Source organism: Streptomyces sp. Tu 3180 (genome assembly GCF_009852415.1).
Taxonomy (GTDB): domain Bacteria; phylum Actinomycetota; class Actinomycetes; order Streptomycetales; family Streptomycetaceae; genus Streptomyces.
In genome coordinates this window covers 4,814,933-5,043,180 of record NZ_WOXS01000002.1, presented here as the reverse complement: position 1 = coordinate 5,043,180, position 228,248 = coordinate 4,814,933, and the positions used below count along the sequence as shown (strand labels likewise).

At 71.8% G+C, this 228,248-nt stretch carries 215 protein-coding genes, 4 tRNA genes, 5 pseudogenes and 1 riboswitch (2 of these 225 running past the window's edge); of the genes and pseudogenes, 77 read left to right on the top strand and 147 right to left on the bottom strand.

The window, feature by feature from the left end; genetic code table 11:
• Positions 1-895, bottom strand: the 5' end (the start) of a protein-coding gene (locus GL259_RS23805; RefSeq protein WP_159535358.1) for a serine/threonine-protein kinase. The gene continues 1,139 nt to the left of window position 1, outside the view; only the first 895 of its 2,034 coding nucleotides appear in the window; the start codon lies at positions 893-895; its stop codon lies beyond the left edge, outside the window.
• Between the two features lie 170 nt (positions 896-1,065).
• Here GL259_RS23805 and GL259_RS23800 point away from each other — a divergent pair, with 170 nt between their 5' ends.
• A complete protein-coding gene (locus GL259_RS23800; RefSeq protein ID WP_159535357.1) occupies positions 1,066-2,136 on the top strand; it encodes a serine hydrolase domain-containing protein in 1,071 nt (356 codons plus the stop codon).
• A 69-nt stretch (positions 2,137-2,205) separates the two neighbouring features.
• On the opposite strand, the gene GL259_RS23795 is transcribed toward GL259_RS23800, so the two are convergent.
• On the bottom strand, positions 2,206-3,912 hold the full coding sequence (locus GL259_RS23795) for a glycerol-3-phosphate dehydrogenase/oxidase (RefSeq protein ID WP_159535356.1): 1,707 nt from the start codon (positions 3,910-3,912) through the stop codon (positions 2,206-2,208).
• Positions 3,913-4,185: 273 nt separating this feature from the next.
• On the opposite strand from GL259_RS23795, the gene GL259_RS23790 reads away from it, so the two are divergent.
• A complete protein-coding gene (locus GL259_RS23790; protein WP_159535355.1) occupies positions 4,186-5,394 on the top strand; it encodes a nucleotide sugar dehydrogenase in 1,209 nt (402 codons plus the stop codon).
• Between the two features lie 357 nt (positions 5,395-5,751).
• Here the strand turns inward: GL259_RS23790 and GL259_RS23785 are convergent, their stop codons facing one another.
• The 4 genes from GL259_RS23785 to GL259_RS23770 form a co-directional block, all read right to left on the bottom strand.
• Positions 5,752-6,876, bottom strand: a complete 1,125-nt coding sequence (locus GL259_RS23785) for a GuaB3 family IMP dehydrogenase-related protein (protein WP_159535354.1) — start codon at positions 6,874-6,876, stop codon at positions 5,752-5,754.
• 119 nt (positions 6,877-6,995) lie between these two features.
• A complete protein-coding gene (gene guaB, locus GL259_RS23780; protein ID WP_159535353.1) occupies positions 6,996-8,498 on the bottom strand; it encodes an IMP dehydrogenase in 1,503 nt (500 codons plus the stop codon).
• Between the two features lie 160 nt (positions 8,499-8,658).
• On the bottom strand, positions 8,659-9,246 hold the full coding sequence (locus tag GL259_RS23775) for a sigma-70 family RNA polymerase sigma factor (protein ID WP_004984380.1): 588 nt from the start codon (positions 9,244-9,246) through the stop codon (positions 8,659-8,661).
• Between the two features lie 588 nt (positions 9,247-9,834).
• A complete protein-coding gene (locus GL259_RS23770) occupies positions 9,835-10,446 on the bottom strand; it encodes a response regulator transcription factor (RefSeq protein WP_003948568.1) in 612 nt (203 codons plus the stop codon).
• A gap of 379 nt (positions 10,447-10,825) precedes the next feature.
• On the opposite strand from GL259_RS23770, the gene GL259_RS23765 reads away from it, so the two are divergent.
• Entirely contained in the window at positions 10,826-11,155 is a 330-nt protein-coding gene (locus GL259_RS23765) for a WhiB family transcriptional regulator (RefSeq protein ID WP_159535352.1), read from the top strand.
• A 56-nt stretch (positions 11,156-11,211) separates the two neighbouring features.
• Here the strand turns inward: GL259_RS23765 and GL259_RS23760 are convergent, their stop codons facing one another.
• Positions 11,212-12,108 (bottom strand): LysR family transcriptional regulator, encoded by an 897-nt coding sequence (locus GL259_RS23760; RefSeq protein WP_159535351.1) that lies wholly within the window; start codon positions 12,106-12,108, stop codon positions 11,212-11,214.
• Positions 12,109-12,187: 79 nt separating this feature from the next.
• Here GL259_RS23760 and GL259_RS23755 point away from each other — a divergent pair, with 79 nt between their 5' ends.
• From GL259_RS23755 to GL259_RS23740, 4 genes are all read left to right on the top strand, one after another.
• Positions 12,188-12,868, top strand: coding sequence for an MOSC domain-containing protein (locus tag GL259_RS23755; RefSeq protein WP_159535350.1), 681 nt, complete (start codon positions 12,188-12,190; stop codon positions 12,866-12,868).
• A gap of 75 nt (positions 12,869-12,943) precedes the next feature.
• Entirely contained in the window at positions 12,944-13,717 is a 774-nt protein-coding gene (locus tag GL259_RS23750; protein ID WP_159535349.1) for an SDR family oxidoreductase, read from the top strand.
• 93 nt (positions 13,718-13,810) lie between these two features.
• A complete protein-coding gene (locus GL259_RS23745) occupies positions 13,811-14,518 on the top strand; it encodes an ester cyclase (protein ID WP_159535348.1) in 708 nt (235 codons plus the stop codon).
• 667 nt (positions 14,519-15,185) lie between these two features.
• Positions 15,186-15,329: a hypothetical protein gene (locus GL259_RS23740; protein WP_159535347.1), complete on the top strand. Its 144-nt coding sequence runs from the start codon at positions 15,186-15,188 to the stop codon at positions 15,327-15,329.
• 452 nt (positions 15,330-15,781) lie between these two features.
• On the opposite strand, the gene fxsT is transcribed toward GL259_RS23740, so the two are convergent.
• A complete protein-coding gene (gene fxsT, locus GL259_RS23735; RefSeq protein ID WP_159535346.1) occupies positions 15,782-19,732 on the bottom strand; it encodes an FxSxx-COOH system tetratricopeptide repeat protein in 3,951 nt (1,316 codons plus the stop codon).
• A 95-nt stretch (positions 19,733-19,827) separates the two neighbouring features.
• Positions 19,828-20,313, bottom strand: coding sequence for a hypothetical protein (locus GL259_RS23730; protein ID WP_159535345.1), 486 nt, complete (start codon positions 20,311-20,313; stop codon positions 19,828-19,830).
• Between the two features lie 399 nt (positions 20,314-20,712).
• Here GL259_RS23730 and GL259_RS23725 point away from each other — a divergent pair, with 399 nt between their 5' ends.
• The gene (locus GL259_RS23725) at positions 20,713-20,958 is read left to right on the top strand and encodes a hypothetical protein (RefSeq protein WP_159535344.1); all 246 of its coding nucleotides are present in this window, start codon (positions 20,713-20,715) and stop codon (positions 20,956-20,958) included.
• Between the two features lie 738 nt (positions 20,959-21,696).
• Positions 21,697-22,584: a septum formation family protein gene (locus GL259_RS23720; RefSeq protein ID WP_159535343.1), complete on the top strand. Its 888-nt coding sequence runs from the start codon at positions 21,697-21,699 to the stop codon at positions 22,582-22,584.
• A gap of 260 nt (positions 22,585-22,844) precedes the next feature.
• Here the strand turns inward: GL259_RS23720 and GL259_RS37755 are convergent, their stop codons facing one another.
• Positions 22,845-23,897, bottom strand: coding sequence for a hypothetical protein (locus GL259_RS37755; RefSeq protein ID WP_166461544.1), 1,053 nt, complete (start codon positions 23,895-23,897; stop codon positions 22,845-22,847).
• A 67-nt stretch (positions 23,898-23,964) separates the two neighbouring features.
• A complete protein-coding gene (locus tag GL259_RS23710) occupies positions 23,965-24,357 on the bottom strand; it encodes a hypothetical protein (protein ID WP_159535342.1) in 393 nt (130 codons plus the stop codon).
• Between the two features lie 309 nt (positions 24,358-24,666).
• On the opposite strand from GL259_RS23710, the gene GL259_RS23705 reads away from it, so the two are divergent.
• The 3 genes and pseudogenes from GL259_RS23705 to GL259_RS38895 form a co-directional block, all read left to right on the top strand.
• The gene (locus GL259_RS23705) at positions 24,667-25,578 is read left to right on the top strand and encodes a hypothetical protein (protein ID WP_159535341.1); all 912 of its coding nucleotides are present in this window, start codon (positions 24,667-24,669) and stop codon (positions 25,576-25,578) included.
• A gap of 132 nt (positions 25,579-25,710) precedes the next feature.
• Positions 25,711-26,211, top strand: a pseudogene (locus GL259_RS38900) (RICIN domain-containing protein); the annotation flags it as partial.
• A gap of 198 nt (positions 26,212-26,409) precedes the next feature.
• Positions 26,410-27,099: pseudogene (locus GL259_RS38895) on the top strand (pectate lyase); the annotation flags it as partial.
• A 103-nt stretch (positions 27,100-27,202) separates the two neighbouring features.
• Here the strand turns inward: GL259_RS38895 and groL are convergent.
• From groL to GL259_RS23680, 4 genes are all read right to left on the bottom strand, one after another.
• On the bottom strand, positions 27,203-28,828 hold the full coding sequence (gene groL / locus GL259_RS23695; RefSeq protein ID WP_159535340.1) for a chaperonin GroEL: 1,626 nt from the start codon (positions 28,826-28,828) through the stop codon (positions 27,203-27,205).
• A gap of 115 nt (positions 28,829-28,943) precedes the next feature.
• Positions 28,944-29,252 carry a co-chaperone GroES gene (gene groES, locus GL259_RS23690; RefSeq protein ID WP_037939482.1) on the bottom strand — a complete coding sequence of 103 codons (309 nt, stop codon included), beginning with the start codon at positions 29,250-29,252 and terminating at the stop codon, positions 28,944-28,946.
• A gap of 300 nt (positions 29,253-29,552) precedes the next feature.
• On the bottom strand, positions 29,553-30,341 hold the full coding sequence (locus GL259_RS23685; RefSeq protein ID WP_159535339.1) for a polysaccharide deacetylase family protein: 789 nt from the start codon (positions 30,339-30,341) through the stop codon (positions 29,553-29,555).
• Positions 30,338-31,195: a polysaccharide deacetylase family protein gene (locus GL259_RS23680; protein ID WP_159535338.1), complete on the bottom strand. Its 858-nt coding sequence runs from the start codon at positions 31,193-31,195 to the stop codon at positions 30,338-30,340. The genes GL259_RS23685 and GL259_RS23680 overlap by 4 nt, the downstream gene beginning before the upstream one ends.
• A 165-nt stretch (positions 31,196-31,360) precedes the next feature.
• Here GL259_RS23680 and GL259_RS23675 point away from each other — a divergent pair, with 165 nt between their 5' ends.
• Positions 31,361-32,545: a class I SAM-dependent methyltransferase gene (locus GL259_RS23675; RefSeq protein ID WP_159535337.1), complete on the top strand. Its 1,185-nt coding sequence runs from the start codon at positions 31,361-31,363 to the stop codon at positions 32,543-32,545.
• Between the two features lie 359 nt (positions 32,546-32,904).
• Here the strand turns inward: GL259_RS23675 and GL259_RS23670 are convergent, their stop codons facing one another.
• The gene (locus GL259_RS23670) at positions 32,905-34,029 is read right to left on the bottom strand and encodes an LCP family protein (RefSeq protein WP_159535336.1); all 1,125 of its coding nucleotides are present in this window, start codon (positions 34,027-34,029) and stop codon (positions 32,905-32,907) included.
• Positions 34,030-34,184: 155 nt separating this feature from the next.
• Positions 34,185-35,237: a LacI family DNA-binding transcriptional regulator gene (locus GL259_RS23665; protein ID WP_159535335.1), complete on the bottom strand. Its 1,053-nt coding sequence runs from the start codon at positions 35,235-35,237 to the stop codon at positions 34,185-34,187.
• A 306-nt stretch (positions 35,238-35,543) separates the two neighbouring features.
• Here GL259_RS23665 and GL259_RS23660 point away from each other — a divergent pair.
• Both GL259_RS23660 and GL259_RS23655 read left to right on the top strand, forming a co-directional pair.
• Positions 35,544-36,445 (top strand): annotated as a pseudogene (locus GL259_RS23660) (glycoside hydrolase family 3 C-terminal domain-containing protein); the annotation flags it as partial.
• A gap of 34 nt (positions 36,446-36,479) precedes the next feature.
• Positions 36,480-37,001 carry a hypothetical protein gene (locus GL259_RS23655; RefSeq protein ID WP_159535334.1) on the top strand — a complete coding sequence of 174 codons (522 nt, stop codon included), beginning with the start codon at positions 36,480-36,482 and terminating at the stop codon, positions 36,999-37,001.
• Here GL259_RS23655 and GL259_RS23650 read toward each other — a convergent pair.
• The 4 genes from GL259_RS23650 to tsaB are packed head-to-tail and all read right to left on the bottom strand — an operon-like array spanning position 36,952 to position 39,531.
• A complete protein-coding gene (locus GL259_RS23650; RefSeq protein ID WP_159535333.1) occupies positions 36,952-37,215 on the bottom strand; it encodes a hypothetical protein in 264 nt (87 codons plus the stop codon). The genes GL259_RS23655 and GL259_RS23650 overlap by 50 nt on opposite strands.
• Complete coding sequence (tsaD, locus tag GL259_RS23645) at positions 37,212-38,327, bottom strand: tRNA (adenosine(37)-N6)-threonylcarbamoyltransferase complex transferase subunit TsaD (protein WP_159535332.1); 1,116 nt, start codon at positions 38,325-38,327, stop codon at positions 37,212-37,214. Before tsaD ends, GL259_RS23650 begins: the two co-directional genes overlap by 4 nt.
• A 41-nt stretch (positions 38,328-38,368) precedes the next feature.
• Positions 38,369-38,881: a ribosomal protein S18-alanine N-acetyltransferase gene (rimI, locus tag GL259_RS23640; protein ID WP_208026507.1), complete on the bottom strand. Its 513-nt coding sequence runs from the start codon at positions 38,879-38,881 to the stop codon at positions 38,369-38,371.
• Complete coding sequence (gene tsaB / locus GL259_RS23635; RefSeq protein WP_159535331.1) at positions 38,878-39,531, bottom strand: tRNA (adenosine(37)-N6)-threonylcarbamoyltransferase complex dimerization subunit type 1 TsaB; 654 nt, start codon at positions 39,529-39,531, stop codon at positions 38,878-38,880. Before tsaB ends, rimI begins: the two co-directional genes overlap by 4 nt.
• 119 nt (positions 39,532-39,650) lie before the next feature.
• On the opposite strand from tsaB, the gene GL259_RS23630 reads away from it, so the two are divergent.
• Positions 39,651-40,199, top strand: a complete 549-nt coding sequence (locus GL259_RS23630) for a hypothetical protein (protein ID WP_159535330.1) — start codon at positions 39,651-39,653, stop codon at positions 40,197-40,199.
• A gap of 41 nt (positions 40,200-40,240) precedes the next feature.
• On the opposite strand, the gene GL259_RS23625 is transcribed toward GL259_RS23630, so the two are convergent.
• The 5 genes from GL259_RS23625 to GL259_RS23605 all read right to left on the bottom strand — a co-directional run bounded on the left by GL259_RS23625 (position 40,241) and on the right by GL259_RS23605 (position 45,358).
• Positions 40,241-40,480 carry a hypothetical protein gene (locus GL259_RS23625; protein ID WP_159535329.1) on the bottom strand — a complete coding sequence of 80 codons (240 nt, stop codon included), beginning with the start codon at positions 40,478-40,480 and terminating at the stop codon, positions 40,241-40,243.
• A 284-nt stretch (positions 40,481-40,764) separates the two neighbouring features.
• Positions 40,765-41,298, bottom strand: a complete 534-nt coding sequence (gene tsaE / locus GL259_RS23620) for a tRNA (adenosine(37)-N6)-threonylcarbamoyltransferase complex ATPase subunit type 1 TsaE (protein WP_159535328.1) — start codon at positions 41,296-41,298, stop codon at positions 40,765-40,767.
• Complete coding sequence (locus tag GL259_RS23615; RefSeq protein WP_159535327.1) at positions 41,264-42,541, bottom strand: alpha/beta hydrolase; 1,278 nt, start codon at positions 42,539-42,541, stop codon at positions 41,264-41,266. The genes tsaE and GL259_RS23615 overlap by 35 nt, the downstream gene beginning before the upstream one ends.
• A 108-nt stretch (positions 42,542-42,649) precedes the next feature.
• Positions 42,650-43,822, bottom strand: a complete 1,173-nt coding sequence (gene alr / locus GL259_RS23610) for an alanine racemase (RefSeq protein WP_159535326.1) — start codon at positions 43,820-43,822, stop codon at positions 42,650-42,652.
• A 102-nt stretch (positions 43,823-43,924) separates the two neighbouring features.
• The gene (locus GL259_RS23605; RefSeq protein WP_159535325.1) at positions 43,925-45,358 is read right to left on the bottom strand and encodes an NAD(P)H-hydrate dehydratase; all 1,434 of its coding nucleotides are present in this window, start codon (positions 45,356-45,358) and stop codon (positions 43,925-43,927) included.
• A 277-nt stretch (positions 45,359-45,635) separates the two neighbouring features.
• On the opposite strand from GL259_RS23605, the gene GL259_RS23600 reads away from it, so the two are divergent.
• Positions 45,636-46,817: a hypothetical protein gene (locus tag GL259_RS23600; RefSeq protein WP_159535324.1), complete on the top strand. Its 1,182-nt coding sequence runs from the start codon at positions 45,636-45,638 to the stop codon at positions 46,815-46,817.
• Positions 46,818-46,890: 73 nt separating this feature from the next.
• Here GL259_RS23600 and GL259_RS23595 read toward each other — a convergent pair whose 3' ends face one another.
• The 5 genes from GL259_RS23595 to GL259_RS23580 form a co-directional block, all read right to left on the bottom strand.
• The gene (locus tag GL259_RS23595; RefSeq protein ID WP_159538906.1) at positions 46,891-47,736 is read right to left on the bottom strand and encodes an RNA polymerase sigma factor SigF; all 846 of its coding nucleotides are present in this window, start codon (positions 47,734-47,736) and stop codon (positions 46,891-46,893) included.
• 106 nt (positions 47,737-47,842) lie between these two features.
• Positions 47,843-47,965, bottom strand: coding sequence for a hypothetical protein (locus tag GL259_RS39355; RefSeq protein WP_279578629.1), 123 nt, complete (start codon positions 47,963-47,965; stop codon positions 47,843-47,845).
• Positions 47,966-47,969: 4 nt separating this feature from the next.
• Positions 47,970-48,341, bottom strand: a complete 372-nt coding sequence (locus GL259_RS23590) for a holo-ACP synthase (RefSeq protein ID WP_159535323.1) — start codon at positions 48,339-48,341, stop codon at positions 47,970-47,972.
• Positions 48,342-48,535: 194 nt separating this feature from the next.
• Positions 48,536-48,706: a hydrophobic protein gene (locus GL259_RS23585; protein WP_159535322.1), complete on the bottom strand. Its 171-nt coding sequence runs from the start codon at positions 48,704-48,706 to the stop codon at positions 48,536-48,538.
• A 110-nt stretch (positions 48,707-48,816) separates the two neighbouring features.
• The gene (locus tag GL259_RS23580) at positions 48,817-49,230 is read right to left on the bottom strand and encodes an ATP-binding protein (protein ID WP_159535321.1); all 414 of its coding nucleotides are present in this window, start codon (positions 49,228-49,230) and stop codon (positions 48,817-48,819) included.
• 202 nt (positions 49,231-49,432) lie between these two features.
• On the opposite strand from GL259_RS23580, the gene GL259_RS23575 reads away from it, so the two are divergent.
• A complete protein-coding gene (locus GL259_RS23575) occupies positions 49,433-50,269 on the top strand; it encodes a helix-turn-helix transcriptional regulator (RefSeq protein ID WP_159535320.1) in 837 nt (278 codons plus the stop codon).
• A gap of 8 nt (positions 50,270-50,277) precedes the next feature.
• The gene (locus GL259_RS23570; RefSeq protein WP_159538904.1) at positions 50,278-50,487 is read left to right on the top strand and encodes a DUF397 domain-containing protein; all 210 of its coding nucleotides are present in this window, start codon (positions 50,278-50,280) and stop codon (positions 50,485-50,487) included.
• On the opposite strand, the gene glmS is transcribed toward GL259_RS23570, so the two are convergent.
• Together glmS and GL259_RS23560 are read right to left on the bottom strand one after the other, a co-directional pair.
• A complete protein-coding gene (gene glmS, locus GL259_RS23565) occupies positions 50,448-52,295 on the bottom strand; it encodes a glutamine--fructose-6-phosphate transaminase (isomerizing) (RefSeq protein WP_159535319.1) in 1,848 nt (615 codons plus the stop codon). The two genes, GL259_RS23570 and glmS, sit on opposite strands and share 40 nt — an antisense overlap.
• 195 nt (positions 52,296-52,490) lie before the next feature.
• Positions 52,491-53,282: a hypothetical protein gene (locus GL259_RS23560; protein ID WP_159535318.1), complete on the bottom strand. Its 792-nt coding sequence runs from the start codon at positions 53,280-53,282 to the stop codon at positions 52,491-52,493.
• A gap of 218 nt (positions 53,283-53,500) precedes the next feature.
• On the opposite strand from GL259_RS23560, the gene coaA reads away from it, so the two are divergent.
• From coaA to GL259_RS23540, 4 genes are all read left to right on the top strand, one after another.
• Positions 53,501-54,469, top strand: coding sequence for a type I pantothenate kinase (gene coaA / locus GL259_RS23555; RefSeq protein ID WP_166461661.1), 969 nt, complete (start codon positions 53,501-53,503; stop codon positions 54,467-54,469).
• A 192-nt stretch (positions 54,470-54,661) separates the two neighbouring features.
• On the top strand, positions 54,662-55,609 hold the full coding sequence (locus tag GL259_RS23550; protein ID WP_159535316.1) for a DUF389 domain-containing protein: 948 nt from the start codon (positions 54,662-54,664) through the stop codon (positions 55,607-55,609).
• A 574-nt stretch (positions 55,610-56,183) separates the two neighbouring features.
• Complete coding sequence (locus tag GL259_RS23545; RefSeq protein ID WP_243762597.1) at positions 56,184-61,031, top strand: ricin-type beta-trefoil lectin domain protein; 4,848 nt, start codon at positions 56,184-56,186, stop codon at positions 61,029-61,031.
• 26 nt (positions 61,032-61,057) lie between these two features.
• Entirely contained in the window at positions 61,058-62,353 is a 1,296-nt protein-coding gene (locus GL259_RS23540) for a hypothetical protein (RefSeq protein ID WP_159535315.1), read from the top strand.
• Positions 62,354-62,615: 262 nt separating this feature from the next.
• On the opposite strand, the gene glmM is transcribed toward GL259_RS23540, so the two are convergent.
• From glmM to GL259_RS23520, 4 genes are all read right to left on the bottom strand, one after another.
• Complete coding sequence (gene glmM / locus GL259_RS23535) at positions 62,616-63,974, bottom strand: phosphoglucosamine mutase (protein WP_159535314.1); 1,359 nt, start codon at positions 63,972-63,974, stop codon at positions 62,616-62,618.
• A 289-nt stretch (positions 63,975-64,263) separates the two neighbouring features.
• Positions 64,264-64,776 carry a 30S ribosomal protein S9 gene (rpsI, locus tag GL259_RS23530; protein WP_129799256.1) on the bottom strand — a complete coding sequence of 171 codons (513 nt, stop codon included), beginning with the start codon at positions 64,774-64,776 and terminating at the stop codon, positions 64,264-64,266.
• 42 nt (positions 64,777-64,818) lie between these two features.
• Positions 64,819-65,262, bottom strand: coding sequence for a 50S ribosomal protein L13 (gene rplM / locus GL259_RS23525; RefSeq protein ID WP_019526965.1), 444 nt, complete (start codon positions 65,260-65,262; stop codon positions 64,819-64,821).
• A gap of 232 nt (positions 65,263-65,494) precedes the next feature.
• Complete coding sequence (locus tag GL259_RS23520) at positions 65,495-66,721, bottom strand: glycosyltransferase 87 family protein (RefSeq protein ID WP_243762370.1); 1,227 nt, start codon at positions 66,719-66,721, stop codon at positions 65,495-65,497.
• 74 nt (positions 66,722-66,795) lie between these two features.
• Here GL259_RS23520 and GL259_RS23515 point away from each other — a divergent pair, with 74 nt between their 5' ends.
• Positions 66,796-67,674, top strand: coding sequence for a hypothetical protein (locus GL259_RS23515; RefSeq protein WP_159535313.1), 879 nt, complete (start codon positions 66,796-66,798; stop codon positions 67,672-67,674).
• A gap of 31 nt (positions 67,675-67,705) precedes the next feature.
• On the opposite strand, the gene GL259_RS23510 is transcribed toward GL259_RS23515, so the two are convergent.
• The 5 genes from GL259_RS23510 to GL259_RS23490 form a co-directional block, all read right to left on the bottom strand.
• Positions 67,706-68,785, bottom strand: coding sequence for an NlpC/P60 family protein (locus GL259_RS23510; RefSeq protein ID WP_159535312.1), 1,080 nt, complete (start codon positions 68,783-68,785; stop codon positions 67,706-67,708).
• 32 nt (positions 68,786-68,817) lie between these two features.
• Positions 68,818-69,300, bottom strand: a complete 483-nt coding sequence (locus tag GL259_RS23505; protein ID WP_159535311.1) for a poly-gamma-glutamate biosynthesis protein PgsC/CapC — start codon at positions 69,298-69,300, stop codon at positions 68,818-68,820.
• A 51-nt stretch (positions 69,301-69,351) separates the two neighbouring features.
• Entirely contained in the window at positions 69,352-70,908 is a 1,557-nt protein-coding gene (gene pgsB, locus GL259_RS23500) for a poly-gamma-glutamate synthase PgsB (protein ID WP_159535310.1), read from the bottom strand.
• Positions 70,909-70,914: 6 nt separating this feature from the next.
• Complete coding sequence (locus GL259_RS23495; protein ID WP_159538900.1) at positions 70,915-73,158, bottom strand: HAMP domain-containing protein; 2,244 nt, start codon at positions 73,156-73,158, stop codon at positions 70,915-70,917.
• 203 nt (positions 73,159-73,361) lie between these two features.
• Positions 73,362-74,537 (bottom strand): CapA family protein, encoded by a 1,176-nt coding sequence (locus GL259_RS23490; RefSeq protein WP_159535309.1) that lies wholly within the window; start codon positions 74,535-74,537, stop codon positions 73,362-73,364.
• 508 nt (positions 74,538-75,045) lie between these two features.
• Between GL259_RS23490 and GL259_RS39545 the strand changes: the two genes are divergently transcribed.
• On the top strand, positions 75,046-75,546 hold the full coding sequence (locus GL259_RS39545) for a hypothetical protein (protein WP_347814623.1): 501 nt from the start codon (positions 75,046-75,048) through the stop codon (positions 75,544-75,546).
• A 15-nt stretch (positions 75,547-75,561) separates the two neighbouring features.
• Here the strand turns inward: GL259_RS39545 and truA are convergent, their stop codons facing one another.
• The 32 genes and pseudogenes from truA to GL259_RS23325 all read right to left on the bottom strand — a co-directional run bounded on the left by truA (position 75,562) and on the right by GL259_RS23325 (position 94,415).
• Positions 75,562-76,419, bottom strand: a complete 858-nt coding sequence (gene truA / locus GL259_RS23480; RefSeq protein WP_159535308.1) for a tRNA pseudouridine(38-40) synthase TruA — start codon at positions 76,417-76,419, stop codon at positions 75,562-75,564.
• A gap of 74 nt (positions 76,420-76,493) precedes the next feature.
• Positions 76,494-77,021 carry a 50S ribosomal protein L17 gene (rplQ, locus tag GL259_RS23475; protein ID WP_159535307.1) on the bottom strand — a complete coding sequence of 176 codons (528 nt, stop codon included), beginning with the start codon at positions 77,019-77,021 and terminating at the stop codon, positions 76,494-76,496.
• A gap of 161 nt (positions 77,022-77,182) precedes the next feature.
• Positions 77,183-78,205: a DNA-directed RNA polymerase subunit alpha gene (locus tag GL259_RS23470; RefSeq protein ID WP_003966937.1), complete on the bottom strand. Its 1,023-nt coding sequence runs from the start codon at positions 78,203-78,205 to the stop codon at positions 77,183-77,185.
• A 155-nt stretch (positions 78,206-78,360) separates the two neighbouring features.
• A complete protein-coding gene (gene rpsK / locus GL259_RS23465; RefSeq protein ID WP_055641835.1) occupies positions 78,361-78,768 on the bottom strand; it encodes a 30S ribosomal protein S11 in 408 nt (135 codons plus the stop codon).
• A gap of 60 nt (positions 78,769-78,828) precedes the next feature.
• Positions 78,829-79,209: a 30S ribosomal protein S13 gene (rpsM, locus tag GL259_RS23460; RefSeq protein ID WP_004984507.1), complete on the bottom strand. Its 381-nt coding sequence runs from the start codon at positions 79,207-79,209 to the stop codon at positions 78,829-78,831.
• A gap of 191 nt (positions 79,210-79,400) precedes the next feature.
• The gene (rpmJ, locus tag GL259_RS23455; RefSeq protein ID WP_004984509.1) at positions 79,401-79,514 is read right to left on the bottom strand and encodes a 50S ribosomal protein L36; all 114 of its coding nucleotides are present in this window, start codon (positions 79,512-79,514) and stop codon (positions 79,401-79,403) included.
• 60 nt (positions 79,515-79,574) lie between these two features.
• Positions 79,575-79,796, bottom strand: a complete 222-nt coding sequence (gene infA, locus GL259_RS23450; protein WP_004927214.1) for a translation initiation factor IF-1 — start codon at positions 79,794-79,796, stop codon at positions 79,575-79,577.
• A gap of 430 nt (positions 79,797-80,226) precedes the next feature.
• Positions 80,227-81,063 carry a type I methionyl aminopeptidase gene (map, locus tag GL259_RS23445; protein ID WP_159535306.1) on the bottom strand — a complete coding sequence of 279 codons (837 nt, stop codon included), beginning with the start codon at positions 81,061-81,063 and terminating at the stop codon, positions 80,227-80,229.
• A gap of 124 nt (positions 81,064-81,187) precedes the next feature.
• Entirely contained in the window at positions 81,188-81,841 is a 654-nt protein-coding gene (locus tag GL259_RS23440; protein ID WP_159535305.1) for an adenylate kinase, read from the bottom strand.
• On the bottom strand, positions 81,841-83,154 hold the full coding sequence (gene secY, locus GL259_RS23435; protein ID WP_159535304.1) for a preprotein translocase subunit SecY: 1,314 nt from the start codon (positions 83,152-83,154) through the stop codon (positions 81,841-81,843). Before secY ends, GL259_RS23440 begins: the two co-directional genes overlap by 1 nt.
• A gap of 239 nt (positions 83,155-83,393) precedes the next feature.
• The gene (gene rplO, locus GL259_RS23430) at positions 83,394-83,849 is read right to left on the bottom strand and encodes a 50S ribosomal protein L15 (RefSeq protein WP_159535303.1); all 456 of its coding nucleotides are present in this window, start codon (positions 83,847-83,849) and stop codon (positions 83,394-83,396) included.
• 2 nt (positions 83,850-83,851) lie between these two features.
• The gene (gene rpmD / locus GL259_RS23425; RefSeq protein ID WP_004984515.1) at positions 83,852-84,034 is read right to left on the bottom strand and encodes a 50S ribosomal protein L30; all 183 of its coding nucleotides are present in this window, start codon (positions 84,032-84,034) and stop codon (positions 83,852-83,854) included.
• Positions 84,035-84,036: 2 nt separating this feature from the next.
• Positions 84,037-84,641: pseudogene (gene rpsE, locus GL259_RS23420) on the bottom strand (30S ribosomal protein S5).
• A gap of 43 nt (positions 84,642-84,684) precedes the next feature.
• Positions 84,685-85,068 carry a 50S ribosomal protein L18 gene (rplR, locus tag GL259_RS23415; protein WP_142193685.1) on the bottom strand — a complete coding sequence of 128 codons (384 nt, stop codon included), beginning with the start codon at positions 85,066-85,068 and terminating at the stop codon, positions 84,685-84,687.
• Positions 85,069-85,071: 3 nt separating this feature from the next.
• The gene (gene rplF, locus GL259_RS23410) at positions 85,072-85,611 is read right to left on the bottom strand and encodes a 50S ribosomal protein L6 (RefSeq protein ID WP_159535302.1); all 540 of its coding nucleotides are present in this window, start codon (positions 85,609-85,611) and stop codon (positions 85,072-85,074) included.
• A gap of 24 nt (positions 85,612-85,635) precedes the next feature.
• Positions 85,636-86,034, bottom strand: a complete 399-nt coding sequence (gene rpsH / locus GL259_RS23405; RefSeq protein WP_055493175.1) for a 30S ribosomal protein S8 — start codon at positions 86,032-86,034, stop codon at positions 85,636-85,638.
• A 211-nt stretch (positions 86,035-86,245) separates the two neighbouring features.
• Positions 86,246-86,431, bottom strand: a complete 186-nt coding sequence (locus GL259_RS23400; RefSeq protein WP_003948630.1) for a type Z 30S ribosomal protein S14 — start codon at positions 86,429-86,431, stop codon at positions 86,246-86,248.
• 5 nt (positions 86,432-86,436) lie between these two features.
• Positions 86,437-86,994 (bottom strand): 50S ribosomal protein L5, encoded by a 558-nt coding sequence (gene rplE, locus GL259_RS23395; protein WP_159535301.1) that lies wholly within the window; start codon positions 86,992-86,994, stop codon positions 86,437-86,439.
• On the bottom strand, positions 86,994-87,317 hold the full coding sequence (rplX, locus tag GL259_RS23390) for a 50S ribosomal protein L24 (protein WP_004984523.1): 324 nt from the start codon (positions 87,315-87,317) through the stop codon (positions 86,994-86,996). The genes rplE and rplX overlap by 1 nt, the downstream gene beginning before the upstream one ends.
• A gap of 2 nt (positions 87,318-87,319) precedes the next feature.
• Entirely contained in the window at positions 87,320-87,688 is a 369-nt protein-coding gene (gene rplN, locus GL259_RS23385) for a 50S ribosomal protein L14 (protein WP_003998823.1), read from the bottom strand.
• Between the two features lie 108 nt (positions 87,689-87,796).
• A complete protein-coding gene (rpsQ, locus tag GL259_RS23380) occupies positions 87,797-88,081 on the bottom strand; it encodes a 30S ribosomal protein S17 (protein WP_004984524.1) in 285 nt (94 codons plus the stop codon).
• Positions 88,078-88,302, bottom strand: a complete 225-nt coding sequence (gene rpmC, locus GL259_RS23375) for a 50S ribosomal protein L29 (protein ID WP_007494763.1) — start codon at positions 88,300-88,302, stop codon at positions 88,078-88,080. Before rpmC ends, rpsQ begins: the two co-directional genes overlap by 4 nt.
• Positions 88,302-88,721, bottom strand: a complete 420-nt coding sequence (gene rplP / locus GL259_RS23370; protein WP_009190136.1) for a 50S ribosomal protein L16 — start codon at positions 88,719-88,721, stop codon at positions 88,302-88,304. Before rplP ends, rpmC begins: the two co-directional genes overlap by 1 nt.
• A 5-nt stretch (positions 88,722-88,726) precedes the next feature.
• A complete protein-coding gene (gene rpsC / locus GL259_RS23365) occupies positions 88,727-89,551 on the bottom strand; it encodes a 30S ribosomal protein S3 (protein WP_004984527.1) in 825 nt (274 codons plus the stop codon).
• The gene (rplV, locus tag GL259_RS23360) at positions 89,551-89,898 is read right to left on the bottom strand and encodes a 50S ribosomal protein L22 (RefSeq protein WP_028420772.1); all 348 of its coding nucleotides are present in this window, start codon (positions 89,896-89,898) and stop codon (positions 89,551-89,553) included. The genes rpsC and rplV overlap by 1 nt, the downstream gene beginning before the upstream one ends.
• Before the next feature lie 44 nt (positions 89,899-89,942).
• Positions 89,943-90,224 (bottom strand): 30S ribosomal protein S19, encoded by a 282-nt coding sequence (rpsS, locus tag GL259_RS23355; protein WP_086726223.1) that lies wholly within the window; start codon positions 90,222-90,224, stop codon positions 89,943-89,945.
• Positions 90,225-90,236: 12 nt separating this feature from the next.
• Positions 90,237-91,073 (bottom strand): 50S ribosomal protein L2, encoded by an 837-nt coding sequence (rplB, locus tag GL259_RS23350; protein WP_010036731.1) that lies wholly within the window; start codon positions 91,071-91,073, stop codon positions 90,237-90,239.
• 38 nt (positions 91,074-91,111) lie between these two features.
• The gene (rplW, locus tag GL259_RS23345) at positions 91,112-91,531 is read right to left on the bottom strand and encodes a 50S ribosomal protein L23 (protein ID WP_159535300.1); all 420 of its coding nucleotides are present in this window, start codon (positions 91,529-91,531) and stop codon (positions 91,112-91,114) included.
• On the bottom strand, positions 91,531-92,190 hold the full coding sequence (gene rplD, locus GL259_RS23340; protein ID WP_159535299.1) for a 50S ribosomal protein L4: 660 nt from the start codon (positions 92,188-92,190) through the stop codon (positions 91,531-91,533). Before rplD ends, rplW begins: the two co-directional genes overlap by 1 nt.
• Positions 92,191-92,198: 8 nt before the next feature.
• Complete coding sequence (rplC, locus tag GL259_RS23335; protein ID WP_062706771.1) at positions 92,199-92,843, bottom strand: 50S ribosomal protein L3; 645 nt, start codon at positions 92,841-92,843, stop codon at positions 92,199-92,201.
• 18 nt (positions 92,844-92,861) lie between these two features.
• The gene (gene rpsJ / locus GL259_RS23330) at positions 92,862-93,170 is read right to left on the bottom strand and encodes a 30S ribosomal protein S10 (RefSeq protein WP_003948644.1); all 309 of its coding nucleotides are present in this window, start codon (positions 93,168-93,170) and stop codon (positions 92,862-92,864) included.
• A 489-nt stretch (positions 93,171-93,659) separates the two neighbouring features.
• The gene (locus tag GL259_RS23325) at positions 93,660-94,415 is read right to left on the bottom strand and encodes a hypothetical protein (RefSeq protein ID WP_159535298.1); all 756 of its coding nucleotides are present in this window, start codon (positions 94,413-94,415) and stop codon (positions 93,660-93,662) included.
• Positions 94,416-94,597: 182 nt separating this feature from the next.
• On the opposite strand from GL259_RS23325, the gene GL259_RS23320 reads away from it, so the two are divergent.
• Positions 94,598-95,356, top strand: a complete 759-nt coding sequence (locus GL259_RS23320; RefSeq protein WP_159535297.1) for a DUF2071 domain-containing protein — start codon at positions 94,598-94,600, stop codon at positions 95,354-95,356.
• 19 nt (positions 95,357-95,375) lie between these two features.
• Here GL259_RS23320 and gdhA read toward each other — a convergent pair whose 3' ends face one another.
• Positions 95,376-96,734 carry an NADP-specific glutamate dehydrogenase gene (gene gdhA / locus GL259_RS23315; RefSeq protein WP_166461543.1) on the bottom strand — a complete coding sequence of 453 codons (1,359 nt, stop codon included), beginning with the start codon at positions 96,732-96,734 and terminating at the stop codon, positions 95,376-95,378.
• A 979-nt stretch (positions 96,735-97,713) separates the two neighbouring features.
• Between gdhA and GL259_RS23310 the strand changes: the two genes are divergently transcribed.
• Positions 97,714-98,535, top strand: a complete 822-nt coding sequence (locus GL259_RS23310; protein ID WP_159535296.1) for an SAM-dependent methyltransferase — start codon at positions 97,714-97,716, stop codon at positions 98,533-98,535.
• Positions 98,536-98,647: 112 nt separating this feature from the next.
• Here the strand turns inward: GL259_RS23310 and GL259_RS23305 are convergent, their stop codons facing one another.
• Together GL259_RS23305 and GL259_RS23300 are read right to left on the bottom strand one after the other, a co-directional pair.
• Positions 98,648-99,820 (bottom strand): endo-1,4-beta-xylanase, encoded by a 1,173-nt coding sequence (locus tag GL259_RS23305; RefSeq protein WP_159535295.1) that lies wholly within the window; start codon positions 99,818-99,820, stop codon positions 98,648-98,650.
• A gap of 216 nt (positions 99,821-100,036) precedes the next feature.
• A complete protein-coding gene (locus GL259_RS23300) occupies positions 100,037-101,056 on the bottom strand; it encodes an aldo/keto reductase (protein ID WP_159535294.1) in 1,020 nt (339 codons plus the stop codon).
• A 342-nt stretch (positions 101,057-101,398) separates the two neighbouring features.
• Here GL259_RS23300 and GL259_RS23295 point away from each other — a divergent pair, with 342 nt between their 5' ends.
• The 3 genes from GL259_RS23295 to GL259_RS23285 all read left to right on the top strand — a co-directional run bounded on the left by GL259_RS23295 (position 101,399) and on the right by GL259_RS23285 (position 104,467).
• Positions 101,399-101,914 carry a TetR/AcrR family transcriptional regulator gene (locus tag GL259_RS23295; protein ID WP_243762596.1) on the top strand — a complete coding sequence of 172 codons (516 nt, stop codon included), beginning with the start codon at positions 101,399-101,401 and terminating at the stop codon, positions 101,912-101,914.
• A gap of 100 nt (positions 101,915-102,014) precedes the next feature.
• Positions 102,015-102,980: a LysR family transcriptional regulator gene (locus GL259_RS23290; RefSeq protein ID WP_159535292.1), complete on the top strand. Its 966-nt coding sequence runs from the start codon at positions 102,015-102,017 to the stop codon at positions 102,978-102,980.
• Between the two features lie 113 nt (positions 102,981-103,093).
• Positions 103,094-104,467, top strand: a complete 1,374-nt coding sequence (locus tag GL259_RS23285; protein ID WP_159535291.1) for an alpha-lytic protease prodomain-containing protein — start codon at positions 103,094-103,096, stop codon at positions 104,465-104,467.
• Positions 104,468-104,582: 115 nt separating this feature from the next.
• Here the strand turns inward: GL259_RS23285 and GL259_RS23280 are convergent, their stop codons facing one another.
• From GL259_RS23280 to GL259_RS23200, 17 genes and pseudogenes are all read right to left on the bottom strand, one after another.
• Positions 104,583-104,849, bottom strand: coding sequence for a hypothetical protein (locus GL259_RS23280; protein WP_159535290.1), 267 nt, complete (start codon positions 104,847-104,849; stop codon positions 104,583-104,585).
• Positions 104,849-105,795: pseudogene (locus tag GL259_RS23275) on the bottom strand (hypothetical protein). Before GL259_RS23275 ends, GL259_RS23280 begins: the two are co-directional and overlap by 1 nt.
• Before the next feature lie 184 nt (positions 105,796-105,979).
• Complete coding sequence (gene tuf, locus GL259_RS23270) at positions 105,980-107,173, bottom strand: elongation factor Tu (RefSeq protein WP_159535289.1); 1,194 nt, start codon at positions 107,171-107,173, stop codon at positions 105,980-105,982.
• A gap of 154 nt (positions 107,174-107,327) precedes the next feature.
• Positions 107,328-109,454 carry an elongation factor G gene (gene fusA / locus GL259_RS23265; protein ID WP_159535288.1) on the bottom strand — a complete coding sequence of 709 codons (2,127 nt, stop codon included), beginning with the start codon at positions 109,452-109,454 and terminating at the stop codon, positions 107,328-107,330.
• A 39-nt stretch (positions 109,455-109,493) separates the two neighbouring features.
• A complete protein-coding gene (gene rpsG, locus GL259_RS23260; RefSeq protein ID WP_003998848.1) occupies positions 109,494-109,964 on the bottom strand; it encodes a 30S ribosomal protein S7 in 471 nt (156 codons plus the stop codon).
• 2 nt (positions 109,965-109,966) lie between these two features.
• Positions 109,967-110,338, bottom strand: a complete 372-nt coding sequence (gene rpsL / locus GL259_RS23255) for a 30S ribosomal protein S12 (RefSeq protein ID WP_003948652.1) — start codon at positions 110,336-110,338, stop codon at positions 109,967-109,969.
• Positions 110,339-110,633: 295 nt separating this feature from the next.
• A complete protein-coding gene (locus GL259_RS23250) occupies positions 110,634-111,179 on the bottom strand; it encodes a DUF1707 and DUF4190 domain-containing protein (RefSeq protein ID WP_159535287.1) in 546 nt (181 codons plus the stop codon).
• A 160-nt stretch (positions 111,180-111,339) separates the two neighbouring features.
• Positions 111,340-115,239 carry a DNA-directed RNA polymerase subunit beta' gene (locus tag GL259_RS23245; RefSeq protein WP_159535286.1) on the bottom strand — a complete coding sequence of 1,300 codons (3,900 nt, stop codon included), beginning with the start codon at positions 115,237-115,239 and terminating at the stop codon, positions 111,340-111,342.
• 97 nt (positions 115,240-115,336) lie between these two features.
• Entirely contained in the window at positions 115,337-118,822 is a 3,486-nt protein-coding gene (gene rpoB / locus GL259_RS23240) for a DNA-directed RNA polymerase subunit beta (RefSeq protein WP_159535285.1), read from the bottom strand.
• 579 nt (positions 118,823-119,401) lie between these two features.
• Positions 119,402-119,791, bottom strand: coding sequence for a 50S ribosomal protein L7/L12 (gene rplL / locus GL259_RS23235; RefSeq protein ID WP_159535284.1), 390 nt, complete (start codon positions 119,789-119,791; stop codon positions 119,402-119,404).
• Positions 119,792-119,905: 114 nt separating this feature from the next.
• Positions 119,906-120,436, bottom strand: a complete 531-nt coding sequence (gene rplJ / locus GL259_RS23230) for a 50S ribosomal protein L10 (protein WP_159535283.1) — start codon at positions 120,434-120,436, stop codon at positions 119,906-119,908.
• A 314-nt stretch (positions 120,437-120,750) separates the two neighbouring features.
• Positions 120,751-121,704: a hypothetical protein gene (locus tag GL259_RS23225; protein ID WP_159535282.1), complete on the bottom strand. Its 954-nt coding sequence runs from the start codon at positions 121,702-121,704 to the stop codon at positions 120,751-120,753.
• 161 nt (positions 121,705-121,865) lie between these two features.
• The gene (gene rplA / locus GL259_RS23220; RefSeq protein WP_159535281.1) at positions 121,866-122,591 is read right to left on the bottom strand and encodes a 50S ribosomal protein L1; all 726 of its coding nucleotides are present in this window, start codon (positions 122,589-122,591) and stop codon (positions 121,866-121,868) included.
• Between the two features lie 84 nt (positions 122,592-122,675).
• Positions 122,676-123,110 (bottom strand): 50S ribosomal protein L11, encoded by a 435-nt coding sequence (rplK, locus tag GL259_RS23215; RefSeq protein ID WP_073940577.1) that lies wholly within the window; start codon positions 123,108-123,110, stop codon positions 122,676-122,678.
• 180 nt (positions 123,111-123,290) lie between these two features.
• Positions 123,291-124,139 (bottom strand): transcription termination/antitermination protein NusG, encoded by an 849-nt coding sequence (gene nusG / locus GL259_RS23210; RefSeq protein WP_159535280.1) that lies wholly within the window; start codon positions 124,137-124,139, stop codon positions 123,291-123,293.
• Positions 124,140-124,219: 80 nt separating this feature from the next.
• Complete coding sequence (gene secE, locus GL259_RS23205; RefSeq protein ID WP_159535279.1) at positions 124,220-124,507, bottom strand: preprotein translocase subunit SecE; 288 nt, start codon at positions 124,505-124,507, stop codon at positions 124,220-124,222.
• A gap of 108 nt (positions 124,508-124,615) precedes the next feature.
• Positions 124,616-124,688, bottom strand: a tRNA-Trp gene (locus GL259_RS23200).
• 283 nt (positions 124,689-124,971) lie between these two features.
• On the opposite strand from GL259_RS23200, the gene GL259_RS23195 reads away from it, so the two are divergent.
• Both GL259_RS23195 and GL259_RS23190 read left to right on the top strand, forming a co-directional pair.
• Complete coding sequence (locus tag GL259_RS23195; RefSeq protein ID WP_159535278.1) at positions 124,972-126,198, top strand: pyridoxal phosphate-dependent aminotransferase; 1,227 nt, start codon at positions 124,972-124,974, stop codon at positions 126,196-126,198.
• A 121-nt stretch (positions 126,199-126,319) separates the two neighbouring features.
• Positions 126,320-127,360 (top strand): adenosine deaminase, encoded by a 1,041-nt coding sequence (locus tag GL259_RS23190; RefSeq protein ID WP_159535277.1) that lies wholly within the window; start codon positions 126,320-126,322, stop codon positions 127,358-127,360.
• Between the two features lie 19 nt (positions 127,361-127,379).
• Here the strand turns inward: GL259_RS23190 and GL259_RS23185 are convergent, their stop codons facing one another.
• Positions 127,380-128,018 (bottom strand): TetR/AcrR family transcriptional regulator, encoded by a 639-nt coding sequence (locus GL259_RS23185; RefSeq protein WP_159535276.1) that lies wholly within the window; start codon positions 128,016-128,018, stop codon positions 127,380-127,382.
• A gap of 106 nt (positions 128,019-128,124) precedes the next feature.
• Between GL259_RS23185 and GL259_RS23180 the strand changes: the two genes are divergently transcribed.
• A complete protein-coding gene (locus tag GL259_RS23180; RefSeq protein WP_159535275.1) occupies positions 128,125-128,757 on the top strand; it encodes an NAD(P)H-binding protein in 633 nt (210 codons plus the stop codon).
• A gap of 76 nt (positions 128,758-128,833) precedes the next feature.
• Here GL259_RS23180 and GL259_RS23175 read toward each other — a convergent pair whose 3' ends face one another.
• The 9 genes from GL259_RS23175 to GL259_RS23135 form a co-directional block, all read right to left on the bottom strand.
• Positions 128,834-129,889: a UDP-N-acetylmuramate dehydrogenase gene (locus tag GL259_RS23175; protein WP_159535274.1), complete on the bottom strand. Its 1,056-nt coding sequence runs from the start codon at positions 129,887-129,889 to the stop codon at positions 128,834-128,836.
• 115 nt (positions 129,890-130,004) lie between these two features.
• The gene (locus GL259_RS23170) at positions 130,005-130,385 is read right to left on the bottom strand and encodes a DUF3291 domain-containing protein (RefSeq protein WP_159535273.1); all 381 of its coding nucleotides are present in this window, start codon (positions 130,383-130,385) and stop codon (positions 130,005-130,007) included.
• Between the two features lie 36 nt (positions 130,386-130,421).
• Positions 130,422-131,861 carry an MFS transporter gene (locus GL259_RS23165; RefSeq protein WP_159535272.1) on the bottom strand — a complete coding sequence of 480 codons (1,440 nt, stop codon included), beginning with the start codon at positions 131,859-131,861 and terminating at the stop codon, positions 130,422-130,424.
• A 90-nt stretch (positions 131,862-131,951) separates the two neighbouring features.
• On the bottom strand, positions 131,952-132,521 hold the full coding sequence (locus GL259_RS23160; RefSeq protein ID WP_208026506.1) for a TetR/AcrR family transcriptional regulator: 570 nt from the start codon (positions 132,519-132,521) through the stop codon (positions 131,952-131,954).
• A 149-nt stretch (positions 132,522-132,670) separates the two neighbouring features.
• Positions 132,671-133,099, bottom strand: coding sequence for a MaoC family dehydratase (locus tag GL259_RS23155; RefSeq protein ID WP_159538896.1), 429 nt, complete (start codon positions 133,097-133,099; stop codon positions 132,671-132,673).
• An 8-nt stretch (positions 133,100-133,107) separates the two neighbouring features.
• Positions 133,108-133,560: a MaoC family dehydratase N-terminal domain-containing protein gene (locus GL259_RS23150; RefSeq protein WP_159535270.1), complete on the bottom strand. Its 453-nt coding sequence runs from the start codon at positions 133,558-133,560 to the stop codon at positions 133,108-133,110.
• A 128-nt stretch (positions 133,561-133,688) separates the two neighbouring features.
• On the bottom strand, positions 133,689-133,853 hold the full coding sequence (rpmG, locus tag GL259_RS23145) for a 50S ribosomal protein L33 (protein WP_003948671.1): 165 nt from the start codon (positions 133,851-133,853) through the stop codon (positions 133,689-133,691).
• An 88-nt stretch (positions 133,854-133,941) separates the two neighbouring features.
• A tRNA-Met gene (locus GL259_RS23140) sits at positions 133,942-134,014 on the bottom strand.
• 46 nt (positions 134,015-134,060) lie between these two features.
• Positions 134,061-134,133, bottom strand: a tRNA-Thr gene (locus GL259_RS23135).
• Positions 134,134-134,447: 314 nt separating this feature from the next.
• On the opposite strand from GL259_RS23135, the gene GL259_RS23130 reads away from it, so the two are divergent.
• Both GL259_RS23130 and GL259_RS23125 read left to right on the top strand, forming a co-directional pair.
• A complete protein-coding gene (locus GL259_RS23130; protein ID WP_159535269.1) occupies positions 134,448-135,713 on the top strand; it encodes an amidohydrolase family protein in 1,266 nt (421 codons plus the stop codon).
• A 165-nt stretch (positions 135,714-135,878) separates the two neighbouring features.
• The gene (locus GL259_RS23125) at positions 135,879-136,535 is read left to right on the top strand and encodes an NAD(P)H-binding protein (protein ID WP_159535268.1); all 657 of its coding nucleotides are present in this window, start codon (positions 135,879-135,881) and stop codon (positions 136,533-136,535) included.
• 28 nt (positions 136,536-136,563) lie between these two features.
• Here the strand turns inward: GL259_RS23125 and GL259_RS23120 are convergent, their stop codons facing one another.
• Together GL259_RS23120 and GL259_RS23115 are read right to left on the bottom strand one after the other, a co-directional pair.
• The gene (locus GL259_RS23120) at positions 136,564-136,776 is read right to left on the bottom strand and encodes a hypothetical protein (protein ID WP_159535267.1); all 213 of its coding nucleotides are present in this window, start codon (positions 136,774-136,776) and stop codon (positions 136,564-136,566) included.
• 167 nt (positions 136,777-136,943) lie between these two features.
• Positions 136,944-138,176, bottom strand: a complete 1,233-nt coding sequence (locus tag GL259_RS23115) for a DUF3578 domain-containing protein (protein ID WP_243762369.1) — start codon at positions 138,174-138,176, stop codon at positions 136,944-136,946.
• Between the two features lie 423 nt (positions 138,177-138,599).
• Here GL259_RS23115 and GL259_RS23110 point away from each other — a divergent pair, with 423 nt between their 5' ends.
• The gene (locus GL259_RS23110) at positions 138,600-139,547 is read left to right on the top strand and encodes a DNA-processing protein DprA (protein ID WP_159535266.1); all 948 of its coding nucleotides are present in this window, start codon (positions 138,600-138,602) and stop codon (positions 139,545-139,547) included.
• Positions 139,548-140,761: 1,214 nt separating this feature from the next.
• On the opposite strand, the gene GL259_RS23100 is transcribed toward GL259_RS23110, so the two are convergent.
• On the bottom strand, positions 140,762-141,427 hold the full coding sequence (locus GL259_RS23100; RefSeq protein ID WP_159535264.1) for a YdcF family protein: 666 nt from the start codon (positions 141,425-141,427) through the stop codon (positions 140,762-140,764).
• Entirely contained in the window at positions 141,424-142,218 is a 795-nt protein-coding gene (locus tag GL259_RS23095) for a GntR family transcriptional regulator (protein WP_159535263.1), read from the bottom strand. The genes GL259_RS23100 and GL259_RS23095 overlap by 4 nt, the downstream gene beginning before the upstream one ends.
• Positions 142,219-142,662: 444 nt before the next feature.
• Between GL259_RS23095 and GL259_RS23090 the strand changes: the two genes are divergently transcribed.
• The 14 genes from GL259_RS23090 to GL259_RS23025 all read left to right on the top strand — a co-directional run bounded on the left by GL259_RS23090 (position 142,663) and on the right by GL259_RS23025 (position 153,296).
• Positions 142,663-142,932 carry a DUF6284 family protein gene (locus tag GL259_RS23090; protein ID WP_159535262.1) on the top strand — a complete coding sequence of 90 codons (270 nt, stop codon included), beginning with the start codon at positions 142,663-142,665 and terminating at the stop codon, positions 142,930-142,932.
• On the top strand, positions 142,929-143,210 hold the full coding sequence (locus GL259_RS23085; RefSeq protein WP_159535261.1) for a DUF6303 family protein: 282 nt from the start codon (positions 142,929-142,931) through the stop codon (positions 143,208-143,210). Before GL259_RS23090 ends, GL259_RS23085 begins: the two co-directional genes overlap by 4 nt.
• Positions 143,207-144,067 (top strand): protein spdB, encoded by an 861-nt coding sequence (locus tag GL259_RS23080; RefSeq protein WP_159535260.1) that lies wholly within the window; start codon positions 143,207-143,209, stop codon positions 144,065-144,067. Before GL259_RS23085 ends, GL259_RS23080 begins: the two co-directional genes overlap by 4 nt.
• Entirely contained in the window at positions 144,067-144,423 is a 357-nt protein-coding gene (locus tag GL259_RS23075; RefSeq protein ID WP_159538892.1) for an RRQRL motif-containing zinc-binding protein, read from the top strand. The genes GL259_RS23080 and GL259_RS23075 overlap by 1 nt, the downstream gene beginning before the upstream one ends.
• On the top strand, positions 144,416-144,733 hold the full coding sequence (locus GL259_RS23070) for a hypothetical protein (RefSeq protein WP_159535259.1): 318 nt from the start codon (positions 144,416-144,418) through the stop codon (positions 144,731-144,733). The genes GL259_RS23075 and GL259_RS23070 overlap by 8 nt, the downstream gene beginning before the upstream one ends.
• The gene (locus tag GL259_RS23065; protein ID WP_159538890.1) at positions 144,730-144,909 is read left to right on the top strand and encodes a pRL2-8; all 180 of its coding nucleotides are present in this window, start codon (positions 144,730-144,732) and stop codon (positions 144,907-144,909) included. The genes GL259_RS23070 and GL259_RS23065 overlap by 4 nt, the downstream gene beginning before the upstream one ends.
• A 2-nt stretch (positions 144,910-144,911) precedes the next feature.
• Positions 144,912-145,112, top strand: a complete 201-nt coding sequence (locus tag GL259_RS23060) for a hypothetical protein (RefSeq protein ID WP_159535258.1) — start codon at positions 144,912-144,914, stop codon at positions 145,110-145,112.
• 150 nt (positions 145,113-145,262) lie between these two features.
• Positions 145,263-147,380, top strand: coding sequence for an ATP-binding protein (locus tag GL259_RS23055; protein WP_159535257.1), 2,118 nt, complete (start codon positions 145,263-145,265; stop codon positions 147,378-147,380).
• 206 nt (positions 147,381-147,586) lie between these two features.
• Complete coding sequence (locus tag GL259_RS23050) at positions 147,587-148,051, top strand: hypothetical protein (protein ID WP_159535256.1); 465 nt, start codon at positions 147,587-147,589, stop codon at positions 148,049-148,051.
• Positions 148,052-148,138: 87 nt separating this feature from the next.
• The gene (locus GL259_RS23045; RefSeq protein ID WP_159535255.1) at positions 148,139-148,867 is read left to right on the top strand and encodes a DNA methylase; all 729 of its coding nucleotides are present in this window, start codon (positions 148,139-148,141) and stop codon (positions 148,865-148,867) included.
• Entirely contained in the window at positions 148,864-149,712 is an 849-nt protein-coding gene (locus GL259_RS23040; RefSeq protein ID WP_159535254.1) for a bifunctional DNA primase/polymerase, read from the top strand. Before GL259_RS23045 ends, GL259_RS23040 begins: the two co-directional genes overlap by 4 nt.
• A gap of 2 nt (positions 149,713-149,714) precedes the next feature.
• Positions 149,715-151,193 carry an ATP-binding protein gene (locus tag GL259_RS23035; protein ID WP_159535253.1) on the top strand — a complete coding sequence of 493 codons (1,479 nt, stop codon included), beginning with the start codon at positions 149,715-149,717 and terminating at the stop codon, positions 151,191-151,193.
• Positions 151,194-151,665: 472 nt separating this feature from the next.
• A complete protein-coding gene (locus GL259_RS23030; protein ID WP_156698646.1) occupies positions 151,666-151,851 on the top strand; it encodes a helix-turn-helix domain-containing protein in 186 nt (61 codons plus the stop codon).
• 65 nt (positions 151,852-151,916) lie between these two features.
• On the top strand, positions 151,917-153,296 hold the full coding sequence (locus GL259_RS23025) for a tyrosine-type recombinase/integrase (RefSeq protein WP_159535252.1): 1,380 nt from the start codon (positions 151,917-151,919) through the stop codon (positions 153,294-153,296).
• A gap of 174 nt (positions 153,297-153,470) precedes the next feature.
• On the opposite strand, the gene GL259_RS23020 is transcribed toward GL259_RS23025, so the two are convergent.
• Positions 153,471-153,552 (bottom strand) — tRNA-Tyr (locus GL259_RS23020).
• A gap of 236 nt (positions 153,553-153,788) precedes the next feature.
• Here GL259_RS23020 and GL259_RS23015 point away from each other — a divergent pair.
• The gene (locus GL259_RS23015) at positions 153,789-154,277 is read left to right on the top strand and encodes a YajQ family cyclic di-GMP-binding protein (protein ID WP_159535251.1); all 489 of its coding nucleotides are present in this window, start codon (positions 153,789-153,791) and stop codon (positions 154,275-154,277) included.
• A gap of 285 nt (positions 154,278-154,562) precedes the next feature.
• On the top strand, positions 154,563-155,810 hold the full coding sequence (locus GL259_RS23010; protein ID WP_159535250.1) for an amino acid permease: 1,248 nt from the start codon (positions 154,563-154,565) through the stop codon (positions 155,808-155,810).
• A gap of 91 nt (positions 155,811-155,901) precedes the next feature.
• Here GL259_RS23010 and GL259_RS23005 read toward each other — a convergent pair whose 3' ends face one another.
• The 13 genes from GL259_RS23005 to GL259_RS22945 all read right to left on the bottom strand — a co-directional run bounded on the left by GL259_RS23005 (position 155,902) and on the right by GL259_RS22945 (position 168,570).
• Positions 155,902-156,402, bottom strand: a complete 501-nt coding sequence (locus GL259_RS23005; protein ID WP_159538888.1) for a hypothetical protein — start codon at positions 156,400-156,402, stop codon at positions 155,902-155,904.
• 210 nt (positions 156,403-156,612) lie between these two features.
• Entirely contained in the window at positions 156,613-157,008 is a 396-nt protein-coding gene (locus GL259_RS23000) for a YccF domain-containing protein (RefSeq protein WP_159535249.1), read from the bottom strand.
• Positions 157,005-157,868, bottom strand: a complete 864-nt coding sequence (gene htpX, locus GL259_RS22995) for a zinc metalloprotease HtpX (RefSeq protein WP_159535248.1) — start codon at positions 157,866-157,868, stop codon at positions 157,005-157,007. The genes GL259_RS23000 and htpX overlap by 4 nt, the downstream gene beginning before the upstream one ends.
• Positions 157,869-158,132: 264 nt before the next feature.
• Complete coding sequence (locus GL259_RS22990) at positions 158,133-159,632, bottom strand: NADH-quinone oxidoreductase subunit N (RefSeq protein WP_159535247.1); 1,500 nt, start codon at positions 159,630-159,632, stop codon at positions 158,133-158,135.
• Positions 159,629-161,257 (bottom strand): NADH-quinone oxidoreductase subunit M, encoded by a 1,629-nt coding sequence (locus GL259_RS22985; protein ID WP_159535246.1) that lies wholly within the window; start codon positions 161,255-161,257, stop codon positions 159,629-159,631. The genes GL259_RS22990 and GL259_RS22985 overlap by 4 nt, the downstream gene beginning before the upstream one ends.
• Positions 161,258-161,263: 6 nt before the next feature.
• Complete coding sequence (locus tag GL259_RS22980; protein ID WP_159535245.1) at positions 161,264-163,258, bottom strand: NADH-quinone oxidoreductase subunit L; 1,995 nt, start codon at positions 163,256-163,258, stop codon at positions 161,264-161,266.
• Positions 163,255-163,662: an NADH-quinone oxidoreductase subunit NuoK gene (gene nuoK / locus GL259_RS22975; protein WP_159535244.1), complete on the bottom strand. Its 408-nt coding sequence runs from the start codon at positions 163,660-163,662 to the stop codon at positions 163,255-163,257. Before nuoK (GL259_RS22975) ends, GL259_RS22980 begins: the two co-directional genes overlap by 4 nt.
• Positions 163,662-164,336 (bottom strand): NADH-quinone oxidoreductase subunit J, encoded by a 675-nt coding sequence (locus GL259_RS22970; protein WP_159535243.1) that lies wholly within the window; start codon positions 164,334-164,336, stop codon positions 163,662-163,664. The genes nuoK (GL259_RS22975) and GL259_RS22970 overlap by 1 nt, the downstream gene beginning before the upstream one ends.
• Positions 164,333-164,995 carry an NADH-quinone oxidoreductase subunit I gene (locus GL259_RS22965; RefSeq protein ID WP_159535242.1) on the bottom strand — a complete coding sequence of 221 codons (663 nt, stop codon included), beginning with the start codon at positions 164,993-164,995 and terminating at the stop codon, positions 164,333-164,335. The genes GL259_RS22970 and GL259_RS22965 overlap by 4 nt, the downstream gene beginning before the upstream one ends.
• Positions 164,995-165,963, bottom strand: a complete 969-nt coding sequence (locus GL259_RS22960) for a complex I subunit 1 family protein (RefSeq protein WP_159535241.1) — start codon at positions 165,961-165,963, stop codon at positions 164,995-164,997. Before GL259_RS22960 ends, GL259_RS22965 begins: the two co-directional genes overlap by 1 nt.
• Complete coding sequence (locus tag GL259_RS22955; RefSeq protein WP_159535240.1) at positions 165,960-167,507, bottom strand: NADH-quinone oxidoreductase subunit C; 1,548 nt, start codon at positions 167,505-167,507, stop codon at positions 165,960-165,962. The genes GL259_RS22960 and GL259_RS22955 overlap by 4 nt, the downstream gene beginning before the upstream one ends.
• The gene (locus GL259_RS22950) at positions 167,504-168,172 is read right to left on the bottom strand and encodes an NADH-quinone oxidoreductase subunit B (RefSeq protein WP_159535239.1); all 669 of its coding nucleotides are present in this window, start codon (positions 168,170-168,172) and stop codon (positions 167,504-167,506) included. The genes GL259_RS22955 and GL259_RS22950 overlap by 4 nt, the downstream gene beginning before the upstream one ends.
• Positions 168,163-168,570 carry an NADH-quinone oxidoreductase subunit A gene (locus GL259_RS22945; protein ID WP_159535238.1) on the bottom strand — a complete coding sequence of 136 codons (408 nt, stop codon included), beginning with the start codon at positions 168,568-168,570 and terminating at the stop codon, positions 168,163-168,165. The genes GL259_RS22950 and GL259_RS22945 overlap by 10 nt, the downstream gene beginning before the upstream one ends.
• A gap of 219 nt (positions 168,571-168,789) precedes the next feature.
• Between GL259_RS22945 and GL259_RS22940 the strand changes: the two genes are divergently transcribed.
• From GL259_RS22940 to GL259_RS22920, 5 genes are all read left to right on the top strand, one after another.
• Positions 168,790-170,091, top strand: coding sequence for a sensor domain-containing protein (locus GL259_RS22940; protein WP_159535237.1), 1,302 nt, complete (start codon positions 168,790-168,792; stop codon positions 170,089-170,091).
• A gap of 104 nt (positions 170,092-170,195) precedes the next feature.
• Positions 170,196-171,560: a sensor histidine kinase gene (locus GL259_RS22935; protein ID WP_159535236.1), complete on the top strand. Its 1,365-nt coding sequence runs from the start codon at positions 170,196-170,198 to the stop codon at positions 171,558-171,560.
• Positions 171,561-171,933: 373 nt separating this feature from the next.
• Positions 171,934-172,593, top strand: coding sequence for a response regulator transcription factor (locus GL259_RS22930; RefSeq protein WP_279578653.1), 660 nt, complete (start codon positions 171,934-171,936; stop codon positions 172,591-172,593).
• 321 nt (positions 172,594-172,914) lie between these two features.
• Positions 172,915-174,846, top strand: coding sequence for a 2-oxoacid:acceptor oxidoreductase subunit alpha (locus GL259_RS22925; protein WP_159535234.1), 1,932 nt, complete (start codon positions 172,915-172,917; stop codon positions 174,844-174,846).
• On the top strand, positions 174,839-175,897 hold the full coding sequence (locus tag GL259_RS22920) for a 2-oxoacid:ferredoxin oxidoreductase subunit beta (protein WP_159535233.1): 1,059 nt from the start codon (positions 174,839-174,841) through the stop codon (positions 175,895-175,897). Before GL259_RS22925 ends, GL259_RS22920 begins: the two co-directional genes overlap by 8 nt.
• 34 nt (positions 175,898-175,931) lie before the next feature.
• Here the strand turns inward: GL259_RS22920 and GL259_RS22915 are convergent, their stop codons facing one another.
• Complete coding sequence (locus tag GL259_RS22915; RefSeq protein ID WP_159535232.1) at positions 175,932-176,312, bottom strand: helix-turn-helix domain-containing protein; 381 nt, start codon at positions 176,310-176,312, stop codon at positions 175,932-175,934.
• A 91-nt stretch (positions 176,313-176,403) separates the two neighbouring features.
• Between GL259_RS22915 and GL259_RS22910 the strand changes: the two genes are divergently transcribed.
• Both GL259_RS22910 and rarD read left to right on the top strand, forming a co-directional pair.
• Complete coding sequence (locus GL259_RS22910; protein ID WP_159535231.1) at positions 176,404-177,258, top strand: SDR family oxidoreductase; 855 nt, start codon at positions 176,404-176,406, stop codon at positions 177,256-177,258.
• A gap of 169 nt (positions 177,259-177,427) precedes the next feature.
• Positions 177,428-178,441 carry an EamA family transporter RarD gene (gene rarD / locus GL259_RS22905; RefSeq protein ID WP_243762368.1) on the top strand — a complete coding sequence of 338 codons (1,014 nt, stop codon included), beginning with the start codon at positions 177,428-177,430 and terminating at the stop codon, positions 178,439-178,441.
• A 60-nt stretch (positions 178,442-178,501) separates the two neighbouring features.
• Here the strand turns inward: rarD and GL259_RS22900 are convergent, their stop codons facing one another.
• Positions 178,502-179,125 carry an ABATE domain-containing protein gene (locus GL259_RS22900; RefSeq protein ID WP_159535229.1) on the bottom strand — a complete coding sequence of 208 codons (624 nt, stop codon included), beginning with the start codon at positions 179,123-179,125 and terminating at the stop codon, positions 178,502-178,504.
• Positions 179,126-179,146: 21 nt separating this feature from the next.
• On the opposite strand from GL259_RS22900, the gene GL259_RS22895 reads away from it, so the two are divergent.
• Positions 179,147-179,620 carry a VOC family protein gene (locus GL259_RS22895; RefSeq protein WP_159535228.1) on the top strand — a complete coding sequence of 158 codons (474 nt, stop codon included), beginning with the start codon at positions 179,147-179,149 and terminating at the stop codon, positions 179,618-179,620.
• 48 nt (positions 179,621-179,668) lie between these two features.
• On the opposite strand, the gene GL259_RS22890 is transcribed toward GL259_RS22895, so the two are convergent.
• On the bottom strand, positions 179,669-181,243 hold the full coding sequence (locus GL259_RS22890; protein ID WP_159535227.1) for a tetratricopeptide repeat protein: 1,575 nt from the start codon (positions 181,241-181,243) through the stop codon (positions 179,669-179,671).
• Positions 181,244-181,401: 158 nt separating this feature from the next.
• Here GL259_RS22890 and GL259_RS22885 point away from each other — a divergent pair, with 158 nt between their 5' ends.
• The 3 genes from GL259_RS22885 to GL259_RS22875 all read left to right on the top strand — a co-directional run bounded on the left by GL259_RS22885 (position 181,402) and on the right by GL259_RS22875 (position 184,265).
• Complete coding sequence (locus GL259_RS22885) at positions 181,402-181,908, top strand: DUF6668 family protein (RefSeq protein WP_159535226.1); 507 nt, start codon at positions 181,402-181,404, stop codon at positions 181,906-181,908.
• A 264-nt stretch (positions 181,909-182,172) separates the two neighbouring features.
• Positions 182,173-183,870, top strand: coding sequence for a cytochrome c oxidase subunit I (gene ctaD / locus GL259_RS22880; protein ID WP_159535225.1), 1,698 nt, complete (start codon positions 182,173-182,175; stop codon positions 183,868-183,870).
• 41 nt (positions 183,871-183,911) lie between these two features.
• Positions 183,912-184,265 (top strand): hypothetical protein, encoded by a 354-nt coding sequence (locus GL259_RS22875; RefSeq protein ID WP_159535224.1) that lies wholly within the window; start codon positions 183,912-183,914, stop codon positions 184,263-184,265.
• Positions 184,266-184,283: 18 nt separating this feature from the next.
• Here GL259_RS22875 and GL259_RS22870 read toward each other — a convergent pair whose 3' ends face one another.
• Positions 184,284-184,826 (bottom strand): MarR family transcriptional regulator, encoded by a 543-nt coding sequence (locus tag GL259_RS22870; protein WP_159535223.1) that lies wholly within the window; start codon positions 184,824-184,826, stop codon positions 184,284-184,286.
• Positions 184,827-184,965: 139 nt separating this feature from the next.
• Here GL259_RS22870 and GL259_RS22865 point away from each other — a divergent pair, with 139 nt between their 5' ends.
• Complete coding sequence (locus GL259_RS22865) at positions 184,966-186,132, top strand: amidase (RefSeq protein ID WP_159538886.1); 1,167 nt, start codon at positions 184,966-184,968, stop codon at positions 186,130-186,132.
• An 80-nt stretch (positions 186,133-186,212) separates the two neighbouring features.
• A complete protein-coding gene (locus GL259_RS22860) occupies positions 186,213-186,797 on the top strand; it encodes an NAD(P)H-dependent oxidoreductase (protein ID WP_159535222.1) in 585 nt (194 codons plus the stop codon).
• 13 nt (positions 186,798-186,810) lie between these two features.
• Here GL259_RS22860 and GL259_RS38890 read toward each other — a convergent pair whose 3' ends face one another.
• The 5 genes from GL259_RS38890 to GL259_RS22835 form a co-directional block, all read right to left on the bottom strand.
• Positions 186,811-187,164, bottom strand: coding sequence for a hypothetical protein (locus tag GL259_RS38890; protein WP_243762367.1), 354 nt, complete (start codon positions 187,162-187,164; stop codon positions 186,811-186,813).
• A 288-nt stretch (positions 187,165-187,452) separates the two neighbouring features.
• Positions 187,453-188,319 (bottom strand): ABC transporter permease, encoded by an 867-nt coding sequence (locus GL259_RS22850; protein ID WP_159535221.1) that lies wholly within the window; start codon positions 188,317-188,319, stop codon positions 187,453-187,455.
• Entirely contained in the window at positions 188,306-189,334 is a 1,029-nt protein-coding gene (locus GL259_RS22845) for an ABC transporter ATP-binding protein (protein WP_159535220.1), read from the bottom strand. The genes GL259_RS22850 and GL259_RS22845 overlap by 14 nt, the downstream gene beginning before the upstream one ends.
• A 41-nt stretch (positions 189,335-189,375) precedes the next feature.
• Complete coding sequence (locus GL259_RS22840) at positions 189,376-190,596, bottom strand: sigma-E factor regulatory protein RseB domain-containing protein (RefSeq protein WP_159535219.1); 1,221 nt, start codon at positions 190,594-190,596, stop codon at positions 189,376-189,378.
• 306 nt (positions 190,597-190,902) lie between these two features.
• Positions 190,903-191,913, bottom strand: a complete 1,011-nt coding sequence (locus GL259_RS22835) for a polyprenyl synthetase family protein (protein WP_159535218.1) — start codon at positions 191,911-191,913, stop codon at positions 190,903-190,905.
• A 605-nt stretch (positions 191,914-192,518) separates the two neighbouring features.
• Positions 192,519-192,689, top strand: a riboswitch (cyclic di-AMP (ydaO/yuaA leader).
• Between the two features lie 5 nt (positions 192,690-192,694).
• Between GL259_RS22835 and GL259_RS22830 the strand changes: the two genes are divergently transcribed.
• On the top strand, positions 192,695-193,183 hold the full coding sequence (locus GL259_RS22830) for a transglycosylase SLT domain-containing protein (protein WP_159535217.1): 489 nt from the start codon (positions 192,695-192,697) through the stop codon (positions 193,181-193,183).
• Here the strand turns inward: GL259_RS22830 and GL259_RS22825 are convergent.
• Entirely contained in the window at positions 193,147-194,019 is an 873-nt protein-coding gene (locus tag GL259_RS22825; RefSeq protein ID WP_159535216.1) for an HAD family hydrolase, read from the bottom strand. The two genes, GL259_RS22830 and GL259_RS22825, sit on opposite strands and share 37 nt — an antisense overlap.
• Before the next feature lie 178 nt (positions 194,020-194,197).
• Between GL259_RS22825 and GL259_RS22820 the strand changes: the two genes are divergently transcribed.
• From GL259_RS22820 to GL259_RS22795, 6 genes are all read left to right on the top strand, one after another.
• On the top strand, positions 194,198-195,268 hold the full coding sequence (locus GL259_RS22820) for a GNAT family N-acetyltransferase (protein ID WP_159535215.1): 1,071 nt from the start codon (positions 194,198-194,200) through the stop codon (positions 195,266-195,268).
• 16 nt (positions 195,269-195,284) lie between these two features.
• Complete coding sequence (locus GL259_RS22815) at positions 195,285-196,595, top strand: glycosyltransferase (RefSeq protein WP_159535214.1); 1,311 nt, start codon at positions 195,285-195,287, stop codon at positions 196,593-196,595.
• A 167-nt stretch (positions 196,596-196,762) separates the two neighbouring features.
• Complete coding sequence (locus GL259_RS22810) at positions 196,763-197,518, top strand: polysaccharide deacetylase family protein (RefSeq protein ID WP_243762366.1); 756 nt, start codon at positions 196,763-196,765, stop codon at positions 197,516-197,518.
• A gap of 103 nt (positions 197,519-197,621) precedes the next feature.
• A complete protein-coding gene (locus tag GL259_RS22805; RefSeq protein WP_159535212.1) occupies positions 197,622-199,526 on the top strand; it encodes a hypothetical protein in 1,905 nt (634 codons plus the stop codon).
• Positions 199,527-199,566: 40 nt separating this feature from the next.
• Positions 199,567-200,031: a hypothetical protein gene (locus tag GL259_RS22800; RefSeq protein ID WP_243762365.1), complete on the top strand. Its 465-nt coding sequence runs from the start codon at positions 199,567-199,569 to the stop codon at positions 200,029-200,031.
• A complete protein-coding gene (locus GL259_RS22795) occupies positions 200,028-201,179 on the top strand; it encodes a glycosyl hydrolase (RefSeq protein WP_159535211.1) in 1,152 nt (383 codons plus the stop codon). The genes GL259_RS22800 and GL259_RS22795 overlap by 4 nt, the downstream gene beginning before the upstream one ends.
• Before the next feature lie 181 nt (positions 201,180-201,360).
• Here GL259_RS22795 and GL259_RS22790 read toward each other — a convergent pair whose 3' ends face one another.
• Together GL259_RS22790 and GL259_RS22785 are read right to left on the bottom strand one after the other, a co-directional pair.
• Positions 201,361-203,814, bottom strand: a complete 2,454-nt coding sequence (locus tag GL259_RS22790; protein WP_159535210.1) for a lipopolysaccharide biosynthesis protein — start codon at positions 203,812-203,814, stop codon at positions 201,361-201,363.
• On the bottom strand, positions 203,807-205,153 hold the full coding sequence (locus tag GL259_RS22785; protein WP_159535209.1) for a DegT/DnrJ/EryC1/StrS family aminotransferase: 1,347 nt from the start codon (positions 205,151-205,153) through the stop codon (positions 203,807-203,809). The genes GL259_RS22790 and GL259_RS22785 overlap by 8 nt, the downstream gene beginning before the upstream one ends.
• Positions 205,154-205,448: 295 nt before the next feature.
• On the opposite strand from GL259_RS22785, the gene fahA reads away from it, so the two are divergent.
• From fahA to GL259_RS22760, 5 genes are all read left to right on the top strand, one after another.
• The gene (fahA, locus tag GL259_RS22780; protein ID WP_159535208.1) at positions 205,449-206,705 is read left to right on the top strand and encodes a fumarylacetoacetase; all 1,257 of its coding nucleotides are present in this window, start codon (positions 205,449-205,451) and stop codon (positions 206,703-206,705) included.
• A 292-nt stretch (positions 206,706-206,997) separates the two neighbouring features.
• Complete coding sequence (locus GL259_RS22775) at positions 206,998-207,630, top strand: TetR/AcrR family transcriptional regulator (RefSeq protein ID WP_243762364.1); 633 nt, start codon at positions 206,998-207,000, stop codon at positions 207,628-207,630.
• Between the two features lie 111 nt (positions 207,631-207,741).
• A complete protein-coding gene (locus GL259_RS22770; protein ID WP_159535206.1) occupies positions 207,742-208,689 on the top strand; it encodes an NADP-dependent oxidoreductase in 948 nt (315 codons plus the stop codon).
• Positions 208,690-208,863: 174 nt separating this feature from the next.
• Positions 208,864-209,547, top strand: a complete 684-nt coding sequence (locus tag GL259_RS22765) for an alpha/beta hydrolase (RefSeq protein WP_159535205.1) — start codon at positions 208,864-208,866, stop codon at positions 209,545-209,547.
• A gap of 210 nt (positions 209,548-209,757) precedes the next feature.
• Positions 209,758-210,696 carry a M56 family metallopeptidase gene (locus GL259_RS22760; RefSeq protein WP_159535204.1) on the top strand — a complete coding sequence of 313 codons (939 nt, stop codon included), beginning with the start codon at positions 209,758-209,760 and terminating at the stop codon, positions 210,694-210,696.
• 202 nt (positions 210,697-210,898) lie between these two features.
• On the opposite strand, the gene recQ is transcribed toward GL259_RS22760, so the two are convergent.
• The 13 genes from recQ to GL259_RS22695 all read right to left on the bottom strand — a co-directional run.
• Positions 210,899-212,881: a DNA helicase RecQ gene (gene recQ, locus GL259_RS22755; RefSeq protein ID WP_243762363.1), complete on the bottom strand. Its 1,983-nt coding sequence runs from the start codon at positions 212,879-212,881 to the stop codon at positions 210,899-210,901.
• A gap of 180 nt (positions 212,882-213,061) precedes the next feature.
• On the bottom strand, positions 213,062-214,720 hold the full coding sequence (nuoN, locus tag GL259_RS22750; protein WP_159535202.1) for an NADH-quinone oxidoreductase subunit NuoN: 1,659 nt from the start codon (positions 214,718-214,720) through the stop codon (positions 213,062-213,064).
• Complete coding sequence (locus tag GL259_RS22745; RefSeq protein WP_159535201.1) at positions 214,717-216,348, bottom strand: NADH-quinone oxidoreductase subunit M; 1,632 nt, start codon at positions 216,346-216,348, stop codon at positions 214,717-214,719. The genes nuoN and GL259_RS22745 overlap by 4 nt, the downstream gene beginning before the upstream one ends.
• A gap of 5 nt (positions 216,349-216,353) precedes the next feature.
• Positions 216,354-218,318, bottom strand: coding sequence for an NADH-quinone oxidoreductase subunit L (nuoL, locus tag GL259_RS22740; protein WP_159535200.1), 1,965 nt, complete (start codon positions 218,316-218,318; stop codon positions 216,354-216,356).
• Between the two features lie 14 nt (positions 218,319-218,332).
• Positions 218,333-218,632, bottom strand: coding sequence for an NADH-quinone oxidoreductase subunit NuoK (nuoK, locus tag GL259_RS22735; protein WP_004927567.1), 300 nt, complete (start codon positions 218,630-218,632; stop codon positions 218,333-218,335).
• On the bottom strand, positions 218,629-219,480 hold the full coding sequence (locus GL259_RS22730; RefSeq protein WP_159535199.1) for an NADH-quinone oxidoreductase subunit J: 852 nt from the start codon (positions 219,478-219,480) through the stop codon (positions 218,629-218,631). The genes nuoK (GL259_RS22735) and GL259_RS22730 overlap by 4 nt, the downstream gene beginning before the upstream one ends.
• Positions 219,477-220,118: an NADH-quinone oxidoreductase subunit NuoI gene (gene nuoI, locus GL259_RS22725; RefSeq protein ID WP_159535198.1), complete on the bottom strand. Its 642-nt coding sequence runs from the start codon at positions 220,116-220,118 to the stop codon at positions 219,477-219,479. The genes GL259_RS22730 and nuoI overlap by 4 nt, the downstream gene beginning before the upstream one ends.
• Positions 220,111-221,484: an NADH-quinone oxidoreductase subunit NuoH gene (gene nuoH, locus GL259_RS22720; RefSeq protein ID WP_159535197.1), complete on the bottom strand. Its 1,374-nt coding sequence runs from the start codon at positions 221,482-221,484 to the stop codon at positions 220,111-220,113. Before nuoH ends, nuoI begins: the two co-directional genes overlap by 8 nt.
• Positions 221,481-223,985, bottom strand: coding sequence for an NADH-quinone oxidoreductase subunit G (locus tag GL259_RS22715; protein ID WP_159535196.1), 2,505 nt, complete (start codon positions 223,983-223,985; stop codon positions 221,481-221,483). Before GL259_RS22715 ends, nuoH begins: the two co-directional genes overlap by 4 nt.
• Positions 223,982-225,334 carry an NADH-quinone oxidoreductase subunit NuoF gene (nuoF, locus tag GL259_RS22710; RefSeq protein ID WP_208026505.1) on the bottom strand — a complete coding sequence of 451 codons (1,353 nt, stop codon included), beginning with the start codon at positions 225,332-225,334 and terminating at the stop codon, positions 223,982-223,984. Before nuoF ends, GL259_RS22715 begins: the two co-directional genes overlap by 4 nt.
• Positions 225,331-226,191 carry an NADH-quinone oxidoreductase subunit NuoE gene (gene nuoE / locus GL259_RS22705; protein WP_159535194.1) on the bottom strand — a complete coding sequence of 287 codons (861 nt, stop codon included), beginning with the start codon at positions 226,189-226,191 and terminating at the stop codon, positions 225,331-225,333. The genes nuoF and nuoE overlap by 4 nt, the downstream gene beginning before the upstream one ends.
• Positions 226,188-227,564: an NADH-quinone oxidoreductase subunit D gene (locus GL259_RS22700; protein ID WP_159535193.1), complete on the bottom strand. Its 1,377-nt coding sequence runs from the start codon at positions 227,562-227,564 to the stop codon at positions 226,188-226,190. The genes nuoE and GL259_RS22700 overlap by 4 nt, the downstream gene beginning before the upstream one ends.
• Positions 227,561-228,248, bottom strand: the 3' portion of a protein-coding gene (locus GL259_RS22695; protein WP_159535192.1) for an NADH-quinone oxidoreductase subunit C. The gene runs 68 nt beyond the window's last position; 688 of the gene's 756 nt are visible here — the last part of the coding sequence; its start codon lies off the right edge, out of view; the stop codon is at positions 227,561-227,563. Before GL259_RS22695 ends, GL259_RS22700 begins: the two co-directional genes overlap by 4 nt.

The window sequence follows — 228,248 nt, the reverse complement described above, 5'->3', positions numbered from 1 at the left end:
CCTTCGTCGCGTCCGCGGGCTCCGACCCGGCCGCCCCGGCCTCCGGCGCGTGGATGACCGCGTTCAGCATCGCCCGGGCCCCGGCGTCGTCGAGCCGCTGGGCGGGGTCCTTGGTGAGCAGCCCGTGGATGACGTCCCGGAGCGGTCCCGCGTTCTTCGGCTCCTCGAGCGGCTCGGTCATCACCGCCGTGAGCGTCGCGATCGCGGATCCCTTGTCGTACGGCGGCGAGCCCTCCACCGCCGCGTACAGCAGCCCGCCGAGCGACCACAGGTCGGCCGCCGGTCCCGGCTTGTGCCCGCGGGCCCGTTCCGGGGAGATGTAGGAGGGAGCGCCGACCAGCATGCCGGTCGAGGTGATGGACGGGTCGCCCTCGACCTGGGCGATGCCGAAGTCGGTGAGCACCACCCGGCCGTCCTCGGCGATCAGCACGTTCGACGGCTTCACGTCGCGGTGCAGGATGCCCTCACGGTGCGCGGAGCGCAGCACGTCGAGCACGGCCAGCCCGACCTCGGCGGCACGCCTCGGCTCCAGCAGGCCGTCCTCCCGGATGACCTCGGCGAGCGACTTGCCCTCGACGAGTTCCATCACGATCCAGGGACGGTCGTCCTCCTGGACCACGTCGAAGACGGTCACGGCGCTGTTGTTGCGGATCCGCGCGATCGCCTTGGCCTCGCGCAGCGTCCGCGTGATCAGCCGCCGCTTCTCCTCCTCGTCGATGTTCGACGGGAACCGAAGCTCCTTGACGGCGACGGTACGGCCCAGGGTCTCGTCCTCGGCCCGCCACACCGTCCCCATGCCGCCGCGGCCGAGCACGTCTCCCAGCCGGTACCGCCCGGCGAGGAGACGTGCGCTCTTGCCCTGACGGGGTGTCCCCGCCCGATCCGCCTCCGACATGCGTCCCCTCATGCAACCCGCCCTGACAGAGACTTCATTGTCTCTCACCCGACAAGTGGCCGACGCCCAGGGTGCCTCTGACGGTGTGCCGGGCTCCGGACACCCGGAGCCCGGGTGAAGCGTCCGTTCCGCCACCCTGCATGATGGCCCCCGACGAGGGAGGAGCCGGGATGCCACCGCTGCGGACCCTGCTGGCCGTCCCCGTCTCCTTGGCCCTGCTCGCCCTGACCCCGGCCACTCCGACCGCCCCGTCGATCCCTTCGGTCCCTTCGGTCCTGTCGGCCTCGCCCGCGGACGCGCTCCTCCCGCTCCTGGTCGCACGGGGCGGGGCCCCGGCCGCGGCCCTGCTGGCCCTGGACGGGAACGGCTCCCGCTACGCCGACGCCGGCGAGGGCGTGGCGCGCGCCGACCACTTCCGCGCCGGAAGCATCACGAAGACGTTCATCGCGACCGTCGTGCTGCAACTGGCCGACGAGCGGAGGCTGTCGCTGTCCGACACCGTGGAGGAGCACCTGCCCGGCCTGGTGCGGGGAGCGGGCAACGACGGTCGCGCGCTGACCCTGCGCTCCCTGCTCAGCCACACCAGCGGCCTGTACGACTTCTCCGCGGACACGCGGGGCACCGTCCCGGTCACGCCTCTTCAGGCCGTACGCATCGCACTCACCCACCCCCCGGCCGGCCACGGCCGCTTCTCCTACTCGAACACCAACTACGTCCTGCTCGGCCTGGTCGTCGAACAGGTCACCGGCCGCTCCTACGCCGCCGAGGCCGAACGCCGCATCATCGCTCCCCTGCGCCTGACGGGCACCTCCTTCCCCGGCTCCCGCACGTCACTGCCCCGGCCGCACGGCCGCGCCTACGCCGCCGACGGGACCGACACCACCCTGCTCGACCCGCGGGTGGCCGGCGCCGCGGGCGAGCTGGTGACCACGCTGGCCGATCTGGACCGCTTCTACGCGGCCCTGCTCGGCGGTGAGCTGCTGCCCCCGCGCCGGCTGCGCGAGATGCTCGACACCCGTGCCGCACGCGGCTCGTACGGCTTGGGGCTGTTTCCCGTGGAACTCCCGTGCGGCACCACCGTGTGGGGGCACAACGGACGCATCTCCGGCAGCTACGTGCGCACCGCGGCCACCGCCGACGGCCGGCATGTCCTCACCTTCCGGGTGAACACGGACGCGATGACGGACCCCGGCCTCGAACCCGCGGTGCTCGCGGCCGAGTTCTGCCCCCGCACCCCGTAGAACGGCCGGGCTTCGCACGAGGATCCCGGTTCGCGTCACTCGTTCGAGTGGTCCGGGCCGGGCCCGGCCCTACAGCGGCACGATGTCCGGGGCGCCCAGCCGTGCCGCGTCCGCCGTCAGGTCGTCGGGCTGGCGCTGCGACTCGCGTTCGGCCTCCACCCGCTTCTCGTAGTGCTGCACCTCGCGCTCGATCTGGTCCTGGTCCCAGCCCAGCACCGGAGCCATCAGCCCGGCGGCCTCCCGTGCGCTGCGCGTGCCCCGGTCGAACGTCTCGATCGATATGCGGGTGCGCCGCGTCAGCACGTCGTCCAGGTGGCGCGCCCCCTCGTGCGAGGCGGCGTAGGTGACCTCGGCGCGCAGGTAGTCCTCGGCCGCCTGCAGCGGCCGGCCCAGCGAGGGGTCCGCGGCGATGAGGTCCAGGACCTCCTCCGCCATCGCCCCGTACCGGTGCAGCAGGTGCTCCACCCGGGCCGTGTGCAGCCCGGTGCGCGCGGCGATCCGCGCCCGCGCGTTCCACAGCGCCCGGTACCCCTCGGCGCCCACCAGCGGCGTGTCCTCGGTGACGCAGTCGGCGACGCGCACGTCGAGTCCGTGCACCGCCGCGTCCACCGCGTCCTCGGCCATCACCCGGTACGTCGTGTACTTGCCGCCCGCCACCACGACGAGCCCCGGCACGGGATGCGCCACGGTGTGCTCGCGCGACAGCTTGCTGGTGGCGTCCGACTCGCCGGCGAGCAGGGGCCTCAGCCCGGCGTACACGCCCTCGACGTCGTCCCGGGTGAGCGGGACCGCGAGCACCGAGTTGACGTGTTCCAGCAGGTAGTCGATGTCCGCGCTGGACGCGGCCGGGTGCGCCTTGTCGAGGTCCCAGTCGGTGTCCGTGGTCCCGACGATCCAGTGCCGGCCCCAGGGGATGACGAACAGCACGGACTTCTCGGTGCGCAGGATGAGCCCGGTCGTGGAGTGGATGCGGTCCTTGGGGACGACCAGGTGGATGCCCTTGGAGGCACGGACGTGGAACCGCCCGCGCTCCCCGACCATCGCCTGGGTGTCGTCGGTCCACACGCCGGTGGCGTTGACGACCTGCTTGGCGCGGACCTCGTACTCGCCGCCGCCCTCGACGTCCTGCACCCGGGCGCCGACGACCCGCTCGCCCTCGCGCAGGAACCCGGTCACGCGCGCCCGGTTGGCGGTCTTCGCACCGTACGCCGCGGCCGTGCGGACGAGCGTCGCCACGAACCGGGCGTCGTCCATCTGGGCGTCGTAGTACTGCAACGCCCCGACCAGCGCGTCCTTCCTCAAGCAGGGCGCGACCCGCAGCGCGTGACGGCGGCTCAGGTGACGGTGCAGGGGCAGGCCCCGCCCGTGGCCGCGGGCCATCGACATGGCGTCGTAGAGCGCGACCCCCGACCCGGCGTACAGCCGCTCCCAGCCCTTGTGCCGCAACGGGTACAGGAACGGCACCGGCCTCACCAGGTGCGGGGCGAGCCGCTCCAGCAGCAGGCCGCGTTCCTTCAGGGCCTCCCGCACGAGCGCGAAGTCGAGCATCTCCAGGTAGCGCAGGCCGCCGTGGATCAGCTTGCTGGACCGGCTGGAGGTGCCCGACGCCCAGTCACGCGCCTCGACCAGGCCCGTGGACAGGCCGCGGGTCGCGGCGTCGAGCGCGGTGCCCGCGCCGACCACGCCGCCGCCCACCACCAGTACGTCCAGCTCGTGCTCGGCCATGGATGCGAGTGACTCGGCGCGCTGCGCCGGCCCCAGTGTCGCTGTCCTCACCGCTGCCTCCCGCTCATCGGTCGCACAGGCCGCACCCGTCGGGCGAAGCCCGGTTCCCCTCCCTCATGCCCAAATTCTGACCGGCTTGCCCGACTTCGGCCACCACGCGACCCCGCCCTGTGGACGGCCCCGCGGAACGACTCACCGAAACTCGGCCGACCAATCCCACATATCGGTCATATTTACTCCTAGTCTGACATTGCGCTCGCCCGTCCTGTCCACAGGGCTTGCGCGCCTGTCCCACTTCGGCTACTGGGAAGGACGGCCCACGCCATGCCCGCAGATCTCGCCGTCATCGGACTCGGACCGTACGGCCTGCCCCTGGCCCAGGCCGCCGTCGCCGCCGGCATTCCCACGATCGGTTACCGGACCGGCCCCGAGACGGGCTCCCTCAGCCCCGCCGAACAGCGCCGCATGCTCGCCCGGGGCTTCCGCACGACGACCAACGCCGTCGAGCTCGGCCGGGTGCGCACCGCGGTCGTCTGCGCACCGGCCCCGCGCGCCGCGGACGGCGGCCTGGACCTGAGCCAGGTCGAGACGGCCGCCCGCACGCTCGCCGCCCGTCTGCGCCCGCACACCACGGTGATCCTGGAGTCCCCCGCGCCCCCCGGGACGACGGAGGGCCCCTTCCTGCGCCTGCTCGAGTCGGGATCGGGGCTCCGCGCGGGCCGCGACTTCCACCTCGCCTACTCCCCCAGCCGCGTCGACCCCGGCAACCGCGACTTCACCCCCGCCAACACCCCCAAGGTCATCGGCGGCCTCACCCCGGCCTGCACCGAGTCGGCCGCCGCCTTCTACGGACGGCTCACCGACAAGGTGGTCCGCGCACGCGGCCCCCGCGAGGCGGAGACCGTGCAGCTCCTGGAGACCAACTTCCGGCACGTCAACATCGCCCTCGTCAACGAGATGGCCGTCCTCTGCCACGACCTGGGCGTCGACCTGTGGGACGTCATCCGCTGCGCGGAGACCAAGCCCTTCGGCTTCCTCGCCTTCCGCCCCGGCCCCGGCGTCGGCGGCCACTCCCTCCCCCAGGACCTGACCGCCCACACGGGCCGCACCCTGCGCATGGCGGAACTCGCCCAGCAGGTCAACGGCCGGATGCCGCACTACGTCGTCCAGCGCGCCGCCGCGCTCCTCAACGAGCACGGCAAGTCCGCGCGGGGCGCCCGGGTGCTGCTGCTCGGCGTCACCTACAAGCCCGACCTCGCCGACCGGCAGGGCTCCCCCGCCCGGGAGATCGCGGTCCGGTTGATGGAGCTCGGCGCGTCCGTCAGCTACCACGACCCGCACGTGCCGTCCTGGATCGTCCTCGACCGCCCGCTGCCCCGCGCCGACTCCCTCTACGAGGCCGCCGCCGACGCCGACCTGACGATCCTGCTCCAGCCGCACCGCACGTACGACCTCCAGGGCCTGTCGGTGAAGGCCCAGCTGCTGCTGGACACGCGGGGGGCCACTCCCGCGGGGGCGGCGCACCGGTTGTGAGCGGGGCCGCTCGCGGCGGTCCGCGCGACCGGTCCCGACGGGTCGGCTCGCGGTGGCGTCCCCCGGGCGACCGCTTCCCCGCGCCGCCCGGTGGTCCGGTGGACGGTCCGCCGGGGCCGGGCCCCGAGGGCGGGGTCCGGAGCGATCTCCTCGGAAAGGGAGCGCCGGGGAGAGCCGGGCTGCCGGTCCCGGACACCACCGGTCCGGCGCGGCCCGCTCCCGGAATCCCGCCCGGAAGCGACCGTGCGCCCCTCGTCCGAAACGCGCGCCCCCGGGGTCTCCCGCGCGGCGGAAAGGGGCGGGGTCACCCGCCTGTGGGTGACCCCGCCCCTTTCGCCGTCCGTGCCGGGCGCGGCCTCAGCGCCGGTGCTGCGAGTCCGCCACCGTCACCTCGACGCGCTGGAACTCCTTCAGCTCGCTGTAGCCGGTGGTGGCCATCGCGCGGCGCAGGGCGCCGAAGAGGTTCATCGAGCCGTCGGGGGTGTGGGACGGGCCGGTGAGGATCTCCTCCAGGGTGCCGACCGTGCCGAGGTCGACCTTCTGGCCGCGCGGCAGCTCCTCGTTGACCGCCTCCATGCCCCAGTGGTTGCCCCGGCCCGGGCCGTCGGTCGCGCGGGCGAGCGGGGAGCCCATCATCACCGCGTCGGCGCCGCAGGCGATCGCCTTGGGCAGGTCGCCGGACCAGCCGACACCGCCGTCCGCGATCACGTGCACGTACCGGCCGCCGGACTCGTCCATGTAGTCGCGGCGGGCGGCGGCCACGTCGGCGACCGCGGTGGCCATCGGGACCTGGATGCCGAGCACGTTGCGCGTGGTGTGCGCGGCGCCGCCGCCGAAGCCGACCAGCACGCCGGCCGCGCCGGTGCGCATGAGGTGCAGGGCGGCGGTGTAGGTGGCGCAGCCGCCGACGATCACCGGGACGTCGAGTTCGTAGATGAACTGCTTCAGGTTCAGCGGCTCGTGCGAGGAGGAGACGTGCTCCGCAGAGACCGTCGTGCCGCGGATGACGAAGATGTCCACGCCCGCGTCGACGACGGCCTTGGAGAACTGGGCGGTGCGCTGCGGGGAGAGCGCGGCGGCGGTGACCACGCCCGAGTCGCGCACCTCCTTGATGCGCTGCCCGATCAGCTCCTCCTTGACGGGGGCGGCGTAGATCTCCTGGAGGCGGCGGGTGGCCGTCTCGGCGGGCAGGCCGACGATCTCGTCCAGCAGCGGCTGCGGGTCCTCGTAGCGGGTCCACAGGCCCTCGAGGTTCAGCACGCCGAGGCCGCCGAGCTCGCCGATGCGGATCGCCGTGGCCGGCGAGACCACCGAGTCCATGGGGGCGGCCAGGAAGGGCAGCTCGAAACGGTAGGCGTCGATCTGCCAGGCGATCGAGACCTCCTTCGGGTCCCGCGTACGGCGGCTGGGGACGACGGCGATGTCGTCGAAGGCGTACGCCCGGCGGCCGCGCTTGCCGCGCCCGATCTCGATCTCAGTCACGTCTGTGGCCTTTCCCTGATGCGTTGCAGCGCCTTCCAGTATCCCCGACGGGCACGGCGAGGGCGGCCCCGGATGCTCCGGGACCGCCCTCGGGAAGCCCGCCGCCTGCGTGCGGCCGCCTACTTGCGGCTGTAGTTCGGCGCCTCGACCGTCATCTGGATGTCGTGCGGGTGGCTCTCCTTCAGACCCGCGGAGGTGATCCGGACGAAGCGGCCCTTGGTCTCCATCTCCTCGATGGTGGCGGCGCCCACGTAGCCCATGGTCTGGCGGAGCCCGCCGACGAGCTGGTGCAGCACGTTGGCCAGCGGGCCGCGGTAGGGCACCTGGCCCTCGATGCCCTCGGGCACGAGCTTGTCGTCGGAGGCCACCTCGGCCTGGAAGTAGCGGTCCTTCGAGTACGACCTGCCCTGTCCCCGGGACTGCATCGCGCCGAGCGAGCCCATGCCGCGGTACGACTTGAACTGCTTGCCGTTGATGAACTGCAGCTCGCCGGGCGACTCCTCGCAGCCCGCGAGGAGGCTGCCCAGCATCACCGTGTCGGCACCGGCGGCCAGCGCCTTGCCGATGTCGCCGGAGTACTGCAGGCCGCCGTCGCCGATCAGCGGGATGCCGGCCGGCCGGGCCGCGAGGGAGGCCTCGTAGATGGCCGTGACCTGCGGGACGCCGATGCCGGCGACCACGCGGGTGGTGCAGATGGAGCCCGGGCCGACGCCCACCTTGATGCCGTCCACACCGGCGTCGATCAGCGCCTGCGCCCCGTCGCGGGTGGCGACGTTGCCGCCGATCACGTCGACGTCCACACTCGACTTGATCTTCGCCATCCAGCTGAGGGCGTTGCTGTTGTGGCCGTGCGAGGTGTCGACGACCAGGAAGTCCACCCCGGCCGCGGCAAGCGCCTGGGCGCGCTCGAGCGCCTCGGGGCTGGCGCCCACGGCGGCGCCGACGATCAGGCGGCCCTCCGAGTCCTTCGCGGCGTTCGGGTACTGCTCCGCCTTCACGAAGTCCTTGACGGTGATGAGGCCCTTGAGGATGCCCGCCTCGTCGACCAGGGGAAGCTTCTCGATCTTGTGGCGGCGCAGGAGCTCCATGGCGTCGGAGCGGGAGATGCCGACCTGGCCGGTGACCAGCGGCATCGGGGTCATGACCTCGCGCACCTGACGGGTGCGGTCGGTCTCGAAGGCCATGTCACGGTTGGTGACGATGCCCAGCAGTTTCTTGTTGCCGTCGGTGACCGGGACCCCGCTGATGCGGAACTTGGCGCACAGGGCGTCGGCCTCGGCGAGGGTGGCGTCCGGACCGATGGTGATCGGGTCGGTGACCATCCCGGACTCGGACCGCTTCACCAGGTCGACCTGGTTGACCTGGTCCTCGATCGAGAGGTTGCGGTGCAGGACGCCGACGCCGCCCTGGCGGGCCATCGCGATCGCCATGCGCGACTCGGTGACCTTGTCCATGGCGGCGGACAGCAGCGGGATGTTGACCCGCACGTTGCGGGAGATCCGGGACGAGGTGTCGACCGCGTTGGGGAGCACTTCCGATGCACCCGGCAGCAGCAGCACGTCGTCGTAGGTCAGCCCGAGTGTCGCGAATTTTCCGGGCACTCCGTCGACGTTGGCAGTCATGACACCTTCCCCAAATGGCCTTGATCGGTGCGGATGTCCATGCTAACGGGAAGCGGAGGTGTCACATTCCACGATCATGCACGGCTCCTGGCTTCGTATGTTCGTACGGGCGCGGCGGTGTGCCCGTTCACGCGCCGAAGGGAGGGCGCCTCGGCGGCGGTTACTGCTCCGCCAGCGCGCGCAGCCGGCTCAGCGCACGGTGCTGGGCCACCCGGACCGCGCCGGGTGACATTCCCAACATCTGTCCGGTCTCCTCCGCCGTGAGGCCCACGGCGATGCGCAGCAGCAGCAGCTCGCGCTGGTTCTCGGGCAGGTTGGCCAGCAGTTTCTTGGCCCACTCGGCGTCGCTGCTGAGCAGGGCGCGCTCCTCCGGGCCGAGGGAGTCGTCGGGACGCTCGGGCATCTCGTCGGAGGGCACCGCCGTCGAGCCGGGGTGCCGCATCGCCGCGCGCTGCAGGTCGGCGACCTTGTGGGCGGCGATGGCGAAGACGAACGCCTCGAAGGGCCGCCCGGTGTCCTTGTAACGGGGCAGCGCGAGGAGCACCGCGACGCAGACCTCCTGGGCGAGGTCCTCGACGAAGTGCCGCGCGTCGCCCGGCAGCCGGGACAGACGGGTGCGGCAGTAGCGCAGCGCCAGGGGGTGCACCCGGGCCAGCAGGTCGTGCGTGGCCTGCTCGTCCCCGTCGACGGCGCGGTGGACGAGCGCACCGATCGCCCCCTGGGCAGTGCCCGCCTCGTCGTCGCGCATCGGTCCATGGTGCCCTGCGGACGCCGGGTCCGCGGCACCGTGCCCGTTGTTGTGCACCGAAGCGTTATGAGCAGGTGCGCCGGAACTCATCCCCTGCGCCCTCCCCTTCCGCTCGACCGACTCGTCCCCGAGGAACTCCACACCTCAAGGATGCGGCATCCGCCGCGAAACGAGCAGTGGGCGCCCTTCGGCCACCGCCGATGCCCTGGTGAACCGGGTTTTCGGTGCTCTTCCCGGGGCGTACGCGGCCGGCCCCGGGGCCTGTCGTCCGGATCGGCCGGTTCGGCCGGCCCGACCCGATCGTCCGGACCCGCAGGATCGACACGGGTCCGCGCGGCCGGGGGCTCGCCCCGCCGGGCCGTGCGCCCCGCACGGACGGGAGGCGGGCCTCGCCCGCGGTGCCGTCCCTCGCCGGTGTCGCCGCACGCGCGTGCGACCCCGGAGGGGGCGTCGTCACGCGGGTGTGCGGCACGGGCGGGGGCGCCGCCCCGTGCGTGTCCGGCCCGGGCGGGGGCATCCGCGTGCCCCCGCTCGCCGGCTGCCGCTCGGCGCCGCGCGCCGCGTCCGGCCCGATCCGAAGGACAGGCCCTAGCGCACGAGACCCCACCGGAAACCGAGCGCCACCGCGTGGGCCCGGTCCGAGGCGCCGAGCTTCTTGAAGAGCCGCCGCGCGTGCGTCTTGACGGTGTCCTCGGAGAGGAACAGCTCGCGGCCGATCTCGGCGTTGGAACGGCCGTGGCTCATGCCTTCGAGCACCTGGATCTCACGCGCGGTGAGCGTGGGCGCGGCGCCCATCTCGGCCGAGCGCAGCCGGCGCGGGGCGAGCCGCCAGGTCGGGTCGGCGAGCGCCTGCGTGACCGTGGCCCGCAGTTCCGCGCGGGACGCGTCCTTGTGCAGGTAGCCGCGGGCACCGGCGGCCACCGCGAGCGCGACGCCGTCGAGGTCCTCGGCGACGGTGAGCATGATGATGCGTGCTCCGGGGTCGGCGGACAGCAGCCGCCGGACGGTCTCGACGCCGCCCAGGCCGGGCATGCGCACGTCCATCAGAATCAGGTCCGAGCGGTCGGCTCCCCAGCGGCGGAGGACTTCCTCGCCGTTGGCAGCCGTCGTCACGCGCTCGACGCCGGGCACGGTCGCGACCGCGCGGCGGAGCGCCTCTCGGGCAAGCGGGGAGTCGTCGCAGACGAGGACGGAAGTCATGGCCGCCCTCCGCAGCTGATGCGCGTCACCTTGAGCCTCCAGGCTGGTACGAAATCGTCACCTGTGCGGTCGACCGTCTCGGACGCCTGCCCGAGCGCTTGTTCCTTCAACCGCCTCGCACTCTCAACGACGGTCACTCGAAAGAGTTACGGGGCCGTCTGCCATCTTCGGCACTCTACGTGAGGAGGCGGACACGATGCAGACACGCACGGCGGACCCTTGAACTTTCATCACAACCATGCCCCGTTCAGCCCTATTTCTTCCCGTTTACTGGTGTCCGGGGCTAGATTCGCAATGAGTCATATTTTCATCTCCTTGGATCGTAGTTGTACGGTCGTGGACACCGGATCCGCCCAGAACGGCTACAAGGGGTCACGCAATGGCAGATTTCTCCCGCCTTCCCGGACCGAATGCGGACCTGTGGGACTGGCAGCTCCTGGCTGCGTGCCGCGGGGTGGACAGCTCGCTCTTCTTCCACCCGGAGGGCGAGCGGGGCGCGGCTCGAAGCGCTCGTGAGAACTCGGCCAAAGAGGTCTGCATGAGGTGCCCGGTGCGCGCCGAGTGCGCCGCCCACGCGCTGGCGGTACGCGAGCCGTACGGCGTGTGGGGCGGACTGACCGAGGACGAGCGCGAAGAGCTGATGGGGCGGGCGCGCAACAGGCTGGTGTCGGCGTCTGCAGCCGGCGGGCACGCCGCCTCGAACACCTGAAGGAACGTTTCTGCAACCACGGGGCACGCTCGCGTGCCCTTGTTCTGTCCGGGCGGCTACCGGGCCGCCGCCCGCGCCAGCTGGTCCAGCGTCGCGGCGACCGCCGGCACCTGCGCGAGGTCGGGCAGGGTGAGCGCGACGATCTCCCGCCGCACGGTGGGCTCCAGGGCGACGGTGCGCACCCCCCTGGGCCGCACGGACTCGATGGCCAGCTCAGGCAGGACGGCGACGCCGAGCCCGGCGCCGACCAGGCCGGCGACCGCCGGGTAGTCGTCGGTCGCGAAGTCGATGCGCGGCGTGAACCCGGCCCCCTCGCACACCTCGACCAACTGGCCCCGGCAGCGGGGGCAGCCGGCGATCCACGGCTCCTCGGCGAGCTCCCCGATGGCGATGGACCGGGCGTGCGCGAGCCGGTGCCGCTCGGGCACGAGCCCCACGAGCCGGTCCGTCAGCAGCGGCCGTACGACGAGGTCGTCCCACTCCTCGGCACCCGCCGCCCCCTCGTAGCGGAAGGCGAGGGCCACGTCGCAGTCGCCCTCGCGCAGCATCTCGACGGAGCGGGGCGGCTCGGCCTCCTCCAGGGAGACCCGGGTACCGGGGTGGGCGCCGCGCAGGGCGGCGAGGGCCGTCGGGACCAGCGCGGAGCTGCCGCTGGGGAAGGAGACGAGCCGGACCCGGCCCGCGCGCAGCCCGGCGATGGCGGCGACCTCCTCCTCGGCGGCGGTGAGTCCGGCGAGGATCCCGGCCGCGTGCCGCACCAGCGCCTCACCGGCCTGCGTCAGGCGCATCTCGCGGCCGCCGCGGACGAGCAGGGGCGTGCCGGCGGACGCCTCCAGGGCTTTCATCTGCTGGCTGACGGCGGGCTGGGTGCAGCCCAGTTCGCGGGCCGCGGCGGAGAAGGAACCGGTGGTGGCCACGGCGCGCAGCACACGCAGGTGACGGGCTTCGATCACCCTCCGAGGATAAGCCGTCCTTTGACGCGGTGACGAATAATGCGTCGACGCTTTGATCCTCGTGGCCTACCGTGCGCCCATGAGGCTTCTGTCTGTGAATCTGGGGCACCCCCGGGCCGTGCCGTACACGGACCACCCCGAGGGCCTGACCGGCATCGACAAGCGGCCCGTGGACGGGCCGGTGCGGGTGGCGGCGCCGGGGCCGAAGGGGTCCGGCGCGAGCGGACTGGCCGGGGACGCCGTGTGCGAGACGCGGCACCACGGCGGGGACGACCAGGCCGTGTACGCCATGGCCCGCGAGGACCTCGACGCGTGGGAGCGCACGCTGGGGCGCCCGCTGCGCAACGGCTTGTTCGGCGAGAACCTCACCACCGAGGGCGTCGAGGTGTCCGGCGCCCTGATCGGTGAGCGCTGGGCCGTCGGGGCCGAGGCGGTGCTGGAGATCACCTCCGGACGCATCCCCTGCCGCACCTTCCAGGGCCACATCGGTGAGAGGGGCTGGGTGAAGCGGTTCACGGAGCGGGGCGCCCCGGGCGCGTACCTGCGGGTGATCCGGCCCGGCGCGGTCCGGGCGGGCGACGCGGTGCGGATCGTGCACCGGCCGGACCACGACGTGACGGTCGCGCTGCAGTTCCGGGCGGTCACGACCGAGCGCACGCTGCTGCCCCGGCTGCTGGCGGCGGGCGAGGCGCTGCACCCGGAGGCACGGGCGATCGCGCGGACGTACGTGGAGAAGTACGGTGCGCGCACCACGGCCTGACGGCTCGTCCGGCGCGTCCGCGCCGGCTCGCGATGCGGAACGGATGCTTCCACTCCGGGTCACTACTCTTACGCCATGACAACGGCTCTGATTACGGGATCGACGGCTGGGATCGGCGCCGCGTTCGCGCGGCGGCTGGCGGCCGACGGACACGACCTGGTGCTGGTGGCCCGCGACACCGGCCGGCTGCGGGAACAGGCGACCGAGCTGCACGACCGCCACGGCATCGAGGCGGAGGTGCTGACGGCCGACCTGGCTCAGGACCGGGGCATCGAGGCGGTGGCCACCCGGCTCGGCGACCGCAAGAACCCGGTCGACCTGCTGGTCAACAACGCCGGCTTCGGCAACAAGGGCCGCTACCTCGACGTCCCCATGGCCGACGAGCTGAGGATGCTCAAGGTGCACTGCGAGGCGGTGCTCCGGCTGACCTCGGCGGCGGCGGAGGCGATGCGGGAGCGCGGGCGCGGGGGCGTCGTGAACGTCGCCTCGACCGCCGCGTTCCTGCCGCGCGGGACGTACGGGGCGTCCAAGGCGTGGGTCGTGCAGTTCACCCAGGGCGCGGCGCAGGACCTGGCCGGCAACGGCGTCCGCCTGATGGCGCTGTGCCCGGGGTTCGTGCGCACCGAGTTCCACGAGCGGGCCGGGATGGGGACGGACAACATCCCGAACTGGATGTGGCTGGACGCGGACAAGGTCGCCGCGACGGCCCTCGCGGACCTGGCCCGGGGCAAGTCGGTGTCGATCCCGGACCCCCGCTACAAGGCGCTGATGGGAGTGGCGAAGCTGGTCCCGAGGGGCGTGCTGGGCGGGATCTCCTCGCGGACGGGGCGCAAGTACGGGCCCCGGTAGCGGGAGCGCGGCCACGGCGGGCCGGAGCCCGCGCCCGGGGAGAAAATGGGTGCTGACAGGACCCGGACCCGAGGGGCACCGGAGGCGATCGCCATGACCTTCGTACAGCTCATCGACTGCAGGACCAGCCGGCTCGACGAGATGGACCGGCTCATGGACCAGTGGGTCGAGCAGACCAGGGGAAGGCGGACGGCGACGCACACCCTGGTCGCCAAGGACCACACGGACGCGGCGCACGTCGTCGAGATCGTGGAGTTCCCGTCGTACGAGGAGGCGATGCGCAACTCGCAGCTCCCGGAGACCGACCGGATCTTCCGGGAGATGGTGGCGCTCTGCGACGAGATGCCCACGTTCACCGACCTGGACGTGGTGCGGGACGCGCAGCTGAACACGGACTCCGCGCGCCGGTTCTTCGAGGTGCTGGCCACCTCGGACGACCTGTCGCCGCTGACGGGCCTGGTCGGGGAGCACTACCACGACCACGATCCCGCCAACGAGCAGGACGTCGTCGGGCTGGACCACCTCCGGCGCGAGATGGACGCCTGGCGCGGCGGCTTCGACTTCTCGTTCCGGATCGAGGACCAGATCGCCCAGGGGGACCGTGTGTGCACGCGGTGGAGCTGGGAGGGGACCCACAGGGACGACTTCCTCGGGATTCCGGCCACGGGGAAGAAGGTCGCCATGACGGGCACGACCGTCTTCCGCTTCGGCGCGAACGGGAAGATCGTCGAGGGCTGGTGGCAGTACGACCGGCTCGGGCTGATGGTGCAGTTGGGGGCGGTGGAGCCGACGGACATGTGAGCCCCGCCGGGCACGGCGCGTCCTCCGCCCGGGGCGACGACCGGGACTCCGGTCCGGTCGTCAGAGGAGATCCGGCACGGCGGGGGGCCGGCCCCCGCCGAAACCTTGGCCCGTCCCTGGCCGTGGTGCGCGCCGTGGTCGAGGCGGAGATCGCAAACGGGACGACGAATCCGGCGCCGATTCCGAAAGTCCTGCCGGGGCCCCCGCACGGCTGACCGTGCAGCGGCGCGGCGGCCGGGTCGTTGTCACACCGGAGGACCAAGCCGGGCGCCGATGATCCGACGTCCGGCCGGTGGAACTGGCCACGTCGATAGCCGGCGGGGTGGCGTTCTCGTCACGCGGCACGAGGTGGTGGCGGTGTCGCTGAGCTCCGTGTTCCTGGACGCCCTGCGGGAGCCGGCCGAGGAGCAGTCGGTGCGCTGGCAGGCGCTGCTGAAGGCGGACGCCAAGTTCACGGGCACGCTGGGCGCGGCGCTCGCCTCGTACACGCGGTTAGCCGCGGCAGCGGGTGGCGGCCGTCGCGGAGGGCGCGGGTCCCCGCTCGGTCGTACTGCTGCACGAGGCCGGGCTGGTCGCCCGCTACTGGGAGGCGGGTGGCCGGTAGTCACTGTGGCGGGCCTCCAGCAGGCGGCGCGGCGCCCTGCCGACGTCCCGCACGGCCTGTTGGTTGCTGCTGCTGCCGACGGAGGACCCGCGCGCCACGCCCACGCTGGACGGCCGGACGGTGGAGGTGGTGGACCGGGCCACCGAGTGGGAGGTGCTGAACGGACTGTTCCTCAAGGACCTGCGGTCCGCACCGGTGCGGCCCTGAGCCGTCCACCGGCTCGGCGGGCGTCCCCGCCGCGGGCCGGGCCGTGGGGAACGGGTGCGGCCCGGATCGGTACGGGGCCCGACGCCACCCGGGCCGGTACCGGCATGTCACGCTCGTCGTGTCGGCGCACGCCTCCCGGCGACGACCGCCCGGTCCCGGAGGAAGAGGGCCCACCGGTGAGGTCGCTGGTGCCGTCGGGCCCACGGTGGCGGAGGTTCGGCGGCTTCCGGCAGCTTGTCGTCCCCGGCCACCGCGCTTGCGGCACCGCCGGGGCCGCCGTCACGCGGTGAGCCGGTCGGACCGGCGCTGACGACGCCGAGCGGTCACCCTGCCGCTGCCACCGCCGGCGGCGTCGGGCACACGGCCGAGGGCGACCTCCGACCGGCCATCAGCCCGCTGCGCTCCGCCGCCCCGGAACGCCCCGGACCGGACGACGAAGTCCTGCCGGGGCACTAGTCGGAAGTTGCGGGGGTGTCGGGGTGCTCCTCGCCCAGCACCCGGCGCCGCACCTCCAGCACCGCCCCGTACTCCGCCCAGGCGGCCTCCCACAGTCCCAGCTCCGCCAGGACCCCGGCGAGGTTGTGGCGGGTGGTGAGGGTGTCGGGGTGCTCCTCGCCCAGCACCCGGCGCAGGATCCCCAGCACCGCCTCGTACTCCGCCCGGGCGGCCTCCCACAGTCCCAGCTCCGCCAGGACCCCGGCGAGGTTGTGGCGGGTGACGAAGGTGTCGGGGTACTCCTCGCCCAGCACCCGGCGCCGCACCTCCAGCACCGCCTCGTACTCCGCCCGGGCGGCCTCCCGCTCCCCCAACCCCTTCAGCACCCACGCCAGGCCGTGACGAGCGGTGAGGGTGTCGGGGTGCTCCTCGCCCAGCACCCGGCGCCGGATCCCCAGCACCGCCCCGTACTCCGCCCGGGCAGCCTCCCACTCCCCCAACCCCTTCAGCACCCAAGCCAGGTAGGCACGGGTGGTGAGGGTGTCGGGATGCTCCTCGCCCAGCACCCGGCGCCGCACCTCCAGCACCGCCTCGAACTCCGCCCGGGCAGCCTCCCGCAGCTCCAGGTCGTCGAGGACCCCGGCGAGGTTGTGGCGGGTGGTGAGGGTGTCGGGATGCTCCTCGCCCAGCACCCGGCGCCGCACCTCCAGCACCGCCCCGTACTCCGCCCGGGCAGCCTCCCGCTCCCCCAGGTCGTCGAGGACCCCGGCGAGGTTGTGGCGGGTGGTGAGGGTGTCGGGATGCTCCTCGCCCAGCACCCGGCGCCGGATCCCCAGCACCGCCCCGTACTCCGCCCGGGCAGCCTCCTTCTCCCCCAACCCGTCCAGGACCCACGCCAGGTTGTGGCGGGTGGTAAGGGTGTCCGAATGCTCCTCGCCCAGCACCCGGCGCCGCACCTCCAGCACCGCCCCGTACTCCGCCCGGGCAGCCTCCCGCTCCCCCAGCCCCTTCAGCACCCACGCCAGGTAGGCACGGGTGGTGAGGGTGTCGGGATGCTCCTCGCCCAGCACCCGGCGCCGCACCTCCAGCACCGCCTCGAACTCCGCCCGGGCAGCCTCCCGCTCCCCCAGGTCGTCGAGGACCCCGGCGAGGTTGTGGCGGGTGGTGAGGGTGTCGGGGTACTCCTCGCCCAGCACCCGGCGCCGGATCCCCAGCACCGCCCCGTACTCCGCCCGGGCAGCCTCCTTCTCCCCCAACCCGTCCAGGACCCACGCCAGGTTGTGGCGGGTGGTAAGGGTGTCCGAATGCTCCTCGCCCAGCACCCGGCGCCGCACCTCCAGCACCGCCCCGTACTCCGCCCGGGCAGCCTCCCGCTCCCCCAGGTCGTCGAGGACCCCGGCGAGGTTGTGGCGGGTGGTGAGGGTGTCGGGATGCTCCTCGCCCAGCACCCGGCGCCGGATCCCCAGCACCGCCCCGTACTCCGCCCGGGCAGCCTCCTTCTCCCCCAACCCGTCCAGGACCCACGCCAGGTTGTGGCGGGTGGTAAGGGTGTCCGAATGCTCCTCGCCCAGCACCCGGCGCCGCACCTCCAGCACCGCCCCGTACTCCGCCCGGGCAGCCTCCCGCTCCCCCAACCCGTCCAGGACCCACGCACGGCTGATGCGAATGGTGAGGGTGTCGGGATGCTCCTCGCCCAGCACCCGGCGCCCGATGTCCAGTGCCGCCTCGAACTCCGCCCGGGCAGCCTCCCGCTCCCCCAGCCCGTCCAGGACCCACGCCAGGCCGTGGCGAGTGGCGAGGGTGTCGGGATGCTCCTCGCCCAGCTTGCGGCGCCGTAGCTTCAGCACCGCCTCGAACTCCGCCCGGGCGGCCTCCCGCTCCCCCAGCCCGTCCAGGACCCACGCCAGGCCGTGGCGAGTGGCGAGGGTGTCGGGATGCTCCTCGCCCAGCATCCGGCGCTGGGTCCCCAGCACCGCCTCGAACTCCGCCCGGACGGCCTCCTCCAGCCCGTCCAGGACCCACGCGCGGCTGACGCGGATGTTGAGGGTGCTCGGGTGCTCCTCGCCCAGCACCCGGCGCCCGATGTCCAACACCGCCTCGAACTCCGCCCGGGCGGCCTCCCTCTCCCCCAACCCGTCCAGGACCCACGCCAGGCCGTGACGGATGGCGAGAGTCCCGGGGTGCTCCTCGCCCAGCACCCGGCGCCCGATGTCCAGCGCCGCCTCGTACTCCGCCCGGGCGGCCTCCCTTCGGCCCAGACTGCCGGCCAGGATGCCGGCGAGGTTGTGGCGGGTGGTGAGGGTGTCGGGATGCTCCTCGCCCAGCACCCGGCGCCGGATCCCCAGCACCGCCTCGAACTCCGCCCGGACGGCCTCCTCCAGCCCGTCCAGGACCCACGCGCGGTTGTGGCGGGTGGTGAGCGTGTCGGGATGCTCCTCGCCCAGCACCCGGCGCCGGATCTCCAGCACCGCCTCGAACTCCGCCCGGGCAGCCTCCCGCTCCCCCAGCTCCGCCAGGACCTCGGCGAGAGTGTGGCGGGTGGTGAGGGTGTTCGGATGCTCCTCGCCCAGCACCCGGCAGCACTTATCGAGAAGGGGTGTGAGTTCGTGGAGGGCTTGGTCGTTCAACCCACGAGCGATCAGATAGCGACAGGCCAGGACGGCGGGATCGACAAGATCCACCAGGTGGGAGTCGTTATCGGGGAGGTGGCGCGGAAAGTGCAGGGCGTGCGGACTGAGCACTTCCCACCGAGGCCACGTCGTCGGTGACTCAGGTGGATCGACTTCGTCGGCCCGAGTCGCCAGCCGTGTCAGGAAAGCGGCGTCGGCAACGCCTTCGGAAGTCCGGTTGGTGACGCGTACGAGGGGGTGGAGGCGGACTGTCGGCAGCGGGTTGTCCGGTGATGCGGGGAGCAGGTGGATGAGCCCCAGCGTGTCGAGGGCCTGAAGGTGGTGCCACAGAGCAGGACCGTCCAGCCCCGAGAACGTACGGACGCGGGTGAGGGCCTCGGGAACGAGGAGCAGGTCGTAGGGGACGGCGGCGTCGGCGAAGCCGGCCAGCAACGCGAGCACCCTTCGTACGTACAGGAGGCGGCGTCGTTCGAGCAGTTTCAGGGACAGGTCCCAGACGCTCGCGACGATTCCCTGCAGGCCGGTGGTGTCCGGGTCGGACGCCAGTGCGCTCTCGTACGAGGCGAAGGACGCGGGGGTCCCCGGCACCCGGAACTTCGGCGGGGTGGAAGTGGTCTCGGAGAGGTAGGCCCCGGCCAGACGCAGTGCCAGGGGGAGTCCGCCGAGCCGATCGGCCAGTGACCGGGCCTCCTGCTCGGTGCCCGCCCGACCCTCCGTGTGGTCGGTGAGGACCTCGGCCGCCTGCCCGGTTTCCAGGACGGTCACCGGGTGGAGTACGGCGTGGGGGCCCCAGGTGGTCTGTGCCGCGTCGCGGGACGTGACGAGGACCAGTCCGGTGGGGTGGCCGTGGGGGCGGATCCAGCCCGTCCCCGAGGAGAGCCGACCGGCCCCGTGCAGCAGGTCGGGGTCGTCCGCGTTGTCGACGACGAGCAGCCAGCGGGAGCGCAGGGCCTCCAGCCGGCGCCACAGCGTGTCGGCGGCGTCGCCGGCATCCAGTTCCTCCTGGGCGGCTCCGGCCCGCCGGGCCACGGCCTCCAGACGGGCCTCCAGGGTGGCGCCCTGCCGCGCGTCCACCCACCACACCCGGTCCGGGCCCAGGCCGGCTGTTCGTGCGTGATGGACCAGTTCGAGGGCGAGGGCGGTCTTGCCGCAGCCCCCCATTCCGCAGAGCACGCGTAACCGATCGGGCGAGTGTCCGAACAGAACGTCCTTGAGCTGCTCGACCAGAGCCTCACGTCCGCGCAGCGGCAGCGCGGGGTTGCGCTCGCCCTGCGGGGCGGCGAGGGTCACGGCGGCGGGCGGTTTCCTCGCGGGGGCCCCGAAGTAGGCGTCCCGCATGCGTACGTGTTGGCCGGCCACCACACCACTGACCGGCAGCGCGTGTCCGGGCGCGGGCGGGTGCTGGGTCGGGCTGTGGGAAACGCCGGAGCGGGTCAGGGACGTTCCCGTTCCGGCATGGGAGGGTTGACGCCGAACGTCACCTCCTTGTTGAAGTTGTTGACGCCGCCGGCGACTCCCCCGTCGGCCCTCACGTTCACGTCACGGCCGGCCGCCGTCCCTCCGTCGCCGGCGCTGACACCGGGACGCGCACCGTCCACCTGGTCGACGAGAGTCCGCAGCTCATTGGCCGCGTCCTCCCGCTCCGCCTCCTGCAATCCCTCCAGCAGGTCCTCGAAGCGGGTCTGCCAGGCGGCCTGCTGACGGGTCCGGACCTCCGGAACGTCGTCCTGACCACCGGATTCCAGAGCGGTCCGAGTGCGGTCCAGCCGGTCCAGTGCGTCGGACTCACCCTGTGCCGCGCCGCGTCCCAGCAGCCGGGCCACCCGTGCGCGCAGTTCCTCCCAGACGTCGGTGCCCGCCGCCTGGACGACCGCGGTACCGCCCGCGGCGGCCAGCGCCACCATCGCTTCAGACAACATCGAGCCCCCCCGATTGCGTCCAATAGTGGTCACAACGCTACCTGTTCCCGGCGTCGGTGTCCGAGATACCGCCCGACCGACAGCGCGCGCGAACCACCGCAGCGGCCTCTCTCAGAGCTGGGAACGCGATCCGCACCGCACCCGGCCGCTCTTCGGCGGTCACGACGTGGGTCGGGTGGGCCGCAAAGCCTGTGAGGGTCTTCACCAGCGGGACCGGATCCGGTTCGCATCGAGAAGACCCTCGAGCGGGAATCGGCCATTCCTGGACCTGGGACCCGCTGTACGGGAACGGGATGCTCGCGCCTGAAGGAGGTCCTCTTCGACTACCCACGCGCCTGGTGGTATGGGCACCGGACCTGACGGGCTGCTCGTCCCCTCACCGGAAAACAGGAGTGTGCTGTGCGACGTCGACGCCTCCTGGCCGTGGCCGCCGCTCCGGTCGTCACGTCCGGCTGCTCGCCCCAGGACGATGAAGCCCCGCCCTCGGCTTCGGCATCCTCCGACGGGGCCCGTGAGGCCGTCAAGGTCTACGTGCAGGCTCTCAACTCCCGGAGCACCGCCGGGCTGATCTCGGTCGGAGGCGTCGAGGACGAGGAGTGGTTCCGGCAGGAGGCCGAGCAGATCCTCGCCGACAGGAGCGGATGAGGGCGGAGGATCAAGGACGTGCAGATCCGGCGTGACATGGGTCCGGGCGTCGGCTCGGCCCGCCTCCTGGCAGAGGACAAGGTGGGCAAGTCCTCGTAGGACACCTTCACCGTCACGGGGGGAGAAGGGCGCCTGGCACCTGGCGGTCTTCACGAACCAGCCCGCCGAGCCGGGCAAGGAATCCGCTGCGACCGACGAGCCGCGTTCCTGACGACCACCGCCGTGGTGGCCCGGTCCGGCGATCCGGCCCGGGCCACCACCACCTGGGACACCGCAAGCCGGACGGCGGGGCTCACCCGCTGCCGGGCGGAACCGGGCTCGGTGGCCCGCGCCCTCGTCGCGCCCGCCTTCACTCAGCGGTCGGCCCCGGACTCCCTGCGGAGCCGTCACCCTCACTGCGCCTCTCGGGGATACCAGCGCATGCAGACGGGTGCGTTTTCGGGAACCCCGCTGCGGCGATCATCCCGGTCCGCGGTGGGGCGGGGCGGTAGGCGGCGCGGCCGGTGAGGCCGACGGGGCACCTCCGGGACTCCACCGTCGTCGGCGCTCGACCGTCGTGCGCGCTCCTCGGCGCGCGGCCGGTGTCCGGAGTGATCCGCCGCCTACAACCTTCACGGCCCGTCACGCGTCAGACAGACGCCGCGATGAGGTGAGGACCCCCGCACCACCGGTGCCACGGGAGTGGCATACGATGCGCGCGCCCCCCTCATAAAGATCACATAAGAGGATGTACACGTCATGACCGTCCGTGCCCCCTACCGTTCCCTCCGCGGCATATCCGCCGTCGTCGCCCTGCTCGCGATCGGCGCGGTGGGGTGCTCGGAGGTCTCCGACGCCGTCGACAGCGCCAAGGACGGCGCGAAGAAGGTGGCTCGCCAGCGCTCGGTGTTCTCACTGGACGTCGGCGACTGCTACAACCCGAACGGCAAGGCCGAGGGGGAGGCGTACGCCGTCGAGATCGTGCCCTGCGACGAGGCGCACGAGGGCCAGGTCGTCGGCGAGTTCAAGATCGACGAGGGCAAGGAGTACCCGGGCAACGACGGGATCACGGCGGTCGCGGACGAGCGCTGCCCGGTCGAGGCGCAGAAGTACGCCCCGGACACCTGGGCGCTCCCCAAGGGCGTCGCCCTCTTCTACTACACCCCGACCAAGGAGAGCTGGGCGACGGGTGACCGCGCGGTGAGCTGCACCTACACCTCGGAGAAGGGCGCGTTCAAGGGCTCGCTGGACACCGCGAAGTCCCTCGAGCCCGAGCAGGTCACGTACCTCGAGGGTTCGAACGCGGTCTACGAGGCCCTGTGGGCGAACCAGCCCGAGAAGGAGACCGTCGAGGACGACCTGGCCGGCTACAAGGCGCAGGCCAAGGCCGTCGCGGCCGCCCTCGACGCGCACGTCGAGGGGCTGGACGGCATCGAGGGCACCGAGGTCGGCAAGCTCCGCGCGACGCTGACGAAGGCGGCCGGCAACTGGAAGAAGGCCGCGAACGCCGCCGACGCCGACGCGTTCTACGTCGCCTACGACCCGGCGTTCACCGACATCGACCCGAACAAGTCGGTCGCCGCCCGCAAGGAACTGGGCCTGGCCACCACCGTTCCCGCCGACGAGGCCGAGGTCTGGGCGGGCTGACGCCCGGTCGGACCAGCGGGGCCGTGTCCGCCGAGGACCCGGCCCCGCTTCCCGGGACCCGTCCGCCGCCCGCCTAGGGGGCGTCGTTTGGATCTTGCCGGGGCCGCGGGGCCCGGCACGCGCATCTGCGGCGTTGTCGTCGGTTGCCGGGGCTCCGCCCCGGCGCCCTCCTCCGCCTTGCGTCCGCACGCACCAGACCCCGCTCGGGTCGGTCCGCAAGGCACCGTTGCCCGGAGCCGGCCTGATCCGAACGACACCCCCTAGTCGCCCCCGCCGCCGCCCCCGCCGCCGTCACCACCGCCGCCGCCGTCGCCTCCCCCGCCGTCACCGCCGTCTCCCCCGTCGCTGCCCCAGCCGTCGCCGCCGCCGGGTTCGTTGTCCTCCCGGCCCCGGCCGAGGTTGCTGTACCAGGGACGGTCCCACGCCTCGTCGCCCCCCTCACGGGAGCGGTGCACGGTGCGGAACCGGGCCAGGCCCGTCGTGTCGCCGAGGCCGAAGGACACGGCGACGGCGTGGGCCATGACGGCGTCCAGGGGGTCGGGGCTCTCGTGGCGCACGCCGGCCAGCGGCAGCAGCACCGTGCCGGGGGGAAGATCCGGCCGTCGTGGGGGCCGGGTCAGCAGCGCGACGCGCCGGTCGCCGCGCAGCAGCCACGAGCTCTCCGCGTTCTCCCGCCGCAGCGTCCAGTGCCGGTCGGGCAGGTGGATCTCGACGCTGCTCCTGGACCTGCGGAACTTCCGGCGCAGGACGAGCCGCGCGGGGACGTCGCCGACGGTCAGGAACAGGCCGCCGTCCGAAGCGGCCGACTCGCCGCGGAAGCCGTGCGGCGCCCTGAGCCGTACGGCGGGGGCGTGCGGTCCCCAGACGTCCACGCGGACCAGGCGCCGGTCCACGGCGACGGCGATCGGTCCGGCGGGGCCCGGTGCGTACCGGCGCGCGATCCACAGGGGCACGCCCTCCGCCCGGGCCCGCTCGGCGAGGACGGCCACCGCGCCCGGGCCGCCGCACCCGCGGACCGCCAGGTCGCCCAGGGCGCGGGCGAACTCGGCGGCCCGGTGCACCTTGAGGGGCGTGGTGGTCCCGGTCACGCGGGTGACCGGGACGGCCCCGCGGCCGTCCGCCAGCCGCTCCAGGGGGCGTTCCGTGCCGCCGCCGCCGAGCCAGTACCCCCGCAGGAACGCCTCGGCCATGGCGCCGAGGTTCAGCTCCTGGAGCGGTGTCTCCCCGCGGCCCCTGCGCAACCGGTCCTCGGTGAGTTCCACGGTCCGCGCCAGCGGGTTCCACGACTCCTCCGCGTAGAGCACCCGACTCATCGCCACCCCCTCCCGCTCCGCGGCATTCCGCCCGGCCTGCTCCGCCGCCCCGTGGGCCCGGGAGACATCACCGGGGCACCACGTCCGCGCAGTCCTCCGAAACCCTCACCACGTCGAGGACCACCGGATAGTCGGTGATCTGCCGGTTCGGTCCCGGCCGGGAGCCGCAGATCCTCCACTCGGCCGGGTCGTCCACGGAACGGCCCCGGCCGCTGGCGTCCCTGAAGGTCACGTCGGTCCCGGAGCCCATCTGCTCGTGCGCGCGCCCGGCGTTGCCGCCGATGACGTCCGGCATGACGGCGGCGACCGGCTCGGGGTCAGCCGAACGGGGCGTCTCGGTGCCCCCCGGGCCGGCCGGGGTGCCCACCGGGACGTCCGGCGCGGACGACGCGCCGCAGGCGGTGGCCGAGGCCATGAGCACGGCGGCGAGGAGGGATCTCAGAAGGGTGGTGACGGACATGTGCTTCCTCACGTGTCGACGGGTCCGACAGTATTCACGGTGAAGCCGATGGTCCCCCTCCTCGCGCGGGCCGACGGGACCGGGACCTCGTCACCGGGCTCGACGCCCTGCCCCGCCCCAAGGCGCCGCCGGACGCCCGGCCCGCCCTCGAACCGGCCGGACGTGCCGCACGGCCGGGCGCGTCCTGAACATCAACTGAAGCCTGGAGAAACCCAGTTGTAGCGCTCCCACCCGCTTGGCAGACTCACCCCGCCGATGATCGGTTCCCGTCGGCACAGGGGAACTCCGTCTCAGCAGGGGGATACATCCATGAAACTCACCGCGCCCCGACGCGCTCTCGGCCGCGCCGCCGCCGTCCTCGCGCTGGCCCTGGGCCTCGCCACCGGATCCACCGGCCTGCTGGCCGGCTCCGAGGCGCACGCGCAGCCGGTCGCCGAAGGCTCCTTCAGCTTCAGCGGCGACGAGGGCGACTGGATCAGCGGCGGCCGGTCCTACGCCTACTCGACCTCGTCCCAGGACCGCCTGAACGTTTCCGCCGACACCGGGAACAACGTCGTCTCCCTCTCCGTGGACGGGGCCAACGGCGACTGGTGGTACCTCGACCTCGCCGCCCCCTCCGGCACGGCCCTCGCGCCGGGCACGTACACCGGAGCCACCCGCCACCCCTTCAACGAGCCGACCGAGCCCGGCCTGTCCCTCAGCGGCAACGGCCGCGGATGCAACACCCTCACCGGCGAGTTCACCATCGCCGCGGTGGAGTTCGGCCCGCAAGGCTACGTGAAGAAGCTCGACGCCACCTTCGTGCAGCACTGCGAGGGAGGCTCCACCGCCGCCCGCGGCGAGGTCCACATCGACAACCCGGCCCCGCCGGCCGCGCTCGACCTCGGCCTCGCCGTCGCGCTGGAGGGCAAGGCGAGCACCCTCAACGGCAAGGCCACCCTCCACGGCACGGTGAGCTGCAACAAGCCCGTCCAGGTGAACGTGTCCGGTGACGTCACCCAGGTGAAGAAGCAGAACCTCATCCGCGGCTCGTACTCCACGTCGGTGTCCTGCGTTCCGGGCGCACCGGTCGACTGGACCGCGACGGCCACACCCACCGGGTCCGTACCGTTCCAGCGCGGCGACGTGGAGGTCGAGGCGCGGGCGACGGCCACGGACCCGGACTACGACAAGCCGGTGACGGTCACGCAGACCACGGCGGTCCGCCTGACCCGCGGCTGACCGGCGGTGGGCGAGGGCCCGGTCCCACGGCTCTGAAAGAAGTCGCCGCCGCACGGCAACCCCTTGCCGTGCGGCGGCGACTTCCGGCCGGTGGACACCGAGGGCCATCGCACACCGAACGAAAGCCGTGACATGCGCAGTACGAACACCGCCCCGCGCACGGGGCACCGGAGGAAGAACGGCCGGCGCCGCACCGTCCTGATCGGCGCTCTCACCACATCCCTGGTGGGCGGCGCCGTGGTCGGCGGCGTGCTGATGTCGGCATCCGCCGCGGGACCGGGCGCGGGCACCTACCGCCTGGTGAACGCGGCGGGCGGAACCTGTCTGGAGGTCCCGTCGGGGAGCACGGCCGACGGGGTGCAGCTGGCCCTGGCGGCCTGCGACGGGGGCGCGGACCAGAGCTGGGAACTGGCCGGCTCCGGCGACGGTTTCACCGTGAGGTCCTCCGCCACCGGCCTGTGCGTGGGCGTCAGGGGCGATTCGGCCTCCGCCGGGAAGGCCGTGCAGCAGCAGAGGTGCGGCACGGGCCCCTCCCAGGTCTGGAAGGTGGGTTCCCTCGGCGACGCCGCCCACCACCTGATCAACGCGCACAGCGAGAAGTGCCTGAACCCCAAGTCCGGTCTCCTGCAGCAGAACTCCTGTGACAAGGCCGCCGGCAAGAGCTGGACCCTGCAGGAGGTGGACGGTTCGACGCCTCCGGCGACCCCCACGGCGAGCGCCACCGCGTCTCCCTCCGCTTCCGCGCCCGCCGCCTCCCCCTCGGCTCCCGCGTCCCCCTCCGCGGGCGCCACCGCGCCCGCGGACGACGAGCCGTCCGGCGGCACCGGCCTCGCCTCCTGGCCCACCGCCACCGACGAGCAGCCCGTCTCCTCGACCATCGAGGTGAGCGGCGAGTACGACGGTTCCCTGAAGCGCTTCCACGGCTCGGGCGACCTCGGCGGCAGCGGCCAGGGCGAAGGCCAGGACCCGCTGTTCGAGCTCGCCGACGGTGCGACGCTGAAGAACGTGATCCTCGGTTCGCCCGCCGCCGACGGAGTGCACTGCACGGGCAGCTGCACCCTGGTGAACGTGTGGTGGGAGGACGTCGGCGAGGACGCCGCCAGTTTCAAGGGCAAGTCGGCGGCGGCGCAGTACGAGGTGATCGGCGGCGGTGCCCGCAAGGCCGACGACAAGGTCTTCCAGCACAACGGCGCCGGCACCCTGACCATCAGGGACTTCCAGGTGTCCGACTTCGGCAAGCTCTACCGCTCGTGCGGCAACTGCGGCACCCAGTACCAGCGCCACGTCGTGATCGACGACGTCCTGGTCACCGGCCCCGGCAAGGTCCTCGCCGGCGTCAACGCCAACTACGGCGACACCGCGACCCTCTCGGGCGTGCGGATCGCCGGCGACACCAAGAAGAAGATCGTCGTCTGCGAGCGGTTCGAGGGCAACGACAGCGGTGACGAGCCGACCGCGCTCGGCAGTGGTCCCGACGGCAAGTCCTGCCTCTACGAGGAATCCGACGTGACGTACCAGTAGGACCGCGGGACCGCTGGGTCCCCGGAGGTCCGGGGACGCACGGCGAGGGCCCGGCACCGCCGTTCAGCGGTGCCGGGCCCTCGTGTCGCTGTGAGCGGGTCGCTCAGTGGGCGTGGCCGTGGCCGTGGCCCGCGGCGGCCGGCTCCTCCTCTTCCTTCTTCTCGACGACCAGGGTCTCGGTCGTCAGGAGGAGGGAGGCGATGGAGGCGGCGTTCTCCAGGGCGGAGCGGGTGACCTTGACCGGGTCGATGACGCCGGCCTTGATCAGGTCGCCGTACTCGCCGGTGGCGGCGTTGTAGCCGCTGCCCTTCTCGAGCTCGGCGACCTTGGAGACGATGACGTAGCCCTCGAGGCCGGCGTTCTCGGCGATCCAGCGCAGCGGCTCGACGGCGGCGCGGCGGACGACCGAGACACCGGTGGCCTCGTCGCCGGTCTTGTCGAGGTTGCCCTCGAGGACCTTGACGGCGTGGACCAGCGCGGAGCCACCACCGGAGACGATGCCCTCCTCGACCGCGGCGCGGGTCGCGGAGATGGCGTCCTCCAGACGGTGCTTCTTCTCCTTCAGCTCCACCTCGGTGGCGGCGCCGACCTTGATGACGCACACGCCGCCGGCCAGCTTCGCGAGGCGCTCCTGGAGCTTCTCGCGGTCCCAGTCGGAGTCGGTGGTCTCGATCTCGGCCTTGATCTGGCCGACGCGGCCCTCGACGTCCTCCTTCTTGCCGGCGCCGTCGACGATCGTGGTGTCGTCCTTGGTGACGGTGACGCGGCGGGCGGAGCCGAGGACGTCCAGGCCGACCTGGTCGAGCTTGAGGCCGACCTCCTCGGAGACGACCGTGGCGCCGGTGAGGACGGCCATGTCCTGCAGCATCGCCTTGCGGCGGTCGCCGAAGCCGGGGGCCTTCACCGCGACGGCGTTGAAGGTGCCGCGGATCTTGTTGACGACCAGGGTCGACAGGGCCTCGCCCTCGACGTCCTCGGCGATGATCAGCAGCGGCTTGGAGGCGTTGGCCTGGATGACCTTCTCCAGCAGCGGCAGCAGGTCCGCGATCGCGGAGATCTTGCCCTGCGTGATGAGGATGTAGGGGTCGTCGAGGACGGCCTCCATGCGCTCCTGGTCCGTCACGAAGTACGGCGACAGGTAGCCCTTGTCGAAGGCCATGCCCTCGGTGAAGTCCAGCTCCAGGCCGAAGGTGTTGGACTCCTCGACGGTGATGACACCGTCCTTGCCGACCTTGTCCATCGCCTCGGCGATGAGCTCGCCGACCTGCTGGTCCTGGGCGGACAGCGCGGCGACGGCGGCGATGTCGGACTTCTCGTCGATCGGGCGGGCCGAGGCGAGCAGGTCCTCGGAGACCGCGGCGACGGCGGCGTCGATGCCCTTCTTCAGGGCGGCCGGGGAGGCGCCGGCGGCGACGTTCTTCAGGCCCTCGCGGACCAGGGCCTGGGCCAGCACGGTGGCGGTGGTGGTGCCGTCACCCGCGATGTCGTTGGTCTTGGTCGCCACCTCCTTCACCAGCTGGGCGCCGAGGTTCTCGTACGGGTCCTCGATCTCGACCTCGCGGGCGATCGTGACACCGTCGTTGGTGATGGTGGGGGCGCCGAACTTCTTGTCGATGACGACGTTGCGGCCCTTCGGGCCGATCGTCACCTTGACCGTGTCGGCAAGCTTGTTGACGCCGCGCTCGAGGGCGCGACGGGCGTCCTCGTCGAACTTCAGGATCTTCGCCATGGCAGCGGGAGCCCTCTCGGAAATCTGGGGTGAAATCACTGCGCCCCGGGCGCCCGGCTTCTTATCGGATGCAGGGGCCAGGGGCGCAGTTCGAGCAGAAGTGCTGCGAGGTGACTTACTTCTCGATGATCGCGAGGACGTCGCGAGCCGAGAGGACGAGGTACTCCTCGCCGTTGTACTTCACCTCGGTGCCGCCGTACTTGCTGTACAGAACGACGTCGCCGACCTTCACGTCGAGCTCGACGCGCTTGCCGTCCTCGATGCGGCCCGGGCCGATGGCCAGGACGACGCCCTCCTGGGGCTTCTCCTTGGCGGTGTCCGGAATGACCAGGCCCGAAGCCGTGGTCTGCTCGGCGTCGAGCGGCTGGACCACGATGCGGTCCTCGAGCGGCTTGATGGCAACCTTGGAGCTGGCGGTCGTCACGATCCGACCTCCCCCTTCGGAGATCTCACGGGGTTAACTGTCTGAGGTGGCGACCAGGTCGATCCGTCGTCGCGGGTGCCGGACCTGCCCGTCGCGTGTTTGGCACTCTCCAGGGGGGAGTGCCAGACCTGAGACTATGACCGCGATTAGCACTCGGTCAAGCGGAGTGCCAATTACCCGCGGCGCGTCGCGGATGCGGCGCCTCTTCCGCAGGGGGCCGTGCGGCCGGCCGGCGTGCGGTGGCCGCCTCCGCGAGCCGGTGCGCCCGGGTCACCGCCCCGGTCCTGCGCGGCCCCGTCCTCAGGCGCCGGGCGGGCGCGCCGGCCGCAGGTGGTCCTCCAGCCTGCCGACCCTCAGCCCTTGTTCCTCCACCTCCCGCAGCAACCGCGTCGTCCGCTCCGCCAGGGACAGGGGCGGGGTGCCGGCCGACGGCACGGAGACGATGTCGCCGGGGGCCAGGCGGTGCGCGCCGTGGGTGTAGGTGAGGCCGCCGTCGCCCTCCAGCGTCACCCGCCAGAGCACGACCGCCGTGATGCCGCAGTCGGCGGCGGCGCGCAGGGTCGTGGCGTCGTACGTGCCGTGGGGCGGGCGGAAGAGGTGCGGACGGACGCCGAAGCGGGACGCGAGCTTGCGCTGCTGGCCGCAGATCTCGGCGCGCTGGCCGGCGTAGGGCAGACCGCGCAGGGCGGGGTGGTCGAGGGTGTGGTTCTGCAGGCTCGCGCCGACCGCGCGCAGGCGGGCGAAGTGGGCGTATCCGGGGCCCACCACGCTGTCGGTGAGGAACATGCTGACGGGGAGACGGCGTTCGCGCACCAGGTCGATGAAGCGGGGGTCGCGCTCGGCGCCGTCGTCGTAGGTGAGGAAGACGACCTCGTCCTCGGTCGGGACGTGGTCGACGACGGGCGGCACGCCGCCTCCCGGCGCGGGGCCGTCTCCGGGCGACTGGCCCGCGCCGTCCCCGGCGCCGCTCTCCCCGGCCCCGGGCGCGGCCGTCCCGGCTCCCGGCCCCGCCGACGGGCCGCACCCGGCGAGCGCGGCCAGCAGGGCGACCGCCGCGAGGAGGGCGGTCCGTGCCCCCCGGCGCCTCACAGGTAGTCCTCCAGCCGCCCCACCGCGTATCCCTCGGCCGTGACCTTGTCCAGGAAGCGGCGGACCATGTCCGGCATCGTGCCCTCCCATTCGCCGCGGCCCCGGAAGTGGGTGAGGACGATGTCGCCGGGGTGCAGTTCGCGGTCCCACTCGCGGTACTCCCAGTGGTCGACGAAGACCTCCTCGTTCCACAGGGGGACGTGGGTGATCCCGCAGGCCTTCGCGGCGCGCAGGGTGGCCTTGTCGTAGTTGCCGAAGGGCGGGCGGAAGAGGACGGGGCGCTCGCCGTAGCGCTCCTCGACGACCTCCTGCATGCCGCAGATCTCGCGCTTCTGGCGGGCGTAGGACAGGGCCGGCAGGTAGGGGTGGTGCAGGGTGTGGTTGTGCAGGGCGACGCCCCGGTCCTGCATCTCCTTGAAGTACCCGTAGTCCTCCTTGACGAGGTAGTCGCTGAGGAAGGCGCTGTACGGGATCCTCAGCTCGCTCATCATCCGCAGGAACGCGGGGTCCTTCTCGGCGCCGTCGTCGACGGTGAGGAAGACGACCTTCTCCTCGGTGGGGACGGTGGTGAAGACCGGGGGGAGGCCCAGCCGGCGGTGGCCGTCGACCTCGAAGCCCTCGCGGGTGGTGATCCGCGGCTTCCGCGCCGGGGGCGCGGGAGCGGTCAGGGGCACCTTCTTCAGCCCCCAGCGCTTCGCGGCGGCGGCCCTGGCGGCGTACGCCGCGCGCAGCTTCGTGGCGTAGGAGTCGAGCGCGCGGGCCGGGGGCGCCTCGAAGCGCTGCTGGCCGCCCGCCGCCACGACCTCGGTGTCGCCCCGTCCGCAGCCCGGGGCGAGGGCGGCGAGCGCGAGCACGACGAGGCCGGTCCGTACACCGCCCCGTGTCCGGCAGCGGGACCACTTTTTGTCATTTTGTCCTACTACTCGCATGCTGCCGGATCCTCGCAGCCCGCCTCCCGCGCCCCGGCCCGACACCACGGCCGGAGGCGCACGGTCCACCGACTGGCTCACAATGAGCCGGTGAACGACCTCGCCCCCCTCCTCACCCCCGAAGGCCGCGCCCTCCTCGACGAGGTGCACGGCACCGACCCGGCGCACGAACTCGCCGTCGCGACCCGGCTGCGCCGCGAGCACCCCGCCGAGCTGGTGTCGGCGGCGCTCGGCCAGGCGCGGCTGCGGCAGCGGGCGGTGGCGAAGTTCGGGGCCGAGGACGCCCGGCGGATGTTCTTCACCCCGAACGGGGTGGAGCAGTCGACCCGGGCGAGCGTGGCGGCCTACCGGGCACGGCGGTTCGCGGAACTGGGCGTGACGTCCGTGGCCGACCTGTGCTGCGGGATCGGCGGGGACGCGATCGCGCTGGCCCGCGCCGGGATCCGGGTGCTGGCGGTGGACCGGGACCCGCTCACCGCCGCGGCGGCCCGGGCGAACGCCGACGCGCTGGGGCTCGCGGAGCTGATCGAGGTGCGGCAGGCGGACGTGACGGAGGTGGACACGGCCGGTTGGGACGCCGTCTTCGTCGACCCGGCCCGGCGCGGCGGCCGGGGCCGCGTCTTCGACCCCGAGGCGTACTCGCCCCCGCTGTCCTGGGCGGTCGGAGCGGCCCGCACCGCTCCTCGCGCCGCCGCGCTCAAGGTCGCGCCCGGCATCCCGCACGAGGCCGTGCCCGGCGACGCGGAGGCCGAGTGGATCTCGGACGGCGGGGACGTGAAGGAGGCGGTGCTGTGGTTCGGCACGGGGGAGGCGGCCGGTCCGGGGGCGGTCCGGGCGACCCTGCTGCCCGGCCCCCGCACGCTGCTCTCCCGCGGCCTGCCCGATCCCGCGGTCCGGCCGCCCGGCCGGTACCTGTACGAGCCCGACGGCGCCGTCATCCGCGCGCACCTCGTCGCCGAGGTCGCGCGGGACCTCGGCGGGGGGCTGATCGACGCGACCATCGCGTACGTCACCGCGGACGAGCACCGCCCGACGCCGTACGCCACCGCCTACGAGATCACCGACCGCCTCCCCTTCAACGCCAAGAAGCTGAAGGCGCTGCTGCGGGAGCGGCGCATCGGCACCCTGACCGTCAAGAAGCGCGGCTCGGCGGTGGAGCCGGAGGAGCTGCGCCGCAGGGTCCTGCCCAAGCCGCACGGCACCGGGTCCGTCACGGTGTTCCTGACCCGCGTCGACGGCGCCCCGGCGATGCTGCTGGGGCACCCGGTGCGCTGAGGCGCCGGACCGGGCCGGCTCCGGGCGCGACGCTCTCCCCGCCGGCCGCGGGACCCCCGGCCGGCCCCTCCGGGATCACCGCGTCGGTGCCGTGGGGGACCCGGTGCTCGTCCGCGTGCCCGGCCCTCTTCCGGCCGGGCGGCGTCAGGACGGGCACCGCCCCGTCGTCGCCGAGGCCGTCGACGATCACGCACCCCGGAACGCCGGCCGGGCGTACTCGCGGCGTGCGCGGACCCGGGCGCGCCGGAGGGCGCGACGGCCCGGCGGGGCGGCCCCGCCGGCCGCCGGCCCGAGGACGCCACGGGTCCGGGGCCCGTGGCGGTCGGGACCGGCGCCGGTCAGCCGAACGGATGGTCGCCTCATCCCGTCAGCGAAGCCCACAGCTCCCCCGCCTCCGGCTCGTCCGCCACCACGCGGTTGCGGTCCCAGGGGGCCGGGACGACCGGCATGGTGAGGGTCGTGACGCCGTCGGGCGGGAGGTCCCGCAGGCTCTGGGCCAGGCGCGTCAGTTCGCCCAGTGAGTCCAGGCCGGTGTCGGTGGTGAGGCTGCCGGTGACGGTGTCGGCGACCCGGTACAGCCGGGTGGGGCTGGTCAGCAGGTCCTCGTCCGCGATCTGCTCCAGCAGCGCCTTCACCAGCTGGTGCTGGAGTCCTATGCGGCCGAGGTCGCTGCCGTCGCCGATGTCGTACCGGGTGCGGGCCAGGGCGAGGGCGTCCGTGCCGTCGAGGTGGTGGGTGCCGGCGTCCAGGGTGAGGTGGCTGCGGTCGTCGTCGATGTCCTCCTCGGTGGTGACGGTGACCCCGCCGAGCGCGTCGACCAGGCGGGCGAAGCCGGCGAAGTCGATCTCGACGTAGTGGTCCATGCGGACGTCCGTGAGCGACTCGACGGTCTTCACGGCGCACACCGGCCCGCCCACCTCGTACGCGCTGTTGAACATCACACCGGAGGCCGCACGGGTCGACTCCCCGTCCTCCAGGGGGCAGGCGGGCCGGTCGACGAGGGTGTCGCGCGGGATGCTGACCACCGTCGCGGCCCTCCGGCCGGCGCCGAGGTGGACGACCATGGCGGTGTCGGAACGGGCGCCGGCGCTGTCACCGCCGCCGAGCGCCCGGTTCTCCGCGCCGCCGCGCGAGTCCGAGCCCAGGACCAGGATGTTCAGGGAGCCGGTCGGCACGGGTGAGGCCGGGCCGGAGGCGTCCGGGGACGCGGGCGGCGGCCCGGCGGGGCGGTCGTCGCCCAGGGCGCCGTCGATGTCGACGCTCCGTATGTTGCCGTTGAGCTGCCAGTACACCCAGCCCGCCGCCCCGGCGCCCAGGACGAGCACGCCCGCCAGCGCGAGTCCGGCGGCCTTCAGCACCCGCGTCCGCCGGGCCGCCCGCACGCCCGCCCGTATGCCCGCGTCCCCGGACCCGTCCCCGCCGTCCCCGGCCCCGCCGTCACCGGTTCCGCCGCTCCCCTGATGTCCCGTCACGAGCAGGAACATAAGTCCGAATTATGGTGAGCAACGACCCCCGGGCCGGTTTTCTTGAGAAATTCTCAGACTTCGGGGAGCGCGCGACATCCCTCCCCCTCCCCCCGAAATTTTCGAGGAGGACGCAGGGGCCGGAGGGGACGCGGAGGAGGAAGAGGCCGGGCGGCTCACGCCCCGCCCGGCGGAGCCGTGCTGCTGCGCACCACCAGACTCGTCGCCAGCTCCACCCGGGTCGCCGCCGCCGGGTCCTCGCCCCTGCCCAGGTCGAGGACCAGCTTGGCCGCCGCCTCCGCCATCTCCGTCAGCGGCTGCCGCACGGTCGTCAGCGGCGGCCCCACCCAGCGGGCCACCGGCAGGTCGTCGAACCCGACCACGCTCAGGTCCTCGGGGATCCGCAGCCCCAGTTCGCGCGCGGCCTCGTACAGCCCGAGGGCCTGGAGGTCGTTGCCGGCGAAGACGGCGGTGGGCCGGTCGTCCCGGCGCAGCAGGGCGAGGCCCTGCCGGTAGCCGGCCTCGTGGTGGAAGTCGCCCGTCACGATCAGCCCGGGGTCCACCGGGAGCCCGGCGGTCTCCAGGGCGGCGCGGTAGCCGTCGACGCGGGCGCGGCTGCACATCATCCGCGAGGGCCCGCTGATCGCCCCGATCCTGGTGTGCCCCAGATCGATCAGGTGCCGGGTGGCGGCGAGCCCGCCCTGCCAGTTGGTCGCGCCGATGGACGGCACGTCGGTGCCCGGGTCGCCGGCCGGGTCCATCACCACGAACGGGATGGAGCGGCTGGTCAGCAGCGCCCGCCCGGACTCGTCGAGGCCGGACAGCACGAGGATCACGCCGTGCGGGCGGCGCGCGGCGACCTGGTCGGCCCAGGTGCGCCCCGGGGTGAGCCGCCCCGCACTCTCGGAGAGCACGACGCTGAGGCCCGCGTCCCGGGCCACGTTCTCCACGCCCCGGATGACCTCCATCGCCCAGGCGCTCTCCAGCTCGTGGAAGACCAGGTCGATCAGGGGCGAGCGGGTGGCCTCGGCGCGTCGGCGCCGGTAGCCGTGGGCGCGCAGCAGCCCTTCGACCCGGCTCCGGGTGGCGGGGGCGACGTCGGCGCGACCGTTGAGGACCTTCGAAACAGTCGGCGCGGAGACGCCGGCCTCGCGGGCGATTTCGGCGAGGGTCGCGGTCTGCGTGCTGCGCCCTCGCGTCCGGGTTTCGGCGGGCTGCGGGGAAGTCATGGCGGCGATCGTATCCCTGCGGGCCCTCTTGACGTAGTCCCCCGGGCGCCATGGGTTCCCGGAACATTCGCCGCTTGATTCGAAACATTCGCTCGGAAAGTTCGTGAGAGGGCCGTTCGTCCACCCGACGGAAGCCTCATGACCACCGCGCCCTGGCGGGACCCCGCCCTGCCCGCCGCCGCCCGCGTCGACGACCTGCTCTCCCGGATGCCCCTGGAGGAGAAGGCCGCCCAGCTGTACGGCGTGTGGGTGGGCGCCGACACGGACGGCGACGGCGTCGCCCCGCACCAGCACGACATGACCTCCGACCCGGACGCGGCGGGCTTCGGGGAGGCGGTCGCGCGGACCGCTGAGGCGGACGTGTGCGTGGCGGTGCTCGGCGACCGGGCGGGCCTGTTCGGCCGCGGCGCCTCCGGCGAGGGGTGCGACGCGGCGGACCTGAACCTGCCGGGTGTCCAGGGCGAGCTCCTCGACGCGCTGGTCGCGACGGGCGTGCCGGTCGTCCTGGTGCTGCTCACCGGGCGCCCGTACGCGCTCGGCCGCTGGCAGGGCCGCCTGGGCGCCGTCGTCCAGGCCTTCCTCCCGGGGGAGGAGGGCGGCCCGGCGGTGGCGGGAGTGCTGTCGGGCCGCGTCACCCCCTCCGGCCGGCTGCCGGTGGGCGTGCCCGGGGGCCCGGCGGCCAGCCGTGGACCTACCTCCAGCCGCCGCTGGGCCTGGCGGGCGAGGTCGGCAACCTCGACCCGACCCCGCTGTACCCCTTCGGCCACGGCCGCCCGTACACGACGTTCGCCCGGGAGGACTTCACGGGCGGCGACGAACCGGTGGAGCTCGCGACGGACGGGGCGCACGACGTGTCCCCGACCGTGCGCAACACGGGCGGGCGCGAGGGGGCCGAGGTCGTGCGGCTCCACCTGCACGACCCGGTGGCGCCGGTGACCCGCCCGGACGTCCGTCCGGGCGGCTACCGGAGGGTGGAGCTGGCCCCGGGCGCGGCGGCGCGGGTGACGTTCCGCTTCCACGCGGACCTCTCGGCGTTCACCGACCGTTCAGGCAGGCGGGTGGTCGAACCCGGCGTCCTGGAACTACGTTTGGCCGCATCCAGCGCGGACGTGCGCCACACGGCGCGGCTCACCCTCACGGGACCGGTGCGGGTGCTCGGTCCGGACCGGCGGCTGCGGTGCGGGACGGAGGTGTCGCCGGCGGCCTGACCCGCGCGCGGCAAGCACCGGGGGGCGCGTCGGGATGTACCGGAGTCTGTACCACGAGATCAGGGCCACCGGCACGGCGCTGGTCGCCGCGGCCGTCTGCGCGGCGGTGACGGGCGCCGTGCGCGGGTTCCCGCCGCTCCCCGGCGCGCCGCCGGGGACGGCCGTCGCGGTGGCGTCAGGCGTCACGGCGCTGGTCCTGCTCCTGGACGTGGTCTTCGACGTACGGAGTTACCGGGCCGCCGCCCCGCTGGCCGAGGACGTGGCGCTGCCCCCGGACGAGCCCCTGCGCGGGCACCTCTTCCTGCCCGGGCTCTTCCCCGTGATAGCGCTGCCCACGCTGGCGATGGCACTCGCGTGGGAGCCGTGGACGGCCCTGATGCCCCTGCCGACGGCGGCGGGCTGGCTGCTGAAGGCCACGACCGTCGCCGTCTGGGAACGCCGGAACGGCAAGCTGCTGTGGCGCAGGTCCGTGCCGCTGGGATCGTGGAAGCTCGCGACCTCGCCGGTCAGTCGCCGCCCAGCGACTCGAACCGCCACCGGTGCACCGGACGTGTGACCAGTTCCCCGTCCGGCTCCGGCAGTTCGGGGAGCCGCGCGTCGTGGGGGGCGTCCCACCAGGTGATGACCAGGACGCGGTCCTGCGGGGCGCGGAGGGTCTCCCGGCGCAGGGGACGCCCGGGCAGCTCGCGCAGCCGTTCCTGCGCCCAGACCAGCAGGTCCGCGCCCCGGCCGGGCACCGCCCGGGCCTCCCACATCAGCGCGACCGTCACGAGTACAGGTTCTCCTTGCTGATCTCGTGCACGTGGTCGTGCGCGTGGTCGTGCGCGGAGGAGTGCGCCTCGCCCGGCACGTGCGGGTCCGTCACCGGCAGCGAGGAGTCCGCCGACAGGCCCCAGTCGGAGGCCGGGCGGCCCCGGGCGACCATCTCCGCGCCCAGCGCCGCCACCATCGCGCCGTTGTCCGTGCACAGCTTGGGCCGCGGCACGCGCAGCCGGATGCCGGCCGCCTCGCAGCGCTCCTGGGCGAGGAGGCGCAGCCGGGAGTTGGCGGCCACACCGCCGCCGATCATCAGGTGGTCGACGCCCTCGTCCTTGCAGGCGCGCACCGCCTTGCGGGTGAGCACGTCCACGACCGCCTCCTGGAAGGAGGCCGCCACGTCGCGCACCGGCACCTCCTCCCCCGCCGCCCGCCTGGCCTCGATCCAGCGGGCCACGGCCGTCTTCAGCCCGGAGAAGGAGAAGTCGTACGCCGGGTCGCGCGGCCCGGTCAGACCGCGCGGGAACGCGATCGCGTCCGGGTCGCCCTCCTTGGCGTACCGGTCGATGACCGGGCCGCCGGGGAAGCCGAGGTTCAGCACGCGGGCGATCTTGTCGAAGGCCTCGCCGGCCGCGTCGTCGATGGTGGCGCCCATCGGGCGGACGTCGGAGGTGATGTCGCTCGACAGCAGCAGCGAGGAGTGCCCGCCGGACACCAGCAGCGCCATCGTCGGCTCCGGGAGCGCCCCGTGCTCGAGCTGGTCGACGCAGATGTGCGAGGCGAGGTGGTTGACGCCGTACAGGGGCTTGCCGAGGGCGTAGGCGTACGCCTTGGCCGCCGAGACGCCCACCAGCAGCGCGCCGGCGAGGCCGGGACCGGCGGTGACGGCGATGCCGTCCAGGTCGCGCGCGCTCACCCCCGCCTCCTTCAGCGCGCGGTCGATCGTCGGCACCATCGCCTCCAGGTGCGCCCGGGAGGCGACCTCCGGGACGACGCCGCCGAAACGGGCGTGCTCGTCGACGCTGGAGGCGACGGCGTCCGCCAGCAGGGTGGTGCCGCGGACGATGCCGACGCCGGTCTCGTCGCAGGAGGTCTCGATCCCCAGTACCAGGGGTTCGTCAGCCATGGGTCTCGGTTCCTTGTCCGCCGTTCACGGGATTCACGGGTTCACGGGTTCGCGGGGGTGGACGGGTCGGTCAGCCGCATCACCAGGGCGTCCACGTTCCCCGGCTGGTAGTAGCCGCGCCTGACCCCGATGGTCTCGAAGCCGAAGCGCTCGTAGAGCTTCCGGGCGCGGACGTTGTCGATCCGGCACTCCAGCATCACCTCGGCGCACTCGAAGGCGGTCGCCGCCCGCAGCAGTTCGGTCAGCAGCCGCGAGCCGAGGCCGGTGCCCCAGTGGTCGCGGGTGACGGCGATGGTCTGGATGTCCGCCGCGGCGGCGGCGCCGTCGGAGTCCGTCCCGGAGGAGGCGAGGCCCGCGTATCCGACGATCCGGTCGTCCTCCTCGGCGACGACGTAGCGGCGGGTCGCCCCGGGCCCGCGCGCGTGGGCCAGCTCGGACCAGAACATCCCCCGCGACCAGGCGTCGTCGGGGAACAGCCCCCGCTCCAGTTCCAGCACGGGTTCGATGTCCCACCAGCGCATCTCGCGCAGCACGGCAGTCTCGGATCCGGTCACTTGGGGGTGACCACCTTGTAGTTCTTGGGGACCTGGGCGTCGGGCCGGCGCAGGTACAGCGGCCGGGGCGCGGGCAGTTGCGCGCCCTCCGCGAGCTTCTCCGCGGCCAGCCGGGCCAGGGCGGCGGCGGACACGTGCTCGGGCTCGTGCGCCTTGGGGAAGGTGTCGGGGTACAGCAGCGCGCCCGCGCCGACCGCGGGCAGGCCCTCGACCTGCTCGGCGATGTCGGCGGGCCGGTCGACGGCCGGGTCGGTGAGGCGGGTGCGGGAGTCGGCGTAACGCGCCCAGTAGACCTCCTTGCGGCGGGCGTCGGTCGCCACGACGAAGGGGCCCTGGAGGTCGGCCGCGTAGGCGAGGCCGTCCAGCGTGCACACACCGTGCACGGGGACGCCGAGCGCGAGCCCGAAGGCGTCCGCGGTCATCAGGCCGACGCGCAGTCCGGTGTAGGGGCCCGGGCCGACGCCGACGACGATCCCGGTGACGGCGTCCAGCCTCCGGCCGGCCTCGGCGAGCACCCGGTCGATCGCCGGGAGCAGCAGCTCGCCGTGGCGGCGGGCGTCCACCTGGCTGGACGAGGCGATGACGTCGCGGCCGTCGTGCAGCGCGACGGTGACGGCGGGGGTGGCGGTATCCAGAGCGAGCAAGAGCACGCAAACAGCCTACGGCTCCCGCGCCCCGGCCACGGCCGCGGCGGCCGGCCGGTCACTTACTGCTACGGTCGCGTCGACATACGTACAGGACGGGACAGAGCGGGACAGAGGTGGCGACGGTGGCAGGCACCAGCTCGGCGATCGTGGCGGGGCTCACCGCGGCGGCCTTCGCGACGGTCGGCTACCTCGGCCACCAGGCGTCGGTGAGCGTCCCGCCCGAGCTGCTCCGGTCGAGCGCCGGGGGCGCGCAGGCCGCCCCCGAGGGGTCCCGGGGCGGGGACCGTCCCGCGCCCCTGCCCCGCCGGTCCGGCCAGGGCGTCCGCGTCGTGTACTCCCTCGGCGACGACCGGGTGTGGCTGGTGGGGGACGACGGCAGGGTCAGGCGCACCTTCGGGGTCAGCCCCAGCACGGTGGACCCCGCGCCGGGCACCTACCGGGTCACCTCCCGCTCCCGGCGCATCACCGGGTCGGACGGCGTCCCGGTCGAACACGTCGTCCGCTTCGCCTCCGCGCAGGGCACGGTGATCGGCTTCAGCGCGGCGGTCGACGGCTCGGTCCCGGCCCGGAACCCGCAGGAGCGGACGGGCGGCATCCGCGAGACCCGTGCCGACGGCGCGGCGATGTGGGGGTTCGCGGCGATCGGCCGCAAGGTCGTCGTCGTCCCGTGACCGCCGGGGGCCGGCGGACCCGCCCGGGCGGACCGTGCCGGCTACGCGGCCTCGCGGCGGTCCGTGCGGCCCGGGCGACCCGGGTGGTCCGGGTGGCCGCAGGGGTCGTGGAGGTCGCGCCCCTTCGCCGGCTCGGAGGGCCGGGGTTCGGGGGCTCGGGGCGGGGTGGAGATCGCGGCGGCCGCGGCGCAGGCGGCGAGCAGGTCGCGCATCGGCACCCCGGAAAGCGACTCCGGCTGCTGTCGCACCGCGGGTCGGCGGGTGCTCCGGTCGGCCGACATGGACGCCTCCTGGGGGTCGGGGGCGGACGTGGTTAGGTACACCTAACTACGAGCTGGATACCATGTGACCACGCCCGGGACGCCGAACGCAACAGTTTGCCGACGCCTTGTCGGAATGTTCACCGGCGGCGGTCCGGAGCGTCCTCGAGCGGTCCGGAGCGGTCCTGACCGGCCCGGACGGCCCGAAGCGGTCCGGAGCATTCCCCGGCAGCCCGAAGCGGTCCGGAACGATCCCCGGCAGCCCGAAGCGGCCCCGGGGCCGGCCCCGGGAGCGCGCATGGCCCTCAGGCCGACAGCACGCTCAGGTCGGTGCTCCTCCAGCGCTCGCCCAGACCGGTGAGCGTGACGTGCCGCACCTCGTCCGTGGTGTCGCCGACCGCGCGGTGGATGACGAGCTGGAGGCGGTCCTCGGTCAGCTCCTCGACCTTGCCCTCGCCCCACTCCACGACGATCACCGACTCGGGCAGCGAGACGTCGAGGTCGAGGTCCTCCATCTCGTCCAGTCCGCCGGACAGCCGGTACGCGTCGACGTGGACCAGCGGCGGGCCCTCGCCCAGGGACGGGTGCACCCGGGCGATCACGAACGTCGGGGAGGTGACCGCGCCCCGGACGCCGAGTCCCTCGCCGAGCCCCCGGGTCAGTGTCGTCTTGCCCGCGCCGAGCTCACCCGAGAGCATCACGAGGTCGCCCGCGCGCAGCAGCTTGGCGAGCCTGCGGCCGAGCTCGCGCATCTGGTCGGGCGAGGTGACGGTCAGCTCGACGGCGTTCGTGGGCGGCTGCGGCTCAGCCGGGCCGTGCGGTGTCGCTGGTGCTTCCATAACCGTTCACGGTAGTCCCTGCCGGCACCGCGCCCGCGCGGACGAGCAGGTCGGCGAGCCGGTCGGTGACCACTTCCGGGTGTTCCAGGATCACCAGGTGCCCGGCGTCCGGCACCATCACCAGCTCCGCGTCCGGGAGCAGGTCGGCGATCGCCTCGCTGTGCTCGCTGGGCGTCACCAGGTCCTGCACGCCGGCCAGCACCAGCACCGGCAGACCGGCGAAGTGGGCGAGGGCCTCGGTCTTGTCGTGGTCGCTGAACGCCGGGTAGTACTCGGCGACCACGTCGATCGGCGTGGACTCGATCATCCGCTCGGCGAACCGGACGACGGCCGGGTCCACGTCCCGGGACGCGAACGAATACCGCTTGATGACCCCGGCGAACAGGTCCGCGGTGGCCCGGCGCCCCTTCTCCACCAGCTCGGCCCGCTGCCCGAGCGCCTTCAGCACCCCCGGCAGCACCCGCCGCACCGCGTTGACCCCGGCCACCGGCAGTCCGAAGTTGACCTCGCCCAGCCGCCCGGACGACGTGCCGACGAGGGCGACGCCGACGACCCGCTCGCGGATCAGCTCCGGGTACAGGCCGGCGAGGGCCATCACGGTCATCCCGCCCATGGAGTGCCCGACCAGCACGACCGGTCCCTCGGGCGCCGCCGCGTCGATGACGGCCTTCAGGTCCCGCCCCAGCTGCTCGATGGTGACCGGCTCGCCCCGCTCCACCTGGGCCGCGCCCCGCGCCGAGCGGCCGTGGCTGCGCTGGTCCCAGTGCACGGTCCGGACGACGCCCCGCAGCGCGGCCCGCTGGAAGTGCCAGGAGTCCTGGTTGAGGCAGTAGCCGTGGCTGAAGACGACGGTGACCGGGGCCGGGGACCTGCGGCCGAACAGCCGGCGGCGACGCGCGGGCGTGGTGGCGTCGGGGTCCGGGTCGGGGTCGTCGACCTCGTAGTACAGCTCGGTGCCGTCGTCGGCGTACGCCTTGCCGGGCGTGCCGCGCAGCGCGCCGTACGGTCCCGCCGCGTCGAGGGCGAGCCGGGCCTTCCTGCGCATGCCCCGGCCGACCGTCATCCGTTCTATCGCGACACCGGCGGCGGCCCCGGTGGCGATCACGCCTATCGCCACGCCGGCGATGCCGGTCGCCCGGCGCCAGCTCCCGGCCGCCCCCGCGGCGGAGGCGGCCGCCGCGGCGGCGGTCGTGGCGGCGGTCGTGGCGGCGGTCGTGACGGCCTCCGCACTGCTCTCGCTCACGTACCGCTCCTCTTCGCCGGGTCGCTGGCCGGGGTGGGGCCCGCGGCTCCGCGCGGGTCATCCGTCCCGTTCCCCGCACGCGTCAACATGTTCATGCCGTCGGCCCGTTCACGGGGCCGCATTGACATAGACGCGCGGCACGCGGCTTCCGATCCGGGTGACGATCTCGTACGCGATGGTGCCCGCGGCCTGCGCCCAGTCCTCGGCGGTGGGCTCGCCGCGGTCACCGGGGCCGAAGAGGACCGCCTCGGCCCCCGGCCCCGGCTCGTCCCCGCCCAGGTCGACGACGAACTGGTCCATCGCGACCCGCCCCGCGACCGTGCGCCACTTGCCCTCGACCAGGACGGGACCGGCGGAGGAGGCGTGGCGCGGGATGCCGTCCGCGTAGCCGAGGGGGACCAGGCCCAGGGTGGTGGCCCCCGGGGTGACGTAGTGGTGGCCGTAGCTGACGCCGTGGCCGCCCGGGACGTGCTTCACCAGGGCCAGGGAGGCGGACAGGGTCATCGCCGGGCGCAGTCCGAAGTCGGCGGGGGTGCCGATCTCGGGGCTGGGCGAGACGCCGTACATCGCGATCCCGGGGCGGACGAGGTCGAAGTGGGTCTCGGGGAGGGTGAGGGTGGCGGGCGAGTTGGCGATGTGCCGCACCTCGGGGCGCACCCCCCGCGCCTCGGCGTACGCCACCATCTCCCGGAAGCGGGTGAGCTGGGCGGCGATGGAGGGGTGCCCCGGCTCGTCGGCGCAGGCGAAGTGCGACCACAGGCCGGTGACGCGCAGCAGCCCCTCGGCCTCGGCGCGCAGGGCCCCGGCGACCAGGCCGGCCCAGTCGCCGGGCTGGCAGCCGCCGCGTCCGAGCCCGGTGTCGGCCTTGAGCTGCACCCGCGCGGCCCGTCCCGCGAGGCGGGCGGCCCGCCGGACCTCCTCCAGCGCCCACACGTCGCTCAGGGACACGTCGAGGTCGGCCTCGATCGCCTCCCGCCACGGTCCGCCGGGCGTCCACAGCCAGCACATGATCCGCACGTCGGCGGGCACGCCGGCGCCGGGCGCGCGCAGCGCGAGCGCCTCCTGCGGCGTGGCCGTGCCCAGCCAGGTCGCCCCGGCCTCGACAGCCGCCCGCGCGCAGGCGGCCGCGCCGTGCCCGTACCCGTCGGCCTTGACCACGGCCATGAGGGCGGCGCCGGGCGCGCGCTCCCGCAGGACGCGCACGTTGGCCCGCACGGCGGCCAGGTCGATCTCGGCACGGGCCCGCAGGTGGGCGGTCCGCTGGGCAGCTGTCTCGTTCATCCCGCCCAGTGTCTCAGAGCGGTACGACGCCCCCCGTGCACCGGGGGGCGTGCCCGGCGCCCGCGGCCCGTGTCCCCGCACGGCGCCCCGCCGGGACGTGCCTCATCCGCGCACGACGCTCCGCCAGGCCGCCGCGATCTCCTCCGCCACGTCGTGCGCCCCCACCGGCGCCCCGTCCGCCGCGAAGCGGCCCGCCAGGCCGTGCAGGTACGCCGCCGCGCTCCCCGCGTCCAGCGCCGGCAGGCCCGCCGCCAGCAGCGATCCCGCGAGGCCCGACAGCACGTCCCCGCTGCCCGCCGTGGCCAGCCAGGACGTGCCGGTCGGGTTCACCCGCACGGGTCCGCCGCCCGCGTCGGCGACCAGGGTCGTCGAGCCCTTGAGCAGCACGGTGGCCCCGTACCGCGCCGCCAGTTCCCGCACCGCGGACAGCCGGCCGTCCTCGACCTCGTGCCGTTCGACGCCGAGCAGCGCGGCGGCCTCCCCGGCGTGCGGGGTCATCAGGGTCGGCGCCCGGCGCGCCCGTACCGCCGACGGCTCGGCCAGCCGCAGCCCGTCCGCGTCGATCAGCACCGGCACGTCCGCCGCCAGCACCTCCGCGACGGTCGCCGCGTCGTCCCCGGCCCCCGGCCCGACCACCCAGGACTGCACCCGCCCCGCGTGCTTCGGCCCCCGGTCCGACACCAGTGTCTCGGGGAAGCGGGCGATCACGGCCTGCCCGGCGGGACCGACGTACCGCACGGCCCCCGCACCGCCGCGCAGTGCCCCCGCCACCGCGAGCACCGCGGCCCCCGGGTAGCGGGCGGACCCGGCCGCGATGCCGACGACGCCCCGCCGGTACTTGTCGCTCTCGGCGGCCGGCACCGGCAGCAGCCGGGCCACGTCCGCGTGCTGCAGCGCCTCCAGGCCGGGTTCCGCCGGCAGCTCCAGCCCGATGTCGACCAGCCGCACCGACCCGGCGTGCTCCCGCGCCGGGTCGATCAGCAGGCCCGGCTTGTGCGTCCCGAAGGTCACCGTGAGGTCGGCCCGGACCGCCGTCCCCCGCACTTCCCCGGTGTCCGCGTCGACCCCGCTCGGCAGGTCCACGGCGACCACCGCGGCCCGCGCCCGCGCGGCGGCGTCGGCCAGGCGTTCCGCCTCCGGGCGCAGGCCGCCCCTGCCGCCGATCCCGACGATGCCGTCGACGACGAGATCGGCCCGCCCGATCAGCCCCTCGGCCGCCTCCGCGCCCACCGTCCGGCCGCCCGCCCGGCGCAGCGCCGCGAGCCCTCCGGCGTGGGCGCGCTCCGGCGCGAGCAGCACCGCGCTCACCCCCGCGCCGCGCCGGGCCAGCCGGGCGCCGGCGTACAGGGCGTCACCGCCGTTGTCGCCGCTGCCGACCAGCAGCACGACCCGGCTGCCGTACACCCGCCCCAGCAGGTCCGCGCAGGCCGCGGCGAGCCCGGCGGCGGCGCGCTGCATCAGCGCCCCCTCCGGCAGCCGTGCCATCAGTTCCCGTTCCGCCGCCCTGACCGTCTCCACGCTGTACGCAGTCCGCATGCGTCCGAGTCTCCCGCACACGGCCGGTCGACTCCCGTACCGCCGGGGCCGGTTCGACTCCCGTACCGCCGGAGCCGGCCGCCTGCCGTCCACGAGCCTGCCGTCCGCGAGCCGGCCGTCCGCGAGCCGGCCGTCCGCGAGCCGGTCGTCCGCGAGCCGGTCGTCCGCGAGCCGGTCGCGGCCATTGACGTCACTGGCATGCCCTTGCCAAACTCTCCGCCCCCCACAGGATGAATCGATTCAGTCGAATCGGTTCGACGACGGAAGCAGAGGACCCATGGGACGCAGAGCCGCACTCCTCGCCGCAGCCGGCGCCACCGCCCTCCTCACCGCGGCCGGCACCATGACGGCCCCCGCCGGCGCCGCCACGGGCGCGGGCACCGCCGCTCCGGCCCCCGCCCGGGCCGCGGCCTGCGGTGACGGCTCCTACCAGGCCGAGGCCGTGCAGAGCGGCGGCACCTGGACCGCCCGCCGCGGCGGCAGCACCGTGTACACCGGGACCGATATGCGCGCGGCCGTCCAGGCGGCGGTCAACAGCCTGTCCCCCGGCCGCACCAGCAAGGAACGGGTGGTGGTCCGCGGCTCGGGCTCCGTCTCCGCCGGTTCGCGCATCTCGCTGCCCAGCTACACCGTGCTCGACGTGTGCGGCACCATCAACGTCACCGGCAGCGGCTCCGGCGACCAGGCCCCGGTCTACTCCCGCGGCACCCGGGACATCGAGGTCCAGCACCTCAGCGTCACCGGCGCCCCGCTGTACGGGATCTTCCTGCGCAACGTGCAGAACGTGGTCCTCGGCCAGATCGACATGCGCCTGTCGGGCGGGCTCGGCGTCCGCATCGACAACCGCGGCGACACCAGCCAGTGGACGCGCAACGTGCGCATCGACAACGTCTACGTCTCCGGCGCGTCCAGCCACGCCGTGGAGACCTACGGCGTCGACGGCCTCACCGTCGGCACGGTCACCGCCCGCAACGTCGGCGAGTCGGGCCTGCTGCTGAACCAGACGATCAACGCCACGGTCACCAGGGTGGACGCGGAGAACGCGGGCACCGGCACCGGCTACGCCGCCTTCCGCATGGCCAACCGCAACGGGCGGATCGGCAGTTCCTACGCCACCAACATCCGCGTGGGCGAGGTCGTCGCCCGCGGCGGCGGGCGCGGCGTGTTCTGCGTCTCGGAGAGCGGCGGCGCGACGATCGACCGGGTGACGCTCTCGCACACCGGCAACAACGCGATCCTGATCGAGAACTGCTACAACGTGAACCTCGCCGCCCAGAGCGGCACGGTCACGGGCGGCGGCGAGATCCGCCTGGCGGCCCGCTCGGAGTTCCCGAACAACAAGGACATCACCATCCAGAACCTCACGGTGACGGACTCGTCGGTCCGGGAGAGCCCCTGCGGCGAGAACACGACGTTCCGCAACAACCGGCTGGTGAACAGCAGCCAGTCGATCTGCTAGCGGACGCACCGCGCGGGGTGCGGTCCACCCACCGCACCCCGCGCACCCGCGCCCGTCCTCGCCCGGCCCGTGGTCAGTCCGTGGTGAGCATGCCTTCCCGCAGCCGCTTCAGCGTGCGCGACAGCAGCCGCGAGACGTGCATCTGGGAGCAGCCGAGCCGCTCGCCGATCTCCGCCTGGGTCAGCTCCTCGACGAAGCGCCAGTGGACGATCTTGCGTTCGCGCTCGTCGAGCTCGGCGATCATCGGAGCCAGGGCGTGGAAGTCCTCGACCAGCTCCAGGGCGGCGTCCTCGGTGCCGATGAAGTCCGCCAGCACGCTCTCGCCGTCCGGTTCACTGCCTATGGCCGCGTCCAGCGAGGCGGAGTTGTAGCCGTTGGCGGCGATCCGCGCCTCGATGACCTCGTCCTCGGTCAGGCTCATCAACTGCGCGAGCTCCTTGACCGTGGGAGTGCGGCCCAGACGGGTGCGCAGCTCCTCGGTGGCGCGGGCGAGCTGCACGCGCGCTTCCTGGAGGCGGCGCGGGACGTGCACGGACCAGGAGGTGTCCCGGAAGAACCGCTTCATCTCGCCGACGATGTAGGGGATCGCGAAGGAGGTGAACTCCACCTCGCGGGACAGCTCGAACCGGTCGATGGCCTTGATCAGACCGATCATGCCGACCTGGACGATGTCCTCCATCTCCTCCGGCCCGCGGCTGCGGAACCGGCCGGCCGCGAAGCGGACCAGGGACATGTTCATCTCGATCAGCGTGTTGCGCGCGTACTGGTACTCGGGCGTGCCCTCCTCCAGCACCGCCAGCTGCCGGAAGAACAGCCTGGACAGCTCACGGGCGTCCTTCGGCGCGACCTGCCCGGGCTCGGCGACCTCCGGCAGCCCGGTCACGGTCTGAGCAGTCTGAGCCTGGTCGGTCCGCGCCATCGTCGACGTCACTGTTCACCCTCCCTGGTCGGTCGGCCCCGCTCTCGGCACCGGCTCAACCGCGTCTACCCCGGTCCACGCGAAGCACGCCTCCCCCTTGCCCAAGTCATCGGCGCCGGTTCCGCAGCAGCCGTACGAGGGCGAGGACCACGGTGAGCACCGCGGCGACGACGAGGAACACGTCGCCCCAGACCGGCAGGTCGACACCCGTCCCGGGGAAGGCCGACACGACGTCACCCCTCCGCGATGACGACCGCCGACGCCACCCCGGCGTCATGGCTGAGCGACACGTGCCAGGACCGCACGCCCAGTTCGGCGGCCCGGGCCGCCACCGTCCCCTTCACCCGCAGCCGCGGCTGCCCGCTGTCCTCGCACCACACCTCGGCGTCGGTCCAGTACAGCCCGCTGGGCGCGCCGAGCGCCTTGGCCAGCGCCTCCTTGGCGGCGAACCGCGCGGCCAGCGAGGCGACGCCCCGCCGCTCCCCGCTGGGCAGCAGCAGCTCGCTCTCCAGGAACAGCCGCTGGGCCAGCGCGGGCGTGCGCTCCAGCGACGCCGCGAACCGTTCGATCTCGGCCACGTCGATCCCGACTCCGATGATGCTCATGTGCAGCACCCTACGAGTCCGCGGCCCCGCAGGGTGTCGGGCGCCGGAGTGGAGGTGCCGGTTCCCCTGCGCACCGGCGCCCGACGGACGGGCGGGTGCCCTCCGGCCCGCCCCCCACGCCCGATTTCACTCTTTCTCCCCCTGTGCGAAGGGCCCCGGTGGTTCACCGGGGCCCTTCGCACACATTCCGCCGTCTACCAGCGGTACCAGCGGCCGCGCCGCCCGCCCGTGCCGGCCGGGCGGACGAAGAAGCCCAGCAGCCACACCACGAGCACGACGACCGCGATCCACCACAGCGCCTCGAGCGCGAAACCCGCGCCGAACAGGATCAGCGCCAGCAGGAGAACCAGAAGAAGGGGAACCATGTGTATCAACCTCCGGTCTCACGAGTGCCCCGGCGCCTTCCGCACACGCCCCCCAACTCCACGTTAATTTCACATTCTTGGGGGAATCCGCGCACGTCGGCCCGGTCGCCCTACGCCGCGTCCAGCTCGCACCACACGTACTTCCCCCGGCTGCCCTCCCGGGACAGCGGTTGCCACCCCCACAGGTCGGAGCACGCCCGCACCAGCGCCAGCCCGCGCCCCTCCTCCAGACCCAGCTCCGCGGCCCGGTCGAAGGGCAGCGGCGGTTCGGGCGGCCGGGGATCGGCGTCCCACGCCCCGATCCGCAGCACCCCGGCGGCCCGGCCCACCCGCAGGGCCGCGGGCCCCTTGGTGTGCAGGACGGCGTTGGCGACGAGCTCGGCGGCGAGCAGTTCGGCGACGTCCACGAGCCGGATCAGCCCGTGCACCGTGAGGATGAGCCGCAGGGTGCGGCGACTGACGGTGACGGCGCGGGGGTCGTTCGGGATGGAGAGGGAGTACTCCCAGGACTCGTTTTCGGGCATGCGTGAACTCCGTTCGAATAAAGGGGAGTTGCGGCTCGCGAGCGGTGTCGTTGCCGCAGCCGTCATGACGGGGCGGTGCGCTTCCGCTGCGCTCACGTAACATCACTGAAAGTAGACCTTTGTTTTATGACCAGGCAAGCCGATCCCGTAATCTGAACCTGAAAGAGTCGTCCTCACAAGCGCGTTGAACCAAGGGGCACCGATGGGAACCAGGCGCGAGCCAACGGCGCGACAGAGACGACTGGCGGTCGAACTCCGCAGACTCCGCGAGGCGGCGGGCCTCAGCGCCCGCGAGGCAGCAGCACTGCTCGGTGTGAACTCCGTGCAGATCAGCCAGATCGAGTCCGGCATCGCGGGAGTGAGCGAAGAACGCCTGCGTCGGCTGGCCTCCCACTACGCGTGCACGGACGAGGAGTTCATCGACGCGTTGGTGGCGATGGCCACCGACCGAACGCACGGCTGGTGGGAGGAGTACCGGTGGCGGCTGCCCGCGTCGTTCCTCGACCTCGCCGAACTGGACCACTACGCCACGTTCCGCAACGAGGTGGCGGTCCTCTACGTACCGGGCCTGCTGCAGACCGAGGACTACGCTCGGGCCGTCTTCTCCGCCAGGGTGCCCGAACTGACCGCCGAAGAGCTGGAACTGCGCGTGCGGCACCGGATGGCACGCCAGCAGATCAGCTTCCCGTACAAGCTGGTGGTGCACGAAGCGGCCCTGCGCATCCGGGTCGGTGACCGCGCGACGTCCCGCGCTCAGCTCGGCGCACTCCTGGAGGCGTCCGAGGCGGACCACATCACCGTGCGCGTCATTCCCTTCGACCTGGACGGTTTCGGCCTGGCCGCAGGCACCATGACATACGTGGGCGGTCCCGTTCCCAGACTGGACACGGTCGTGCGCGACGCACCCCACGGTTCGGCCTTCATCGACGCCGAGGCACAGCTCGGCGCCTATCGAATGCGTTTCCGTAAAATCGAAGCCGCGTCACTGGAACCGGAACGGTCGCGTGACTTCATCCACCGTCTGACCAAAGAGCTGTGAGGCACCCGATGGACAACTGGCGCAAGTCGTCCTACTCAGGCCCCGATGACGGTAACGACTGTGTCGAGATCGCGGACACTCCCACACATGTCGGCGTCCGCGACTCGAAGGCCCCGGCCAGGGCGACCCTCACCTTCCCGGCCGGAGCCTTCACCGCCTTCCTCGACGCCCTGAAGACCTACTCCACCGTCACCGACTTCGCGAGGTTGCGCGGCTGATCGACCTCGTTCCCCCGGGCGGTGGCCAGCTCGCAGGCGAACACCTGCAACGGCACCGTCGCCACCAGCGGCTGCAGCAGCGTGGGCGTGACCGGGATGCGGATCAGGTGGTCGGCGTACGGGACGACCGCCTCGTCGCCCTCCTCCGCGATGACGATCGTCCGGGCACCGCGCGCCCGGATCTCCTGGATGTTGGAGACGATCTTGTCGTGGAGGACGGACCGCCCCCGGGGCGAGGGGACGACCACGACGACCGGCACGTCGTCCTCGATCAGGGCGATCGGCCCGTGCTTCAGCTCACCGGCCGCGAAGCCCTCCGCGTGCATGTAGGCGAGCTCCTTCAGCTTCAGGGCCCCCTCCAACGCCACCGGGTAGCCCACGTGCCGTCCCAGGAACAGCACCGTGTTCTTGTCCGCGAGGGAACGGGCCAGCTCCCGCACCGGCTCCATCGTCTCCAGGACCCGCTCCACCGCACCGGAGACCGACGACAGGTCCCGCACCACCGCGCGGATCTCGTCCCCCCACTTGGTGCCCCGCACCTGCCCCAGGTACAGCGCGACCAGGTAGCAGGCGATGAGCTGGGTCAGGAACGCCTTGGTCGAGGCGACCGCGACCTCCGGGCCGGCGTGCGTGTACAGCACCGCGTCCGACTCGCGCGGGATCGTCGAGCCGTTGGTGTTGCAGATCGCGAGGACCTTGGCGCCCTGCTCGCGGGCGTGCCGCAGGGCCATCAGCGTGTCCATGGTCTCGCCGGACTGGGAGACGGCGATGACGAGGGTCTGCTGGTCGAGGATCGGGTCCCGGTAGCGGAACTCGCTCGCCAGCTCCACCTCGCACGGGATCCGCGTCCAGTGCTCGATGGCGTACTTGGCGATCAGACCGGCGTGGAAGGCCGTGCCGCAGGCGATGATGACGACCTTGTCGACCTCGCGCAGGACGCCCGCCGGGATCCGCACCTCGTCCAGCGTCAGCGAACCCGCCCCGTCGATGCGCCCGAGCAGGGTGTCGGCGACCGCCTTCGGCTGCTCGGCGATCTCCTTGAGCATGAAGTAGTCGTAGCCGCCCTTCTCCGCGGCGGAGGCGTCCCAGTCGACGTGGTAGGAGCGGACGTCGGCCGGGCTGCCGTCGAAGCCGGTGACCGTCACCGTGTCCCGGCGCAGCTCGACCACCTGGTCCTGCCCCAGCTCGATCGCGGACCGCGTGTGCGCGATGAACGCGGCGACGTCCGAGGCGAGGAAGGCCTCGCCCTCCCCCACGCCCACCACGAGCGGTGAGTTGCGCCGTGCCCCGACGACGACGTCCGGCGCGTCGGCGTGCACGGCGACGAGCGTGAACGCGCCCTCCAGGCGCCGGCACACCAGCCGCATCGCCTCGGCGAGGTCGGCGCAGGAGGAGAACTCCTCGGCGAGCAGGTGGGCGACGACCTCGGTGTCCGTCTCGGAGACGAGGTCGTGCCCGCGCTCGGCCAACTCGGCGCGCAGGGCGGCGAAGTTCTCGATGATGCCGTTGTGGACGACGGCGACCCGGCCCGCGTTGTCGAGGTGCGGGTGGGCGTTGGCGTCCGTCGGGCCGCCGTGGGTGGCCCAGCGGGTGTGGCCGATGCCGGTCGTCCCGGTCGGCAGGGGCCGCTCGGCCAGCTCCTTGTCCAGGTTGACGAGTTTCCCGGCCCGCTTCGCCGTGGCCAGGCCGCCGTCCGCCAGCACGGCGACGCCCGCCGAGTCGTATCCCCGGTACTCCAGGCGCTTCAGGCCCGCCGTCACGACGTCCAGCGCCGACTGCGTGCCCACGTATCCCACGATTCCGCACATGCCCGGCAGCCTACGGTCCGTCAGCCGCCGAAAAGAGCCTCCGCCTGCCCGAAATCGGAAATTCCCACCCCCGTACGAACCCGTTCCGCAGCCACCCGGACCTCACGGACCGGCGGGGACCGGCGGGAACGACGAGGCCCGCACCCCTCCGCGAGGGGTGCGGGCCTCAGGCGTTCCGGCGCCGGCCGGCCCGGATCAGCCGAGCTTGGCGAGCTGGGCGTCGGCGACCTTCACCGGGAAGTCGAAGTCCTTTCCGGTGGCGGCGGAGGCGACGTTGAGGGCGGCGAAGGTGACGACGGTGGCACCCTTGCGGGCGACGACCACCTTCATGGGCGCCTCGATGCCCTCGTCCGCGGCCAGGGTCGCCGTGATCGCGAGCGCCTCGTCGGCGCCGCCGGGCTCCTGGGTCTTCTCGACCTTCAGGATCTGGAGCTTCTCGCCGGCGGCGGTGAACGTGAAGCCTCCGGCGCACTTGCCGACGGCGGCGTCCACGTCCTTGACGGCCTGCTCGGCGCCGCCGTCCTCGTAGGAGGCGAGCGCGATCAGGACCTTCTCCGTGTCGAGACCGGCGAGCAGGGCCTCCTCGGGGTCGGCGTCCCCGGCCGGCTTCTTCGGCTCGCCCGTCCAGGACCGCTTCACCGTCGCGGCCGGCGAGCCGACGGGCACGGCCGACAGCGTGTACGCGAGCGGCTGGCAGGCCTCGTCCTCGGCCTTGACCTTGTCCGCGGCGAGGTCGTCCGTGGCGGGCAGCTTCGTCGCCACCTTGCCCTCCTCGACGTCCGCCTGCACCAGCGCGGCCTTCTCCAGTTCGGCGGCGGTCAGCGCCTTGGCCGCCGGAGCGGCGGAGGCGGAGGCGGTCGAGTCGGCCTTGCCCTTGCCCTCGTCGCCCTTGCCCTCGTCGCCGGAGCCGCCACAGGCGGTGGCGAGCAGGGCGAGCGCGGCGGCGGAGGCGGCGAGCACGGTACGGCGGACGGCAGTGGGCTTCACTTGGGCTCTTTCTTCAGTTCTGCGGAGGATTCCGCAACGCTATGCGCGCACTTTATGCACATCCGACACGCAGGTGATCATCGAATGATCACCCGGTATGCGACCGTGACACCCGCGTGATCTCCCCCTTCCCCCGGCGGAACGGTGCGTGACCCACCCCACCCTCCATTCCGTTCAAACTCCGTTAACAATGGACTGTGATCTCTCCGGTCTCCTCGATGCCCCGGAGCGCCCACCGGCAGCGGCCGGAGGCGACTCCCTACGTCGACCTCACCCGTGCCGAGTGGAGCGCGCTGCGCGACAAGACGCCGCTGCCGCTCACGGCCGACGAGGTGGAGCGGCTGCGCGGCCTCGGTGACGTCATCGACCTCGACGAGGTCCGGGACATCTACCTCCCGCTGTCCCGGCTGCTCAACCTCTACGTCGGCGCCACCGACGGCCTGAGGGGCGCGCTGAACACCTTCCTCGGCGAGCAGGGCTCCCAGTCCGGCACCCCCTTCGTCATAGGGGTCGCCGGTTCCGTCGCCGTCGGCAAGTCCACGGTCGCCCGGCTGCTCCAGGCCCTGCTGTCCCGCTGGCCGGAGCACCCGCGCGTGGAGCTGGTCACGACGGACGGCTTCCTGCTCCCGACCAGGGAGCTCCAGGAGCGCGGCCTGATGTCGCGGAAAGGTTTCCCCGAGTCGTACGACCGCCGCGCGCTCACCCGTTTCGTCGCCGACATCAAGGCCGGCAAGAGCGAGGTCAGCGCCCCCGTCTACTCCCACCTCATCTACGACATCGTCCCCGGCGAGAAGCTCACCGTGCGCCGCCCGGACATCCTGATCGTCGAGGGGCTCAACGTCCTCCAGCCCGCCCTGCCCGGCAAGGACGGCCGCACCCGCGTCGGACTCGCCGACTACTTCGACTTCAGCGTGTACGTCGACGCCCGCACCGAGGACATCGAGCACTGGTACCTCAACCGCTTCAAGCGGCTGCGCGAGACCGCCTTCCAGGACCCGTCCTCGTACTTCCTCAGGTACACCCAGGTCTCCGAGGAGGAGGCCCTCGACTACGCCCGCACGATGTGGCGCACCATCAACAAGCCCAACCTGGTGGAGAACATCGCCCCCACCCGGGGCCGGGCCACCCTCGTCCTGCGCAAGGGCCCGGACCACAAGGTGCAGCGCCTCAGCCTGCGCAAACTGTGATCCGGCCGCCGGTTCCGGCTCCTGCCCCGGGACGCCTCCCGCCCGGGCTCACGCGCCCCGGACGGAAGTGACCGCGGGTCTCCCGGCGATCCCAGGTCTCCCGGTGACCGCGGGGTCTCCCGGTGATCACGGACCGGCGGCTTCCGGGAAGTGCCCGCACTCCCCCGCGCCCCCGGCGGCTACGCTGCCGCCATGCTGCACCTGCGCCTGATCACGCCCGCCGAGAAGACCGACGACGTGGTCCGCCTGATCGAGGGGACGATCGGCACCACGCACCTGTGCGTGCTGCCGGGCGCCGCCCGCAACCCCGCCGGGGACGTCGTGCTGTGCGACGTGGCCCGGGAGGCGGGCGACGACCTGCTCAGCGGGTTGCAGCGGCTGGGCCTCGACACGTCCGGCTCCATCGCCGTGGAGAACATCGACCTGTCGCTGTCCCGGCGGGCCGACGAGGCGGAGAAGGAGGCGCCGGGCGAGAGCGCGGACGCGGTGCTGTGGGAGCACCTGACCGACGCCACCCACGAGGAGTCGACGCTGTCGGTCACCTACCTGGCGTTCCTCACGCTCGCCACGATGATCGCGGCCTGCGGTGTGGTGCTGGACAACGCGATCCTCATCGTGGGCGCGATGGCGGTGGGTCCGGAGTTCGGTCCGCTGGCCGGCATCTCCACCGCGACCGTGCAGCGGCAGCCCCGCCTCGCGCTGCGCTCGACGACCGCCCTGCTCGTCGGCTTCGCGGTGGCGATGGCGGTGACGGTGGGCTTCAGCTTCTTCATGGACGCGGTCGGGCTGTTCAGCCAGGAGCAGCTGGACGCCGACCGCCCGCAGACCGGGTTCGTCTACGCCCCCGACTGGTTCTCCTTCGTGGTGGCGGTGCTGGCGGGCGCGGCCGGCACCCTCTCGCTGACGTCCGCCAAGTCCGGCGCCCTGGTCGGCGTCGCCATCTCGGTGACGACGGTCCCGGCCGCCGCGAACGCCGCCGTGGCGCTGAGCTACGGCGACACCGTCCAGACCTGGGGCTCCACCGAGCAGCTCCTGCTCAACCTGCTCGGCATCGTCCTCGCGGGCACCCTCACGCTGCTGGCCCAGAAGAGCCTCTGGGGCAGGCAGCACGAGCGCCTGCGCAAGCGCGCCGGGGCCTGATCGGGCACCGGGCGGGCGCACGTTCCCCGCCATCGGTTACCGGCCAATTTCGGTCGGCTTCCGACCACTTCCGCCACCACTTGAACACCGGAACTCCACAAGCGCCCCTTGCCCTGTGAAGGAACGGTGAACCAGGGCGACTACCGATCGGTAGCAAGGTTCGCGCCAACCGCCCCTCGCGGAGGAATCCGGCACGCCTTCCCCGGTCCCCGGACTTGTGCCTAGGGTTGCGCCGCGCCTCGCCGGAGCTGACCACTCCGTCCTCGCGCACATCCATCAGCGACCGGGGGAACAGCGCCGTCACGGGGAGGGGCGCGTCGCATGCCGCAGCACCCGCCATCCGTGCATTGCGCACCACACACCTTTCGCCGTTCCTGACGCCGCAGGAGACGGGCGCCTTCACGGCCCTCCGCGCTCACCGGCGGATTCCCGGTCATCCCTCTCATCCTGAAAAGGGGATGCACCCTTGCGTTCCAGATCACCCGTCCTCCCGGCGCCGAGATCGGGAAGACACAAGAAACTCACCCGCGTCGCCCTCCTGCTGAGCACGGTTGCCGTCCTGGCCACCACCGCCGTGCCGCCCGCGCTCGCGGGAGTCCCCGCCGGTGCCGACGGCGCGCGGTCCAGCGACAGGCCGGACGACTGGTACGAGACCACGGCGGACGAGCAGCTGCGCTTCGACCAGTGCCTGATGGCCGACGCCCTGCGCCTGGGCGGGCCGGGCATGTACACCTTCGCGCAGGACGCCCTCAACCAGACGCCGGAGAAACTGCGCGAACTGGCGACCCTGGACGGCGCGTTCGACGGCCCGCTGCGCCAGGCGCACGAGAAGGACGAGGCCGACTGGGACGCCACCTGGGAGCGTCTGCACGCGCGCAGGGCCGCGTGGGAGAAGCCGCTCGACGGTCTGGAGACCCCCGGGGGGTTCACCGTCACCGGGTTCCACTGGGTGCCCGGCGTCCACGAGGGCGACGACTTCTACGACCAGACCGGCCTCGGCAAGTGGGCCGGCGGACCCGACTGGAACGAGGAGTTCAACTTCTACGACCCGACCCCTGAGGTCGACGAAAAGACCCTCAAGGCCGTCACCGACCTCGGCACTCCGCTCTACGGGGGCAAGGCCGACCCGTCCCTGCCCACCGACGAGTGGCAACGGCAGTACTACGAGAGGCAGGCGTTCGAGCGGCTGGCGGAGGGCTCCTCCCGCGTGAGCGCGGACGACGCCCGCATCTTCCTGGCCTCCGGCGGCTTCCCCCGCACCGCTCCCCAGCCGGGCACGGTGGAGTACCGGGTCGCGGTCGAGGACATGAAGACGCGCTTCGCGTCCTGCGCGTGGCAGGACCCGATCGACCCGAACAAGGCCCTGCGCCAGGTGGAGGACGTCGCCGCGCAGGAGTGGCAGCAGGAGATCGCCTCCCAGGCGGCCCCGCGCAACCAGATCCTCGACGCCAACCGCACGGCCACGACGGCCCTGGCCAAGGCGTCCGAGTCGATGGCCGACCTGCTCGGCCAGTCCTGGGGCGCCGACCGCCTCGCCCGCTGGCAGGACTACTGGTCCGCCGGCGGGGTGGGCTGGATCGGCGACAGCCACGTGACGATCGAGGTGCCGGGCGCCAAGGGCAGCTGCCTCGACGTCGCCGGCGGCGGCAAGACCAACGGCACGGCCGTCCAGATCTACCCCTGCAACGGCGGCGCGGCCCAGCAGTGGACGCTCGAGGGCAGCGAGGACGACCTCCACCTCCGCAACGTCAACTCGCAGAAGTGCCTGGACGTGGCCGGGAACGCGTCGGCGAACGGCACGAAGATCCAGATCTCGGACTGCTACAAGTCCAAGGGGCAGTCGTGGAAGGGCGACGTCCGTGCCACCGCGCCCCTGAAGAGCGTGACCACCGGCAAGTGCCTGGACCTGAGCGCGTTCACCAAGAGCACGGACGCGCGGCTGTGGGACTGCAAGGACGCCGCTTCGCAGAAGTTCCTGATCAAGCCGTCCGGCCACCAGGGCACCGACAGCCTGTCGTACCCGGACAAGGCGCAGTTCGACAAGGCGAAGAAGGGCGTCACCGACGCCCAGGCGCAGGCCAAGAAGCAGCTCACCGCCGTCAGGGCCCAGCTCGAGGCGGCCAAGAAGGCCGCCGCCTCGTCGGACACCGCCACCCAGGCCGCCTACACCATCGCCGACGCCAACGGGGCGCCGCGTGGTCGCGGTCTGCTGGTCGGCCAGCAGAAGGCACAGGTCACCAAGGGTGCCGTGGCCGCGCTGACGGCACTGGTGAAGGCCGCGGAGACGGCCGAGGCCGCCACCCGCGCCTCCGCCGGGGACAGCGAGACCATCGCCCAGCGTGCGCTGGCGCAGGCCGCGCAGTCCAAGGCGGAGTTCCGCAAGGAGGCCGCCCACGTCGCCGAACTGCAGGCGAAGGCCGCGGCGGACGCGGCCAAGGTGCACCGGGACAACGCCAAGAAGGACAAGGAGACCGCGGAGGCCAAGCTCACCGAGGCCCTGAAGGCCGAGGGCGAGGCCAAGAAGGCCGCCGCCGAGGCCCACGCCAAGCGCCTGGCCGCCGAGGCCGAGGAGAAGACGGCCGAGGCGGAGAAGAAGAAGGCCGCCGCCAAGCAGGCCGAGGCGGCCGAGCACCGCAGGACCGCCGAATCCGAGTCGACGAAGGCCAAGGACGCCAAGGACAGGGCGGAAGCGGCCGAGGGCACGGCGTCCGACAAGAGGGACGCCGCGGTCAAGGCCCGGGACAAGGCCCGCGACCTGCGCGACGACGCCTGGGACGCCGAGCAGAAGGCCGACGCCGCGCGCGCCAAGGCCGACGCGAAGGAGGCCTACGCCCAGGCCCACGAGTCCGACAGCAACGCCCAGGAGGCCAGGGCGGCGGCCGACGCCGCGGACGAGCACGCCGACGACGCCGAGGCCGCCGCCGGGCGGGCCCGCACCGCGGCCGACGCGGCGACGAAGGCGGCCGCCGACGCGGACGCCGCCGCGACCCGCGCCGAGGCCGCCGCCAAGCGGGCCCGCGCGCACGCGGACGACGCCCAGGCGGCGAAGCTGAAGGCCGACGCCGCGGTGAGGACCGCGACCAGCGCCGCGGCGGACGCCATCCAGGCGTCGAAGCACGCCGCGTCCGAGGCGAAGGCGGCCGTCGCACTGGCCGACGAGGCGGAGAAGGAGGCCAGGACCGCCAAGACCCACGCGGACGAGGCGAGCAAGGAGGCCGCCAAGGCCGTGGCCGCCTCGGCGAAGGCCGCCGGGTTCGCCCACGTCACCGCCCAGGCGGCCGTGGACGCCGGCAACTCCGCCGCGCAGGTCGCCAAGCCCGCCAACGACGCGATCCAGCTCGGCTCCCCCTACGTCGACACCGACTCGGCCGCCGGCCTCGTCGTGCTGACCGGGCAGGCGTCGAAGTCGATCGCCGAGCAGCAGAAGGCCGTCGCCGACGCCCACGCCAAGAACGCGCAGGCCGAGGCCTCCGCCGCCAAGAACCTCGCCGACCAGGCACAGGGCGACGCGAAGCAGGCCTACGTCCACGCCGCGAACGCCGCCGGCCACGCCGCCGACGCCCGCGGCTACGCCAAGGAGGCCCTCGGCTACGCCGCCGACGCCGCCCTCGCCGCGTCGAAGGCCACCGCCTCACTGGCCCGCACGGTCGAGTACGACCGGCAGGCCACCGAGGACGCGGAGGCCGCGGACAAGGCGGCGGGCCGCGCCGAGAGCCACGCCACGGACGCCCGCGACTCCGCCGACGAGGCCGCCCTCGACGCGGCGGCCGCCCGCACGGCCGCCTCGGAGGCCGAGGAGGCCGCCAGGGACGCCCGGGCGGCGGCCGACCGCGCGGACGCCGCCGCCACCGAGGCGGAGGAGGCCGCGAAGGACGCCCAGAAGTACGCGGAGGAGGCCCAGGAGGCCGCGGAGTCCGCCGAACGCAAGGAGGCCAACCAGCAGGTCGCGTCGGGCGCCGGCACGGGCATCGGCGGCACCTTCTACGTCGTCGACGAGGACAGCGTCGAGGTCACCGACGCCCAGCAGAAGAACGACTGCGTCATCGAGATCGGTTTCGAGGGCTGCACCGTCACGTTCGCGGTCACGTTCGACGCCACGGTCGACTTCTTCCTGTGCACGAACCCCGACGTGCCGGCGACGTCCTCCGGCTGCCCGGCGCAGGACACGGTCCTGATCAAGACCGAGCGCTTCACCGGGCTGAAGAAGGACGTCACCCACTACTTCAGCAAGCTCGACCTGATCAAGCAGACCGTCGTCTACCAGATCCTCAAGGCGGTCCTGGTCCAGGACTTCGTCGACTGCTGGCACGGCAGCGCCAGCGGCTGCGCCTGGGCCGCGAGCAACTTCATCCCGGGCAAGGCCTTCGCCAAGGTCGCCGAGGCCGTCCACGCCCTGGACGCCGCGATGAGGACCGGGATCGGGGTCGCCGACGCGCTCAAGGCCCTGCGGGCCCTGGACCTGGACCCGGCGTCACTGGCCAAGATCGAGGCCGGCGTGAACGCCTACGAGGACGTCATCACGACGTGCAGGGTCAACAGCTTCCCCGGTGACACCCCGGTGCTGATGGCCGACGGCACCCGCAGGGCGATCCGCGACGTGCGGGAGGGCGACCTGGTCATGGCCGCCGCGCCCGGCACCGGACGGCTCCGGGCCGAGCCCGTCACCGACACGTTCCGGCACGACACCGAACGGCTGGTGACCATCGGCCTGGCCGGCGGCAGCAGCCTGGACACCACGGCCGGACACAAGATCCGCACCAGCGAACGCGGCTGGGTCCTCGCCGCCGAACTGCGCCCGGGTGACCGGCTGCTCAGCCCGGACGGGACGCTCCGCGCCGTGACCGACGTGCACGACCGGCCGGGTCTCGCGCCGCGTCAGGTGTACGACCTGACCGTCGACGACCTGCACACGTTCTACGTGCGCACCGAGGGGGCCGGGGCGGCGGACGTGATGGTCCACAACTGCCTGAACCTGGGGGACGAGGACCTCAGGGCCCTGCAGCACTACGAGATCCACACGCTGGAGAAGCACGTGCGGCCGAACGCGGCCGAGGCCTTCCGGATCGCCAGGGAGAGCGGCACGCCCAACACGGTCTGGACGAGCCAGGAGATCGCTCAGCAGGCCGTGGACCGGGTGGTGGGCGACTACTTCAGCAAGCGGACCCCGAGCGGCCAGAAGGTCTTCGACCAGGACAAGTGGAAGAAGTTCCAGGACTGGGCGGCGAAGGCCAGGGACGGTGAGCAGTACCGGCCGATCACGGGGACGTGGGATGCCTACCCCTCCCTGGGCAAGCGGTACCACCCGGACGGGAGGACGATCGAGGACGTCGGCAACGAGGTCGTGGTCATCCTGATGAAGGTCAAGGGTCACAACGGACAGGGCCGGTACGGGTTCGTCGTCAAGACGGCTTACCCGAAGTAGGACACGCCCCGCAGAGGACACGATTCATGCCGCAGGACCGTTCAACGTACGTCGAGCTGGGTTACTCCGGTGACTTCGGACTCACCGGTCTGACGGAGCACCTGTGCTCCGCGGACCGCCCCGCCGTCGACCTCCCGACCGCGCTCGCGGTCGCGGCCGGGTCGGCGGACGGTTCCGACGGCGAGGAGGCCGTGGAACTGGGGGAGGACGCCCGGCGTCTGCTGGACGGCCCGTTGTCGGAGGAGGTCCTCCACACGGTGTGGCTGGCTGCGGTCGGCCGGATCTTCGATCCGGCCGACCACGGCATGGACACCCGTGCGTGGCTGCGGTCCCTCTCGGACCTGACCGTGGACCGCCTCCGGCAGAACAGGCGCTCCTACGTCCCGCCTCCGGTCCGGCCGGTCCGGGACGCGGGCCTGTGCCGTGAGGTGGTGGCGGAGATCCGGGGGCTGGCCGCGGACCTGACCGGCGCCTGCGCGGCACCGGATCTCGTTCCCGGGCTGGAGCAGGTGGTCACCCTGGCCGACGCCGATGTCGGCTTCCGGCTCTTCCTGCGAGCCCTGAAGGCGTGCTCCGTACGCGTCTCGAAGGAGCGGTACGACAGGTTCCTCGGGCTCGGCGAGCGGCTCGGGTACCCGGTCGCGGTCGTCCGCGACGGTCTCGACGTCGACTGGCCGCCCATCGACACCACCCGCCGCGACACCGCGTGGGACTTCGGTCTCTCCCTGCTCGCCGGGAACGCCCACCAGGACTGGCGCGCCGAGTCCGCCCGCAGGGAGATCCATCAGGTGGCCGACGGGGACGAGCCCGGGCAGTCCCCGGGCACGGCGGCGGCCCTCCTGCTGGAGGACGCGCTGCGGCTGCTGCACTCTCCGCTGTCCGACGACACGCTCACCACGCTGTGGGTCGCCGTCTCGGACGCGGCGCTGCGCGTCGACGGGCGCGACTGGCTGCGGCTGGTCGCGGACGTGTGCGAGGAGCGGCTGGGGGAGGTCGCCCCCGCGTACACCCCCGCGGTTCCGCCCGTACGAACGGAAGGGGCGGACCTGGTGTTGCCGGAGGTCAGGGAGGCGGCGCTCGCGGTGGCGGACAAGGCCGTCAGCCCCCACTGGCGGCCCCTCCCCGCGAGGAAGGTCACGGCCGCCCTGGAACAGGTGGCCGGCCGGGTCGATCCCGACCTCGGCTTCCGTCTGTTCCTACGGGTGCTGCGGCCCCTGTCCGTCCCGGTCACGCGAGAGCAGTACCAGAGGTACCGGGCGATCGGGGAACGGTTCGGGTACGGGGAGCACCACGTCGACGAGATCGAGCCGCTCGTCCGATGAGCGGCTCGAGGCCGCCGTGCCCCTGAGGCCTCCTCGGCCGGGGCGGTCCGGGCGTTCACCCCTTCGCCGGGGGCAGTGATCAGGACGCCCCCGGGTTCACCGGCGGGGTGCTGACGGCCGGCCGGCGCCGCACGACCACGGCCCGCGCCTCCCTCCCGGGGGGCGCGGGCCGCTTCGCGTCGAAGGCGAATCCGGCCCCCCTCCTCCCCGCCCGGAACAGCGGGAGAACCCTCGGGCCCCCGGCCCCGGAGTCCCGCGGCGCCTAGCCCAGCGCCGACTTCACCGCGTCCGCCAGGCGTCCCGCCACCGAGCGGGCCTGGTCGATGTCCGCGGCCTCCACCATCACCCGCACCAGCGGTTCCGTGCCCGAGGGGCGGAGCAGCACGCGCCCGGTCTCCCCCAGTTCCCGCTCGGCCTCGGTGACGGCGGCCGCGAGTTCGGTGGAGGTCCTCACCCGGGACCTGTCCACGTCCGGCACGTTGATGAGCACCTGCGGCAGCCGCTCCATCACCGACGCCAGCTCCCGCAGCGGGCGCCCGGTCCCGGCGACCCGCGCCGCGAGCAGCAGGCCGGTCAGCGTGCCGTCGCCCGTGGTGGCGTGGTCGAGGACGATGACGTGGCCGGACTGCTCGCCGCCGAGGGCGTAGTCCTTCTCCTTCATCTCCTCCAGCACGTACCGGTCGCCGACCGCGGTCTGCACGAGCCGGATGCCCTCGCGCTCCATGGCGAGCTTGAAGCCGAGGTTGGACATCACGGTCGCGACGACGGTGTCGGAGCGCAGTGCGGAACGCTCCCGCATCGCCAGCGCGAGCACGGCGAGGATCTGGTCCCCGTCGACCTCCTCGCCGGTGTGGTCCACGGCCAGGCACCGGTCGGCGTCGCCGTCGTGCGCGATGCCGAAGTCGGCCCCCTGCTCGACGACGGCGGCCTTCAGCCGGTCCAGGTGGGTCGAGCCGCAGCCGTCGTTGATGTTGAGCCCGTCCGGCTCGGCGCCGATGGTGACGACCTCGGCCCCGGCGCGCGTGAACGCCTCCGGCGAGACCTTGGCGGCGGCGCCGTGCGCCTCGTCGAGGACGATCTTCAGTCCGTCCAGCCGGTTGGGGAGGACGCCGACGAGGTGGGCGACGTACTTCTCCATCCCCTCCTCGTAGTCCCGCACGCGGCCGACGCCGGCGCCGGTCGGGCGGTCCCAGGGGGCGCCGGTGCGGTGCTCCTCGTACACGGCCTCGATCCGGTCCTCCAGCTCGTCGGCGAGCTTGTGGCCGCCCCGTGCGAAGAACTTGATGCCGTTGTCCGGCATGGCGTTGTGGCTGGCGGAGAGCATCACGCCGAGGTCGGCGCCGAGCGCGCCGGTGAGGTACGCCACCGCGGGCGTCGGCAGCACGCCGACCCGCAGGACGTCCACGCCCGCGCTCGCCAGGCCCGCGACCACGGCGGCCTCCAGGAACTCCCCGGACGCGCGCGGGTCACGTCCGACCACGGCGGTGGGCCGGTGCCCCTCGAACGTGCCCGCCTCGGCCAGTACGTGCGCGGCGGCGACGGACAGGCCGAGCGCCATCTCCGCCGTCAGGTCCGCGTTGGCGACACCGCGCACGCCGTCCGTGCCGAAGAGTCGTCCCACTTGTCCTCCTGAGGAAACGTCAGTGTCGAAAGCCGGGCCGAGGCCGTGCCGAGGCGTCGGACCCACCCGTGCGGTCGACGGTTGTGCCGCTGACGCAGCTTGTGCTGTGTTCGACGGTCGCGATGCGTGTGCGGCTTCGCATCCCGGGGCGGAAGCGCCCGACCATCCGATCACATTAGCCTTTGAGTGCCTTGTGCCGTTATACGCCCAGAGCCGTGAATAAACGAACGCCCCGGCGGCACAGTGGCGTGCCGCCGGGGCGTTCGGAGTACGCGCGAGCGCCCTGAGATCAGCGCTTGCTGTACTGCGGGGCCTTGCGGGCCTTCTTCAGACCGGCCTTCTTCCGCTCGACCGCGCGGTCGTCGCGGCGCAGGAAGCCGGCCTTCTTCAGCGGGCCGCGGTTGTTGTCGACGTCGGCCTCGTTCAGCGCACGGGCGACACCGAGACGGAGCGCACCGGCCTGACCGGAGACACCGCCACCCGCGATGCGGGCGATGACGTCGTAACGACCCTCGAGCTCGAGCACCTTGAAGGGCTCGTTGACTTCCTGCTGGTGCACCTTGTTCGGGAAGTAGTCCTCGAGGGTGCGGCCGTTGATCTTCCACTTGCCGGAGCCCGGGACGATCCGGACGCGGGCGATGGCGTTCTTGCGACGGCCCAGGCCGGCGGCCGGCTGGGGCTCGCCGAAGCGGGAGGCCATGGACTCCGAGGTGTACTCGCCCTCGACGGGGACCTCGGACTCGGTGGTGTAGCTGTCGATGTCAAGCTCTTCGAGCGGCTGCTCGGCAGTGGTCTCGGCCACGATTCTCCTCAGATTCTCTTCAGTCTTAGGGGGTGGCCGGACTTACTGCGCGACCTGGGTGATCTCGAACGGCACCGGCTGCTGGGCAGCGTGCGGGTGCTGGTCGCCCGAGTAGACCTTCAGCTTCGAGAGCATCTGACGGCCCAGGGTGTTCTTGGGGAGCATGCCCTTGACGGCCTTCTCGATGGCCTTCTCGGGGTTCTTCGCCAGCAGCTCGTCGTAGCGGACGGAGCGCAGACCACCCGGGTAGCCCGAGTGGCGGTACGCCATCTTCTGGGTCCGCTTGTTGCCGGAGAGGTGCACCTTGTCGGCGTTGATGATGATGACGAAGTCACCGGTGTCGACGTGGGGCGCGTAGATCGGCTTGTGCTTGCCGCGCAGGATGGAGGCCGCAGTGGAGGCCAGACGGCCCAGGACGACGTCCTGAGCGTCGATGACGTGCCACTGGCGCGTCACATCGCCGGGCTTGGGGCTGTACGTACGCACGGTTCGTAGCCTTCGCTTCTTCAGTGAATGGTCCTGACAAGGTCACCGAAGACGATCACGACAGCCCTGACCGCACCACGGTGACGCAAACCGCGTGCAGGTCGCTGGTCATCGGCCCGGTGGACCGGTGTAAGGGCCCCTCACGTGAGAATGAGCAAGCCAATACACATAACGAACATGCAGGATACCCACGCTGGACCGGACGGGTCAAAACGAGACCGCCGTCGGTGGACTACACCGATTCTACGGCCGCACGCCGCCCTTTCGCGGCCGGACGCCGCTTCGCGTCCTCCCCGTGCTCCCCGTCCCCGCCGTCCGGCCCCCGGGCCCCGCGGACGCAGTGCCGCCCGACCGTCGCCGCCAGCACGCACAGCGTGACCGCGTCCCTGAAGGCCCGGCGCCGCCCCGACTCCAGCCACGGCCACGTCACGCCCGGCAGCTGCGGCACCAGGGCGAGCCAGAACCAGGGCCGCCGGGCCACCGCCCCGGCGTACGGCAGGCCGGCGAGCAGCAGCGGCAGGACGACCAGGAGGTAGTGGTTGTAGGAGGGCCGCGAGACGAGGAACGCGGAGAGCATCAGCCCCGCGGACGTCTCCGCCAGCCGCAGCGGCACCGGCCCCGGCCCGTGCCAGCGCCGGTACGCGCACACCACCCCCGCCGCGGCCGCGAGCAGCGCGAGCAGCCCGGCCGGTGCCTCGGGCACGCCCAGCCGGGGCAGCACCGCCGTCGGCGAGGCCTCGTAGAGCCGCACGAAGGCGTCGTCGCCGCGCAGCAGGAACGGCAGGGTGCGGGTGAGGAAGCCCGCCGGGTCCGGCAGCAGCAGCGCCGCCGAGGCCGAGGCCGCCGCCGGCACCAGCACCAGCACGGCCAGCGCCCGCCACCGGCGCGCGAAGAGGAACAGCAGCGCCATCGGCGCGAGCAGCGGCTTCAGCGCCACGGCCACCCCGACGACCGCGCCCGCCGCGACCCACCGGCCCCGGCTCGCCAGCAGCAGGCACAGCGGCAGCGCGAGCGCGGCCGTCACCGTCCAGTTGCCCAGCCGCACCAGCTGCCCGAACGGCGCGAAGCCCACCGCGAGGCCCAGCAGCCCCAGGGCCGCGAGCCTGCTGTGCAGCGGCACGCGGTGCAGCCGCAGGGCGCAGGCCCAGCCCAGCGCGAGGGCGGCGGTGACCGCCGGCGGCACCAGCACGCCGAGCACGGAGCGCGGCAGCAGCGCCTGCGGGACGGCGGCCAGGACCGCGCTCGGCAGATAGAGGAAGTGCGGATCGTCGTACGGCGAACCACCGGCCAGCCAGGTCCGCGCGGCGTCCACGACGATCGCGTTGTCCATGCCTCCGCCCGAGGTCACCCGCACCGTGTGCGCCGCCAGCGCCCCCAGCAGAGCCACGAGCCCCGCCCACAGATGCCCGCCCGCGGGTCGCACCAACCACCCGGAGATGTCGCTTTTGCCCGTCGCCATGAACGCAACGCTAGGGCCTTCGGGGCCCGTTGGGGCGGACCAGCACACCCCGCGCCCCGTCTAAGATGCGCCCCATGAGTTTTGGGCAGGGGGGACCTCAACAGCAGTGGGATCCCTGGAAACCGAATTCCCAGCAGCCCTGGAACAGCGGCGCCGACCAGTCCCCCGACTGGGCCGCGCTCGCCGAGGCCTCCGAGGCCCGCCACAAGCGGCGCCGGCTGCTGCTCATAGGCGGCGGCGCACTCGCCACCGTCGCGATAGGCACGGCCGTCGCGGTGGCCGTCGTCTCGGCGAACGGCGACGACCGGGCCGCGGGCGGCTCGTCCTCCCGGCTGCCCGGGTCCTCCGACATCCCGAGCGCCACGGGCACGGTGCCGTCGTTCGCCCCGACGAGCGCGCCGCCCCCGCTGGACCCGAAGGACTTCATCGCCAGCGCGAAGAAGGACAAGGCGCCGCTGAGCCCGGACATCCTCTTCCCGGGCACGCAGCTGACCATGGGCGAGACGGTGTACAAGAAGGGCCCGACGGCCGACACCCGCGACTGCGCCTCGGCCGCGAAGGCCACGCTCCCCAAGGTCCTCACCGACAACGGCTGCACCCGCCTGATCCGCGTCACCTACACCAGGGACGGCGTGGCGGTGACGGTCGGCGTGGCGGTGTTCGACACCGAGGCCCGGGCGACCCGGGCCAAGCAGCAGGCCGACAAGAAGAGCATCGTCAAGTCCCTCGCGGGCGGCGGCGTCAAGGAGTTCTGCGACGGCGCGGTCTGCCGCTCGACCACCAACTCCTACGGCCGCTACGCCTACTTCACCCTGGCCGGCTTCACCGACGGCAAGGACGTGACGACGAAGGACACCGCCGTCTTCGCCACCGGCGACGACCTCCAGGAGTTCACCTTCCGTCAGATCCGCCGCAGGGGCGAGGCCCAGGCCTCGGCGGCGGCGAACGAGTAGCCGGCCGCCGGGGAGGCGCGGCGCCGGCGCCTCACATCCGCTTGGCGCTGCGCAGCGTCTTGGCGTAGTAGCCGTTGCCGTCCAGCCGCGAGACGCCGCCGATGTCGCCGATGGTGGGGCCGTTGACCTCCTCCCGGCTGGACACGAAGATCAGGTGGCCCTCGGTGTCGTAGCCGAGCACCATGCCCACGTGGTCCAGCCGCTCCTCGGTGCGCGCGTCGAGCTTGAAGAAGACCAGGTCGCCGGGCTGGAGCTGGTCGATGGCGGACGGCCGGTCGTCCGCCGACACACCGGTCAGCGGGAGGATGTCGACGCCCTGATCGGAGCGGGCCATGCCGTTGGCGGTGCGGGGCAGGCCGTCACCGGAGGTGTCCGAGGACATCAGCGGGTAGCGGGCGCGGTAGCCGAGCACCATGCGGATGAAGCCCGAGCAGTCCAGGGACCTGGCGCGCACGGCCTCCGGCGTCCCGGTCACGCCGTCCCGGAACGGGTACGGCAGGCCGAGGTAGTCGTAGAAGTCGGACTGCTCCAGGCGCAGGTCGCCGCCCTCGGCGCCGGCGGTGTTCAGCGGCCCGAAGTTCGCGTCGCCGGCGTAGACGACGCCCTGCTCGTCCTTCTTCTGCGGGGCGCCCGCCACGTACTGGAAGGCGAAGGCGAACAGGTCGTCCTCCTTGCTGTCCCGGTACTCGGCGTACCACTCCTCGAACCACTTCTCCTTCTCGGCGCCCTTCTCCCAGGGCTCGGGCATGAGGCGGACCCAGTCCGTGGTGGAGACCTTGGAGGAGGTGGACGTCGGCTCGTCGAAGGTGCGGGCCGGCCCGGTCAGGGTCGCGGTGCGCGCCCCGTCCGTGAAGACGCCCCGGATCTGGCCGTCGGCGCCGCGCAGCACCGAGCGCGCGGGGTTCTCCAGCCGGGACCAGGTCACCTCGCCCTTGTCGGCGGAGCCGCCGCCGGAGCCGCGGTCGCCGTCCAGGACGCCGACGTCGCGGACCTCCGTGACACCGGGCGCCTCCTGCTTGCGCAGCTCCACGGTGAGGTAGCCGGAGGCCCCGACCAGTGCCAGCACCACGAGGCCCGAGACGACGGGCCGCGACTTCTTCTTCCCTGCCATCGGTTACTCCTCGGTTGTTCTCGGACGCCGGATCAGACGGTGGGCATGACGCCGAGCAGCAGGCCGGCGGCGACGACGATGTAGGCCATCAGGGAGACCGTGCCGGTGGCCAGCAGGGTGGCGCCCTTGGGCTGGCGCACCATCTGGTAGGCGATCAGGCCCGGCACGATGAAGCCGAGGGTCTGGTTGCCGTACAGCAGCGGGAACTCGATCGAGAGCACGATCATCACCGTGGCCTGGAGCAGCACGCCCAGCAGCACCACCGCGGCGAACAGCCGCTTGCCGTAGAGGATCACCAGCTTCTGCATGACCTTGGTGCCCGCGTAGGTCAGGGCGGTGACGCCGACCATCATGGCCGCGCGCTGGAGGTCCTCGATGAGGGTCAGGGCGATCCAGCCGGGGGTGATCATGCCGCCGGGCGACAGGTTGGTGGTGAGGTAGCACAGCAGCGAGAAGAACAGACCTATGGCGATGCCCAGGGCGGCCATCTCGGGGGTCAGGGCGGCGGTGGTCAACGGGGTCTCCGGGCAGGTGGGCGGGGGTGGGCGAGGCGGTCGGCCCGCGGGTCAGTGGCGGGCGGGCGGTCCGCCGCCCTCGGTGGTCGGGTACCGGTGCCCGCCGTGCGGGTCGTCGTACGACGCGCCGTACGACGCGCCGTACGGCTCGCCGTCGTCCGGCCGGACCTGCCGGGCGGTCCGCCCATCGGGGGCGTACTGCTCGTACGGCTGCCCGTGCTGCTGGTACTGCGGGTACTGCTCCTGGTGCTGCTGCCGGTACGGCCCCGTCGACTGGGCAGGGATGCGGAGCACCGGGATCTCCTGGGTCCGGGAGGCCTGGTAGCGCTCCTCGTACGCCGTCGGGTACGAGGCGAAGGGGTCCAGGCGCGGCGACTGGGCCGGGGCGGCGGCGGCCGGCGCCGGGCCCGCCGGACCGGCGTCGCTGTCGTCCGCCGGGAGCTCGGCCAGGTACTCCAGGAGTTCCTCGCCCTGGCCGTGGATGTTGCCGATGGCGACCAGGGAGGAGCCGTCGGACATGCGGCCGAGCAGGGCCGGCATGAACTCGTCGGCCGAGCGGCGCTCGCCGCCCAGGTCGACCGCGCGCTCCCGCCACTGGGCGGGGATGGCGTCGATGGCGCTCTTGGCGGGGTGGCCGATGACGAAGACGTTGTCCGGCTGGAGGTCGGGGATGATCTCGCCCATCTGCCCGTTGCGCTCGACCCGGTCCGGGCGGCAGTTGATCACGACGTTCAGCGGGCGGCGGACGGCGCCGAGGTCCAGCAGCTGGTTGATGTTCATCAGCGTCGACTCGGGGTCGTTGGCCGCGAAGACGTTGGCGAAGGCGAGCCGCTTGCCCTCGGGGGTCGCGTACCGCTCCACGGACAGCACGCCCGGGTCCGGCGGGGCGTCGTACATGCCCTGCAGGGCGACCTGGCGCTCCACGCCGAGCAGCTCGGCGACGACCAGGGCGATGGCGACGTTCTCCTTGAAGGTGAACCAGCTGAAGCCGCGCAGCTCCTCGTCGGTGACGGTCTCCGGGTCGGCGTAGACCAGCCGGCAGTTACGGGCGTCCGCCTCCTCCTGGAGGATGGGGAAGCGCTCCTTCTCGGCGGTGACGCAGATGCCGTTCTCCGGCATCGAGCGGCACAGCGAGCGGGCCACGTCGTCGAGGGTGGGGCCCATCTCGGCGAGGTGGTCCTCGCGGACGTTGCACAGCACGCCGATCGTGGAGCGGATCAGCTTGCTCTGGTTGACCTCCTGCAGGGCCGGCATGACCGCCATGCACTCGATGACGAGGGCGTCGGGGCGGTAGGTGGCGGCCCGGCGGACGATGCCGATCTGCTCGACGACGTTGGCGATGCCGAACTTGCGGTAGACCGGCTCCTCGGTGGCGTCCGGGTGGATGAAGCGCGCCGCCGTGCCGGTCGTCTTGGCCACGGTGACCAGGTCGCCGCCGCGCAGCGCCCCGGCGCACAGCCGGGTGATGGAGGACTTGCCGCGGATGCCGTTGACCAGCACCCGGGAGGGGATGGAGTGCAGGGCGGCGTAGTGCCGGCGCTGCTCCACGATGCCCGCGACGAGCAGGAACGCGCTGCCGACCAGCAGGACGAAGTAGAGGTAGAGCACGGCGGGTCACCTTCCTCCGGCGCCGAGCCGGGGCTCGGCGGGCCGGCGGGCCTGGTTGTGTCGGCGGGCCTGGAGCTGCTGGCGGATCAGTTCGAGGCTGCGGACGATGGCCCCGACCTCGTCCTGGTACCGGGGGTAGAGCACGGTCTTCAGGTCGCCCTCGGCCAGCTTCTCGGCACTGGTGGCCAGCGCCCGCAGCGGCCGGGCGACGACCAGGTGGATCCAGCCCAGGCAGACGACAATCGCGGCGAGACCGAGCAGGCCGGCGAGCACGCTGCGGTCCTCCCGCTGGTAGGGGGCGATCTGGAAGTGCTGGGCGTCCTGCCAGCTGACGACGGTCCAGCCGAGGTCGGAGGCGACGCCGCCGCCGGAGAAGGGGGCCGCGGCGGCGACGGTGACGCCGCCTCCGTCGCGGATGAGCAGGCCGTTCTCGACCGGCCCGGCGCCGACCGGCACGTTGCCCGCGCGCACCAGGTCGGGCAGGGCGTCGTTCGGCAGGTCCTCGAAGGCGAGGAAGCCGTCGCCGGCGGCGAGCGTCTCGGCCTCGGCGTTCACGACCCGGACCTCGCCGAGGCCGGGCCGCTTCAGCAGCGAGTTCAGGAACTCCACGCGCACCTCGCCGACGAGCGTGGTGCCCTTGTGCTCGGGCACCGGCGCTCCGGCCTGGATCACGGGCTTCTTCTCGCCCTCGCCGGACACGCGGACCAGGGGCAGGTCCCGGTCGTCGCTCCAGTCGTGCGGGTCGCCGCCGGCCCGGGCGACGACCTCGCCGTCGTCCACGACGTACAGCGCCTGGTAGCGGGTGTGCTCGCGCAGGGCGTCCGTCAGCAGGCCGGTGGTGGCGCCGGGGTCGTCGGCGTCGATCAGGCGGGAGGTGGAGACCAGGTCGGCCTGGGCCTCGTTCAGCGCCCGGCGGACCCGGTCGGCGACCAGGTCGGTGCGGTCGCGCTGGTCGTTGACCATGGTGGCGGGCACGCTGACCGAACCGTCGGTGCGGTTCAGCAGCAGGCCGACGGGCACGCACCACAGCAGCAGCAGGACGGCGGTCGCCGCGAGCGGCACCCGCAGGCCCGGCCGGATCCTGCCGCCGGATCCGCCGCCGGGTCCGCCGTCCGGGCCGCCGAGCTGCCCGCGCAGCCGTTCCAGGGCCGTGCCGATCCGGGCCGCCTCGCCCCAGCGGGGGACGAAGACGGGACGGGTCAGGTCGCCCCGGGCCAGCCGGCGGGACTCCAGGAACAGCCGCAGCAGCGGGCGCTGGACGCTCAGCCACAGCACGGCGACCGCCAGCAGCCCGAGCACCACCAGGGCGCCGGCCGTGATCAGCCCGAACAGCTCCCGGTCCGGTCCGACGGTGCCCTGCTGCTGGACCACGGGCAGCATGGCCACGACCGTGAGCCCGAGACCGGCCGCGACGCTCTTCTCCTCCTCCGGGTCGGAGGAGGCGAGGGAGGCGTACCCGGCGGTGGCCACACGGCCGTTGTGGTCGTCGCCGAGCAGGGTGCCGCTGACCCCGGGGTAGCCGCGCGAGCCGGGCTCCTCGGCGCCGGCCGGGTGCCGGTCGGTGCGCTCGGCGGCCTGCTCGGACAGCCGGGACATCTGCTTCTGCAGGAAGGTGAGTTCCTTGCGCTCCTGGTCGGAGTTGAGCGCCTCGGACTGCTCGAAGCCCGCCGTGGCGAGGACCTCGCCGTCCCGGGCCACGACCGCCATGGTGCGGAACGTGCCCAGGTTGATCGCGGGCACGGACAGGCTGTTGGAGGCGATCAGCAGCTGCTGCGGACGGTCCTCGAAGTCGAGGACCGCCATCGTCATCAGCCGGACGTCACCGGTCTCCAGCCGGACCATGCGCGGGGCGAGGGCGTGCTCCCCGGTGAGGACGTCCTCGTCCAGCCAGGCGAGAGGAATCCTTTCTCCTCGGGCGGCGAGCACGTCTCCGCTCTTCAGGTCCAGCACCGTGGTGCCGGTCCACTTCTGGTAGGTCCTGCCCAGGTCGGACAGGACGCGCTCCGGTTCGGTCGGCTCACCCGCGTTCAGCGCGGCCGCGGTGCGGTTCAGGTCCGTGACCCGCTCGTCGATCGAGGCGCGCAGCGCGATGGCGCCGTCCTCGGCGAAGTGCTGCTGCGAGGACAGCACCGCCTTCGGCACGACCGGTTCGCCGCCGGGTCCGAGCACCTTGGCGGTGAGCCCGGCCAGGGCGAGGATCAGCACGCACAGCACCGCGATCGGGGGCCGGATGCCGCCCAGGAGCGGCATGTCCGCCCGTCTGCGGCTGCGCCGCCGCCCCTGCGCGGCAGGCGGGACGTGGCTCGGTGTCACGGTGTTCATCCTTGGTCGCTACGGAGGTGGCCGACGCCTGCCGGACGCACCGATGCCACGGCCGTACGAAGTCGTCACTCAAAAGACTGATAAATGCGGCCAAGGTTGTATCCCCGGCACGGAGTGTGCTGCAGCTCTCGTCACTCACCCAGGGAGAGCGGCTCCAGGCCGTCGCCGCCGGGTGCTCCCCGGTTGTAGAGGAAGCCGCGGGTCCGGTCGGCGGCCAGCCGGTAGCGGGCGAGCCGCTCCTCGGACAGGTCGCCCGGCTCGTCGAGCACCCGCTGCACGTCCACGAGCCGGTGGTCCACGACCGCCCCGTCCGGGACCTTCTCCCCGGGCTCCACCTCGGACGGGATGTCCACCAGCGTGGTGCGGTAGCGGGCGGTGACGTCCCAGCCCTCGGTCGTCTCCCGGAACTCGAACCAGCCGATGGCCCCCTCCTCGGTGATCCCCTTGGGCGAGGAGTGCCGGGCGACCTGGTTGCCGAGGCTGTAGGCGATCCAGGTGCCGTTCACCTTCTGGACCGGCTGCACCACGTGGGCGTGGTGGCCGATCACGAGGTCGACACCGGTCTCCTCGGTGAGCCGCTGCGCCAGCTGCAGCTGCGGCACGCTCGGCTCGTTGTAGTGCTCCAGCCCCCAGTGGACGGTGAGGATGACCACCTCGGCGCCCTGCCCCCGGGCCCGGGTCTCGGCCTTCTTGATCTCTTCCGTGCTGAGCCGGTTGAACGCCCACTTCTGCTTCTCGGGCGTCGGGTTGAGGAAGGACTCCCAGGAGTAGGCGAGGTGCGCGACCTTGACCCCGTTGACCTCGCGGATGTTGATCCGCTTCGCCTCCTCGGCGGAGCGCGCCGACCCGGTGTGCCCGAGACCCACCTCGTCCATGACGTCCAGGGTGCGCCGCACGCCCGTCAGCCCGTGGTCGTACGTGTGGTTCGAGGCCGTCGAGCAGGTGTCGTAGCCCACGTCCTTCAGGGCCGTCAGGACCTGCGGCGGGACCAGGAACTCCGGGTAGCCCTCGAAGGGCCCCTCGGGCTTCCCGACGGGCGTCTCCATGTGACAGATCGCCAGGTCGGCCTTGCTGATGACCGGCTTCACCCCGGCGAGCAGCGGCCCGAAGTCGAGCCCGGCCTCCCCCTCACCGGTCTCCTCGGCGTCCTTGGCCGCCTGTTCGACCAGCTCCGGGTGGATGAGGACGTCCCCCGCGGCGGCCACGGTGAACGAACGGCCACCCGGCTTCGCCTGCGGCTCCTCGGTCCCGGAGGCGCAGGAGGCGGTCAGTCCGGCCGCCAGCAGAATGGTGACCACTCGACCCATGCGGAGAGGCTTACGAAATGTCACCGACTCATGGTCACATGCGATACCCACGCAACAGTGATGTACTCATCACAAGACCGTCACGTTTTCTTCGCATGGTGGCGCTGATCGGACTGATCGGACTGATCCTGCCTCTTGCCGCATGCCGGTCGGCACCGGAGCCGGAGCCGGAGCGCACCGAGCCGGAGGCCCGGGAACTGGTGGACCTGAGCGGCCGCATCCTGTCGTACACGGCGAAGCTCCGGCCCGGTGATCCCTACGCGCCCCCCGACGACGAGCAGCGCGACCGGCTGGCCCGGGGCGTCGGGCACCTCCTGGACGGGGACGCGCGGGGGCGGAGCGGCTCCTCGCCCCGATCGGCCTCGGCGTCACCCGGCTCACCGACACCTCCTCCGGCCGCCGCTACGACGAGATCGCGGCCGACGGCGACGGTGAGAGCGCGCGCTGGGGCCGGCTCTACCTGAACGCCGACTCCAGGGTCCGCTGGAACGCCCAGGTGCCGCACCCCGTGTCCGACCGGCACACCGAGGAGCTCGGCGTGCGTCTGCTGGAGGACAACCCGGGCGGTGCGCTCGTGCTGGCCGGCGCCCACCGCCGGGCCGGCCGCGAGGACGCCGCCGACGTCGCCCACCGCGAGGACAGCGCGTTCCACGCCACCGTCCTGGAGCTGCAGAAGCGGGGCGTGCCCGGCGTCCAGCTGCACGGGTTCGCCGAGTCCACCGAGGACCGCTACGACGCCGTCCTCTCCACCGGCGCCGCGCAGAGCGCCCCCGGTGAGGTCGTCGCCCTGGCCGACCGCCTGGAGACGGACGGACTGCGGGTCTGCCGGGGCTGGTCCGCCCGCTGCCGGCTGGAGGGCAGGACGAACGTCCAGGGCAAGGCGGCACAGCGCCGCCACGCGACGTTCGTCCACGTCGAGCTCGCGCCGGACGCCCGGGGCGACGGGCCGGAAGCGGACGAGGCGGCCCGGGGCCTGTCGGGCCTCCTCACGACGTGGGCGGAGGGCTGACGGACGCGGCGGGGCTCAGCAGCACCCCGCCGCCGGCAGCGACCGCCTGTTGCGGGCCTCCCTGTTCCGGGCCGCCAGCAGCTCGTCCGCCGGGTAGCCGACCTCCTCCAGGGTCAGCCCGTGCGGGCGCACGACGTGCACGGCCGAGTCCCGCACCCCCGCCGCCAGCACCTTCCCCGGCCAGTCCGGCGGGCGGTGGCCGTCGCCGACGAACAGCAGCGCGCCGATCAGCGAGCGCACCATGTTGTGGCAGAAGGCGTCGGCCCGGACGGTCGCCGTGATGATCCCGTCCTCACCGCGCACCAGGCTCAGCTCCTGGAGCGTGCGGATCGTCGTCGCGCCCTCCCGCCGCTTGCAGTACGCGGCGAAGTCGTGCTCCCCCAGCAGCGCCCGCGCGGCCTCGTTCATCGCGTCGACGTCGAGCGGCCAGTCGTGCCACAGCACGTGCCCGCGCAGCAGCGGGTCCACCCCGCCCGGGTTGTCGGTGACCCGGTAGGCGTAGCGCCGCCAGACCGCCGAGAACCGGGCGTCGAAACCGGCCGGCGCCTCCCGCAGGGCCCACACCCGCACGTCCTTCGGCAGCCGCCCGGCGAGCCGCTTCAGCAGCTTCCCCCTGTGCTCGCCCCACACGTCGAGGGGCAGGTCGACGTGTGCCACCTGCCCGCGCGCGTGCACCCCGGCGTCGGTGCGTCCGGCCACGGTCAGCTCGTACGCCGTCGTCCCGGACCGGGTCACGGTCCGCAGCGCGTCCTCGATCTCCCCCTGCACGGTCCGCCGGCCCCCGGCCTGCTTGGCCCAGCCGTGGAAGTCGGCGCCGTCGTAGGACAGGTCGAGGCGGATGCGCACGAACCCGGGCTGTACTTCGTCACTCACGTACGGATCCTCTCAGGAACGCGAAAGCGGGCCCGCCCCGCAAAGGGCGGACCCGCTCAACGCGAAGCAGTGCCTCAGGCGTCCTTCGACTCCTCGGCCGGGGCCTCGGCGGCCTCGTCCTTGGTGTCCTCGGCCTTGGCGTCCTCGGCCTTGGCCTCGGCGGCCTCGTCCTTCTTGAGGGCGTCTTCCTTGACCGCGCGCTTGGTCGCGGCCTCGGCCTCGCCGACCGCCGACTGCTGCACCGTCAGCGCCTCGACCAGCTCGATGACGGCCATGGGCGCGTTGTCGCCACGGCGGTTACCGATCTTGGTGATGCGGGTGTAGCCACCGGGACGGTTCTCGTACCGCGGGCCGATCTCGGTGAAGAGCGTGTGGACGATGCCCTTGTCCGTGATGACCTGGAGCACCTGACGGCGGTTGTGAAGGTCGCCCTTCTTCGCCTTGGTGATCAGACGCTCGGCGTACGGGCGCAGGCGGCGGGCCTTCGCCTCGGTGGTGGTGATGCGGCCGTGCTCGAAGAGCGACTTCGCGAGGTTCGCGAGCATCAGCTTCTCGTGCGCGGCGCTGCCGCCCAGACGGGCACCCTTGGTGGGCTTCGGCATGGTTCTTCTCCTGTGTGTCTGCCCCGGCCGTGTCAGGTACCGGGGTCAGTATCCGAGCAGGCGGTCGCCTGTCGGAGATCCAGGCCCCCGGAGGGGCCTGGAAGGGGCGCGGGCAGGCACGGCGCACCCGCGCCCGGGTACGGACCGTCGGGCCCGAGCTCTCAGTACTGCTCGGTCTCGACGAACCCGGCGTCCGCGTCGTCGTCGGCGCCGAAGGCGTCCGCGGCGGCGGTCGGGTCGAATCCGGGCGGGCTGTCCTTCAGGGCCAGGCCCATGCCGGCCAGCTTCGCCTTGACCTCGTCGATGGACTTCGCACCGAAGTTGCGGATGTCCAGGAGGTCGGCCTCGGAGCGGGCGACGAGCTCACCCACGGAGTGGATGCCCTCACGCTTGAGGCAGTTGTACGACCGGACGGTGAGCTCCAGCTCCTCGATCGGCAGCGCCAGGTCGGCGGCGAGGGCGGCGTCCGTGGGGGACGGGCCCATGTCGATGCCCTCGGCGTCGATGTTGAGCTCGCGGGCCAGACCGAACAGCTCGACCAGGGTCTTGCCGGCCGACGCCATGGCGTCACGCGGACGCATGGCCTGCTTGGTCTCGACGTCGACGATCAGCTTGTCGAAGTCGGTGCGCTGCTCGACACGGGTCGCCTCGACCTTGTAGGTGACCTTGAGGACCGGCGAGTAGATCGAGTCGACCGGGATCCGGCCGATCTCCTGGCCCACCTGCTTGTTCTGCACCGCGGAGACGTAGCCGCGACCGCGCTCGACGGTCAGCTCCATCTCCAGCTTGCCCTTGCCGTTGAGCGTGGCGAGGACCAGGTCGGGGTTGTGCACCTCGACACCGGCCGGGGGCGCGATGTCGGCGGCGGTGACCAGACCCGGGCCCTGCTTGCGCAGGTACATCACGACCGGCTCGTCGTGCTCCGAGGAGACGACCAGCTGCTTGATGTTGAGGATCAGGTCGGTGACGTCCTCCTTGACGCCCGGCACGGTGGTGAACTCGTGCAGGACGCCGTCGATGCGGATGCTGGTGACGGCGGCACCGGGGATCGACGACAGGAGGGTGCGGCGGAGGGAGTTGCCGAGGGTGTAGCCGAAGCCCGGCTCCAGCGGCTCGATCACGAACCGGGAGCGGAACTCGTCGACGACCTCTTCGGTCAACGAGGGACGCTGAGCGATCAGCATGTGTGGATCAGATCCTTCTTTCGTGGACGCCCGCTATTTGACGCCCGACGGAAACCGCACCCGGTGAAAAGTGCGGGTACTGCAAGGGTACGGGCGGTACGGCCCTTACGGAGCCGTACCGCCCGGAACCCGAAGCCGAACGAAGCGGCCGTGCCTCAGACGCGGCGGCGCTTCGGCGGGCGGCAGCCGTTGTGCGGGGTCGGGGTGACGTCCTGGATGGAGCCGACCTCGAGGCCCGTGGCCTGCAGGGAGCGGATCGCGGTCTCACGACCGGAGCCCGGGCCCTTGACGAACACGTCGACCTTGCGCATGCCGTGCTCCTGGGCGCGGCGGGCGGCCGACTCGGCGGCCATCTGCGCGGCGAACGGCGTGGACTTCCGGGAGCCCTTGAAGCCGACGTGGCCGGCGGAGGCCCAGGAGATCACGTTGCCGGACGGGTCCGTGATCGAGACGATCGTGTTGTTGAACGTGCTCTTGATGTGCGCGTGGCCGTGAGCGACGTTCTTCTTTTCCTTGCGGCGCACCTTCTTGGCAGCGCCCTGACGACCCTTGGGGGCATCTATAACTCCTACGGGAGGTGGTCGGTCCTACAGCGAAGACCGTGGACAGAGGTCCGCTGCGGACTACTTCTTGCCCGGCTTCTTCTTGCCGGCGATGGCGCGACGCGGGCCCTTGCGGGTACGCGCGTTGGTGCTGGTGCGCTGACCGCGGACGGGCAGACCGCGACGGTGACGCAGACCCTGGTAGGTGCCGATCTCGACCTTGCGGCGGATGTCGGCCTGGATCTCGCGACGGAGGTCACCCTCGGTCTTGATGTTGTTGTCGACGTACTCGCGGATCGCGACGAGCTGCTCCTCGGAGAGGTCGCGGACGCGGGTGTTCGGGTCGACGCCGGTGGCGGCCAGCGTCTGCTGCGAAAGGGTCCGGCCGATACCGAACACGTAGGTGAGGGCGATCTCCACGCGCTTTTCGCGCGGGATGTCAACACCGGAAACGCGTGCCATTCAATGGCTCCAGTTGATTGTCGGAGGTCTTCCACAGGACCGGATCCCAGCCGCCGTACCAGGTACGAACTGGGTCCCCGGCCTCCGAGCCGGGGGTGTCGAGCCGTGCGGCTCGGGCCCTGCGTATGAACATGTGTTGCTCGCGTCGCGCGAAGTTCTGCGGAAGTCGCAGAGGGTCGATCGTGCTGCGGTCAGCCCTGGCGCTGCTTGTGGCGCGGGTTCTCGCAGATGATCATGACCCGGCCGTGACGGCGGATCACCCTGCACTTGTCGCAGATCTTCTTGACGCTCGGCTTGACCTTCATGGGATGTGAGGTTCTCCGGGTCAGTGCCACCGCCCCGGCGGGCCGGGGCGCGGGCAAGATCTACTTGTAGCGGTAAACGATCCGGCCACGCGTCAGGTCGTACGGAGACAGCTCCACCACGACCCGGTCGTCAGGGAGGATGCGGATGTAGTGCATGCGCATCTTGCCGCTGATGTGTGCCAGGACCTGGTGGCCGTTCTGGAGCTCGACCCTGAACATGGCGTTCGGCAGAGACTCGACGACAGTGCCCTCGATCTCGATGGCACCTTGCTTCTTGGCCACGCTTCGCCCTTCGAATCGACTACCTTGATCGACTCAGGCGTGCACCGTTTCGAGATGTCGAGTGCATGCGGACATGCGGGTGCACAAGAGCCGACGAGTCAGTCTACGTCAGCGCACCCGGAAACACGAAACGGAGAAGTCTGCCCCACGGGCGGGATTCCTAACCGAGCGGGATCCGCTCCCCGCGCCGGCCGGTCGGACGACGCCGCGACACCGCATCCGGCGAGCCCCGTCTTCCCGCCGCAGGCAGCGGCCGGGACCGGCGGGTCCTGCCCGGTGAGGGCGACGGAACGCCTCCGGGCGGGAGGACCGGGTGCCGTCCGCGGCGACGACCGTCCGGTCGCGCCGCTCCCGGCACCGCTCCCCCGGCCCGGCACCGGGACGCGCCACGGGCTTCGCCCGGCCGGCCGGACCCGTCCGGGGCCCGTCGTCAGCCGAGCGGGTCCGGAGCGGCCGTGATGCCCATCTCCGCCAGCTTCGCCTTCCCGCCGTCGGGGGCGGTCAGGACCAGCGGGCCCTGCTCGGTGAGGGCGACGGAGTGCTCCCAGTGGGAGGACCAGGTGCCGTCCGTGGTGACGACCGTCCAGTCGTCCTCGAGGACCCGGGTCCTCGGGGTGCCCAGGGAGACCATCGGCTCGATGGCGAGGCAGAGGCCCGGGACCAGCTTGGGGCCCTTGCCGCGGCGGCGGTCGACGTAGTTCAGCAGGTGCGGGTCCATGTGCATCTCGCTGCCGATGCCGTGGCCGCCGTAGTCCTCGATGATCCCGTACCGGCCGCCGCCCGGCTTCGGCTGCCGGCGGATGTACGTCTCGATCGCGCGGGAGATGTCGACGAGCCGGTTGCCCTGCTTCATGGCCGCGATGCCGGCCCACATCGACTCCTCGGTCACCCGGGACAGCTCGACCAGCTCCGGGGAGTGACCGGACCCCACGAACGCGGTGTAGGCGGCGTCGCCGTGCCAGCCGTCGATGATCGCGCCGCAGTCGATGGAGATGACGTCCCCGTCCTTGAGGACGACCTCGTCGGAGGGGATGCCGTGGACGACGACCTCGTTCACGGAGGTGCAGATCGTCGCGGGGAAGCCGCCGTAGCCGAGGAAGTTCGGCTTGGCGTTGTGCTCCGCGAGCACCTTGCGGGCGACCTGGTCCAGATCCCTGGTGGTGGCCCCGGGCACGGCGGCCTCGCGGGTGGCCGCGTGGATGGCGGCGACGACCAGCCCCGCCTCACGCATCTTGGCGATCTGCTCGGGGGTCTTGATCTGCACCATGGGAGCGACGGCCTTTCTGGACCGGGAAGGGACGGACACCATCAACGATACGGGGACGGGCCTCCGCCCCCGGCACACACGTCGGCCGCGGCCCCCGCAGGGAACCGCGGCCGAGCGGACACCGCTACTTGTCGCGCTTGAGCGCCTCCAGCGCGCGCCCGGTGACCTCGTCGACCGGACCCGTCGCCGCGATCGTCACCACGAGGCCCTGGGCCTTGTAGTAGTCGATGATCGGCTCGGTCTGCGTGTGGTAGACCTCCAGGCGCGTACGGACGGTCTCCTCGGAGTCGTCGTCGCGCTGGTACAGCTCGCCGCCGCAGACGTCGCAGACGCCCTCCTGCTCCGACGGGCTGTACGTCACGTGGAAGACGTGGCTGGAGTCCTTGCGGCAGATGCGCCGGCCGGCGATCCGCTTGACCACCTCGTCCTCGGGGGCTTCCAGGTCGAGGACCGCGTCCAGCTCGATGCCCTCGGTCTCGAGCAGTTCGTCCAGCGCCTCGGCCTGGGAGACGTTGCGCGGGAAGCCGTCCAGCAGGAAGCCGCCTTCGGCGTCGGGCTGCTCCATGCGGTCCTTGGCCATGGCGATGGTGACCTCGTCGGGCACGAGGTTGCCGGCGTCCATGTAGGACTTCGCGAGCTTGCCCAGCTCCGTCTGCTGGCTGATGTTGGCGCGGAACAGGTCACCCGTGGAGATGTGCGGGATGCGCAGCTTCTCGGCAAGGCGGGTGGCCTGCGTGCCCTTACCGGCACCCGGCGGCCCGACGAGGACGATTCGCATCAGCGGAGGAACCCTTCGTAATTGCGCTGCTGGAGCTGGCTCTCGATCTGCTTCACGGTCTCGAGACCGACACCCACGATGATCAGGATGCTGGTCCCGCCGAACGGGAAGTTCTGGTTCGCCCCGAAACCAGCCAACGCCATTGTCGGCACGAGAGAGATCAGGCCCAGATACAGCGAGCCCGGCCAGGTGATCCGGTTGAGTACGTAGCTGAGGTACTCAGCGGTCGGTCGGCCAGCCCGGATGCCCGGGATGAAGCCACCATACTTCTTCATGTTGTCCGCGACTTCCTCGGGGTTGAACGTGATGGCCACGTAGAAGAACGCGAAGAACACGATCAGCAGGAAGTACAGGACGATGTGCGGCGTGGCGCCCGTGTCCGCCAGGTTCGCCGTGATCCAGGTCGCCCAGCCCGCGTCGGAGTTGGAGAACTGGACGATCAGGGCGGGGATGTAGAGCAGCGACGAGGCGAAGATGACGGGGATCACGCCCGCCTGGTTCACCTTGAGCGGGATGTAGGTGGACGTACCGCCGTAGGAACGACGGCCGATCATGCGCTTGGCGTACTGCACCGGGATCCGGCGCTGGGCCTGCTCGACGAACACGACCAGGGCGACCATGACGAACCCGACGAGCATGACGGTGCCGAACTCGATCCAGCCGTCCGCCAGGCTGCCCTGCTCCTTGATGGCCCACAGGGCGGAGGGGAAGGTCGCGGCGATCGAGATGAACATCAGGATCGACATGCCGTTGCCGACGCCGCGGTCGGTGATGAGCTCACCGAGCCACATCACGACGGCCGTGCCGGCGGTCATGGTGATGACCATGGTGACGGTCACGAAGATCGACTGGTCCGGGACGATCTGGCTGGCGACCGGGCAGCCCTGGAAGAGGGCGCCGCTGCGGGCGGTGGCCACCAGACCGGTGCCCTGGAGGATGGCGAGCGCGACCGTCAGGTAACGGGTGTACTGCGTGATCTTCGCCGTACCGGCCTGGCCCTCCTTCTTCAGGGCTTCCAGGCGCGGGATCACGACGGTCAGCAGCTGCAGGATGATGCTCGCCGTGATGTACGGCATGATGCCCAGTGCGAAGATCGTGATCTGGAGCAGTGCGCCGCCGCTGAACATGTTGACGAGACCGAACAGGCCCTGGTTCGCCTCGGCGTTGTCGATACACGCCTGGACGTTCCGGTAGTCGACACCCGGGATCGGGATGTTCGTGCCGATCCGGTACACGACGATGATGCCGAGCGTGAAGAGCAGCTTCTTGCGCAGGTCGGGCGTCTTGAACGCCCGGGCGAACGCGGTGAGCACGGTGCCTCCTGCGACCCCCGCGCCAGTGCGTCAAGGGTGACGGTCTGAGATTCCGATAAAGGACGAATACGTAACGGTCAACTGCCGCCCCGAGTGCCCGCGCGGGACTCCCGGGAGAACTGGGCAGTGCAGGCCACCTTACCGGCGAGCTGCCGCCCTAGGAACGACCAACCGGGGATGCCCCATTTGTGGGGCACCCCCGGTCGGGTTCGCTCAAGTCATCGAGACGCCTGAAGGGTTCAGACGAGCTCGGTGACGGTACCGCCGGCGGCGGTGATCTTCTCCTTGGCGGAGCCGGAGACGGCGTCGACCGTCACCTGCAGCGCCACGGAGATCTCGCCCTGGCCGAGGACCTTGACGAGGCTGTTCTTGCGCACGGCACCCTTGGCGACCAGGTCCTCGACCGTGACCTCGCCGCCCTCGGGGTAGAGGGAGGCGAGCTTGTCCAGGTTGACGACCTGGTACTCGGTCTTGAACGGGTTCTTGAAGCCCTTCAGCTTCGGGAGGCGCATGTGCAGCGGCATCTGGCCGCCCTCGAAGCTCTCCGGAACCTGGTAACGGGCCTTGGTGCCCTTCGTACCACGACCGGCCGTCTTACCCTTCGACGCCTCACCACGACCGACACGGGTCTTGGCGGTCTTGGCGCCCGGGGCGGGACGGAGGTTGTGGATCTTGAGCGGGTTGTTCTCCGCCATGATCAGTCGACCTCCTCGACCGTCACGAGGTGGCGGACGGTGTGCACCATGCCGCGGAACTCGGGGCGGTCCTCCTTGACGACCACGTCGTTGACCTTCTTCAGGCCAAGCGAACGCAGGGTGTCACGGTGGTTCTGCTTGCTGCCGATGTAGGACTTGACCTGCGTGATCTTGAGCTGCGCCATGATCACACACCCGCCCCGGCACGCGCACGCAGCAGGGCCGCGGGGGCGACGTCCTCGAGCGGCAGACCGCGGCGGGCCGCGATCTCCTCGGGACGCTGCAGGCCCTTCAGGGCCTCCACGGTCGCGTGCACGATGTTGATGGCGTTGTCGGAGCCGAGCGACTTCGACAGCACGTCGTGGATACCGGCGCACTCGAGCACGGCGCGCACCGGACCACCGGCGATCACACCGGTACCGGGCGACGCGGGCTTGAGCAGCACGACGCCGGCGGCCTTCTCACCCTGGATCGGGTGCGGGATGGTGCCCTGGATGCGGGGACCTTGAAGAAGTGCTTCTTGGCCTCCTCAACGCCCTTGGCGATGGCGGCCGGCACCTCCTTGGCCTTGCCGTATCCGACACCCACGGTGCCGTCACCGTCGCCCACCACGACCAGCGCGGTGAAGCTGAAGCGACGACCACCCTTCACAACCTTGGCGACACGGTTGATCGCGACGACGCGCTCGACGTACGCGGTCTTCTCGGCGGCAGCAGCGCCGCCGTCACGGCCCTTCCGGTCCCGCCGCTCGCCGCCACCGGCGCCGCCACCGCGGCGCTGGGGTCCAGCCATTGGAATTACCTCTCTCTGTTTCCGCTAGCTACGGAACCGCGGCTCAGAACTTGAGCCCGGCCTCGCGGGCGGCGTCGGCCAGGGCGGCGATGCGCCCGGCGTACTGGTTGCCACCACGGTCGAACACGACGGCCTCGACACCGGCGGCCTTGGCGCGCTCGGCGACCAGGGCGCCGACCTGCTTGGCCTGCGTGGACTTGTCGCCCTCGCCACCGCGGATCGACGCGTCCAGCGTGGACGCCGACGCCACGGTGTGGCCCTTCAGGTCGTCGATCACCTGCGCCACGATGTGGCGGTTGGAACGAGTCACGACCAGGCGAGGACGCTCGGCGGTACCGGCGACCTTCTTGCGGATCCGGATGTGGCGACGCTTGATAGCAGCACGCTTGTAGGCGTCGCCCTTGAGGATCTTCTGCCCGTATGCCATGGCTTACTTACCCGCCTTTCCGACCTTGCGGCGGATGACTTCGCCCTCGTACTTGACGCCCTTGGCCTTGTACGGGTCGGGCTTGCGCAGCTTGCGGATGTTGGCCGCAACCTCGCCGACCTTCTGCTTGTCGATGCCCTCGACCGAGAAACGGGTCGGGGTCTCCACCTTGAAGGTGATGCCCTCGGGCGCCTCGACCAGGATCGGGTGGCTGTAGCCGAGGGAGAACTCCAGGTTCGAACCCTTGGCGACAACGCGGTAACCGACACCGCTGATCTCGAGCTTCTTCACGTAACCCTGGGTCACGCCGGTGATCATGTTCGCCACCAGCGTGCGGGACAGGCCGTGCAGGGCCTTGTTCTGACGCTCGTCGTTGGGGCGGGTGACGTTCAGGACGCCGTCCTCACCCTTGGCGATCTCGATCGGCGCCACGACGGTGTGGGTCAGCGTGCCCTTGGGGCCCTTGACCGAGACCGTACGGCCGTCGATGGTGACGTCCACGCCGGCGGGAACCGCGATGGGGAGCTTGCCGATGCGCGACATAGCTGTTTCCTCCGTTCCCTTCCGCTACCAGACGTAGGCGAGGACTTCCCCACCCACGCCCTTCTTGCCGGCCTGCTTGTCGGTGAGGAGCCCGTGCGACGTGGAGATGATCGCCACGCCGAGGCCGCCCAGCACCTTCGGCAGGTTGGTGGACTTCGCGTACACCCGGAGACCGGGCTTGGAGATCCGCTTGATGCCCGCGATGGAGCGCTCACGGTTCGGGCCGAACTTCAGCTCGAGGACGAGGTTCTTGCCGACCTCGGCGTCCTCGACGCGCCAGCCCGTGATGAAGCCCTCCTGCTGGAGGATCTCCGCGATGTGCGACTTGATCTTCGAGTGCGGCATCGCCACGGAGTCGTGGTACGCCGAGTTCGCGTTCCGCAGACGCGTGAGCATGTCTGCGATCGGATCAGTCATGGTCATGAATTGGCCTTCGGCCTCTCTCGCCGGGGTTTCCTGGTGCGCCATCCCTCTCCCCGATCCGAGACGGGACGGGTGCGGCGCGGTGGACCTACGGCGTAGTAAGTCGTACGGGCACGGCAGGTGCCCAACCCCGCAAGCCTAAGCCATACGGAGCGGGCCTCCCGCCGTCCCATTGCTTACCGAGAGCCCTGGGATTCCGGAATTACCCGGTTTACCAGGAGCTCTTGGTCACGCCCGGCAGCTCGCCGCGGTGAGCCATCTCACGAAGGCAGACGCGGCACAGGCCGAACTTGCGGTACACGGAGTGCGGACGGCCGCAGCGCTGGCAGCGGGTGTAGCCACGCACACCGAACTTGGGCTTGCGAGCAGCCTTCGCGATGAGAGCCTTCTTCGCCATCTCGCTCACGCCTCCTTGAACGGGAAGCCGAGGTGACGGAGAAGGGCGCGGCCCTCTTCGTCGTTGGTCGCCGTGGTGACCACGGTGATGTCCATACCCCGGACACGGTCGATCTTGTCCTGGTCGATCTCGTGGAACATGACCTGCTCCGTGAGACCGAAGGTGTAGTTGCCACGGCCGTCGAACTGCTTGGGGGACAGGCCGCGGAAGTCGCGGATGCGCGGCAGCGCGAGCGACAGGGTGCGGTCCAGGAACTCCCACATGCGGTCGCCACGGAGCGTGACGTGGGCACCGATCGGCTGACCCTCACGCAGCTTGAACTGCGCGATGGACTTGCGGGCCTTGGTGACGGCCGGCTTCTGACCGGTGATCGTGGTGAGGTCGCGGATGGCGCCCTCGATCAGCTTGGAGTCGCGGGCGGCGTCGCCCACACCCATGTTGACCACGATCTTGACGAGGCCGGGAACCTGCATGACGTTCTCGTAGGAGAACTCCTCACGCAGCTTGCCCGCGATCTCCTCGCGGTACTTCGTCTTCAGACGCGGAGCAGTGGTGGTAGCCATCAGATGTCCTCACCCGTCCGCTTGGCAACGCGGATCTTGTTGCCTTCGTCGTCGAAGCGGTAACCGACGCGCGTGACGACCTTCTTGCCGTCCTTCTCCACGACCAGCTGGACGTTGGAGACGTGGATCGGGGCCTCGGTGGTCACGATGCCGCCGGCCTGCGAACCGCGAGCGGTGGGACCGGCCTTGGTGTGCTTCTTGACCCGGTTGACACCCTCGACCAGGACGCGCTCCTCGCGCGGGTAAGCGGCAATGACCTTGCCCTGCTTGCCCTTGTCCTTGCCGGTGATGACCTGGACCAGGTCGCCCTTCTTGATCTTCATGCTCACAGCACCTCCGGCGCGAGGGAGATGATCTTCATGAACTTCTTCTCGCGCAGCTCACGGCCCACCGGGCCGAAGATACGGGTGCCGCGAGGGTCGCCGTCGTTCTTCAGAATGACGGCGGCGTTCTCGTCGAAGCGGATGTACGAGCCGTCCGGACGGCGGCGCTCCTTGACGGTGCGAACGATGACCGCCTTGACGACGTCACCCTTCTTCACGTTGCCACCGGGGATCGCGTCCTTGACGGTGGCGACGATGACGTCACCGATGCCCGCGTAGCGGCGACCGGAGCCACCGAGCACACGGATGCAAAGGATCTCCTTCGCACCAGTGTTGTCGGCGACACGCAGTCGCGACTCCTGCTGGATCACGTCTATCTCCTGTTTGTCTGCCGGTTCCCCGGGGGCCGCTCACCCGCATGAGCGAGCGGCCCCCGGAGCCTGGCGGAACTGTCCTGCGAGGGGTGCCCCGCAGGAGAATTACTTGGCCTTCTCGAGGATCTCGACGACGCGCCAGCGCTTCGTCGCGGACAGCGGCCGGGTCTCCATCAGGAGGACGCGGTCGCCGACGCCCGCGGCGTTCTGCTCGTCGTGGGCCTTGAGCTTGTTCGTACGGCGGATGACCTTGCCGTACAGAGCGTGCTTGACGCGGTCCTCGACGGCGACGACGACGGTCTTGTCCATCTTGTCGCTGACGACCAGGCCCTCACGGGTCTTGCGGAAGCCGCGCGCTTCGGTGTTCTCGGTCACGTTGTTCTCGCTCATGCGTTCTCCACCGTTTCGATGCCCAGCTCGCGCTCGCGCATCAGGGTGTAGATCCGCGCGATGTCCTTGCGGACGGCCTTCAGCCGACCGTGGTTCTCGAGCTGACCGGTCGCCGCCTGGAAGCGGAGGTTGAACAGCTCTTCCTTGGCCTCGCGGAGCTTCGCCAGAAGCTCCTCGTTGCCCAGCTCGCGCAGCTCGGACGCCTTGGTACCGGCCGACATCACGCTTCACCTGCCTCGCGCTTGACGATCCGGCACTTCATCGGCAGCTTGTGGGCCGCACGGGTCAGCGCCTCACGGGCGATCTTCTCGTTGGGGTACGACAGCTCGAACATCACGCGTCCGGGCTTGACGTTGGCGATCCACCACTCCGGAGAACCCTTACCGGAACCCATGCGGGTCTCGGCCGGCTTCTTGGTGAGGGGACGGTCCGGGTAGATGTTGATCCAGACCTTGCCGCCACGCTTGATGTGGCGGGTCATGGCGATACGAGCCGCCTCGATCTGGCGGTTCGTCACGTACGCCGGGGTCAGCGCCTGGATGCCGTACTCGCCGAACGCAACCTGCGTGCCACCCTTGGACATGCCGTTGCGCTTGGGGTGGTGCTGCTTGCGGTGCTTGACCCTACGGGGGATCAGCATGGTGGTCAGGCCTCCGTTCCGGTGCTCTCAGCCGGAGCGGCGGCGGGCGCGTCGGCCTTGGGGGCCTCGGCAGCCGGAGCCTGCTGCTGCGGCTTGCGACCGCGCCGCTCGCCACCGCGGCCACCACGGGCCGGGCGGTCGGCGCCACCACGGGCCGGGCGGTTGCCCGCACGGGCGGCGGCGTTCTCGGCGCGGACCTCGGCGATGTTCTTGACGTCGCCCTTGTAGATCCAGACCTTCACGCCGATGCGGCCGAAGGTCGTCTTGGCCTCGAAGAAGCCGTAGTCCACGTTCGCGCGGAGCGTGTGCAGGGGCACGCGGCCCTCGCGGTAGAACTCCGAGCGGGACATCTCGGCGCCGCCGAGGCGGCCACCGCACTGGATCTTGATGCCCTTGGCGCCCGCCTTCATCGCCGACTGCATGCTCTTGCGCATGGCACGGCGGAAGGAGACGCGGGAGGAGAGCTGCTCGGCGACGGCCTGGGCCACGAGCTGAGCGTCCGTCTCGGGGTTCTTGACCTCGAGGATGTTCAGCTGGACCTGCTTGCCGGTGAGCTTCTCGAGGTCGCCGCGGATGCGGTCGGCCTCGGCGCCGCGGCGGCCGATGACGATGCCCGGACGGGCCGTGTGGATGTCCACGCGGACGCGGTCACGGGTGCGCTCGATCTCGACCTTGGAGATGCCGGCGCGCTCCATGCCGGACGTCATCATCCGACGGATGGCGACGTCTTCCTTGACGTAGTCCTTGTACAGCTTGTCGGCGTACCAACGCGACTTGAAGTCGGTCGTGACACCGAGCCGGAACCCGTGCGGGTTTACCTTCTGGCCCATTACCGGGTTCCTTCCTTGCTGCTGACGACCACGGTGATGTGGCTGGTCCGCTTGCGGATCCGGTAGGCACGGCCCTGGGCGCGCGGCCGGAACCGCTTCAGGGTCGGGCCCTCGTCGACGTAGGCCTCGGAGATGTAGAGGCTGTCGACATCGGTGTGGTCGTAGTTGTGCGCGGCGTTGGCGATGGCGCTGTCCAGCACCTTGCCGACCGGCACGCTCGCGGCCTGCGGGGCGAAACGCAGGACCGCCTGAGCCTCCGTGGCGTCCATGCCACGGATGAGGTCCACCACACGGCGGGCCTTCATGGGCGTGACGCGGATGTACCGCGCCTGGGCCCTGGCTTCCATGGTTGTCCCTTCGATGTTTGTCATGGTCATTCGCACCCCGCTGACTAGCGGCGCTTCGACTTCCGGTCTTCCTTGACGTGGCCCCGGAAGGTGCGGGTCGGCGAGAACTCGCCGAGCTTGTGGCCGACCATCGACTCGGTGACAAACACCGGGATGTGGGTCTTGCCGTTGTGCACCGCGATCGTGTGGCCCAGCATCGCCGGGACGATCATCGAGCGGCGGGACCAGGTCTTGATGACGTTCTTGGTACCGGCTTCGTTCTGGACGTCCACCTTCTTCATCAGGTGGTCGTCGACGAAGGGTCCCTTCTTCAAGCTACGAGGCATCTCAACCCGTCCTTAGCGCTTCTTGTTCGTCTTGCGGCGGCGGACGATGTACTTGTTCGACGCCTTCTTGGGCGAACGAGTACGGCCTTCCTTCTTGCCCCAGGGGGACACGGGGTGACGGCCACCGGAGGTCCGGCCCTCACCACCACCGTGCGGGTGGTCGACCGGGTTCATCACGACACCGCGGACGGTCGGGCGGACGCCCAGCCACCGCTTACGGCCGGCCTTGCCCCAGTTGATGTTGCTCTGCTCGGCGTTGCCGACCTCGCCGACGGTGGCGCGGCAGCGGACGTCGACCAGGCGGATCTCACCGGACGGCATGCGCAGGTGGGCCATGGAGCCCTCCTTCGCGAGCAGCTGCACCGAGGCGCCGGCGGAGCGGGCGAACTTGGCGCCGCCGCCGGGACGCAGCTCGATGGCGTGCAGCGTCGTACCGACCGGGATGTTGCGCAGGGCGAGGTTGTTGCCCGGCTTGATGTCGGCCCCGGGGCCGTTCTCCACGCGGTCGCCCTGGCTCAGGCCACGCGGCGCGAGGATGTAGCGCTTCTCGCCGTCCGCGTAGTGCAGGAGCGCGATGCGCGCGGTGCGGTTGGGGTCGTACTCGATGTGCGCGACCTTCGCCGGCACGCCGTCCTTGTCGTGACGACGGAAGTCGATCACGCGGTAGGCGCGCTTGTGGCCACCGCCCTGGTGGCGGACGGTCACACGACCGGAATTGTTACGGCCGCCCTTGCTGTGCAGGGGACGGACCAGCGACTTCTCCGGCGTGGACCGCGTGACCTCGACGAAGTCGGCGACGCTGGAGCCACGACGGCCCGGAGTCGTCGGCTTGTACTTGCGGATACCCATTTCTCAGTCCTCGTCCGATATCGAACGATCCTGACCGCTTACGCGGTCGGACCGCCGAAGATGTCGATACGGTCGCCCTCGGCGAGGGTCACGATCGCGCGCTTGGTGGCGGCACGCTGGCCGAAGCCGGTGCGGGTCCGCTTGCGCTTGCCGATGCGGTTGATCGTGTTGACCCCGGTGACCTTGACCGAGAAGACCGCCTGGACGGCCTCCTTGATCTGGGTCTTGTTGGAGCCCGGCGCGACGATGAACGTGTACTTGTTCTCGTCGATCAGCGCGTAGCTCTTCTCGGACACGACCGGCTTGATCAGGACGTCACGGGGGTCCGTGAACGCCTTGCTCGCCGGGGTGACGACGGTGTTCTTGCCCTCGGTGGCGTGGCGGCGGGCCTTCTTGAGGCGCGCCTCCTTCGCCTTCTTGGCCGCCTTGGAGGCGATGGAGGGGTGACGGGCAGCCATCAGGCCTCGCTCCCTTCGTTGTCGTTGGCCTTGTTCGGGCCGGCGACGAAGGACTCGAAAGCGGCCTTGGTGAAGACCACGTCGTCCGAGACGAGAACGTCGTACGTGTTCAGCTGGCCCGGCTCCAGGATGTGGACCTGGGGCAGGTTGCGGGCGGACAGCCACGCGGCCTCGTCGGCGCGGTCGACGACCAGGAGCAGGTTCTTGCGCTCCGAGATCTTGCCGAACAGCGTCTTGGCGGCCTTCGTGGAAGGCGTCTCACCCTCGATCACGCCGGTGACGACGTGGATGCGGTTGTGGCGCGCCCGGTCGGTGAGGGCGTGACGCAGAGCGGCAGCCTTCATCTTCTTGGGGGTGCGCTGCGAGTAGTCGCGCGGCACGGGACCGTGCACGACGCCACCACCGGCGAACTGCGGCGCGCGGGTCGAACCCTGACGGGCGCGACCGGTGCCCTTCTGGCGGTACGGCTTCTTGCCGCCACCACGGACTTCGCCGCGGGTCTTGGTCTTGTGGGTGCCCTGGCGGGCAGCGGCCAGCTGCGCGACGACGACCTGGTGGATCAGCGGAACGCTGACCTTCTCAACGCCGAAGATCTCCGCGGGGAGCTCGACGGTACCGGCCTTGTCGCCCGCCGGCGAAAGGATGTCAACAGTGCTCATCGGTTACCTCAGGCCCCCTTGGCCGCGGTGCGGACCAGGACGAGGCCGCCGTTCGGACCGGGAACCGCGCCCTTGATGAGCAGCAGACCCTTCTCCGCGTCAACGGCGTGGACGGTCAGGTTCTGGGTGGTGACCCGCTCGTTGCCCATGCGACCCGCCATGCGCAGGCCCTTGAACACACGGCCCGGGGTGGCGCAGCCACCGATGGAGCCGGGAGAGCGGTGCTTGCGCTGGGTGCCGTGACCGGCGCCGAGGCCCTTGAAGTTGTGACGCTTCATGACACCGGCGAAGCCCTTGCCCTTGCTCTTGCCGGTGACGTCGACCTTCACGCCGGCCTCGAACACCTCGGCGGTGACTTCCTGGCCCAGCGTGTACTCGGAGGCGTCCGCGGTGCGGATCTCGACGAGGTGACGACGGGGGGTGACGTCGGCCTTGGCGAAGTGACCCTTGAGGGGCTTGTTCACCTTGCGCGGGTCGATCTCGCCGAAGGCGATCTGGACGGACTCGTAGCCGTCGACGTCGTTCGTGCGGACCTGGGTGACGACGTTCGGCCCGGCCTTGACGACGGTCACCGGGACGACACGGTTGTTCTCGTCCCACACCTGCGTCATACCGAGCTTCTCGCCCAGGATGCCCTTGATCTGCTTAGCCATCTCTTCAGATCACCGGCCTCAGAGCTTGATCTCGATGTCGACACCGGCCGGGAGGTCGAGTCGCATCAGAGAGTCAACGGTCTTGGGGGTCGGGTCGAGGATGTCGATCAGGCGCTTGTGCGTGCGCATCTCGAAGTGCTCGCGCGAGTCCTTGTACTTGTGCGGCGACTTGATGACGCAGTACACGTTCTTCTCAGTGGGCAGCGGCACCGGGCCCGCGACCGACGCACCAGTGCGGGTCACCGTCTCGACGATCTTCTTCGCCGAGGAGTCGATGACCTCGTGGTCGTAGGCCTTGAGCCGGATGCGGATCTTCTGTCCCGCCATGGCTACTTCGTAGTCCTGTCTCTCTTTACGCTCTGGAACCCGGTGCCCCAGGTCTCGTCCTCCGACCCACGCGGTCGGGCGTGTCGCGCTCCCGCTGACATGGATGTCCCTTGTTCGAACATCCCCGCGGGATTGACACGGCCCTACCAGAACCGTGGACCGGGGGCGAAAGGCCCACCGGGTGCCTGGCCGGCGCCGCGCCCACGCTTCCCGGAAGATTCCCGTACGTCCGCCCCTGATCAGGGACGACGAGTACTGTGGGACTCGCTTCCGGTCCTCCCGGCGGGAGGCGCGCAGCATCAACACTCGACCGAGCAACTCCGACAGTCTGCCACAGAGGGCAGCGGGCTGGCCAATCGGGCGGAAGAGATTACCCCGGGAGTGGCGCAGATCAAACGCAGCTCCGCACCGACGGACGGCGTGTCCCCGCGTCCCGGGTTCTCCGGGACCCCGCAGAACCCCTCCCCGAACTCATCGGCCGGCGTGCCCTCACCGACTCGGGCGTCCGTTCCGGCACCGTCCCACCGCACGGTTTCCGTGTTCTCCGCGCTCTCCGCGCTCTCCGCGCTCTCCGCGCTCTCCGCGCTCTCCGCGTTCTCCGCGTGCCACGGGACCGGCCGGTCGTCTGCACGGCGAGCACCTCGCCGGCGCGTGGTCGTACGCCCGGAAACCGGCCCTGCCGCCGTCCGGCGCGTCCGACGCGGGCCGCAGCACGCCCACGAGGCGGGCGACGCGCCACATCCTGACGGCGTCCGCCGGGACGACGCGGCCGCCGGGGTCCACGAGGCCGCAGGCGGTCCCCGGCACCGCCGCCGCCTCGCGCGCACCCTGACGGGCGTCCGTCCGGGCCGCGACGGCCGCCGTGATCCATGCGTGCAGGAGGCGCGTCACCCGCAGATCCGCGCCCGCGCGGCACATCCGCCGGACGACGGCCGGCGCCCCGGGCTCCCGCAGTCGCCCGGGAACTCCGGTCACGCCACCGGACCGCAGGAGCAGCGACGCCGCGGACACCTCGTGCGGGCGGAGCCACCCCGGTTCCCCGACGCTCCCCATGGCCGCGCGGCCGAACCCGCCGACCGGCCGGACGCCGTGCAGCAGCAGGCGCAGGCCGGCCCGCCGCCGGTCCAGGAAGTCGCCCACCGACACGTCGGCGAGGCGCCAGGTGCCGGTGGCGTTCACGGCTCCGGTCTCCACCACTCCGCCGAGCGGACCGAAGACGTCACGCGCGAGCGATTCCTCCGTCACGCAACGGCCGTCACCCGTCGCCCACGGCCCCGCAGCGACGGCCGCGCACGCCTGCGCCGTCCCGGCGAGACCGAGGTGACCGGCGTCTTCTCCCGGAGCGCTCGTGGACCGATGACCCTACGACGGCCGGACCGCGCGAATCCCTCGGCACCGCGCTCCGCGCCCTCCGCGATACTGGCGTGGTGCCGCCGACACCGCAGCCCGTCACGCCCGATCCGCCGGAGGCGATCGCGCGCCCGCTGCTCACCCAGTCCTGGCTGGACCTGACGTTCGTGCACTGGGCGGTGGACCCGGCCGACGTGGCGGGGCTGCTGCCGCCGGGCACCGTGCCCGACACCCTGGACGGGGCCACGTACGTGGGTCTCGTCGCGTTCCGGATGCACCGGGTGGGGTGGCTGCGGCTGCCGGGTGTCCCGTACCTCGGGAACTTCCCGGAGACCAACGTCCGCCTCTACTCCGTGGACGCCCACGGGCGGCGCGGGGTCGTCTTCCTCTCCCTGGACGCCTCCCGGCTGATCCCGGTGGCGGTCGGCCGCCTGGGGTTCCGGATGCCGTACCTCTGGTCCCGGATGGGCGTCGAGCACCTCGACGGCGACACGGTGACGTACACCTGCTCCCGGCGCTGGCCCGGACCGCGCGGCGCCGGCGGCCGTATCACCGTGCGCAGGGGCGAGCCGATCGGGGAGCCGACCGGGCTGGAGCACTTCCTCACCGCCCGCTGGGGCATGCACGGCGCCTTCTTCGGGCGGTCGGTGTACCTGCCCAACGCCCATCCGCGCTGGCCCCTGCACCGGGCCGAGCTGGTGGAGTGCGAGGAGGACCTGGTCACGGCGGCCGGTCTGCCGAGGCCGGCCGGGGAGCCGGTGAGCGTGCTGTACTCACCGGGCGTCCCCGCCCGCTTCGGACGCCCGGCCCGCCCGGCCGGCATCCCCACGCCGTGACGAGGCGGCGCGGCCGTCGTCAGATGACGCCCTGCGCCAGCATCGCGTCCGCGACCCGCTCGAAACCGGCGATGTTCGCCCCGGTCACGTAGTCGCCGGGGGCGCCGTAGCGCTCGGCGGTCTCGGCGCAGGTGGTGTGGATGTCGGTCATGATCCGGGCCAGCTCGTTCTCGACCTGGTCGGCCTTCCACGACGTGCGTGAGGCGTTCTGCGTCATCTCCAGCGCGCTGACCGCGACGCCGCCCGCGTTGGCCGCCTTGCCGGGGCCGAAGGCGACACCGGCCTCCTGCAGGAGCTGCACGGCCTCCGGCGTCGTGGGCATGTTCGCGCCCTCGGAGACCGCCTTCACGCCGTTGCGGATGAGGATGGCGGCGTCGGCGGCGTTCAGCTCGTTCTGGGTCGCGGACGGCAGGGCGACGTCGGCCGGGACCTCCCAGACCCGCCCGCCCGGCACGAACCGGGCGGAGACGCCCCGGCGCTGCGCGTAGTCGCTCACCCGGCCGCGCTCGACCTCCTTGACCTGGCGCAGCAGCTCCACGTCGATGCCCTTCTCGTCGACGACGTAGCCGCTGGAGTCGGAGCAGGTCACCGGGTTGGCGCCGAGGGCCGCCAGCTTCTGGACGGTGTAGATGGCGACGTTGCCGGAGCCGGAGACGACCGCCGTCTGCCCCTCCAGGTCCTCGCCGCGGGCGCGCAGCATCGCCTCCGCGAACAGCACGTTGCCGTACCCGGTCGCCTCCGGACGGATCAGCGAGCCGCCCCAGCCGGCGCTCTTGCCGGTCAGCACGCCGCCCTCCCAGCGGTTGGTGATCCGCCGGTACTGGCCGAACAGGTAGCCGATCTCGCGGGCGCCGACGCCGATGTCACCGGCCGGGATGTCGGTGTACTCGCCGATGTGCCGGTACAGCTCGGTCATGAAGGACTGGCAGAAGCGCATGACCTCGGCGTCGCTGCGGCCCTGCGGGTCGAAGTCGCTGCCGCCCTTGCCGCCGCCGATGCCGAGCCCGGTCAGCGCGTTCTTGAAGATCTGCTCGAAACCGAGGAACTTGATGATCCCGAGGTTCACGGAGGGGTGGAAGCGCAGGCCGCCCTTGTACGGGCCGAGGGCGCTGTTGAACTCGATCCGGAAGCCGCGGTTGACGTGGACCCGGCCGGCGTCGTCCTGCCACGGCACCCGGAAGATGATCTGCCGCTCCGGCTCGACGAGCCGCTCCACGAGCCCGGGCTCGGCGTACTCGGGCCGGGCCGCGAGCACCGGTGCGAGCGTCTCCAGCACCTCGCGCGCGGCCTGGTGGAACTCGGGTTCCGCCGGGTTGCGGCGCTCGACCTCGGTGCGCAGCCGGTCGAGGACGGTCTTGGGGTCGGGTCGTGAGGTCACGCGGGGGTCCCTTTCTGGCGCGGCGGACACCGGCACGAGCCGGTGAGAAGACGGTACGAGCCGGTGGTGGGCGCTCGGCGCCATTGCCGCGCGCAGGACAGCGGTCGCGAGGAGTGGTTGCCCGAGGCGGCCGACGCTTCAGTGTTACCTCTGTGTAAACCGGAACGGCAAGGAGGCGACTCGACCGTCCGCTATTCGAGACCTGACGCACGGAGAACGGGACGGGGACCGGGTCCGGACGCCCCCGCCGCCCTCCTTGCCCCTCGGGCTTCCGAGGCGACGTGGTCACCGCGCGGGGCGCTCGCCGGTCACCTCGGCACCCCGATCCGCCGGGGCCGACGGCCCACCCGAAGCCGTGAGCACTTCCCCGGGAAGCGCTCACGGGGCTCACATCTGACGCCCCCACCCGGAGCCCGCCGGGACTTCTTGCAGCCGGGGGGCTCGTCGTACCTCCCCCGGGTGACCTTGCAGTCGTATACGTTCTCGCGCCGGCCGCCGGAGCGGACGCCCCGCGAGGCGGGCCCGGTGTCGTCCGCGGTGACGGCGTTGACGAGTACCGGCACGCAGGCCGCGACAGCGGTCGCGGCGAGGACGGCCGGACGAGCGGGCGGAGCGCGCCCTGCTCACCGGGCGGCCCGGGCGAGGCCGCGCCCCGCGCGACCGGAACCCCACCCCGCGAGCTCCGGCACCGTCAGCGCCTTCCCCGAAGGAACACGAGGGGGAAAGACCCCACCGAACCCCACCCTTTCCCGTCCGGGACCCGCGCTCACTCGGGCGGGTGAACATCACCGGCTCGGCGGGAGCTCCCGCTCCTGGCGACCGGGCCCGGCTGCCACATCCGCCGGAACGCTTCCTCGTCCCGGAGGACGCGTACGCGGACGTCCTCGAAGGGCTCCCGGCGCGGCGCGCCGATCGGGGCGCGGTTATCGTGACGCCCACGGTCGCAGGTCAACTCCCGGGCGCTACAAGGGGAATCACGGTGGAGCAGCAGGACTCCGGCACGGGCACCCCCGTACCGATCGACACCAGCAAGCCGCATCCCGCGCGGATGTACGACTGGTTCCTCGGCGGCAAGGACAACTACCCGGTGGACGAGGAGCTGGGCAGGCAGCTCGTGTCCTTCGCGCCGGTCATCCCCGTCATGGCGCGGATGAACCGGGCCTTCATGCACCGCGCCACCCGCTGGGTGGCCGGCCAGGGGGCGCGCCAGTTCCTCGACATCGGGACCGGCATCCCGACGGAACCGAACCTGCACCAGGTGGCCCAGGAGGTCGCCGCCGACGCGCGGGTCGTGTACTGCGACAACGACCCGATCGTCCTGGCCCACGCCGGAGCACTGCTGCGGGGCACCCCCGAAGGGGCCGTGGACTACGTGCAGGCGGACGCCCGCGACACCGCCGCCATCGTCGAACACGCCCGCGAGACGCTGGACTTCGACCGGCCGGTCGCGCTCTCCCTGATCGCGCTGCTGCACTTCATCGGCGACGAGGACGGGGCCTACGAGCTGGTGGAGCGCCTCAAGGACGCACTGGCTCCGGGCAGTTACCTGATCATGTCCCACCTCACCCCCGACTTCCACCCGGAGGAGGCCTCGCGCAAGGTCCGCGACCTGTACCGGGCGGGCGGGCTCACCATGGACATGCGCAACCGGGAGCGGTTCGCCCGCTTCTTCGAGGGCCTGGAGGTCGTCGCCCCCGGCATCGTGGCGGCCGAGGAGTGGCACCCGGAGCTCGGAGAGCCGGTCCCCGGCCAGGAGAGCGTCCACAGCGGGGCCTACGTGGCGGTGGCCCGCAAGGCGTGACGCCCGCCGAGCGGGCCGCCGCCCCCGGACCGGCCGTGCGCGGCGGGTCCGGGGGCGGCGGGTCCGGGGGCGGTCCTCGTCACGGAGGGGAAGGAACGCCGGGCGGGCCTCCTCAGCCCTTCCGGTCCTTCTTCCCGTCCTTCCGGCAGTCCTCCTCCCGGGCCTCCTTCAGGGTGTCCCGCAGGGCGTAGAAGGCGGGCTTGCGGGCGAAGTCCTCGGTCATGACGTTCGCGAAGCCCTCGCCCTCGAAGAACACCGGCACCCACGAGTACTTGTCGGTGAAGCCCCAGATGGTGAAGGAGTTGCAGCCGTCGACGGCCAGGCACGCCTCGAGCGCGCGCTGGTAGTAGTCGGCCTGCTTCTGCTCCTGCTCCTCGGTGGGCACGCCGCTCTCCGGCAGGTCCATGCGGACGTCCAGCTCGGTGACGGCCGTCTCCAGGCCGAGCGCGTCGAACCGGCGCAGGTTGTCCTCCAGGTCGCCCGGGAAGCCGTAGCGCGTGCTCAGGTGGGCCTGCACGGAGAAGCCGTGCACGGGCACGCCCTGCTCGAGCAGGTCCTGGGTGAGGGCGTAGTAGGCGTCGCTCTTCGCGTTGACGCTCTCGACGTTGTAGTCGTTGAAGAACAGCTTCGCCTCGGGGTCGGCCTCGTGGGCCCACCGGAAGGCGTCGGCGACGATGCCCGGGCCCAGCTCGCGGATCCAGATGTTGTCCTGGGTGCGCAGCCTGCCCTGGTCGTCGAAGATCTCGTTGGCGACGTCCCACTGCTGGATCCGGCCGGCGTAGCGGCCGACGACGGTGGTGATGTGCTCGCGCAGGAGGGCGCGCAGCTCCTCCTTCGAGAAGTCGCCCTGCTCCAGCCACTGCGGGTTCTGGCTGTGCCACAGCAGGGTGTGGCCGCGCACGACCTGGCGGTTGCGCTCGGCGAACTCGACGATGGCGTCGGCCTGCCCGAAGTCGTAGCGGTCCCGCTCGGGGTGGATGAAGTCCCACTTCATCTGGTTCTCGGGGGAGACCGAGCTGAACTGGCGCGCCAGGATCTTCCGGTACTGCCTGTCGTGCGTGAACGGGTCCGGGTAGGCCTGCTCCAGGTGGTGGCCGCCGCCCGCCACGGCGGTGCCCACGACGAATCCCTCGGGAGCGGCCTGGCGCAGCCGGTCGAACCGGGCTTCGGAGTGCGGTGCCGCCTGCCGGTCGGCCGACGGGGCGGCCGTGGCCGCGCCCGCCACGAGCGGCAGGGACAGGGTGGCCGCGGCGAGGGCCACGGTGGCGAAACGAATGGGTCTCATGCGGGGAGTCTCATTCCGATCGTCGTTCTCGAATGTTTCGAAGTCGGAGCCGAAACATTAGGGATGGGCGGACGCTAAGGTCTGGCCGAGCGGCCCGTCAATACCCGTGCAGGGGTCCGCACGCCGACGCGCCCGCCCCGGCCGCCGCGGAGGGCGGCGGAGGGCGGGCGCGTCGGGCCCGGCGGCGAGGAGGGAAGGGGGCCGCTCCTCGGGCGGTCAGCGGCGTCGCAGCGACGGGTCGAGCAGCGCGGGCGGGGTGTCGTGCTTCTCGTGGGGGGCCAGGTCGACACCGGGGGCGACGATCGCGTCGATCGCGTCCAGCACGTCGGCGGGGAGCACGGTGTCCGCGGCGGCGAGTTGCGCGTGCAGGTGGTCCGGTGTGCGCGGGCCGACGAGCGCGCCGGTCACGGCGGGGTGCGCGGTCACGAAGCCGAGCGCCAGCTGGATCATGGTCAGGCCGGCCTCGTCGGCGACCCCGGCCAGCCGCTCGACGGCGTCGAGCCTGGCCCGGTTGGCCGGGAGGGCGGTGTCGAAGCGCTCCGGCATGAACGCCGAGCGGCTGGTGGTGATCTCCCGGCCCGCACGGATCGCGCCCGACAGCCAGCCCGAGGCCAGCGGGCTCCACACCAGCACACCGAGCCCGTACTCCTCGGCCACCGGCAGCACGTGGGCCTCGATGCCGCGCTGCAGGATCGAGTAGCTGGGCTGTTCGGTGACGTAACGGCCCAGGTGATGCTCGCGGGCGGCCCACTGCGCCTGCACGATGCGGTACGCCGGGAAGGTCGAGGAGCCGAAGTAGCGGATCTTTCCGGCGCGTTGCAGATCGGTCAGGGCCGACAGCGTCTCCTCGTCGCCGGTGTCCGGGTCCCACCGGTGGATCTGGTAGAGATCGACGTGGTCGACGCCGAGGCGGCGCAGGCTGTCCTCCAGCGCGGTGACCAGCCAGCGGCGCGAACCGCCGCAGTGGTTGCGCTCGCCCCCCATCGGCATCCCCGCCTTCGTGGCCAGCACGATGTCGTCGCGGCGGCCGGCGATGGCCCTGCCGACCATCTCCTCCGACTCGCCGCCGCCGTACATGTCGGCGGTGTCGATGACGTTGACGCCGCCCTCCAGGGCGGCGTCGACGAGGGCGGTGGCCTCCTCCTGGGTGGTGCGCCCGATGGCGCCGAAGTTCATCGCGCCGAGCGCCAGGGTGCTGACCTGCACACCGGTGCGGCCCAAAGTGCGGTACTGCATGACCGTGTCTCCTCATCGCGGGTGAAGCGCGGTGGCGTGCTGACGGGGACGGTGACCGTGGCGGTGGTCATGACGGTGGTGACCATGACGGTGGTGACGCGACGGACGAGGCACGGCTTGGCCGCCGGCCCCCGCTCTGCCATCATGAACAAACGGAACAGCGTTCCGGAACGACGATACGGAACACCGTTCCGTTTTGACAAGCACGACGGCGGAGGGAACGGCGCGGTGCATCACGGAGACGAGGACGACGAGGACGCGGAGCGCACGGCCCGGCCGGACGCACCGCGGTCGGACGCGCCCGGACCCAGGCGGAAGGACGCCCGGCGCAACAAGGAGGCGCTGCTCGACGCGGCCGCCGCGGTCTTCCTCACCTCGGGCGTGGACGCCCCGGTGCGCGACATCGCGGCCCGGGCCGGCGTCGGGCTCGGCACCATCTACCGCCACTTCCCGACGCGGGCGGATCTCATCATCGCCGTCTACCGGCACCAGGTCGACGCCTGCGCCGAGGCCGGCCCGGCCCTGCTGGAGACCGCTGCGACCCCGCACGCCGCCCTGGGGCAGTGGATCGACCGGTTCGTCGACTTCCTGGTCACCAAGCACGGCCTCGCCGCCGTACTGCGCTCCGACGACGCCGGCTTCGACGCGCTGCACGCCTACTTCCTGGACCGCCTCGTACCCGTCTGCGCCGAGCTGCTCGAAGCCGCGGCCGCCGCCGGTGAGATCCGCGCCGACATCGACGCCTACGGGTTCCTGCGCGGCGTGGGGAACCTCTGCATCGGCGCGGACAGCGACCCCCGCTACGACGCACGCCGGCTGGTCGGCCTCCTCGTCGCCGGACTGCGCCGGCCGCACTGACCACCGCCCGGGCGGCCGGCGCGGCGGCCCTCCCGCTCCTCCCCCATCAGGTCCGTACCAACCTCTTGTCCCCGCCCCCGCCACACCGCAAGCTCCCCTCATGGAGCTGGAGTTGCGGCATCTGAAGACGATCCGGGCGATCGCTGACGCGGGCAGCCTCACCCGGGCGGCGACCGACCTGGGCCTGGCGCAGCCCGCGCTGAGCGCACAGCTCAAGCGGATCGAGCGCGCCCTGGGCGGTGAGCTGTTCGAGCGCGGCCGGCACGGCGTACGGGTCACGGCGCTCGGCGAGCTCGTCCTGGAACGCACCCGTGTCGTGCTGCCCGCGGTGACCGAGCTGCAGCGGGAGGCGGCGCGGTTCGCCCGCGCCCCGCGTACGGCCGCCTGCTTCCGGTTGGGCGGCACCCACGGCCCGCTCCTGGGCGCCCTGGTGGACCGTCTGGCGGACGCGGTGCCCGACGCGCGGGTGACGACGTGCACCTCCTGGTCCGAACGGGAGCTGGCCGGCCTGCTGGCCGAGGGGAGACTGGACTTCGCCCTCGCCGGCACCTGCGGTTCCGCTTCCCCGCCCGGCGCCGAGGGCCTGGTCTGGCGGGAGATCGCGGTCGACCCGGTGTTCGTCATGGTGCCGCCGGCCCACCCGCTCGCCCGCCGCGCGGAAGTGGACCTGGCCGAGCTGGCCGGCGAGGAGTGGGCCTGCGTGCCCGGTGACGGCTGCTTCGGCGACTGCTTCACCGCGGCCTGCGCCCGCGCCGGGTTCACACCGCGCCGCATGTACGAGACGGACACCGCCTCCCTGGTCCATCTGGTGCAGGTGGGCCGGGCGGTCGGGATGTGCCGGGCGACCTTCCCGACCACCCCCGGGATCCTCACCCGGCCGCTCACGGGCACCCCGCTGACCTGGCGTCACCTGCTGGGCTGGCACCCGGTGACGCAGCCCGAGGAGACCGCCGCGACCGTCCTGTCCCAGGCCCGGACGGCCCATGCGGGCGTGGCGGCGGGCAGCGACAGCTACACCGCGTGGCGCGCCGTGCGCCGCGGCGCGCCCCCCGAGGCGGTGTCCTGACCCGCCGGACGGGTTCCATAACACCGGGCAGAGGGCCGGCCGACGTCTTACCGCGGCCGGTCGCCCCTTCCTACGGTTTCGGCACCTCCCCACCGAAACCGAGGAGATCCCCCATGCCCCACCCACACCGACACACCAGAGCCGTGGGTGCCGCCGTCACGGCGACGGCCGCCCTGCTCGTGGCCGGGCTCAGCGGCTCCGCGAGCGCCGGGCCGGCCGCCGCCGCGCCTCCCGCCGCGCCCTCGGCCGCCGAGACGCTGCGCACCGACGCCGCCCCGCCCGCCCTGCTCGAGGCCATGGAACGCGACCTCGGCCTGGACCGGGGACAGGCCGGGCGGCGGCTGGCCAACGAGGCGGAGGCCGGGGCCACGGCGGGCCGCCTGCGGATCGCGCTCGGCGGTGACTTCGCGGGCGCCTGGGTGCGCGGCGCCGAGTCCGGAACCCTGACCGTGGCGACGACGGACGCCGACGCCGTACCGGTCATCGAGGCACGGGGTGCCGAGGCCACCGTCGTACGCCACTCCCTGGCCGACCTGGACGCCGCCAGGGCGCGCCTGGACCGGGCGGTGGCACGGAAGGGCGGCACGGACACGCCGGTCCGGTACGTCGACGTCCGCACGAACGCGGTCGTGGTGCAGGCGGTACGGCCGTCCGCGGCCCGCGCCCTGCTGTCGGCGGCGGGCGTCGACGGCTCCCTGGCCCGGATCGAGACGTCGGCCGAACGGCCCCGCGCGCTGTACGACCTGCGGGGCGGCGAGGCGTACCACATCGGCACCAGCGGCCGCTGCTCGATCGGCTTCCCCGTCACCAGGGGCACCCAGCAGGGCTACGCCACGGCCGGACACTGCGAACGGGCCGGGGCGGGCACCAGCGGCCACAACCGGGTGGCCCAGGGCACCTTCCAGGGCTCGGTCTTCCCCGGCCGCGACATGGCGTGGGTGGCCACCAACGCGCAGTGGACGGCGACGCCGTACGTCAGGGGCGCCGGCGGCCGGAACGTCCAGGTCACCGGGTCCGCACAGGCGCCGGTCGGCTCCTCGGTGTGCCGCTCCGGCTCCACCACCGGCTGGCACTGCGGCACCGTCCAGCAGCACGACACCAGCGTGACCTACCCCGAGGGCACCCTCACCGGTGTCACCCGCACCTCGGTGTGCGCCGAGCCGGGCGACTCGGGCGGTTCCTACCTCTCCGGCAGCCAGGCCCAGGGCGTCACCTCGGGCGGCTCGGGCAACTGCGGCAGCGGCGGCACGACCTTCTTCCAGCCGATCAACCCGCTGCTCCAGAACTACGGCCTCACCCTGAAGACGAACGGCGACGGCGGCGAGGAGCCGCCCGAGGAGCCGGGCGGCACCTGGTCGGCCGGCACCGTCCACCGGCCGGGCGACACGGTGACCTACGGCGGCGCCACCTACCGCTGCCTCCAGGGCCACCAGGCCCGGACCGGCTGGGAGCCCCCGAACGTCCCGGCGCTGTGGCAGCGCGTGTGAGCCACACCTGACCCCGTCCCGCCCCGCCCCGGCCCGGCGATCACCGGGCCGGGGCACCGGTCGTCGGCATCGGCGTCCGACCGGCCAGGACGCCACCGCGTACCGCTCCCCGCCCTCAGGAGCCGCTCCCCCTCGCGCACGAGCCGTCCCAGGGCCCTTCGGCCACGAGGACATCGGCTGCCGAGGTGGCGGTGACGGCCCTCGTGAACCAGACGCCCAGCGTGCCGAGGTCCCGGCAGCCGTTGATGCGCTCCCGCTCCTCCTCGGACACATGGACGCCCCGGTGCTCGAGCAGGAGCAGCACGCTTTCGCGTCGTGCCTGGGCCCGGCCCTCCGCCCGGAGCCTCTGAGCGGTCTGCGACTGGAACAGGGAAAGGTCCATCAGCCCGCGGACCCGGTCCCCCCGTCCGACGCGAAGGTCTCCGCCGTCGACGCGGCCGTGAGGGCCCGTGTGAACCAGAACCCCAGCACGTCGGGATCACCGCAGCCGACGATGCGTTCCCGGTCCTCTCCGGAGACCTCGACGCCCCGATGACTCAGCAGGAGCAAGAGGTCCTTCGCCCGGCCCTCGGCCAGACCCTCTTCCCGGCCTTCTTCCCGGCCCTCTTCCCGGCCTTTCTCACGGCCCTCCGCCCGGGGCCTCTGAGCGGTTTCCGACTGGAAGAAGGAGAGGTCGACGGCCCTGAGATGCCTCCAGAGATCTGCGGCCGGCGTCTTGCCGAGGCCTTGTTCCATGAGCTCGATGAATGTGCCTGCAGCGCTCTCGTCGTCGGCCGACAGGCCCTTCAGTGCCTTTGCCAGCGCGTTCAGTATGGCATCGGCGTCCGGGTCACGGCGGTGCAGAGCCGCGGACAGCACCGTGAGGGGGATGTCGCGGGCGGCCTCGTCGGGACTGTCGATCACCGGGAGATCGTCGGGGCCCAGGACCAGGGGCCGCAGGGTGAGCGAGGGCCACTGCGGCGGTCCGATGTCGACCTGGTGGGCCGCCCAGGCGGCCGTCCCCGGTCCGCGCAGACGACGAGGAGTACCGGCGGAACGCGGTACTTGGCGTACGCGTACGAGAGGTAGTACGCCCAGCTCGCAGGCTTGCGCGAGTCCGGTTCCCCCTGTGACTCCACCGCGAGGAGGAAGCTGCCGTCCTCGGTGTCCATCCGCAGCAGCGTGTCCACCCGGCGCTCCAGGGGCTGGGTCTCCGTGAGGTCGGTGGAGAGCTCGGAGCTGGAGACGGGTGGGGGGAAGGAGACGCCGAGATTCCTGGCGGCGCGGGCGAAGAGGCCCGGGTCCTGCTGGAAGATCCGGTGCAGGGCCTCATGGGATGAGCTGACCATGAGGCGAAGCCAGGGGCGGGACGGCATGTGCCTCCCGCACATGCCACATCATTCGCGCGATCGAGTGACACCACCGGCGGCGAAGTCGAAGCCGCATGACGAAAGGACCCGCACGACCGGAGTCGTGCGGGCCCCTTCAGGTGCCAGGCGCTCGCGAGGGAGCTACCAGGTCAGATCAGCAAGCTCACTTGGTGATCTTGGTGACCTGGCCGGCGCCCACGGTCCGGCCACCCTCACGGATGGCGAACTTCAGGCCCTCTTCCATGGCGACGGGCTGGATGAGCTCCACCTTCATCTCGGTGTTGTCACCCGGCATGACCATCTCGGTGCCCTCGGGGAGGGTCACGACGCCGGTCACGTCCGTCGTACGGAAGTAGAACTGCGGGCGGTAGTTGTTGAAGAACGGGGTGTGGCGACCACCCTCGTCCTTCGACAGGATGTAGGCCTGGGCCTCGAACTCGGTGTGCGGGGTGACCGAGCCCGGCTTGATGATGACCTGGCCGCGCTCGACGTCCTCGCGCTTGATGCCGCGGAGCAGCAGACCGACGTTCTCACCGGCCTGGCCCTCGTCGAGCAGCTTGCGGAACATCTCGATGCCGGTGACCGTGGTGGAGGTCTTCTCCGGCTTGATGCCGATGATGTCGACGGTCTCGTTGACCTTGAGGACACCACGCTCGATGCGGCCGGTGACGACCGTACCGCGACCGGTGATGGTGAAGACGTCCTCGATCGGCATCAGGAACGGCTTGTCGACGTCACGCTCGGGCTCCGGGATGGACTCGTCCACGGCCTTCATGAGCTCGAGGACGGACTTGCCCCACTCCTCGTCGCCCTCGAGGGCCTTCAGAGCGGAGACCTTGACGACCGGAACGTCGTCGCCCGGGAACTCGTACTCGGAGAGGAGCTCACGGACCTCGAGCTCGACGAGCTCCAGGATCTCCTCGTCGTCCACCATGTCGGCCTTGTTCAGGGCGACGACGATGTACGGAACGCCGACCTGGCGGGCCAGGAGCACGTGCTCCTTGGTCTGCGGCATCGGGCCGTCGGTGGCGGCGACCACGAGGATGGCGCCGTCCATCTGCGCCGCACCCGTGATCATGTTCTTGATGTAGTCCGCGTGACCGGGGCAGTCGACGTGGGCGTAGTGACGCGTCTCGGTCTGGTACTCGACGTGCGCGATGGAGATGGTGATACCGCGCTGGCGCTCCTCGGGAGCCTTGTCGATCTGGTCGAACGCCGAAGCCTCGTTGATGTCCGGGTACGCGTCGTGCAGCACCTTGGTAATGGCGGCCGTGAGGGTCGTCTTACCGTGGTCGATGTGACCGATGGTGCCGATGTTGACGTGCGGCTTAGTCCGCTCGAACTTCGCCTTCGCCACTGGGGTCCTCCTGTGGAGTGGTTCTGTACGCCTTACTCATCGGCGCCAGGTGATCTTTGCTGGGAAACCCGGGCCCGGGGTGTTCCGCCACGGTGGCGGCGGAACACCCCTTGCAGGCTCCGGGGTCAAGCCTAAAGCGTGTGAACGGGGTCCGTTACTCGCCCTTGGCCTTCGCGATGATCTCCTCGGCGACGTTCCGCGGAACCTCGGCGTAGGAGTCGAACTGCATCGAGTAGCTTGCGCGACCCGACGTCTTGCTGCGGAGGTCTCCGACGTAGCCGAACATCTCCGACAGGGGCACGAGGCCCTTCACGACGCGGGCACCCGCCCGCTCCTCCATGGCCTGGATCTGGCCACGGCGGGAGTTGATGTCGCCGATGACTTCACCCATGTAGTCCTCGGGCGTGGTGACCTCGACGGCCATCATCGGCTCGAGGAGCACGGGCGAAGCCTTGCGCGCGGCCTCCTTGAAGGCCTGCGAACCGGCGATCTTGAACGCGAGCTCGGAGGAGTCCACCTCGTGGTAGGCACCGTCGAGCAGCGTCACGCGGACACCGGTCATCTCGTAGCCGGCGAGGATGCCGAACTGCATGGCCTCCTGCGCACCGGCGTCGACCGAAGGGATGTACTCCTTCGGCACGCGGCCACCGGTCACCTTGTTGACGAACTCGTACGAGGCGTCGCCGCCCTCGATCGGCTCGATCGCGATGATGACGCGGGCGAACTGGCCGGTACCACCCGTCTGCTTCTTGTGGGTGTACTCGACCTTCTCGACCGACTTGCGGATGGTCTCGCGGTACGCGACCTGCGGCTTGCCGACGTTGGCCTCGACCTTGAACTCACGGCGCATGCGGTCGACCAGCACCTCGAGGTGCAGCTCGCCCATACCGCCGATGATGGTCTGGCCGGTCTCCTCGTCCGAGTGGACCTGGAAGGACGGGTCCTCCTCGGCCAGGCGCTGGATCGCGACGCCGAGCTTCTCCTGGTCGCCCTTCGACTTGGGCTCGATGGCGACCTGGATGACCGGCGCCGGGAAGTCCATGGACTCCAGGATCACCGGGCTCTTGTCGTCGGACAGCGTCTCACCGGTGGTGGTCTGCTTCAGGCCCATGACGGCGACGATGTCGCCGGCGCCCACCGACTCGATCTCCTCACGCTTGTTGGCGTGCATGCGGTAGATCTTGCCGATGCGCTCCTTCTTGCCCTTCACGGAGTTCAGCACCTGGGTGCCGGACTCCAGACGGCCGGAGTACACGCGGACGAAGGTGAGCTTGCCGAGGTGCGGGTCGCTCATGATCTTGAACGCGAGCGCGGCGAGGGGCTCGTCGTCCGACGGCTTGCGGGAGACGACCGTCTCCGCGTCCTTCGGGTCGTGACCCTCGATGGCCTCGACGTCGAGCGGGGAGGGCAGGTAGCGCACGACCGCGTCGAGCAGGGGCTGGACGCCCTTGTTCTTGAACGCGGTGCCGCAGAACACCGGGGTGACGGTGGTGCCGCCGCCCTTGCCGGACGCGATGGTGATACGGCGGATCGCCGCGTACAGCTGCTCCTCGGAGGGCTCGGTGCCCTCGAGGTACAGCTCCATCAGCTCCTCGTCGTTCTCCGCGACGGCCTCGAGCAGCTTGCCGCGCCACTCCTCGGCGGCCTCGGTGTGCGTGGCCGGGATGTCGACGACGTCGTACATCTCGCCCTTGGCCGCCTCGGCGGACCACACGAGCGCCTTCATGCGGACCAGGTCCACGACGCCCTTGAAGTCGGCCTCGGCACCGATCGGCAGCTGCATGACCAACGGCTGCGCGCCCAGGCGGTCGGAGATCATGTCGACGCAGCGGTGGAACTCGGCACCGGTGCGGTCGAGCTTGTTGACGAAGCAGATGCGCGGAACGCCGTAGCGGTCCGCCTGACGCCACACCGTCTCGGACTGGGGCTCGACGCCGGCGACGCCGTCGAACACCGTCACGGCACCGTCGAGCACGCGCAGCGAACGCTCCACCTCGACGGTGAAGTCGACGTGGCCCGGCGTGTCGATGATGTTGATGGTGTGGTCGACGTCTTCCAGCGGCCAGTGGCAGGTGGTGGCAGCAGAGGTGATCGTGATGCCACGCTCCTGCTCCTGCTCCATCCAGTCCATGGTGGCAGCGCCGTCGTGGACCTCACCGATCTTGTAGGAGACGCCGGTGTAGAACAGGATCCGCTCGGTGGTGGTCGTCTTGCCCGCGTCGATGTGGGCCATGATCCCGATGTTGCGGACCCTGGCCAGGTCAAGCGAAGTGGTAGCCATAAGGCTTCAGTCTTCTCTCGGTCTCGATGGGGTCTGCGACTACCAGCGGTAGTGCGCGAAGGCCTTGTTGGACTCGGCCATCTTGTGCGTGTCCTCGCGCTTCTTCACAGCGGCGCCGAGGCCGTTGCTGGCGTCGAGGAGCTCGTTGAGCAGACGCTCGGTCATGGTCTTCTCGCGACGGGCGCGGGAGTAACCGACCAGCCAGCGCAGCGCCAGCGTGTTGGCACGGCCGGGCTTGACCTCGACCGGGACCTGGTAGGTGGCACCACCGACACGGCGGGACTTGACCTCGAGGGTCGGCTTGATGTTCTCGAGAGCGCGCTTCAGCGTGATGACCGGGTCGTTGCCGGTCTTCTCGCGCAGGCCCTCCATGGCGCCGTAGACGATGCGCTCGGCGGTGGAGCGCTTGCCGTTCAGCAGCACCTTGTTGATCAGGGAGGTCACCAGAGGAGAACCGTAGACCGGGTCGATGATGACCGGGCGCTTCGGGGCGGGGCCCTTACGAGGCATTCTTACTTCTCCTTCTTGGCGCCGTAACGGCTGCGAGCCTGCTTGCGGTTCTTGACACCCTGGGTGTCGAGCGAGCCGCGGATGATCTTGTAACGAACACCCGGCAGGTCCTTCACACGGCCGCCGCGCACGAGCACGATGGAGTGCTCCTGCAGGTTGTGTCCCTCACCCGGGATGTAAGCGGTGACCTCGATGCCGCTGGTCAGACGCACACGCGCGACCTTACGCAGGGCCGAGTTCGGCTTCTTCGGGGTGGTCGTGAACACACGCGTGCAGACGCCGCGACGCTGAGGGGAACCCTCGAGTGCGGGCGTCTTGTTCTTCTCGACCTTGTCCTGCCGGCCCTTGCGGACCAGCTGCTGGATCGTAGGCACTACTTCTCCGGTTTCTGTGTGCCGATGGGTACAGCTAACCTGGAACGTCGCCGACCCACGCGGTCGGGTGTGTCGAATCCCGCGGACTCCCGCCGCGAGGCAGAAAGAAGCGCGGATTGCGGTGGCCTTTCTCAGCCCCCTGTGCGGTGTGATGGCACGCACGAAGGCCAGGGCACACCCCAGGCACAAGGTCTGAGCGTACCTATCGCATTCGCTGCGGTCAAAACAAATGGGCTCTGCCCGCATGGTCGCGCGGAGCACGTCAAACGCATACACCGATGATGATCTTCGATTGTCAACCGGACGCCAGTGCCAGTGCGAACGACAGGAACATCAGGACGGCCCACGCCGCGTTCGCCAGCCAGCCGAGCGCCAGCCCGGTCAGCGCCAGCCCGTCGCCCTCCTCTCCGGTGCGCGCGATCTCGGCGCGCGCCGCGTGCCCCAGGACGACCGCCGGGATGCCGGTGAGCCCGAAGGTGACCAGGCAGAGCCCGCCGCAGACGGCCGCGGCGACCGCCTTGCCGTTCACCCGCGCCCGGGGCGCCGGCAGGAACACCGCCGGCACGGCGGTCCCGGCGTGCGGTACGGGTCCCTGCGGCAGGTCGGCCACCAGCAGCGCCAGCTCGCCCACCGTACGGGCCTCGTACGCCCGCGCGACGCGCCGGTCGAACTCGGGCTTCTCCAGCCGCCCCTCCCCGTAGCCGGCTCTCAGGACGTCCACGGCCCGCTCCCGCTCGGCGTGCGAGGCACGCATGGACGGGACGGTCCGCCCGCCCCACGGCTGCGGTCCGCCGTGTCCCTGCTGCCAGGGCTGCCACTGCGGATACGGCGAATACGACACCGAGCACCATCTCCCCCGTCGCACCGGGTCCCTCCATGATGCGCCGGAGCGGACGTTCCGGCACGGGTACGGACGGAAAAGACGCCCGCGCCGGCTTCCGGGGAACGCCGAAGGGCGGCCACCCCGCCCGGGGTGACCGCCCTTCGGTCGTGCTGCTCGCTTACTGGTTGTACGGACCGTAGTCGTAGTCCTCCAGCGGAACGGCCTGGCCGGAGCCGGTGCCGAACGGCGAGTAGTCGATGTCGTCGTAGCCGACGGCCGAGTACATCGCGGCCTTGGCCTCCTCGGTCGGCTCGACCCGGATGTTGCGGTAGCGGGACAGGCCCGTACCGGCCGGGATGAGCTTACCGATGATGACGTTCTCCTTGAGGCCGATCAGGGAGTCGGACTTGGCGTTGATCGCCGCGTCCGTGAGGACCCTGGTCGTCTCCTGGAAGGACGCCGCCGACAGCCAGGACTCGGTCGCCAGCGAGGCCTTGGTGATACCCATGAGCTGCGGACGGCCGGAGGCCGGGTGACCGCCCTCCTGGACCACACGACGGTTCTCGGTCTCGAACTTCGAGCGCTCGACCAGCTCGCCGGGCAGCAGCTCGGCGTCGCCGGACTCGATGATCGTCACCCGGCGGAGCATCTGCCGGATGATGATCTCGATGTGCTTGTCGTGGATCGACACACCCTGCGAGTTGTAGACCTTCTGGACCTCGCCGACCAGGTGGACCTGGACGGCGCGCTGGCCCAGGATGCGCAGCACGTCGTGCGGGTTGGTGGCACCCACGGTGAGCTTCTGGCCCACCTCGACGTGCTCGCCCTCGCTGACCAGGAGACGGGCGCGCTTGGAGATCGGGTAGGCCGTCTCGTCGCTGCCGTCGTCCGGCGTGATGACGATCTTCTTGGTCTTCTCGGTCTCCTCGATCCGCACGCGGCCGGAGGCCTCGGAGATCGGGGCGACACCCTTCGGGGTACGGGCCTCGAAGAGCTCGACGACACGCGGCAGACCCTGGGTGATGTCGTCACCGGCCACACCACCGGTGTGGAAGGTACGCATCGTCAGCTGGGTGCCGGGCTCACCGATGGACTGGGCGGCGATGATGCCGACCGCCTCACCGATGTCGACCAGCTTGCCGGTGGCCAGCGAACGGCCGTAGCACATCGCGCAGGTGCCGACGGCGGACTCGCAGGTCAGGACCGAGCGGGTCTTGACCTCCTCGACGCCGCGGGAGACGAGCTCCTCGATGAGGACGTCGCCCAGGTCGGTGCCGGCCGGGGCCAGCACCTGGCCGTCGACCACGATGTCCTCGGCGAGGCAGCGCGCGTACACGGACGTCTCGACGTCCTCCGCCTTGCGCAGCACGCCGTCGGCGCCGCGGTCGGCGATCTTGAGGCGCAGACCGCGCTCGGTGCCGCAGTCCTCCTCGCGGATGATGACGTCCTGGGAGACGTCGACCAGACGACGGGTGAGGTAACCCGAGTCGGCGGTCCGCAGGGCGGTGTCCGCCAGACCCTTACGGGCACCGTGCGTGGAGATGAAGTACTCCAGCACGGACAGGCCCTCACGGAACGACGCCTTGATCGGACGCGGGATCGTCTCGTTCTTCGCGTTCGACACCAGACCACGCATACCGGCGATCTGACGCATCTGCATCATGTTGCCTCGTGCACCCGAGTTCACCATCATGAAGATCGGGTTGGTCTTCGGGAAGTTGTCGTTCATCGCCTCGGCGACCTCGTTGGTCGCCTTGGTCCAGATCGCGATGAGCTCCTGCGTGCGCTCGTCCTTGGTGATCAGACCGCGCTCGTACTGCTTCTGGACCTTCTCGTCCTGCGCCTCGTAGCCCTTGACGATCTCCTTCTTCGCCTCGGGGACGACGACGTCGGAGATGGCGACGGTGACGCCGGAACGGGTGGCCCAGTAGAAGCCGGCCGCCTTCAGGTTGTCGAGCGTCGCCGCCACGATGACCTTCGGGTAGCGCTCGGCGAGGTCGTTGACGATCTCGGAGAGCTGCTTCTTGCCGACCTCGTAGTCGACGAACGGGTAGTCCTCGGGCAGCAGCTCGTTGAAGAGCGCGCGGCCCAGGGTGGTGTTCAGCCGGAAGCTGTCACCCTGCTGCCACTCGGGCTCGCCCTCCTCGCGCGCCGGCGGGGTCCAGCCGCGCGGCGGGATGGTGCCGACCGGGAAGCGGACGTCGATCTTCGACTGGAGCGACAGCTCGCCCGCGTCGAAGGCCATGATCGCCTCCGCGACCGAGGCGAAGGAACGGCCCTCGCCCTTGAGGTCGCGCATCTCGCCGTCGGTGGTGAGGAAGAACAGACCGAGGACCATGTCCTGGGTCGGCATCGTCACCGGACGGCCGTCGGCCGGCTTGAGGATGTTGTTCGAGGACAGCATCAGGATGCGGGCCTCGGCCTGCGCCTCCGCGGACAGCGGCAGGTGCACGGCCATCTGGTCACCGTCGAAGTCCGCGTTGAACGCGGTGCACACGAGCGGGTGGATCTGGATGGCCTTGCCCTCGACCAGCTGCGGCTCGAAGGCCTGGATGCCGAGGCGGTGCAGCGTGGGCGCACGGTTCAGCAGAACCGGGTGCTCCGCGATGACCTCTTCCAGCACGTCGTACACGACCGTGCGGCCGCGCTCGACCATGCGCTTGGCGCTCTTGATGTTCTGCGCGTGGTTCAGGTCGACCAGGCGCTTCATCACGAACGGCTTGAACAGCTCCAGCGCCATCGCCTTCGGCAGACCGCACTGGTGCAGCTTCAGCTGCGGACCGACGACGATCACGGAACGCGCGGAGTAGTCCACGCGCTTGCCGAGCAGGTTCTGGCGGAAGCGGCCCTGCTTGCCCTTGAGCATGTCGGACAGCGACTTCAGCGGACGGTTGCCGGGGCCCGTCACCGGGCGGCCACGACGACCGTTGTCGAAGAGGGCGTCGACGGCCTCCTGGAGCATGCGCTTCTCGTTGTTCACGATGATCTCGGGCGCGCCGAGGTCGAGAAGCCGCTTCAGGCGGTTGTTGCGGTTGATGACACGGCGGTACAGGTCGTTCAGGTCGGAGGTCGCGAAGCGGCCACCGTCCAGCTGCACCATCGGACGCAGGTCCGGCGGGATGACCGGCACGCAGTCCAGCACCATGCCCTTGGGGCTGTTGGACGTCTGCAGGAACGCGGAGACGACCTTCAGGCGCTTGAGCGCACGGGTCTTCTTCTGGCCCTTGCCGGTGCGGATGATCTCGCGGAGCTTCTCGGCCTCCTCCTCGAGGTCGAAGGACTCCAGGCGCTTCTGCAGCGCCGCGGCACCCATCGAGCCGTCGAAGTACGTGCCGAAGCGGTCGCGCAGCTCGCGGTAGAGCAGCTCGTCGCCCTCGAGGTCCTGGACCTTGAGGTTCTTGAACCGGCTCCACACCTCGTCGAGGCGGTCGATCTCGCGCTGCGCGCGGTCGCGCAGCTGCTTCATCTCACGCTCGGCACCCTCGCGCACCTTGCGGCGCACGTCGGCCTTGGCGCCCTCGGACTCGAGCTCGGCCAGGTCGGACTCGAGCTTCTTGGCGCGGGCCTCGAGATCGGCGTCGCGGCGGTTCTCGATCTGCTGGCGCTCGACGGAGACGTGGGCCTCCAGCGAGGGCAGGTCGCGGGTGCGGCGCTCCTCGTCGACGTACGTGATCATGTACGCCGCGAAGTAGATGACCTTCTCCAGGTCCTTCGGAGCGAGGTCGAGCAGGTAACCCAGGCGCGACGGGACGCCCTTGAAGTACCAGATGTGCGTGACGGGCGCGGCCAGCTCGATGTGGCCCATCCGCTCACGGCGCACCTTGGCGCGCGTGACCTCCACGCCACAGCGCTCACAGATGATGCCCTTGAAGCGGACGCGCTTGTACTTGCCGCAGTAGCACTCCCAGTCCCGGGTCGGACCGAAGATCTTCTCGCAGAAGAGTCCGTCCTTCTCGGGCTTGAGGGTGCGGTAGTTGATGGTCTCGGGCTTCTTGACCTCGCCGTGGCTCCACTGACGGATGTCGTCAGCGGTGGCCAGGCCGATCCGGAGCTCGTCGAAGAAGTTGACGTCGAGCACTATGCGTCAATCCCTCTCAGGGTCGTAAGTCTTGGGGTCTGAAACGGGGGTCCTGGGGCCGGCGGACCGTGGTGGTTCACGGTCCGCCGGACTCCCGTCAGACCTCTTCGACGCTGCTCGGCTCGCGCCGGGACAGGTCGATGCCGAGCTCCTCCGCAGCGCGGAAGACGTCCTCGTCGGTGTCACGCATCTCGATGGACATACCGTCGCTGGACAGCACCTCCACGTTCAGGCACAGGGACTGCATCTCCTTGATGAGCACCTTGAAGGACTCGGGGATGCCGGGCTCGGGGATGTTCTCGCCCTTGACGATGGCCTCGTAGACCTTCACGCGGCCGGTGACGTCGTCGGACTTGATGGTCAGCAGCTCCTGGAGCGCGTAGGCGGCGCCGTACGCCTCGAGTGCCCACACCTCCATCTCGCCGAACCGCTGGCCACCGAACTGAGCCTTACCACCCAGCGGCTGCTGGGTGATCATGGAGTACGGACCGGTCGAACGGGCGTGCAGCTTGTCGTCGACCAGGTGGTGCAGCTTCAGGATGTACATGTAGCCGACCGAGATCGGGTCCGGGAACGGCTCACCGCTACGGCCGTCGAACAGCCGCGCCTTGCCGGTCGGGAGCACCATGCGCTCGCCGTCGCGGTTCGGGATGGTGTGCTGGAGCAGACCCGCGAGCTCGTCCTCACGCGCACCGTCGAAGACCGGGGTGGCGACGTTGGTGCCGGGCTCGACCTTGTCGGCGCCGATGGCCTGGAGGCGCTGGGCCCACTCCTCCGCGAGGCCGGAGACGTCCCAGCCGCGGCTGGCGAGCCAGCCGAGGTGGATCTCCAGGACCTGTCCCGGGTTCATTCGGGACGGCACGCCCAGCGGGTTGAGGATGATGTCGACCGGGGTCCCGTCCTCGAGGAACGGCATGTCCTCGATGGGCAGGATCTTGGAGATGACGCCCTTGTTGCCGTGGCGGCCGGCGAGCTTGTCACCGTCGGTGATCTTGCGCTTCTGCGCGACGTAGACGCGCACCAGCTGGTTCACACCGGGGGGAAGCTCGTCGCCCTCCTCGCGGTCGAAGACGCGCACGCCGATGACCTTGCCGGTCTCGCCGTGCGGCACCTTCAGCGAGGTGTCACGGACCTCACGGGCCTTCTCACCGAAGATCGCGCGGAGCAGGCGCTCCTCGGGGGTCAGCTCGGTCTCGCCCTTGGGCGTGACCTTGCCGACCAGGATGTCGCCGGCGATGACCTCGGCGCCGATGCGGATGATGCCGCGCTCGTCGAGGTCGGCGAGGACCTCCTCGGAGACGTTCGGGATGTCCCGGGTGATCTCCTCGGGGCCGAGCTTGGTGTCACGGGCGTCGACCTCGTGCTCCTCGATGTGGATCGAGGAGAGGACGTCGTCCTGCACGAGGCGCTGCGACAGGATGATCGCGTCCTCGTAGTTGTGACCCTCCCACGGCATGAACGCGACCAGCAGGTTCTTGCCGAGCGCCATCTCGCCGTTCTGGGTGGCCGGACCGTCGGCGAGGACCTGGCCCTCGACGACGCGGTCGCCCTCGTTGACGATGACCTTCTGGTTGACCGAGGTGCCCTGGTTGGAGCGGGCGAACTTGGCCAGGCGGTACGTGATGTACGTGCCGTCGTCGTTGGCGGTGGTGATGTAGTCCGCGGAGACCTCCTGGACCACACCCGCCTTCTCGGCCTTGACCACGTCGCCGGCGTCGACGGCGGAGCGGTACTCCATGCCGGTGCCGACGAGCGGGGACTCGGACTTGATCAGCGGCACGGCCTGGCGCATCATGTTCGCGCCCATCAGGGCACGGTTGGCGTCGTCGTGCTCGAGGAAGGGGATCATGGCGGTCGCGACCGACACCATCTGGCGCGGCGAGACGTCCATGTAGTCCACGTCCTCGGGGCCGACGTAGTCGACCTCGCCGCCCTTGCGGCGGACCAGCACGCGGGCCTCGGCGAACCGCAGTTCGTCGGTGAGCGGCGCGTTGGCCTGCGCGATGACGAAGCGGTCCTCCTCGTCGGCGGTCAGGTAGTCGACCTCGTCGGTGACCTGGCCGTCGACCACCTTGCGGTACGGCGTCTCGATGAAGCCGAACGCGTTGACCCGGCCGTAGGAGGCCAGCGAGCCGATCAGACCGATGTTCGGGCCTTCGGGGGTCTCGATCGGGCACATGCGGCCGTAGTGCGAGGGGTGCACGTCACGGACCTCGAAGCCGGCCCGCTCACGGGAGAGACCACCCGGGCCGAGCGCGGACAGACGACGCTTGTGCGTCAGCCCGGACAGCGGGTTGTTCTGGTCCATGAACTGGGACAGCTGGCTGGTGCCGAAGAACTCCTTGATGGAGGCGACGACCGGCCGGATGTTGATCAGGGTCTGCGGCGTGATCGCCTCGACGTCCTGCGTGGTCATGCGCTCGCGCACGACGCGCTCCATGCGCGCCAGACCCGTGCGGACCTGGTTCTGGATGAGCTCGCCGACGCTGCGCAGACGGCGGTTGCCGAAGTGGTCGATGTCGTCGGTCTCGACGACGATCGTCTGACCGCTGTCGCCGACCGTCTCGGTCTCGCCCGCGTGCAGCTTCACCAGGTACTTGATCGTCGAGATGATGTCCTCGACGGTCAGGATGCCCGCGTCCAGCGGGGCGTCCGCACCCAGCTTCTTGTTGACCTTGTAGCGGCCGACCTTGGCCAGGTCGTAGCGCTTGGGGTTGAAGTAGAGGTTCTCGAGCAGCGTCTGCGCGGCCTCACGCGTGGGGGGCTCGCCCGGGCGCAGCTTGCGGTAGATGTCGAGCAGCGCGTCGTCCTGGCCCTGGGTGTGGTCCTTCTCCAGGGTGGCGCGCATGGACTCGTACTCGCCGAACTCCTCGAGGATCTGCTCGGTGGTCCAGCCGAGCGCCTTCAGGAGGACGGTGACGGACTGCTTGCGCTTGCGGTCGATGCGGACACCGACCATGTCGCGCTTGTCGATCTCCATCTCCAGCCAGGCACCCCGGGACGGGATGATCTTGGCGGAGAAGATGTCCTTGTCGGAGGTCTTGTCGATGCTGGAGTCGAAGTAGACACCCGGGGAACGGACCAGCTGCGACACCACGACACGCTCGGTGCCGTTGATGACGAAGGTGCCCTTGTTCGTCATGAGCGGGAAGTCGCCCATGAAGACGGTCTGGGACTTGATCTCGCCGGTCTCGTTGTTGGTGAACTCGGCGGTGACGAAGAGCGGGGCGGCGTACGTGAAGTCGCGCTCCTTGCACTCGTCGATGGAGTTCTTCGGCGGCTCGAAGCGGTGGTCGCGGAAGGTCAGCGACATCGACCCGGAGAAGTCCTCGATCGGGGAGATCTCCTCGAAGATCTCCTCGAGCCCGGACTTGGTGGGGACGTCCTGACCGTTCTCGAGAGCCTCCTCGACCCGACTCTGCCAGGCCGTGTTGCCGAGCAGCCAGTCGAAGCTCTCGGTCTGCAGCGCGAGCAGGTTGGGAACCTCGAGAGGCTCCTTGATCTTTGCAAAGGAGATGCGCAGCGGGGCGGTGCTGGCGCCGTTGTTCGTATTCGCGGTCGAGGCGTTGCGCGAGGCGGCCAAGAGGGGGTCCTTCCGAGGGCTCGGACTCACTACGCGCGTACCGGCCCCCCACTGTGCGCAGAGACAGAAATCCCAGGTCGGAGATGATCTAGTCGTCTGTGCTCGAGTGAGGGCATGCCCCTGGTGACGGGCAGGGGACAGCTAACAGGCAGCGCAAAGGGTCAGTGTAGCCACTTGGCACACTGATGTCCAGTGCGGGTTTTCGAGACCAATGGAGGCCCTCGTTGTTCTCAACTCCTGCGACAAGGCGCTGCCCTCAACGCACGGTGATACTGCCCTCTTTGCCGTCGATCCATGCCTCGGATTCGGATCCTTGTGACGACGCGTCCTGAGAATTGCGCGCCGCGTGCGGTTCGTCAAGGCCCTCCTTGCCCGAACCGCCTGCCACCAGGTGAGTCCTCGTGGCCCGTGGGGCACGACGAAGATCACCATACCCCCCGCCGTCCCGGGTGCAAGGCAGCCGCCGCCGGACCCCGGATACGCCGAGGAGCGACCACCCGGATGGATGATCGCTCCTCGGCGCTTGCGCGTTACACGCCCAGCGGGACGTGCGGTGGGTCCTGACGGGCCCGGAAGGTCTTACTTGACCTCGACGGAGGCGCCGGCGCCCTTGAGGGCCTCGGCGGCCTTGTCGGCGGCTTCCTTGTTGACCTTCTCGAGGACCGGCTTCGGGGTGCCGTCGACCAGGTCCTTGGCCTCCTTGAGGCCCAGGGAGGTGAGCTCGCGCACGACCTTGATGACCTGGATCTTCTTGTCGCCGGCACCGGTGAGGATGACGTCGAACTCGTCCTTCTCCTCGACGGCCTCGGCGGCGGCGCCACCGGCGGCACCACCGGCGACGACGACCGGGGCGGCCGCGGCGGCGGTGACGTCGAACTTCTCCTCGAAGGCCTTCACGAACTCGGAGAGCTCGATGAGGGTCATCTCCTCGAACTGGGCCAGCAGCTCGTCCTGGGTGAGCTTCGCCATGATGGCGGTCCTTCCACTAAATCGGCAGGTGCCGGATGTACTGGGTAAGGCGGGCGTACGTCGGGCCCGCATCGACCCTCACCTCACGCGGCGAGGATCGGAAAGCGAGCCGAATTACTCGGCACCGCCCTGCTCGTCCTGCTTGGCACGGAGCGCGTCCACGGTGCGGACGAGCTTCGACGGCAGCGCCTGGAAGACAGAGGCAGCCTGCGACTGCTTGCCCTTCAGGGCACCGGCCAGCTTGGAGAGCAGAACCTCGCGGGACTCGAGGTCCGCAAGCTTCTTGATCTCGTCGGCGGAGAGCGCCTTGCCGTCAAGGACACCGCCCTTGATGACGAGATTCGGGTTGTCCTTGGCGAAGTCACGAAGACCCTTCGCCGACTCCACCGGGTCACCGGTGACGAAGGCGACCGCCGTCGGACCAGCGAAGAGCTGGTCGTCCAGCGTGATCCCGGCCTCGTTGGCCGCAATCTTGGTCAGCGTGTTCTTCACCACGGCGTACTGGGCGTTCTCACCGAGCGAACGGCGCAGCGTCTTCAGCTGCGCCACGGTGAGACCGCGGTACTCGGTCAGCACGGCGGCGTTGGAGCTGCGGAACTTGTCCGTCAGCTCGGCAACCGCGGCAGCCTTGTCGGGCCTCGCCATAGAGCCTCGGCCTCCTTCCGGGTGATTCGGACCGCGCGGACCCGAAGGAGGACTGGGGAAAACGAAACGCCCCGGGCGCAGGCGCACGGGGCGAGGCTCAACCGGTTCTCTCACGCGCACTCGGCGGCGAGATCCGGGAACTCTTCCACTGTCACCTGCGCGGGTCGTCCGCAGTTCAGCGGATCCTTCGGCCACCGCGCCCTCTCGCGAGCGCGCGGCAACGACCAGCGGTCTTTGGCTTCTGTGGAAGAGTACGGGAACGGATCGGCGTCAGGCAAATCGGCCGAGCGTGTGCTCCGCAGGCGCCGGGAGCGTCAGGAGCTGAGACCGGCCTCGGACTCGGAGCCCATGCCCTCCAGCTCCTGCATCATCTCCATGAGGTCGAGCGTCTCCCCCGCCGGCGGGGCCTGGACCTCGGCCTTGGCGCCGTAGTCGGAGTAGTGGGCCGTCATGTTCATGGTGCCCTGGGGCATCTTCATGCCGACGACCATCTTGACCGGGTAGTTGTCCTCGTTGACCCAGACCTGGGTGTCGTAGCCCTTCAGGCCCGCCTTCTCGACGTTGGCGATCAGGTCCTGGCGCTCCTTCTCGGAGAGCAGGCCGTCGGCGGCCTTGTTGGCGTCGAGCATCTCCTCGAAGCTCAGCGTGCCCTTGTAGTGCTGCGTCCGGACGCCGTCGACCTTCTCCGGGCCGACGTGCTTCAGGTTCGGCGACTCGAGCAGCAGGGCGAGCTGCTGGGCCGGGTCCTGGTTCATGTTCTCCAGGCCGCCGGTCATCTGCTTCTGCATCTCCGCGTCACCGGACGCCTCGGCGATGGCGGCGAAGTCCATCTTCATCCAGCGCTTGCCGTCCATCTCGGCGGCCTGCTTCGCGCCCATGTCCATGTACATGACGTTGTCGAGCATGATCATGCGGACCTGCTCGGGAGCATCCGGGTCGCCCTCGGTGAGCGCGGAACCCTTCATGGTGACGTCCATGACGGCCGGGTCCCAGCCCTGCACGCCGGAGATCTCCATGGTGCCGCCGCCCTCCGCGGAGGCCGGCATCGACATGGTCATCCGGACCTTGGAGGACTTGGCCTCCGAGGTCTTCTTGAAGGCGGCCTGGAGCACCTCGGTCATCTGGTTCTGCGTCTGGATCTGGGACTCCGCCGAGTCGGCGGCCTTCTTCTTCCCGCCCCCGTCGCCGTCCTGACAGCCCGCGACACCCGCGACGACGGCCACGGCCGTCAGGGAGACACCCGCGCGCTTCCATGCGGACATGCCCATGAATCCCACCCCTGGTTGTTTCGGTGTTGTTGTACCTGTGAATCAGCTGAACGGTAACGCACCCGGCTGACACTGGCGTACGAAAAAACCCGTCCCCGCGCCTTCTGAGACGCAGGGACGGGTTCAGCGGTTGTACGGACCGGCGGGCCGGTCCGGCCGGCTCAGACCGCGGCCGGGTCCTCCTCGACGAGGAGGTTGCGGGTGCGGTTCGGGTCGACCGGGATGCCGGGGCCCATCGTGGTGGTGATGGCGGCCTTCTTGATGTAGCGGCCCTTGGCGGCGGACGGCTTCAGACGGAGGATCTCCTCCAGCGCGGCGCCGTAGTTCTCCACCAGCTTGGTGTCGTCGAACGACGTCTTGCCGATGATGAAGTGCAGGTTCGAGTGCTTGTCGACGCGGAACTCGATCTTGCCGCCCTTGATGTCGTTGACAGCCTTGGCGACGTCCGGGGTCACGGTGCCGGTCTTCGGGTTCGGCATCAGACCACGGGGACCGAGCACGCGGCCGAGGCGGCCGACCTTGCCCATGAGGTCCGGGGTGGCGACGACGGCGTCGAAGTCCAGACGGCCCTTCGACACCTCGTCGATCAGCTCGTCGGCGCCGACGATGTCGGCGCCCGCGGCACGCGCGGCCTCGGCACGGTCACCGGTCGCGAAGACCAGGACCCGGGCGGTCTTACCGGTGCCGTGCGGGAGGTTCACGGTGCCACGGACCATCTGGTCGGCCTTGCGCGGGTCGACACCCAGGCGGAAGGCGACCTCGACGGTGCCGTCGAACTTGGTCGTGGAGGTCTCCTTGGCGAGACGGACGGCCTCGAGCGGGGCGTACAGCTTCTCCCGGTCGATCTTGGCGTCCGCAGCGCGGAGAGACTTGCTGCGCTTGCTCACTTAAAGCTCCTGTGGATTCTTAGGAGTCGTGGTCCGGGCCGAGCCGGCCCTTCCACACTTCTGCTTGGCTTACGGGGGTGGGGGTCAGCCCTCGACCGTGACGCCCATGGAACGGGCGGTGCCGGCGATGATCTTCTCGGCGGCGTCCAGGTCGTTGGCGTTGAGGTCGGGCATCTTGGTGGTGGCGATCTCGCGGACCTGCTCGCGGGTGATCTTCGCGACCTTGGTCTTGTGCGGCTCGCCGGAGCCCTTCTCCACGCCCGCGGCCTTGAGGATCATCTTGGCGGCCGGGGGGGTCTTGGTGACGAAGGTGAAGGAACGGTCCTCGTAGACCGTGATCTCCACCGGGATGACCCAACCGCGCTGCGACTCGGTCGCGGCGTTGTAGGCCTTGCAGAACTCCATGATGTTGACGCCGTGCTGGCCCAGCGCGGGGCCGACCGGCGGGGCCGGGTTCGCGGCACCGGCCTGGATCTGGAGCTTGATGAGCCCCGTGACCTTCTTCTTCTTGGGAGGCATGGCTCTCCGGGTCCTTTCGATTCGGGTCCTGCCCGCGTCAGGGGGACAACCCGGACGCAGGCATACCGCACAACGATAACGGGTACGTATGCGCGGCCAAAAACCGGGCAGGTCAGGCGGACGCCGGAGCGTTCACCTGACCTGCCCGGAAGCGTGGCTCCAGAGGATCCGGCCCGAGGGTCAGTTCTTCTGGATCTGGTCGAAGGAGAGCTCGACCGGCGTCTCGCGGCCGAAGATCTCCACCAGGCCCTTGACCTTCTTGGAGTCGGGGTTGATCTCGTTGATGGTCGCCTGGAGCGTGGCGAACGGGCCGTCGGTGACGGTGACCGAGTCGCCGACCTCGAAGTCCAGCACCTGGACCTCGACCTTGCGCTGCGGAGCCGGCTTGCCCTCGGCCTCGGCGGCCTCGCGGGCGGCCTTCTCCTCGGCCTCCGGGGCGAGCATCTTGACGATCTCGTCCAGCGTCAGCGGGTACGGGTCGTAGGCGTTGCCCACGAAGCCGGTGACACCGGGGGTGTTGCGGACGACGCCCCAGGACTCGTTCGTCAGGTCCATGCGGACCAGGACGTAACCCGGGAGCTTGTTCTGCTTGATCGTCTTGCGGTCGCCGTTCTTGATCTGGACGACCTCCTCCTGCGGCACCTCGGCCTGGAAGATGTAGTCCTCGACGTTCAGCGAGACGGCGCGCTGCTCCAGGTTGGTCTTCACCCGGTTCTCGTAACCCGCGTACGTGTGGATGACGTACCACTCGCCGGGCAGCGTCCGCAGTTCCTCGCGGAGCTTCTCGACCGGGTCCCGGTCGTCCTCCTCGGCCGCTTCCTCGGTCTCGGCGGCGTCCTCGGCCTCGGCCTCCGCGACCTCGTCCTCGGCCTCGGCGGCGTCGTCCTCGGTGGTGTCGGCAGCCTCGGTCTCCGCGAAGACCTCGGTGTCCTCGGTGTCCGCGCCCGCGACGGCGTCGAGCGCCTCCTCGGCGGACTCGGCCCCGTCGCCGCGAGGCTCGACGGCGTCGTTCACGTTCGGGTCAGACACGGTGGCTGCTTCTTCCTGGATACAAGGGGTGGAACATGCGAAAAGGAGCGCCGGGTACCTCGGCGCTCTTCGCTCGCGGATCAGCCGAAGACGTACTTGGCGGCGTGACCGAGACCATAGTCGATCAAAGTGACCAGGCCGATCATGATGACCACGAAGATGATCACGGCCGTCGTGTACGACGTCAGCTGGTTGCGGGTCGGCCAGACAACCTTGCGGAGCTCCGCGACGATCTGGCGGTAGAAGAGCGCGAGGCGCTTCAGCGGGCCCTTCTTGGCGCGCTTGCCGCCCTTGCGGGCCTTCTTCTTGGAGTCCGGCGCCTCGTCCTGGGCATCAGGCATGTCGATGGAGCCCACGGCGTCCGTCACTCGTCCTCACCTGATTCCGGGTCGTGGCCGTGCCGCGCCCGGTCTGAGCCGCACGGCGGTGCATTGCTGTACGTACATGCGCACACATCCTGGCGAAGGTGTGTGTAGCAGGGCCGGAGGGACTTGAACCCCCAACCGCTGGTTTTGGAGACCAGTGCTCTACCAATTGAGCTACGACCCTTTGTGCGTCCCCCAACGTACCGCATCCCGGCGGGTGCTCGGTGTACACCCGATGAGCGCGGGCCGTTGAAGGCCAACGAGGTGAGAGTGTACGTGGTCCTGGGCCGGGCGTCGAACAGAAAGCTCCGGCGAGGGGCCCCGCCACCGGAGGATCGGCGGAAGTCCGCCCTGTCCGGCGGCTCACCGGCGGGTCGATCCGGACTGGTGTTCAGGGGTTTGCCCGATCCTGTTCAGTGGGTGAAACCCCCGTGCCGCGTGGGTTTCCGGTCTGAAACGATGGACTCATGAGCGCTGCAACCCCTCCCACCGAGCGCCGGGTCTCCGCCCGAGTCGGCGCGATCTCCGAGTCCGCCACCCTCGCCGTGGACGCCAAGGCCAAGGCCCTCAAGGCCGCCGGGCGACCGGTGATCGGCTTCGGCGCCGGTGAGCCCGACTTCCCGACGCCGGACTACATCGTCGAGGCCGCGATCGAGGCCTGCAAGAACCCCAAGTTCCACCGCTACACGCCGGCCGGCGGCCTGCCCGAGCTCAAGGCCGCGATCGCCGCGAAGACGCTGCGCGACTCCGGTTACGAGGTGGACCCCTCCCAGATCCTGGTCACCAACGGGGGCAAGCAGGCCATCTACGAGGCCTTCGCCGCGATCCTCGACCCGGGCGACGAGGTCATCGTGCCCGCCCCGTACTGGACGACGTACCCGGAGTCGATCCGGCTGGCCGGCGGTGTCCCGGTCGAGGTGGTCGCCGACGAGACCACCGGCTACCGCGTGAGCGTGGAGCAGCTGGAGGCGGCCCGCACCGAGAAGACGAAGGTCGTCCTCTTCGTCTCCCCGTCGAACCCGACCGGCGCGGTCTACGGCGAGGCCGAGACCGAGGCGATCGGCCGCTGGGCCGTCGAGCACGGCCTGTGGGTGCTGACCGACGAGATCTACGAGCACCTGGTCTACGGCGACGCCGTGTCCGTGTCCCTGCCCGCGCTCCTGCCCGAGCTGCGCGACAAGTGCATCGTGGTCAACGGCGTGGCGAAGACGTACGCGATGACGGGCTGGCGGGTCGGCTGGATCGTCGGCCCGAGGGACGTGGTGAAGGCCGCGACCAACCTCCAGTCGCACGCCACCTCGAACGTCTCCAACGTCGCCCAGGTGGCCGCCCTCGCCGCCGTCTCCGGCGGCCTGGACGCGGTCGCGAAGATGCGCGAGGCCTTCGACCGGCGCCGCCGGACCATCGTCCGGATGCTCAACGAGATCGACGGCGTGGTCTGCCCGGAGCCCGAGGGCGCGTTCTACGCCTACCCCTCGGTGAAGGCGCTGATCGGCAAGGAGATCCGGGGCAGGCGGCCGCAGGACTCGGTGGAGCTGGCCGCGCTCATCCTGGAGGAGGCCGAGGTCGCGGTGGTGCCCGGTGAGGCGTTCGGCACGCCGGGGTACCTGCGGCTGTCGTACGCGCTGGGCGACGAGGACCTCGTCGAGGGCGTGAGCCGGATCCAGAAGCTGCTGGCGGAGGCGCGGGACTGACGTCGTCGTTCCGCCGCGGGGCGTCCGGGGTCCTCCCGGGCGCCCCGTTCGTTCGTGCGGGCAAGACCACGAAAGGGGAAAGCGCTACCGGGACGGCGGGGACGTGCGGCAGGATCCTGCAATGGAACGTGTACGTGATGTCTCCGCGCTGCCGAAAGCCCATCTGCACCTGCACTTCACCGGGTCCATGCGGCCCGCCACCCTGCTGGAACTGGCCGACAAGTACGGCGTGCGCCTGCCCGAGGCCCTGACCGACGCGCTGACCAGCGGGGAGCCGCCGAGACTGCGGGCCACGGACGAGCGCGGCTGGTTCCGCTTCCAGCGGCTGTACGACGCCGCGCGCTCGTGCCTCAGGGAGCCCGAGGACATCCAGCGGCTGGTGCGGGAGGCGGCGGAGGAGGAACTGCGGGACGGCTCCGGCTGGCTGGAGATCCAGGTGGACCCGACGTCGTACGCGCCCCGGCTGGGCGGGCTGATCCCGGCGCTGGAGATCATCCTGGACGCGGTGGAGTCGGCGGCCCGGGAGACCGGGATCGGGATGCGGGTGCTGGTGGCCGCCAACCGGATGAAGCATCCGCTGGACGCGCGCACGCTGGCCCGGCTGGCGGTGCGGTACGCGGACCGGGGGGTCGTGGGGTTCGGCCTCTCCAACGACGAGCGGCGCGGGATGGCCCGCGACTTCGACCGGGCGTTCGCGATCGCGCGCGAGGGCGGTCTGCTGTCGGCGCCGCACGGCGGCGAGCTGACGGGGCCGGCGTCGGTGCGCGACTGCCTGGACGACCTGGAGGCGGACCGCATCGGGCACGGCGTGCGGGCGGCGGAGGATCCGCGGCTGCTGCGGCGGCTCGCGGACCGCCAGGTGACGTGCGAGGTGTGCCCGGCGTCGAACGTGGCGCTGGGCGTGTACGAGAAGCCCGGGGACGTGCCGCTGCGGACGCTGTTCGAGGCGGGCGTGCCGCTGGCGCTGGGGGCGGACGACCCCCTGCTGTTCGGCTCGCGGCTGGCGGCGCAGTACGAGATCGCGCGGCTCCACCACGGGTTCACGGACGCCGAGCTGGCGGAGCTGGCCCGGCAGTCGGTGCGGGGGTCGGCGGCACCCCAGGACGTGAGGGCGAAGCTGCTGGCGGGGGTGGACGAGTGGCTGGCGGCGCCGGTGGAGTGAGCCGTCGCCCCTTCCCCGGTCAGGGCGCGATGCCGGCCAGGAGGGTGCGGACCAGCCGTGCCGCGAAGGCGTCCGCCGGCGGGCGGCCGGCGTCGGACATGTCGTAGGCGAACGCCCGCTGGGCGCAGGCGCCGAGGAGCAGGGACGCGGCGGCGAAGGTGTCCGCGTCCGGGGAGACGCGGCCGAGGTCGCGTTCCGCGCGGAGGTAGGCCGCCAGGGACTCGATGGGCAGGTGCGGTCCGGACCCCATGGCCCGCACGGCGTCGTCGTGCCGGCGCTTGAGCTGGGTCTCGGCGTACAGGGACGCGGCGATCGGGAAGCTCTGCTCGTAGAAGAGGGCGGCCTGGCGGGCGATCTCGGTGAGGTTGTCCTCCAGGGTGCCCCGCCCGGGCTCGGCCACGAGGCTGCTCAGCAGCGGGTTCAGCCGCGGCAGCCGCTCCGTGAGGACGCGGATGAACAGCTCCTCCTTGCCGGTGAAGTGCTTGTAGAGCGCGGCCTCGGAACAGCCCGCCGCCCTGGCGATCTCCTTGGTGGTGGCGCGGGCGAGTCCCACGGTGAGCATGAGCCGGTGGGCGGCGTCGAGGATGCGTTCGCGGGCGGGCCCGGGGGCCGGCGGCTCCTCGGGCTGTCCGTGCTGCGCGGCCCCCAGGGATGTCATGGTCGCTCCCACTGGACTTGACGGGTGGGTGAGTACTTACTCACCCTAGAGGAGTCAGGAGTGAGTAAACACTCACCCACCCCCTGTCGAGGGACGGGAGCACGTCATGGACCTCACTGTTTTCGGCGCCACGGGAGGCATCGGGCAGGAGATCGTGCGCCAGGCACTGGCCTCGGGGCACCGGGTCACGGCGGTCGTACGGGACCCGGCGCGGCTGACCGTCACCGGCGACGCCCTGGAGGTGTTCCGCGCGGACCTGACCGATCCGGAGGCCGTGCGCCCCGCGGTCGCGGGCCGGGACGCCGTGCTGTCCGGGCTCGGCGCCCGCAGCCGCAGGGACGCCGGGGTGGCGGCCCGGCTGACCCGGACCGTGCTCGGCGCCATGGAGGCGGAGGCCACGCGGCGGCTGCTCGTGGTGAGCGCCGCCCCGGTCGGTCCGGAGCCGGAGGGCGCGGGACTGCTGGACCGGACCGTGCGCGGTGTCGTCTCGGCGGTGTTCCGGGACATCTACGCCGACCTGCGCGAGATGGAGGCCGCGGTGGCCCGCAGCGCCACGGACTGGACGGTCGTACGGCCGCCGCGCCTTCAGGACAAGCCGGTCAGCGGGGTGTACCGGACGGTCGTCGGGGGGTCCGTGGCGCGGGGCAACTTCGTGGGCCGGGCCGATGTGGCGCACGCGATGCTGGCGATGATCGGGGACGCGGCGACCGTGAAGCAGGGCGTGGGCGTGGCCTACTGAGCCCGGGCGCCCGGGGCCGCTCGGAGGCTCGGACACTCAAAGGCTCAGGGACTCAAAGACCCGGACGCTCAGAGGCTCAGAGGCTCACGCCGACGGTCACCGGCTCGTTGACCAGGGTGACGCCGAAGGCCTCGCGCACCCCGGCCACGACCTCGCGGGCGAGCGCCAGCAGGTCCTCGGTGGTCGCGTCGCCCCGGTTGGTGAGGGCGAGGGTGTGCTTGGTGGAGATGCGGGCCGGGCCGTCGCCGTAGCCCTTGGTGAAGCCCGCCTTGTCGATCAGCCAGGCCGCGGAGGTCTTGGTGCGGCCCTCCCCCGCCGGGTACGCGGGGGGCTCGGCGTCGGCGCCCAGTCGCTGCCGCACGCGCGCCCGGAAGGCCGCGAACTCCTCGTCGTCGAGGATCGGGTTGGTGAAGAAGGAGCCGGCCGACCAGGTGTCGTGGTCCTCGGGGTCCAGGACCATGCCCTTTCCGGCACGGAGCTTCAGGACCGTCTCGCGGGCCGTGGCCAGGGGGACGCGCTCGCCCGGTTCGACGCCGAGGGCGCGGGCCGTCTCGGCGTACCGGAGGGGACCGGAGAGGCCGCCGGCGTCCTCCAGGTCGAAGCGGACGCGCAGGACGACGTAGCGCTCGGGGTCGGCCTTGAAGCGGCTGTGGCGGTAGGAGAAGGCGCACTCCTCGTTCGTGAGGGTGACCGTCTCGCGGGCCCGGCGATCGTAGGCGACGACCTCGGTGATGGTGGAGGAGACCTCCTGCCCGTACGCGCCGACGTTCTGGATCGGGGTCGCGCCCGCCGAGCCGGGGATGCCCGCCAGGCACTCGACGCCGGCCAGCCCCGCCTCCACGGTGCGGGCGACGGCGTCGGTCCACACCTCTCCGGCCACGAGTTCCAGGCGCGTGCCGTCCAGGGCGAAGCCCCGGGTGGCGATGACGAGCGCGGTGCCGTCGAAGCCCTTGTCGCCGATGACCAGGTTCGAGCCGCCGCCGATGACCAGCAGGGGCGTACCGCCGTCGTCGGCCTCGCGGACCGCGGCGATCACCTCGTCGTCGGTCGTCGCGGTGACCAGGCGGGTGGCGGGGCCGCCCAGCCGGAAGGTGGTCAGCGGGGCGAGGGGGGCGTCGTGGAGTTCCTGCACGCGCTCAAGACTAAGGCCCCCGCCGGGCGGGACCGGCGGGGGCGGGGGCGTGCGTGCGGGGGTCGCGGTCCTCACGCGCGCGGGCGCACACGGCGGCTCGCACGCGCGCGTGCGCTCAGCCGAGGCGCCGTACGGCCTCGGCCCAGTCGACGGGGAGGTCGTCGCTCTTCGCCGTCCAGCCGGCGAACTTCGCCTCCCGCATCTGCCGGGCGAGGCTCCGGGACGCGGGTCCGTGCGGGCCGGAGCGGGCGAAGGCGCGGAGGGCCTCCGGGGACTCCCAGGCGGAGAGGGTCCAGAAGGTGCGCCGCAGCGGCTGCGCCTTCAGGGACGCCCCGTAGGCGCCGGGGGCCCTGCTCACCTGCCGCCACACCCCGGGCGTCTTCAGGAAGAACCGCAGGGCTCCCCACAGGGTGCGGGTCTCGAAGCGGGAGGCGAAGACGTGCACCTCGGTGTGGGGCGGCGGGGTGTTCGGGACGGTCCAGGGCAGGGTGGGCATGACGGGACTCCTTCCTCGCGGGCCGGTTCGGGGCGTTCAGGAGGCGTTCTCCAGGACCGGTCCGGCCGTGCGGGCGGCCGGGGGTCCGCTGGGACGGGCGGGCCTGCGGGCCGGTATGAGCAGGGCGGCGACTCCCGCGAGGGCGACCGCCGCGGAGCCGGTGATCAGCGCGGGGCGCATGCCGTCGACGAACGACCGGGCGGACTCGTAACCGCCCTGGGCCGAGAAGATCGACGCCATGACCGCGACGCCGAGGGCGCCGCCCACCTCGCGCAGGGCGTTGTTCGCGCCGGAGGCGACGCCCTGCTCCTTCGGCCGGACGCTGGACATCACCAGGTTGGAGGCCGGGGCGAAGAACAGGGCCATGCCGACGCCGCTGACGACCAGGCCGGGCAGCTGGACGGCGTAGGAGGCCCCGGCGGTCGCCACCACGGCCAGGTGGGCGAGGCCGAGGGCCTGGAGGAAGAGCCCGGCGGCGACGACCGGACGGCCGCCGACGCGGTCGGAGAGGATGCCGGCGACGGGGGCGACGAGCATCGGCATGCCGGTCCAGGGCAGCATCCGCAGGCCGGCCTCGGTGGGCGAGTAGCCGAGCACGCCCTGCATGTACTGGCTGAGCAGGAAGATCGAGCCGAACATGCCGAGGAACATCAGCAGGCTCGCCGCGTTGATGCCGGCGAAGGCACGGGAGCGGAACAGCCGCATCGGCAGCATGGGGTTCCTGGCGCGGGTGCTGTAGAGGACGAAGCCGACGAGCAGCGCCGGCCCGGCGAACAGACCGGTCAGGACGACGGTGCCGGTCCAGCCGTCGACGGGGCCGCGGACCAGTCCGTAGACGATGCCGAACAGGCCGCCGCTGGCGAGCAGGGTGCCGGGCAGGTCGAGCGGGGCGCCGGTGCCGTGGGACTCGGCGAGGCGCAGGCGGGCGAGCGGGATGAGGAGCACGCCCAGCGGGACGTTCAGCCAGAAGATCCACTGCCAGGAGATGTGTTCGGTGAGGCTGCCGCCGACGAGCGGTCCGCAGGCGACGGCGAGTCCGTTGACGGCGCCCCAGATGCCGTAGGCCGTCCCGCGGCGCGCCTCGGGCACGGCGGCCGTCAGCAGGGTGAGGGTGAGGGGCATCATGACCGCGGCCCCGGCGCCCTGGACCGCGCGGGCGGCGATGAGGGAGTCGATGCCGGGTGCCATGGCCGCGGCGGCGGACGCCACGGTGAAGACGGCGAGACCGGCGACGAAGAGCCGGCGGCGGCCGAAGCGGTCGCCGAGGGCCGCGCCGAACATCAGCAGGACGGCGAAGGTGAGCGTGTAGGCGCTCACGGTCCATTCGAGGTCGTGCAGGGCTCCGCCCAGGTCCTCGCGGATGGAGGGCAGGGCGGTGGTGACGACGAGGTTGTCGAGGGCCGCCATGAATCCGGCGACGCTGGTGATGACGAGTGCCCAGGCGGCTGATCCGCGGCGCTCGGTCTGCTGTGCCATCGCTCCCCCAGGAAACGGAAGATTCCGGTTAGTTATTGATGACTAACTTCTGCGGGCAGAAAAAGGGGACGTCACATCACCCTCCTGCCGTCAGCCCTCCGGCGGGCGCACGGGTCGCGCCGACGGGTGGAGCCCCTCCCAGATCGGGTGCTCCGGCGGGAACCCCATGGCCGTCACACAGTTGATGAGCATCCCGTACGCCATGAAGGTCGTCGTCTCGCCGACATCGGCCCCCAGCGCCAGGTGGACGGTGTCCCACAGCCGCAGCCAGCCGGCGCGCACCGATGCGCCGAACTCGTGGTCGCCCTCCTGCTCCGCGGCGGCCACGGCGAGATACGTCTGCATCTGCATCTGCATCACCTCGGGCCGTTCCGCGATGGTCCTCATGTAGGCGCTCGCCATGGCGTGCAGGGCCTCTTCGCCCTCCAGGCCCTCGGCGGCCTCCGTGAACATGCGGATGACGTCCTGCGAGCAGCGCTCCGACGCCGCCAGGAAGATGGCCTTCTTGCCCGGGAAGAGCCGGAAGAGGTACGGCTGCGAGACACCGACCCGCCTCGCGATCGCCTCGGTCGACGTGCCGTGGTAGCCGCCGCGCGCGAACTCGGCGGTCGCCGCGCGGATGACGCTCTCGCGCCTCTCCTCTGCGCTCATCCTGACCATGCCGCAAAGTTAGTGCTCAATCACTAACTACGTCAAGAGGGATCCGCGGACCCGGGGGCCTCGCCGGGAGGAAGTCCTCCGGCGCACGGAAGGGCGGGAGGGGCGCCTCCCCTCGGAGATCGCCCCTCCCGCCTTCTTCCGGTCCCGCGTCAGGCCAGCCGTACGACCGCCCGCGACATCCCCAGCACCTTCTGCCCGGCGCTGGTCGCCGTGAGGTCCACGCGGACCGTGTTGTCGTCGAGCTTGGCCGCGACCTTGCCGCTGACCTCGATGACGGCACCCTGCTCGTCGTTCGGGACGACGACCGGCTTGGTGAAGCGGACGCCGTACTCCACGACCGCGCCCGGATCCCCGGCCCAGTCGGTCACCACGCGGATCGCCTCGGCCATGGTGAACATGCCGTGCGCGATGACGTCGGGCAGACCGACCTCCTTGGCGAACTTCTCGTTCCAGTGGATGGGGTTGAAGTCGCCGGAGGCGCCCGCGTACCGGACGAGGGTCGCCCGGGTCACGGGGAACGTCTGCGCGGGCAGCTCGGTGCCGACCTCGACGTCGGCGTAGGAGATCTTCGCCGTCATGGTGTTGCTCACGCCTCCTCGGCCGCGCGGGCCACCAGCTTGGTCCAGGCGGTCACGACGTGCTCGCCGGCCTCGTCGTGCACCTCGCCGCGGATGTCCAGTATGTCGTTGCCCGCCATCGACTTGATCGACTCGATGGTCGAGGTGACCGTGAGCCGGTCGCCGGCCCGCACCGGACGGACGTAGGAGAACTTCTGGTCCCCGTGCACCACCCGGCTGTAGTCCAGCCCGAGCCGGGGGTCGGCGATGACCTGCCCGGCGGCCTTGAAGGTGATCGCGAACACGAAGGTCGGCGGGGCGATCACATCGGGGTGGCCGAGCGCCTTGGCGGCCTCCGCGTCCGTGTACGCCGGGTTGGCGTCCCCCACCGCCTCGGCGAACTCACGGATCTTCTCCCGGCCCACCTCGTAAGGCTCGGTGGGCGGGTAGGTCCGCCCCACGAAGGACTGGTCGAGCGCCATGCGCGCGGCACCTCCTGTGTCTGGTGTCATGAACCGGCGGTGGGCACGGGGACCACGGGCCGGCCGGTGAGGGAAACGACGCGAGGCCGTCCCCCGACTGCGGGGACGGCCTCGTGTACGAGCCTGATTTATCGCGTCTCGCGGTGCGCGGTGTGCGCGTTGCAACGCGGGCAGTGCTTCTTCATCTCAAGACGGTCCGGGTTGTTACGCCGGTTCTTCTTGGTGATGTAGTTCCGCTCCTTGCACTCCACGCAGGCCAGCGTGATCTTCGGGCGGACGTCGGTGGCAGCCACGTGAGTGCTCCTTGACGAACGGATGGACTTGATTAACGCAAGAAGAGTAGCCGATCGAAGGACCGACCCCGCAATCGGCTACTGTCTGTAGCGGTGACCGGACTTGAACCGGTGACACAGCGATTATGAGCCGCTTGCTCTACCGACTGAGCTACACCGCTTTGATGCGATCGGGCCCCGCCTTGCGGCGGGAACCTCACACACCAGAGCCCCAAAACGGAATCGAACCGTTGACCTTCTCCTTACCATGGAGACGCTCTGCCGACTGAGCTATTGGGGCGAGCGATGAAGACATTACACGGTCAGCGGCCGTTCGCCCAAATCCGTTTCGGGCCCCTGTCGCGCACCGTCCCCCGGCCCTCCCACCGGTCCCGCGGTGCGGACCCCCTCCCACCGGTCCCGCGGCGCGGACCCTTCCGGCGGCCACGCGGTACCCGTCCGGCGCGCACCGCGCACACGGCGGACCACACCGGTACGACTATTGCGCTCCTCCCGGCGGGGAACGGGCCACCGCCCTAGGCTCGAATCACTCTGCGTGATCTTGCCGCAGCGTGATGCGCGTCCTCCGCGCGCGGCCCGAGCCCCAGGAACGCGATGCCCGACAGCCAGCCGCAGCCACCGCCCCACCCGCCGTCCTCGTCGCCGCTCGCGGGTCCGGCCGACCCGGCCCCGCTCCTGCTGTGCGGCGCGCGGCTCACCGACGGGCGGACCGTGGACGTGCGGCTGGACGGCGGGCGCATCGAGGCGGTCGGTACGGCCGGCAGCCTGGCGGCGGACGGCACGCGCGCGTGCGGCACCCGGGTCGACCTCACCGGCTACCTGCTCCTGCCGGCCCCGGCCGAGCCGCACGCCCACGCCGACACGGCCCTGTCCGCCGACACCGGCGGCCCCGTCTCCCACGACCCCCGGGACGTCCAGCGCCGGACGGCGCAGGCCGCGCTGCTCCAGCTCGGGCACGGGGCGACGGCGCTGCGGGCCCACGTGCGGGTGGGCGACGTGGCCGGACTCGGCGCGCTGACCGCCGTACTGCGGGCCCGGCGTTCACTGCGCGGGCTGACCGAACTGACCACGGTGGCCATGCCCCGGCTGCTGACCGGGGTGGCCGGGGCGGACGGCCTCGCGGTGCTGCGGGACGCGGTGAAGATGGGCGCGTCCGCGGTGGGCGGCTGTCCGGATCTCGACCCCGACCCCACGGGGTACGTGGAGGCGGTCCTGGAGGTCGCCTCCGAGCACGGCTGCCCCGTCGACCTGCACACGGACGCCGACGACCCCGCCCGCCTGGCCCGGTTCGCGGTGATGGCCGGCGGGCTTCGGCCGGGGGTGACCCTGGGCCCGTGCGGCGGCCTCTCCCGGCTCCCCGGCGAGGTCGCCGCGCGGACCGCGGACCAGCTCGCGGCGAACGGGGTGACGGTGGTGTGCCTCCCGCAGGGCGGCTGCGGCGGCGCCGACCGCCGGGACACGCCTCCGGTGCGGCTGCTGCGCTCGGCGGGCGTGCGGGTGACCGCCGGGAGCGGTGCCCTGCGGGACGTGTCGAACCCCGTGGGCCGCGGCGATCCGCTGGAGGCGGCGTACCTGCTGGCCTCACGCCACGGGCTGCCCGCGGAGGACGCCTACGACGCGGTGAGCGCGTCCGCGCGGGCCGCCCTGGGACTGCCCGAGGTGCGCGTGGAGGCGGGTTTCCCGGCCGAGCTGCTGGCCGTGCGCGGTGACCGGCTCTCCGGGGCGCTGTCGCTGGCGTACAGCCGCGTCGTGGTGCACCAGGGGCGGGTGGTGGCGCGGACGAGCGCGGTGCGGGAGTACTGCGGTCCGGCGGCGGTGGATCCGGGGCTGCCGCGGCAGGGGCGGGGCCAGGCGTTCTGAGGCCGCCTCAGCCCGTCACGGGGCGAGGACGCCGGCGCGCGGGGAGGATGCGGGCAGGAGGAAGGGCGCCGGGGGCGCAGCCGCCGGGGGCGGGCCGCCGGGGCAGACACCGGGATCGCGGGAGTCGTGCGGCGGATGCGGTCGTCCCGGCGTACGGTCGAAGGCATGCGCATTGTCATCGCTGGTGGTCATGGTCAGATCGCGCTGCGCCTCGAACGGCTGCTCGTGGCGCGCGGGGACGAGGCGGCGGGGATCATCCGCAAGCCCGAACAGGCCGACGAGCTGCGGCAGCTGGGCGCCGAACCGATCGTGCTCGATCTGGAGTCGGCCTCGGTGGAGGAGGTCGCGGAGCGGCTGGCGGGCGCGGACGCGGCGGTGTTCGCGGCGGGAGCGGGCCCGGGCAGCGGGGCGGAACGCAAGGAGACGGTGGACAAGGCGGCCGCGGTCCTCTTCGCCGACGCGGCGGTCCGCGCGGGCGTACGGCGCTTCGTGATCGTGTCGTCCATGGGCGCGGACCCGGCGCACGAGGGGGACGAGGTCTTCGACGTGTACCTGCGCGCCAAGGGCGAGGCGGACGCGTACGTACGCGGCCTGGACGCCCTGGACTGGACGATCCTGCGCCCCGGCATGCTCACCGACGACGCCGGCACCGGCCTGGTCCGCCTGGAGGCCCGCACGGGCCGCGGCCCGATCCCGCGCGACGACGTGGCCGCCGTCCTGGCGGAGCTGGTGGACACCCCCGCGACGGCCGGCCTGACCCTGGAGCTGATCAGCGGTCCCGCGCCGGTGTCGGTGGCGGTGAAGTCGGTGGCGGGCAACTGAGCGAGGGCTCCGGCGGCCCCGGAGGGCCTCAGAAGAGGGGCATCTGTCCCGGGAACTCCGGAACCGCGTAACCGCCCAGCGAGGGCTGCTCCGGGCCCGGCCGGGCCTGCCTGCGCGACCCCGGACACGAGGTCAGCTCCCCGCTCCCCCGCGCGCCGGGCGGGTCGTGGCGCGCGTACCGTCCGGCGACGACGGCGATCTCGCGGCGGCACTCGGGACAGGGTCTGCGACGGGACGACATGGAGCCAGTGTGCCCCGGGGCCTGCGCCCGGGGGCACGGGGAAGAAGGCGCGCGCGGAAGAGTGCGTACACGAAAAACCCCCTCCGTTCCGCGTTTCCGCGGGACGAAGGGGGTTTCTCAGTGTGGCGGCGCCAGGATTCGAACCTGGGAAGGCTGAGCCGGCAGATTTACAGCGGGCTCCTTCCACCATCTGCGGCCTGCGGTTCTCCCTGCGCCTGCCGCTGCTGGGGGACACCTGGGGGAAACAGGCCCTGCTCCCCGACCACGTCGCCGGACGACTGCCTGCCCACCTGGGTTCGATACGCGTACGAGATCACCGTGAGATCTGCGTCTTCCACGGCCCACGGTGACGTGCAGTGGAGGACACCCCCCGAAGTCGCCGGCTCCTCCCCCGTACGGTCCAGCTCGATCGAGTGCACGACGACCAACGCGTTGTCGGGGTAGTACTTCCGCTGCTTCTCGACTTCGGCACGGGTGAGAATCACCTCCAGCCCTGCGGAGGTCGTTCCCTTGACCTCGACGTGCAGCCGTCGTTCGCCCCTTGTGAGCAGGAGGTCGAAGGACTCTTTGTCGCCGACGTCCTTGACTTTCCACCCTTGCGCCTCGAAGTGCTCGGTGGCCATGCCGACGCTGTGCCGCTCGATAGCTCGCCGCTCACCGGACGTGAGCAGGAAGCCCTGTCCCGCCCTGCGCGGCCGCGCGCCGCCCGGGGTGCGCCGTCCGGCGGTCTTCGCCGCACTCTGCTCGGCCTCTAGCACCTCTGGAGTCGGGTCCCCGGGGATGTAAGGGGTCAGCCGCTCTGCGGCGTACAGGATGCCGAGCAGTCCGGTCATAAAGAGGAGGTCTTCCAGCAGGATCTTCTGCGGGGGCAGGTGCTCTCGCTCGTACTCAATGGCCAGCACATTTCCAGGACCGTAGCCCCGTCCCAGGGGTGTCCGAGCGTCCAGTTCGATGGTCTCGTGGAGGTCTGGGCGCTCGGCTGTAGCTTCCGCCAGTAGCGGCCGGGCCCAGTCGACGCGGGCCCGGAGGTCTTCGACCCTGCGTGCCTTGAACACGCCTCCCGTCCAAATCGTCGTCCCTTGATTCAGAGACAGGTAGACCCGTCGACCAGAGGCGCTGAACAGGTAGACCACATACCACCCGGTGGTTGAACTGGGCGACTGCTCGCGCCCGAACACTCGAACCCACGGGATCTCCGACTTCAGCCCCGTACCGTCACGCCCCTCGACACCGAGGTCACTGGGCGGAACCCCGAGCGCGGCAGTCAGCCGGGGCTTGGCCTCCCTCAAGAGATCGGGCAGGTGCTGTCGGATGATGGCGCCTCGCTTCTTCATCTCTTCCGTGTTCGTCGCCGTCCAAGACGGCTGAAGCTCAAGGACCTTGCTCAGGAGATCATCCACGCGGCGCAGCGTAACTCCGAGCACCGACAACGCACTTTGCCGCGACTACGGGGCACGCGGTGGGCAGGGGTGTGCTTACAGCCCTCCAAGGATCACCTCCCCGCTGGGCGGTCTGACCAGCGCAGACAACAACCCACTCCCTCCCTGATCCCGTTGCCGTCCGCACCCGAGGTTCTGACCGCGGCACCGCCTTGCACCAGTGAGCCCGCATGCCGTGCGTGCCATGGCATGTCATGAGAGCACTTGACAAGGCCGTGGCCGTCAACTCTGGTGCCTCTCCATCGTCATGGCCTACCAGGCATTTCCCGTCTTTACCTTCCAAACGGTGGAGAGGGCATCGTTGCACCCCCTACTCTGGGGTAGTACGACCCGTCAGCCGAACTGATCCTTCGAACAGTGATCTTTGAGTAGAAGGAGCACCAAGTGATCACCGATGGCCAGATGCGCCTCTTGGCGCTTTGCTCGATTCGCGTAGAAGGTAAAAGCGTCGACTGGGCCCTCATCGCCCGATGCGCCCTCAAAGGCCACCTTGACGCCCTATGCGACGGGAACATTCCCGAGGAATCACCAGCGGCAAGGAAATCTCTACCCATCCTGCGCCATGGCCTCCGCACTCCTCTCAGCGAACACACCTCCCGCATCGACGAGGAGCTTCGCTTGGCGGAAAAGGTTGGAGCCAGGCTAACTACTGTGCTCGACAACAGCTATCCCGAGAACCTTCGCAGCCTCCAAGACCTCCCACCCTTCCTGTTCTTCCGGGGTGACCTGAACGCAGAGGCCGATAGGCGCGCAGTGGCTGTAGTCGGCACTCGGGACGCGTCAGAGATCGGATTGTCGCGAGCCAAAAGGGTAGCGCGAGAATTGGGCGAGGCCGGATTCACCATCTCATCTGGTCTCGCGCGCGGCATCGATACTGCCGCGCACAAAACAGCATTGCATTTCGAGCGTCGCACTCTCGCCGTCCTGGGTACCGGGATCACACGTTGTTACCCCAAAGAAAATGCCGGACTCCTGGAGGAAATCGCACAATCGGGAGTCGTCCTGTCTCAGTTCTGGCCGTCCCGCTCTCCTGGCAGGGACACCTTCCCAAGGAGAAACCACGTCACGTCTGGAATTAGTCTGGGCAGCGTAGTGATCGAAGCCTCCCGAACTTCCGGAGCTAAAATGCAGGCGCGTGTCGCCTCCGAGCAGGGACGGCATGTCTTACTGCTGCGTTCGCTGGTGGATACACAGGAGTGGGCCCGCAAGATGGTGGAAGCCGGCCGAGCAACGATCGTAGACAGCACCGCCCAGATAATCGAACGCCTGCACGACTCGCGCCCATCTCATCGCGAACCCCTTACGGAGCAGTTGCGCCTCGACGTAGAGTGATCTACAGCGCTCTCTCTGTAGCCGACTGAGGGGTTCAAGGGGTCATCTGTGTCGTATCGCCGCTTCGTCCGCCCGACCCGCGAGAACTGGACCGTAGACCAGTGGGTGACATGGCTGAAGAGCCAGGACTTCACTCCGTCTGTCACTCCGTCGGAAGTAGGCGTGTGTGCAATCTGCCGCGCCCCTACCCCTGTAGGGTCTCAGGGCACCCATTTCGCGCGGTGCTTCCCGTGCAATAGCCAATACTCCACGGTCCTCACCGGCTTCATACCCATATGCTACTCAGTGCACGGTGGGCTTGAAGGGGCATTGTGGCGAGTCAAGAATGAAGAATCGAGCGGGTGGCTCCAGTTACCTCTTGCGTCCCTCCTGTGGGCATTCTTGGATAGCCATCTCAAGTGCATCGAGGATGCATACGGCGGGTCATTCGACATGGGCGTCACAGTTCCTTCTTCTAAACAGCGGAATGGCATCAATCACCTCGACGCCCTCTTGTCCTGCATAAAGAAATGGCCCGTGGCGTGGAGGCAGGGTGTTTTGACCAAGGCGCGCAGCGAGTCTGCCGCCGAGCGACGTCAACGAATAGTTCCGGACCTATTCGTCGCCGATCCGAGTGTCAACGGTAAAAGAATCCTCCTTCTAGACGACACCTTTACGTCTGGCGGCACCATGGCCAGCGCTGCACACGCTTTACGTGACGCTGGCGCAGCCCGCGTCATTGGCATCGCTTTCGGTCGGCAACTCAATGCGAATCGTGAAGAGGCGCGAGACCTCTTAGCAGAGCTTCCCCGACGGTCCCTTGATCTAGAGACGTGCCCCGTGCACGGTCTGTCCGATTTCGATCTTTTCTTGATGGGTGGATAATCAACACCTGCTATGCGGCCGCTATGCGTACCGGCCCCGATGGTCTCGCAGGTGCATACATCTTGTACTTACTCGACTCGCCACATCCATCCCCACCAGTTGTCTTTGAAGTGTTAACTAGCCTTGCAGTAGAAGGTTCTGGATGGCCAGCGAATAGCAAAGATCCGCTTGGAAACCAGGCAAGGGATCACGTGCTGTCCCATGCATTACCGGAACGGTTTTCAAGACCGGCCGGTTTCCCGCGCATCCATCCCGTGTGACCTGCGCTTATCGCTCCGCAGAGCGTGCGTGACGCCTCAGCTTGGTCAGAGGTTGGCCACAGCGGGTCTCACAAGGCTCCCGTAACGCCGTCACTTCCGCTCTGCGGTGTCTGCCACGAGTCGGCTCGTGAACCCGGCGTCGCGCAGGCGCTCGTACGCTGCGGCCACGTCGTCGGGTACGCGCTGCTCAATCATGAATCCCTGCTGCGGATAGATCATGAGCCGCTGCTGCGCGCCGGCCAACATGTCGATGACCAGACGTGCGTCTCCGATCGAGTCGACGTAGTCAGCCAGGGTCATAGGTGTGGACGCGCTGACCCACTCGATTTCGGGCCACAGTTTGCGTGCGGTCGCGTAGGCCCGTCGTTCCTCGTACGGCTTGCTGACCAGCAGGACGGACGACACAGCGGCCCGGTGCTCTTCGAGGAGTGCGCGAGAGAAGCGGATGTTCTCTCCTGTGTTCCGGGCCCGCGGTTCAACGAGGATGACATCGGCCGGCACTCTCAGTTCCATCGCCCGCTCGCGGTAGTGCTCAGCCTCGCCGCGCGGCATGCGGTCGCGTGTAGTGCGGCTGGTCGCCCCGGTGAAGACGATCAGCGGCATCATGCCCCGGTGGTAGAGATCAGCAGTTGTGTCCGCGACTCCGAGGTCATGACTGCCGAGTCCGATCGCGACAGAGCATGGGCGTAGTTCATGCCTCATCTGCTGAAAGTCCCAGAGCCGTTGAGCGTCGGCCCATGCCTGTGCTGAGATCACTTGCTCTCGCCCTCCGCTTTCGCTGAGTCGGGGACCTTGAAGTCGTACGTCCAGGAGAAGCGCGTCGCCGCGTGAACGCCGATCGCGAACTCCACCACGGTGCCGTCGGCCGTGTACGTCGTCCGGTGCAGCTCCACCACCCATTCGCCCGGCGCAAGTTGTAGGAGCTGGACTTCGTCCGCCGTGGGGATGCGCGCGAACAGCGTCTCCTGCATGTGGTCAATCTCGTACCCGGCGTCGTACAGGACACGGAAGCCACCCCCCCGGCCGGCGGGCCCCGGCGTCGGATCGACGATGCGCGTCCCTTCCACGTGCTCGGGGCGGTAGTAGCTGGTCAGCGTGTGCGTTGGCTGTGAGCCTTCCTTGACCACGCGTGCACGTGCGTAGACCTCCGCGCCTTCCGGCAGACCGTGCGCCTGGGCGACGACGGCCGACGCCGGCACACGGTTGACGGTCTGGGTCTGTTCGTTCCGCTTGTACGTACGTCCGGACGCCACGCGGTCCGCGATGAACGCCACTTCATCGCCGTCCCGCCACTTGGCCTTGTCGTAGCGCGCGATGCCGAGCCGCTTGAGCGGTGCCCGCTCACGGACGACCGTGCCGTGTCCGCGCGATGACGTGACCAGCCCTTCGGCCTCCAACGCCTTGTAGGCCGCATGGACCGTGGACTTCGAGCCTTCGCCCGCTTCCACCAGGTCCCTGATCTGCGGCAACTGGGCACCGGGCGCGTACTCGCCGTTCCTGATCTGTTCGGCCAGTCGGTCCGCAAGCTCCCGCCACTTGGGCGCCATGCAGCACTCCTCTCGACATCGACCAGTGAAACACAGTCCCAGGACTGTTGACAGTCCTGGGACTGTGCGTCATGGTCTTACTGAACGGCTCGCAGTCCTAGGACAGCGAGCCCAGAGCGTCCCTATTGGGCTGCTCCTATGCCGCCCGGAGGGCTCCGTGAAAAGGGCTCGAAGGAAGCGCAAGCGCCTTGAGAACTTCACACAGGGAACTGCCGGTAACCCGTGGTCCGCCTGCCCGAAGGGGTCGGAAACAAGGCGGAGAAGACCGGCGTGCCCCGTACGGCAACCCGACCGGTTCGAGACCGGTCCGGGGCACTTCGGCCGCTGCTCAGCGGCCATGCCGCGCCTGATGCGCGGCTTCACCAACAACGGCGCGCGGCCCCGGGTCTAGCCACCCGGGACCGCTATTCGGGCCGTTTCACCTGCAAGGGAGAGCCACGACCCATGGACCACATCGTCACTGTTCAGGACGCTGTTACCGCGTTCGCCGACTTCATGGAGCCGACGAACGCCGAGCTGGACATGATCGAGCGGGAGATGCCCGTCATCCTGGCGGACATCGAGCTGCTGGACGCGCAGATCGTCACCCTGGACCGCACGCCGACCGAGCTGGACGCCCGCCGCATCCGCCGGGCCCGCCGCCGCGCACTCGCCGCCCGCGTCGCCCTGCTCAACCGCACCCCGGCCGCAAGCCTGCCCGGGGGTGCGGCGTGAAGACGCTGACCGCGCAGATGTCGAGCGACGGCAGCGCGTGGCGCCTGTACGTCGTGCTGTACGGAGTGCCGGACTGGCCCACCTTCCGGTGGGAGCGGTCCGGGCCGGTGCCCACCGGGGCGGAGCGGCGGGCGGCGTTGGCCGCCCTCGGCTACGAGGTGGCGCCGGGTGCGGCGTGGTCCTGGACGGAGGACAGCCGGGACCTCTTCGACGACTCCACTCCGGTCGTCCTGATCGCGGCCGTGGACGTGCGCGAGCAGGAAGGGGCCACCGCATGAGGGCGAAGACCGTTCTGCCGGCCGTCGCGATGACGGCCGTGTCCATGGTGCTCACCCTGGCCGTGGTGGTGATGTGGCTCGGTGGGGCGGTGCCGTGGCCGGTCGCCGTGGTCGTCGGTCTGGGCATCGACGGGGGTTGGTTGGCCACCCTCGCCTACGAACGCCGGCTCGCCGCCCAGGGCGACCACAACCGGGCGGTGACCGCCGTCGGCTGGTCCTTCGGACTCATCGCCACCGGGGTCCTGGTCGCACACGCCCTGACCGCGGAGCACTCCGCCGGGGCGTGGCTGGCCGTGGCGTGGCTGCCGATCGCGGCCAAGGCCCTGTGGCTCGTGCATGGCCTGTGGGAGCGCACCGCGCTTACCCCGCTCGCGCTGGATGCGATCCGGGGTATCCAGCAGGAGGCGCGCGATGAGGCGGCCGTGGCCCGCGCCCGGCTACGGGCGGAAGCGGCCACCGAGGAGACCCGGCTGACGGCCGTGACGGAGGCCGGGGCCCGCGTCGCCCGCGTCCAGGCACGGACCGCGCAGACGCTCTCTTCCGCGTGGTCGACGCTGGAGACGGCCCGCGCCGGCGAGGAGACCGGCAGGGCGCTCACCAGCGTGACGAGCCGCGTCACACCCGGTGTCACACCCCGCTGGGAGCTCCCCGTGTGGGGCCCGACCGAGCCGGTTGCGGCCCGCTCGCTGGAGGCCGCGCCCGCGCTCACCGATGACGCGCTGGACGTCATCGTCGACGAGATCCGCACCAGCGAAACCCCCGCCCTGTCATATCGGGAGATGGCCGCCCGGTTCCGGGCCGCCGGGCACTCCGCCTCCGAGGTCCGCCTTCGGGCCGCGTGGAAGCGGGTCGCGTGATGGGGGCGCTGCCGGTGTACCGGTGGCGGCTCGCCCCGGACGGCTACGCCACCCGCCGCCAGTTGCGCGCCCTCGGACTACGCCCCGGCGGGCAGGACGTGGCCGCACAACTCGAACGCCCCCGCCGCCGGCGCGGCCCGCTGGTCGCCTACCTCTACCGCGTCGACCTCGCCAAACCGGTCCGGCCCATGACCCCGGCCCGCAGGGCGGCACTGGCCAAGGCGAACACCGCCCGCCGCACCTGCCCCGCCTGCCGGCATGACGCCGGATACGTCATCCCCGCCGCGCTCGGTACCTGCGTGCCCTGCGCCTACCCCGGCCCGCACGGGCCGGAAGGGAGTACCCGTCATGAGTAACGCCGACCTGCGCCGCCTGGACCGCGAGATCCGGGTGACCACGAAGAAGCTGGAGGCCGTGCGGCGGGGGGAGGTGTGGCCGTTGAACGGCCGCGAGCGTCGCGCCCTGGCCCGCGCCGTCACCACCGGCGCTTACCGCACCCTGCGGGGCCGCAGCGCCGGCCGCGCGGAGCAGCAGATCGAGTCCACCGGGTCGGCCGCCGAGATGCGGCTGACCGCCGAGCTGTCCGCGCTGCACGGCGAGCGGCAGCGGCTCATCACCGAGGCCGCCCGCGCCAAGGCGGCCAAGAAGTCGAACGGGTGGTGGTGACCGTGGCCAAGCCGCTGGAGACGCCGCCGGGTGAGTGCCCGCAGTGCTGGCAGCACGCCCACGACCGGCGCATCCACCGCAAGCTCAAGCCGCGCGAGGACTGCCCGCAGTGCGTGGACCACATGGTCAACGGCTGCCCCTGCCTGGCGCCCAAGCAGTCGAAGGGGTGGTGGTGACCATGGCGCGCATCACCGGCAAGGCCCAGCCGGTCCTGGACGCGCACTTTCACTGCCCCGACTGCGGGCCGCTCGTCTTCGGCGTGACCCGGGCCGTCTGCGGACAGGTGATCCCGACCCCGGTCGTCGGCGACGGCCCGGAGCGCAAGTGCCCGGCCTGCAAGGCGGCACGGCGCGCCCACCAGGCCGGCCACCGCCGCTGACCCCCCTTCGGGCACCGGCGCACTGCCCGCCCTGAGGCCTCACCCGCGCGTTCTGCCACCCCGGGGTGGCCGCCTCTTTCCACGGACACGGCCACCCCGGCTCTTCCTTTACTCCCGCCCCCAGTGGGGGCAGTCAGGAGCACTTCCAGCATGTCTGAGAACGTCGTCCCCTTCCACAAGCCCACCGATCCCCCGGCCGCCGAACCGGCGACCGTGACCACCCTGACCGTCGTGCCCGACGCGTCTCCGGCCCGCCCGGTGCCGCTGTGGGTGCGCTCCGGACGCGCGGTGAAGTCGGCCGTCACGCACGAGCGCACGAAGACGGCCGTCCGCGCAACGGTCCGGCACGGCCTCTACACGTTCAACGGCGGGCGGATCGTGGCCCGCCGCGCCTGGGACGGCCGCACCGGCTCCCGGTACGAGCGGATGATCCGGGCGGCGGAGGCCGCGGGGAACCTGGAAGCGGCCGAGGAGTGGGAGGAGCGGCTGCAGCGCTTCCGCGCCGCCCGCCACCACCGCCGCATGGACCTGCTGCACTCCCCCGTCGACGCCGCCAAGGGCGTGGCCGTCGGCGCCGGCATGAGCGTCGGTCTGCTGATCGCCCTCGGCATCGTCATGGCGATCAGCACCGAGGACATCGGGCACGTCATCACCCCGCTCAGCGCCACCATCGACTTCATCGCCTTACTGATCCGCATCGTGCAGATCGTGTGGGGCCCGGCCCTCACCATCGGCCCGTTCCTCGCCCTGCTCGCCCTGTGGTCCGTCGGCCGCAAGCAGCACGCCGCCCCCGCCTGGGCGCTGCCCGCGAACGTCCGCACCGGCGAGGGGGAGCCGATCACCCCGTCCATCGTGGTCAAGGCCCTGCGCGACCTCGGAGTGCCCGCCCTGGCGCGCGCCATCAAGGAGATGGGCGACGCCGGCGCGTCCATGCTCGGACCGATCCGCATCGCCGGATGCGGCGTGGAAGTCGACGTCACCCTGCCCTCGGGGGTGTCAACGAACGAGGTGCAGAACCGGCGCCGCAAGCTCGCCGAAAACCTCACCCGGCACGAACACGAGGTGTTCATCACCATCCCGCAGGCGGCCCGCACGGTGCGGCTGTGGATCGCCGACAGCGGGGCGCTGGACGAGCCGATCGGCCCCTCCCCGCTGGTCACGGACGAGACGCTGACCGCGAACTACAAGACCGGCCGTGCCCCGTGGGGGCAGGACCTGCGCGGCGACGCCGCCGAGCTGAGCCTGTATCAGCGGCACCTGCTCATCACCGGTCTGTCCAACCAGGGCAAGACCGCCGCCCTGCGCGCGCTCGCCCTATGGCTGGCCCTTGACCGGTCGGTGGAATTCTGGATGGGCGACCTCAAGGGCGCCGGCGACTGGGCCATGTTCGACGGCATCGCCACCCGGCTCATCCAGGGCCCGACCGACGACCACGTCATCCAGGTCACCGAGATGCTCGAGGACGCCGTGGAGGAGATGAACCGCCGCCTCCAGGCACCACCCGGCACCGACTTCCCGCTGCTGGTCGTCATCGTGGACGAAGCGCAGGTGGCGTTCATGTGCCCGGTCAAGGGCGAGGACAAGCGCCCGTATGGCGGGTCCAGCGCCACCTCCCGCTACTTCATGGGGGCCCGCAAGATTCACAACCAGGGCCGTGCGGTGAACGTGCTGCTGTGGCAGGGCACCCAGGACCCCACCGACCAGAACCTGCCCAAGCTGGTCCGCGAGGGCGCCCACACCCGCGCCTCCCTCGCCCTGGGCACGGAGTCGCAGGCCCGCATGGCACTCGGGGACAAGGCCGTCGACGGCGGCGCCGCCCCCAACCTGCTGCGCCCCGGTCTGGACAAGGGAACCCTGGTCGTCGCCTCCGACGGGATCGAGATCCCCAAGGGACAGTCGTCCATCACGGTGCGCACGCACTACATCAGCACCGACGACGCACACGCGATCGCGGACCGGGCCAAGGCCCTGCGCGACGGGGTCACCACCCTGCACGTCATCGAGCGGGGCGAGGAGCGCGACCCGCTCACCGACATCGCCGCCGTCCTCGGCGACGCGGCCCGTGTGCTGACCGCCGACGTCCTCAAGCGGCTCTCCGCGCTCAGCGAGGACGCCTACGGCACCTGGACGCCCGGCGACCTCAAGCGCGTGCTGGAGGACGCCGGCGCGGAGCCGTACAAGTCCGACGGCCGCATGGTCGTCGGCCGCGACCGCGTCGCCCGCGCCCTCGCCAACCGCAACACCGACGGTTCCGCTTCCACCGGCTGACGGCAGGGAGCCGACCCCCGACGGGTCAGGGAGGCAGGGAGAACTCCCTGAACCCCTCCCTGACCCGCCTCCCTGGCCCTGACCTGCACGAATGATCGCCCAGAGAGTCAGGGAGGCACGCAGGTCAGCCCCCCGAAAACCCCTCTCCACGGCACCCCGCAGGGGGTGCCGTTGCCTCCCTGACCATGCACCGAAAGGGATTCCGCATGTACCCCGACCACGCCCACGAGCGGCCCGCCGAACGGGCCGTGACCGCCTACCAGCCCGCCCCGATTCCGCCCGCCGTCGTCCACCCGGCACCGGTCGTCCCCGTCCAGCCGGGCCACGTTCCGACGGTCGCGAGCATCGTCCTGCCGGACGGCCGGATCGTCACCGGCTACACCATCGACGCCGCCCGCCCGGAGCCGGTCACCACGAAGCCGGCCGTCTCCCGCACGGCGGTGAACGTCGCCCTCGGAGGCGTCGGCTTCCTCGCGGTGTGCGGCGGACTGCTACTGCTCACCTCGTTCATCGCGGCGCTGACCGCGTTCGTCACCCAGCTCATCACCCTCGCCGCCGTCATCTTCGGCGGCTGGATCGCCATCCAGGTCCTGAGCGCGAGCGGACACAAGGGCGGCACCACGGTCAACATCCGCCGAGCCGTGATCAAGCGCAACCACTTCCACGGCTAGCTACGCCAAGAGCGGCCCCCGTCTCGCCAAAGTCCGGGGCCGCTCTTGTCCACCTGCCAACCACTTGACCTGTGGAGGTCTCCCAGCATGACGCAACTCACCACCATCCGGCGAGTGCCCGGCCACCGGCCGCGCCTGCTGGATCTGTTCTGCTGCGCCGGCGGCGCCGCCGTGGGCTACGCCCGCGCCGGATTTGCGGTCCACGGCTGCGACATCGCCGACCGACCGAACTACCCCTTCCCCCGTCACCAGGGTGACGCCCTCACCTATCTCGCCCACCTGATCGCCACGGGTGAGATCCGTCGGTACGCGTTCGTGCACGCCTCCCCGCCCTGCCAGCACGGATGCGCGCTGACCGTGGGCACGAACGCCTCGCAGGGCTGGGGGCGCGCGCACGTCGACCTCGTGGCCCCCACCCGTGAACTGCTGGACGCCACCGGCCTGCCCTACGTTATCGAGCAACCCAACGGCCGCGCGAAGATCCGCAAAGACCTCACCCTGTGCGGCGAGATGTTCGACCTCGGAGTCATCCGGCACCGCAACTTCGAAGCTGGCGGCTGGAGCATCGAGCAGCCCGCCCACATCCCGCACCGGGGCCGCGTGCGCGGCTACCGGCACGGCCGCTTCTACGACGGCCCGTACGTGGCCGCCTACGGCAACGGCGGCGGCAAGCCCAGCATCCCGGAGCTGCAAGCGGCGATGGGCATCGACTGGACCGACGTGCGCGAGGAACTGACCGAGGCCATCCCCCCGGCTTACACCGAGTGGATCGGCGCCGCGTTCCTGGCAACGGCCGCGCTGGGGGTGGCGGCGTGAGCGAGACGCTGCGCCCCCAGCACACCGCGTTGAGCCTTGCCGCGTCCGGCGTGCCCGTGCTGCCCCTGCGCCGGGGCAAGGTGCCGTTCGGCAACTGCCCGGCGTGCGCGGACAACGCGTGCGGCGGCCGGCCGAACATGAAGATTCCGGGCCCGTGCCGGTGCCCCGGCGTCTGCCACGCCTGGGCCGCCGCCACCACCGACCCGACCGTCATCGTCTCGCCTCCGTGGGCGGCGGCGTGGCGGCGGGCGGTGTGCGTCGGCTACCACCCTGGCGGTGCCGGCCTGACCGTGGTCGACCTGGACGACGCAGACGCCATCGCCTGGGCCCGCACCACCTTGCCCGCGACGCGGACCGTTCCGACGACGCGCGGTGAGCACTGGATCTACCGGGGCGCCATGCGCTCCGTGAACGCGGTGCGCCCCGGCGTGGACATCAAGTCGACCATGGCCTACGCCCGCTATCTCGTCCCCGGAACCGGCACGATGGTCGAGTTGCCGGACGCCGTACGCGCGCTGGCCGTCAAGGGGCCCTCCCCGGCCCGCCCGGCGTCGCATGCCGTTACCGTGCCCGCACGATCCGGCGGCGGGCAGTGCCCGCACCGCACACCCGCCTACCTAGACCGTGGCATCGCCATGGCGGAGCAGCGCATCGCCGAGACCCGCAGCGCGGTCCACGCGACCGTGTACCGGACGTTCCTCGCGGTGCTGTCCACGCACGGCCGATGCGGCTGCCTCACCGACGCCCACGTCGCCCGCCTGTTCACCGCCGCGCAGGCCAAGGGTGAGACGGCCCGGCACTGCGCGGACGCGTGGACCAACGCCCGCACCCGGTTGGAACTGTGACCATGTCCGAGGACGAGAAGACTCCCGCCCGCGAGATCATCACCGACTACGCGCAAGCGCACTTCCGGTACTTCCGCACCGCCGACGGCACCGTGTACGCGCAGCGCAACGGTCACCCCGTGGCCCGCCCGATCCGCTCCCAGGGCACCACGGGCAGCCACCGCCAGGAACTCATGGTCGGACTGTTCAAGGACGGCATCGGCGTGTTCAACGGCACCGCCATGAAGGAGGCGCTCGACCTGATCGAAGCGCTGGCGCTGACCGAGGACGTGCAGCCCGTGCACATCCGCGTCGCCCCCGGCTACGGCGGGGCCACGTGGCTGGACCTGGGGCGCAGCGACGGGCAGTCCGTGCGTATCCACCCCACCGGGTGGGACGTCCGCACCCCGGACCCGCAGGAAGTCTGCTGGCGGCGCACCCAGCTCACCGGGGAACTGCCCCTGCCGGTCAAGGACACCGACGGCAAGGGCATCGATCTGCTGATGCGGCTGTGCAACTTCGCCACCGCCGAGACCGAGTGCCTGGCCATCGCCTGGCTGATCGGCTGCCTGGGGCCGGCCGTGCCCGTCCCGGCCCCGTTCCTCACCGGCCCGCAGGGCGCGGGCAAGTCCACCGGCGGGCGGATGCTCGTGCGGATCATTGAGGGCATGACCGGGGACCTGCGCCGGGCACCGAAGGACGAGGAGAACCTGATCACGGCAGTGGCCGCCGGGTGGGTCACCGCCCTGGACAACCTCTCCCACATGACCCCGGAGCTGTCCGACGCCATGTGCTGCATCGTCACCGGGGCCGAGAACGTCAAGCGCGCCCTGTTCACCGACGGGGACGTCTTCCGCGTCGGCTACCGCCGTCCCCTGCTCCTGACCGGCATCGACGTGGGCGTGATCCGGCCCGACCTCGCCGAACGGCTCCTTCCCCTGCGCCTGGAACGCCCGCGGGTGCGGCGCACCGAGGCGGAACTGTGGTCCGACTTCGCCGAGGTGTTGCCCATCATCCTCGGCTCGCTTCTGGACCTGACGGTGCAGGTGCGGGCGGCGGAGGCGGACATCCCGACCGACCTGCGTATGGCGGACTTCGCGCACCTGTGCGCGCAACTCGACGCGGCCACCGGTCTGGGGGCGCTGGCCGCCTACCGGGCCAGCCTGGACGACCTCAACGACGACGTCATCGAGGGCGACCTGTTGGCGCAGACGGTGCTCAAGCACGCCGCCAGCATCGACCCGGGCACCGAGCAGCGGATGACGTCCGCCGAATGGCTGCACTGCCTCACGGGCCTCTACACGGGCGAGGAGTGCCGCCCCCTGCCCAAAGGGTGGCCGACCACGGGCAAGGTGCTCTCCGACCGGCTCAAGCGCCTTCAGCCCACCCTCGCGGCCCGGGGTGTCCTCATCGACTGGGGTCGCACCAACACATCCCGCTACATCGAGATTGCACGGCCGGCCGCCGCGCCGCCCCCGCCCGAGCAGGAAGCGGCCTTCTGACCGCGCGGCACCACGACCGCCCGGACAAGCAAGAGGAGCACCCGCCCCGGCGTGCTCCTCTTGCTGTTCGGCGGCGGCAGCCGCCCTGCGATGGACGCGCCGCGAAGCGGCTCCTTCTTCACGCTCTGAGCCGCGCACCACAACAGACACCCCCCTCTTTGTCCGAAGTAGAGAGACGCTGCGTCACCTGCGTCACCCACACCCCGAAAACGGCCACTGACCTGCCGAAAAAGCGGTGACGCAGACGACCGATCCCTGCGTCACCCCGCGTCACCCGCGTCACCCGATGACGCAGGTCTGTGTCACCGGTGACGCACCTCCACCGTGCTGCGTCACCGCGAAACCGCAGGTCACAGCGGCAGGTGACGCAGATGACGCAGGTGACGCAGAAATCCGCACCTCGGACAGACGCGAGCCCCCCGCCCCGGGGAGTTCGCCCCCTCCCGCCGAACCCTGAGAAGGAGTCTTTGCCTTGGCTGCCCCCAAGATGCTCAAGCTCCCGGAAGTGCTGGAAGAGATCGAGATGAGCCGCGCCGCCTTCTACCGCATGCGCGCCCGCGGCAAGGCTCCCAAGCTCATCAAGCTCCCGAACGGACAGCTCCGCTGCCGCCGCAGCGACCTTGACGCCTGGTGGTCGTCGATGGAAGACGCCGCCTGATCGACCACCACCCGCACACACGAGACACGAGGGGCCCGCTTCCAGTGGGCCCCTCTGGAGTTTGCATGCCACTCACGTACGACGTTCGCCTCTACTCCATCGAGATCCGCAAAGATCGGCCAAAGCCATACCGCGTTCGTTGGCTGGTCGGGGAGCGTAAGCACTCCAAGAGCTACACACTCAAGGTGCAGGCGGAGGGGCGCCGCTCGGAACTCATGTCCGCCGTGCGGCGCGGTGACCAGTTCGACGAAGAGACGGGCCTCCCGGTCTCCGAGCTGCGCGCCAAGCAGAGCTCCATCACCTGGTACGAGCACAGCCGTGCCTACGTCGACCGCAAATGGGCGCAGGCCCCAGCGAAGTCACGGCGGAACTACGCCGACGCGCTGGCCACCATCACTCCCGCGCTCGTGAAGACAAGGGTGGGCATGCCGGACGCCGCGCTCATGCGGCGGGCGCTCTACGGGTGGGCGTACAACCGCAACCGCTGGAACGAGACCCCGCCGGACGACGTTGCCCGCGCCTTGGCTTGGATCGCCAAGCACTCCATGCCGGTGTCCGCGCTGGAGGATTCCGCGACCGTACGCCTGGCCCTGGACGCCCTCTCGCTGCGGCTGGACGGGAAGACTGCGTCACCGCGCACCGCGAAGCGGAAGCGTGCGTGCCTGAGTGACGTTCTGGGGCTCGCTGTGGAGGAGAAGTACTTCACCGTCCCGGTCAACCCGCTCGCGGCCGTGAAGTGGACCGCGCCGAAGTCGGTAGAGGCGGTGGACCCCGAGAGCGTCGCCAATCCGCGGCAGGTGCGGGCGCTCCTGGCGGGAGTCCGCGAGCAGGGGCCCCGCGGGCGGCATCTGGAGGCGTTCTTCGGATGCCTGTACTACGCGGCCATGCGGCCGGCCGAAGCCGCCGGATTGCGCGCGGATCAGTGCCACCTCCCGGAAACGGGGTGGGGCATGCTCACCCTGCGGCAGGGCATCGTCCGGGCCGGACGGAGCTGGACGAACGACGGGACGGCTCACGAGACGCGCCACCTCAAGGCCCGTGCCGAGAAGGATTCCCGACCGGTGCCCATCCCTCCGCACTTCGTCCGCATGCTGCGGCAGCACATCGCAGAGCAGGGCACGGCACCTGATGGCCGGCTCTTCCGGACGAACCGCAACGGCTTGCTACAGGAGACCGGCTACGGGGAGGTATGGGCGAAGGCCCGCCGGGACGTGCTGAGCGAGGCAGAGACAGCCTCACTGCTGGCCCGTCGCCCCTACGACCTTCGGCACGCTGGAGTGTCGTTCTGGCTCAGTTCCGGCGTGGACGCGATGGAGTGCGCCCGCCGCGCCGGCCACAGCATCGCAGTGCTGCACAAGGTGTACGCCAAGGTGCTCGACCAAACCCGGGAGCGTGCGAACAGCCGGATCGACGCGGCTCTCCGGGAGTGGAACGAGCCGGGGTGATCATGCTCTCCCCCGGGGGACACCTGGGGGACGCGCACTGATCGACAGTGGGATACACGCGGTATGAGGTGAGACACGTCCGCGTCCCGTCCACGACGAATCGAACGGGGATCAACAACGAGAGACCCCCTCCCACCTGCCGTGATGGCTGGTCGGAGAGGGTCTTCCCCAGTGTGGCGGCGCCAGGATTCGAACCTGGGAAGGCTGAGCCGGCAGATTTACAGTCTGCTCCCTTTGGCCGCTCGGGCACACCGCCGGGGTCGCTGCCCCGGAACCCGCCTTCCGGCGGTGCTCCCTGGCAACGACGTAAACAATACCCGATGGACAGGGGTGCTCCGCCACCCGATTGATCGCCACCCGGGCTCCGGGGGATGGCTAGGCTTGTTCGGATGCGGCCCGGGACCGATTCCGGGCTCGGTGGCCGCCCCACGTACGCCGGTACGCATCCGGTGCGCAGCCCGATACGCACCCCGATACAAGGAGCCACAGGACATGGCCGACTCCAGTTTCGACATCGTCTCGAAGGTCGAGCGGCAGGAGGTCGACAACGCCCTCAACCAGACCGCCAAGGAGATCTCGCAGCGCTACGACTTCAAGGGCGTGGGTGCCTCGATCTCGTGGTCCGGGGAGAAGATCCTCATGGAGGCGAACTCCGAGGACCGGGTGAAGGCCGTCCTCGACGTCTTCCAGTCCAAGCTGATCAAGCGCGGCATCTCCCTCAAGGCCCTGGACGCGGGTGAGCCCCAGCTCTCGGGCAAGGAGTACAAGATCTTCGCGTCGATCCAGGAGGGCATCTCCCAGGAGAACGCGAAGAAGGTGGCGAAGATCATCCGCGACGAGGGCCCGAAGGGCGTGAAGGCCCAGGTGCAGGGCGACGAGCTGCGGGTCAGCTCCAAGAGCCGTGACGACCTGCAGGCCGTCATCGCCCTGCTGAAGGGCAAGGACTTCGACTTCGCCCTGCAGTTCGTGAACTACCGGTAGGGCCGGCGAGGCCGGGGGCCGGTGACGGCGGCGCGCCGCACGGACGCGAGGAAGGGCGGGTACCTCCGTGGTGCCCGTCCTTCTCGTCCGCCGGCCGGGTTCCGGGCACGGTTCCCCCGCGTGTCGCGGTTCCGGCCGCCCGGGTTCCGGACTCCGGCGCTCCGGAGGCCCGCCGCCCCTCTGTCCGGCCGTTCGCCCTGCCGCGTCCGGTTGTTCACCTCGTCCCGGTGTGCGGGACACCTCAGGTACGGCCGGCGGTTTCACCCGTCAGTAGGGTGCACTCTCATGACAGCGCCTTCCGGTTCCGGACTCCGCCGCACGCTCGGTGTCGGCGACGCCGTGGTCATCGGTCTCGGCTCGATGGTGGGAGCCGGGATCTTCGCCGCCCTGGCGCCCGCCGCGCAGGCGGCCGGTTCCGGGTTGCTCCTCGGGCTCGCGGTCGCCGCCGTGGTCGCCTACTGCAACGCCACCTCGTCGGCCCGCCTCGCCGCTCTGTACCCGGCCTCGGGCGGCACGTACGTGTACGGGCGGGAGCGGCTCGGGGAGTTCTGGGGGTACCTCGCGGGCTGGGCGTTCGTGGTCGGGAAGACTGCTTCCTGCGCGGCGATGGCGCTCACCGTGGGCGCGTACGTCTGGCCGGGGCAGGCGCACGCCGTGGCGGTCGCCGCGGTCGTGGCGCTGACCGCGGTGAACTACGGCGGTGTCCAGAAGTCCGCGTGGCTGACGCGGGCGATCGTGGCCGTGGTCCTGGCCGTCCTCGCTTCCGTGGTGGTCGTGTCCCTGACGTCCGGGGAGGCCGACGCCGGGCGCCTGGGCGTCGGGGTTCCGGACGGTGCCGGCGGGGTGCTCCAGGCGGCCGGTCTGCTGTTCTTCGCCTTCGCCGGGTACGCCCGGATCGCGACCCTCGGCGAAGAGGTCCGGGATCCGGCGCGCACCATTCCCCGCGCGATCCCGACGGCCCTGGGCATCGCGCTGGTCGTGTACGCGGCGGTCGCCGTGGCCGTCCTCTCCGTGCTGGGGGCGAAGGGGCTGGGCGACGCCACCGCGCCGCTCGCCGACGCGGTGCGGGCCGCCGGGGTTCCCGGGCTGGCGCCCGTGGTGCGGGTGGGTGCGGCGGTGGCCGCGCTGGGTTCGCTGCTCGCCCTGATCCTGGGGGTCTCCCGGACGACGCTGGCCATGGCCCGGGACGGTCATCTCCCGGGTGGTCTGGCCGCCGTGCACCCGCGGTTCCAGGTGCCGCACCGGGCGGAGCTGGCCGTGGGCGCTGTGGTCGCCGTGCTGGCCGCCACGGTGGATGTGCGGGGCGCGATCGGTTTCTCCTCCTTCGGGGTGCTGGCGTATTACGCGGTGGCCAACGCGTCCGCCTGGACGCTCCGTCCTGGGCCGGCGGCGCGGGTGGTGCCGGCGGTGGGGCTCGCCGGGTGCGTGGTGCTGGCGTTCTCGCTGCCGTGGGTCTCGGTGGCGGTCGGCGCGGGTGTGCTGCTGGTGGGTGTGCTGGCCTACGGGGTGCGGCGGCCGAGGGCCGCCCGGTAGCCGCGCCGGCGCCTCGCGGGCCGCGTTCTCCGGGCCCGGGCGGCGCGGCGGTCCGCCCGCGGCTCCGGTCCGGCCCCTCGGGCGGACACCGTCAGGCTGTTCGCCACCGCGGGGCCCGGTCGTCGGGAACGTCCGGGGAAGCGAAGTGGAACGGCACCCCGAGGGAGTCGGCCAGGGCCCGGCCCGCCTCTGCGGCAGCGGTGCCCGGCGGGGGCGCGCCGGGGCGGTGGTGGACGGTCGCCAGGTGGCCCTCCCCGGCCGGGTCGTCCAGGACGGCGACCAGCACCACGAACCAGTCGTGGACGGTGTCGCCGTCCCACAGGGCCTCGACCGCGGCCACTCGGCCCGGGAGTGCCGCGGCGCGGGCCGTGAGCAAGGGGACGTCGAGCGGATCGGGCGGTCTGCGCCGTACCCGGTCACCGAGGGCCTCGTAGCGCGCGTGGACCACCTGCTCCGCCTCACGCAGACCCAGCCCCAGGGGGCGTAGGGCCTCCCGTACGGCCTTGACCGCCGCCATCCGGCGATCATCCAGCACGCTCGCGTCGACCTCCTGGCGGGTCCGTTCCTCCAGACGGGTCCACCAGCCGCTCATCGGGCCTCCGGGGGTCTCGTGGCGCGTGTCGTGGCCCGCCCGGTCCGACGGTGTCGCAGGCGGCGTGCCTGATCGGGGATCGGGGCCCTCGTACTCGGTCATGCGTCCATGGTGCGGGCTCCCACCGGCCGTCGGGCAGCCCTGTGGACAACATCCGGGTTGTGGACGACGCACGGGGTCGTGACGTGCCCGGCGGGTCGGTCCCGGGTCCTACCAGCGCGAGGTGAACGGCTGGTCCGTCCGCACGATCTCGCGGCCCATCGGGAGCAGGGAGACCGGGATCAGCTTGAAGTTCGCGATGCCGAGCGGGATTCCGATGATGGTCACGCACAGGAGGAGCCCGGTGACGACGTGGCCGATCGCCAGCCACCAGCCCGCCAGGATCACCCACAGCACGTTGCCGATGAAGGAGGCGGCGCCCGCGTCACGGCGCTCGACCGCGGTGTACCCGAAGGGCCACAGGGCGTAGACGCCGATGCGGAAGGCGGCGATGCCGAAGGGGATGCCGATGATCGTGATGCACAGCAGCACGCCCGCGACCAGGTAGCCGAGGAACAGCCAGAGGCCGCTGAGGACGAGCCATATGACGTTCAGGATGGTCTTCACGGGGTGCGACCTGCCATCTTCTCGAGCCGGGCGATGCGTTCCGCCATCGGCGGGTGTGTGGAGAACATCTTCGACAGCCCCTGCCCCGGTCGGAAGGGGTTCGCGATCATCATGTGGCTGGCCGTCTCGATGCGGGGCTCGGGGGGCAGCGGGAGCTGTTTGGTGCCCCGTTCCAGCTTGCGCAGGGCGCCGGCGAGGGCGAGCGGGTCGCCGGTGAGCTGGGCTCCGGAGGCGTCCGCCTCGTACTCCCGGGAGCGGCTGATGGCCAGCTGGATGAGGGACGCGGCGAGCGGGCCGAGGATCATGATCAGCAGCATGCCGAGGAGGCCGGGACCGTCGTCGTCGTCGGAGCGGCCGATCGGGATGAGCCAGGCGAAGTTGACCAGGAACATGATCACGGAGGCGAGGGCGCCGGCGACCGAGGAGATCAGGATGTCGCGGTTGTAGACGTGGCTGAGCTCGTGGCCGATGACGCCGCGCAGCTCGCGCTCGTCGAGCAGGCGCAGGACGCCTTCGGTGCAGCACACGGCGGCGTTGCGCGGGTTGCGGCCGGTGGCGAAGGCGTTGGGTGCCTCGGTCGGGGAGATGTACAGGCGGGGCATGGGCTGGCGGGCCTGGGTGGAGAGCTCGCGGACCATGCGGTACAGCCCCGGGGCCTCGAACTCGCTCACCGGGCGGGCGCGCATCGCGCGCAGGGCCAGCTTGTCGCTGTTCCAGTAGGCGTACGCGTTGGTGCCGAGGGCGATCAGAACGGCGACGACGAGCCCCGTGCGGCCGAAGAAACCGCCGATGACGATGATGAGTGCGGACAGTCCCCCGAGGAGGACCGCGGTCCTGAGCCCGTTGTGCCGGCGGTGCACGGTACGCCCTCCAAGTCGTGCGGCAGGGGAACCCTCGCTTGCTGATCTTCCTTCTGACCTGCGCTGCCACCGGTGCCGTGGTGTCACGTCCAGTGGACCCTCCCGTACCGGTCAACGCCAGGCGAGAGGCACTAGTTCCCTTGTGCGTGCGAGGGCACGTGTGACCCGTCCGGGTGACGGCGGGCCCCGGGCGGCACACCCGCGCGTGCGGACACGCGGGGAGGACGGGTGCCCGGTGCGCGCGTGCCGGGTGCGGCCCGGCTGTCAGAACAGCCCGGTGTCGGTGAAGCGGAGGACCAGCTGCGGCGCGCCGGACAGGGCGACGCCCAGGACGCCGGTCAGGGCGATCGCGGCGGTGAGGGGGGCGGGAAGGCGGTGCTTCACCGGTTCGCCCTCGGGGGCGCGGAACAGCAGGGCCGTCCACTGGAGGTAGTAGACCAGCGCGATGACGACGTTGACGGCCATGACGACGGCGAGCCAGCCGAGTCCGGCGTCGACGGCCGCGGAGAACACGGTGACCTTGGCGAAGAGGCCGATGACGCCCGGCGGGAGTCCGGCCAGGCAGAGCAGGAAGAAGCCCAGGAGGAGCGCGGTGAGCGGGGCGGCGGCGTACAGGCCGCGGTAGTCGGCGACGCGGTTGAGGCGGTGCGCACGGCCGACGAGGGCGGCCACCGCGAACGCGCCGAGGTTCACGGCGCCGTACATGAGGGCGTAGGCGAGGGTGGAGCCGATCGACTTCTCGGCGTCGCCGGAGTACGCGGCGGCGGCGATCGGGACGAGGAGGTAGCCGGCCTGGCCGACGGAGGACCAGGCGAGCAGGCGTACCGCGCTGTACGCGCGTGTGGCCTGCTGCCGGAGGGCGCCGACGTTGCCGACGGTCATGGTGAGGGCGGCCAGCGCGGCGAGCGCGGGGCCCCAGACGTCGGCGTACGACGGGAGCGCGACGACGGTGACGAGGACCAGGCCGGAGAAGCCGACGGCCTTGCCGATGACCGACAGGTAGGCGGCGATCGGCAGGGGGGCGCCCGCGTAGGTGTCGGGCACCCAGAAGTGGAAGGGGACGGCGGCGGTCTTGAAGGCGAAGCCGACGAGGGTGAGGACGACTCCGGTCTGGGCGAGGGTGTGGAGCTGTCCGTCGACGTCCTGGACGCGCTCGGCGATCAGGGTGAGGTGGAGGGTGCCGGTGGCGGCGTAGACGAAGCTGACGCCCATCAGGCTGACAGCGGTGGCGGTGACCGAGGACAGGAAGAACTTCAGGGCCGCCTCGGAGGACCTGCGGTCGCCGTGCCGGAGGCCGACCAGGGCGAAGGCGGGCAGGGAGGCGACCTCCAGGGCGACGACGAGGGTCGCGAGGTCGCGGGAGGCGGGCAGGAGGGCCGCTCCGGCCGCGGAGGAGAGGAACAGGAACCAGTACTCCCCCTCGGGGAGCCGCTTGCCCTCGTCCTTGAGGGCGGTGACCGACAGGAGGGCGGCCAGGAGGGCGCCGCCGAGCACCAGGAACTGGACGACGAGGGTGAAGCGGTCGGCGGTGTAGCTGCACACGCCGGCGTCGCCGACCAGGCAGAAGGTGGCGCGGTCGGCGTCGAGGAGGGGCAGCAGCATGAGGGTGGCGGCGGCGAGTCCGGCCACCGAGAACCAGCCGAGCAGCGGTTTCCTGGCCTCGCCCACGAACAGGTCGGCGACGAGGACGACGAGTCCGACGACCGCCGCGATGGTGGGCGGCGCGACGGCCAGCCAGTCGACGGACTGGACGAGGGAGCTCATCGGGTGCCTCCTGCGAGGAGCTGCTGCACGGCCGGGTCGGTGAGCCCGAGGAGGGTCCTGGGCCACAGCCCGGCGACGACGGTGAGGACGACGAGCGGGGTCCAGGCCGCGAACTCGTAGCCGCGCACGTCGGTGAGTTTCGGGGCGTCCTGCGGTACGGCGCCCATGCAGACCCGGCGGACCACGACCAGCAGGTAGGCGGCGGTCAGCAGGGTGCCGAACGCTCCGATCGCCATGAAGGTGAGGAAGGCGGGGCGGCTGAGGCCGTCGGCGGGGTCGAACGCGCCGAACAGCGCGAGCATCTCGCCCCAGAACCCGGCGAGGCCGGGCAGGCCGAGGGAGGCGACGGCGCCGAAGGCGAGCAGTCCGCCGAGGCGCGGGGCCCTGCCGTAGAGGGCGGCGCCGGTCCCGGAACGGTCCGGCGCGGCGGAGCCGCCCGCCGAGGGGCGGTGGCCGGGCGACAGGAGGGCCAGGGCGTCGAGGTCGGTACTGCCGGTGCGGTCCTTGAGGGCGCCGACCAGGAAGAACAGCAGGCCGGTGATGAGGCCGTGGGCGATGTTGGCGAACAGGGCGCCGTTCACGCCGGTCGGGGTCATGGTCGCGATGCCGAGGAGGACGAAGCCCATGTGGCCGACGGACGAGTAGGCGATGAGGCGTTTGAGGTCGCCCTTCGCGCCCCGCCGGGCGAGGGCCAGGCAGGCGAGGGACCCGTAGATGATGCCGACGACGGCGAAGGCGGCGAGGTAGGGCGCGAAGGTGCGGAAGCCGTCCGGCGCGGCGGGCAGCAGGATGCGGACGAACCCGTACGTGCCCATCTTCAGCAGGACGCCGGCCAGCAGGACCGAGCCGACGGTCGGCGCGGCGGTGTGGGCGTCGGGCAGCCAGCTGTGCAGCGGCCACATCGGGGTCTTGACCGCGAGCCCGACGCCGATCGCCAGAACGGCGACGACCTGCACGGACGTGGTCAGCGACCGGCCGTTGTCAGTGGCGAGTGCCACCATGTCGAACGTGCCCGCCTCGATTCCGATCAGGAGCAGGCCGAGCAGCATGACCACGGAGCCGAGCAGCGTGTAGAGGATGAACCTCCAGGCGGCCTCGGCCCGGCCCTCGCCGCCCCAGCGGGCGATGAGGAAGTACATCGGGACGAGGACCATCTCGAAGGCGAGGAAGAACAGGATCAGGTCGAGGACGGCGAAGGTCGCGAGGGTGCCGGACTCGAGGACCAGCAGCAGGGCGACGAAGGCCTTCGGGGAGGGGCCCGCGGGCGGCTTGAAGTAGGAGTGGAGCGCGCTGAGGAAGGTGAGCAGCGCGGTCAGGACCAGGAGGGGGAGGGAGATGCCGTCGGTGCCGAGGTGGATCCGCACGTCGAGTGCGGGGATCCAGCTGATGTCGGTCGTGGCCTGCATCCTCGACGGCCGGTCGTGGTCGAAGCCGAGCGCGAGGACGACCGCGGCGACGAGGACCGCGCCGGTGACGGTCACGCCGTGCCGCAGCACGGCCTGCTCGGGTGACTTCCCCTTCAGTCCGGGCGGGGCCGGCAGGAGAGCGGCGGCCGCGCCGAGGAGCGGGCCGACGACGAGGAACGCCAGGAGGAACTGCATCACGGACTCGTTGATATCGATCACGCCTGCTCACGCTCCCGTGGCGACGAGGACGGCGGCGACCGCGAGGACGACGGTGCCGGCGAGCAGCGCGCTCACATAGGTCTGGAGGTTGCCGGTCTGGGCCCGGCGCACGGCGGCGCCGAGCCAGCGGGGCAGCGTGCCCGCGCCGCGCACGTAGGTCTCGACGACCTCGCGGTCGAGGAACCGCACGAGGCTCGCGCCGGCCCGGACCGGGCGGACGAAGAGGGCCGAGTACACGGCGTCCAGGTGGAAGCCGGCGGCCGCGTGGCGGTGCAGCGGGCCGAGCAGCAGCAGCCCGGGGTCGGCCGGGTCGGGCGCGTACGCGATGTCTCCGTAGGCCGGTTCGTGGCCGGCGATGGCCTCCGCCTCGACCCGTCCGGCGTCGCCCCCGGGATGGGCGGCGACGGCGCCGAGGGGGACGCGGGCGGCGCGCGCGGTGGTGTGCCGCCAGGCGGCGTAGGTGACGATGCCGCCGGCCAGGGCCACGCCCGTGCCGAGCACGGAGGTGGTGAGCGCCGGGGCCAGGCCGTGGCCGTCGAACCAGTCGGGCAGCACCCGGAAGGCGAACCCGCCGAGTGCCAGGGACGGGACGGCGAGCACCCACAGCACGGCGGTCATCGTCAGCGGCTGCCTGCCGTGGTCGGGGGCCTCGGTGCCGTGGCCGCGGAAGGCCAGCAGCCACAGGCGCGTCGCGTACGCCGCGGTGAGCAGGGCGGTGAGCAGGCCGGCGAGGAGGACGATCCAGCCCGCCGCGGCCGGGGCGTGTCCGGTGTGGCCGGTGACGACGTGCTCGGCGGCGCCGAGGACGGCCTCCTTGGAGAAGAAGCCGCTGAACGGCGGGATCGCGGCGAGCGCGAGCAGTGCCACGGTCATCGTCCAGTAGGCGTCGGGGACGCGGTCGCGCAGGTGGCCCATGCGGGACATGGCGGCCAGCGAGTTGGTGCCGGCGGCATGGATGATCACGCCGGCGGCGAGGAACAGCAGCGCCTTGAAGGCGCCGTGGGACAGGAGGTGGAAGACGGCGGCACCGCGGTCGGCGACGGCGAGGGCGCCGGTCATGTAGCCGAGCTGGCCGATCGTCGAGTAGGCGAGGACGCGCTTGATGTCGTCCTGGGCGAGCGCGGCGAGCGCGGAGCCGGCCATGGTCACGGCGGCCATCACGGCGAGGACGGTCATCGCGGCCTGGGAGGCCTCGAACAGCGGGAGGAGACGGGCGACGAAGTAGACACCGGCGGCGACCATGGTCGCGGCGTGGATCAGCGCGGAGACGGGGGTCGGGCCGGCCATCGCGTCGGGGAGCCAGGTGTGCAGCGGGAACTGCGCCGACTTGCCGGCCACGCCCGCCAGGAGCAGCAGGGCGATCAGCGTGGGGTGCTCGATGCCGCCGCTCGCGACGGTGCCGAGGATCCGGGTGATGCGGAAGGACCCGGCGTCGCCGGCCAGGGCGAACAGGCCGATGAGGAAGGGGACGTCGCCGAGCTTGGTGACCAGGAAGGCCTTGAGGGAGGCGGCCCGGGCCTCGGGGGTCTCCCAGTAGTGGCCGACGAGGAAGTAGGAGCAGATGCCCATGACTTCCCAGCCCACCAGCAGCACCATCAGGTCGCCGGAGTAGACGACCAGGAGCATCGCGGAGGTGAACAGGGAGACCAGGGCCGCGTAGGAGGGGTAGCGCGGGTCGTCGCGCAGGTAGCCCGTCGAGTAGATCTGCACGCAGGTGGCGACGGTGCCGACGAGCACGGCGGTGAGGGCGGCGAAGCCGTCGATGTGCAGGGCGAGCTCGATCGGGACCGAGCCGGTGGGGGTGAGCTCGGTGGCGGCGTCGACGGCCCGGCCGCCGCCCTGGCGTGCGGCGACCACGGCGGCCAGCACGAGGGAGGCGAGCGTCGGCAGGACGGCGAGCGGCCGGACGAAGCCGGGGGCCGTTCGGCCCAGGAGCAGCCCGGCGAGAGCGCCGAGGAACGGCAGGAGGGGGACGAGGACGGCGAGGGTGGTGGTGGTCACGCGGTGGCCTCGGCCTTCTCGGCGGCCGCCCTGGTCGCGGAGGCGTCGCTGTCGGATACGTCGGTGCCGGGACCGTCGGGTCCACGGCCCTCGGCGGTGTCGCGGAGCTTGTCGATGTCCGAGGTGCCGCGGTTGCGGTGCACGGCGAGGACGATCGCCAGGCCGATGCCGATCTCGGCGGCGGCGATGGCGATGGTGAACAGGGTCAGGGCCTGGCCGGAGTGCAGTGTCTCCTCGGCGGTCCGGCTGAGCCAGACGTCGAAGGCGACCAGGTTCAGGTTGACGGCGTTGAGCATCAGCTCGACCGACATCAGGACCAGGATCGCGTTGCGGCGGGCGAGGACGCCGTACAGCCCGGTGCAGAACAGGAGGGCGGACAGGACGGCGGGATAGGCGAGGTGCATCAGCGGGTCCCTTCCGTGTCGCGCCGGGTGTCCCCGGATCCGGGGGCGCCGGGAGCGGCGGCCGGTGCGGACGCGGTGGCCGCCGCCTGCTCGGCCTTCGCCTTGCGGGACAGGACGATCGCGCCGACGAGGGCGGCGAGGAGGAGGACGGAGAGGGCCTCGAAGGGGAGGACCCAGTGCTGGAAGAGGCTCGCGCCGGTCACCTCGGTGGAGCCGGCGGGGGCGCCGTCCAGGTCGATCCAGGTGGTGCGGAAGGCGTCGACGACGACCCAGACCAGGGCGGCCGCGGCGACGACCGCCACGGCGAGGGCGACCGGGCGGTTGCCGGAGTCGGCGTCCGGTGAGCGGCCGATGGGGGCCCTGGTGAGCATCAGGCCGAACAGGAGGAGGACGACGACGGAACCGACGTAGATGAGGACCTGCACCCAGGCGATGAACTCGGCGGTGAGCAGCAGGTACTCGACGGCGAGGCCGCCGAGCGCCACCACCAGCCACAGGGCGGCGTGCACCAGCTGCCGGGTGGTGACGGTGATGACGGCGGCCCCGAAGGTGACCAGGCCGACGAGGAGGAAGGCGATCTCCACGCCGGTCGGGGAGAGGAAGCCGCGGGACTCGGCCGCCAGGTTCACGGCGCCGGTCGCGAGGCTGCCGGTGACGGTCGCTGCGAGGGTCATTCCCGGCCCTCCTGCCGTGGCTGGTCCGTCTGCTGTTTCGACTCGCCCGCCGGGCGGGTGGGGGACTCGGCGGCGCGGGCCTGTTCGTCGGCGTGCGGCTCGGTGCCGGCCGGGGGCCGGGCCGTCTCCGCGGCCTGGGCGGCGGCCAGCTTCTCGGCGCTCTTGCGGGCGGCGGCGAGTTCCTTCGGCTCCTCGGCGGCGGGGTCGAGGGCGGGTGGGGCCGGGACCGTCCACATCCACTCGCGCAGCTTGTCGCGCTCGTGGGTGAGGTCGCGGATGTCGGTCTCGGCGTACTCGAACTCGGGGGACCAGAACAGCGCGTCGAAAGGACACACCTCGATGCAGATGCCGCAGTACATGCACAGGGAGAAGTCGATGGCGAAGCGGTCGAGGACGTTGCGGCTGCGCTCGCGTCCGCCGGGGGCCGCCGCCGGGAGCGTCTCCTTGTGGGAGTCGATGTAGATGCACCAGTCCGGGCACTCGCGGGCGCACAGCATGCAGACCGTGCAGTTCTCCTCGAACAGGCCGATCACCCCGCGGGTGCGGGGCGGCAGGTCGGGCTGGGTGTCCGGGTACTGGTCGGTGACGGACTTCTTCGTCATCGTCCGCAACGTGACGGCCAGGCCCTTGGCCAGGCCGGAGCCGGGAATCGGGGCCATCAGAGGAACACCACCTTGACGACGCCGGTGAGGGCGATCTGGGCGAGGGAGAGGGGGACGAGGAGGGTCCAGGAGAGCTTCTGCAGCTGGTCCTCGCGCAGGCGGGGGTAGGTGACGCGGAGCCAGATGACGACGAAGGCGAGGACCGCGGTCTTCAGCAGGGTCCAGACCCAGCCGAGTCCGTCGGCGCCCCAGGGGCCGTGCCAGCCGCCCAGGAAGAGGACGGTGGTCAGACCGCACAGGACGACGATCCCGGCGTACTCGGCGAGGAGGAAGAGGGCGAAGCGCAGACCGGTGTACTCGGTGTACGCGCCGAAGATGATCTCCGAGTCGGCGACGGGCATGTCGAACGGCGGACGCTGGAGCTCGGCGAGGCCGGCGACGAAGAAGACGAGAGCGCCGGTGATCTGCCAGGGCAGCCACCACCACTCGAAGGCGTCCAGGATGCCGACGAGCGAGACGGTGCCGGCCGCCATCGCCACCGAGGCGGCGGTGAGCAGCATCGGCAGTTCGTAGGCGAGGAGCTGCGCGGCGGTGCGCAGGCCGCCGAGGAGGGAGAACTTGTTGGCGGAGGCCCAGCCGGCCATGAGCGAGCCGAGGACGCCCACGCCCATGACGGCGAGCACGAAGAACACGCCCGCGTCCAGCACCTGGCCGACCGCGCCCTCACCCGGGCCGATCGGGATGGCGAGCAGGACGAGGAGGTACGGCAGGAGGGCGACGGCCGGGGCGAGCTGGAAGATGCGGCGGTCCGCGCCCGCCGGGACCACGTCCTCCTTCTGCGCGAACTTCACCCCGTCGGCGATGAGCTGGGCCCAGCCGTGGAAGCCGCCGGCGTACATGGGGCCGAGGCGGCCCTGCATGTGGGCCATCACCTTGTGCTCGGTCTGGCCCACGATCAGGGGGAGGGTGAGGAAGACGACGAAGACGACCAGGAGTCGCAGGGCGACGTCGAGCGCGTCGTTCACCGCGGGCCTCCTGAGGGGTCGTCGGGGGTGGGGCTGTCGGGATCGCCGGGAGGGGCGGGAGGGGCGGGGGCGCTCGGGTCGTCGGGGGTCTCACGCCCCTCCGGGGCCGGCTCCGGCTCGGGAGCCGGGCTCTCGGAGCCGCCCGCGGTCCCCGATGCGGTGCCCGGGGGCGCGTCCGGGGCCGAGGCTTCCCGGTCGGCTTCGTCGGAGGCCGTGGCTTCCTGTCCGGCTCCGGAGGCCGGTGCGCGCCCGGCCTCGGGGGCCGTGTCCCGTCCGGCTTCGGGGGTCGTGGCCCGTCCGGTCTCGGGGGTCGTCCCGGGACCGGTCTCACGGGGCCGCTCGGGCGTGGCCTTCCGGGCCGGTCCGGGCGCGGCCCCGCGGGCCGGCCCGGACTCCGCGCCGGTGCCGTCCTCGGTCTCGGGCCGGTCGAAGGCGGGGCGGGCGTGGTGCCAGGGGGCGTCCGGACTGCGCGGCACGGCGGAGGGCTCCCGTTCCGGCCGGTCCTCGGCGGGAACAGGAGCGGGGGTGCCGTCCGCCGGTTCGGTGCCGTCCGGCGGCGCCGTCCGGTCCGACGCGGCACGCTGGCTCGCGGATCCCTCGGACGCGCTGCGCGCCCGGCGGGGGCCGCCGGCGGCACGGGTCCCGGCGCGCTGGGACGCCGACCCCTCGCTCGCACTCCGGGCACGTCGTGCGGGGGGCGCGGCGGGCTCGGACGCGCGGGTCGGCTCCGTGGCGGAACCGGTGTCCGTGGCCGGTGCCTCGGGGCGCGCCTTCGCCGCCCGGCCCGCCGCGCCTTCGGCGCCCTCGGCGGCCTGGCTCGCCGATCCCTCCGCCGCCGTGCGCATGCGGCGCACCGGGCGGTCGCCTGCGGCCCGGGCCGCCGCGGGGCGCTCTCCGGCCGCTCGCCCCGCACCCGCGGCAGCCCTGCCGGCGCCTCGGGCCGGACGGGCCGGGGCGGGCGGGAGCTGGCCCTTCAGCGGGCCCCATTCGTTGGGGTCGGGGACCCCGGGGGGAAGCATCTGGCGGCGCTTCGGGCCGCCGTGCGCCGCGCCCTCCGCGGGCTCCCCGGGTTCCTTGGCTCCGGGCCAGGCCTTGGCGACGCGGGCCGCGAGGACGAAGTCCTTGCGCAGGGGGTGGCCCTCGAAGCCGTCCGGCAGGAGAAGGTGCTCCAGGGCGGGATGGCCCGTGAAGTCGATGCCGAACATCTCGTGCGTCTCGCGCTCGTGCCAGGCGGCGCCCGCGTAGACGTCCACGGCGGAGGGCAGCGCCGGCGCCTCGTGCGGGACCGTGGTGCGCAGCAGCAGGCGCCGCACCGGCGACAGGGCCGCGACGTGCGCCGTGACGCGGAACCCCGTGCCCGGTTCGTCGACCGCGCTCAGCCAGTCGAAGAACGCGCAGCCGATGCGGTCGCGCGCGGTCTCCAGGGCGGAGATCCAGGAGGCGGGGGGCACGTCGACGGTCAGGACGCCGTACGACTCCTCCGCCGTGGCGTCCGGGCCGAACAGCTCCTCGGCGCCGGCGGGGAGCCAGCCGACCGTGGTCATCGCTCCTCCCCCGCGTCCGGCGCTCCGCCGCCGGCCCCACCGGCCGCCGGCGGTGGGACCAGCCCGCTCTGCAGCGCCGCCGCCGACGGGCGGCCCGCGCCGGGAGCGTCCCCGGGGCCGGTTCCGTACCGCTCGCCCAGCGACTCCCGGGCGATCTTCTCCTGGAGCTTGAGGATCCCCTGGAGCAGCGCCTCGGGCCGGGGCGGGCAGCCCGGGACGTAGACGTCGACCGGGATGATCTGGTCCACGCCCTTGGTGACGGAGTAGGAGTCCCAGTACGGGCCGCCGCAGTTGCTGCACGCGCCGAAGGAGATGACGTACTTCGGCTCGGGCATCTGTTCGTACAGGCGCTTCACCGCGGGCGCCATCTTGTCCGTGACCGTTCCGGAGACGACCATCAGGTCGGCCTGGCGCGGTCCCGGCGCGAAGGGGATGACGCCGAGGCGGATGAAGTCGTGGCGGGCCATCGACGCGGCGATGAACTCGATCGCGCAGCAGGCGAGGCCGAAGTTGAAGACCCACAGCGAGTAGCGGCGGCCCCAGTTGAGGACCACCTTCATCGGCTCGGGCGCCAGGCGGGCGAGCGCGCCGAGCCTCTTGGGCTCCGGCAGCAGGACCGGCTCGGAGCCCGAGGGGGTCGAGGGGGTCGAGGGGGTCACGTCCATGTCAGGACGCCCTTCTTGTATGCGTACAGCAGTCCCACGGCGAGGAAGCCGAGGAAGATGAACATCTCCACGAGGGTGGTCGCGCCGTAGCCGTCGGCGGCGAAGACGGTCGCCCAGGGGAAGAGGAAGATCGAGTCGACGGCGAAGATCACGTAGAGGAAGGCGTAGACGTAGTAGCGGACCTGGGTGTGGGCCCAGCCCTCGCCGACGGGGTCGACCCCGCACTCGTACGTCAGGAGCTTCTCGGGGGTGGGGACCACGGGGCGCAGCAGACGCCCGGCCCCGAAGGCGACGGCGACGAACAGCGTGCCGACGACGGCCAGCAGTCCGACGACCGAGTAGGACTGGAAGTAGTCCGCCGCGACGACGGTTGTCTCGACGACGGTCGGTTCCCGCACGTCCGCCCCTCACTCCCTGGCTGGTGTCCCTGGTCCGTGCCTTGATCCGTGCCTGTGAACGTCGCGGTTCGACGATCTGTACGCACGGGAGTCTAGGCCCTGATAAAGGCACGGTAAGCAGCCCGGCATTCCTCGGCATGCGGGGGTGGGGTTTTCCTCAGTGCATCGTGGCGGTCCCCCTCATGGCGCCGGCCCCCGGCTCCGGGCACGCTGATGCACATGACCGAACGACTCCTCTCCCCGGGCACGCCGGTGACGGCTCTCCCGGACCCGGCCAAGTCCGGCGATCGCCCGCCACCGCCTCGTTTCGCGTACGACGCGCACACCTGGAAGGAGATCGCCCACCTCCTGGCGAACCTGCCGGTGGCGCTGGTCGGCTTCGTCTATGTGGCGACCATGCTGTTCACGGGCGTCGGGCTGACCGTCACGGTGATCGGGTTCCCGGTGCTCGCGGCCGGGCTGATGGGCGCGCGGCTGCTGGGCAGGATGGAGCGGGCGCGGGCGAGGAAGCTGCTCGGGGTCCGGGTGGAGGAGCCGAGCCGGCTGCCGCGGCGCGGTGCCCGGGGGTTCTTGCCGCAGTTGTGGATGGCGGTGAAGGACCCGGTGGGCTGGCGCACGGTGCTGTACGAGGTCATACGCCTGCCCTGGGGCGTCCTGACCTTCACCGTCACGCTGACCGGTCTGTTCGTGCTGTGGCCGGTGCTGCCGTTCGTCGTGCGGGGCCTGGCCAACGCGGACCGGGTGATGGTGCGCGGTCTGCTGTCCCCCTCCGACGAGCTGGAGCGGCGCATCGCCGAGCTGGAGTCCGACCGGGGCGTGGTGGTCGACACGGCGGCGGCGGACCTGCGGCGCATCGAGCGCGACCTGCACGACGGGGCGCAGGCCCGGCTGGTGAACCTCGCCATGGGACTGGGGCTGGCCAAGGAGAAGCTGCTGGAGGATCCCGACTCGGCGGCGGTGATGGTCGAGGAGGCGCACGGCGAGGTGAAACTGGCCCTGCAGGAGCTGCGGGACCTGGCGCGCGGCATCCATCCCGCGGTGCTGACCGACCGGGGACTGGACGCGGCCCTGTCCTCGGTCGCCTCACGCTGCACGGTCCCGGTGAAGGTGACGGTCGACCTCGCCGAACGGCCGGCCGCCGCCATCGAGGGCATCGCGTACTTCACCGTCTCGGAGCTGCTGCAGAACGTCAGCAAGCACAGCGGGGCGCGCTCGGCGGCGGTCGACGTGTGGCGGTCGGAGGGCCGGCTGCTCATCCAGGTGTGGGACGACGGGCGCGGAGGCGCGAGTCTGGACGGCGGTACGGGGATGCGGGGCCTCGCCGACCGGCTGGGCGCGGTGGACGGTCTGTTCGTCGTGGAGTCGCCCGAGGGCGGTCCCACGACGGTCACGGCGGAGCTGCCGTGGCGGGACCGTTCCGACGCTCCCGCCGAGGACGCGCGGACGGCCGGGAAGGCGGCCGGGCGGGGGACCGAGGGAGCGGCCGGGGAAGCGGCCCCCCGCGGCCGGAGGTGGGGATAACCCCCGGACCAAGACTGCGACGGACTCCATGGTCCGCCGACCTGCGGCGCAGCAGGCTGGAGGTACGACAGCACAGCCGCCGGACGAGGAGAAGGACGACGCCGATGGCCACGCATTACGAACAGGGCTACGGGCTCGGCACGAGGCCAGGGCACTCCGGGAGCCCCGGGGAGCGGCGGCACCGGTTGCCGGCCGTGCTGCGGGCACCGGTCGAGGGGCGCACCTGGCGGGAGCTGGCATACGTGCTGCTGAGCCTGCCGATCAGCATTCTGCTGTTCACGTACGCGATCACGATGGTGTCGCTGGGGGCGGGCCTGCTGGTGACGTTCCTCGGCGTCCCGGTGCTGGCGGCGGCGCTCGCCGGCTGCCGGGGGTTCGGCACGGTGGAGCGGGCGCGGGCACGGGGGCTGCTGGGCCTGGAGGTGGCCGAGCCGGAGCCGCTGCGGATGAGGCGGCGGGGATTCATGGCGTGGATCGGTGCCGTGCTCAAGAGCGGCGCCTCGTGGCGGTCCCTGCTGTACGCGGTGCTGCGGCTGCCATGGGCGGTGTTCTCCTTCACCGTCGCGGTGACCGTCTGGTCGATCGGCTGGTCGCTGCTGACGTATCCGCTGTGGTTCTGGCTCTTCCCGATGTACGGCGGTCAGGGCGGGATGCAGCTGTACGGCGACGAGCAGCACCGGATCTACCTGGACAACCCGTTCGAGATCACGGTGACGGCGTTGGTGGGCCTGCTGTTCACCATCGCCACGCCGTGGATCGTCCGGGCGCTGACGATGGTGGACCGGGTGACGGTGCACGGGCTGCTCGGACCGTCCCGGCTGGCCACGCGGGTGGTGGAGCTGGAGTCGGACCGGGGGGTCGTGGTGGACACGGCCGCCGCCGATCTGCGGCGCATCGAGCGCGATCTGCACGACGGGGCGCAGGCCCGGCTGGTGGCGCTGGCCATGGATCTGGGACTGGCGAAGGAGAAGCTGCGGGAGGACCCGCAGGTCGCGGCGCGGATGGTGGACGAGGCGCACGGCGAGGTGAAGACGGCGCTGCAGGAGCTGCGGGACCTGGCGCGCGGCATCCACCCCGCGGTGCTGACCGACCGGGGACTGGACGCGGCCCTGTCGGCGGTCGCCTCGCGGTGCACGGTCCCGGTGCAGGTGGAGGTCGACCTGACGGAGCGGCCCGCGCCGGCCATCGAGGGCATCGCCTACTTCACGGTCTCCGAGCTGCTGCAGAACATCAGCAAGCACGCGCGGGCGACATGGGCGGCCGTGGAGGTGTGGCGGACGGAGAACCGGCTGATGCTGCAGGTCGTGGACAACGGCGTGGGCGGTGCCGATGTGTCCCCGGGTTCCGGGCTGGCCGGCCTGACGGAGCGGCTGGACGCGGTGGACGGGATCCTGGTGGTGGACTCCCCCGTCGGCGGCCCGACCCGGGTGACGGCGGAACTGCCGTGGCGGGCGGAGCGGACGCGGTGAGCGCGCACTGAGACCGGCGGTCGGCGCGACGGCGGGTGCGGGCGACGAGCCCGCACCCGCCCGTCCGCGCGCCGGTCGTGCGCGATGAGTGCCGTACGGGCCGGTCGTACGCGGTGGGGGTCTCGTGCGCCGGTCGTATGCGAGGGGTGTTGTGTGCGCCGGTCATGCGCGGTGGGCGTCGTATGCGCCGGTCATGCGCGGTGGGCGTCGTGTGCGGTGGAGGCGGACCGGTCGGCGCGCTGCGGCGACACCCTGATCGCGTTGCCCCGCAGCATCCCCCGCCGGATGCTGGAATGCTGGACCCGACGGCCGGGCCCGCCACGGGGGCGGGCACGGCGCGGGTCGTGGGGGGCCGAGGATCGTGGAGGACAGGGTGCGGGTGGTCATCGCCGAGGATTCGGTGCTGTTGCGGGAGGGCCTGACCCGACTGCTGACCGACCGGGGGCACGAGGTCGTGGCCGGTGTCGGCGACGGTGACGCGCTGATCAAGACCATCGCCGAGCTGGACGGGCAGGGTCTGCTCCCGGACGTGGTGGTGGCCGACGTGCGGATGCCGCCGACGCACACCGACGAGGGCGTGCGGGCCGCGGTGCAGCTGCGCAGGGACCATCCGGGCATCGGGGTGCTGGTGCTGTCGCAGTACGTGGAGGAGCGCTACGCCACGGAGCTGCTCGCCGGTTCCAGCCGCGGCGTCGGCTATCTGCTCAAGGACCGGGTAGCCGAAGTACGTGAGTTCGTGGACGCGGTGGTGCGCGTGGCCCGGGGCGGCACGGCCCTGGACCCGGAGGTGGTCGCACAGCTGCTGGGACGCAGCCGCAAGCAGGACGTGCTCGCGGGACTCACCCCGCGCGAGCGGGAGGTCCTGGGCCTGATGGCCGAGGGGCGGACGAACTCGGCGATCGCCAGGCAGCTGGTGGTGAGCGACGGTGCCGTCGAGAAGCACGTCAGCAACATCTTCCTGAAGCTGGGGCTGTCCCCGAGCGACGGCGATCACCGACGGGTGCTGGCCGTGCTCACCTATCTCAACTCCTGAGACCGGCCCCTGAGACGGGGACGCCCGCCGCGAGCACGCTCCCTCCGCAGCCCCGTACGGATGATCCGGTACCGGTGCCGCCGAACCGGAGCGGCCCCGGAGGGCGTCTCCGGGGAGAGAGGACCGAGGGTCTCTTACCGCGGGTAATCGGAGAAGAAGCAGAGGAAAAGACGGGACATGTCCGGGCGCCGGGGCATCTCAACCGCGTGTCCAATATGCGAATGACCCCGGGAAGGCGACCCTTGCGGACGTAGGGTTGATCCCAGGGAAGGTCTGCGGGAAGGCCGTCCCGGACAGCCGCCTCGAGGGAGGTCCAGTTCAGTGACCAACCAGGTCAGCAGCCCAGCGGAGCAGGCCGACGGAGCAGTCGTAGGAGAGCAGCGCAAAGCGGCGGGGGCGAAGGGTGTCCGTCGTCTGGACCGGGTGATCATCAGGTTCGCGGGGGATTCCGGTGACGGGATGCAGCTCACGGGGGACCGGTTCACCTCGGAGACCGCGTCGTTCGGCAATGATCTGTCGACGTTGCCGAATTTCCCGGCGGAGATCCGGGCGCCGGCCGGGACGCTGCCGGGGGTGTCGTCGTTCCAGCTGCATTTCGCCGATCATGACATCCTGACGCCGGGGGACGCGCCGGATGTGCTGGTGGCGATGAATCCGGCGGCGCTGCGGGCGAACCTCGCCGATCTGCCGCGGGGCGCGGAGGTGATCGTCAACACGGACGAGTTCACCCGGCGGGCGCTGCAGAAGGTCGGCTACGGCACCAGTCCGCTGGAGGACGGTTCGCTGGACGGTTATCAGGTGCATCCGGTGCCGCTGACGACGCTGACGGTGGAGGCGCTGAAGGGGTTCGGGCTGTCGCGCAAGGAGGCCGAGCGCAGCAAGAACATGTTCGCGCTGGGGCTGTTGTCGTGGATGTACCACCGGCCCACGGAGGGCACGGAGCGGTTCCTGCGGTCGAAGTTCGCGAAGAAGCCGGACATCGCGGCGGCGAACGTCGCGGCGTTCCGGGCGGGGTGGAACTTCGGGGAGACGACGGAGGACTTCGCGGTCTCCTACGAGGTGGCGCCGGCGGCGGCGGCGTTCCCGCCGGGCACCTACCGCAACATCTCCGGGAACCTGGCGCTGTCCTACGGGCTGGTCGCCGCGTCCCGGCAGGCGGACCTGCCGCTGTTCCTGGGCTCGTATCCGATCACTCCGGCGTCGGACATCCTGCACGAGCTGAGCCGGCACAAGAACTTCGGGGTGCGCACCTTCCAGGCCGAGGACGAGATCGCCGGGATCGGGGCGGCGCTGGGTGCGGCGTTCGGCGGGTCGCTGGCGGTGACCACCACCTCCGGGCCGGGGGTGGCGCTGAAGAGCGAGACGATCGGGCTGGCGGTGTCGCTGGAGCTGCCGCTGCTGGTGGTGGACATCCAGCGCGGCGGGCCCTCGACGGGGCTGCCGACCAAGACGGAGCAGGCGGATCTGCTGCAGGCGATGTACGGGCGCAACGGCGAGGCGCCGGTGCCGGTCGTCGCGCCGCGCACGCCGGCGGACTGCTTCGACGCGGTGCTGGAGGCGGCGCGGATCGCGCTGGTCTACCGCACCCCGGTCTTCCTGCTCTCCGACGGGTATCTGGCCAACGGCAGCGAGCCGTGGCGGATCCCGGACCTGCAGGAGCTGCCGGACCTGCGGGTGCGGTTCGCGCAGGGCCCCAACCACACCCGGGAGGACGGCGGTGAGGTGTTCTGGCCCTACAAGCGCGACCCGCGCACCCTGGCCCGCCCGTGGGCGATCCCGGGCACGCCGGGGCTGGAGCACCGCATCGGCGGGATCGAGAAGCAGGACGGCACCGGCAACATCTCCTACGACCCGGCCAACCACGATTTCATGGTCCGCACCCGGCAGGCCAAGGTCGACAACATCACCGTCCCGGACGTGGAGGTCGACGATCCGGACGGGGCGGCGCGGACGCTGGTGCTGGGCTGGGGCTCGACCTACGGGCCGATCACCGCGGCCGTGCGGCGCCTGCGCGGGCAGGGCGGCCGGATCGCGCAGGCGCACCTGCGGCACCTCAACCCCTTCCCCGCCAACCTCGGAAGGGTCCTCGAGAAGTACGACAAGGTGGTGGTCCCCGAGATGAACCTCGGCCAGCTCGCCACCCTCATCCGCGCGAAGTACCTGGTCGACGCCACCTCGTACACCCAGGTCAACGGCATGCCGTTCAAGGCGGAACAGCTCGCCGCGGCGCTGAAGGAGGCCATCGATGACTGACACCAACGCGCTGCTCCAGCTGGTGCCGAAGGCCGAGGGCAAGCAGTCCATGAAGGACTTCAAGTCCGATCAGGAGGTGCGCTGGTGCCCGGGCTGCGGTGACTACGCGGTGCTGGCGGCCGTGCAGGGCTTCATGCCCGAGCTCGGCCTGGCACGGGAGAACATCGTCTTCGTCTCCGGCATCGGGTGTTCCTCCCGCTTCCCGTACTACATGAACACCTACGGGATGCACTCCATCCACGGCCGCGCCCCCGCCATCGCCACCGGCCTGGCCGCCTCCCGCCGTGACCTGTCGGTGTGGGTGGTCACCGGCGACGGCGACGCGCTGTCCATCGGCGGCAACCACCTCATCCACGCCCTGCGCCGCAACGTCAACCTCAAGATCCTGCTGTTCAACAACCGGATCTACGGCCTGACCAAGGGCCAGTACTCGCCCACCTCCGAGGTCGGCAAGGTCACCAAGTCGACCCCGATGGGCTCGCTGGACGCCCCCTTCAACCCCGTCTCGCTGGCGCTGGGCGCGGAGGCGTCCTTCGTGGCCCGCACCGTCGACTCCGACCGCAAGCACCTCACCGAGGTGCTGCGGGCCGCCGCCGGCCACCCGGGCACCGCGCTGGTGGAGATCTACCAGAACTGCAACATCTTCAACGACGGCGCCTTCGAGGTGCTCAAGGACCGCCGGCAGGCCGAGGAGGCGGTGATCCGGCTGGAGCACGGCGAGCCGATCCGCTTCGGCGCCGACCGCTCCAGGGGCGTGGTGCGCGACCGGGCCACCGGCGAGCTGAGGGTGGTCACCGTCACCGCGGACAACGAGGCCGACGTCCTGGTCCACGACGCCCACGCCGCCTCCCCCACCACCGCCTTCGCCCTGTCCCGGCTGGCCGACCCCGACACCCTGCACCACACCCCCATCGGCGTGTTCCGCTCCGCCGGCCGGCCCGTCTACGACACCCTCATGGCCGACCAGCTCGACACCGCCGTCGAGCAGAACGGCAAGGGCGACCTCGCCGCGCTCCTGGCCGGCGGCGACACCTGGACCGTCGTGGGCTGAACCCCGCCGTGATCCAGCACGAGGCCCGGGCACCCTACGGTGTCCGGGCCTCGTCGTACGCCTGCCGGGCCGCGGTCACGTCGTCCATGCGCTTCTCGGTCCACCGCGCCAGGTCGCGCACCTGCTCGGCCGCCTCACGACCCAGTCCGGTGAGGGAGTAGTCGACGCGGGGCGGGATGACCGGCTTGGCGTCGCGGTGGACCAGGCCGTCGCGCTCCAGGGTCTGGAGGGTCTGGGCGAGCATCTTCTCGCTGACCCCGCCGATCGCCCGGCGCAGCTCGCTGAAGCGGTACGGCCGCTCGAGGAGCCGGATCAGCACGAGCACGCCCCAACGGCTGGTCACGTGCTCCAGGACCAGCCGGTACGGGCACATCGCCTCGCCGTCGCCCCTCCGGCCGCGCTCACTTACCGCCATGCCAGTACCTTACTTCAAAGTGGGTACTTTCCAAAAGTTAGCGTGCCCCCTAGGGTTAGTGGCATACCCACCCCACAAGGAGTCCTGAACCATGAGCATCGTCGTCACCGGAGCCACCGGAAAGCTCGGCCGTCACGTCGTGGAGCAGTTGCTGGAGAAGGTCCCGGCCGAGCAGGTCACCGCCGTGGTCCGCAGCGCGGAGAAGGCGGCCGACCTCGCGGCGCGCGGCGTGCGGATCGCCGTCGCCGACTACAACGCCCCCGAGAGCCTCGACGGCGTGTTCGCGGCCGGTGACAAGGTGCTGCTGATCTCCGGCAACGAGTTCGACAAGGGCCGGGTGCGGCAGCACACGGCCGTCATCGACGCCGCGAAGGCCGCCGGTGTCGCCCTGCTCGCCTACACCAGCGCCCCCGGCAGCCTGAGCGCCGCCCTCGCCGACGACCACCGCGGCACCGAGGAGGTGCTCCTGAACTCGGGCGTGCCGTACACGCTGCTGCGCAACGGCTGGTACCACGAGAACTACACCGAGAACCTCGCCCCGGTGCTGGAGCACCGCGCGGTCGTCGCCGCCGCCGGTGAGGGCCGGGTCTCCTCCGCCTCGCGGGCCGACTACGCGGCCGCCGCCGTCGCCGTGCTGACCGGTGAGGGGCACGAGAACACGACGTACGAGCTGGGCGGCGACGAGGCGTGGAGCTTCTCCGAGTACGCGGCCGAGCTGAGCCGGCAGACCGGCGAGGAGATCTCCTACCGGCCGGTCACGGCCGAGGCGCTCACCGGCATCCTGACCGGCGCCGGTCTGCCCGAGCCGCTGGCCGCCGTCTTCGCGGGCGTGGACGTCTCCATCGAGAAGGGCGAGCTGGTCGTCGACAGCGGTGATCTGTCCCGCCTGACCGGACGCCCCACCACCCCGCTCGCCGAGGCCGTCGCCGCCGCGCTCAAGGGCTGACCTCGGCCGATCGTCCCCGGGTCTCCCCCTCCCCCGCCCGTCATGACCGTATACCGGTACGGACATGACAGGCGGGGGTGTCCGGCGTTACCGTCGTCCGGCGGGCATCGCGCGCGTACGGTCCGGCACCGCGCGAGACAGGGCACGCGTCAGGCACGAAGGAGGACCCGTGACCGGGAAGTCGGCCGCAGAGCGGCGCACAGGACTGCTGAACGGCTTCGCGGCGTACGGGATGTGGGGGCTCGTTCCGCTGTTCTGGCCCCTGCTCAAGCCCGCGGGCGCCGTGGAGATCCTCGCCCACCGGATGGTCTGGTCGCTGTTCCTGGTGGGCGCCGCCCTGCTCGTCATACGCCGCTGGGCCTGGCTCGGCGAGCTGCTGCGGCAGCCGCGCCGCCTGGCCCTGGTCACGGTCGCCGCGGCGGTCATCACCGTCAACTGGGGCGTCTACATCTGGTCCGTGAACTCCGGGCACGTCGTCGAGGCCTCCCTCGGCTACTTCATCAACCCGCTGGTCACCATCGCGATGGGCGTGCTGCTGCTGAAGGAGCGGCTGCGGCCCGTCCAGTGGGCCGCGGTCGGGGTCGGTGCCTCGGCGGTGCTCGTGCTCACCGTCGGCTACGGCCGCCCGCCGTGGATCTCCCTCTGCCTCGCCTTCTCCTTCGCCACCTACGGACTGGTGAAGAAGAAGGTCAACCTCGGCGGCATCGAGTCGCTGGCCGCCGAGACCGCCATCCAGTTCCTGCCCGCCCTCGCCTATCTGCTGTGGCTGGGCGCGCAGGGCGACTCCACCTTCACCACCGAGGGCGCCGGGCACGCGGCGCTGCTCGCCGCGACCGGCATCGTCACCGCGCTCCCCCTGGTCTGCTTCGGCGCCGCCGCGATCCGCGTGCCCCTGTCCACCCTGGGGTTGCTCCAGTACCTGGCCCCGGTCTTCCAGTTCCTGCTGGGCATCCTCTACTTCAAGGAGGCCATGCCGCCCGAGCGCTGGGCCGGGTTCGCGCTGGTCTGGCTGGCGCTCACGCTGCTCACCTGGGACGCGCTGCGCACCGCCCGCCGGGCGGCCCGGGCGCTCGCCGACGGGACGAGCAGGACCAGGAGCAGGACCAGGACCGCCGTCAGGCGGGAGGCGGGCGTGACCGAGGCGGAGCCCGCGGGGCAGGAGACGGAGCCCGCGGGGCGCTGACCCAGCGGGCGCCGGCGGGCCCCAGCGGACCCGGGCGGACTCAAGCGGAGCCGAGCGCACTCAGGCGTCGCCCGGCGACCGGCGCGCCCGGTGCGCCCGCACCTTCGCCAGGTTCCCGCAGTGCTCCATCGCGCACCAGCGGCGACGGCCCGGGCGCGAGGTGTCGACGAAGAGCAGGCGGCAGTCGGGGGCGCCGCACTCGCGGATGCGGTGGGCGTACGGGCCGGTGAACAGGTCGATCGCGTCGCGCGCGACGGTCGACAGCAGCCGGGTGCCCGTGGCGCCGGGAGCCCAGGACCGGGTGCCGTCCGGCTCGATGCGGGAGACCAGCGGGGGCTCGGCGGCAGCGGCGTTGACGACGTCCAGGTGCTCAGGGCGGAGCGGGCGGCCGTGGGCGTGATCGGCGGTGAGCAGGAACAGGGTGTTCCGCAGGGTGCGCGCCCGCTCCAGCTCGGCCGCGTCGACGGTGAGGTCCAGCCCGTCCGCGAGGCGGCTGCGCCCGGCCCAGACCGCGAGGTCCGCGGGTTCGTGCAGCACCTCGTACCGCGCGAGGGCACCGGGCCCGCCGGTCGGCAGCAGTTCCAGGCACAGGGCTCCCGGGTCGAAGCGGTAGGGCTTCCCCTCGTGGGAGAGGAGAGTCAGACCGGGCCGATCGCCCGGCGTTTCCGTTGCACGCCCACTCATGTAACCACTATGACTGGTTACATGACGCAGACACCGGCAACACCCGCACCCGTGCACTGGAAGCTCGTCATCGACGCGGCCGACCCGCACGCGCAGGCCGACTTCTGGGCCGCCGCCCTCCGGTACACGGTCGAGGACCACAGCGCGCTCGTCGAAAAGCTCCTCGGTCTGGGCGCCGTACCGGCCGAGCTCACCACCGAGTCCCACGGCCGCCGCGCCTGGCGCGACCTGGCCGCGGTGCGGCACCCCGACGACCCCTACGAGGAGGAGAGCGGCACCGGGCTCGGGCGGCGGCTGCTGTTCCAGCGCGTGCCCGAGGCGAAGACGGCCAAGAACCGGCTCCACCTCGACCTGCACCCCGGCGCGGGAACCCGCGAGGAGGAGGTCGCACGGCTGGAGCGGCTCGGCGCGGAGGTGCTGCGGCGGGTGGACGAGCCGTCCGGGTCGTGGGTCGTGATGGCGGACCCGGAGGGCAACGAGTACTGCGTCCACTAGATCCACTGGGCCGGCCCCGCGCACGGTGCGGCGGGCGGGCCGCCGCGCTCAGTCCTGCCGGGCGCGGGCCCGTTCGGTCAGCCGGCCCATGCGGGCGCGGGCGGACTCCAGTTCCTCGATCTCGTCGGCGGCCGGCCCGTCCTCGGCGGTGAGCTCGGTCCACAGCCCGATCAGCTCGTGCCCGAGCTCCAGCCCGAGCCGGGCGTCGCGCACCGCGCGCCATGCGGTGGCCGCGCTGCGGACGTTGCCGTAGGCGGCCTCCGCGTCCCCGGTGCGGCGGTGGATTCCGGCGAGGTCGAGGGAGAGCCGGAAGGCGTGCAGCGGTTCTCCGGCCAGGTAGGCGATGTACGCGGTGAGTTCGCGCAGCCGGAGCACCTCCGGGTGCTCCGGCCCCAGCGTCGCCGAGGACTCCGTCACGGTCTGCCGGGCCAGTTGCGCGGCCGTGTCGAGCCGGCCCGCCCGGACGGCGTCGTTGATGCGGGCCATCGGCTCCGCCAGGAGGGCGGGGGTCGCCGCGTCACCGGGGGCGGTGAGCGGTTCGTCCCCGAGCACCGCCTCCGCCACGGCGTCGAAGCCGCGGGGCGGGGTGGGCTTGGGGTCCGGCCCGGCGTCGGGAACGGCCTCGGCGAACGGCGGCCCGGGGTGCCGGCGGCCGGCCGACGGCGCCGGGTCCGGAGTCCGGTCGGTACCGGCGGTTCGGCCGGTGAGGCTGGTGGGTTCGGTGAGACTGATGGGACCCGTGAGACCGACAGGACCGACAGGACCGGCAGACTCGGTGGAGCCGGTGGAGCCGGTGGGGCCGCTGGGTTCGGAGCGGAAGGCCGGGTTTCCGGGGTGACCGGCGGCCGGGGCGGGGTGGGGCCACGCGTCCATGGGCGGGGGCGGGCCGAACTCGCCCGTCGGTGGCGCCACCGTGCCGGGCGGCGCGGCCTCCGCCGGCGCGGGTACGGCCCGCAGGGGGAACGTCGGTGCGGAGTCCCCGGGAACCCGTGCCTCGGGTACGGATCGCAGCGGGAAAGTGGGAGTGGCGTCCCGCACGGGAGCCGGCTCCGGGCCCGCCCCGGACTCCACGTCCGCCCCGGGTCCCGGGGCCGTCCCGCGCTCCGGGGCCGCCTCCGGCTCCGGCACGGAGCGCAGGACGTGCGTCGGCCGGTCGGATCCCGGCCCCCGCACGGGCTCCCGGACCTGCGCCGGGACCTGTGCGGAACCTTGTGCCGGGACCTGCGCGGGACCCTGTGCCGGGACCTGCGCGGGACCCTGCCGTCGCCCCTCCCCCTGCTCTCCCCGCTCCTCCCGCGCCGGCCCGGCCGGAGCCGGCGGGGCCGTGAAGTGGCTGGAACCGTCCGGGTCGACCCGGAGCGGGAGGACGTAGCCGATGCGCTCGTCGTGGACGGTGGCGAGGACGGCGCGGCCGGAGGCGAGGGCGATGCGGTGGAGGTGGTTCAGCACCGCCTGCTGGATCTCCTCACCGGGAGCGGCGGTCACCGGCACTCCGCCGACCGACGCCCCGCCCGGATCCGCCCCGGCGGCGGGGACACGGACGTCGACCGGCACCGCCGCACGGTTCGCCGCACGGGCGGCCTGGTTGTGTTCCCGCTTCTTCCCGCGGCTGAGTCGCGCCATCGTTCCCTCATTCGGGTCGTACACCTACCGGCCAGTCTGTCCGCTCGGTCGCGTTTCTCACGTCACCGCGCTGTCACAGGCTCGTCCCAAGGACCGGCCACCGCGGTTCGCCGCTCGCCGGACGGCATGAAGATCGAGGCGGCGAGCAGGAGAGGGGCATGCGGACAGGGATGCGACAGGGGCCGGAGATCTGGATCCGGGGGCCGGTGGCGGTACCGGAGCCGGTTCCGCCGGAGCCGGCGCACCCCCGTGCGGCGGTCCGGCGCTTCTCCTGGGTCGGCGCGCACGGCGGCTCCGGGGTCTCCACGCTCGCCGCCGTCTACGGCGGGCACGACAGCGGCCGCGCCTGGCCCGGCCCCGGTGATCCGCGGTCGGTGCTGCTCGTCGCCCGGACGCACGCGGCCGGTCTGGACGCCGTGCTCCCGGCCGTGGAGGCGTTCCGGCGCGGCGAGGCCCCGCGGGGGCTCACCCTGGACGCCGTGGTGCTGGTGGCGGACGCGCCGGGGCGGTTGCCGCGTCCCCTCGCGCAGCGGATCCGGCTCGTCGAGTCGGTGATCGACGTGTACCGCGTGCCCTGGGTGCCCGAGTGGCGCCTGGGCGACCTGGGCGGCCGGCCGCCCCGCGAGACGGAGCCGCTGGCCCGTCTGACCGGCGCGGTGCGCTGAAGCACCGACGGCTCCGGCACCCGTCCCCCACGTCCGGGCGCTCCCTCCTCCACGTCCGGGCGCTCCCTCCCCCACCCCCGTACGCGCACCCACTCCACCCGTCCCGCGCCCGCACCCCCTGGTCAGCGGCCGTCCCGCCGCGCGAGGCGCCCGGACCGGCACCCCGATATTTATTTCTCTCGCGAACGAGATACCTTGGTGGAGGCCGGGTCCCGGTGCGCAGGCACCGCACGCCCGGAGGTCTCGCACGCATGGAGGATCGCCGTGGCCCTGCCCGCTCCGTCACCGCCCGCCCCCTCGCCCGAAGCGGCCGCTCCGGTGCGGCGCCGCAGGCCGGGCCGAGCCGTCGTCGGGTTCCTGACCACGACCGACCACAAGCGGATCGGCACCCTCTACCTGGTCACGTCGTTCGCGTTCTTCTGCGTCGGCGGCCTGATGGCGCTGCTGATGCGCGCCGAGCTGGCCCGGCCGGGCCTTCAGATGATCTCGAACGAGCAGTTCAACCAGGCGTTCACGATGCACGGCACCGTGATGCTGTTCATGTTCGCGACCCCGCTCTTCTCCGGCTTCGCCAACTGGATCATGCCGCTGCAGATCGGCGCGCCCGACGTGGCGTTCCCGCGGCTGAACATGTTCGCCTACTGGCTGTACCTGCTCGGCTCGCTGATCGCGCTCGGCGGTTTCCTCACCCCGGACGGCGCGGCAAGTTTCGGCTGGACCGCCTACACCCCGCTGTCGGACGCGGTCCGCTCGCCGGGGAGCGGCGGCGACATGTGGATCATGGGCCTGGCCATGCAGGGCTTCGGCACCATCCTGGGCGCGGTCAACCTCATCACCACGATCATCTGCATGCGCGCCCCGGGCATGACGATGTTCCGCATGCCGATCTTCACCTGGAACGTGCTGCTGACCAGCGTGCTGGTCCTGCTCGCCTTCCCGGTGCTGGCCGCCGCGCTCTTCGCGCTCGAGTTCGACCGGAAGTTCGGGGCCCACATCTTCGACCCCGCCAACGGCGGCGCGCTGCTGTGGCAGCACCTGTTCTGGTTCTTCGGCCACCCCGAGGTCTACATCCTGGCGCTGCCGTTCTTCGGCATCGTCAGCGAGGTCGTCCCGGTCTTCTCCCGCAAGCCGATCTTCGGCTACATGGGCCTGATCGGCGCCACCATCGCCATCGCCGGCCTCTCCGTCACGGTGTGGGCGCACCACATGTACGCCACCGGCGGTGTGCTGCTGCCGTTCTTCTCCTTCATGACCTTCCTGATCGCGATCCCGACCGGGGTGAAGTTCTTCAACTGGATCGGCACCATGTGGAAGGGCTCGCTGAGCTTCGAGACGCCGATGCTGTGGTCCCTGGGCTTCATGGTCACCTTCCTGTTCGGAGGTCTGACCGGTGTGCTCCTGGCCGCGCCGCCGCTGGACTTCCACGTCACGGACTCGTACTTCGTGGTGGCGCACTTCCACTACGTGGTCTTCGGCACGGTCGTGTTCGCGATGTTCGCCGGCTTCCACTTCTGGTGGCCGAAGTTCACCGGCAAGATGCTCGACGAGCGCCTGGGCAAGATCACCTTCTGGACGCTGTTCACCGGCTTCCACGGCACCTTCCTGGTCCAGCACTGGCTGGGTGCCGAGGGCATGCCCCGCCGGTACGCCGACTACCTGGCGGCCGACGGCTTCACCGCGCTGAACACCGTCTCCACGATCGCCTCGTTCCTGCTCGGCCTGTCGATCCTGCCGTTCTTCCACAACGTCTGGAAGACGGCCAGGTACGGCGAGCCGGTCGGCGTCGACGACCCCTGGGGCTGGGGCCGCTCCCTGGAGTGGGCGACCTCCTGCCCGCCCCCGCGGCACAACTTCGCCACGCTGCCGCGCATCCGGAGCGACTCGCCCGCCTTCGACCTGCACCACCCGCAGGTCGCCGCCGCCGACGAGGCCGAGCAGACGACCGCCTCCGGCCGGCGCTGAGCGGGCCGGCACCCTTCCCTCCGAACGTTCAGGAGCCGTCCATGGACACCAGCCACGAAGCCGCCTTCGGCCTGCACCAGATCGAGGGCTACCTCTACCGGGAGGCCGGCCGGCAGGAGGCGCACCGCAGGGCGCGGGACTTCGCCCGGGAACTGCCCGGCCTGACCACGGACCAGCGCCTCGTGATCGAGCAGGCGTACGCCCGGGAGCAGGAGGAGGACGCCCGCCGGGTCACCCGTCACATCGCGGAACGCATCCTGGAGGTCGAGGCCCGGTACGCGGCCCGCCACCGCCGTCTCGCGCGGGAGACGGCCACCGCCATGGGCGTGGTCGTCTTCGGGCTGATCGGTCTGTGCGTCGCGGTGATCCTCGGAACGGCGGCGGGAGCGGCCTGACGCCGGCCGGCCGTTCGCTCAGCGGGTCCTCCCCTCCAGGGAGACCAGGAGCTTGCGCAGCGCGTCCGCGATCGTCGCGCGTTCCTCCGGCTCCAGGACGGAGAGCACGTTACGCTCCAGGCCGAAGTGCTGTTCCAGCACGCGGTCCAGGCTCGCCCGGCCCTCCTCCGTCAGGCTGACCAGGGTGCTCCTGCCGTCGGCGGGGGAAGGGCCGCGCTCGATCCAGCCCTCGCGCTCCAGCCGGTTGAACCTCCCCGTGAGGCCGGCGGAGGAGACGACCAGCGCCCGGCGCAGCTGTCCCGGCGTCAGCGCGTAGGGAGGGCCGCTGCGGCGCAGCGCGTGCAGCACGTCGAAGTCCCCGACGTTGGCGATGGTCATGCCGCCCGGGCGGCGCAGGTGCGTCGCGAACAGCTCTTCCAGCAGCTGCGCCGTCCGCAGCAGACGGGCGATCACCCCGCTGGACGACACGTCCAGTTCGCCCCACTCGCTCCGCCACTCGGCCAGCATCACGTCCACGCTGTCACCGTCGACGGCGGCCTCGGTCTCGTCGTCCTCACGCATCGCGGGTCAAGGGTATAGGCCGCGCCGTACGGCCGGTGCCCGCCGCGTACCGTGGTGGCCCGAGCGGCGGCCGGGTGTCCGGGCCGGCCGTCCGGCCCCGCGCCGCCGAGCCGTGGGCCCGTCCGAGGGGATCGATGCACTGAACGGCCACACGTCCGGGTCCGGCACCCCCGCCTCGGCGGAGGAGATCGCCTCCGCCGTGCGCGCGGGCGGGCTGCGGGCCGTGGACGTGGTCGCGGGGGCGCTGGAGCGGATCGAGCGGGCCGACCCGGTGCTGTGCGCGTTCACCGAGGTGTGGGGCGCGCAGGCGCTGCGGCGGGCGCGGGAGGTGGACGCGCGGGTCGCCGAGGGGAGGCGGCTGCCGCTGGCCGGGGTGCCGATCGCGGTGAAGGGGCGACACGGGCTGCCTGCGGCGGGGCCGCTGCTCGAGGCCGGGGGTGTCGCCGTGGGCGCCACCTCGGTGCCCGGGCCCGGCACGCCCTGGCAGACCTGGGGGCTCGGGGCGCACGGCCGCACCGTCAATCCCTGGCGGGCCGACCGTACGCCGGGCGGTTCCTCGGCGGGGTCGGCGGTGGCGGTGGCGGCCGGGCTGGTCCCGCTGGCGACGGGCAGCGACGGCGCGGGGTCGGTGCGGATCCCGGCGGCCTGGTGCGGGGTGACCGGCCTGAAGGTCACGGGCGGCCGCCTGCCCTCCCCCGACCGCACGGGTCTGGCCGCGCCCGGAGTCCTCGCCCGCACGGCGGCGGACGCGGCGGCCTGGTGGCGGGCGGTGGCGCGGCCGCCCTCCCCCGCCGGGTCCCCCGCGTCGTTCCCCGTGCCCGTCCTCTGGTCCCCCGACCTGGGCTTCGCGGCCCCGGACCCGGAGCCCGTCGCCCTCGCCCGCGCGGCCGTCGGCCGGCTCGCCGACGCCGGTGTCGTGCGGCTCGTGCGGCCGCCGGCGCCCGTGCGGCTCCTCGATCCGGCCCCGGCCTGGCTCGCCCTGCGCACCCCGGGGGCCGACCTCGCCGACGCCCACCGCGTCCGGGCGGAGAACGACCGGCGCCTGGCGCGTCTGTTCACCGGCGCCGGGCTGCTGCTCACGCCCACGGCCCCCACCGCCCCGCACGGGCACGAAGGCCCCGGCGACGTCTATTCCACCGCCCTCACCTGGGCGTTCAACGTGAGCGGGCACCCCGCGCTGAGCGTTCCGGCCGGGTTCGGCACCGACGGCTGCCCGGCCGGGCTCCAGCTGGTGGCACCGCACGGCCGGGAGGCGCTGCTGCTCGCCGTGGCACGGGAGGCGGAGCGGCGCGGGGCCACCGCCTGAACCCCTTGGTCCACACTCATGCATGTGCATATGATGCATACGCCTGTAATTGATGCACGCCGCTCATCTGGGGGATGACCATGACCCGCCGTTTCCTGTTCGTCCTGGGCAGCGCCCGCTCCGACGGCAACACCGAACTGCTGGCCCGCCGGGCCGCCGAACAGCTGCCCACGGAGGTGGAGCAGCGATGGATCGACCTCACCCACCACCCGCTGCCCGACTTCGAGGACCTGCGCCACGACAGCGACCACGTCCGCCCCACCGAGGGGAACGTCGCCCTGCTGCTGGACGCCACCCTCGCGGCGACGGACGTGGTGATCGCCTCCCCCCTGTACTGGTACGCGGTGTCCGCGCAGACCAAGCGCTACCTGGACCACTGGTCGGGCTGGCTGCGCACGCCCGGCCTGGACTTCAAGGCGACCATGGCGGGGCGCACCCTGTGGGGCGTCACCGCGCTCGCGCACGAGGAGCCGGAGGTCGCCGACCCGCTGGTGGGCACGCTGAACAACTCGGCCGCGTACATGGGGATGCGCTTCGGCGGGGTGCTGCTCGGCAACGGCAGCAAGCCGGGTGACGTGCTGAAGGACACCGAGGCGCTGGCCCGCGCCAAGACGTTCTTCGCCCAGGAGGCGCCCCTCGCCCGCTTCCCCTACGAGGCCGGCTGACGCCGGCGCCGACTCACCAGCCGAGCTGCGCCTCGCCCAGGACCTCGCCGCCGATGTGCGCGGCGAGCTTCCGGGCGCGTTCGAGGTCGCCGTGCTTGGTCACGTGGACGAAGACCGTGTGGTCCTCGGTCCACCTGTCGTACTGCGCCTCGTCGCCGTGGAACACGACCTGGACCCCGTCGTAGTTCCAGTGACCGTGGGAGTCGGTCTCCGGGTCGTCCGGCCAGCGGCCGCTCCATTCGATGGCCGCCGTGCCCTCGCCCAGGGCGGCCAGGAACCGCTCCTCGACGTCCTCCCCGCGTTCGACGTCCTCGCTGAAGGACAGCGGCAGGTGCGTCTCGAGTGCGGCGTCGTCCAGCGCGGACACGTCGGCCCTCGAAGAACAGGAAGTCGCCCGTCGCCGGATCGGTGCGTGTGTCCTCGTAGTCGAAGCGCACCCCGGGCACGATCAGGGCCATCCGGCGCGCATCCCCGGGCGTCCGCATCTCGGAGAAGAGCCAGACCCTGTCGTTGACGTGCTCCAGCAGCGCGCACAGCCGCTTGGCCTGCCGGTACGCCTCGGCCGCGTCGGTGGTCCGGAAGACGGGATACGCCCGTGAATTGCCCATGGGCGGCACGATCACACGCCCGGTCCCGCCCGGGCCACCGCATTTCCCTACGCGGTGATGTCCTTCGCCGTGAACCGCGCCCACGCCGCCGAGCCGAACACCGCCGCGTACAGGGCCTGGAGGCCGAGGTTCCTCGTCAGGTCGTCCCAGTAGACCGGCTCGCGCATCAGGTCGGCGAAGGACAGCCAGTAGTGGGAGAAGAGGTAGGGGTGCAGGGCGTGCAACTGCGGGATCTGGTCGAGGATCTGAACCGTGATCAGCAGTCCGACGGTGGTCGCCATCGCCGCGATGCCGCTGTTGGTCAGCGTGGAGACGAACAGGCCGAGCGCCGCCACCCCGATCAGGGACACGGCGACGACCAGGGCGATCAGCAGGGCCCTGGCCAGGCCCTCGGAGAAGCTGATCCGGGTGCCCGAGATGGTGGTGAGGTCGCCCAGCGGGAACAGCAGCGCACCGGTGACCAGGGCCGAGGCGGCGACCACCAGCGTGGCGGCCAGACAGAAGGCCATGACCGTCGCGTACTTGGTGAGCAGCAGCCGGCTCCGGCCCGCGGGGGCGACCAGGAGGTAGCGCAGCGTGCCGGCGTTCGCCTCGCCGGCGAGGGCGTCGCCCGCGACGACCCCGATCGCCATGGGCAGGAAGAAGGGCAGCGTGGCGGCGAGCGCGGTGAAGACCAGGAACAGGCCGTTGTTGGTGACCTGCGAGATGAACGCCGGTCCGCCGCCCCCTCCCCCGGCCGACGGTCCGTCACCGGTCTCGATCCGCACGGCGATGCCGACCAGGACCGGCACGGCGGCCAGCACCCCGAGCAGGGCCAGGGTGCGCCAGCGCCGGAAGGTGGTGAGCAGTTCGCTGCGGAACAGACCGAGGGTCCACAGCGGGCTCACCCTCCGCACCGTCTCAGCCTGCGACATCGAATCCCTCCCCGGTCAGCGCCACGAACGCGTCCTCCAGCGAGGCCCGTTCCACACCGAAGCCCCGCACCCGGACCCCGGCGGTGACCAGTGCCGCGTTCACCTCGGCGAGGTCGCGCGCGGGCACCTCGCCGGTCACCCGTTCCTCGGCCACGACGACGTCGGCGACCCCCTGCTCCTTCAGCACCCGGGCCGCGTCCGCCGGGTCCGGCGTGGTCACCACCAGCCGGCCCCGGGCACCCGCGGCCAGGTCGGCGACCGGCCCCTGGGTGATCAGCCGGCCCCGGGCCATCACGGCGGCGTGCGTGCACACCTGCTCGATCTCGTCGAGCAGGTGGGAGGAGAGGAAGACGGTGGTGCCGTCCGAGGCCAGCTCGCGGACCAGGGTGCGGATCTCCCGCATGCCCTGCGGGTCCAGACCGTTGGTGGGCTCGTCCAGGACGAGCAGCCGGCGCGGCTGGAGCAGGGCCGCCGCGAGGCCGAGGCGCTGCTTCATGCCGAGGGAGTACGCCTTGGCCTTCTTGCCGGCCGCGGCCGTGAGGCCCACCCGGTCCAGGGCGGCGGCGACGCGGGTGCGCCGGGTGCGGGGATCCGCGGTCGGGTCGGCGGCGTCGTAACGCAGGAGGTTGTCCCGGCCGGAGAGGAAGCCGTACAGGGCCGGGCCCTCGATGAGGGCGCCGACACGGGGCAGCACGGCGCGCGCGGAGCGCGGCATGGGACGCCCCAGGACGTGCGCCGTGCCGGAGGTCGGCTCGATCAGGCCCATCAGCATGCGGATGGTGGTCGTCTTGCCGGAGCCGTTGGGGCCGAGGAAGCCGAAGACGCTGCCCGCCGGGACGGTCAGGTCGAGACCGTCGACGGCGAGCTGTCCGCCGCGGTAGCGCTTGGTGAGCGCGCGGGTGACGATGACGCCGTCACCCGCCCGAGCGCCGTCACCCACGTGCGCGCCCCCACCCACGCGCGCGCCGTGTCCCGCGTCGGCCCGCTCCGGCTCCGTGGCGGACGCCTCGCCCATCGACTCCCCCGTTCCCTGCCGTGCCGTAAGGTCCCGGGACCTTACTTCCCCTGGTTGGCCGCCTTCACCAGCGCGTCCTTGGTGACGGCGCCCGCGTAGACCTTGCCGTCCTCGGTGATCAGGGCGTTGACCAGGCGGGTGCTGAACACCGTGCCGGTGCCGAAGTCGCCCTCGACGCGGTCGCCGAGCGAGTCGAGGAAGCCGCCGAGGTCACCGCCGGCCTCACCGGTGGGCAGGCCGCCCTCCTCGCCGGTGTCGAAGACGGCGACGGAGTTCCAGCCCTCGCCGAGCATCTTCGGTCCGCCGAGGCCCTCGGCCAGGTCCTCCCCGGACTTCGGGGCGCCCTCGGGCTTCCCGGAGTGCTCGCGGGCCCGGTCCGGTTCCCCCTCCTCGGTCACCTCGGCGCCCTCGGGCGGGGTGAACTCGAACGTGGAGGCGGCCGGCTTGTCGAAGTCGACCTGGGTGAAGCCGACGTCCACGACGGCGGCGCCGCCGCTCGCCGGGGTGAGCGTGAACTTCAGCGGCATGCCCGTCTCGTGGTCGACCGCGATGCTGATCGCGCCGACCGTGGAGCCGGACTGCTTGGGCTTGACGACCAGCCTGTACGCGTCCCGGCCGGCCACCTGGGCGGTGCCGTCGACGGTCACGGACGTGGTGTCGTCGACCGACTTCAGCGCCTCCTCGGCGAAGTCCTCGGGGGTGGCCGGGGGCTGCTGCTCCCGGTCCTCGCCGGACGCGTCGACCGTGCCGTGGTAGACCTCGTTGGACTCGCTGTCGTAGCCCCAGACGTCCTCGCCGTTGTGGATCAGGCTGTACTCGGCGGCGTTCTCCAGGAGCGACAGCTTCTGCCGGTCCGGGCCGTCGGTCGCGACGCGCAGGGTGTGCGTGCCGGAGGCCAGCTCGGTGAGCTTGGCGGACGGGTCGGCCGAGGAGCCGCCGTCCCCGCCCCGCTCCGTCGCGCCGGAGGCGAGGCCGCTCTCCAGGCCGCCGAGGTCCGGCAGGCCGAGGTCGGTGGTGATCTTCACGGTGCCGGAGAGCTGCTCGACGTCCGACTGCGCGATCTTCTCGATGAGCTGAGCCGCCGTGATCTCCGGCAGGTCCGGGTCGCCGGAGTCGGCGATCGCGGGGACGAGCCCGATGGTCGCGGCCGCCACTCCCATCACCGTGACCGGGACGACGTACCGCGCGGCCCTGCGCCGCCTCGCGCGCGGCCCGTCGGCCTCTCCCGGGGCCGTCATGTCGTCGGATGCGTACGGTGCCATGTGTGCCCTACCTCCGTGGTCGGCGGCGGCTTCCGTCTCGTGTCCTCGCACCAGTCTCCCCCTGAGCCGCCATTCTCACCCGAATCGGTGAGGAGTGGTGATGTCCGTCGTGCTCCATCTGACCAAAACCGGCGGAGGGATGCGTCAGACCGCGGGCTCAACTCCGCGTACTGCTGCGGTATGACACGACCGGTGTTTTCCTCCCCCGACCAGTAGGGGTGCGGCCGACCAGTAACGGTGCGGCCGGGGCCCCGAGGGGACGCGGCCGGCCCGGAGGGGACGCGGCGTGCGTACGGGCCGGGCGGCTCAGCCCGCCCGGTGCACCACCGCGTCGCACAGCTCCACCAGCGCCGCCTTCGCGTCGCACTCCGGCAGCGGGGCCAGGGCCGAGCGGGCCTCCTCGGCGTAGCGCACGGTGTCCCGGCGGGCCTGCTCCAGGGCGGGGTGGGCGCGCAGCAGCCGCAGCGCCTCGGCGTGCCGGGCGTCGTCGGTGAGGTCGGAGTCGAGCAGCTCGCACAGGGCGATGTCCTCGGCCAGCCCCAGCCGGGCCGCCCGCTCGCGCAGCCGCAGCACGGGCAGCGTGGCGATGCCCTCGCGCAGGTCCGTGCCGGGGGTCTTGCCGGACTCGTGGGAGTCGGAGGCGATGTCCAGGACGTCGTCGGCGAGCTGGAAGGCGACGCCGAGCCGCTCGCCGTACTGGGTGAGCACGTGCACGACCGTTTCGTCGGCGCCGGACATCATCGCGCCGAACCGGCAGGAGACCGCGACCAGCGAGCCGGTCTTGCCGCCGAGCACGTCCAGGTAGTGCTCGACCGGGTCCCGGCCGTCCTGCGGCCCCGCGGTCTCCAGGATCTGCCCGGTGACCAGCCGCTCGAACGCCTCGGCCTGCACCCGCACCGCCTCCGGGCCGAGGTCGGCCAGGATGTGCGAGGCCCGCGCGAAGAGGAAGTCGCCGGTGAGGACCGCGACGGAGTTGCCCCAGCGGGTGTTCGCACTGGCCACGCCGCGCCGCACCTCGGCCTCGTCCATGACGTCGTCGTGGTACAGCGTGGCCAGGTGGGTCAGCTCCACGACCACGGCCGACGGCACGACACCGGGCGCGTAGGGGTCGCCGAACTGGGCGGAGAGCATCACGAGCAGCGGGCGGAACCGCTTGCCGCCGGCCCGCACCAGATGCTGGGCGGCCCCCGTGATGAAGGGCACCTCGCTCTTGGTGGCCTCGAGCAGCCCCTCCTCGACAGCCGTCAATCCGGCCTGGACATCGGCTTCCAGAGCCTGGTCCCGCACGCTCAGCCCGAACGGCCCGACGACGGTCACGAGGGGTCTCCTGTCTGCTGGTGTCTGGTGGCGGTTACACGGTTTGTCGATAGGTCGCTGCCCTCACTCGAGTCAGCGTATCCGGTCACGTTTCGATCACCGTCAGCGCCCGGGTCTCCCGGTCTCGAACTTCGCTCGACCTGGAGGCGCCCTCGAGTCGGACGGCGCGAGATCGGAGCCGTCGGTTTCTGATCGTTCGACGACAACAGACATCCATCGGTTTTCCGGGGTGTGACGATCCACACCTGCGGGGCCGCACCCCCCGGATCGCACCTCGCCGCACTCGCCATCCCGACCATCCTGTCGTCCCACTGTCCGATTCGCGGTAATTGTCAATCGGATTCCCTTTGGCGTGAAATGCGGACCGAACGCACGGCCAGTGAGGTCGGTCACGCGCCGCCCGCCCGCCCGCCGCTCCGGCGCACCGGCGTTCTCCCTTTCCCCGCAGGCGAGTTGAGCCTTGGCACTCGCAAAGAACCAAGCACCCCAAAACACCCATGACAAGATCAAACGGCCCCATCTGTGGCGGCTGCACTTGTTTCCGACATGTGCTCTCGCATACGTTCCCGGCCTGCCGGGTGGACGCCGAATCCTGCCGCCACCCGCATCGACCCACGACGACTCACTCACGCACGGCAGGAGCGGGGGACCCAGGTAAGTCGCCGGGCCGGCCACACGCCGGAACGGCTCGGGGTGAAGCCGTGCCCGCAGGGGCACGGCCGGGCACTCTCCCGCCCGAACCCGACAGCTCACCTCGCAGGCGTAGGAGAGGAACCCAGACATGCCTGCATCCGGTCAGCCCCGCCGCTTCGGCGGCCGCCGCCTCGCCCGCTCCCTCGCCGTCGCCGGCACCGGTGTCGCCGTGGTCGCCCTCCCGCTGTTCGGCGCGACCAGCGCCTCCGCGGCCACCACGCCGTCCACCACGGCCGCCGCCTCCACGACGACCTACCCGGACAACCTCGACGGCTGGATCCGCGAGTCGCTGTCGGTCATGGCGCAGCACGGCATCCCGGGCTCCTACGAGGGCATCCACCGCAACGTCATGCGCGAGTCCTCCGGCAACCCGGCCGCCGTCAACAACTGGGACTCCAACGCCGCCGCGGGCACCCCGTCGAAGGGCCTGCTGCAGGTCATCGACCCGACCTTCCAGGCGTACCACGTGCCCGGCACCGCCTTCGACCCGTTCGACCCGGTCGCGAACATCACGGCGGCCTGCAACTACGCCGCCGACCGCTACGGCTCGATCGACAACGTCTTCGGCGCGTACTGAGCCGTCCGCTGACGGCCCAGCACGGCCGCCCCGCCGAACAGTCGCTCGAGGACGACGGCCACGCCGTCGTCCTCGTTCGACGTGGTGACCTCGTCGGCCACCGCCTTCAGCTCGGGATGGGCGTTGGCCATGGCGACGCCGTGCGCGGCCCAGTCGAACATCGGGATGTCGTTCGGCATGTCACCGAAGGCGAGGGTCCGCTCCGGGCCCAGCCCCAGGTGTTCGGCGGCCAGCGCCAGCCCGGTCGCCTTGGTGACCCCGCACGGCTGGAGCTCCACGGTCCCCGGCCCCGACATGGTGACCGTGGCCAGCGAACCGACCACCGAACGGGCCGCCGCCGCCAGGGCGTCGTCCGACAGCTCCGGGTGGCGCAGCAGCACCTTGCTGATCGGCCGGTCCCACAGGTCACCGCGCCGCTCGACCCGCACGGCGGGGAGGGTGGGGTGCGGCATCAGGTAGCCGGGCTCGATCAGGGTCAGCCCGTCGACGCCGTCCTGGTCGACCGCGGCGTACACCTCGCCCACCTCGGCCTCGATCTTGCCGAGCGCGGTCTCCGCCAGTTCCCGGTCCAGCGTGACGGACCACAGCAGCCGGTCCGCGCCGGCGTCGTACACCTGCGCGCCCTGCCCGCACACCGCGAGCCCCGTGCCGCCGAGGTCGTCCAGGAGCGGCCGCACCCTGGGGGCCGGGCGTCCCGTCACCACGAGGTGCCGGGCACCGGCCCGCTCCACGCGCGCGAGCGCGGCGAGGGACCGGTCGGAGAGGGTGTCGTCGCCGCGCAGCAGCGTCCCGTCCAGGTCGGTGGCGATGAGTGAGAATGCGGTGGGTGCGGCCATGATCAGAGAATACGGACAACGAGCCGGTCCTCCTCACCGCGCCGGGTACCGACCGGTTGAGGGCCTCTGCCCGTTTGGCAACAACATGCTCCGCTCTCTACCGTCCATGCGCTCTCGGGCGGTACCTTCCAAGTGTCCAGGGGGGACTTGATCGGGGGGTCAGGTGAGCAGTGGACGCATGCGCGTGCTGAGGCCCGACGAGCTCGGCGAGGGGGAGCGGGAGCGCTGGCGGGAACTGCGCGCCGCGACGGACGCACCGCGCAACCCCTTCATGGAACCGGAGTTCACCACCGCAGTGGGCCGGGTCCGGCCGCAGGCCAGGGTCGCGGTGCTGTACGCCGGAGCGCGGCCGGCGGGCTTCCTGCCCTACGAGCGGGGCGCGTGGGGGCAGGGCCGGGCCATCGGGTTCGGGGTGTCGGACTGCCAGGGCGCGGTCCTCGACCCCGGCCACGCCCCGCAGACGGGCGAACTGCTGCGGGCCTGCTCGGTGTCGAGCTTCGCCTTCGACAACCTGGAGGCCGGCCAGGAGCTGTTCGTGCCGTACGCGGCCGAGGAGCACGCCACCTACGTCATCGACGTGGAGAAGGGCTACGAGACCTACGAGTCGGTGCTGCGCACCCAGTCGCCGAAGTTCCTGAGGACCACCCTCGCCAAGGAGCGCAGGCTCGGCCGCCAGGTCGGGCCCGTGCGGTTCGTCTTCGACGAACGCGACCCGGCCGCACTGCGCACGCTGATGGACTGGAAGTCGGCGCAGTACCGCAGGACCGGGCGGCGTGACCGGTTCGCGCGGGAGTGGATCACCCGGCTCGTGGACCGCCTCGCCGGGACCCGGGCCCCGCAGTGCACGGGCACGCTGTCGGTCCTGTACGCCGGCGACCGCCCCGTCGCCGCGCACTTCGGCCTGCGCTCGGCCTCCGTCCTGGCCTGCTGGTTCCCGGCGTACGACCCGGAGTTCGCCAAGTACTCGCCCGGGCTGGTGCTGCACCTGCGGATGGCCGAGGCGGCGGCCGCCGAGGGCATCGGGACGCTCGACCTGGGGCGCGGCCCGGCCGAGTACAAGGACTCGCTGAAGACCGGCGAACTCGCCGTCTACGAGGGAGCGGCGACGCGTCCGGGGACGGGCGCCGCGCTGCACTGGCTGAGCCGCGAGCCCGCGCGCCGCGCGCACGGCTTCGTCCGCGCCCGCCCGCGCCTCGCGTCGCTGGCGTCGCGGACCCTGAAGGGCGCGGCACGGCTGCGCCGGTCGTGAGGAGGGGGGAGGGCCCATGTCCCGAGGAGCGGGTACGCGTGCGCGTACGCGGGAGGAGATACGGCGGTTCCTGGCCATCGGCGCGGTCCAGGTCGCCGAAGTGGACCTGGCCGGTGACGAGGCCGTCCTGAGACCCGGGCCGGGCAGTCCCCCGGTGACCCACGGCGAGGTGTTCCTCCTGGTCAGACGGGCGGGCCGGCCGGTGGGCACGCTGTCGGCGCGGGTGCCGGAGGGGGCGGACCCGAAGGCGGTGCTGACGGAGGCCGCCCGGAGCCTGGGCGCGAAGGACGCGGCGGGGGGCCCCGGACAGGCCCCGCCCGCCGGGGCGCCGCCGTACAGCAGCGTCGTCGTGGCCACCCGGGAGCGGGCCGGGCAGCTCGCCCGCGCGCTGGACTCGCTCCTCGCGCAGGACCACCCGGACTTCGAGATCGTCGTCGTCGACAACGCGCCCGTCACGGACGAGACGCGCGAGCTGGTGCAGCGGAAGTACGGGGAGCGCGTGCGGTACGTGCGCGAGCCGGTCCCCGGGCTGGCGACCGCCCACAACACGGGGCTCGCCGCGGCCCGGGGCGAGGTGACCGCGTTCACCGACGACGACGTGGTCGCCGATCCCCGCTGGCTCACCGAGCTGACCGCGCCCTTCGCCGCCGACCCCCGGCTCGGCTGCGCCACCGGCCTCATCCTGCCCGCCCGACTGCGCACCCCGGCCCAGGTCCTGCTGGAGAGCCACGGCGGCTTCGCCAAGGGTTTCACTCCGACGACGTACGACCCGCAGCACCCGCCCGCTGACGAGCCGCTGTTCCCCTTCACCGCGGGCCGGTTCGGCTCCGGCGCGAACATGGCCTTCCGCACGGACGTGCTGCGCGGCGTCGGCGGCTTCGACCCGGCCACCGGCGCGGGAACGCCCGCCCGGGGCGGCGACGACCTCTACGGTTTCGTGCGCGTCCTCGCGCAGGGGCACCGGCTGCGCTACACCCCGCACGCGCTGGTCTGGCACCACCACCGGGAGACCTGGGCCGACCTGGAGACCCAGGCCTACGGCTACGGCGCCGGCCTCACCGCCTACCTCACCGCGATCCTGGTCAACCGGCCCGCCCTGCTGCCGGCCTTCCTCGCCCGGCTGCCGCGCGGACTGTCCCACGCCCGCGCCCTGACGGCCGTGCGCGAGACGGACGGGGGCGGCACCCCCGGCTCCCACGACACCCGCACCCATCCGTGGCCGCGCCGGCTGTCGCGTCTGCAGCGCAGGGGGATGGCGTACGGGCCGGTCGGCTACCTGCGGGCGCGCAGGGCGCTGCGGGGGGCCGCGGGGAGGGGGACGAGATGACGGCGTCGGCGCGGAGACCGGTGGCGGACGGCGCACGGGACGGCGCGCGGAGAGGCACACGGAGGGACACGCAAAGGGGCGCCCGGAGCGGCGCCCGGAGGGACGCCCACGACGGCGCGGAGCGGCCCGGGAGCCCGGCGATCCCGGTGTTCCTCTACCACGCCGTGATGGACGACCCGCCGGACTGGATCGCCGAGTTCACCGTCGCGCCGCGCCAGTTCGCGGCGCATCTCGACGCCGTCGTGGACAGCGGGCGCACGCCCGTCACCATCGGCGCCCTCGCCGACCACCTCGCCGGGCGCGCGCCCCTGCCGCCCCGGCCGGTGCTGCTCACGTTCGACGACGGCTTCGCCGACCTGCCCGGGCCCACCGCGCAGGCACTGGCCGAGCGCGCGCTGCCGGCCACCGCGTACCTCACCACCGGCGCCATCGCCCCGGGCGGCCGCAGCCTGCTGCCGCCCGCCCCGATGATGACCCTGGGCCGGGTGGCCGAGCTGGAACGTTCCGGCATGGAGATCGGCAGCCACACCGTCACCCACGCCCAGCTGGACACGCTGACCGCCGAGCGGCTGCGCGCCGAACTGCTCGACTCCAAGGCCGCGTTGGAGGACGTCCTCGGCCATCCCGTCCCCCACCTCGCCTACCCGCACGGCTACAACAGCCCCCGGGTACGGGCCATGGCCGCCCGCGCCGGGTACGAGACGGCGACCGCCGTCCGGCACGCGCTCAGCTCGGACCGGGACGAGCGGTACCGCATCGCCCGCCTCATCGTCCGCCGCGGCCACACCCTCGCCGACGTGCGGGCCTGGCTGGCGGGCGACGGCGCGCGGGTCGCCCCGTACCACGACGGGCCGAGGACGATCGCCTGGCGCTGGTACCGCCGGGCCCGCGCCGTCGTGCGCGGGCCCGTCTTCGCCGGTTGAGCCGGGATGGCGGACAACGGTCCCTTCGGCCACGAGTCCGACGTTTTTGATGTGAAAAACGAAGGTAATTCCTATACTCGGTCTGGGGGAGGGGAGCCTCGGCGTGCAGCAACATGTGCCCGTACCGACCGCTGAGAGCAGCGTGCTGCCCGCCTCCGGCCCCGTCGCCGGCCCGGGGGACGCGGGGCGGACCACCGACGGTGCCCGCGGGTCCCGGTGGATCCCGCGCCGCCCGCCCGACACCGGCCTGCTGACCCTGCTGCTCGCCGCCGGGCTGTGGGTCCACGCGCTGCCCCGCATCGGCTTCCGGGAGATGGGCGACTACGGTCTGCTGGACCGCCTCCCGGCCACCTACCACCTCTCGTTGCTGGTCCTCACCGCCGGGTTCGTGCTCAGTCTGCGGCGCGCGGGCACCGCGCCCTGGTGGCCGGCGGCGCACTGCGCCGCGCTGCTGTTCGCGCTCAAGGCACCGCCGGCGGTGCTGTACGACGCGGTGCGCTACCCGTGGGCCTCCAAGCACGACGCCGTCGTCGACACGCTGCTCGCCAACGGTGAGCTGCGGCCGGGCGCGGCGCTGTCGGGCAACATGTCCGCGTACGAACAGTGGCCCGGCTTCTTCACGCTCAACGCGGGCCTGGTGCGCGCCTTCGGGGTGGAGAGCGCCGCCGCGTACGCCAACTGGGCGCCGGTCGTCCTCGGCCTGCTCATGATGCCGGTGCTGGTCCTGGTCTACCGCACCTTCTGCCACGACTGGCGGCTGGTGTGGACCGCCGTGTGGATCTTCCAGCTCGCCAACTGGGTGGGCCAGGACTACTTCGCACCGCAAGGTCTCGCGTACCTGCTGCACCTGACGGTCATCGCGGTGGTGCTGCGGCACTTCGTGCGCCCCGGCTCCGCGGGGCGGCTGCGCGACCGCGCCCTCCTCGACCCGGCGGCCGCCGCCGTGCCGCCGCCCACGGGCAACAGGCAGCGCGCGGTCTGCGTGGTGATGCTCGCCCCGCTGATCGCCGCCGTCAACGCCACGCACCAGCTCACCCCGGTGATGCTCTGCATCTGCCTGCTCGGGCTCAACCTCACCCGCCGCTACCGCAACCACGGGCTGCTGGCCGTCACCGCGCTGCTGATGCTCACCTGGGACCTGACCATGGGGCGTCCGCTGTTCGTCGAGACGCTCTCCACCCTCAAGGAGTCGGTCGGTGAGCTGACGCAGAACTCCCGCGCGGGCTACGCGGGGCAGTTGACCGGCCCCGGTCCCGAACTCGCCGGCACCGCCAACGTGCTGATGGTGCTCGCGGTCGCCGCCCTCGCCGGGGCCGCCGTCGTGCTGCGGCGCCGGCTGACCCGCAGCGCGCTGCCGCTGCTGCTGGTCTCCGCCGCCCCGGTCCCGCTGTTCGCCGTCAACGACTACGGCGGCGAAATGCTCTTCCGCGTCTACCTGTTCGGACTGCCCGGCGCCGCCTTCTTCGCCGCCGCGGCGCTCGTGCCGGCCGTCGCGGGCACCCACCGCAGCCGGGCGAGGGCACTGCGGCGCAGGGCCGCGGCCCTCGCCCTGCCGGCCGTCCTGCTGGCGCTGACGGCCGGCTTCCTGCCGTCGTACTACGGCAAGGAGAAGATGTACTACACGCCCCCCGAGGAGACCGCGCTGGTCACCCGGGCCCTCGACGACGCACCCGACGGCTCGCTGATCCTCGCCACCAGCGGGTCCTTCCCGCAGGCGCTCCACCGCTACGACCGCCTCGAGCACTGGTTCTTCGCCGAACAGGAGCTGCCCGAGAACGAGAAGATGCTGAAGGACCCGGCCGGTTACCTCGCCGACGGGATCCCGCCGCGCACCAGGACGTACGTCGTCCTCACCCGCACCCAGGACATCTACACCGCCGGAGAGGGCCTGCTGCCGGCCGGCGGTTTCGCGACGCTGCGTTCGAAGCTGTCCGCCTCGCCGCTCTTCCGGACCGTCGAGAGCCATCCCTACGGCATCGTCCTGGAGTACCGCCCGGCCGCCCGCTGAACGACCACAAGGTGATCGAAGTGACGACGAAGGTCAGGCCATGAACACCGCAGACCCCGAGGACATCGCCGACACCGACGAGGCCGAGGACACCACGGGCACCAGGGTCACCCCGACGCACCTCAGAGTCCTCCTCGCGGCCTCGGGCTGGCTCGCGCTGGCCGCCACCGCCGTACCCGGCCCCTCCGCGCTGCGCTGGATCCCGGCGCTGCTCTTCGTCCTGTCCGGCCCGGGCTGCGCGGTGCTGTACCCGCAGCCGGGCGGACTCGCCCCCGGCGCCAGGCTGGAGGCCGTCGCGCTCGTCGCGCCCGTCAGCCTGTCGCTCGGCGTGCTCACCGCCACCTCGCTGTTCCTGGTGGAGGGCTTCTCGGCGACCGCCTTCCTCGTCTCGCTCGCCGCCTTCACCACGGTCACCGCCGCCCTGCCGGGGCTGGCGCTGCCCGCCGCGCGGCGCGACGCGGTCGAACCGGTCCGGCGCAGGTCCTCCGGCGGTGGTGGCGCATGACGGAGTCGCACAAGCCGTCCGGGGGGCGCGGGGCGACGGACCCGGGGCGCTCCGCCAGGCGCGGCTACACGGCCGTCGTCCTGGTGGCGGTGGCCGCGCTGCTCGCCGGGCTCGGCATCTGGGCCGGCCGCTCCGACGACCCGGAGCCCTCGGGGGACGCCGTCCCCCGCAACGCGGCCTCCGGCGAGATGCCCACCGGTCCCTGCGCGCCCACCGACACGCTCGTTCCGCCCTGCGGAGCCTGGTGGGGCGCCTACGTGCCGTACGCAGGGAACGGCTCGCTCGAGGACGCCGTGCTCGGCTTCGAGAAGAGGATCGGCCGCAGGCTCGACCTCGTCTACAACTACCACGACATGTCGGGCACCGAGCTCGACGGGCAGCTGCTCACCCCCGACGAGCAGGAGCTCGGCGAGGACCGGCTGCTCATGCTGGCCTGGGAGTCCACCGTGTGGACCGAGCCGCACCACGAGAACTGGACGGAGACCCAGCTCGGCTGGAAGAACATCGCCTCCGGGAAGTACGACGAGGAGGTCCTCGACCCGCAGATCCGGCGCGTCAAGGCCTACGGCAAGCGGGTCTTCCTCTCCTTCGACCAGGAGACCGACGCCCGCATCAAGGAGGGCGCCGGCACCCCGGAGGAGTTCGTCGCCGCGTACCGCCACCTCCACGACCGGTTCCGTGAACTGGGCGCCGACAACGTGGTGTGGGTCTGGACCGTCTCCGGCTACCTCGGCAGCGCCGACGAGATGAAGGCGCTCTACCCCGGGGACGAGTACGTCGACTGGATCGCCATGGACCAGTACAACTACTACCGGTGCCACGGCACCACCGACTGGAAGGACTTCCTGCGCAGCCAGAAGCCCGGCTACGACTGGCTGCGCGCGAACATCACCGACGACAAGCCGGTGATGCTCGCGGAGTTCGCCACCGCGCCCGACGCCGACGACCCGCTGCGCCAGCGCGACTGGTACACCCGGATCCCCGCCGCCGTGAAGGAGCTGCCGGAGGTGAGGGCCCTGGTGCACTGGAACCGGCCCACCTCCGAGAAGCCCGAGTGCGACCTGACCGTCAACGACGGCCCCGGGCTCGAGGGCTACCGGGAAGCGGGGAGGAACGGGTACTTCCACCAGCCCGTGCCGCCGCGCTGACGGCGCCCGGTCCCCGCCCCGGTACGGCTTCCGGCCCGGGGGCGTCCCGCGGAGCACCCGGGGGACCGGGGGACGCCCCGCGGCCCGCCCGGCTCCTCCGGCCGGGTCGCACGGCCCGGTTGTCCCGGACGGCCGGGCCGTGCGGCCGACGATTTCCTCCGGTGGCCCGGTTCCGGGCCGGTCAGTGGCCGGACGGGCCGTCGCGTCGTCCGCGGTGCGCGCGCCTCAGCGCCGACGAGGCGTGGCCGAGCAGGACGAGCCCGACGAGCCCGGCGAACAGCGGCGGCGCGACCGGGGCGAGCTCCTGCCGCCACACCCAGCCGCCCACCGCCACGAGATACAGGACCCCCCAGCGCCACGGCCACGTCGGCCGCCCGCCCACGCGGGCGAGCAGCAGGCCCAGCGGGACCAGACACAGCAGCTGGAGGACCGCAGGCGCCCACCGCAGCAGCGGGTCGGGCCCGTCGAGTCCGAGCGCCTCCGTGAGGAACCCGGCCGCCGCGGAGTACAACGCCCCGTCCACCGGACCGGGTTCCCACCCGAGGGCGGCGGGCCCGGCGTGCAGGGCGACGAGGGCGGACCCCAGGGCGGTGCCGGAGAGCCAGGGGTGCGGTCGTCCGCACAACGTCACCGAGGCGACGAAGACGAGGAGCAGCAGCCCTCCTGCGGCGCGCGCGGGCAGCGGCAGCCCGTCCAGCAGCTGACGCCCGGTGAGCGCGGTACCGCCGGACCCCCCGGACCAGGGGAGCCCGTGCGTCGACGCCCAGAAGACGAGGGTCGCGAGGCCGAGCAGGGCCCAGAGGACACCCCTGAGACGGCGGTCGGGATCCTCGTCGGGCGGTGCCGGGCCGGCGGGGGACGGTCCGGCGGCCCACGACGAGACGCCGGCGGGCCGGACGGGGTGCGGAACGACATTCCGGGACGGCCGGTCCGCCTCCCGCCGGGCGTGCGGCTCCTCCCGCACGACCGGCTCCCCGGCCTCGCCCGGTGTCCCCCACGGGGCCGCGGTCTCCCCCGGGACCGGCTCCTCCCGCTCGCCCTCCCGCTCGGCCGGCCCCGTCCCTCCGGCCCCGTCCTCCCGCGCGTCCGGCGCGTGCGGCCGCACGATGAACGCCAGCGTGTCCGCCTGGAGGGACTCCCGTTCGTAGCCGGGGCGGCCGATGAACAGCGTGGCCGTGTCCTCGCCGTCCTCGCCGTCCTCCCCGGGGCCCTCGCGCTCGTGGGCCGCCCGGCGCGCCCAGCTCGTGCCGTACCCGGCGGTGGCGTTCAGCCTCGCCCAGCGGGTGCCGTAGGGCGGGGTGACGGTCCGGTCGGCGGGCGGGGCGTCGTCGTGGCGCAGCGCCGAGCGCAGCCCGAACACCGAGACGGCCGCGATCAGCGTCATGCTGACCAGCACCGCCCACCCGGCGCCCGCGATCCCGGCCGGGGTGAACAGCACGGCCGCGCTGCCCAGCACCAGCACGCACATGGCCCCCTGGAGCACGGCGAGCACACCGGTGCGGCCCTGGACCCGCAGCACCCCGATGTACAGCTCCACCACGACCCTGGGCAGTGCCCCGAGCGCGAGCAGCCGCAGCACGGTGGAGCCGTGCTCGGCGTAGTCCGGGCTGAAGGGGGTGAGGATCTGCGGTGCGAAGACGACCAGCACCAGCACCACCGGCACCAGCAGCAGCGTCATCCGGCGCAGCGCCCCGCGCACCCCGTCCGCGAGCTGGCGCGGGTCGTGCGAGGCGTGGGCGGTGAGCGACGAGGCCATGTTGATGGCCATGAACTCCATGGTGCCGCCGACGGTGTACGCCACGTAGAAGTAGCCGTTCTCCGCGGCGCTGAAGCTGACCGCGACCATCACCGGCAGCAGGTTGATCATCGCCAGGCTGAACAGCGCGCCGAGCGAGTCGCCGGCCAGGAACCGCCCCATCTCCCGCAGCGCGGGCGGTTCCAGGTCGCGGTCGGCGGCGGCCTGGCGCGGGATGAGCCTGCGGAAGATCAGCCAGCCGAGCGGCAGCGTGGAGAACGCGATCGCCACCGCCCACGACACGAAGATGCCCAGCACCGGCAGCGCGCTCGCGAAGGCGGCCAGCAGGACCAGCTTCCCGACCGAGAACACGGCGTTGCCGGCCGGCACCCACTCGGCCTTGCGCAGCCCCGTCAGCACCCCGTCCTGCAGCGTGAGCAGCGCCCACGCCACACACGCGGCGACGAACACCGCCCCCGCCGCCGGGGCGCCGAGGGGGGCGTACGACGCGCCCCACCGGTCGAGCGTGAGCAGGAAGACGCCCGCGGCCAGGGCGACGACCAGCGAACTCGCCCCGTACACGCCCCACACCAGGCGTCCCGTCTCGCGGCCCGCGCGCGGTACGAAGCGGACCACGGCGCCGATCATCGTGGTCGCCGTGATGCTGGCGAGCAGCCGCATCGCGGCGATCGCCGCGGAGCCCTGCCCGACGGCCTCCTCCGAGTAGTAGCGGGCGGCCACGAGCCAGAACCCCAGACCGAGGACGGCGGACACGCCCGTGCTGAGCATCAGGAAGTAGGCGTTCTTGAACAGGGAGTCGGAACCGGCCTTGTTCCCGGCGGGCGGGAGACCGCCGTCGGCGTGCGCCGCGGCGGGCTCGTGCACCTGGATCTCAGCCACGAGACGTTCCCCGCTCCTTCGCCGTCCCCGGTCGCGCCGGACCGCTCCTCCCGCCCGGTGCCGGACCGCTCCCCCCGCCCGGTGCCGGGTCCCGCGCCCGGTCCGGCGGCGGGGCGCTCCGCCGCGTCAGGGCCTTCGGCGGCTCGGCCGGCCGCGCCCCGGACCGCTCCAGCACGTCGACGGCCTCCCGTGCCCGCAGCGGATCCACCGGCAGCGCGTGCCGCGCGAACCAGCGCGCGGCCCCGGGAGCGGGCGACAGGTCCGTGAAGGCCTCCCCCGCGTAGTCGTCGAGGGGCGGGTCGTAGAGGTAGCCCACGACGATCCCGCGCCGGGCCAGTGCCGCGATCGCCGCGTCCCGGTCCGCCACGAGCAGCGGCACCCGGAACAACGGCTGCGCCCCGCTCCCGTCACGCGGCCGGGCCCACCGCGTCGCCAGCAGCAGCTCGGTGCCCTCCCGGTACGCCTCCAGCACCTCGTCCAGCCGCCCGAGCCGGCGCCGGATCCGCCGCAGCCGCAACGGGCCGGACTCCAGGCGGTAGGTGTGCATGTCGACGCGGACCCAGGGATCGTGCGCGGCCAGGTCCGGGGCCGGGCCGGCGGCGCGGGACAGCGCGTCCGGGCGCAACGGCATCCTGATCCCGTCGCGCTCCGCGAGCCCCAGCAGCCGCATCGCGGCCCGGGCGGCCCGCCGCAGTCCCAGCCCCCGCACGGCGGCCTCGGCGTACGGCCGTACGGCGTAGGCGAGTTCGGAAGCCGCCCGGCGCGGGGTGAGGAGCTGGTCGCAGGCCTCCCGCAGCGCCGCGCGCAGGTCCGGGTCGGCGACCGACAGGATGCCCCCCGCCTGCGCGCCGGCGTGCTTGGAAAGGCTGAAGACGGATGCGTCGCCCCAGGCCCCGACCGGCCGGCCGCCGACCTCGCTGCCGATGGCGTGCGCCGCGTCCTCCAGCAACGGGATGCCCGACGCGTCGCAGCGCGCCCGCAGTTCCGGCGCCGGGTCCGGGTTGCCGTACAGGTTCGTCGTCAGCACGGCGCAGAGCGATCCCCACACGTCGTCGGGCACGGCGCCGACGTCGATGGACGCGTCGAGCGGGTTCAGCGGCGCCTGCACCGGACGCAGCCCCGCGGCCAGCACGACGAAGAAGATGACGTCGTCGTTGACCGGCGACATCAACACCCGGCCGCCCGGAGGGCACCAGTGGCGCAGCGCCACGAACAACCCGAGCCTGCACGACGGCACGTACACGCATTCCCGGCCGAGCCGGCCGCGCATCGTCTCCTCCAGCCTTCTCGGCTGCGAGCCGGAGCGCACCGGACCCGGACCGGCCTCCCCCATGGCCATCCGTCCCCCCTGTGTGCCATCGGGAACGCCCCCTCCCCGAGGCCTTCCGGCACCCGCCCAGAGTCGCCCCGTTCGCACCACTCCGTCAAGATTGCCTCGGGTCCTGTGGATGACTTCCGGTACGCGGGAGGAAGCCGCGCACGGACCCTCCCGGCGTCGTGCGCCCCGCCCACCGGCCCCTTCCGCCCCCGGACCACCACGCCGCCTCTGCCCAAGACCGCCGTGTCACCCGTAACGTGTGGCACGGCCACGGACACGTGGAGCACCTGCGCACACGAAAGAGAGGCAGCACCCGATGCCCCCCTTCGATGTCCCCGAGGGCGACCCCTTCGGCCCGCACAACCTGCCGTACGGCGTGTTCTCGCCCCCCGGCTCGTCGGAGCGGACCGTGGGTGTCCGGCTCGGCGACCACGTCCTCGACGCCGGTGCGGCGGCCCACGCCCTCGGCTCCCCCTACGCCTCCCTGCTCGCCCGCCCGACCCTGAACCCGCTGCTGGCGGCGGGCCGCACGGCCTGGTCGGACGTGCGGCGGGCGCTCACGGCGTGGGTGACCGTCCCGGCGCACCGGGAGACCGTCGAGCCCTTGTTCCACCCGCTGTCCGAGGTGACCCTGCACCTCCCCTTCGAGGTCGCGGACTACGTCGACTTCTACGCCTCCGAGAACCACGCCCGGAACGTCGGCCGGATGTTCCGCCCCGACGCGCCCGACTCCCTGACCCCCAACTGGAAGCACCTGCCGATCGGTTACCACGGCCGCTCCGGCACGGTCGTGGTGTCCGGCACCGACGTCGTGCGCCCCTCGGGGCAGCGCAAGGCGCCCACCGACCCCGCACCGGTCTTCGGCCCGTCCGTCCGGCTGGACATCGAGGCCGAGGTCGGCTTCGTCGTCGGCGTGCCGTCCGAGCTGGGCCGGCCGGTGCCGCTCGGCGGCTTCCGCGACCACGTCTTCGGCCTCTGCCTCCTCAACGACTGGTCCGCGCGCGACGTCCAGGCCTGGGAGTACGTCCCCCTCGGCCCGTTCCTCGGCAAGTCCTTCGCCACCTCGGTGTCGGCCTGGATCACCCCGCTGGACGCCCTGGAGGAGGCCCGCGTGGCGCCGCCGGAGCGCACCCACGAGCTGCTGCCCTACCTGGACGACGCGGACGAGGAGCCCGGCGGCTACGACCTGCGGATCTCCGTCGCGGTCAACGGCCACGTCGTCTCCGAGCCCCCCTTCTCCACCATGTACTGGACGGCCGCCCAGCAGCTCGCCCACATGACCGTCAACGGCGCCTCGCTGCGCACCGGCGACCTGTACGGCTCCGGCACGGTGAGCGGTCCCGCCGAGCGGGAGCGCGGCTCACTCCTCGAACTGACCTGGAACGGCCGCGACCCCCTCGAACTCCCCGACGGCAAGCGGACGTTCCTGGAGGACGGCGACGTCGTGACCCTGACGGCCTGGGCCCCGGGCCCGGACGGCGCCCGCGTGGGCCTCGGCGAGGTCACGGGACGGGTGGTCCCCGGGGTCGAGCGGGAACCGCACGCAGGGCGCGGTCCGGCGTCGCGGGGGTGACACCGGGCCGGCCGTTCTCCGTCCGCGGGGTGAGCGGGTGACCCGCGGGCGGGATTCCCGCGCCCGGACGCGGGGCGGTGCCGCGGGAGACCGCACGGACCGGCATCCGCCCGCCGGCGGAACGCGCGGCGCTGCGGGCGGCGTCGCGCCGGCCGCGTCCGCCGCCGAGCGGGCCGCGGCGCACGACCACCCCCTCGCGGGCGTCCCGGCCGCCCGGCTCCCGTGCGCCGCCGGCCGGAGTGTGCGCACCATGTATGTTTCCGTGCCGCGCGGACCGAGAGGGGACGAGGAAGTGGCCACCAGGGCGGGCTCACGGCGGAGCCAGCAGGAACGCACGAGGGCGACCACGGACGCCCTCATCTCGGCGGCTCGTGAGCTCTTCGTCGAGCACGGGTTCGCGGCCACCTCGCTGGGCGCGATCTGCGACCGGGCCGGAGTGACGCGAGGCGCGTTCTACCACCACTTCAGCAACAAGGAGCAGATCTTCCGCGAGGTCTACACGGTGGAGCAGAAGGAGCTGGCCGCCGTCGTCCGGCGGGCGTTCCGGACGCGGCGGGACCCGTGGGACGGGATGTTCGCGGGGTGCGAGGCCCTCCTCGAGGCGTCCCTCGAGCCCGCCACGCGCCGGATCACCCTGGTCGAGGCGCCGGGTGCGCTCGACTGGAACGCCATGCGGGACGTCCAGGCCGGCTGCAGGGAGCAGATGCGGAGCGGGCTGGCCATCGCCGTCGAGGCGGGCTGCATCCCCGCCCGCCCGCTGGCCCCGCTCACCTCGCTGCTGTACGGGGCGATCTGCGAGAGCGCCCTGGACATCGCGCGCGCGGAGGACCAGGACACCGCGCTGCGGGACACGCTGACGCAGCTGGGTCTGCTGCTCGCCGGAGCGGCCGGCCGCTCCGCGCCGGGCTGCGCGCACCAGGACTAGCCGCTCCCCGTACGGACCTCGCCACCCTCCGCCCGACTATTTACATACATACTGTCGGTATGTAAATTCGGAGCAGGGAAGCCCGGGCGCAGAGGGGCGGAGGGGTCGAGCATGCGCGCGATACGGCAGACCGAGTGGGGCGGCACCGAGACCATGGAGCTGGTCGAGACGGAAACGCCCGCGCCGGTGTTCGGCGAGGTGCTGGTCAAGGTGGTCGCGGCCGGGGTCAACCCGGTGGACGTCCACACGCGCCGGGGCGTCGCCTACAACCGCGTCCTGGACCTGCCGTTCGTCAACGGCTGGGACGTCGCCGGAGTGGTGGAGGAGGTCGGCTACGGGACGACCCGCTTCCAGGCCGGCGACCGTGTGCTGGGGATGCCCTGGTTCCCGCGGGCGGCCGGCGCCTACGCCGAGTACGTCACCGCGCCGGCCCGCCACTTCGCCCGCATGCCGGACGAGCTGAGCTTCACCGAGGCCGCCGCGCTGCCCCTGGCCGGACTGACGGCGTGGCAGATGCTCACCGAGGTGGCCCACGTCCAACCGGGGCAGCGGGTCCTCGTCGCGGGAGCGGCGGGCGGCGTGGGCCACCTGGCCGTCCAGATCGCCAAGGCCCTCGGCGCCCACGTCATCGGCACCGCCCGCGCGGCCAAGCACGCGTTCCTGGCCGGCCTGGGCGCCGACGAGACGGTCGACTACACCACCACGGACGTGTCCGCCGCGGTGCGGGACGTGGACGTCGTCATCCAGATGTTCGGCGGCCGGCCCGGGCTCGAGGCCCTCGCGTGCCTGCGGCCGGGCGGGATCCTCGTCAGCGGGCAGGCCGCCTGGACCCCCGGCCTGTACGAGCGCGCCGCCGAACTCGGGGTGCGCGCCCGCGGGTACCTCGTCGACCCCGACGCGGCGGGCCTCGAGGCGCTCACCGGCCTCGTCCGGCAGGGGCGGCTCGACGTGCACGTCGACGAGGAGTTCCCCCTGGCCCGGGCCGCGGAGGCGCACCGCCTGATAGCCCGGGGCCGCACCACCGGCAAGATCGTGCTCGATGTCGCCGGACCGGCCTGAGCGGACCGGCCCTGGCCCCGCACCACGTGGACACCGCACCCGTCGGGAGAAGAACGTGCTCGAGGAACGCACCCCACCGGCCGGCGTCCCACGGCCCCGCGCGGCGGCCGGGGGCCGCGCCGGCACCGCGGCGGCCGCGGAGCCCTGCCGCCCCCGCGCGGGGGGAGCGGTGTGATGACGACGTACGTGTGCGTCCACGGAGCCTGGCACGGCGGCTGGTGCTGGCGGTCCGTGTCCGCCCGGATCCGCGCCGCCGGCCACGAGGTGTTCACCCCGACCCTGACGGGGCTCGGGGAGCGCGCCCACCTGTTCACGCCCGCCATCGGCCTGCGGACCCACGTGGACGACGTCCTGGGCCTGTTGCGGTACGAGGACCTCCGGGACGTCGTACTCGTCGGGCACAGCTACGCCGGCCTCGTCGTGCGCGAGGTGGCCGACCGGGTGCCCGAGCGCGTCGCGCGCCTGGTCATGGTCGACGCCTGGGCGGGCCGGGACGGGGAGTCGCTGGAGGACCGGGCCCCGCGGTCCCTGCTGGACTGGCTCGACTCGGTGACCGAGGAGGGGGCGGTACCGGCCGCCCCGCCCGCCGTGGCCGGCGTGACACGACCGGACCAGGTCGCGTGGCTCGCACCCCGGCTGACGCCCCAGCCCCGCCGGACCTTCTCCGATCCCACCCGGCTGTCCGGGGCCGTCGACACCGTCCCGTGCCGAGCGGTGCTCTGCACGCCCCGCGGCCCCATGCCGTTCCCGCGGCTCGCCGAGGAGTTCGGCTGGCGGAGCACCGAACTGGACGTGGGCCACGACGCCATGGTCACCGCGCCGGAGGCGCTGGCGGACATCCTGCTGGAGGACGCGTGAGCGGGCCGGGGACCGCGGCCCCGGGCGGCGTCCCGGTCACGGCGGACGGCCGGATCGCGACCGGCTCCTGACCCGCACCGCCCTTCACCGTCATACTTGCCGTCGGGCGGTGCGGGCGCGTGCGCGCGCACACCGTGCCGGCCCCGCTCCACGCACGACCCCAGCACGACCCGAAGCCGCCCTCTTCCGACAGGACCCGGAGCCCGTGGCATGACCGTCTGCCTGCTCCTGCTGAGCGTTGTCGCCGTGACGGCCGCCGTGCCCGTCCCCCGTGCGCTGACCCGGGCGAAGTGGCCGGAACGCGAACCGGTGGTCGCCCTGTGGGTGTGGCAGTGCCTGGTCGCCACCGTCCTGCTGTGCTGCCTGACGGCTCTCGCCCTGGGCGCCGCCGCCGTCTTCGGCACCGTCCGCGCCCAGCTCTTCGCCCCGGCCCCGCCCGCGGTGACCGCCGCGTACGACCTGTCCGCCGCGCCGCCCTGGGCCGTCGCCCTCACCGTGCTGCTGGCCTGCGGGGCCGCCTGGACCACGGCCATGCTCGGGCGCGAGCTGGTCGAGGCCCGCCGGCGACGCGCCCGGGCCCGGACGCACCTGCGCGAACGCGCCCCCGACCTGCCCGCCGGCCTCCCCGCGGCCCGCGGCCCGCTGCTGGTCCTGGAGGACGAGTACCCGGACGCCTGGTGGATGCCGGGCAACCCGCCCCAGCTGATCGTCACCACCGGCGCCCTGCACCGCCTCACCGACCACCAGCTCGACGCCGTCCTCACCCACGAGCGCGGCCACGCCCGCGCCCGTCACGACTGGCTGCTGCACCTCTCCACCGCGCTGGCCACCGGTTTCCCCGGGGTCCCGCTGTTCGCCCACTTCTGCGACCAGACCCACCGCCTGGTCGAACTGGCCGCCGACGACACGGCCTCCCGCCGCTGCGGCCACCTGACCACGGCCCTGGCGCTGATCGAGCTCAACCAGCACCGCGGAGTCCTGTCCTGCGCCTCCAGCCGCCGCCTGCTCGGCGAGCGCGTCGACCGCCTCCTGGAGCCCCCGCCCCGCCTCGGCCGCCGCCACCGCGCCCTGACGACGACCGTGGCGGCGCTGGTGCCGCTGCTCCCCCTGCTGATCACCTTCACGCCGGGGCTGACGGCCCTGTCCTAGCGCCTGTCCGGCGGACCAAGTCGCAGGAGACCCACGGTGCTTCGTCAGCCCGGGTGGGCGGGGCCCGGTGCGTCGGATGCGAGGCGGAGGAAGGAGCCGACGCGGAGCGTCGACGAGTGACGACAACGCGGCGGACGGGCGTGCCGGGCCCCGCGTCCGCGGCATGATCCGCCGGGCAGGCCCCGGCCGGGAGCGAGGCGCCCTACACCCAGTCCGGTTCGGGTTCCGGTTCCTCCTCGGGCCAGGGCCGGTCCTCCTGGTCCGCCCCGTCGCCCGGGTCCGCCCCGTCGCCCGGGCCGGCCTCCACCGCCGCGCCGGACGGCCCGCCCAGCGACTCCAGCACCGCCACCACGCCCTCCCCGTAGGTGGCCAGCTTCCTCTCCCCCACCCCGCTGATCCCGCCGAGCTCGGCCACCGAGGTGGGCCAGGCCGTGACGATCTCCCTGAGCGTGGCGTCGTGGAAGATGACGTACGCCGGGACGCCCTGCTCGCGGGCCTGCTCGGCCCGCCAGGCCCGCAGCGCCTCGAAGGCCGGCACGAGCGCCGCGGGCAGCTCGGCGGCGGCGGCCTTGGCCTTGCGCTCGCCCCGCCCCGGGCCCGACGACCCCGACCCGCCCGACCGGGAGGTCACCGGCTTCTTCGGCTCCTTGCGCAGGAGCACCTCCCGCTCCCGCCGCAGCACCGCCCCGCTGGCCTCGGTGAGCACCAGCGTGCCGTACTCGCCCTCGACCGCGAGCAGCCCCTGGGCGAGCAACTGCCGGACGACACCGCGCCATTCGGCCTCGGTCAGCTCCTCGCCGATCCCGAACACGGAGAGCTGGTCGTGGTCGAACTGGATGACCTTGGCCGTGCGCCGCCCCAGCAGGATGTCCACGATCTGCACCGCGCCGAACTTCTGCCCGCGTTCCCGCTGCAGCCGCACCACCGTGGACAGCACCTTCTGCGCCGCGACGGTCCCGTCCCAGGTCTCCGGCGGGGTGAGGCAGGTGTCGCAGTTGCCGCAGCCCGCCGGGTCGGGGTCCTGGCCGAAGTAGGCGAGGAGCTGGCCGCGCCGGCACCGCGCGGTCTCGCACAGGGCGAGCATCGCGTCCAGGTGCTGGTTGGCACGCCGCCGGAAGGACTCGTCGCCCTCGCCGGACTGGATCAGCTTGCGCTGCTGGATGACGTCGTTGAGCCCGTAGGCCATCCACGCCGTGGACGGCAGCCCGTCGCGGCCCGCGCGCCCCGTCTCCTGGTAGTAGCCCTCGACCGACTTGGGGAGGTCGAGGTGGGCGACGAACCGGACGTCCGGCTTGTCGATGCCCATCCCGAACGCGATGGTCGCCACCACGACCAGGCCGTCCTCCCGCAGGAACCGCGCCTGGTGCGCGGCGCGCGTGCCCGCGTCGAGGCCCGCGTGGTACGGCACCGCCTCGATGCCGTTGCGGGTGAGGAACTCGGCGGTCTTCTCGACGGAGTTGCGCGACAGGCAGTACACGATGCCCGCGTCGCCGGCGTGCTCCTCGCGCAGGAAGCTCAGCAGCTGCTTCTTCGGGTCCGCCTTCGGCACGATCCGGTACTGGATGTTGGGGCGGTCGAAGCTCGCCACGAAGTGCCGGGCCGTCGGCATGTTCAGCCGCTCGGTGATCTCCCGGTGCGTGGCGTGCGTGGCCGTCGCCGTGAGCGCCATCCGGGGCACGTCCGGCCACCGCTCGCCGAGCAGCGAGAGCATGAGGTAGTCCGGCCGGAAGTCGTGCCCCCACTGGGACACGCAGTGCGCCTCGTCGATCGCGAAGACGGAGATCTTGCCGCGCGAGAGCAGGTCCAGGGTGCCGTCCAGCCGCAGCCGCTCCGGCGCGAGGTACAGCAGGTCCAGCTCGCCGGCGAGGAACTCCGCCTCGACGACCCGCCGCTCGTCGAAGTCCTGCGTGGAGTTCATGAACCCGGCCCGCACGCCCAGCGCCCGCAGCGCGTCCACCTGGTCCTGCATCAGCGCGATGAGGGGGGAGACGACCACGCCCGTACCCGGTCTGACCAGGGCCGGGATCTGGTAGCACAGCGACTTGCCGCCACCGGTCGGCATGAGCACGACCGCGTCGCCGCCCGCGACCACGTGCTCGATGACCGCTTCCTGCTCACCGCGGAAGGCCTCGTACCCGAACACCCGGTGCAGCGCGGCCAGCGCCTCGCTCCGCGTCACTTCCATCCCGCCACTACCGCCCATCACCGTGCCCCCGTGAGCCGTCCCTCGACCACTGCCTCCACGATAGGGGTCCGCACCGACAGCCCCGGAGTCGTCCACAGGCCCGCCCGTGCGCGACGGCGGCGGTCCGGCACCCCCCGAGCGGGTGCCGGACCGCCGCCGTGTCGCCGGGCGGGCGGCGCGTCAGCGCACGAACACCCCCGCGTCGCCCGCCAGCTCCAGGAAGTACTGCGGTGCCACACCGAGCACCACCGTGACCGCCACGCCCACCGCGATCGCCGTCATCGTCAGCGGTGACGGCACCGCGACGGTCGGGCCCTCGGGGCGCGGCTCGCTGAAGAACATCAGGACGATGACGCGGATGTAGAAGAACGCCGCGATGGCCGACGAGATCACGCCGACCACGACCAGCGGGGCCGCCCCGCCCTCCGCCGCCGCCTTGAACACGGCGAACTTCCCGGCGAAGCCGGAGGTCAGCGGGATGCCCGCGAAGGCCAGCAGGAACACCGCGAACACCGCCGCCACCAGCGGGGAACGGCGGCCCAGCCCCGCCCACCTGGACAGGTGCGTCGCCTCGCCGCCCGCGTCCCGGACCAGCGTGACCACCGCGAACGCGCCGATCGTCACGAACGAGTACGCCGCCAGGTAGAACAGCACGGACGACACACCGCTCGGCGTGGCGGCGATGACGCCGGCGAGGATGAAGCCCGCGTGCGCGATCGACGAGTACGCCAGCAGCCGCTTGATGTCGGTCTGCGTGATCGCGACGATCGCACCGCCCAGCATGGTGACGATCGCGACGGCCCACATCACCGGCCGCCAGTCCCAGCGCAGGCCCGGCAGCACGACGTACAGGATCCGCAGCAGCGCGCCGAAGGCCGCCACCTTGGTCGCCGCCGCCATGAACCCGGTCACCGGCGTGGGCGCGCCCTGGTACACGTCCGGCGTCCACATGTGGAAGGGGACGGCGCCGACCTTGAACAGCAGGCCCATCACCAGCAGCGCGGCGCCCACGAGCAGCAGCGCGTCGTTGCCCGTGGTGTCGGCGAGCGCCGGGGTGACGTCCTGCACGGTGCCGTCGACGACCTGCGCGATCGTCGCGTACGACATCGAACCGGAGTAGCCGTACAGCAGCGCGATGCCGAACAGCGTGAACGCGGACGCGAACGCGCCGAGCAGGAAGTACTTGACCGCCGCCTCCTGCGACATCAGCCGCTTGCGGCGGGCCAGCGCGCACAGCAGGTACAGCGGGAGCGAGAAGACCTCCAGCGCCACGAAGAGCGTCAGCAGGTCGTTGGCCGCCGGGAAGACCAGCATGCCGGCGACCGCGAAGAGCAGCAGCGGGAACACCTCGGTGGTGGTGAACCCGGCCCTGACCGCCTTCTTCTCGCTGTCGCTGCCCGGCACGGCGGCGGCCTGCGCGGCGAAGGAGTCGACCCGGTTGCCGTGCGCCGCCGGGTCGAGCCGGCGCTCGGCGAAGGTGAACAGGCCGACCAGGGCCGTCAGCAGGATCGTGCCCTGCAGGAACAGGGCCGGCCCGTCGACGGCGAGGGCGCCCATCGCCGCGATGCCCGCCTTGGTGGTGCCGTAGCCGTCGGCCGCGAGCGCCACGACCGCGGCGAAGGCGGCGGCGAGGGCGACCACGGAGACGAACATCTGCGCGAGGTAGCGCGACTTGCGCGGGACGAACGCCTCGACCAGCACCCCGACGATCGCCGCGCCGACGACGATCAGGGTGGGCGCGAGCTGTCCGTACTCGATCTTCGGCGCGTCGATCTTCGAGAGCGGCTCGGCCGCGACCGCCGCCGTTGTCCACAGGCTGTGGACGGCTGTTGCACTCACTTGGCCGCCTCCACCTCGGGCCGGGGATCCTTCTTCTCCACGTCGGACATGGTCTGCCTCACCGCCGGGTTCACGACGTCCGTGACGGGCTTCGGGTAGACGCCCAGGAAGACCAGCAGCACGACCAGCGGCGCCACCACCGCGATCTCCCGCACCCGCAGGTCGGGCATCGCGGCGACCTCGGGCTTCACCGGGCCCGTCATCGTCCGCTGGTAGAGGACGAGGGTGTAGAGCGCGGCCAGGACGATGCCGAAGGTGGCGATGATGCCGATCACCGGGTAGCGCGTGAACGTGCCGACCAGGACCAGGAACTCACTGACGAAGGGCGCGAGCCCCGGCAGGGAGAGGGTCGCGAGGCCGCCGATCAGGAAGGTGCCGGCGAGCACCGGGGCGACCTTCTGCACACCGCCGTAGTCGGCGATGAGCCGGGAGCCGCGCCGCGAGATCAGGAACCCGGCGATCAGCATGAGCACGGCGGTCGAGATGCCGTGGTTGACCATGTAGAGCGTCGCCCCGGACTGGCCCTGGCTGGTCATCGCGAAGATGCCCATGATGATGAAGCCGAAGTGCGAGATCGACGCGTACGCGATCAGCCGCTTGATGTCGCGCTGGCCGACCGCGAGCAGCGCGCCGTAGATGATGCTGACGACCGCCAGGACGAGGACGACCGGCGTCGCCCACGTGCTGGCCTCCGGGAACAGCTGGAGGCAGAAGCGGAGCATCGCGAAGGTGCCCACCTTGTCGACGACCGCCGTGATCAGCACGGCCACCGGCGCGGTGGACTCCTGCATGGCGTTGGGCAGCCAGGTGTGCAGCGGCCACAGCGGCGCCTTCACCGCGAAGGCGAAGAAGAAGCCGAGGAACAGCCAGCGCTCGGTGCTGGTCGCCATGTCGAGCGAGCCGTCGGCCCGCGCCTGGGCGATCTCGGTGAGCGAGAAGTTCCCGGCGACCACGTACAGCCCGATCACCGCGGCCAGCATGATCAGGCCGCCGGCCAGGTTGTAGAGGAGGAACTTCACCGCCGCGTACGACCGCTGCGTGGCCGCCGCCTTCTCCCCGTGCTCGTGGGCACGGTCCCCGAAGCCGCCGATGAGGAAGTACATCGGGATCAGCATGGCCTCGAAGAAGATGTAGAAGAGGAAGACGTCGGTGGCCTCGAAGGAGAGGATCACCATCGCCTCGACGGCCAGGATCAGGGCGAAGAAGCCCTGCGTCGGCCGCCACCGTCCCTCAGCAATGCTAGTGAGCTCGGTCCCCGTCTCCTCGGGGCCTCCCCCGCTCGAACGAAGTTGAGAGCTTGGGGAAGGGTCGGCGTCGTGCCAGCCCGCGAGGACGATGAACGGGATCAGCAGGGCGGTCAGCGCGATCAGCGCCACCGCGATGCCGTCCACGCCCAGTTCGTAGCGGACCCCGAAGTCCGCGATCCAGGCGTGGGACTCGGTGAGCTGGTAGCGGTCGCCGTCCGGGTCGAACCGCACCAGGACGACGATCGCCAGGACCAGCGTGGCGAGCGAGAACAGCAGGGCCAGCCACTTGGCGGCCGTGCGCCTCGCGGCCGGTACGGCGGCCGTGGCGATCGCCCCGATGGCCGGGAGCGCCGCCGTCGCTGTCAGCAGAGGAAAGGACATCGGTATCAGACCGCCCTCATCAGCAGGGTCGCGGCGACGAGGACCGCCGCGCCGCCGAACATCGAGACCGCGTAGGACCGCGCGAAGCCGTTCTGCAGTCGGCGCATCCGCCCGGACAGGCCGCCCATCGAGGCCGCCGTGCCGTTGACGACCCCGTCGACCAGGGTGTGGTCGACGTACACCAGCGAGCGCGTGAGGTGCTCGCCGCCGCGCACCAGGACCACGTGGTTGAAGTCGTCCTGGAGCAGGTCGCGCCGGGCGGCCCGGGTGAGCAGCGATCCGCGCGGGGCGACGGCCGGGACCGGACGGCGCCCGTACTGGGCCCAGGCGAGCGCCACGCCGATCACCATCACGGCGACCGTGGAGAGCGTCACCGTCAGGGCGCTGATCGGCGGATGGCCGTGGCTGTGCCCGGTGACGGGCTCCAGCCAATGCACGAAGCGGTCGCCGATGCTGAAGAAGGCGCCGCCGAACACCGACCCGACGGCCAGCACGATCATCGGGACCGTCATGACCTTGGGCGACTCGTGCGGGTGCGGCGGGGTGTACGCGCCGCGCGTCTCGGCGGCCGGCTCCACGTCCGGCGCGGCCGGGGACGGCGTCGGGGCGCTGCGCCAGCGCTCCTCGCCGAAGAACGTCATCAGCATCACGCGTGTCATGTAGTACGCGGTGATGGCCGCGCCCAGCAGGGCGCAGCCGCCGAGGATCCAGCCCTCGGTGCCGCCCTTGGCGAACGCCGACTCGATGATCTTGTCCTTGGAGTAGAACCCGGACAGGAACGGGAAGCCGATGATGGCGAGGTAGCCGAGGCCGAAGGTGACGAAGGTGACCGGCATGTACTTCCTGAGGCCGCCGTAGCGGCGCATGTCGACCTCGTCGTTCATGCCGTGCATCACCGAGCCGGCGCCGAGGAACAGCCCGGCCTTGAAGAAGCCGTGCGTCACCAGGTGCATGATCGCGAAGACGTAGCCGATCGGGCCGAGGCCCGCGGCCAGCACCATGTAGCCGATCTGCGACATGGTCGAGCCGGCCAGCGCCTTCTTGATGTCGTCCTTCGCGCAACCGACGATCGCACCGAACAGCAGCGTGACCGCGCCGACGATGGTGACCACCAGCTGCGCGTCCGGGGCGCCGTTGAAGACCGCACCCGAGCGGACGATCAGGTACACGCCCGCCGTCACCATGGTCGCGGCGTGGATCAGGGCCGAGACCGGGGTCGGGCCCTCCATCGCGTCCCCGAGCCAGGACTGCAGCGGCACCTGGGCGGACTTGCCGCACGCGGCGAGCAGCAGCATCAGCGCGATCGCGGTGAGCTTGTCCTCGCCGGCGGCGCCGGCGAGCCCGGCCTCCCCGTGCGCGCCGAGGACCGGCTCGAAGGCGAAGGTGCCGAACCACAGGAACATCAGCATGATCGCGATCGACAGGCCCATGTCGCCGACGCGGTTGACCAGGAAGGCCTTCTTCGCCGCCGTCGCGGCGCTGGGCTTGTGCTGCCAGAAGCCGATCAGCAGGTAGGAGGCGAGACCGACGCCCTCCCAGCCGACGTACAGCAGCAGGTAGTTGTCGGCGAGGACGAGCAGCAGCATCGCCGCGAGGAACAGGTTCAGGTAGCCGAAGAAGCGGCGGCGCCGCTCGTCGTGCTCCATGTACCCGACGGAGTACAGGTGGATGAGCGAGCCGACGCCGGTGATCAGCAGGACGAACGTCATCGACAGCTGGTCGAGCCGGAAGGCGACGTCGGCCTGGAAGCCCTCCACCGGGATCCAGCTGAACAGGTGCTGCGTGACGGTGCGGTCCTCGGCGCCCCTGCCCAGCAGGTCGGTGAAGAGCACCAGGCCGAGCGCGAAGGAGACGGCCGCGAGCAGCGTGCCGATCCAGTGGCCGACGGCGTCCAGCCGGCGTCCGCCGCACAGCAGGACCACCGCTCCGAGCAGGGGCGCCGCCACCAGCAGCGCAATCAGGTTCTCCACGATTCAGCAGCCCCTCACAGCTTCATCAGGCTGGCGTCGTCGACCGAGGCCGAGTGGCGGGAACGGAACAGGGACACGATGATCGCCAGCCCCACGACGACCTCCGCGGCGGCGACGACCATCGTGAAGAAGGCGATGATCTGGCCGTCGAGGTTGCCGTGCATCCGGGAGAAGGCGACGAACGCGAGGTTGCAGGCGTTGAGCATGAGCTCGACGCACATGAACACGACGATCGCGTTGCGCCTGATCAGCACGCCGGTGGCGCCGATCGTGAACAACAGGGCGGCGAGGTAAAGGTAGTTGACCGGGTTCACTTCGACGCCTCCTCGGACCGCTCGTACGCCGACTTGAACGCCGGGTCGATCGCCGTGCGCTCCAGCCGCTCCTCGGCGCGCTGCTGCAGCGCCCGCAGGTCGCTCAGCGCCTCCTGCGACACGTCACGGACCTGACCGCGCTCGCGCAGCGTCCTGCTGACGGTGAGCTCGGACGGGGTGCCGTCGGGCAGCAGGCCCGCGATGTCCACGGCGTTGTGCCGGGCGTACACACCGGGCGCCGGCAGCGGCGGCACGTGCTTGCCCTCGCGGACCCGCTGCTGGGCCAGCTCGCGCTGGGTCCTGGCGCGCTCGGTGCGCTCCCGGTGGGTGAGCACCATGGCGCCGACGGCGGCCGTGATGAGCAGGGCGCCGGTGATCTCGAAGGCGAAGACGTACTTGGTGAAGATGAGGGCCGCGATGCCCTCCACGTTGCCGTTCGCGTTCGCCTGGCCGATGCCGTTGAACTCGCTGAGCGAGGCGTTGCCGATGCCCGCGACCAGCAGGACGCCGAAGCCGAGCCCGCACAGCAGGGCCAGCCAGCGCTGGCCCTTGATGGTCTCCTTCAGGGAGTCCGCCGCGGTGACGCCGACCAGCATCACCACGAACAGGAACAGCATCATGATCGCGCCGGTGTAGACGACGATCTGCACGACGCCCAGGAAGTAGGCGCCGTTGGCCAGGTAGAACACCGCCAGGACGATCATGGTTCCGGCGAGGCAGAGCGCGCTGTGCACGGCCCGCTTCATGAAGACGGTGCACAGGGCGCCGATCACGGCGACGGTGCCGAGGATCCAGAACTGGACGGCCTCCCCGGTGGAGGTCGAGTAGGCGGCGATCTGCTCGGTCATCGCCCGATCACCTTCTCCGACGCCGGTTCCTCCGCACCGAAGGTGGAGTCGGCCTCCTGGACCACCTCGCCCTTGGAGCGGGCGACCTGCCGCTCCGTGCCCGGCGCGGCCTCGGTCACCAGGCCCCGGTAGTAGTCCTGTTCGTCGGTGCCCGGGTACATGGCGTGCGGGCTGTCGACCATGCCCTCCTCCAGACCGGCGAGCAGCTGCTCCTTGGTGTAGATGAGGTTGGCGCGGCTGGAGTCGGCCAGCTCGAACTCGTTGGTCATCGTCAGCGCGCGCGTGGGGCACGCCTCGATGCACAGGCCGCACAGGATGCAGCGGGCGTAGTTGATCTGGTAGACGCGGCCGTAGCGCTCGCCGGGCGAGTAGCGCTCCTCGTCGGTGTTGTCCGCGCCCTCCACGTAGATCGCGTCCGCGGGGCAGGCCCAGGCGCACAGCTCGCAGCCGACGCACTTCTCCAGGCCGTCCGGATGGCGGTTGAGCTGGTGCCGTCCGTGGAAGCGCGGAGCGGTGGTCTTCTGCTGCTCCGGGTACTGCTCGGTCAGCCGCTTCTTGAACATGGCCTTGAAGGTCACGCCGAAGCCGGCCACGGGGTTCAGGAAACCGGGCTTGGTGTCCTTGGGTTCCTCAGCCATCGGACGCCTCCTTTCCATCCGTAGATCCGCCCGGAGATTCGTCACTCCGGGTGTCGGGGCCGCCACTGACGATCAGCTCCCGCTCCCGGCGCGGACGGCGTCGCGGCACCGGCGGCAGCTCCTGCCCCGGCAGCGGCGGTACGGGGAATCCGCCCGCCATGGGGTCGAAGGCGGGCGGGCCCTCGGGCCGTTCGGCCTCCTTCGCCCTCGAGCGGAACATGTCGGCGACGAAGGAGAGCAGCAGCAGGGCGAGCACGGCCCCGCCGATGTAGAGCGCGATGTCGGCGAAGTCGTAGTTCTCGTTCCGCAGGGCCCGCACGGTGGCGACCAGCATCAGCCACACCAGCGAGACCGGGATGAGGACCTTCCAGCCGAGCTTCATCAGCTGGTCGTAGCGGACCCGCGGGAGCGTGCCGCGCAGCCAGACGAAGAAGAACAGCAGCAGCTGGACCTTGACCGTGAACCACAGCAGCGGCCACCAGCCGTGGTTCGCGCCCTCCCAGAAGCCGCTGACCGGCCACGGGGCCCGCCAGCCGCCCAGGAAGAGGGTGACGGCGACGGCCGAGACGGTGACCATGTTGATGTACTCGGCGAGCATGAACATCGCGAACTTGATCGACGAGTACTCGGTGTTGAAGCCGCCGACCAGGTCGCCCTCGGACTCCGGCATGTCGAACGGGGCGCGGTTGGTCTCGCCGACCATCGTCACGATGTAGAGGATGAAGGAGACCGGCAGCAGCAGGACGTACCAGCGGTCGGTCTGCTGCTCGACGATCGTCGACGTCGACATCGACCCCGAGTAGAGGAACACGGAGGCGAACGCGGCGCCCATGGCGATCTCGTAGGAGATCATCTGCGCGCAGGAGCGCAGACCGCCCAGCAGCGGGTAGGTGGAGCCGGAGCTCCAGCCCGCCAGGACGATGCCGTAGATGCCGACCGAGGCGACCGCGAGGATGTAGAGCACCGCGATCGGCAGGTCGGTGAGCTGCATCGTGGTGCGGTGGCCGAAGACCGAGACCTCGTTGCCGGCCGGTCCGAAGGGGATCACCGCGATCGCCATGAAGGCCGGGATCGCCGCGACGATCGGCGCGAGGACGTACACCGCCTTGTCCGCGCGCTTGACGACGACGTCCTCCTTGAGCATCAGCTTCACGCCGTCGGCGAGCGACTGGAGCATGCCCCAGGGGCCGTGCCGGTTGGGGCCGATGCGCAGCTGCATCCAGGCGACGACCTTGCGCTCCATGACGATGGAGATCAGCACGGTCACCATCAGGAAGGCGAAGCAGAACACCGCCTTGACGACGACCAGCCACCAGGGGTCGCGGCCGAACATCGAGAGGTCTTCAGCGGCGAGGTACGGGCTCATGCCTCCACCTCCTTGGGGGCCTCGCCGGCGGGCGCCGCCGGTCCGATGCGGACGAGGGAACCGGGCTGCTCCCCGGTGTCGGAGGGGACGCCGCCGCCCGCGGAGTTCATCGGGAGCCACACCACGCGGTCGGGCATCTCGGTGATCTCCAGGGGCAGTTCGACCGTCCCCGCGGTGCCGGTCACCACCAGCGGGTCGCCGTCCTTGACGCCGATCTCGGCGGCCGTGGCGGCCGACACCCGGGCGTGGGCGGCGTGCCGGGTGCCGGCGAGCGCCTCGTCGCCCGACTGGAGGACTCCCCGGTCGAGCAGCAGCCGGTGCCCGGCGAGCACCGCCTCCCCGGCGGCCGGCCGGGGCAGGGCGCCCGCGGTCTCCAGCGGGTCGGTGGCCCGCGGCCCGTCCCAGGCGCCGAGCCGGTCGAGTTCCGCGCGCACGGTGCGCAGATCCGGCAGCCCCAGGTGGACGTCCATGGCGTCGGCCAGCATCTGCAGCACCCGCGCGTCGGTGGGCGCGGGACGCCGGGTCATCTGGTCCGGCTTGAGCGCCGCCTCGAACATGCGGACCCGGCCCTCCCAGTTGAGGAAGGTGCCGGCCTTCTCGGCGACCGCGGCGACCGGCAGGACCACGTCGGCGAGTTCGGTGACCTCGCTCGGCCGCAGCTCCAGCGAGACCACGAACCCGGCCTCGGCGAGCGCCGCACGCGCGCGGGCCGGGTCGGGCAGGTCGGCGACCTCCACGCCCGCGACCAGCAGCGCCTGGAGCTCGCCGCGCAGGGCCGCCTCGACGATCTGGCCGGTGTCGCGGCCGTAGCGGTGCGGCAGTTCGGCGACGCCCCAGACGGCGGCGACCTCCTCACGCGCGCGGGGGTCGGTCGCCGGGCGGCCGCCCGGCAGCAGCGACGGCAGCGCGCCCGCCTCGACGGCGCCCCGCTCCCCGGCCCGGCGCGGGATCCACACCAGCCGGGCCCCGGTCGCGGAGGCGGTCCGCACCACCGCGGTCAGGCCGCCCCGCACGCCCGCCAGCCGCTCGCCGACGACGATCACCGCGCCGTCGGTCCGCAGTGCCTCGGCGGCCCGGGCGCCGTCGCCCTCCAGGCCGACGCCGCTCGCGAGCGCGTCCAGCCACTCGGTCTCGGTGCCGGGAGCCGCCGGCAGCAGCGTGCCGCCGGCCTTCCGCAGACCGCGCGTGGCGTGCGTGGCCAGGGCGAAGGTCCGCTGCCCGTGCCTGCGCCAGGCCTTGCGCAGCCGCAGGAAGACGCCGGGCGCCTCCTCCTCCGACTCGAACCCGACCAGCAGGACGGCCGGCGCCTTCTCCAGCGAGGTGTACGTGACGCCCGTGCCGTCGAGGTCGCGTCCGTGGCCCGCGACCCGCGCGGCGAGGAAGTCGGCCTCCTCACCGCTGTGCACGCGCGCGCGGAAGTCGATGTCGTTGCTGTCGAGCGCCACGCGCGCGAACTTGCTGTAGGCGTAGGCGTCCTCGACGGTGAGCCGCCCGCCGGTGAGGACACCGGTGCGGCCGCGGGAGGCCAGCAGCCCCTGGGCCGCGATCTGCAGCGCGTCGGGCCACGAGGCGGGCTCCAGCTCGCCCTCCGCGTTGCGCACCAGCGGCGTCTCGAGGCGGTCCCGCAGCTGCGCGTACCGGAACGCGAAGCGCCCCTTGTCGCAGATCCACTCCTCGTTGACCTCGGGGTCCTCGGCGGCGAGCCGCCGCATGACCTTGCCGCGCCGGTGGTCGGTCCGGGTGGCGCAGCCGCCGGAGCAGTGCTCGCACACCGACGGCGAGGAGATCAGGTCGAAGGGGCGGGAGCGGAACCGGTACGCCGCCGAGGTGAGCGCGCCGACCGGGCAGATCTGGATGGTGTTGCCGGAGAAGTACGACTCGAAGGGGTCGCCCTCGCCGGTGCCGACCTGCTGGAGCGCGCCCCGCTCGACCAGCTCGATCATCGGGTCGCCCGCGATCTGGTGGGAGAACCGGGTGCAGCGGGCGCACAGCACGCACCGCTCGCGGTCGAGCAGCACCTGGGTGGAGATCGGCACGGGCTTCTCGTAGGTCCGCTTCCTGCCCTCGAAGCGGGACTCGGCGTTGCCGTGCGACATCGCCTGGTTCTGCAGCGGGCACTCGCCGCCCTTGTCGCAGACCGGGCAGTCCAGCGGGTGGTTGATGAGCAGCAGCTCCATCACACCCTTCTGGGCCTTCTCCGCGACCGGCGAGGTGAGGTGCGTGCGCACCACCATCCCGTCGGTGCAGGTGATGGTGCACGAGGCCATCGGCTTGCGCTGGCCCTCGACCTCGACGATGCACTGGCGGCAGGCGCCGGCCGGGTCGAGGAGGGGGTGGTCGCAGAACCGGGGGATCTCGATGCCGAGCTGCTCGGCGGCCCGGATGACCAGGGTGCCCTTGGGCACGCTGATCCCGGCGCCGTCGATCGTCAGCGTGACGAGGTCCTCGGGCGGGACCGCCGCCTCTCCTCCGCCGGAGGGCGCGTTGGTGGTCACCGTCATGCGTTCACCTCCGTACGGTGGTCGGCCCAGGCCGTGGACCTGGCCGGGTCGAAGGGGCAGCCACGGCCCGTGATGTGCTGCTCGTACTCCTCGCGGAAGTACTTGAGCGAGGAGAAGATCGGCGAGGCGGCGCCGTCGCCGAGGGCGCAGAAGGACTTGCCGTTGATGTTGTCGGCGATGTCGTTCAGCTTGTCCAGGTCGGACATCCGGCCCTTGCCGGCCTCGATGTCGCGCAGCAGCTGCACGAGCCAGTAGGTGCCCTCGCGGCAGGGTGTGCACTTGCCGCAGGACTCGTGGGCGTAGAACTCGGTCCAGCGGGTGACGGCGCGGACGACGCAGGTCGTCTCGTCGAAGCACTGCAGGGCCTTGGTGCCGAGCATGGAACCCGCGGCGCCCACTCCCTCGTAGTCGAGGGGGACGTCGAGGTGCTCGTCGGTGAACATCGGCGTCGAGGAGCCGCCCGGCGTCCAGAACTTCAGGCGGTGCCCGGGCCGCATGCCACCGCTCATCTCGAGCAGCTGGCGCAGCGTGATGCCGAGGGGCGCCTCGTACTGGCCGGGGCTGGCGACGTGGCCGCTGAGCGAGTAGAGCGTGAAGCCCGGGGACTTCTCGCTGCCCATCGAGCGGAACCACTCCTTGCCCCGGTTCATGATGGCGGGAACCGAAGCGATCGACTCGACGTTGTTCACCACGGTCGGGCACGCGTAGAGGCCCGCGACGGCGGGGAAGGGGGGACGCAGCCGCGGCTGGCCCCGGCGGCCTTCGAGCGAGTCGAGCAGTGCGGTCTCCTCACCGCAGATGTACGCGCCCGCGCCCGCGTGCACGGTGAGTTCGAGGTCGAGTCCGCTGCCCAGGACGTTCTCGCCGAGGAAGCCGGCCTCACGGGCCTCGCGCACGGCCGCGTGCAACCGCCGCAGGACGGGGACCACCTCACCGCGGAGGTAGATGAAGGCGTGCGACGACCTGATCGCGTAGCAGGCGATCACGATGCCCTCGATGAGGCTGTGCGGGTTCGCGAAGAGGAGCGGGATGTCCTTGCAGGTCCCCGGCTCCGACTCGTCGGCGTTGACGACGAGGTAGTGGGGCTTGCCGTCCCCCTGGGGGATGAACTGCCACTTCATTCCCGTCGGGAAGCCGGCGCCGCCGCGCCCGCGCAGGCCGGAGTCCTTGACGTACGCGATGACGTCGTCCGGCGACATGGCGAGCGCCTTGCGCAGTCCCTCGTACCCCTCGTGCCTCCTGTAGACGTCCAGCGTCCAGGACTCGTCCTCGTCCCAGAAGGCCGACAGCACGGGTGCGAGCAGCTTCTGAGGGCTCATGTCCTTGAGTTCGGGTGCCAAGGTCATCACTCCCCCTCCTCGGCGTCGGGGCCCGTCGGGTGGGCCGGGTCGGAGGCCGACGTGTCCTGCGGCGCGTCGTGCGAGCTGAGGTGCTCGGTGGGCGACGGCTCGTGCGGCGGGGCGTCCTGGGGGGCCTCGCCGCGTGGGTGCACCACTCGCGCGGCGGCGTCCTCCCCCTTGGCGAGCCTCAGGCCGACCAGGGAAGCGGGTCCCGCGCTTCCGGTGGCCTCGACGGCCCCCTCGCGCTCGTCGGGGAAGCCGGCCAGGATGCGGGCCGTCTCCTTGAAGGTGCACAGGGGCGCCCCGCGGGTGGGCGCGACCGGGCGGCCGGCGCGCAGGTCGTCGACCATGCGCTTGGCGCTCTCGGGGGTCTGGTTGTCGAAGAACTCCCAGTTGACCATCACCACGGGCGCGAAGTCGCAGGCCGCGTTGCACTCGATGTGCTCCAGGGTGACCTTGCCGTCGTCGGTGGTCTCGCCGTTGCCGACGCCCAGGTGCTCCTGGAGCTCCTCGAAGATCGCGTCGCCGCCCATGACGGCGCACAGGGTGTTGGTGCACACCCCGACCTGGTAGTCGCCGCTCGGCTTGCGCCGGTACATGGTGTAGAAGGTGGCGACCGCGGTCACCTCGGCCGTGGTGAGGCCGAGCACGTCCGCGCAGAACTGCATCCCGGTGCGCGTGACGTGGCCCTCCTCCGACTGCACGAGGTGCAGCAGCGGCAGCAGGGCGGACCGGGAGTCCGGGTAGCGGGCGATGACCTCGCGCGCGTCGGCCTCCAGCCGGGCCCGGACGTCGTCCGGGTAGGCGGGTGCGGGCAGTTCGGGCATGCCCAGGCTGACGCCCCGCTCCGAAGAAGAGGTGGTCACCGGTCGACGCCTCCCATCACGGGGTCGATGGACGCGACGGCGACGATGACGTCGGCGACCTGGCCGCCCTCGCACATCGCCGCCATGGCCTGAAGGTTGGTGAAGGACGGGTCGCGGAAGTGGACCCGGTAGGGGCGGGTGCCGCCGTCGGAGACGACGTGCACGCCGAGCTCGCCCTTGGGCGACTCGACCGCCGCGTACGCCTGTCCCGGCGGGACCCGGAAGCCCTCGGTGACCAGCTTGAAGTGGTGGATCAGGGCCTCCATGGAGGTACCCATGATCTTCTTGATGTGGTCGAGGGAGTTGCCCAGTCCGTCCGGTCCCAGGGCGAGCTGGGCGGGCCAGGCGATCTTCTTGTCGGCGACCATGACCGGTCCGGGCTGGAGCCGGTCCAGGCACTGCTCGACGATGTGCAGCGACTGGCGCATCTCCTCCAGCCGGATCAGGAAGCGGCCGTAGGCGTCGCAGGTGTCGGCGGTCGGGACCTCGAAGTCGTAGGTCTCGTACCCGCAGTACGGCTGGGCCTTGCGCAGGTCGTGCGGCAGTCCGGTGGAGCGCAGGATCGGGCCGGTGGCGCCGAGGGCCATGCAGCCGGCCAGGTCCAGGTAGCCGATGTCCTGCATGCGGGCCTTGAAGATGGGGTTCCCGGTGGCGAGCTTGTCGTACTCCGGGAGGTTCTTCTCCATCTTCTTCACGAACTCGCGGATCTGGTCCACCGCGCCGGGCGGCAGGTCCTGGGCGAGTCCGCCGGGGCGGATGTAGGCGTGGTTCATCCTCAGGCCCGTGATGAGCTCGTAGATGTCGAGGATGAGCTCGCGGTCGCGGAAGCCGTAGATCATGATCGTGGTGGCGCCGAGCTCCATGCCGCCGGTGGCGATGCACACCAGGTGGGAGGAGAGCCGGTTCAGCTCCATCAGGAGCACGCGGATGATCGAGGCGCGGTCGGGCACCTGGTCCTCGATGCCGAGGAGCTTCTCGACCGCGAGGCAGTACGCCGTCTCGTTGAAGAACGACGTCAGGTAGTCCATGCGCGTCACGAACGTGGTGCCCTGCGTCCACGTCCGGTACTCGAGGTTCTTCTCGATGCCGGTGTGGAGGTAGCCGATGCCGCAGCGGGCCTCGGTGACGGTCTCGCCGTCGATCTCCAGGATCAGGCGGAGCACGCCGTGGGTGGACGGGTGCTGCGGACCCATGTTGACGACGATGCGCTCGTCGTCGGCGCGGGCCGCGGTCTGGACGACCTCGTCCCAGTCGCCACCGGTGACCGTGTAGACGGTGCCCTCGGTGGTCTCGCGTGCCGATGCCGTCGAGGAGGCGGTCCCGGAGGGACTCGATGAGGGGTGGTGGCCGGGCGACGGGTGGGGAGTGCTCACGAGTACGACCTCCGCTGGTCCGGAGCCGGGATCTGGGCGCCCTTGTACTCGACGGGGATGCCGCCGAGGGAGTAGTCCTTGCGCTGCGGGTGGCCCTGCCAGTCGTCCGGCATCATGATCCGCGTCAGGGCCGGGTGACCGTCGAAGACGATGCCGAAGAAGTCGTACGTCTCGCGCTCGTGCCAGTCGTTCGTCGGGTAGACCGAGAACAGCGACGGGATGTGCGGGTCGCCGTCGGGCGCGCTGACCTCCAGGCGGATGAGCCGGTTGTGGGTGATCGAGCGCAGGTGGTAGACGGCGTGCAGCTCGCGGCCCTTGTCGTTCGGGTAGTGCACGCCGCTGACGCCGGTGCACAGCTCGAAGCGCAGCGCCGGGTCGTCGCGCAGGGTGCGGGCGACGCGGACCAGGTGCTCGCGTTCGATGTGGAAGGTGAGTTCGCCGCGGTCGACGACCGTCTTCTCGATGGCGTTCTCGGGGAGCAGTCCCTGCTCCTCCAGGGCGCCCTCGAGCTCGTCGGCGACCTCGTCGAACCATCCGCCGTAGGGGCGGGCCGCCGGTCCCGGGAGCCGGACCGAGCGGACCAGGCCGCCGTAGCCGGAGGTGTCGCCGCCGTTGCCGGCGCCGAACATGCCGCGCTGGACGCGGATCTCCTCGCCGCCCTGGCCGCGCTGGCCGGGGAGGTTC

Coding starts and splice junctions, on each gene's coding strand:
- GL259_RS23120 (WP_159535267.1), bottom strand. CDS start 136,776: ATGTCGTCCCGTCGCAGACCCTGTCCCGAGTGCCGCCGCGAGATCGCC.
- GL259_RS23515 (WP_159535313.1), top strand. CDS start 66,796: ATGAGTTTTGGGCAGGGGGGACCTCAACAGCAGTGGGATCCCTGGAAA.
- GL259_RS23190 (WP_159535277.1), top strand. CDS start 126,320: ATGGAACGTGTACGTGATGTCTCCGCGCTGCCGAAAGCCCATCTGCAC.
- GL259_RS23580 (WP_159535321.1), bottom strand. CDS start 49,230: ATGCCCGAAAACGAGTCCTGGGAGTACTCCCTCTCCATCCCGAACGAC.
- rplK (WP_073940577.1), bottom strand. CDS start 123,110: ATGCCTCCCAAGAAGAAGAAGGTCACGGGGCTCATCAAGCTCCAGATC.
- GL259_RS23130 (WP_159535269.1), top strand. CDS start 134,448: ATGCCCGACAGCCAGCCGCAGCCACCGCCCCACCCGCCGTCCTCGTCG.
- GL259_RS22745 (WP_159535201.1), bottom strand. CDS start 216,348: ATGTCCTTTCCTCTGCTGACAGCGACGGCGGCGCTCCCGGCCATCGGG.
- GL259_RS23800 (WP_159535357.1), top strand. CDS start 1,066: ATGCCACCGCTGCGGACCCTGCTGGCCGTCCCCGTCTCCTTGGCCCTG.
- recQ (WP_243762363.1), bottom strand. CDS start 212,881: ATGGAAGTGACGCGGAGCGAGGCGCTGGCCGCGCTGCACCGGGTGTTC.
- GL259_RS22870 (WP_159535223.1), bottom strand. CDS start 184,826: ATGCGTGAGGACGACGAGACCGAGGCCGCCGTCGACGGTGACAGCGTG.
- GL259_RS22885 (WP_159535226.1), top strand. CDS start 181,402: ATGCGGACAGGGATGCGACAGGGGCCGGAGATCTGGATCCGGGGGCCG.
- GL259_RS37755 (WP_166461544.1), bottom strand. CDS start 23,897: ATGAGTCGGGTGCTCTACGCGGAGGAGTCGTGGAACCCGCTGGCGCGG.
- GL259_RS23055 (WP_159535257.1), top strand. CDS start 145,263: ATGTCTGAGAACGTCGTCCCCTTCCACAAGCCCACCGATCCCCCGGCC.
- GL259_RS23050 (WP_159535256.1), top strand. CDS start 147,587: ATGTACCCCGACCACGCCCACGAGCGGCCCGCCGAACGGGCCGTGACC.
- rpmC (WP_007494763.1), bottom strand. CDS start 88,302: ATGTCGGCCGGTACCAAGGCGTCCGAGCTGCGCGAGCTGGGCAACGAG.
- GL259_RS22950 (WP_159535239.1), bottom strand. CDS start 168,172: ATGGACGTGACCCCCTCGACCCCCTCGACCCCCTCGGGCTCCGAGCCG.
- GL259_RS22965 (WP_159535242.1), bottom strand. CDS start 164,995: ATGGCCCCGATTCCCGGCTCCGGCCTGGCCAAGGGCCTGGCCGTCACG.
- rplJ (WP_159535283.1), bottom strand. CDS start 120,436: ATGGCGAGGCCCGACAAGGCTGCCGCGGTTGCCGAGCTGACGGACAAG.
- rpsG (WP_003998848.1), bottom strand. CDS start 109,964: ATGCCTCGTAAGGGCCCCGCCCCGAAGCGCCCGGTCATCATCGACCCG.
- rpmJ (WP_004984509.1), bottom strand. CDS start 79,514: ATGAAGGTCAAGCCGAGCGTCAAGAAGATCTGCGACAAGTGCAGGGTG.
- rplV (WP_028420772.1), bottom strand. CDS start 89,898: ATGGAAGCCAGGGCCCAGGCGCGGTACATCCGCGTCACGCCCATGAAG.
- glmS (WP_159535319.1), bottom strand. CDS start 52,295: ATGTGCGGAATCGTGGGATACGTGGGCACGCAGTCGGCGCTGGACGTC.
- GL259_RS23670 (WP_159535336.1), bottom strand. CDS start 34,029: ATGTTCCTGCTCGTGACGGGACATCAGGGGAGCGGCGGAACCGGTGAC.
- GL259_RS23600 (WP_159535324.1), top strand. CDS start 45,636: ATGGGACGCAGAGCCGCACTCCTCGCCGCAGCCGGCGCCACCGCCCTC.
- GL259_RS23595 (WP_159538906.1), bottom strand. CDS start 47,736: ATGGCGCGGACCGACCAGGCTCAGACTGCTCAGACCGTGACCGGGCTG.
- rpsJ (WP_003948644.1), bottom strand. CDS start 93,170: ATGGCGGGACAGAAGATCCGCATCCGGCTCAAGGCCTACGACCACGAG.
- GL259_RS23045 (WP_159535255.1), top strand. CDS start 148,139: ATGACGCAACTCACCACCATCCGGCGAGTGCCCGGCCACCGGCCGCGC.
- rplW (WP_159535300.1), bottom strand. CDS start 91,531: ATGGCTGCCCGTCACCCCTCCATCGCCTCCAAGGCGGCCAAGAAGGCG.
- GL259_RS22890 (WP_159535227.1), bottom strand. CDS start 181,243: ATGGCGCGACTCAGCCGCGGGAAGAAGCGGGAACACAACCAGGCCGCC.
- GL259_RS23195 (WP_159535278.1), top strand. CDS start 124,972: ATGAGCGCTGCAACCCCTCCCACCGAGCGCCGGGTCTCCGCCCGAGTC.
- GL259_RS22970 (WP_159535243.1), bottom strand. CDS start 164,336: ATGACCCTCGCAGCGACCGTCACCGGCAGCCTCGCGACCGGCGCCGTG.
- groL (WP_159535340.1), bottom strand. CDS start 28,828: ATGGCGAAGATCCTGAAGTTCGACGAGGACGCCCGTCGCGCCCTCGAG.
- GL259_RS22900 (WP_159535229.1), bottom strand. CDS start 179,125: ATGAGTGGGCGTGCAACGGAAACGCCGGGCGATCGGCCCGGTCTGACT.
- GL259_RS23655 (WP_159535334.1), top strand. CDS start 36,480: ATGTACCGGAGTCTGTACCACGAGATCAGGGCCACCGGCACGGCGCTG.
- GL259_RS22895 (WP_159535228.1), top strand. CDS start 179,147: ATGACGCAGACACCGGCAACACCCGCACCCGTGCACTGGAAGCTCGTC.
- GL259_RS22990 (WP_159535247.1), bottom strand. CDS start 159,632: ATGAGCTCCCTCGTCCAGTCCGTCGACTGGCTGGCCGTCGCGCCGCCC.
- GL259_RS23570 (WP_159538904.1), top strand. CDS start 50,278: ATGGACAACTGGCGCAAGTCGTCCTACTCAGGCCCCGATGACGGTAAC.
- tsaD (WP_159535332.1), bottom strand. CDS start 38,327: ATGGCTGACGAACCCCTGGTACTGGGGATCGAGACCTCCTGCGACGAG.
- rplR (WP_142193685.1), bottom strand. CDS start 85,068: ATGGCATACGGGCAGAAGATCCTCAAGGGCGACGCCTACAAGCGTGCT.
- GL259_RS23705 (WP_159535341.1), top strand. CDS start 24,667: ATGAAACTCACCGCGCCCCGACGCGCTCTCGGCCGCGCCGCCGCCGTC.
- GL259_RS23060 (WP_159535258.1), top strand. CDS start 144,912: ATGGCGCGCATCACCGGCAAGGCCCAGCCGGTCCTGGACGCGCACTTT.
- GL259_RS22765 (WP_159535205.1), top strand. CDS start 208,864: ATGACGACGTACGTGTGCGTCCACGGAGCCTGGCACGGCGGCTGGTGC.
- GL259_RS23710 (WP_159535342.1), bottom strand. CDS start 24,357: ATGTCCGTCACCACCCTTCTGAGATCCCTCCTCGCCGCCGTGCTCATG.
- nuoH (WP_159535197.1), bottom strand. CDS start 221,484: ATGAGCCCGTACCTCGCCGCTGAAGACCTCTCGATGTTCGGCCGCGAC.
- GL259_RS23440 (WP_159535305.1), bottom strand. CDS start 81,841: ATGCGAATCGTCCTCGTCGGGCCGCCGGGTGCCGGTAAGGGCACGCAG.
- GL259_RS23080 (WP_159535260.1), top strand. CDS start 143,207: ATGAGGGCGAAGACCGTTCTGCCGGCCGTCGCGATGACGGCCGTGTCC.
- GL259_RS23520 (WP_243762370.1), bottom strand. CDS start 66,721: ATGGCGACGGGCAAAAGCGACATCTCCGGGTGGTTGGTGCGACCCGCG.
- rpsQ (WP_004984524.1), bottom strand. CDS start 88,081: ATGAGCGAGAACAACGTGACCGAGAACACCGAAGCGCGCGGCTTCCGC.
- GL259_RS23075 (WP_159538892.1), top strand. CDS start 144,067: ATGGGGGCGCTGCCGGTGTACCGGTGGCGGCTCGCCCCGGACGGCTAC.
- fxsT (WP_159535346.1), bottom strand. CDS start 19,732: ATGCGGGACGCCTACTTCGGGGCCCCCGCGAGGAAACCGCCCGCCGCC.
- GL259_RS23150 (WP_159535270.1), bottom strand. CDS start 133,560: ATGGCGCTCGACCAGTCCTTCGTGGGGCGGACCTACCCGCCCACCGAG.
- GL259_RS23550 (WP_159535316.1), top strand. CDS start 54,662: ATGCTGCACCTGCGCCTGATCACGCCCGCCGAGAAGACCGACGACGTG.
- GL259_RS23160 (WP_208026506.1), bottom strand. CDS start 132,521: ATGGTCAGGATGAGCGCAGAGGAGAGGCGCGAGAGCGTCATCCGCGCG.
- GL259_RS23185 (WP_159535276.1), bottom strand. CDS start 128,018: ATGACATCCCTGGGGGCCGCGCAGCACGGACAGCCCGAGGAGCCGCCG.
- fahA (WP_159535208.1), top strand. CDS start 205,449: ATGCCCCCCTTCGATGTCCCCGAGGGCGACCCCTTCGGCCCGCACAAC.
- rplD (WP_159535299.1), bottom strand. CDS start 92,190: ATGAGCACTGTTGACATCCTTTCGCCGGCGGGCGACAAGGCCGGTACC.
- GL259_RS22715 (WP_159535196.1), bottom strand. CDS start 223,985: ATGACGGTGACCACCAACGCGCCCTCCGGCGGAGGAGAGGCGGCGGTC.
- GL259_RS23015 (WP_159535251.1), top strand. CDS start 153,789: ATGGCCGACTCCAGTTTCGACATCGTCTCGAAGGTCGAGCGGCAGGAG.
- GL259_RS23790 (WP_159535355.1), top strand. CDS start 4,186: ATGCCCGCAGATCTCGCCGTCATCGGACTCGGACCGTACGGCCTGCCC.
- GL259_RS23280 (WP_159535290.1), bottom strand. CDS start 104,849: ATGGACCTTTCCCTGTTCCAGTCGCAGACCGCTCAGAGGCTCCGGGCG.
- GL259_RS23305 (WP_159535295.1), bottom strand. CDS start 99,820: ATGAGACCCATTCGTTTCGCCACCGTGGCCCTCGCCGCGGCCACCCTG.
- rplP (WP_009190136.1), bottom strand. CDS start 88,721: ATGCTGATCCCCCGTAGGGTCAAGCACCGCAAGCAGCACCACCCCAAG.
- GL259_RS22955 (WP_159535240.1), bottom strand. CDS start 167,507: ATGACCACGGTCGGCTGGCTCCCCGCCGGCGCCGAGGAGCTGTTCGGC.
- rplC (WP_062706771.1), bottom strand. CDS start 92,843: ATGGCTAAGCAGATCAAGGGCATCCTGGGCGAGAAGCTCGGTATGACG.
- GL259_RS23155 (WP_159538896.1), bottom strand. CDS start 133,099: ATGACGGCGAAGATCTCCTACGCCGACGTCGAGGTCGGCACCGAGCTG.
- GL259_RS23490 (WP_159535309.1), bottom strand. CDS start 74,537: ATGGGTCGAGTGGTCACCATTCTGCTGGCGGCCGGACTGACCGCCTCC.
- GL259_RS23745 (WP_159535348.1), top strand. CDS start 13,811: ATGACCTTCGTACAGCTCATCGACTGCAGGACCAGCCGGCTCGACGAG.
- rpsS (WP_086726223.1), bottom strand. CDS start 90,224: ATGCCTCGTAGCTTGAAGAAGGGACCCTTCGTCGACGACCACCTGATG.
- coaA (WP_166461661.1), top strand. CDS start 53,501: ATGCCCCGGAGCGCCCACCGGCAGCGGCCGGAGGCGACTCCCTACGTC.
- GL259_RS22825 (WP_159535216.1), bottom strand. CDS start 194,019: ATGGCCGCACCCACCGCATTCTCACTCATCGCCACCGACCTGGACGGG.
- nuoI (WP_159535198.1), bottom strand. CDS start 220,118: ATGGCTGAGGAACCCAAGGACACCAAGCCCGGTTTCCTGAACCCCGTG.
- rpsM (WP_004984507.1), bottom strand. CDS start 79,209: ATGGCACGCGTTTCCGGTGTTGACATCCCGCGCGAAAAGCGCGTGGAG.
- GL259_RS23750 (WP_159535349.1), top strand. CDS start 12,944: ATGACAACGGCTCTGATTACGGGATCGACGGCTGGGATCGGCGCCGCG.
- GL259_RS23095 (WP_159535263.1), bottom strand. CDS start 142,218: ATGGCGCCCAAGTGGCGGGAGCTTGCGGACCGACTGGCCGAACAGATC.
- rplE (WP_159535301.1), bottom strand. CDS start 86,994: ATGGCTACCACCACTGCTCCGCGTCTGAAGACGAAGTACCGCGAGGAG.
- GL259_RS22850 (WP_159535221.1), bottom strand. CDS start 188,319: ATGTCGCAGGCTGAGACGGTGCGGAGGGTGAGCCCGCTGTGGACCCTC.
- GL259_RS23730 (WP_159535345.1), bottom strand. CDS start 20,313: ATGTTGTCTGAAGCGATGGTGGCGCTGGCCGCCGCGGGCGGTACCGCG.
- GL259_RS23585 (WP_159535322.1), bottom strand. CDS start 48,706: ATGGTTCCCCTTCTTCTGGTTCTCCTGCTGGCGCTGATCCTGTTCGGC.
- fusA (WP_159535288.1), bottom strand. CDS start 109,454: ATGGCTACCACTTCGCTTGACCTGGCCAGGGTCCGCAACATCGGGATC.
- GL259_RS23300 (WP_159535294.1), bottom strand. CDS start 101,056: ATGCAGTACCGCACTTTGGGCCGCACCGGTGTGCAGGTCAGCACCCTG.
- GL259_RS23605 (WP_159535325.1), bottom strand. CDS start 45,358: ATGCGGACTGCGTACAGCGTGGAGACGGTCAGGGCGGCGGAACGGGAA.
- GL259_RS23495 (WP_159538900.1), bottom strand. CDS start 73,158: ATGCCGCTCCTGGGCGGCATCCGGCCCCCGATCGCGGTGCTGTGCGTG.
- GL259_RS22760 (WP_159535204.1), top strand. CDS start 209,758: ATGACCGTCTGCCTGCTCCTGCTGAGCGTTGTCGCCGTGACGGCCGCC.
- GL259_RS23400 (WP_003948630.1), bottom strand. CDS start 86,431: ATGGCGAAGAAGGCTCTCATCGCGAAGGCTGCTCGCAAGCCCAAGTTC.
- nuoK (WP_159535244.1), bottom strand. CDS start 163,662: ATGCACCTCGCCTATCCCGCCGTCCTGTCCGCCCTCCTGTTCTGCACC.
- GL259_RS23285 (WP_159535291.1), top strand. CDS start 103,094: ATGCCCCACCCACACCGACACACCAGAGCCGTGGGTGCCGCCGTCACG.
- GL259_RS22800 (WP_243762365.1), top strand. CDS start 199,567: ATGAACACCGCAGACCCCGAGGACATCGCCGACACCGACGAGGCCGAG.
- rplQ (WP_159535307.1), bottom strand. CDS start 77,021: ATGCCGAAGCCCACCAAGGGTGCCCGTCTGGGCGGCAGCGCCGCGCAC.
- GL259_RS22820 (WP_159535215.1), top strand. CDS start 194,198: ATGCGCGTGCTGAGGCCCGACGAGCTCGGCGAGGGGGAGCGGGAGCGC.
- GL259_RS23470 (WP_003966937.1), bottom strand. CDS start 78,205: ATGCTGATCGCTCAGCGTCCCTCGTTGACCGAAGAGGTCGTCGACGAG.
- GL259_RS23165 (WP_159535272.1), bottom strand. CDS start 131,861: ATGGCACAGCAGACCGAGCGCCGCGGATCAGCCGCCTGGGCACTCGTC.
- tsaE (WP_159535328.1), bottom strand. CDS start 41,298: ATGGAAGCACCAGCGACACCGCACGGCCCGGCTGAGCCGCAGCCGCCC.
- GL259_RS22860 (WP_159535222.1), top strand. CDS start 186,213: ATGACCCGCCGTTTCCTGTTCGTCCTGGGCAGCGCCCGCTCCGACGGC.
- GL259_RS23770 (WP_003948568.1), bottom strand. CDS start 10,446: ATGACTTCCGTCCTCGTCTGCGACGACTCCCCGCTTGCCCGAGAGGCG.
- GL259_RS23070 (WP_159535259.1), top strand. CDS start 144,416: ATGAGTAACGCCGACCTGCGCCGCCTGGACCGCGAGATCCGGGTGACC.
- GL259_RS22770 (WP_159535206.1), top strand. CDS start 207,742: ATGCGCGCGATACGGCAGACCGAGTGGGGCGGCACCGAGACCATGGAG.
- GL259_RS23575 (WP_159535320.1), top strand. CDS start 49,433: ATGGGAACCAGGCGCGAGCCAACGGCGCGACAGAGACGACTGGCGGTC.
- rplX (WP_004984523.1), bottom strand. CDS start 87,317: ATGAAGATCAAGAAGGGCGACCTGGTCCAGGTCATCACCGGCAAGGAC.
- GL259_RS22845 (WP_159535220.1), bottom strand. CDS start 189,334: ATGGGCGAGGCGTCCGCCACGGAGCCGGAGCGGGCCGACGCGGGACAC.
- GL259_RS23180 (WP_159535275.1), top strand. CDS start 128,125: ATGGACCTCACTGTTTTCGGCGCCACGGGAGGCATCGGGCAGGAGATC.
- GL259_RS23755 (WP_159535350.1), top strand. CDS start 12,188: ATGAGGCTTCTGTCTGTGAATCTGGGGCACCCCCGGGCCGTGCCGTAC.
- GL259_RS22915 (WP_159535232.1), bottom strand. CDS start 176,312: ATGGCGGTAAGTGAGCGCGGCCGGAGGGGCGACGGCGAGGCGATGTGC.
- rpsH (WP_055493175.1), bottom strand. CDS start 86,034: ATGACCATGACTGATCCGATCGCAGACATGCTCACGCGTCTGCGGAAC.
- rplB (WP_010036731.1), bottom strand. CDS start 91,073: ATGGGTATCCGCAAGTACAAGCCGACGACTCCGGGCCGTCGTGGCTCC.
- guaB (WP_159535353.1), bottom strand. CDS start 8,498: ATGACTGCCAACGTCGACGGAGTGCCCGGAAAATTCGCGACACTCGGG.
- rplF (WP_159535302.1), bottom strand. CDS start 85,611: ATGTCGCGCATCGGCAAGCTCCCCATCGCGGTTCCCGCCGGCGTGGAC.
- GL259_RS23665 (WP_159535335.1), bottom strand. CDS start 35,237: ATGACTTCCCCGCAGCCCGCCGAAACCCGGACGCGAGGGCGCAGCACG.
- GL259_RS23540 (WP_159535315.1), top strand. CDS start 61,058: ATGCCGCAGGACCGTTCAACGTACGTCGAGCTGGGTTACTCCGGTGAC.
- rpmD (WP_004984515.1), bottom strand. CDS start 84,034: ATGGCGCAGCTCAAGATCACGCAGGTCAAGTCCTACATCGGCAGCAAG.
- GL259_RS22920 (WP_159535233.1), top strand. CDS start 174,839: ATGACTGACACCAACGCGCTGCTCCAGCTGGTGCCGAAGGCCGAGGGC.
- rplO (WP_159535303.1), bottom strand. CDS start 83,849: ATGGCGGAGAACAACCCGCTCAAGATCCACAACCTCCGTCCCGCCCCG.
- alr (WP_159535326.1), bottom strand. CDS start 43,822: ATGAACGAGACAGCTGCCCAGCGGACCGCCCACCTGCGGGCCCGTGCC.
- GL259_RS23225 (WP_159535282.1), bottom strand. CDS start 121,704: ATGGGCATGTCCGCATGGAAGCGCGCGGGTGTCTCCCTGACGGCCGTG.
- rpsC (WP_004984527.1), bottom strand. CDS start 89,551: ATGGGCCAGAAGGTAAACCCGCACGGGTTCCGGCTCGGTGTCACGACC.
- GL259_RS23765 (WP_159535352.1), top strand. CDS start 10,826: ATGGCAGATTTCTCCCGCCTTCCCGGACCGAATGCGGACCTGTGGGAC.
- GL259_RS23775 (WP_004984380.1), bottom strand. CDS start 9,246: ATGCGCGACGACGAGGCGGGCACTGCCCAGGGGGCGATCGGTGCGCTC.
- GL259_RS23010 (WP_159535250.1), top strand. CDS start 154,563: ATGACAGCGCCTTCCGGTTCCGGACTCCGCCGCACGCTCGGTGTCGGC.
- GL259_RS23035 (WP_159535253.1), top strand. CDS start 149,715: ATGTCCGAGGACGAGAAGACTCCCGCCCGCGAGATCATCACCGACTAC.
- GL259_RS23005 (WP_159538888.1), bottom strand. CDS start 156,402: ATGAGCGGCTGGTGGACCCGTCTGGAGGAACGGACCCGCCAGGAGGTC.
- GL259_RS23510 (WP_159535312.1), bottom strand. CDS start 68,785: ATGGCAGGGAAGAAGAAGTCGCGGCCCGTCGTCTCGGGCCTCGTGGTG.
- GL259_RS23590 (WP_159535323.1), bottom strand. CDS start 48,341: ATGAGCATCATCGGAGTCGGGATCGACGTGGCCGAGATCGAACGGTTC.
- map (WP_159535306.1), bottom strand. CDS start 81,063: ATGGTGCAGATCAAGACCCCCGAGCAGATCGCCAAGATGCGTGAGGCG.
- GL259_RS22730 (WP_159535199.1), bottom strand. CDS start 219,480: ATGACCGAGCAGATCGCCGCCTACTCGACCTCCACCGGGGAGGCCGTC.
- GL259_RS23025 (WP_159535252.1), top strand. CDS start 151,917: ATGCCACTCACGTACGACGTTCGCCTCTACTCCATCGAGATCCGCAAA.
- GL259_RS22810 (WP_243762366.1), top strand. CDS start 196,763: ATGGACGACCCGCCGGACTGGATCGCCGAGTTCACCGTCGCGCCGCGC.
- GL259_RS22910 (WP_159535231.1), top strand. CDS start 176,404: ATGAGCATCGTCGTCACCGGAGCCACCGGAAAGCTCGGCCGTCACGTC.
- GL259_RS22815 (WP_159535214.1), top strand. CDS start 195,285: ATGTCCCGAGGAGCGGGTACGCGTGCGCGTACGCGGGAGGAGATACGG.
- GL259_RS23090 (WP_159535262.1), top strand. CDS start 142,663: ATGGACCACATCGTCACTGTTCAGGACGCTGTTACCGCGTTCGCCGAC.
- GL259_RS23625 (WP_159535329.1), bottom strand. CDS start 40,480: ATGTCGGCCGACCGGAGCACCCGCCGACCCGCGGTGCGACAGCAGCCG.
- GL259_RS23290 (WP_159535292.1), top strand. CDS start 102,015: ATGGAGCTGGAGTTGCGGCATCTGAAGACGATCCGGGCGATCGCTGAC.
- GL259_RS22935 (WP_159535236.1), top strand. CDS start 170,196: ATGGCCACGCATTACGAACAGGGCTACGGGCTCGGCACGAGGCCAGGG.
- GL259_RS22940 (WP_159535237.1), top strand. CDS start 168,790: ATGACCGAACGACTCCTCTCCCCGGGCACGCCGGTGACGGCTCTCCCG.
- GL259_RS23170 (WP_159535273.1), bottom strand. CDS start 130,385: ATGCCCACCCTGCCCTGGACCGTCCCGAACACCCCGCCGCCCCACACC.
- GL259_RS23125 (WP_159535268.1), top strand. CDS start 135,879: ATGCGCATTGTCATCGCTGGTGGTCATGGTCAGATCGCGCTGCGCCTC.
- GL259_RS22795 (WP_159535211.1), top strand. CDS start 200,028: ATGACGGAGTCGCACAAGCCGTCCGGGGGGCGCGGGGCGACGGACCCG.
- GL259_RS22875 (WP_159535224.1), top strand. CDS start 183,912: ATGGACACCAGCCACGAAGCCGCCTTCGGCCTGCACCAGATCGAGGGC.
- GL259_RS22840 (WP_159535219.1), bottom strand. CDS start 190,596: ATGGCACCGTACGCATCCGACGACATGACGGCCCCGGGAGAGGCCGAC.
- rplL (WP_159535284.1), bottom strand. CDS start 119,791: ATGGCGAAGCTCACCCAGGACGAGCTGCTGGCCCAGTTCGAGGAGATG.
- GL259_RS22785 (WP_159535209.1), bottom strand. CDS start 205,153: ATGGCCATGGGGGAGGCCGGTCCGGGTCCGGTGCGCTCCGGCTCGCAG.
- GL259_RS22830 (WP_159535217.1), top strand. CDS start 192,695: ATGCCTGCATCCGGTCAGCCCCGCCGCTTCGGCGGCCGCCGCCTCGCC.
- GL259_RS23720 (WP_159535343.1), top strand. CDS start 21,697: ATGACCGTCCGTGCCCCCTACCGTTCCCTCCGCGGCATATCCGCCGTC.